This window comes from Arthrobacter sp. ASL1 (assembly GCF_056680475.1).
Map to the genome: position 1 here is coordinate 2,594,703 of NZ_CM155284.1, position 224,576 is coordinate 2,819,278.

Here is a 224,576-nt window from a genome sequence, read left to right on the forward strand (position 1 = left end):
CGGTGACCTAGGACCCTTGACTTTACTAAACGCGTGTTTATCATCTTAAACATGCGTTCAATGGAAGCGGATGTGACCACCCGGGCAAGGATCCGCGATGCCGCCATCACGTTGTTCGGACAGCAGGGATTTGCCGCCAGCACCGTGCGCGACATCGCCACCGATGCCGGGGTCAGCCCGGGTCTGGTCATCCACCATTTCGGCAGCAAGGCCGGGCTGCGCACCGCCTGCGATGCCCAGGTGCTCGACAATGCACGCATCAGCGCGGAATCCAGCAACGATCCGGCGCTGTTGCGTGACCTGCTCACCGAATACCTGGCCCAACCCGGCGAATACGCCCGCGAACTGGCCTACATCCGCCAGTCCGTCATCGACGACTCCGCCGCCGGGGACGCGTTCTTCGACGCCTATGTCCGCCTGACCGAGCAGATCCTGGCCGAGGGCGTCCGTGCCGGCACGATGCGCCAGGTCGAGGATCCGCTGGCCACCGCCACCTGGATGGTCGCCAACTCCCTGGGCCTGCTGGTGCTCGGCCGCCACGTCGCGCGGAGCCTGGGCCAGGAGGAGTTCGGCACCGGGACCATCAACCGCATCGCCGGCCCCGCCGTCGAGCTCTACACCCACCCGCTCTACACGGACGATTCGTTCCTGCAGGCCACGCGCGACGTGGTCTCCGCCGCCGAAGCCGAGGAGTAGCGTCATGGACAACGCCATCGAGGTCACGGGCCTGGCCAAGAGCTACGGTCCCCGCGAGGTCCTGCACGGCATCGACTTTGAGGTGCCCCGCGGCCAGGTCTTCGGCGTCATCGGGCCCAACGGTGCCGGCAAGACCACCGTTATGCGCTGCCTGCTCGACATCATCCGCCCCAGCGCCGGCCACCTCTCCATCCTGGGAACCGAGCCCCGCCGGGCCGGACCGGGCATCCGCCGCCGCATCGGCTACCTCCCCGGGGAGCTGGCCCTCGAGGGGCGCACCACCGGCCGCCGCCTGCTGGGCCACTTCGCGGACATCAGCGGCCCCATCGCCGCCGGCCGCATCGACGCGCTCGCCGAACGCCTGGGGGTCGACCTCGACCGCCAGGCCCGCCGCCTGTCGAAGGGCAACAAGCAGAAGCTCGGCATCATCCAGGCGTTCATGCACGACCCGGAACTGCTCGTCCTCGACGAACCCACCAGCGGCCTGGACCCGCTCATGCAGCAGGAGTTCCTCCGGCTGGTCCACGAGGCCCGCGACGCCGGCCAGACCGTCTTCCTCTCCTCGCACGTCATCAGCGAAATCCAGCAGGCGGCGGATACCGTGGCCATCCTGCGCGAGGGCCGCATCGCCACGATCTCCACCGTCGCCGCCCTACGCGAAACGGCGGTCAGCCGCCTGCGCGTGCAGACCCACCTCTCGCCCGAACGCACCGGCCAGCTCCTCGGCTCGCTTCTGGGCATCGCCAACCTGCGCCTGGAGACAGTGCACGACGCCGGTGGCTCGCCCGTGTGCCAGGCCTCGGCCGAGTGGGCGGGACCCGTGGCGGATCTTCTCGACGTGCTGCCGCGGCTGCACCCGGTCGACCTGGCGCTGGAGGAGCCGGACCTCGAGGAGGCCGTGCTGGCGCTCTACCGCGAACCCGGGACGGATGAACCGGCCCTGGCTGGAAGGAAGGCATCATGAGCACGACGGCGCTGCACCGCGGAGGCGCGGTCCACCCGGCTCGATTCCCCCTGCTGGGCAAATCCCTGCTGGACGCCCGCTTCTCCCTCGTCACCTGGGCGGTCGCGATGCTCGCGGTGATGTGCCTGTACCTGCCGCTCTTCCCCGCCATCGGCGGGAGCGACCAGATGCAGCAGATGATCAAGGCGCTGCCGGCCCAGCTGGTCAACGCCTTGAACTACGGCCAGATCGCCTCGGGGCCGGGATACACGCAGGCCACCGTATTCGGGCTGCTGGGGTTCCTGCTCATGACGATCATGGCCGTGTCGGCCGGGGCCGGGGCGATCGGCGGCGACGAGGAATCGGGACTGCTCGAGCTCACCATCGCCCACGGGGTGACCCGCACGCAGGTGGTGCTCGAACGCGCCGCAGCCATCGTCATCCGGGTGGCTGTGCTGCACGCCTTCATCCTGGTCGTGCTGCTGGTCCTCAAGGGGCCCTCGGAACTGGGTTTCGACGCGGCCCATGCCGCGGCCGGGGTGCTGATGTTCGCGCTGCTGGTCCTGCTCAATGGCTCGTTCGCCCTGCTCGGCGGTGCCATCGGCGGAAGAAAGGTCCATGGCGTCGCCGCCGGAGCCGGGGTTGCGGTGCTCGGCTACGCCTTCAATGCGTTGGGCAACCAGAACCCCGACCTTGAGTGGATGCACGCCGTCTCGCCGTACTACTGGGCCTACGGGCAATCACCGCTGCTTAACGGAGCGGATGCCCCGGCCGCGCTGTTGCTGCTCGGCGTCAGCGCGGCATGCATCGCGCTGGCCGTCGCGGCACTGCATCGCCGGGACATCCAGGGGGTGTAGCTGGGGTAGTTAGCCCTGGGTCGGGCCACCCGGCTGCCCGAAGTCCTGCTGCGCGCCCGGCTGCTGGTGACCCTGCGCGGCGTTCTGCCCGGCGAATCCGCTGGTCGGGGCGCCGGGGTAGCCGGCGGGAGCACCGAAGGAGTTGGCGTGTGCCGCCGCGCCACCGTCGGCGTCGTAGCGGGCGGCCTCGGGAACGGAGGGCATCACCGCCAGGACCAGGATGATCAGCCCGCCGATGCCGGGGACGAGGACGAGCAGGTACAGCAGGCCGCTGAAGTTGGCATCATGCAGGCGGCGAACCGTGATGGCGATGCTGGGGACCAGGACGGCCAGCCCGTAGAGGCTCAGAAGGCCCATCGGAGCCAGGAAACCCAAGCTCTGCGGCTCGCCGGTGACCGGGTCGATGCTTCCAATCATCATGATGGTGGCCACGATGTACAGCACGCCCAGGATGATGGCGTTGAAGAGCTGCACCCACCAATACTCGCTGCGGCTGGCGCGGCCGCTGAAGGTGGCGTACTTCTTGAAGAAGCGCTTGATGGCCTGGCCGAAGCTGGCACCGTACAGCGGCTGGCCCAGGGGGACCTCGCCGTTCGCGGTGGTGGACACCGGGGCGGATGCGTAGGGGCTGGGGTTTCCGTTGCTCAAAAGTTCCTCCATCAAAGTGACTGCTAGCGATCGCCCTCAGTCTCTCAGATGAAGGCGCTCATTGCGATGGGGAGAACTCCCCGTGACGTCCCCAGTCAGCGCCGGGTGCGGGACCTCAGGCCCAGGCGACCACCAGTCGGGCCGCCTGCGTCGGCACCGCCAGATCGATGCCCGTCAGCGTCGCGAACCGGCGCATCCGGTTCATCAGGGTGTTGCGGTGGCAGAACAGCCTGCTGGCTGCCGCTGACACGCTCCCTGTCTCCAAATAGGCACGCGCTGTTTCCGTCAGGCGTTCGCGCTCGACCTGGCCGCATTGTGCCAGGGCGGCCTCCACATCCGCGACGAGGCGGATGCCGTCCGTGCCCAGCCGGGAAGCGGCCAGCCGCGCCCAGGCGGTATGGAGCCGCAGTGCCGAGGCATCCGACGTCGTGGCCAGGTGGGCCAGCTCCAGGGCCAGCTCCCCGGCGTCGTGCAATCCGGCCAAACCGTGGACCTCCTCGACGAGTCCGCAGCGCAGGGCGGCGATGCGCCCGCCGGCATCATGCAGGGCTGAGCCCGGCCGTTCGTCCGTGGGCCAGAAGGCCAGCAGTGCGTCGGCGAAGGGGTGCGTGAAGACCTCGGCGCCGCGGCGTGCGGCCAGGGCGATGCTCACCCGCAAGGCTGCGGCGTCCTCCCCGGCGGCGACGGCAACGGACAGTGGGGCGTCCACCGCCAGGTCGAGCGCTGCGGCGGCGCGTTCGATGACGGATGGCGGCGCGGCGGTCTCGCCGAAGAGGGTGGCCACGAGTCCCTGCCGGACCGAGGAGGCCTCGGTCGCCATGCGCTGGCGTTCGGCCATGTAGGCACCCTGGGTCTGGCTGGCGTAGGCGTCGACCACATGCCAGACGCTGTTCGCCCGGGCGACGAGCAGCGGGGCGTCTGCGGCCGTGGAAAGGCCCATGAGCGCGTCCCAGAGGACCGAGAAATCGAGCCGGATGGCGGTCATGAGGGCTTCGACGGGGATCTCGGCGCGGGCGCGCGAGACGCCCACATCAGTGGCGATGCCGAGCTTGATGTCGCGCAGATCGTCCGGATCAGCAGGGGCGCCCGAGGGTGCGGCGGTGCGTAGGCTGCGGATCAGCGCCTCGAAGGACTGCTCGCCGGTGCGCCGTAGTTCGGCGGCCGGCAGCAGGGCGTCCTCGTAGTGGGGCAGCTGCAGGACGCGGGCCAGGAACTCGTCCGTCAGGCGCTCCACGCCCAGCCCATCGAGCAACTGGTTCCAGCGCGCGGAGTCGAGCTCCGCCGTCGTGCTGGTGCTTTCCACCGGGTGTGGAGAATTTTTCGAGTCCATTGCACCAGTTTATGTGCTTTTGCACACTTTGTGCCGGTAAACCCGTGTTAAACATCTCTTCGCGTGAGCGTCATCACACTGCGACACTGGAGGTGATCCCGGGCACGGCAATCTTGCCGTCCTGCCCCGAGCACCAGTGTGGAGGCACACATGACCCAGCCAACGAACCTCGAAGCGGGCGCGACCCACCAGGTCACCGACAAGGAGGCCACCAAGGTCGCCATCGGCGCCATGGTCGGCACCGCCATGGAGTGGTACGACTTCTTCCTCTTCAGCGCCGCGGCCGCGCTGATCTTCAACATCCACTACTTCGCCAACGAGAACGCAACGGCCGCGGCGATGGCCTCCTTCGCGACGTTCGGCGTCGGGCTGGTGGCCCGTCCGCTGGGCGGCATGTTCTTCGGCGCCATGGGCGACAAGATCGGCCGGCGCAAGACGCTGATGATCACCATCATCGGGATCGGCCTGATCACCGGGCTGATCGGCCTGCTGCCCGACTATGCCGCCATCGGCATCGCCGCCCCCATCCTGCTGGTCATCCTGCGCATCTTCCAGGGTCTGTTCGTGGGTGGGGAATGGTCCGGGGCCATGACGATCGTCGTCGAGAACGCCCCGCTGAAGCGCCGTGCGCGCTATGCCGCACTGCCGCAGATCGGTTCCCCGATCGGCACGATCCTCTCCTCGGGCGGCTTCTTCCTGGCGACGCTGTACTTCTCGCAGGACTCCTTCACCTCCTTCGGCTGGCGCATCCCGTTCCTCGCGGCGTTCCCGATGCTCCTGCTGGCCCTGTACATCCGGTCCCGGCTCGACGAGTCCCCGGTCTTCGCCGAACTGATGGAGGCCGGAGCGACCGAGAAGGCGCCGATCCGCACGGTGCTCAAGCAGAGTTGGAAGCACATCATCGTCGGCATGGCAGCGGCACTGCTCGGCGTGGGCGGCTTCTACCTGGTCACCGCGTTCATGGTCTATTACGGCACGAAGATCCTCGGTTACAGCGCCTCGCTGATGCTACTGGGGACGATCATCGCCGCTGTCGTGGAGATCCCGGTGTTGATCGCCGGCGGACGGCTCGGCGAGCGGTTCGGCGGCAGCAAGGTCATCATCTACGGCGGCCTGCTCTCAGCCGTCGTCGCCGTCCCCGCGTTCCTCATGGTCAGCAGCGGGAACGACGTCCTGATCATCGTCGGCATGGTCCTCGCCGTTGCTACCCTGTCCTTCCCGTACGCCGCATCCGGCACCGTGCTCACCGGGTTGTTCCCGGCCGCCACCCGCTACACCGGGGTCGGGTTCGCACAAAACGTGGCCGGCATGATCTCCGGGTTCGTCCCGTTGCTGGCCGTCGCCGTCACGGCCGCCGCAGACAAGCACTGGTGGCCCGCCGCCACCATCCTGATCGTCCTGTCTTTGTTCACCGCCGTCGCCGGCTACCTGGCACCGCGCATGAGCGTCGACCTGCCCGGCTTCAAGCACTAGAAGGGACCCCCGCATGAGCATGTCCGCCGGTCACCTGATCGTCCGCCAACTCGAAGCCCAGGGCGTGCAACGCGTCTATTCGCTGCCCGGGGAAAGCTTCCTGGACGTGCTGGACGGGCTGCACGATTCCCCCATCACCACCGTGGTCGCCCGCCACGAGGGAGGCGCGGGATTCATGGCCTTGGCGGAGGCCCGGCTGACCGGGACCCCCGGCATCGCCATGGTCACCCGCGGGCCCGGTGCGGCGAACGCGATGATCTCCGTGCACACCGCGTGGCAGGACGCCACGGCGCTGGTGCTGTTCGTGGGCCTCATCCCGGTGGCCGACCGGGGACGCGACTCCTTCCAGGAGTTCAGCCTGGACGGATGGTTCGGCACGACCGCCAAACGGGTGATCGTGCTCGACGATGAACACCGGGCCGCCGAGGTCGTGGCCGAGGCCATGCACGCCGCCGCCTCCGGCCGGCCCGGGCCCGTGGTGGTCGGACTGCCCGAGGACGTGCTGGTGCGCATGACCGAATCCCGGCCGGTGCCACCGCGCCCCGTCCCGGCGCCGGTGCCCGGCGCCGCGGCCGTCGAGGACCTGGCCGGACGGCTGGCCGCGGCCGAACGCCCTCTGGTGGTCGCCGGCGGTGACGGGTGGGGCGAGGCCGTGGGCGGCGTGAGCGCCGGTGCCGCGCTTGCCGCGTGGGCCGAAGCCGCACGGGTTCCGGTCGCCGCGGACTGGCGCGCCTACGACGCCATCCCGCACAACTCCGGTGCCTGGGCGGGCTACCTGGGCTACTACCGCTCCGACGCGCTGGCCGAGCGCATGGCCGCGGCCGACCTGCTGGTCTTCGTCGGCTGCGGACGCTCCGACGTGCCCTCCGACGGGTATACGCGCGGTCTCGAGACGAGCACCGTCGTCGTGCTTCCCGATCCGAATGCCGCCACCCACGCCGGGCGGATCGACCAGCAGATCGTGGCGACCCCGGCTTCGTTCGCCGCCGCACTGCCGGCCGCCGAGGCATCCTGCGGGACCCGCGACAGCAGTTGGATGCAGACCCTGGCCGGCGAACAGCTCCGATTCGCCACCCCCGTCGCCGAAAACCCGGCCACGGGCGTCGACCTCTCCGTGGCCTTCGGGCTGCTGGAGGAGAAGCTCCCGGCGGACCGCGTCGTCACCTATGGGGCGGGCAACGCGACCCTGTGGGGGCACCGCTATCTGACCCATGCCGGACCGGGCACGCTGGTGGGACCGCGCAATGGGGCCATGGGCGTCTCCGTCCCCGCCGTCGTCGCCGCGTCGCTGGTGCACCCCGACCGGGTGGCCGTGGCGGTCTGCGGCGACGGCGACTTCCTGATGAACGGGCAGGAGCTCGCCGTGGCCGTGGCCCACGGTGTGGCGCCGCTGGTCGTCGTCGTGGACAACGGCGTCTTCGCCACGATCGTCCAGCACCAGGAGAAGCACTATCCGGGCCGCCCCTCCGGCACGTCGATGGCCAACCCCGCGTTCGCCGCGCTCATCGAGACCTTCGGTGGGCATGGCGAGGACGTGAACGCCACCGACGACGTGGCCGCCGCGATCGACCGGGCGCTGCAGGCCGTCACGGCCCGCAAGGTCCCGGCCCTGCTGCACCTGCGCATCGACCCGGCCACCATGCCGCCGTCCACCGCGATGCCGACCTCCGCTGCTCCGTTCCCGGAGGCCACTGCGTGAACCTGGACCTGATCCTGCGCGGCGCCGAGATTGTCACGCTGGAAGACGACCGGCCCCGCGCGCACAGCATCGGCATCCTGCACGGGCACATCGCCGGGTTCGACGCGGAGCTGGACGGCTGTACCGCCACCACCGAGATCGACCTGGCCGGCGCCACGATCGTGCCCGGGTTCATCGACGCCCACTGCCACACCACCTGGTGGGGGCTCGGGCTGGAGTCGGTGGATCTGCAGCACGCCCACGGCCTCGCCGATCTCTACGCCCTGCTGGAGGCCGAGGCCGCCCGGCTCGACGCCCTCGGGGATGCTGGCGCGTGGCTGCACGGGACCGGGTTCAACCACGAACACCACGGTGGGACCTTCCCCGACATCGCCCGGCTCGATGCGATCACCGGCGACCGGCCGCTCTACCTGCGCCACGTCTCCGGCCACCAGGCGATCACGAACACCGCCACGCTCGCCCTGGCCGGGGCCCTCGAGCCGGGGTTCGAGGATCCCGTGGGCGGCGCCGTCCTCCGCGACGGGCACGGGCAACCCACCGGCGTCGTGGAGGAAGCCGCCCAGGGCATCGTCCAATCGCTGCTGTTGCCGTATTCCCGCGACGCGATCGTCGACGCGCTCGACGCCGCCACGACCCGCTACGCCGCCGAGGGCATCACCAGCTTCACGGAAGCCGGCATCGCCGCCGGCTGGATCGGCCACAGCCCCCTGGAGGTCGACGCGTACCAGCACGCCCGGCGCACCGGCCGCCTGCACGCCCGCGCGCAGCTGATGCCGACCCTCGATGCCCTGCACCCCGTCACCGGCCACGCCGAGGACCTGCATGGGTCCACCGGCCGCGGGCTGGACCTGGGCCTGGGGGCCGGGTTCGGCGACGACTGGATCTCGCTCGGCCCGGTGAAGGTGTTCATGGACGGCTCGCTGCTCGGGGCCACGGCAGCCGTCACCGAGGACTTCTGCGGCCACCCGCACAACCACGGCTACCTGCTCGACGATCCCGCCACCTACCGCGCACGGGTCGCTGCCGCCTACCGCGCCGGCTGGCCGATCGCCCTGCACGCCATCGGCGACGCCGCGATCGACCTCGCCCTGGAGATCGTCATCGGCTGCCAGGACGCGTACGGACCCAACCCGCTGCCCAACCGGATCGAGCACTTCGGCATCGCCCGGCCCGACCAGGTCGCCCTCGCCGCGGCCCACGGCATCGCCGTCACCCCGCAGGCGGCCTTCATCGGCCCACTGGGCGACCAGATGGCCGACCTCGTCGGCCCCGACCGCGAGGGCTGGCTCTACCGCGGCCGTTCCATCGTCGACGCCGGCGGGATGCTCGCCGGCTCCTCCGACCTGCCGGTTTCAGACAACAACGTCCGCCGCGGCCTGCAGGCCTGGGTCGACCGGCGAACCTCCACGGGCCATGTCCTCGGCGGCGTGCACGACGACGGTGCCCCCACCGAAGGCCTGACCCCCGAGGAGGCGCTGCGCGCCTACACCTGCTGGGCCGCCGCCGCGACCGGCACCCTGGCGGACAAGGGGACCCTGCGTGCCGGGAAGCTCGCGGACCTGGTGGTCCTGTCCGGATCGCCACTGGACGCCCCCGACATCGGCGCCCTCGACGTGCTGGCCACGATCGTCGGCGGCCGCTTCACCCACAACGCCCTCGACGGCAACACCACCGAACCCGCCACCCCGAATGGAGCCGCAGCATGAGCACCACCGCCACTTCGTCCACCGACCGCTCCGCGGCGGCCCACGCTTTCCTTGCCGACTTCCGCTCGATGAGCACGTTCGGCGCCACCGCCGGCGGGGGAGTGGACCGCCAGGCCGGCACCGCGGCCGACGGGCAGACCCGCAACTGGTTCCGCGGGCTCGTCGAGGGCCACGGCTTCGAGGTCCGGTATGACGAGGTGGGTAACCAGTTCGCGCTGCTCGAACTCGTTCCCGGCGCCCCCTATGTGGCCATGGGGTCGCATCTGGATTCGCAACCGTTGGGCGGCCGCTTCGATGGTGCCTACGGCGTGCTGACGGCCGCCCACGCGGCCATCCGGCTGAAGGAGGCCGCCAGCGGGGCGAGGTTCAACATTGCCGTCATCAACTGGTTCAACGAGGAGGGCTGCCGGTTCAAGCCCTCGATGATGGGCAGTTCGGTGTTCACCGGCAAGCTTCCGGCCGACCAGGTGCTTGAGACCACCGACCCGCACGGCACCACGGTGCGCGAGGCGCTGGAGTCAATCGGCACCATCGGTGACTTCAGCCTCGACGTCGCCGCCTACCTGGAGATCCACATCGAGCAGGGCCGCTCGCTGGAGGATGACGGGTTGACGATCGGCCTGGTCGAATCGACGTGGGGTGCCAACAAGTACGAGTTCGTCGTCCACGGTGAACAGGCCCACACGGGGGCCACGGTCATCGCCGACCGGCGCGACGCGCTGCTCGGCGCCTCCCTGCTGGTGGCCGCCGCCCGCGACATCGCCGACGAGTTCTCCACTGAAGAGCATGCGGTCATCACCTCCTGCGGGGAATTCACCGTCTTCCCCAACTCGCCGGTGGTCGTCGCCAGCCGGGTCAACCTGCTGGTGGACCTGCGCAGCACCGACCCGGACGTGCTGGCGTCAGCCGACGCCGAACTGCACCGCCGGGTTGCCGCCATCGAGGAGCGGGCCAGCGTGCAGATCGAACGCGGCGCCGAGCACGTCTGGGCCGCCAAGGCCTACGACGCCTCCGGCATGGAACTCGCCGCCGCCTCCGCCGCGAAGCTGGGGTTGCCCTACGGCACCGTCCGCACCCTGGCCGGGCACGATTCGACCAACATGAAGGACATCGTGCCCACGATCATGCTCTTCGTGCCCAGCGTCGAGGGCATCTCCCACAACGAGAAGGAGCTGACCAGCGATGAGGACATGCTCGCCGGCGTCAACCTCTTCACCGATCTGCTCGGCCGTGTAGTGCGGGGCGAATTCGTCTAGTCTGCGGTCTGGCCCGGGCGGCCGTGGTGCCGGGCCGGGCTGTGGAAAACCCCGGCGGCCGCGCCTCGTCCGGGGCATCATGGAAACATGTCCCGGGCCGCACCGCTTCCACAGCACCTGCGGAACCGTGTCTTCACCGTGTTCCAGGCGCGCGAAGCCGGTCTCTCCCGGAGCAGGCTGCGGTGTGCGGACATCGACGGCATCGCCAGGGGACTGTACGCACACGGCGGGCAGCCCAGCGTTGCCGCCGTTGTGGCCGGGCTATCCCTGCTGCACCGCGGCATATGGGCCTCGCATGGAACTGCCGCCGGACTGCTCGGACTCCATCTGCCCTGGCGTGTGGCGAGGAATGCGAAGATCCAGCTTACCCGGGCGCGGGCACTGCCACCACTGACCATCGACGGGGTCATCGTCCACCGCGCCCTCTTGCTGCCCGGAGAGGCCAGGCGGTTCCCGGTGCCCGAAGACGGGCCGCCGCACTCCGACGTACCGGTCTCCTCCAGGGAGCGGGCCTGGCTTGAGCTGGCCGGCGAACTCGATCTGCGGGGCCTGGTGGCGATCGGGGACCAGCTGGTGCGCCAGCCGCGGCCGCGGTTCGAGGGCAGGACCCGTCCATGGTCGACGCCGGGTCGGCTCGCGGCCCTGCTGGCGGCCCATCCCGGATTCCGCGGTGTCGTCCGGGCGCGCGAGGCGCTGGTGATGGTGCGCATTGGCGCGGACTCGCCCGCCGAGACGCGGCTGCGTCTGGCGCTCGTCGCGGCTGGCCTGCCCGACCCCGAACTCCAGCTCAAGCTTGACCCGGCGGTCCCGTCCTCACCCACAGCCGACCTGGGCTACCGGCGGGCGCGGATTGCCGTGCAATACGACGGCGACCACCATCGAAGCAGGGATCAACTGGCCTCCGACAACCGGAGGGATCTGGCGTTCACCCTGGCCGGGTGGACCTACCTGAAATTCGACTGGACGGATGACCGGGACGGATTCCGCCGCGCCGTGGGGCTGGTGGGCCGATCGCTGGCGCAGGCAGGGCGAAGCGGGCAGGCCGCAATCGACCCCGGCCCGGTCTGACCGCATCGACGTCCGGGTTGTGCAGGTCCGCCGCCGCGGCACCCCGCCGCAACCCGGACGCCGACCGCTGCAAACCCCGAACGGGACAAGAAACTTTGCGCTACATCTTGCATTATGAGTAAGAAACCATAATATGGGTTAGGCGATGTGGTTTCCATCACAGCGTCAAGACACCAACCCGAAGGGCCCCCCATGTCAGATGTCGCCATCCTGATCAACACCGCAGTGGCCGTGATCGCCACCGTCGTGCTGATCGTGCGCTTCAAGGTCAACCCCGTCATCTCCCTGGTCGTCGGCGCGGCCTACCTTGGCCTCGCGGTCGGATTGGGCGTGAAGAAGACCGTCGAGACCATCTCCACCGGCTTCGGCGACATCATGATGGAGGTCGGCCTGCTCATCGCCTTCGGCGTCCTCATGGGCTCGATCCTCAACGAAACCGGCGCCATCCGCCGCCTCGTCGAACACCTGCTAAAGACGTTCGGCCCCAGCCGCCTGCCCTATACCATGGGCCTGGCCTGCGCGACAGTGCTGCAGTCGATCTTCCTCGACGTCCTGCTCGTCATCTCCGCTCCGCTGGCCCGCCGCCTCGCCCCGAAGATCGGCCGTCTCGGCACCGCCCGCATGGCCACCGCGATGGCCATCTCGCTCGAATGCGGCATCGTGTTCATGGTCCCCGGCGTCGGCGCCCTGGCCCTGGCCGGGCTGCTCAGCGTCCCGTTGGGCAAGATGCTGCTCTTCGGCCTGCTCATCGTCGTCCCCACGGTCATCATCGCGATCGCCATCATGACCTTCCTCTTCCGCCGTGGCCTGTGGAAGGAAGAATCGGACGAGAACCACGAGCTCTTCGATGCCGAGGAGGAGGAGCACGACGTCGATGCGCCCGTGGCTCCGGGCGCCCCCTTCCGCACCAATAAGACGGGCGGCGGCCAGCCGGCCGGCGCCTCCTCCGCCGGTTCCCGGGGCTCGACCGTCGCCGTCGCGGAGCGCACGCGGCAGGAAGCCCCGCTGATCCTGCTCTTCGCGCCGCTGCTGCTGTCCCTGCTCCTCATCGCTGCCGGCGCGATCCTGGAGATTTCCAAGATCCAGATCGCCCCCGTGCAGTTCGTCGGCGAGCCCATCATCGCGCTGCTCATCGGCCTGGTCGGCACCTGCATCGTCGGTCGCTACACCGTGGGACAAAAGCGGGTCGAGGTCGGCATTTCCGCAGGCTTCCGGGAATCCGGGCAGATCCTGCTGCTGACCGGTGTCGGTGGATCGCTCGCGGCAGCCGTCACCGCCGCCGGGGTTGGTGACATCCTCGGTGGCTTCTTCACCGCCAGCCCCGTCGCGCCGCTGGTCGTCGTCTGGGTCATCGCCGCCGTCCTGCACATCGCGGTCGGCTCCGTGACGCTCTCGGCCATCACCGCTGCCGGCCTGCTGGCCCCCATCGCTCCCGCGCTGGGTCTGGACCCGGTCCTCATCGCCCTGGCCGCCGGTGCCGGATCCCTGTTCATGGTCCACGTGACCTCCAATACCTTCTGGCTGCTGCAAGCGCTGCTCGGCCAGACCACCCGCGGCGCCCTGAAATCCGTGACCCTCGGCGTCTCCGTCGCCTCGGTCGTGGCCCTGGGCCTGGTGAGCGTGCTGAGCTTGTTCATCTGACGCGATCCGCCCCGGACCACCGACACCGCCGAACCATCCGAGCCCGCAACAACAGGGGCCGGTAGCAAAGGAAGAACCAATGAGCGAGAACACCACGGCCCCGCTGGCCGGAGTCCGCGTCCTGGAATTGGGCAACTACATCGCCGCCCCGACCGCCGGACGACTGCTGGCCGACTTCGGCGCCGAGGTCATCAAGGTCGAACGCCCCGGAACCGGCGACGAGCTGCGCAACTGGCGCCTGGCCAAGGGCACCACGTCGATGCTCTACCGCACGCTGAACCGGAACAAGAAGTCGGTGGTGCTGGACCTGCGCTCCGACGCCGGGCGCGCCGCGGTCCTCGAACTCGTCCGCACCTCCGACATCCTGCTGGAGAACTTCCGCCCCGGCACCCTGGAGAAATGGGGGCTCGGCCCCGAGGTCCTCAACGAAGCCAACCCCGACCTGATCATCACGCGGATCTCCGCCTTCGGCCAGACCGGTCCGCTGTCCGAGCGCCCGGGGTTCGCAGCGGTCGCCGAGGCGTACAGCGGCTTCCGCAACCTCGTCGGCGACCCGGACCGCGCCCCGGTCCGCGTCGGCGTGTCCATCGGCGACTCGATCGCAGGCCTCTACGCCGCCTTCGGCTCAGTCATGAGCCTGTTCCAGCGCGAAACCCGGCGCGGGGCGGGCCAGCCCGGGACCGCGCTGGGTGAGCGCATCATCGACGTGGCGCTGAACGAGGCGATGTTCTCGATGATGGAATCCCTCGTCCCGGACTACGAGGCCTACGGGCAGAAGCGCGAACGCACCGGCGGGCGCATGGAGGGCATCGCCCCCTCCAACGCCTACGTCTGTGCAGATGGGGCCAGCATCGTCGTCGCCGGCAACGGGGACTCGATCTTCCAGCGCTACATGGAGACCATCGGCCGCCCCGACCTCGGCGCCGACCCCGGCCTCGGCTCCAACGCCGGGCGCTGGGCCCGGCGCGAGGAACTCGACGCGGCCATCGGCGAGTGGACCGCGCGCCACGACGCCGCCACCGCCCTGGACCTGCTCGACGGCGCTGGAGTCCCCGCCGGGCCGATCTACACGGCGGCCGACATCGTCGCCGACGAGCAGTACGCGGCACGGAACATGGTCCAGAAGTTCGACGTCTCCACCGGCGAGGAAATGCTGCACGACGTCGGCTTCCCTGGCATCGTCCCGGTCATCGGCGCCGCGTCGCTGCCGGTGCGCCACCTGGGCCCGGACCTGGGCGAACATAACGACGAGGTGCTCGGCGGACTGCTGGGCCTGGACGCGGACGCCATGGCGGCGGCCGCCGGAGCAACGAAGGTGGACCACGCATGAACGCGACAACCAGCACCACCCAGGGCACGACGGCGGTGCGCAGCGCCGGATTGCGCGATGTCACCTTGCGCGACGGCCTGCAGCTCACGGGCAAGAACCTTTCCACGGCGGACAAGGTCGCCACCGTGCGCCGGCTGCTGGAACTCGGGGTCCCGGAGATCGAACTGGGGTCCATGGCCCGCGCCGATCTGGTCCCCACCATGGCCAACACCCTCGAGGTCGTGGCCGAACTGACCGCCGAGGAGCTGGAACACTGCTGGATCTGGGTGGCCACCCCCGGCCACGTGGCCAAGGCCGCGGCAGCCGGAGTGCGGAACTTCCAGTACTGCCTCTCGGCCTCCGACGCCCACAACCAGGCCAACATCGGGCGCAGCACCGACGCGAGCCTCGAGGCGCTCCCGCAGGCCGTTGAATACGCGCAGGGCGTGGACGGACGCATCCAGCTGTGCATCGCCACGTCGTTCACCTGCCCCTTCGAGGGCCAGGTCCCCATCGAGCGCGTGCTCGCCATCGCCAACGACCCCCGTGCCGAGGGCACCTGCGACATCGTCATCTGCGACACCCTGGGCCAGGCCCACCCGGCGCAGGTCAGTGAACTGGTCTCCCGGGTGCGCGACGAGACCCCTGACCGGCGCATCGTCTACCACGGGCACGACACCTGGGGCCTGGGCGTCGCGAACACGCTGGCGGCCATCGACGCCGGCGCGGACCTGGTCGACGGCGCGCTCGGCGGCCTGGGCGGCTGCCCCTTCGCGCCCGGTGCCAGCGGGAACACGGCCAGCGAGGACATCCTCTTCGCGACGCGCCCGGAGTGGCTGACGCCCGACGCGTTCGCCGGGATCGTCGAGCTCGGCGAGCAGGTCCTCGGGGACCTGGGGGAGTCGAGCCGGTCGAAGGCCGCGCAGGGGGCGAGGTCCAAGGCCGAGGCCTTCGAGTGGGTCATCGGCGGCTGAGCAAGCCTGCCATCTCCGAAGAGGGGTGGTCCGGGGACCCGGGTCAGGCGGGGGCGCCCGGTTCCCCGGGGAAGCGCCCCCCGACCATGCGCGTCATCCGCTCGGCGGCCTGCAGCAGGGGTTCGACCCACCCCCGGCAGACCTCTTCGGACATCCGGAACGTCGGGCCGCTGATCGTCACGGCCCCCAGCACGGCGGCAGAGGCGTCGAAGACCGGCGCGGACAAGCCCGAGGCCCCGGACTCGCGCTCGCCGGTGGTGATGGCGAACCCGTCGGTGCGGGTCTGGCGGACCGCCTGCTGCAGCGCCTCGGACTCGGTGATCGTGAAGTCGGTGATCGATTCCAGCGGATTGCGCAGCAGCGACGCCAGCAGGTCCGGATCCCAGGCCAGCAGCACACGGCTGGCGGAACCGGCGTGCAGGGGCAGGATCTTGCCCACGTGCATCTCGCGGCGCAGCGCGTGCCGTGTCTCGGCCATCGCCACGCAGACCCGGTGGTTCTGCTCGGCGGTGAAGAAACAGGCGGTTTCTCCGACGGTGTCGCGCAGATCCGCCAACAGCGGCGCGACGACGTCGAGCATCGCCTTGCCGCGGGTGGCCGGCGCGGCCCAGTAGGCCATCTTCAACCCGATCCGGTAGGCGTCCCCTTCGCGGTCCAGGAAGCCCTGGCCGGCCAGGTTCGCAACGAGTCGCTGGACGGTGGACATCGGCAGGTCGGTGGCCTCCCGGATGTCCCCCAGGGTGAGCACCGGCCGGGTGAGGGAGAACGCATCGAGGATGGCGGTGATCTTCCCGAGCACCAGGAGGGTGTTGCCGGTGGTCTTCGGGACGGCGGGGGCGGCTGACATGGGACTTACGCTATGCGCAAGGCCCGATCCCGTCCAACCCCCAACGCGTGCGCCCCGGCCATCCCGGGTCCATAAACTGGAAGCGTGAACAGAACGGCAACCCCATTGCTCATCATCGGCGCCCTGGGCATCCTGGCCGGTGGCTTCCTTTCGGCCGTCAGCGCCTCCGCACCCAGCTACCTCGCCTCCTGGGCCGTGGCCTACCTGGTCCTCGTCGTCGGATTCGCCCAGCTGCTGCTGGGCATCGGCCAGGACCAACTGGCCGTCCGCCGCCCCTCGACCGGCCTGGTGGCCGCCGAGGCGCTGGCCTTCAACCTGGCCCATGCCGCGATCCTGATCGGCTCGCTGACGTCGGCGGTGGTGGTGCTCACCTGGATCGGAGCGGCCCTGATTGTGGTGGCCATGGCGCTGTTCATCTGGGCGGCCCGGGGCAGCGGAGGCCGGCACCGGTGGTTGCTGTACCTGTTCCGGGCGATGATCGCCATCCTGCTGGTCTCGGCGCCGATCGGCATCGTGCTGGCGCACTCGCGCATGGGCTGAGCGCCGGGGGTGGTGCCCAGCGCGCGGCGGACCTACGGTGGAGGGCAACGACACATCTGGCGGGAGGGCATCGGTGGACCGAATCGTGGGTGCCCGAGTGGCGCGGGGGGCGCGAGGCCGTGCCGATTTGGCGGATGCGTTCCGCGAGGCCTTCGCCGCGCATCCGGCGGGAGTCGCGGTGATCACCGCCGCTGGCCCGCGCGGTCCTGTGGGCCTGACGGCGTCCTCGGTGATCTCCGTGGCCGTGGCACCGCCGGTGCTGGCCTTCTCGTTGTCCTCGTCCCACGGATCCGTCGGCGCGCTGCTCGCCTCCAGCCAACTGGCCGTCCACCTGCTGACGGCAGCCGACGAGGAACTGGCCCGTCGCTTCAGTGCCGCGGGAGTCGACCGTTTTGGTCCCGGCATCGAGTGGAGCGCGGCGCCGACCGGCGAGCCATTGCTCGCCACGCAAGGTCCCATCCTGCGCTGCCGGGTCCTCTCACGTACCCCGGTGGCTGGGTCGACGCTGGTGGCCGCCCAGGTCACCGACCTTCTTGCCCCGGGCACGACGGCGGTGCCCCCGGAGGCGCCACTGGTGCACTACCTCCGGGGATACCACCGCATCGAGGGTTAGGCCGACGTCGCACCGGGGAGGATCCCCGGTGCGACGAGCGGGCTACTGGGCGATCGCGCGTCCAAGCGGAGCGGGAGCAACGACCTCGTGTGCCTCGAAGTAGTTGATCGCTGCGACCAGGTCGCTCTGGCCCGTATCCGCGGCGTTCGTGCCCTCGGCAAGCGTGGTGAAGTTGTCCCCGCCGGCCGCAAGGAACGAGTTCATCGCGACCTTGAACACGTCGGAATCGGCGATCGGCTGGCCGTTGAACGACATCGAGGTGATGTGCGATCCGCGTGCAGCGTTCTCGGAGTAGGTGTAGCTCAGGCCCTGGGAGATGCCCAGATGCAGCTTCGGGCGGCTGGAGCCGTCCGGCTGCCACTGTTCCTCCAGGACCGCCTTGAGTTGCGCACCGGTCAGGTCCTCGGTCCACAGGGTGTTGCCGAACGGCTGCACGCTGGCCACGTCCTTGTAGGTCACGGTGCCATCGGTTCCGTAGAGCAGGTCCGCCCGCAGGCCACCCGGGTTCATCAGCGCGATCTGCGCCGGTTCACCACCGAAGTCCTCATTGGAGGTGGCCCACAGCTGCATGTCCGCCACGAGGTTGCCCAGCGAGGACTCCACGCCGCGATCGGAACCCGGCTCGGCCCCGCCACGCAGGATGTCGGCGCTGATCTTGCCGATCGGCTGGGCGCCGACGACCTCCGCCTGCTCGGCGGCCTGGGTGACGATGCTGGCCACCCGCGGGTCCGCGGGGAACGCGGGAACCGTGGCACCGGCGTCGTCCGTGGTGGTGAGCTGCACGAGGGAGCCCGTCAGCGCGACCGGCTGTTTGGTCCGGCGGTCCACGGTAATCTGCACGCGGTCCAGCGTGGTCCCGTATTCGTGGGCCTGGACGACCGGGCGCTTCATGTCCTTCGGCCAGCCCTTCACCGGGAACGAGCAGGCATAGCCCTGGTGCGTGTGCCCGGAGTAGATGGCGTCGATGTTGGCCGAGGCCCCGCGAACCAGATCGCCGTAGGCGGTATCCTCCGTGGCGATGGCCGAGCAGTCGGTTCCGGCGGAACCGTCATGGGCCAGCAGGACGACGACGTCCGCCTCGCCGTTGGACTTCTTGCCGTCGGAGAGCTGGCCGGCGACGCGGTTGGCGGCCTCGAGCTGGTTGCCGAAATCGAGCTGGCTGATGCCGGCCGGGGTGACCAGCGATTCGGTCTGCTCGGTGACGACGCCGACAAATCCGACGGTGACGCCCTGGACCTTGCGCAGGGCGTATTCCTTCAGGGCGGGCTTCTGGGTGCCCTGGTAGTAGACATTGGCACCCAGGGCGTAGTCCGCCCCGCGCTGCGCGCTGCCATTGCCATAGCGGGGGATGACCCGGTTCACCAGATCATCGAACCCGCGGTCGAATTCATGGTTGCCCACTGCCGAAACGTCCAACCCCCCGGTCCGGAGCGCATCGATCGTGGGGGTGTCCTGCTGGGAAAAGGAGGTGAAGGTGGACGCGCCGATGTTGTCCCCGGCCGAGACGAACAGCGTGTTGTCCTTCTTCTTCCCGGTCAGTTCGTCGACCGCGCCAGCCAGCACCGCCGCGCCGGCGGAGGTTCCGTTGGCTTCCAGCCGCCCGTGGAAGTCGTTGATGCCCAGCAACTGGATGGTGCTGGTGTGCGGCTGGTGGTGCCCCCCACCGTCGGACTTTCCCTGCGGTGCGGCCGCTGGTGCGGCCGCTGGTGCGGCCGCCTGGGCGGGGGCCGCCAGTGGTGTGGCAGCCAGCGCCAGGCCCGCCGCGACGAGCGCGGCGCGTTGGAATGGATGGTTTCGTGGGTTCATGTCATGACTCCCGGGTGCGATGAGTGATATGCCGCACATTCATGGCGCGGCACATCGGTGATCCTACCCAGCCCCGAGGTGGTGTCAATGGCCGGCAGGTGTCCGACGGGCTGCCGTTCCGTGAATGCGCGTCCTCCCGTGGGCCACCTCTTCCCTGGCGCCGAAATCGGGCGAAGAATGGCCAGATGACGACGACCAGTCGAGCCGCCGCGAGCCGATCCGGAGGAACCCGCCATGGGCGTCCAGCTCAATCCGTATATCCCCTTCAGGGGAGAGGCACGATCCGCGCTGGAGTTCTACCACCGCGTCTTCGGCGGCGAGCTGGAATTCTCGACCTTCGGGGAGTTCTCCTTTGACGCGGCCAACGATCCGGCGGAGCAGGACCTCATCATGCACGGCCTGCTCCGGGGTGCCAACGGGTTGGTCCTGATGGCGGCGGACACCCCTGCGTCGATGGAGCATGTGGCGCCGGCCGGCATCTCCCTGTCCCTCAGTGGTGATGACGAGGCGGCGCTACGTGGCTATTGGGAGGCGTTGGCCGAGGATGGCACCATCGTCGAAGACCTGGCGCAGGCACCTTGGGGCGCCCGCTTCGGCATGTTGACCGACCGCTACGGCCTCGACTGGATGGTGAACATCACCCCGACGCCGTGATGTGGCCTATCCGACATGCGTTGCAGTTGTGCAAACTTTGCACGAGTGCATAAACTGTACCCATGCAAGAAGTCCCCATATCCCAACGCGAGCGCAATCGCCTCGACACCTGGAACGCGGTCCACGACGCCGCGGCCGCCATGGCGCTGGAAGACGGCCCGGTCGCCGTGACCATCGAGGCCATCGTGACGCGGGCCGGGGTCTCGAAGCGGACGTTCTTCAACTACTTCCCGACGAAGGAAGACGCCATTCTGGGTACCCGCGCGCCGTGTGTCCCGGAGGAACTCCTGGAGCAGTTCCGCACCAGCGAAGCGGACCTGCTGACCCGGATCGTCCGGATCCTCACCGGCGTCATGCGGACCAGCCTGGGCCGGGGGGCGTCCTACCAGATGCGCCGCGAGATCGTCACGCGGTACCCCGAATTGCGCGGCCGGGTCATGCAGCACATCAACGATGCCGAGAAGCTCGTCGACGAGATCCTCCGCGAGCGCATGCAGGCCGAGGAGGCAGAGGACGAGCTCGGCCGGCTGCCGGCCGGCGAGGAGTCCGCCCGGGCCCTGCTCATGCTCGCCGGGACGATCACCCGCTACGCCTACAGTTCCGATCCCGAGGGAACCGTCGCCGACATCGACGGACACATCGACTCAGCAGTCACCATCTTCCGAGAGGTTATGAACTCCACCCATGACAACGACTAAACCCACGCGGTCCAAGCCGGTACACGGCAGCAAGAGCCACATCCTGCTGCTCTTCGCCGCCCTGATGGTCACGATGCTCATGGCGTCGCTGAACCAGACCGTGCTGTCCGCTGCGTTGCCGACCATGGTCGGGGAGCTCAACGGCGTCGAGCACATGGCCTGGATCATCACCGCCTTCATCCTGGCCTCCACGGTGATGATGCCCGTCTACGGCAAGTTGGGCGACCTCTTCGGCCGCAAGCCGTTGCTGATCTTCGCGATCGTGGTGTTCATGTGCGGCTCCGTCTTCGGTGCACTGTCCGACACCATGAACCTGGTCATCATCGCCCGGGTCATCCAGGGCCTGGGCGGCGGCGGTTTGATGATCCTCTCGCAGGCCATCATCGCCGATGTCATCCCCGCCCGTGAGCGCGGCAAGTACATGGGCATCATGGGCGGGGTCTTCGCCGTCTCCTCCGTGGCCGGCCCGCTGTTGGGCGGCTGGTTGACCGAGGGCCCGGGCTGGCGGTGGGCGTTCTGGCTGAACCTGCCGCTGGGCCTGGTGGCCGTTCTCGCCACCATCTTCCTGCTGCACGTCCCGAAGACCACCAACTCGACCCGCCCGAAGATCGACGTGATGGGCATGGCCCTGCTCGCCCTGGCCACCACCTCGCTGGTGCTGGCCGGAACCTGGGGCGGCAACACCTACGCCTGGGATTCGCCCACCATCCTGGGCCTCTTCGCGGCCGCCGTCGTTGCCGCAGCCCTGTTCGTCCTGGTTGAATCGAAGGTCTCCGAACCGGTCATGCCGCTGATGTTGTTCAGGAACCGGAACTTCGTCCTGACGACCTTCTCCGGCCTGATGATCGGCATCGCGATGTTCGGCGCGATCGGCTACATGCCGACCTACCTGCAGATGGTCACCGGCTACGGTCCCACCGAGGCCGGGCTGCTGATGATCCCCATGATGGGCTGCCTGCTGATCACCTCGGTCATCGTCGGCCGCCGGGTCTCCGCGTCGGGGCGCTACAAGATCGTCATGATCGCCGGCACGCTGGTCCTGGGCCTCGGGCTGTTCCTGCTTTCCACGATCCACGCCGATTCGCCGGTCTACCTGATCTGCGTGTTCCTCGGTGTGATGGGTCTCGGCCTGGGCATGTGCATGCAGATGCTCACGCTCGTGGCCCAGAACTCCTTCCCGCTGCGCTACGTCGGCACCGCGACCGCCGGGCAGAACTACTTCCGCCAGGTCGGCGCAACCCTGGGTTCCGCCGTCGTCGGCTCGCTCTTCGCCAGCAGACTGACGGACCTGCTGAAGGACAAGCTGCCCACCGGTGCCGGCTCCTCGGGTGCCCCGCAGGCCAACTCCCTGACCCCGGAACTGGTCACCTCGCTGCCGGATCCGATCCGCAACATCATCGTCAGCTCCTACAACGAGGCCCTGGTGCCGCTCTTCCTCTGGATGGTCCCGCTGGCCATTGCCGCGGCGATCGCCCTGTCCTTCATGACGGAGAAGGCGCTGGCCACCAAGATCGAGCGCGACATCCCCTCGGAGTCGCTGGCGACCGGCCAGGTCGGCCAGGTCGAGGGCGACTCCACCGGCAGGACGGCTGGCACTCACCGGGTGCAGGCGGACGACGCCGATGCCTCCTCGGTGGTCCCCTCACCGGTGGACACGCAGCAGGAGACAGCGCGTGAAAAGGTAGGCGTCTCCGCCGCGGGCTCCGGCCGGGAGCGCGGCCAGGTCCCCTCCATGGATCCGGTCCCCGCCCGCGACGCCGTGACGGACCCCGAGCCGTCCGGCAAGGGGCAGCACCGGCGTGGAGTGCACCGGGACTCCGGACCGGCCGAATAGCACCGGCAGCCATGGAACCACGGCAAGTCCGGGTCGCCGTCGTGGGGCTGGGGGCCATCGGGTCCGCAGCCCTCTGGAGGCTCGCGGCCCGGGGCATCGATGCCGTCGGCTTCGAGCAGTTCGGGATCGGCCATGCCCTCGGTTCCTCCCACGGACAGACCCGGCTCTTCCGCGAGGCCTGCCTCGAACACCCGGGCCTGGCACCCATGGCGGCCGAAAGCCGAGGCCTGTTCCGCCGGCTCGAGGAGGCCTCCGGCCGCGACCTGCTGAAGATCACGGGCGGCTACATGGTGGGCTCCGCTGACTCCGACGTCTTGGCGGGAACCGCCCGGGCAGCGGACGCCCACGGGCTGGCCTACGATCGGCTCGACCGGGAGGCACTGGCGGAGCGGCTGCCGCAGTTCGCGGATCTTGCCCCGGATGCGCGGGGGCTGTTCGACCCCGGCTGCGGCGTCATCCGCCCCGAGGCCACCGTGACCGCCGCCGTCAGCGAGGCGGCCCGGCTCGGCGCCGCCGTCCACGCGGACACCCGGGTCGAATCCATCGAGGCCGGGCCCGCCGGCGTCCGGCTCACCGCCGGGGGACACGACTACGTCGCCGAGAAGGTCATCATCGCCGCCGGTGCCTGGCTGCCCCCGTTCGTCCCCGACCTCGACCTGGTCCCGATCCCCACCCCGCTGCACTGGTTCGCCCCGATGGGCAGGCCCGGCGCGACCGCAGGATTCGACGTGGGGCAATTTCCCGTCGTCGTGCACCAGGTCGACCCCGAGACCGTCCTCTGGGGCCATGGGTCGGTCGATGGTGGCCTGGTCAAGCTCGGGATCGGCGACATCTGGGGTGACCGGCCGCCGCGTATCGACCCGTCGACGCTGGACCGTGGGGTCGACTCCGCCGAGTGGCGCGGGCTCTCCGCCCTGGTCGGACGGTTGCTCCCCGGCCTGGATCCGATCCCGGCCCGGGTGGAACCGTGCATGATCACGCTGTCCCCGGACGACCAGTTCGTCATCGGGCCCAGCGCCGAATCCCCCCGGGTGCTGGTGGCCGGGGGCGACAGCGGGCATGCGTTCAAGCACTGTCTGGCCATCGGGGAGATCCTCGCCCGGGATGTCACGGGGGAGCCGCAGCCCTACCCGCTGGACTTCGTGCGGCCCGCACGCTTCGGGGTGTGAGGTGCGGAATTGCGCGGCGTCGGGCAGTGCACAACACTGGAAGGCAGGGACCCGTTCGGCGTCCCGATGCGCCAACCAAGGAGTGACACCGTGAGCGAACCCATCCATGTGGGCCCGGTCGACGAGATCGAGGAGGGGGAGGCCAAGGTCATCGACGCCGACGACACCGGCACCGGATCGGATATCGCCGTCTTCCACAGCGAAGAGGGCGGCTTCTACGCGCTCGACGACGAATGCACCCACGAGACCGCCTCGCTCGCCGACGGCTGGATCGAGGGCAACGAGGTCGAATGCCCCGTCCACTCGGCACGTTTCTGCCTCACGACCGGAGAGGCCCTCTGCCTGCCCGCCACCGTGAACGCCCGCACCCACAAGGTCGAGGTGCGCGACGGCGAGGTCCTGCTCTACCCCGGTGTCTCACCTTCCGGGGAGTAGCCGCTCCAAGGCCGCCGTCGTCCCCAGCTCCGGGCGGTCGGCGGCCTGCCCCCAGTAGTGCTGCAGGGCAGCGTGCAGCAGATTCGGATCGGCGAGCAGGAACTCCACCTGCACCAGCAGCTCGAGCCGGGCCCCGCCGTCGTGCCCCGTGCTGGCTTCCCCGGAGGGGGCCCTGCCCCGGATGACGATGAGGGCCGGTCCACGACGCCCCAGCGGGGTGCGGCCCCGCGGGTTCGCGGCGCCGATCGATTCGATGTCGCGCCAGTACATTTCGCCCAGGCCCGGCGACCCGAAGACCACCACGCGGCTGCGCGTGAGGTAGACGCCGGGCGCCTGGTCGGCGGAGGCGGTGCGCAGCAGGCGCAACCCCTCGCGCAGGATGAGGAATCCGATGGCCCCCAGGGCCAGGGCGCCGGCGATCGTCCAGAAGCGCTCGAACCCCGAATGCAACAGCACGAACCGGCCCACGGCCGCCAGCGAGGCGACCAGCCCGATGACGCCGAGCCCGACGGTGGCCGCGGCGAAGGCCGGTGAATTGCGCCGGAAGGCGAAACGGGTCGCGGCCCGGGCGCCGTTGCGGGTGGTGACGGGGCTCAGGTCGGGGGCCACCGGGTCCGGGTCGAGCCGGAACTCACGGACCAGGGAGACGACGGTGCCGATGCCGAAGGCCACCAGCGGGATGCCGAAGAGCAGCGAGCCCAACACCAGCGCCCACGCGCCCAGCCCGATGAGGAACGCCGCCATGACGAGGGCGGGAACCAGATGGTGTGCCAGCTTCCACCCGCGGTGCCGGGGAGCCCATCGGGCCTCGGGGCGTTGCTGCGCTGACATGCCTTCATCGTAGCGGCGACCGGCTACATTTCAGCCGGTCAGCACGCGCATCGGGGCGCCGGCGAGCCATGCGGCGACATCCTCGAACGCGCCGCCGTGGAACTGGCGGTAGCCGGCGTCGCTCACGTACCCCAGATGCGGGGTCAACACCGTGCGCGGGGCGGTGGCCAGCGGGTGGCCCGCCGGCAGCGGCTCGGTGTCGAAGACATCCAGCGCGGCGCCGCCGAGCCAGCCCTCGTGCAGCCCGCGCAGCATCGCCTCCTGGTCCACGAGGCCGGCCCGCGCCGTGTTGACCAGCAGGCCACGGGGCCCGAGCAGCCGCAGTTCCGCCTCGTCGACGATTCCTCGGGTGCGCGTCGACAGGCGCAGGTGCACGCTGAGCACGTCGGCCGCGGCGAACAGCTCCTCGCGGCCCACCAGCCGCGCCCCGGCCGCCGCGGCCCGGTCCGCCTCCAGGTTCTGGCTCCACGCGATGACGTCCATCCCGAAGGCCGCGCCGTAGCCGGCGATCCGCGTGCCGATCTTGCCCAGCCCCAGCACGCCGAGCGTCTTGCCGGCCAGCTCGCGCCCGACGCCTGTCTGCCAGGTCCCGGCCCGCAGCGATGCCTGCTGCGCCGGGATGTCCCGCATCCACGCCATCAGCAGCGCCCAGGTCAGCTCCGGCGCCGCGGTAGGCGATCCGGGGGTCCCGCACACCGTGATGCCGGCCGCCGACGCCGCGGCCAGGTCGATCGCCGCGTTGGCCATCCCCGTGGTGACCAGCAGCCGGAGCCCGGGCAACGAGGCGAGCACGTCGGCGCCGAAGGCGGTCCGCTCACGCATCGCCACCACGATGTCGAACCCCGCCAGCGCCCGGACCGTCTCCTCGGCGGTGCCCAACGGGTCGTGGAAGACCACCACCTCGACGCCCTCCAGCGTGTCCCAGGCGGCGAAATCCAACGCCACGGCCTGGTAGTCGTCGAGGATCGCCAGCCGGTGGGCCGGTCGGTCGGTGCTGGCCATGCGGGCCCCTTCCCTGCGGTCACGTGTCACCTGAACCCTATGCCCGTAGGCTGTGATCCAACAGGACCCGAGAAGGAGACCCCATGATGCACGACGCCGGAACCCGCCTGCTGTTTGGATGCATGGGGTTGGGCGGTGGCTGGGAGCCCGGGCCGATCGAGGCGGCGGACCTGGCGGCCGCCCACGCCGCCATCGACGCCGCCCTGGACGCGGGCATCACCGTGTTCGACCATGCCGACATCTACCGCAACGGGAAGGCCGAAGCCGTGTTCGGCAAGGTGCTGGCCGAGCGCCCGGGGCTGGCGGCCTCGCTGCACCTGCAGACCAAATGCGGGATCGTGCTCGGCACGCCGGAGGCCCCGGGCCGCTACGATTCCTCGGCGCGCGCCATCGCCGCACGGGTCGACGAATCGCTGTCCCGGCTCGGCGTCGAGCGGATCGACACGCTGCTGATCCACCGGCCCGACCCGCTGACGCCCCCGGAGGAGATCGCCGAAGCCGTCGCCGCCCTGCGCGCCGCGGGCAAGGTCGGCCGCCTCGGGGTCTCCAACCACTCCGGGGCGCAGATGGCCCGCCTGCAGGCGGTGCTGGACGAGCCCCTGGCCGTCAACCAACTGCAGCTCAGCCTGGGCCACCGCGGCTGGCTGGAATCGTCGGTCATGGTCAACGTGCTGGACCCAGCCCCCAGCGGACCGGGTGCTGCGGCCGTCTCCTTCCCCCACGGCACGCTGGAATACTGTGCCCACCACGGCGTGGAACTGCAGGCCTGGGGCGCGATGGACCGGGGCCGCTACACCGGATCCCCCGCCAATGCACCCACCGCAGACCAGGAGGCCACGGCGTTGGTCGCCCGTCTGGCCGAACGACTCGGGTGCCCGCGCGAAGCCGTCGTGTTGGGCTGGCTGATGCGCCACCCGGCGGGCATCCGGCCGGTCGTGGGCACGACGAACCCCGCTCGCATTGCCGCCTGCGCCGCCGCCGAGGACGTCGCCGCCCGGATGACCGGCGACGACTGGTACGCCCTCTGGACCGCGGCCCGCGGCGAACCGCTGCCGTAGCCGGTGCGCCCGGCGGCTAGCGTCCCAGCCGCTCCAGCGTCTGGCGGAACGACTGCGCCGGACGCCCCAGCAGCCGCGGGACATCGTCGGAGACCGCCGCCAAGTCGCCCGAGGCGATGGCCGTATAGGTGCTGACCCACGCATCGAGCTGCCAGTCCGGGGCGCCATACCCCGCACGGGAGGCGCGCGCCTCGGCCACGGTCTCGTTGAGGTAGCGCACGTCGCGGCCGGTCACCGCGGTGATCTCCGCCGCCGCCTGGCGCAGGCTGAACGCCTCCGGGCCGGTCAGGTCGTACTTCTTCCCGCCATGTCCTGGCGTCCGCCCCGCGGCGAGCGCAACCGCGGCCTCGGCCAGCACGACGGCGGCCACCGCTGCCACGTCGTCGCGCGCCACGGCCGATACGCGCCCGTCTCCGGCGGGTCCAAGCAGCACCCCGTCGTCGCCGGAGAAGAGCGGGAAGACGTCCTGGTAGAAGTTGTCGCGCAGGATCGTGTGCGACAGGCCCGAGTCCGCCAGCAGCGCCTCGGTGGCGAAATGGTCGCGCGCCAGGGTGAACACCGCATCCGGCGCGGCGGCCAAAAACGATGTGTAGACCACGTGCCCCACCCCGGCGGTCGCGGCAGCGCGGATGAACGCCGCATGCTCGGCCAGGCGGTCGGCCGTCTCGGCGGCGGAGACCATGAGCACGACGTCGGCGCCCTCCAGGGCGTCCGCGGCACCCTGCTCGTCGGCGAAGTCCAGGGCCGCGGACTCGACTGCGGAAGCCGACGTCGTACTGGGTAGTTCCCGGGCCGCGGCCGCAGCGCGTGACGCGTCGCGGGAGAACAGGCGCAGGCGGGCCGTGCCGGCCAGCCGCCGGGCCACCCGGGAGCCCACTTCCCCGGTCGCACCGGTAATGGCGATCAGGGGTGTTCTGGGTGTATCCGCGGGGTTCATGTGACCACCGTACGCCGCGCGGGTGACCGCCGGGGAGGGGGTTTTGCCGATTGCGGAATACGATGGCGGCATCATGGACAAAACCCGCGCGCTCGCCAAGCCCCTGACCTGGCTGCTGATCATCGCCCTCATCGGAACCGCGGGGGCCGGCCTGCTCCAGGGGATCCTGTGACCACGATCGAGGCGCTGGCCGAGCCGACACGGCAGGTCAACGCCCGCTGGGTGCTCGGTGCCGTCGTGGTCAACGTCGTCATCAACGTGGCGTTCTTCGCGCCGATCAACATCCTCATCGGGTTGCAGGCCACCGGGATCGACCCCGCCAACAAGGAGGCCATCCTCACGCTCGTGACCGCCTGCGGCGCCGCCGTCGCCCTGGTCGCCAATCCGGTCACCGGGGCGCTCTCGGACCGCACGACCTCCAGCTGGGGCCGGCGCTCGCCGTGGATCCTGGGCGGGGCGGTGCTGGGGACCGCGGCGATGCTCTTCCTCTCCGGTGCGACGACGATTGCCGCCCTGGTCATCGGCTGGTGCCTAGTGCAGGCAGGCTGCAATGCGATGTATTCGACCATCACCGCCGCCGTTCCGGACCGGGTTCCCGTCGCCCAGCGCGCCACTGTCGGCGGTCTGGCCGCCATGGGGCAGACGCTGGGGATCCTGGGCGGCTCGGTGGTCGGCTTCGTGATCTCCGGGAACATCGCCGTCGGCTACTGGATCTGCGCCGCGGCCCTGGCACTGGGCGTCATACCATACCTGACCCACCGCAACGATCCCGTCCTGCCCTCAGGTGTGCAGCCGCCCTTCCGGCTGGGTGCGTTCCTGCGCGGATTCTGGATCAGCCCGGCCCAGCATCCCGACTTCGCGTGGGCGTGGCTGACCCGGTTCCTCATGTTCGTGGGCAACCAACTGGTCATCGTGTACCTGTTGTTCTTCCTCACCGACGTGATCCACCATCCGAACCCCGCCGGTGGCGTGCTCGTGCTCACCGGGCTGTACGCCGTCATGGTGGTCATCACCAGCGTCATCACCGGGCGGTGGAGCGATCGGGTGGGGCAGCGCAAGATCTTCGTCGCCGCGGCCTCCGCCGTCATCGCCTGCGCGGCGCTGATCATGGCGTTCTTCCAGGTCTGGCCGGCGGCGATGGTCGGGGCAGCGGTCCTGGGGGTCGGTTTCGGCGCCTACCTGGCGGTGGACTTCGCCCTGCTCACGCAGGTCCTGCCCTCCGCCGCAGCCCGCGGCAAGGACATGGGCGTGGTGAACATCGCGGCAGCCCTGCCGCAGGTCATCGCCCCGGCGCTGGCCCTGGTTGCGGTGAAGTTCCTCGGCGGGTACATGGCGTTGTTCGTGCTGGCGGCCATCATCGGACTCGCCGCCGCGGTGCTGGTCTACCGCATCAAATCGGTGCCGTAGCCCGGGCGCCCGGCCCGGCACCGCCGTCGTACCGTGGTCCGCGCACACGGTAATCTGGCCAGATGGACTGGTTGCGCGATGCCCCCTTTGGCTGGGCGTACCTGTTCCTCTTCCTGCTGGCCATGGCCCGCGCCAACACGACGTATTGGATCGGCCGGGGTGTGGTTGCCGGGGTCAGCCATTCGCGGTTCGAACGCTTCCTCGAGGGTCCCATCTACCTGCGGGCACGCAGGTTCATGGTGCGCTGGGGTGTCCTGGCCGTTCCGCTGTCCTTTATGACCGTCGGCATCCAGACCGCTGTGAACGCCAGCGCGGGCATGTCCCGGATGCCGTTGTCCCGCTACCTGCCTGCCGTGGTGGTCGGCTGCCTGGTGTGGGCGTTGATCTACGCCACCGTCGGCATGGCCGTGGTCTACGCCGCGCTCGCAGTGGGTTGGTGGTGGATTGCACTGGCAGCGCTGGTCGTGGGCTCGGGAACGCTGCTCTGGATCCGCTACCGCCGGCGCAACGGCTAGGCCCCCGGCGGCGCGTCAACGACGCACGACGACGGGCGGCCGGGAACCCGCAGGTACCCGACCGCCCGTGCCGCTGAACGGGGCTTGCTAGCCGACCGGCGTGCCGTTGAGCACCGTGGCGGCCGGGGTGTAGTCCAGGCCCAGGGCCTCGGCGACGGGGGCGAACGTGACGCGGCCGTCGTGGACGTTCAGGCCGTTGGCCAGGCCCGGATCCGCCTGCAGGGCCGCACGCCAGCCCTGGGTGGCGATGCGCAGGGCATAGGGCAGGGTGGCGTTGGTCAGTGCCGCCGTCGAGGTCTGGGGGACCGCGCCGGGCATGTTCGCCACGCAGTAGTACACGGCGTCGTGGACCTTGAAGATGGGGTCGGCATGTGTGGTGGCGTGCGAGCCCTCGAAGCAGCCACCCTGGTCGATCGCGATGTCCACGAGCACGGAACCGGGGCGCATGTGGGCGACCATGTCCTGCGTGACCAGCTTCGGTGCGGCGGCCCCGGGGATCAGGACCGATCCGATGACCAGATCGGCCGCGGCGACCTCGCCGGCAATGGTGAACTTGGAGGAGGCCAGGGTCTTGATCCGGCCGTTGTAGGCCACATCGATTTCCTTCAGCCGGGCCAGGTTGATGTCGATGATCGTGACATCGGCGCCCATGCCCGCGGAGATGGCCGCGGCGTTCTCGCCGGCGACGCCGCCGCCGATGACGACGACCTTGGCCGGGCGGGTGCCCGGGACGCCGCCCATGAGCACACCCGCGCCGCCATTGGGCTGCTGGAGCTGGTAGGCCCCGACCTGGGCCGCGAGTCGGCCGGCAACCTCGGACATCGGGGCCAGCAGCGGCAGGCTCCGTCCGCTGGTGACGGTCTCGTAAGCGATCGCCGTGGCGCCGGCGTCGAGAATGGCCTGGGTGCACTCGCGGGAGGCGGCCAGGTGGAGGTAGGTGAACAGGATCTGGTCGCGCCGGATGCGGTGGTATTCGTCGGCGATCGGTTCCTTGACCTTGAGGATCATGTCCGCCTCGGCCCAGGTGGCGTCGGCGTCGACGCCGATGCGGGCACCGGCCGCGACGTATTCGTTGTCGGGGATGCCCGAGCCCACGCCGGCGCCGGTTTCGACCAGGACTTCATGGCCTCGTTCGACGAACTCGGAGACACCGGCCGGCGTGATGGCTACACGGAATTCGTTGTTCTTGATTTCGCGGGGAACGCCGATGATCATGGGGTACTCCTTGGTGTTGGTGACTGTCATCATGGACCGGGCTCCCATTCCCGTTTCCTGACAGTTAGGTTGTCGTGGTTAAAGCGTAGTTTTCCTGCGGAGCCTTACGTGTTATACCGAATTATCTCCGGTAGGATCAAGAAGATCTGCAGTTTCTACCAACTGATAAAGGTGTGATCGTGGCCACAGCGAAAGATCTTCGGGGCAAGCGGCCGTATGAACTCGACGAGATCGACCGCGGGTTGCTGCGGATGCTCACCGAAAATTCACGGCGCACCAACAACTCGTTGGCCGAGGAGCTGGGGATTGCCCCGTCGACTTGCCTGGCGCGGATGAATGCTCTGCGGGAATCAGGCGTCATCCGCAAGTTCACCCTGGATCTGGACCCGGAAGTCCTGGGCCATGCGCTCGAGGCGCTGATCTTCGTCCGCATCCGACCCGGCGCGAGGCACTTGATGGCGAGCTTCGCCGAGGAGATGCGCGGCAAGACGGGGGTTGTCCAGTTGTTCTTCCTGGGGGGAACCGACGACTTCCTGATCCATGTGGCGGTCAAGGATTCCAATGACGTGCGCCAGTTCGTCCTCGACAACCTGTCCGCGAACCCTGCAGTGGCATCGACGCAGACGTCACTGGTCTTCGAGCACACGCGCGGCGCTGTTCCCTGGCTCTGATCCACTTCCGGGGGGCGACTTTCCCTCCACAGGTGGCCCCGATGGCGTCGACCCGACCGGCCGTCCACAGGTGGGCCCCGGACCGCCCTGTGGAGCCTTTGCGAAACTAGACTCGAATACATGTTCGATGAATTTATGGGAGCTGTCGCCGAGACGAGTGGTTCACCCGATGTGGTTTCGGCCGCGCGGGCACCTCTTGTCGCGGTGGAATCGGACGCCGAAGCCATCGCCGCGGTGTCCGGGGCAATTGGCCAATTCGCTCTCGGGCGTTCTGATCTGTCCGAGAAGGCACTGGTTGACTTGCTGCGCGAGTTGGAGGCCGCAAAGGCTGCCGCCGCCGCATACCAGGCCCGGGCGGCCGTCCAATTGAGGGCCCGAATCGTGGAGCGGGAACGCGCAGCCGGGATCGCTGAAGCCGATCTGGGTGCCGCCGCAGGGGCGCAGTTGGCGTTGGCGCGCCGCGAGGCTCCATCCCGTGGAGGGCAGTGGATGGGGTTCTCCCGCGCGGTCGTCACCGAGATGCCCCATACCCACCGGGCCTTCAGATCCGGGCGTCTCAGCGAGTGGCGGGCGATGATACTGGTCAAGGAAACAGCGTGCCTGTCCTTGGAGGACCGACAAAAGGTCGACGAGGCGTTGATGGCCGACCCGCGCACCACCGAGGGGGCGGGGTGCCGGCGTCTGGCTGCCATGGCCCGTCAGCTTGCGGACCAATTCGATGCGGCTGCACTGGTGCGCCGCGCCCGCAAGGCAGTGGGCGACCGTCATGTCAGCATGCGTCCAGCCCCGGACACCATGGCGATTTTCACTGGCGTCCTTCCCGTTGCCCAAGCGGTTTCCGTCTTCAAAGCCCTATCGCGTGCCGCCGACTTTGCCACGTCCCAAGGGGACGTGCGCAGCAGGGGGCAAGTGATGGCCGATACCCTCGTCGAACGTGTGACGGGGCAGGCCCGGGCCACGGACGTGCGTGTGGAAGTCGAGCTGGTGATGACGGACCGGACCCTGTTCAAGGGGGACGTCGAACCGGCATACCTGCAGGGATATGGCGTGGTTCCGGCGCAAATCGCCCGCGACCTGATTCGCAACGCAACCCGGCCGGAAGGCCTCGAACCCTCCCAGGATGATGGAGAGTCCGAACCGGCTCGAAGCGCGGGGCCAGACCGGGGTGCCGACAAGGAGCTGGTGTGGCTGCGCCGGTTGTATACCGCCCCCGGAACCGGTGCGTTGGTGGGGATGGACTCGAAGGCACGGTTGTTCCCGGATGGGCTGCGCCGGTTCATCGACCTGAGGGATCAGGTGTGCTCCCGGCCATGGTGCGACGCCCCCATCAGGGAGCGGGATCATGTGGTCCGCCATGCCGCTCGCGGGCGGACGTCGGCGGAAAATGGCGCTGGAACCTGTTCGTCATGCAACCACACCAAGGAAGCCAGTGGGTGGGACTCGAAGGTGGTCCCCGGTGACCGGCACGCCATCGAGGTCACCACCCCCACCGGACACACTTACCGGTCCGAAGCACCCGCCCTCCCCGGCACCGAGCCCTGACCTCCGCGGACCTCAGGGGGTTCGTCGGCGCAACGTGACCGACCCCAGGGCAATGGCCCCGACGATCCAGGCGCAGATGAACACGATCCGCAGCATCACGTAGGCACTATCCTCATCACCCGTCGCCACGGCGTTCAGGGCATCCATGGCATGGGACAACGGGAGCCAGTCGCCGATCGTCTGCAGAACGTCCGGCAGCTGATCGCGCGGTAGGAAGAGTCCGCCCAGGAGGATCTGCGGGAAGACGAAGGCCGGCATGAACTGGACCACCTGGAACTCACTGCGGGCAAAGGCGCTGGCCAGCAAGCCCAAGGCAGTTCCCAACAATGCGTCGGCCACCGCGACCAGGAAGAGCTGCCAGAACTGCCCTGAGATCTCCAAACCGCATACCCAGACCGAGAATGTCACCGCAATCGCCGTCTGCACGATCGAGAGCAGGCCGAAGGCCAGCGCGTATCCCAAGATGAAGGATCCTTTGCCCAATGGCATGGTCAGAAGCCGCTCGAGTGTTCCGGACCTGCGTTCCCGCAACGTGCTGATGCTGGCCACCAGGAACATGACGATGAAGGGGAAGAGGGCGATGATCGCGGGGCCGATCGTGGCGAAGACCGGGGTCTCCGTGAAGATCCAGGCCACCAGGCCGATCAGCAGACTGGGGACTATCAGCAACAGGGCCACGGTCCGCGGATCATGCCTGATCTGGGCCAAGACCCGCCCGGCCGTGGCGAAGGTCGAAGTGGCGTTCACGGTGTCTCCCCTTCGCCGGCGCCCGGACCCTTCCGGTGACGGGCGTGCGTAGAAGCTGGTGGCGGGGCCTTTTCCTGTCCGGAAATCAGGAAGAGGAACGCCTCCTCAGCAGTTTGCGTTCCCGTCGAAGCGAGCAGGCTATCGGGGGATTCGTCGGCGATGATTTCACCTTCGCGCATCAGGAGCAGGCGATCGCAGCGCGTGGCCTCGTCCATGACATGGCTGGACACCAGGAGCGTTGCGCCGTCGGCGGCGAGCCGACGGAAGAGATCCCACAAGTCAGCGCGCAGCACAGGATCAAGCCCCACTGTTGGTTCGTCGAGGACCAGCAGATCCGGCTCCCCCAGGAGAGCTACCGCCAGCGATACGCGGCTGCGCTGCCCGCCGGAGAGGTTCTCCACCAGTTGGGTTGCCGTGCCGGAAAGGTCCGTCAGGTCGAGGACACGGTCGACCACGTCGGAACCGGCCCCGAGGATCTTGCGGAAATAGTCGAGGTTCTGGCGCACGGTCAGGTCGTCATAGACGCTGACGGATTGCGTCATATATCCGATCCGCCGCCGGAGCGCGGCGGATCCGGCAGGCTCGCCGAACACCCGAATCGAGCCACCGTGGACCACCTGGGTTCCCACGATGCTGCGCATCAACGTCGATTTGCCGCAACCGCTGGGACCGAGCAGTCCCACGACGGCACCTGCCCGCACTCCGAAGGCCAGATTCTCCAGCACCGCGGCCTTTCCGCGGCGGACGGTCAGGCCATCGACCTCGATGGCCATCAGCTCATTCACCATGTGATGAATCAAAGACCTGTCTGGGTCTCGGGTCAACTATCTCCCGGCTCGCGGGATCGACGGAGGGCCGGGCCACACGTTTTCTACCAGGAGGTCTCGCGCGGGCGGCCTTCCTCGTAGCCCGCGCTGGACTGCACGCCGACGACGGCCCGATCGCGGAATTCGGCGATCGATTCAGCGCCCGCGTAGGTGAAGGACGAACGCACCCCGGAGATGATCGAGTCGATGAGGTCCTCGACGCCCGGGCGGGAGGGGTCCAGATACATGCGCGAGTGCGAGATGCCCTCCTCGAACAGCGCGGAGCGGGCCCGTTCGAAAGCCGAGCGGTGCTTCGTGCGCTGTTGCACGGCGCGCGCCGAGGCCATCCCGAAGCTCTCCTTGTAGGCCCGGCCATCGGAATCGAGGACCAGATCGCCCGCGGATTCGTGCGTTCCGGCGAACCAGGAGCCGATCATCACGCTGGCGGCGCCAGCGGCCAGGGCCAAGGCGACGTCGCGCGGGTACTTCACGCCACCATCGGCCCAGACCTCGGCCCCGGTGTCGTGGGCCGCGGCGGCGCATTCGAGTACAGCGGAGAACTGCGGGCGCCCTACCCCGGTCATCATCCGGGTGGTGCACATGGCACCCGGGCCGACCCCGACCTTGAGGATGTCGGCGCCGGCCCCGACCAGATCGGTGACACCGGCGGGGGAGACGACGTTTCCGGCGACCACCTGCAACCGGCGTCCAGTGCGCTGGGCGAACTCGTCGCGTGCCGCGGTGACCAGTGGCAGTGCCTCGATCATCTTCTCCTGATGACCGTGTGCCGTGTCGACGACGAGGACGTCCACGCCTGCCTCGAGCAGCCCGGTGGCCTTGGCGCGGACGTCGCCATTGATGCCGACGGCGCCGCCAACCATGAGTCGCCCCTGCGGATCGACGGCGGGGGAGTAGATGGCCGAGCGCAGGATGCCCTTGCGCGTCAGCACCCCGGCGAGGTGTCCGCCGTCGAGGACCGGCACCATGGTCAGGTGGCGTTCGGCGATGGTCTCGAACACCGAGCGTGGCTCGTCTGCGACGGAAGCGGTGACGATGTTCTCGCTCATGACCTCGGAGATGCGGGCGAAGCGGTCGACTTCCTGGCAGTCTCCGAGCGTGACGATACCGACCGGTTCATCGCCATTGAGGACGACGGCGGCTCCATGGGAGCGCTTTCCGAGCAGTGACAGGGCCGTCGCCACGGCATCCGTGGCCTGGACGGTGATGGGGGTCTCCAGGACGGGGTGGGCCCGTTTGACCTGCCCGACCATGTCGTTGACGGCGGCCATGCTGATGTCCTGGGGCAGGATCGTGATGCCACCGCGGCGAGCAACGGTCTCGGCCATGCGTCGGCCGGCAACGGCGGTCATGTTGGAGACCACCAGGGGGATCGAGGTGCCGATGCCGTCGGGAGTCGTCAGGTCGACGCTCGTCCTCGAGGCCACGGCGGAGCGCGACGGCACCATGAAGGTGTCGTTGTAGGTCAGGTCGTATTGCGGGTTCACGTCGTTGAGAAACTTCACGTACCTCAGGCTACCGTGCGCCTCCCGCCGGACACCGGGACATCAATCAAAAAATTGTTGAACAATATCTTGTCAGGATTGTTCAACAACCTGTAGGCTTCGAAACAGCAACCGACCGTGTGACCCCGGTCACCGCCGACAGGATGGAACATCACATGTCCGAGACACCCACCAAGAAGGGGTTGAGCCCGGCCGCCCGCCGGACCGCCCTGCTGGGAGCCATGTTCCTCATGGCCACCAGCGCCATCGGCCCCGGCTTCATCACGCAGACAACGGTCTTCACGGTCCAGCTGCGCGCAGCGTTTGCCTTCGCCATCTTGATTTCCATCCTCGTCGACGTCGCCGTCCAGCTCAACGTCTGGCGCGTCATTGGCATCTCCGGGATGCGGGCCCAGGAACTGGGCAACAAGGCCCTCCCCGGCGTCGGCTGGGTGCTGGCCGTCCTGGTCTTCATCGGGGGCGTCGTGTTCAACATCGGCAACATCGCCGGCACCGGCCTGGGCATGAACGCGATGCTCGGCCTCAACCCGAAGATCGGCGGGGCCATCTCCGCCGTTGTGGCCATCCTGATCTTCCTCTCCAAGCGCGCCGGCATGGCGCTGGACCGGATCGTCGTGTTGCTCGGGGCCATCATGATCCTGCTGATGATCTACGTGGCCATCGTCGCCGCCCCGCCGATCGGCGAGGCGCTGAAGAACACGGTCCTGCCCGAGAAGATCGACTTCCTGATCATCACCACGCTCATCGGCGGCACCGTCGGCGGCTACATCACCTACGCCGGCGCCCACCGCATGCTCGACTCCGGCGCCACCGGCCCGGAGAACGTCAAGGCCATCACGCAGAGCTCGGTGCTCGGCGTCATCGTCACCGGCATCATGCGCGTTCTGCTCTTCCTGGCGATCTTCGGCGTCGTCGCCGGCGGCGTGACCCTCGCGGGCAACAACATGGCCGCCGACGCCTTCCAGCATGCGGCCGGCGAAATCGGCTTGCGCATGTTCGGCGTCGTGCTGTGGAGCGCCGCGTTGACCTCGGTCATCGGCGCCGCCTACACCTCGGTCTCCTTCATCACCACCTCCAAGACCTCGGAGCGCACCCGCAACCTCATCACCGTCGCGTTCATCGCCTTCTGCGCCGCGGCCTTCCTGCTGCTCGGCCAGGCCCCGCAGACGCTGCTGATCTTCGCCGGTGCCTTCAACGGGCTGATCCTGCCCATCGGCTTCGCCGTCATCCTCTGGATCGCCTGGCGCCGCCGGGACCTGCTGCACGGCTACAAGTACCCGGCCTGGTTGCTCATCATCGGCGTACTGGCCTGGCTGCTGACCCTCTACCTGGGCTGGATGTCGATCTCCGGCCTCGCCTCGTTGTGGGCGTGAGCGCCATGACCTCGAACGCCGGACAGCGGACGACGGCGATGCCGGGTCCGGGTGCCCACGGCACCACCCGGCGCCGGGGCTGGACCCCCGCCCAGGCCCGGTCCGCCTTCCGCGACGGGCTGGTTGCACCCACCGCCGGCATCTCCCGCGGCTACGCGCAGGCCAACCTGATCATCGTCCCGAAGGCGCAGGCCTTCGACGTGCTGCTCTTCGCCCAGCGGAACCCGAAATCCTGCCCGATCCTGGGGGTCCTCGATGCCGGGGCGACCACCGGCCCGCTGCTGGCCGGCGGGGACATCCGCACCGACGTGCCGAAGTACGTGGTCTACGAGGACGGGCTCCCCGTGGCCGAGCCCACCGACATCTCCGCCTATTGGCGCGATGACCTGGTGACGTTCATCGTCGGTTGCTCCTTCACGTTCGAAACGGCGCTGCTCGACGGCGGATTGCCGGTGGCGCACATCGACCAGGGAGTGAACGTGCCCATGTACCGGACGAACGTGCGCTGCGAGGCCGCCGGGACGATGTCAGGGCCCCTGGTCGTCTCGATGCGGCCCTTCCCCTCCGCCCAGGTCGCCGACGCGGTGCGGATCACCTCCCGCTACCCGGCCGTCCACGGCGCACCGGTCCATATCGGCAACCCGGCGGACCTCGGCATCGCGGACCTCGCACGACCGGACTTCGGCGACCCCGTGGACATCCCCGACGGCCACCTGCCCGTGTTCTGGGCCTGCGGGGTCACCCCGCAGGCCGCCGTCATGGAATCCCGTCCGCCGCTGGCCATCGGACACGCACCCGGGCACATGCTCGTCACCGACGCCCGGGACATCGACTACCTCGTGCCCTAACCGGCGCGACGGTGCACCACGTGCGGGTCGAGACCTCCCCAGGGTCGATCCCCGCACACCGCGGGAACCGGAACCCCCAGTTCCCGCTCCCGCGATGCGGCGGCGGCTCCCTCCCCCCGGGAACCGCCGCCGCATCATTTCCGCCCCCGAAGGGGTCGCACGACGACCTGATCACTGGGCGCAATGACCATGCTGCCTATATCGTGAACGGAGGCCCAACCCCGGCCGCCCGCCCCCGCCCCAAGGAGCACGCATTGGAAGTTTGGCCCGGAGACGCCTACCCGTTGGGCGCGACCTACGACGGCAACGGCACGAATTTCGCCCTCTACAGCGAAATCGCCGAATCGGTGCAGCTCTGCCTGCTGGACGACGACGGCGCTGAGACCCGCATCGACCTCACCGAGGTCGACGGCTTCGTGTGGCACTGCTTCCTGCCGCAGATCATCCCGGGCCAGAGGTACGGATACCGGGTCGACGGGCCAAATGACCCTGCCACCGGCCACCGCTGCAACCCGAACAAGCTCTTGCTGGACCCCTACGCCAAGGCGGTCCACGGCGAGATCGATTGGGACCAGTCGTTGTTCGGCTACAACTTCGGCGACGAGGAGTCGCGCAATGACGAGGACTCCGCGGAGCACATGATGCTCGGTGTCGTGGTCAGTCCGTTCTTCGACTGGGATGGCGACCGCAAACCGCGTACGCCGTACCACCAGTCCGTCATCTACGAGGCCCACGTCAAGGGACTGACCCAACTGCATCCCGACGTGCCGGAGGACCAGCGCGGAACTTATGCGGGTGTCGCCCACCCGGCCGTCATCGCCCACCTGCAGAAGATCGGCGCCACCGCCATCGAACTGATGCCGGTACACCAATTCGTCAACGACTCCACGCTGCAGGACCAGGGGCTCTCCAACTACTGGGGCTACAACACCATCGGCTTCTTCGCCCCGCAGAACACGTACTGCTCCACGGGTGATTCTGGCCAACAGGTCCAGGAGTTCAAGGCCATGGTCAAGGAACTGCACCGGGCCGGCATCGAGGTGATCCTCGACGTCGTGTACAACCACACCGCCGAAGGCAACCATCTGGGCCCCACGATCTCCTTCCGGGGCATCGACAACGCCTCCTACTACCGGCTGGTCGAGGACGACCAGCGGTACTACATGGACTACACCGGCACCGGAAACTCACTGAACGTACGCAACCCGCATTCGCTGCAGCTGCTGATGGACTCCTTGCGCTACTGGGTCACCGAAATGCACGTGGACGGGTTCCGCTTCGATCTGGCCTCCACGCTGGCCCGCGAATTCTACGACGTCGACAAGCTCTCCACCTTCTTCGAACTCATCCAACAGGATCCGGTGGTCTCGCAGGTCAAGCTCATCGCCGAACCGTGGGACATCGGCCCCGGGGGTTACCAGGTCGGCAACTTCCCGCCGCAGTGGACCGAATGGAATGGGCAGTACCGTGACACGGTCCGCGATTTCTGGCGGGGAGTGCCCTCCACGCTGGGCGAATTCGCCTCCCGCATCACCGGGTCGTCCGACCTGTACGAGCACTCGAGCCGGCGACCGGTCGCGTCGATTAATTTCGTCACCGCCCACGACGGATTCACGCTGCGGGACCTGGTCTCCTACAACGACAAGCACAACGAGGCCAACGGCGAGGACAACAACGACGGCGAATCCAACAACCGGTCCTGGAACTGCGGGGCTGAAGGGCCAACCGACGACCCCGAGGTGCGGACCCTCCGGGCCCGGCAACAGCGTAACTATCTGGCCACGTTGCTGCTCTCGCAAGGTGTGCCCATGATCGCCCACGGCGACGAACTGGGGCGGACACAGGACGGGAACAACAATACGTACGCCCAGGACTCCGAACTGAGCTGGATCAACTGGGAGGAAGCGGATACGCCGCTCCTCGAATTCACGGCCGCGGTGAGCAAGTTGCGGGCCGAACATCCCACCTTCCGCCGCCGCAGGTTCTTCGACGGCAGGCCCGTCATCCGCGCCGATGGGGAAGACCTGCCGGACATCAAGTGGCTGGGCGCCGATGGTACCCCGATGACCCCAGAGGATTGGGACGCCGACATTGCCCAATCCTTCGGGGTGTTCCTCAACGGCTACGGGATCGCCGGCAGCGACGAGCGGGGCCAGGCCATACGCGACAGCAATTTCCTGCAGTTCTTCAACCCCCACCATGAGGACGTGGACTTCACCATCCCGTCCACCGAGTTCGCGCCGGCGTGGGAAGCAGTTCTGGACACCGCGGGGGACTTCGCCAACACCGATCCCCTGGCCGCGGGAAGCACCATCACGGTGTCCGCGCGATCACTGCTCGTCTTGCGCGCCTATGAGGAGGCACCCGAGACCGACCACTCGGTAGCCGCGTCCCTGGCAGCCCAGGACGGTTCCGGCGACGACGTCGCCGGGGCGGAGGTGGGGGCCCAGCCATGAGGACACCGCGTTCGACCTACCGCCTGCAGATCACGCCGGACTTCACGTTGTTCGATGCCGTGGAGCTCGTGCCCTATCTGCGGGACCTCGGGGTGGATTGGGTGTACCTCTCCCCGATCCTCACCGCGGAAACCGGCTCCGACCACGGCTATGACGTCGTTGATCCGGCAACGGTCGATGCTTCCCGGGGCGGGCGGGCGGGACTTGAGGCGCTCTCACGCGCCGCCCACGCCGCGGGGATGGGCGTCCTGGTGGACATCGTGCCCAACCATATGGGTGTGGCGACACCGAAGCTCAACCGCTGGTGGTGGTCCCTGCTCGCCGCGGGCCGGGGCTCCCGCTATGCCGAGGCCTTCGACATCGACTGGAACGCAGGGAACGGTCGCATTCGGTTGCCGGTCCTCGGGGACGGCGACCGGGAGTTGGACCAGCTGCAGCTCGTGGAGGTCGAGGATGCGTCGGGCGGCCTCGAGCTGCGGTACTACGACCATGCCTTCCCGGTGGCCGCGGGCACGGCTGCTGACGGTGACGACGCCCGTGCGGTCCACGACCGCCAGCACTATGAACTGGTGAACTGGCGCCGTGCCGACAACGAGCTGAACTATCGTCGCTTTTTTGGAGTGAACTCATTGGCCGGCATCCGGGTCGAGGTCCCGTGGGTCTTCGATGAATCCCACGCCCAGATCCGCAGCTGGTTCGACGAGGGCCTGGTCGACGGGCTGCGCATCGACCACCCCGATGGCTTGGCCGACCCCGCCGGCTACCTGGAACGCCTGCGGGCGGTCATTGGCGGCGCCTACCTGCTGATCGAGAAGATCCTCGAACCCGGCGAAAAGCTTCCGGAGGGTTGGGAGTGCGAAGGCACCACCGGGTATGACGCGCTCGCCGACATCGACCGCCTCTTCGTCGACCCCGACGGCAGCGCGGTGCTCAGCGAGGTGGCCCCCGTCGAGGGGTACCACCCGATGATCCACGACACCAAGCGCGCCATCGCCGACGGGCTGCTGCACTCCGAAGTGCTGCGCTTGGCACGGCTCCTTCCGGCGGAGGCGGCCCTTGATCCGGAGGCGGCGATCGATGCACTCGCCGAGATCCTCAGCTGCTTCCCGGTCTACCGCAGCTACCTGCCAGACGGGGCAGACCACCTGGACCAGGCCGTCATCGCCGCACGCATCCACCGCCCCGACATCGCCGAGACGATCACCGCCCTCCACCCCTTGCTCAACCCCCTGGACGACGGCGGGACGCATCTGGGCGAGCTGGCCACCAGGTTCCAGCAAACCTCCGGCATGGTCATGGCCAAGGGCGTGGAGGACACCGCCTTCTACCGGTTCACCCGCCTGACCTCGCTCAACGAGGTCGGTGCGGACCCCTCGATCTTTGCGGTGGAACCCTTCGAGCTCCATACCCGGCTTGCGGCCCGGCAGCTGGAAGCCCCGGACGCCATGACCACGCTGAGCACCCACGACACCAAACGCGGCGAAGACACCCGGGCCCGCATCACCGTTCTGTCCGAGCTGCCCGAATACTGGGCGGAGACCATGGCCCGGCTCGATGCCCTCGTCCCGCTCGGCGACGTGCCGTTCGCCGACCTGTTGTGGCAAGCGTCCGTTGGGGCATACCCGGCCAGCCGGGAGCGTGCCCACGCCTACGCCGAGAAAGCGGCCCGCGAGGCAGGGAATAGCACCTCCTGGACGGACCCGGACACGGAATTCGAGGCCCGGCTGCACGCCGGAATCGACGCCGCCTACGACCACCCCGAACTGACCGGGATGATCCGCGACCTCGTCGAGCACATCCAGGGGGCCGGTTGGTCCAACGGATTCTGTGCCAAGCTCCTGCAGCTGGCCATGCCCGGGGTTCCCGACGTCTACCAGGGCACCGAATTCTGGAACCGCTCGCTGGTGGATCCCGACAATCGCCGCCCAGTCGACTTCGCGAAGCGGCAGGATGCCTTGGCGGAACTGGGCCGCATCGACGCCCCGGCAGAGGTCCCGGCATTGGGCGCCGACGGCCGGGCCAAGCTGCTCATGGTCTCCCGGACCCTGCGCCTGCGCCGCGAGCACCCGGAATGGTTCACCGGCTACGAGGCGGTCGCCGTCACGGGTGGCGCGGCCGGGCACCTCTTCGCCTTCGACCGCGGTGGGGCCATCGCCGCGCTGACCCGCCTCCCCGTCCGGCTCACCGCCGACGGCGGGTGGCGGGACACCGGACTGCGCGTCGCCGCGGGGACCTATCGCGACGAGATCACCGGCCGCATCCATACCAGCGACGGCCAGCTGCGGGCCGCCGATGTCTTCGCCGACTACCCGGGCGCCCTGCTCGTGCGGACGGCGGGTTAGGGGAGCACCATGGATCAACCGTTCGCCGTCTGGGCACCCCGCGCCAGCGAGCTGGCGCTGCTGGCCGGTGGCAGGAAACTGCCCATGCAGGAGCACGACGGCGGATGGTGGACTCCCGCCGTCGTCCCCCCGGCAGGGGAACTCGACTACGGGTACCTGCTCGACGGAGGGGACACCGCCCTGCCCGATCCACGCTCGCGGCGCCAACCGGACGGGGTCCACGGGCTCTCCCGGACCTTTGAGCCCGGCGCGCACGACTGGGGGGATTCCTCCTGGGTATCGCCCGGGCTGGCCGGCGGGGCCATCTACGAGCTCCATGTGGGGACGTTCACCCCCGAAGGGACCCTGGACGCGGCCGCCGACAAGTTGCCCTATCTGGCCGAATTGGGCATCCAGCATGTTGAGCTGCTGCCGGTCAACGCCTTCAACGGGACCCACAACTGGGGCTACGACGGGGTGCTCTGGTTCGCCGTGCAGGAAACGTATGGCGGGCCGGCCGCCTACCAGCGTTTCGTCGACGCCGCCCACCGGCACGGGCTCGGCGTCATCCAGGACGTCGTCTACAACCACCTGGGCCCCAGCGGGAACTACCTGCCGCGTTTCGGCCCGTACCTGACCGAGGGCAACGCCAACACGTGGGGCGACTCGGTGAACCTGGACGGCCCCGGTTCGGACGAGGTCCGGGCCTACATCGTGGCCAACGCCCTGACGTGGATGCGCGACTACCACGTCGACGGATTGCGCCTCGATGCCGTGCACGCGTTCAAGGATGCACGTGCCACGCCGCTGCTCGAAGAGCTCGCTGCGGCCACCGACGCCCTGGCCGAGCAGCTCGGAAAGCCCCTGTTCCTCATCGCCGAATCGGACCTGAACAATGACCGGCTGATCCAGCCTCGGGATGTTAACGGCAACGGCCTGTCCGGGCAGTGGAGCGATGACTTCCACCATGCCGTCCACGTGAACCTCACCGGGGAGACGGCCGGCTACTACGCTGACTTCGAATCGGTCGGGGCGCTGGCCAAGGTCCTGCGCGACGGCTTCTTCCACGACGGCAGCTATTCGTCGTTCCGCGGGCGGCACCACGGCCGGCCCATCAACCAGGGCCGGGTGGTGCCGGGACAGCTGGTGGTGTGCACGCAGAACCACGACCAGATCGGCAACCGTGCCGCCGGGGACCGGCTGACGGCGACCCTGGATGCCGACCGGCTGGCGCTGGCCGCGGTGCTGAACCTGACGGCTTCGTTCACCCCCATGCTGTTCATGGGTGAGGAATTCGCCGCGTCGACGCCCTGGCAGTTCTTCACCTCGCATCCCGAGCCGGAGTTGGGACGGGCGACAGCAGAGGGACGGTTGGCCGAATTCGAGGCCATGGGGTGGGACCCGGCCCTGGTGCCGGACCCGCAGGCCGAGTCCACTTTCCTGAACTCGAAGCTCGATTGGTCCGAAGCCCGGGCCGAAGGTTCGGTCCACGCACGGATGTTGGATCTTTACCGGCGGTTGCTGGCGCTCCGGGCCGCTGAGCCTGATCTGGCCGACATCACCGCGTGGCCCGCCGTGGACTTCGACGAGGCCGACGGGTGGCTGGTGATGTATCGGGGATCGATCGCCGTTGCCGTGAACCTCTCGGATCACGACGCCACCGTTCCCTTGCCAGGAGAGCCCGGCGAGGTGCTGCTGGACACCAGCCCGGGCAGAGTCCATATCGCGGTCGGTGGCACCACCGTGGCCGCGGTCTCAGCGGTGGTACTGCGCGTGCCGGCCAGCTGAGCGGTGTGGACGACGGCGTCCGCCGACGTCCACAGGACTGCCGGAAGCCGTCCAATGTATCGCGGCACGCCACTAGACTGGACCAGTGGAACCAGACTTGCCGCCAGTGCTGCAGGACGCTCAGATCCAGCGCTTCGTCGGCCGCCAGACCTTTGAACGCGGCATGGAATACTTCTTCGCGGGCCGGGTCCAGGACCTCGAATGGGATCCCGGTAGCCGCCAGGTGTCGTCATACGTCCGCGGCTCCGGAGGCAACAGCTACCGCAGCATCGTCACCTACACCCATGGGCTGGAGCCGGCGATCGCGGTCTGTGGCTGCCCGGTGCACGAACGTTGCAAGCACACCGCGGCGCTTATGCTGGCTGCCTCCGTGGCCTCGAACCTAGCGGCGACGGACACGGTGAAGAAGCTCCCGCCATGGCGGCGCCGAATCGAAGCGATCCTCGGCCGAACCACAGAGATGCGGCCGCAGGCGCCGTTGGGCGTCCAATTCGAAATCGTCAATGCCGCGGCCAGGGGACGGAAAGCTCAGCTCACCGTCGGATTGCGTCCCGTCACGATGAACGATAAGGGCCGGTGGGTCTTTTCGAACCTCCGATGGGGTGGATTTGGTGCCTCCGCTGCAGCGGGTTACTACTTCGCCAACCAGCAGCCCGTGCTGCGATTCGGTGAAGCACAGGAACGCTGGATGCAGGATTTCCACGCGCTGCATGGGGTGGCATATGCGAATCCATACCTTTCGCTGGAGCGCTTTTCCTCGCCGGGCCTCTGGCGCATGCTCGATACTGCGCAGGAGGCAGGAATCATGCTGCGCGGGGCCACGTCCGGCTCCGCCGTCACCTTGCACGACCCGGTCGCGGTCGGCCTGGACCTGATGGATGAAGGCGGCAAGCTGCGCGTCACCGCGACGTTGCGCGACGTCGAGGGAACAGGACCCGCTCCGGCGGATCCGGGATCGGAGCGCAGGCTGCGGGTCATCGGTGCACCCGGCCACGGCATGGCGTGGTGGGACGAGGTGCCCGGACAGCCATTGCGGGCAACTCCCATCCACCTGGCTCCCGCGCTCGGCGCGGTGCCCGACGTCGTCGTGCATTTGCTGGGCGAGGCCAAACCGCTGGAGATCCCCCGGAACGGGCGCGCCGCATTCGTTCGCGAATACATGCCGGAACTGGTGCGCCGCGCCCGCGTCGCATCGAGCGACGGTGCCGTGGAGGTCCCGGAACGCGAACTGCCGCAGCTGCGGCTGGCGGTGGCGCATTTCCGCCGTTCGGACAAGCGCCGGGCGCCCGAGGTCACCGGTGTACGACTGGCCTGGGAGTGGGACTACCGACTGGGGCCCTCGGCGGCACGGCATCCCTTGCTTCCGGACGGTGATTCCGACAGGGACGTTGCGGCGGAGGCGGTACTTCTGAAGGGCGTCGCCGATACCTTGCCGGGTTTCCCGGAAGCGTGGCAGGGCGCGTTCCCGCAACCGCTGGTCAACCGCCCGGGCAGCAACGAACCGGTGGAATTGGTCGGAGTCGACGCTGCGCGTTTCACCGCGGAGGCGCTGCCGCTCCTCGAGGCTCTGGACCGGGTGGCCATCGACATCGAGGGCGAGCCGATGGACTACGTTGAACTGACCGAGGTTCCCGCCATCTCCGTCAGCGCCAGCGAAACCGAGACCAGCGACTGGTTCGACCTCGGCGTGCGGGTTCACCTCGGCAACACCGAAGTCCCCTTCGACCAGCTGTTCCTGGCCTTGGCGCACGGCGAGGACTACCTCCTGCTCGACGACGGTAGCTACTTCTCTCTCGACAAGCCCGAATACCTGCAATTGCGCCGTCTGATCGAGGAGGCGCGGACCCTGCACGACCGCGGGGCCCAGGGCCTGCGGATCAGCCGGCATCAGGCCTCGCTGTGGGACGAACTGGTGGAGCTGGCGGCCGATGCCGAGCAGGCAGAATCGTGGAAGGCCTCCGTGGGTGGGCTGTTGGAGCTGGAAGGAATCGAACCCGCGGCACCACCAGCGGGGTTGAACGCCACACTTCGCCACTACCAACAGGAAGGCTACTCCTGGCTGGCATTCCTGCATGACCATGGCCTCGGCGGGGTCCTGGCCGACGACATGGGCCTGGGAAAGACGCTCCAGACCCTCGCGTTGATGCTCCACGTCAAGGACCGGACCAGCGAAGCAGGGGAGGCAACGAAACCGTTCCTCGTAGTGGCTCCCACCTCGGTGGTCCCCAACTGGGCCGCCGAGGCGCAGAAGTTCGCTCCCGGCCTGCGCACCGTCGTCGTCTCCGAAACGCTCCAGCGCACGGGAATGGAGATGGTGGCGCTTCTGGAGGGCGCCGACATTCTCGTTACCTCGTACGCCCTGTTCCGGTTGGAAAACGAGGAATACGCGCGGCACGCGTGGGCGGGCCTGGTTTTGGATGAGGCCCAGTTCGTGAAGAATCCCGCAACCCAGGCCGCCGCGCAGGCCCGCTCGTTCCCGGCACGCTTCAAATTGGCCATCACGGGAACGCCGATGGAGAACAACCTCTCTGAGCTGTGGTCGATGTTTGCGATCACCTCCCCAGGCCTGTTCCCTTCTGCCAAACGGTTCGAGGAGCTCTACCGGAAACCGATTGAAAAGGAGGGTGATCTGGAGCGTCTGGCCCAACTCCGCCGACGCATCCGGCCCTTGATCATGCGGCGGACCAAGGAACTGGTTGCCACGGAGCTACCACCCAAGCAGGAGCAGGTCCTGGAGCTCGAACTGTCCCCGAAACACCGCACCATATACCAGCGCCATCTGCAGCGCGAGCGGCAAAAAGTGCTCGGGATGCTGGAGGACATGGACACCAACCGGTTCCAGATCTTCCGGTCACTGACGATGCTGCGTCAGCTGAGCCTGGATGCCTCGTTGGTCGACGAGCAGTACGAGGGTGTCCCCTCCAGCAAACTCGATGCGCTGCTCGAGCAGCTTGACGACATCGTCGCCGAGGGGCACAGCGCGTTGGTGTTCAGCCAGTTCACCTCGTTCCTGTCCCGGGCGGCGCGGCGGCTGGACGAGGCGGGAATCGCCTACGCCTACCTGGACGGCAGCACCCGTTCCCGGGGGAAGGTCATCGAGACGTTCACTGGCGGAAAGGTCCCGGTGTTCCTGATCAGCCTGAAGGCCGGCGGGTTTGGGCTGAATCTCACCCAGGCAGACTATTGCTTCCTGTTGGATCCCTGGTGGAACCCGGCGAGCGAGAACCAAGCCGTCGACCGGGCCCACCGGATCGGGCAGACGCGCAACGTGATGGTCTATCGCATGGTCTCCAAGGGCACCATCGAGGAGAAGGTGATGGCGCTCAAGGCCAAGAAGGCACAGCTGTTCTCGTCCGTGTTGGACGAGGATGCGGCCTTCGGGTCGGCGGTCAGCGCCGATGATGTCCGCTCGCTGTTCGAGGCTTGAGTCCGCGAGGCCCCGGCGCGGAGGAGCTTCCGGCCTGCACGTCCCGTCGGAAAAAGGATCAGCACGTCGCAGAAGTCGCGGTTTGAGGGGTGGTGAATCGTGCCACCAAGGAACGGGACTTTCACCACGGTCACCTATTGATCGGAAAGCCGCGGAAACTGCTGATCGTCGCGACGGAAACATCCCGAACTGTGCACCGATGGCTGTCTTCTCATCGCACCTCCGGGAGATCGAAATGGCATACGGGGCAGCAGACTCCGTCGAGTCCGGGTTGGGCATGCTCGTCGTCCGTCTACGTCCCCCTGGGCACTGTTCGAACACATAGCTGAGGCCGCCGGCCCGCCAGAGCTGCTGTCTCCCCCGGGCCGTCGCCGTCAACCGGTCGAAGTTCTCTGCCGGGGTGACCAGGCTTCGCCAGCATCTCCCGTGTGCCAATTTGACGTCTTGACGTGGCCGCCCGGGCGTGCCCATTATGAAGGTGGAACGCGGATCGACGTCGGAGGCGTGATGAAGCCAAAAGTGAGCCCACGCAACGATCGATTGCTGCGTTCGGGAGGTTCATCCCAGACGGGCCGGATCGTCGACCATGCCGAACTCGCTCGGGTAAACCCCCACGGTGGTTTCCCCCCACATCTGGCCGAGCCGCCTCCCATTCCCGCCTGAGCCTGCGCGACCCAGCACTGTGCAGGCCCTCGTCACGGGCCTGCGCAGCATACCGGGATCCATGAACCCATGACCTGATCCGCCGTGGACGTGGCGGGCCATCGACGCGAGCCGTGGCCCTGACGATGGACGGCACCCCCTTCACGACTGCCGTTGGAAAACGCCGGGGGCACAGAGGGAAACGAAGGCAGAAAATGGCCATCCCCGGAGATACCAGCACACCCACCGGCCAGACGATCATCGCGCGACTCGAACGACTGGAAACGTGGTCGTTGTCCTACACGTTCATCGCCATCATCGGGCTGGGCTTCCTCTTCACGTTCTACGACATCTTTGACATCAACGTCTCCTTCATTCAGACGTGCATCGCACTGGACCCGCAGTGCACCCCGGAAACGGCATTGGGACAGCTTCCGTTTCCCGTCGTGCTGAACCTGCTGGGCTATGTCGTCGGCACCCTGGTCCTCAGCCCCATCGCGGACAAGATCGGGCGCCGCAACATGCTGCTCATCACGATGCTCATCACCGGTCTGGGATCCCTCTACAACGCCTTCGCCGGGGATTTCGTCAATTTCAATATCGCCCGGATCATCACTGGTATCGGCATTGGCGCAGATCTGGCCATCGTGAACAGCTACATCAACGAGGTGGCCCCCCGACGGGCACGGGCGAAGTTCACCACGATCATCTTCATCATGTCAGCACTCGGCGCGGTCTTCGGGATCTGGCTGGGGCTGCTGCTGACGACTCCTCCCACCGCCTGGCCGCTGGGGCTTCCATTCGCCCAGGCGACCCCGGATTTCGAGAGCGGATGGCGCTGGATGTACGGGGTCGGTGCCGTGCTGGCGGTCATCGCCATCGTGCTGCGGTTCGAACTGCCGGAATCGCCGCGTTGGCTCGTCGGACAGGGCAGGCTCCACGACGCCGATGCCGTGGTGCGGGCGATGGAACGCCGCGCCGAACGACATGGCCCCCTCGCGGAACCGGTGTCCGGGAGCGCGCCGGCGGTCATCGTCCAACCGTCGAAGGTGCCCTATCGGGAGCTGTTCTCCAACCCGCTGTATCGGCAGCGCATCCTGCTCCTCTTCAGCCTGTGGTTCATTGGCTACATCACGGTGTACTCCTACGCCTCGGGCTTCACGAGCGTATTGACCGCCATGGATTACCCGCCACCTGAAGCAGGCGTCATTGCGGCGGTCGGCACCTTTGGCTTCCTCGCCGAGGCCATCATCATGTCGTTCCTCGTCGAAAGCCTGGAACGCAGGTACTGGTTGCCGATTGCCGCGGTCGTGACATTGATCGGAGCCGTCCTCGTCGCCCTGGCTGGGGTCCAGATCGTCATCGCCTTCATCGGCTCCATCCTGATCTTCGCCGGCTTCAACATGTGGGTCTCGCCGACCTACGCGATGACCGCCGAAAGCTTCCCGACGCGCGCACGGACCACCGGTTTTGCCTTGGTGGACGGAGTGGGGCACATCGGTGGCGGCATCGGGGTCCTCGTCATCGCCCCGCTCCTGCCGCACCTGTCGATCCTGGGCGCGCTCATCCTCATTTCGGCCTTCCTCGTCGTGGCGGCGGTGATCGCCCAATTCACGACGCACACGCGCAACCGGCCGCTGGACGAGGTCTCGCCATAGCGGCGCGTCAGTTCCGCGTCGGGTCCTGCACCGGGGAGCTGGATTCCAGGTGGCCGAGCAGTTCGGCTTCTGCGTCGTCGAGGTAGCCGCGCAGGACCTCGGCGGCTTCGGCGGGGCGGCCCGCGCGGAGCCGGGCGACGATGTCGACGTTGCGCTGGACATAGTGGGTGTGGAAGTCCGGTGCGGAGGACATGGCGTGGAAGACCAGCCGCATCTGCGCCAGCACCCGCTCCATCAGCACGTGCAGGGACGAGCTTCCGGTCAACCGGATGACGGCCTGGTGCAGGGCCTGGTTGGCATCGGCCATGTCCGCCACGGAACCTGCGGCCCGGGCCTCCTGGGCGCGAGCGACGATCATGTCCATCTCGGCGAGGTCCTCCTCGGTCGGGGTGCCCCAGAGCACGGCCGCCGGTTCGATCATCCGCCGCACCCGGTAGATCTCCCGGACCTCCTCCGCGCCGGGGGAGGCCACGAAGACGCCCCGGTTGGGGATCCGCACGACCACCGACTCGCCGGCCAGGGTGCTGAACGCCTCCCGGAGGGTGTTGCGCGAAACGCGGAGCGACTCCGACAGCGACTGCTCGGACAACTTCGAGCCCGGGGTCAGCAGGCCCTGGGCGATCCGCCGGCGCAGCACCGCCGCGATCCACGCCCCGGTGTGGGCATGCCGCGATTCATCGGCGTGCAGGTCATCCAGCAGGGCGTTCATGGGCATGGCTCCAATCTACCGGTCCGGGCGTGGCGCCCGGGACCGCACGGCGGTCAGCTGATCGTTCCCAGGTTCTCCCCGCGTACGACGGCGGTGCCCGGCTCGGTGCCACCGCGGTGGAGGGTGCCGGCCCGGTGGGCGGGGACGGTGGTTTCCATCTTCATGGCCTCCAGAATCAGCACCGGGTCACCTTCGGCGACCTCGGCCCCGTCCGCGGCGACCCACTTCACGAGGTTGCCGTTCATGGGGGCGGCCAGCTCGGAGCCGTCACCGGGGCCCGACCCGGCGCCCGGCGCCGCGGTGCCGGCCATGGAGGCACCGGCGTCGTGCCGGTTTCCACCGCGTAGGGCGCCGAGGAGTGCCGCGGGCAGGCCGAGCTGGACCGCCTTGCCGTCGAGTTCGATGGTGAGACGCTCGCGCTCGGCGCCGGGCTGGGCGGCGGCGAGGTACGGGGAGGCTGCCAGCTCGTCGGCGAACGCGGTTTCGATCCACGTGGTGTAGACGCCGAAGCGGTCGGTGGCGGTGAAATCCGGGTGGCGGACGACAGCTTGGTGGAACGGGATGACGGTCGGCAGGCCGCTGATGACCAGTTCATCGAGGGCGGCCCGGGCCCGGCGCAGCGCCTGCTGGCGGTCGGCGCCGTGGACGATGAGCTTGGCCAGCAGGGAGTCGTACTCGGTCGGCACGGTGTAGCCGGAGCGGACGCCGGTGTCCACGCGCACGCCCGCGCCGGTGGGTGCCTCGAACGTGTCGATGGTGCCGGGGGAGGGCAGGAACCCGCGGGCCGGGTCCTCGCAGTTGAGCCGGAACTCGAAGGCGTGGCCCGACGGTTCCGGGTCCTCGGTCAGCGAGAGCGGCAAGCCGTCGGCGATGCGGAACTGCTCGGCAACCAGGTCGACCCCGGCGGTCTCCTCCGTGATTGGATGCTCGACCTGCAGGCGCGTGTTGACCTCCAGGAAGGAGATGATCCCGTCGGGGGAGACCAGGTATTCGACCGTTCCGGCCCCCGTGTAGCCGGCCTCGCGGCAGATGGCCTTGGCCGAGGCGTGGATGCGCGATCGCTGGTCGTCGGTGAGAAACGGTGCCGGGGCCTCCTCGACGAGCTTCTGGTTGCGCCGCTGCAGCGAGCAGTCGCGGGTGCCCACGACCACGACATTGCCGTGGGTATCGGCCAGGACCTGGGCCTCCACGTGGCGGGGCAGGTCCAGGAAGCGCTCGGCGAAGCATTCGCCCCGGCCGAACGCCGCGGTGGATTCGCGGACCGCGGATTCGAACGCGTCGTCGATGTCCTCGATGCGGCGGGCGATCTTCATCCCGCGGCCGCCGCCACCGAAGGCCGCCTTGATGGCCACGGGCACCCCGTATTCGGCGGCGAAGGCGTGGACCGCCGCCGCATCCGCCAGGGTGCCCTCGCTGCCGGGGACCAGGGGCGCACCGGCGCGGACGGCGATCTCGCGGGCGGTGACCTTGTTGCCCAGATCGCGGATGGCCTGCGGGGTGGGGCCAATCCAGGTCAGCCCGGCGTCGATCACGGCCTGGGCGAAGTCGGCGTTCTCGGACAGGAACCCGTAGCCGGGGTGCACCGCGTCGGCACCGGAGGCGGCGGCGACACCGAGCAGCTTGGCCACGTCCAGGTAGGATTCGGCGCTCGCCGAACCATTCAGGGCATACGCCTCGTCGGCCAGGCGGACGTGGAGGGCGTCGGCATCCGGGTCGGAGTACACGGCGACCGAGACCAGCGACGCGTCGGCACAAGCGCGGACGACGCGGACGGCGATCTCCCCGCGGTTGGCGATCAGGACCTTTTTCATGGGTGGGTTCCTTCGGTGGTGGCAGATGCGGGGGCGAGGGTGTCGGGGTCGACGAGCTGGAAGCGGATGGCGGTGCCCGGGGCGGCTTGTGCGGCAGCGGGCAGGTCCTCGGGGACGACGACGGCGATCACCGGGTATCCGCCGGTCACCGGGTGGTCGGCGAGGAAGAGCACCGGCAGGCCCGAGGGCGGGACCTGGAGGGAACCGGTGGCGGTTCCCTCGCTGGCCAGTTCCCCGGCGCGGGCGCGCTGCAACGGGGCCTGGTGCCCGCCCGCCTCGAGCCGTACGCCGATCCGGTTGGACTGGGAGCCGGCGGTCCAGGAGGCGGCGCAGAGCGCGTCAAGTGCCGCATCATCGAACCAGTCGGCCCGGGGCCCGGGTGTGACGCGCAGGGTGAGGGCGCCGTCGGCCGGGGTGTCGGTGGAGGCAGGCTCCGGGTTCCCGACCACATGGCCGTGTCCCGCCGGACCGACGGGCAACGAGGTGCCGGCGGCGAGCGGGGCGGGGCCGATGCCCGAGAGCGTGTCGGTGGAGCGGCTGCCCAGCACCGGGGGCACGGCCAGTCCGCCGCGGACGGCGAGGTAGCTGCGCAGTCCCGTGCCCGGTGCATCCAGGGTGAGGGTTTCGCCGTCGTACAGGGCGAATGGGGTGCGGGTGTGTGCGTCGCGGTCGCCGTGGGGGCCGGTGATGGACGCGGCCTCGACGGAACCGGAGAGGGCGAGGACCAATGCCCCGACTGCCCGGACCTGCAGGCCGCCGAGCAGGGTCTCGATCACCGCGTCGCCGGGTGCGTTGCCGACCAGCCGGTTCGCCTGGCGGGCGGCGGCGGTGTCGGCGGCGCCGGCGGCCGGTACCCCGAGGTCGCCCAGCCCGGGCCGGCCGAGATCTTGGATGAGCGATTGCAGGCCGGGGGAGATCACGGTCAGCGCGGTGCCGGCGGCGTGTGTCCGCTCGCCGGGGGCGGTGCGGGGCGCGCTGGCGGGGTGCCGGTCGGTGTCGCTCACCTCGACGAACTCGCGAACCGCCCGGTGGCGCACTGTGTCCCCGGGACGCACCAGGGCCGGGCGTTCGCGGTCCAGGTCCCACATGGCGGCGTCGGTGTGCCCGATGAGCTGCCAGCCGCCCGGGGAACGGGCGGGGTAGACGGCGGAAAAGGGCCCGGCCAGAGCGACGGATCCGGCGGGCACCGCGGTGCGCGGGGTGTCCCGGCGGGGCACGGCGAGCGATTCGTCCTCGCCGTGCAGGTAGGCGAAACCGGGGGCGAAGCCGCCGAACGCGGCGGTCCAGGCCTGTCCGGTGTGTGCGGCGATGACGCCGTCGGCCCCGAGCCCGGTAAGCCGGCCCACCTCGGCGAGGTCCTCGCCGTCGTACACCACATCCAGCGTGATCTCCCGGCCGGCGGCGGAGGCGTCTGCCCCGTGGCCGAGCCGTTGGACCGCGTCCGGGGCGGCGAGTGCATGGGCGCGGGTATCGAAGGCGAGCATCACGGTTTCGGCGGCGGCCAGCACCTCGATCTGCCCGGGGAGGGGGGAGTGTGCCAGGCGGGCGTGCAGGGCCACCACGTCATCGAGGTCGCCGAGCTGTAGCAACAGGGTGCGCGGTCCGGCCCAGCGCACCGCCGGTGAACTCATGCGAAGGAGCCGATCGTGACGCCGGCTTCTTCCAGGCCCTTGCGCACGGCGGCGGCCATGGCCACGGCTCCGGAGGTGTCGCCGTGGAGGCAGATGCTCTCCGCCGGCATCTGAAGCGTGGACCCGTCGCGGGCGGTCAGCGTCCCCTCGGTGGCCAGGCGCACCATGTTCGCGCTGACGACGTCGGGGTCGTGCAGGACCGCCCCGTCCTCGCGGCGGCTGACGAGCGTGCCGTCCGGATTGTAGGCGCGGTCGGCGAATGCCTCGGCCACCGCGCGCAACCCGGCGGCTTCGGCGCGGGCGAGCGCCACGGAGCCGGGGAGCAGCAGCAGCGGCAGGTCGGTGCCGAAGGCCTTCACCGCGTCGACGACGGCCTGCGCGTGGGCCTCGTGGTGGACGATCGTGTTGTAGAGGGCGCCGTGCGGCTTGACGTACCGGATGGAACCGCCAGCGGCCCGCGCCACGGCGTCCAGGGCGCCGAGCTGGTAGAGCACGTCGTCGGCCAGTTCGGTGGGGGAGCAGTCCAGGAAGCGTCGGCCGAACCCGGCCAGGTCGCGGTAGGCGACGTGGGCGCCGATGACCACCCCGGCGGCCACGGCGTCGCGGCAGGTCTGGCCCATGGTGGAGGGGTCCCCGGCGTGGAACCCGCACGCCACGTTCGCGCTGGACACGGATTGGAAGATGGCCGCGTCGTCGCCCATGGTCCAATTTCCGAAGGACTCGCCTACGTCGCTGTTCAGGTCGATGCTGCTCACCGTGATCTCCGTCTCTTTTGCTGGTCCCCCAAGCATGCATCAAGACGACGGATTGTTCAACAATCTGTGGCGATCAGTGCTCCCAGTCGTTGGCCCCGCCACCGAAGAACCCGTCCCCGCCGCCGCCCAGGAAGCCCTCACCCCCGCCGCCCAGCAGGCCATCGAATAGGCCGCCACCCGAGAGTGCCTCGCCACCAGCGGACACGGAATCCCCGAGTCCGGAGGCCGCGTCGCCCAGCCCGGCGGCCGATTCCTCGAGTCCGCCGGTGACGTCGCCGAGCCCCTCGCCCAGTCCGTCGGCCGCCCCCGCCAGATTGTCGCCGATCCCGGAGAATCCGTCCAGCAGCGGTCCCGCGATGGCGCTGCCGATGAACCCGCCGGCCACTCCGGCCAGCAAGCCGGCGCCGATTCCGCCTGCGGCACCGGCGGCCAGGCCGCCGAAGCCGCGGCCCGTACCGCGGGCGCCGTGGCCACCGTGGGCGCCGGGGCCTCCGCCCTGGCCACCGTGGGCGCCGGGGCCACCGCCCTGGCCGAGGAGGCGCTCCATGAACCCCGGGCGGGCCACCTCGGCGCGTGTTGCCGAGCGCGCCAGGTCCTCGGGACGGTCAGAGCCGGGGCGTTCCCCGGCGGGCAGCTCCTCGCCCAAGCCGGAGCACAGGGCTTCGCGCTGCTCCGGGGTCAGCCGGGAAAATGCCTCGGCGTGCGCGCGCTCCATGTCCTCCGGTGGGGCGGTCCGCAGCATGTACCGGTATTTGGCGATGGCCGCGTCATCGGCGCTGGGCGTGGCACCCCGCCGCTGGTTGGCGGTGTCCCGCCCCGCGGGCGGGGGAGTGCGCCGCGGTTCGGGGGCCCGGGGTGTCGTGGGGCGCTGGCCTTGCCGCTCGGCGAGCTGCTCGCGGACGTATTTGCCTGCCATCTGCTTGCCCTGGTTCACCAGTTTGTTGAACATGCCCATCGTGGTCCTCCTATGTGGGGGTCGTGCCATGGTGGTGCGCGGGTTGTGGTTCCGCGCCTGGTTTGCCCAACTCCCGGTGGCCGTCCCGGGTTCCCGGCTCGGCCGAGAGCGTAATGCGGGCCATTTGGGTGCCATGTCCAGACTCCGTTCAGGTCGCGTTGCTAACCTCGTCGTGATTCGAATACCTCAGGAGGTAGCACGTGAACAAGAAGAAGATGATGGCCGCACTGGCGCTGGTGGGGTCACTTTCCCTGGTCACTGCATGCGGCAGCGGCGGAAATGAGGAGGCTGCCGGATCGTCGCAGGCGCCCTCCTCGCAGTCCGGGGGCAGCCAGCAGGCTGCTGCGCCGAAGCCGGATCTGAACGGCGTGCCCGACGTCGTGGCCACGGTCAACGGCACGGACATCACCAAGGACGAGTTCGCCAGCGTCTACAAGAGCCAGTTCCAGCAGGCGGCCATGCAGGCCCAGATGTCGGGCCAGGGCGTCTCCGACCAGACGCAGCTCAAGAAGCAGGCCGTCCAGGGCATGGTCGGCTCCGAACTGCTGGTGCAGCGGGCGGAGAAGACGGGCCTGACGGCGAGCAAGGCCGACATGGACAGGGCCCTGGCCGATGCCGCGAAGACCAACCAGATGAGTTCCAAGGAATTCTTGGCCGCGCTGAAGAAGCAGGGCATGGACCGCAAGACCGTCGACGAGCAGCTCAAGAAGCAGGTCGAGGTCGAAGGGGTCATCAAGAAGGAACTCGGGACCTTCACGGCCAGTGAGAAGGAATTGAAGGCAGCCTACGACCAGGCCAAGAAGGCCCAGGCGCAGCAGGGCGGCGCCAGTGGCGCTTCGGCCCCGGCGATGCCGAAGTACAAGGACGTGAAGGCGCAACTCAAGAAGCAGGTCGAACAGCAGAAGGAGAACCAGGCCACCGCGACCCTGGTCGAGAAGCTCAAGAAGGAAGGCGACGTCAAGGTCAACCTCTGACCGACAGCCCTTCCAGGGCCGGTGATGCTGGCAGACTGGGGTCGTGGACACACAGATCCTGGTCTCCGTCATCGCCGGCCTTTTGCTTGCCGTCTCGGTGGTCGGCACCATCTACCCCGTGCTGCCCGGCAGCTTGCTGGCGATCCTCACGCTGCTGGGCTGGGCGTGGATCCTGAGCGGCCCCGCCGCGTGGATCTGCGCCGGTGTCGGCATGGCCCTGGCCGCCATCGGGTGGTCCGCGTCGGCCGTGTTGACCGGTCGCAGCATGAAACGCCAGCAGATCCCCCACGGGACGATCCTCGTCGCCGTGGCCGCGGGGATCGCCGGGATGTTCCTGATCCCCGTGGTGGGCCTCTTCGTTGGATTCGGTGTCGGCCTGCTGCTGGCGGAATTTGCACGACGGCGGGACCTGCCTTCCGCACTGCGCGCCAGTGCCGCGACCCTGAAATCGACGGGCATCGGCATCCTGGTTGAATTCGGGTGTGCAGCCTTGGCCGGTTCCGTCTGGACCATCGGCGTCATCTGGCATTTCGCCGCCCGCTGAGCCGCTGGCGGCGCACGCCACACTCCACTGTGAGATTGGCCGCTTAGCGCCCCCCTGCCCTGTCCGGGCCCACGAAACCGGCGTATTTTGGTTGTAAGCGAAAGTTTTCACAAGGTGCGGCTGGTCCGCCGGGAGGAGTGTCGTCATGCGCGGAGCGCCAACACGTCAGGGTCTGGTGTCGGACCGGGTCATGCACCTGGGTGAGGACATCCTGTTGGCACGCCACGGCGACAGCATCACCGAACTCCGACAAAACCGCAAGCACGACGTCACCATCGCCCGCTTGCGTGGTGGCCGCACCGACTGGGCGGCGAATTCGCTGGTCGACATGACTCCGCGCGTCACCGATTCCCCGGTCGCGCGGCTCGGACGCCTGGGCGAGGACTTCAGGGCCGACAAGCTCTCCATCAAGCGCGACGAGGCCCGGTTCCTGGCCAAGGTCGCCGCCGTGTGGGGCGGCGTCGTCGTGGTGCTCAGCGGCGGGATCCTCTGGTTGGCCTACAACTCCGGAAACACCGAGATGCTGCAGGCCATGATGACCAACCCCGGCTACTAGGCCGTCCCCGGCGCCGCGACCAGGCCCCGCAGCAGGGCGTCCAGGCCGTAGGAGAAGGCATCCTGGGCGGGGTCGCGTCCGGTGGACCGCTGGCTCTCCACCGCCGCGGAGAATGAGGGGACCTCCGCAGCGAGGGGGCCCACGTCGAAGATGTCCTTCGGGGCCACGGCGTCCAGCGCCGAGCCGAAGATGAATGACTCCAGGGCCACGATGGCCGGCACGATCCGCTCCTCGTCCCACCCGGCACGGGCGAATCCGGCCGCCACCTGTTCGTACATCCTCAGCGTCCGGGGTGAGCCCGAAACCTGGAGGACCGCGATGACCGGAACCAGCGGTGTGTGCCGCGCGAAAACGTCGCGGTAGGAGAGCGCCCATCGGCGCACGGCGTCCTGCAGTGGCAGGGTCGCGAAGCCGGAGCAGTCGACGTCGTCCATCACCTGGTCCTGGACCAGCTGAAGGACTTCCTGCTTGGATTTGACATGGTTGTAGAGCGCAGAGGCCGAAACACCGAGCGCCTTCGCCAGGGCCGACATGGTCAGGGCCTCGTATCCGCGATGGCCGACCAGCTGCAGCGCAGCTCCCGCGATCTTCGAGCGGTTAAGCAGTTCCCCGCGGGGGCGCCCTGCCTTGCGCCGCGAGGCGGATTCCGCCGACGGATCGGCCTTCGTTGCCGTTCCCACCAGAAGACTCCTTGCCGTGCTCCACTTCACAAACCAGTGCTTTAGTCCTATCATCATTTTAGTAAATGAATCTTATTCATTTAGTAGTGACGGACAGGAAGCAGAGACAACCATGGCAACGATCGACCGCGATGTCGTCATCATCGGCGCCGGACCATCCGGCCTTACCGCAGCGCACGCACTCCAACAATCCGGCCATACCGTCGCCGTCCTCGAGGCCCGAGACCGGGTCGGCGGCCGCACCTGGACGGACGAGGTCCAGGGCGCGACCCTGGAGCTGGGCGGGCAGTGGATTTCCCCTGACCAGACCGGGCTCTACGAGCTCATCGGGGAGCTGGGCATCGACACCTACCCCCGCTACCGGGACGGTGCCGGGGTCTTCATCGCCGCCGACGGCACCCGCACCGAGTACACCGGTGAGGATTTCCCGATCGGCACGGAGGCGATCGGGGAAACCAACCGGCTCATCGCGGAGTTGGACCGGCTGTCTTCCGAGATCGACCCCGACAAGCCATGGGAGCACCCGCGGGGCCGGGAACTGGACACCATCTCCTTCCACCACTGGCTGCGCAGCCTCTCGGACAACGAAGAAGCCTGCACCAACATCGGGCTCTTCATCGCCGGCGGCATGCTCACCAAACCGGCGCACGCCTTCTCCGCCCTGCAGGCCCTGCTCATGGCCGCGTCCGCCGGTTCGTTCTCCAACCTCGTCGACGAGGACTTCATCCTGGACCGGCGCATCGTCGGAACCATGCAGGGCGTCTCGAAGGCCCTGGCCGCACGCCTCGGCGACGCAGTGCACCTGGACAACCCGGTCCTGCACCTCCAATGGCACGACGGCGGTGTCATCGCCCGCGGTGCCTCCGTCACCGTGAGGGCGAAGAAGGCCATCCTGGCCGTGCCGCCGAACCTGTATTCGCGGATCTCGTACGAGCCGCCGATGCCGCGGCGCCAGCACGTGACCCACCAGCACCAGTCGATGGGTCTCGTCATCAAGGTCCATGCCGTCTACCCGACGCCGTTCTGGCGCGAGAAGGGGCTGTCCGGTACCGGTTTCAGCCCGTCGCGCAACGTCCAGGAGGTGTACGACAACACCATGCTGGATGACCCGCGCGGCACCCTGGTCGGCTTCGTCTCGGACGAGAAGGCCGACGCCCTCTACGCCCTCGGCGACGAAGCCCGCCGTGAGGCCATCCTCGCCGACCTGGCCGCATTCCTCGGCGACGAGGCGCTGGAACCCGATGTGTACTTTGAATCCGACTTCGGGGCGGAGGAGTGGACGCGTGGGGCCTACGCCACCAGCTACGATCTGGGCGGCCTGCACCGTTTCGGCCCCGAACAGCACGAGCCCGTCGGGCCGATCTACTTCAGCTCCTCCGACCTCGCCGGCGAGGGCTACCAGCACGTCGATGGTGCGGTGCGGATGGGCAAGCGCACCGCGGCCCGCATCGACGTGGCCCTCCGGGAGCGCTGAGCCGTGCGCTACATCGTCGGCTACACCGCAGACGCCCGGGGTGCCGAGGCCGTCCGTCTGGCGCTCGCCCTCGGCGGCGGCCTCTCCGGGGGCGGGGAGGACACCCATCTGGACATCGCCATGATCCTGCCCGAGCACACGCCCTTCAGCGCCACCTACCCCGGTGGCGACCACGGCTACCGCAGCATCATCGCCGAGCAGGTGGACGCCTGGGCCAACGAGGCGCTGCAGCTGGTGCCTGCAGGCGTCTCCGCCCGGGCCGTGGTCCGCAGTGCACCCTCGGAGGCCGAAGGCCTGGATGACCTGACCCGCGAATCCGGGGCCGGGCTGATCGTCATCGGCGGCCGGCAGGGCAAGCTGGCCTCCCGCATGGGCCCCGGCTCGGTGGCCACCGCACTGCTGCACTCCGCATCGATCCCCGTGGCCATGGCACCGGTCGGTGACGGCGGGGCCATCCCCCGGGGCCTGGACCGCGTGACGGCCTTCATCGGGACGCGCCCGGGTGCCGCGGCCGTCGTCGAAACCGCCGCCGTGGCGGCCCGTCGACGGGGCGCCGAACTCCGTGTCGTCTCGCTGCTGGGCCAGGACGGGGGCAATGAAACCCAGCTGGCATCCCGGCGAGCCGAGCTCCAGGACCATGTTGCCGCCGTCGTCCACGAGGCCGGGATCCGCGCAGAAACGGTCGTGGCGGAGGGGCGCAACATCGAGGAAGCCGTACAGGCGCTGCAGTGGCAGCGCGACGAGGTCGCGGTCGTCGGCTCCAGCCGACTGGCCCACCGCAGGCGCCTGTTCCTGGGCGCCACCGCGCAGCGCATGCTGCGTACCCTGACCGTCCCGCTGGTCGTCGTCCCGCGCGACCACCAGCCGCCAACCCCCATCGGGACCTAGGAGTCACCATGGCAAACATCGAATCCGGAACCAGTTCCGAGGGCCGCATCGCCGTGGACCAGGCCAGCGGCCTCGGGGACAAGGGCCTGAGCAAGGGGGCCGTCGGGGTGCTCGGCGCCGTGGTGATCGGCGTCTCCTGCATCGCCCCCGCCTACACGCTGACCGCCGCCTTGGGCCCGACGGTCGCCGAGGTCGGCACGCACCTGCCCGCCATCTTCATCGCCGGGTTCATCCCGATGCTGCTGGTCGCGCTGGGCTACCGGGAGCTGAACAGCGCCATGCCCGACTCCGGGACGTCCTTCACCTGGGCGACCCGCGCCTTCGGACCCTGGATCGGCTGGATGGGCGGCTGGGGGCTGATCGCGGCGACGATCATCGTCCTGTCCAACCTGGCCGCGGTGGCCGTCGACTTCTTCTACCTCATGCTGGCCCAGATCACCGGGCGGCCGGAATTGGCGGACCTGACCAACGTGCTGTGGCTGAACATCGCCACGACCCTGGTGTTCATCGCCGGAGCCTGCTGGATCTCCTACCGGGGAATCGAGACCACGAAGTCGTTCCAGTACGTGCTCGTCGCCTTCCAGGTCCTGGTGTTGGGCTGGTTCGCGATCGCCGCGTTCTCCCACGTGGCCAACGGGTCCGCCTTCGACGCCACCCCGATCAGCTGGGAGTGGTTCAACCCCTTCGGCGTCGAATCGCTGACCGGATTCGCCGCCGGGGTCTCGCTGTCCATCTTCATCTTCTGGGGCTGGGACGTGACCCTGACCATGAACGAGGAGACGAAGGACCCCGACAAGGTCCCCGGCCGGGCCGCCACCCTGACCGTGCTGGTCATCATGGCCATCTACATGGTCGTCGCGCTATCGGTCATCTCCTTCGCGGGCATCGGCGACACCGGATTGGGCGCCGGGAACCCCGAGAACCAGGAGTCCATCTTCGCGGTCCTCGCCGGCCCGGTGATGGGACCGTTCGCGATCCTGATGTCGCTGGCCATCCTCTCCTCATCGGCAGCGTCGCTGCAGTCCACTTTCGTCTCCCCGGCCCGCACGATCCTGGCCATGGGCTACTACAAGGCCCTGCCCCCGGGCTACGGCAAGGTCTCGCCTCGCTTCAAGTCCCCCTCGACCGCGACGATCACGGCCGGCGTGGCGGCCGCCGCGTTCTACGTCATCACCCGGACGTTGTCCGAGAACGCGCTCTGGGACACCATCACCGCCCTGGGCATGATGATCTGCTTCTACTACGGCGTTACGGCGCTGGCCTGTGTCTGGTATTTCCGCCGCGGGCTGTTCGCCAGCGTCCGGGCGGTGGTCTTCAAATTGCTCGCCCCGCTGATCGGCGGGCTCATCCTGCTGGTCATGTTCGTCAAAACGGCGGTGGACTCGATGGACCCCGACTACGGTTCCGGCAGCAACATCGCCGGGCTCGGCATGGTCTTCATCCTCGGCGTCTCGGTCCTGCTGCTCGGGGTCATCGTGATGTTCTACATGCGTTGGCGGCACCCCGCCTACTTCACGGGCAAGACGCTGACACGGCTGAGGTAGCCCCGGTCAGCTGCCCTGGATGGTGCGGTAGTCGTCCAGGGCACGACGGCGGGATTCGGCCAGGTCCTCGAGGGGTTCGGGGTACCCCGGGAGGAGGGCGTCGGGGACCCATCGGTTCACGTAGTTCCCCTGGGCATCGAAGCGCCGGGCCTGGGTGTTCGGGTTGAAGATCCTGAAGAAGGGCGAGGCATCGGCTCCTGAACCGGCGACCCACTGCCAGTTGGCGGGGTTCGAGGCCTCATCCGCGTCGACGAGTGTCTCCCAGAACCACTGTTCGCCGACCTGCCAGTGGACTCCCATGTTCTTGGTCAGGAAGCTGGCGACGAGCATCCGGACCCGGTTGTGCATCCACCCGGTCTCCCACAGTTCACGCATGCCGGCGTCGACCATCGGGATGCCGGTTGCCCCGGACTTCCAGGCGTCGACGGGCTCATCCGCGGTGGCAGCCTCCGAAGCGGGGAAAGGCGGAGCGCCGCGCAGGCACCGGGGCGTCTCGGACCCCGGACGGTCCGGCCACCGCCACGGGAAGCGGTCGAAGGAGACCCTGAGGTTCCGCGTGGCCAGTTGGGGGTGGTGGTACAGCAGGTGCCAGCAGAACTCGCGCCACCCCAACTGGCGCAGGTAGGCCATCGTCCCGCCCGACGTGGGTCCCGGCCGGGACGAGAGGGCGTGCCAAAGCTGGAAGGGGCTGATGTGGCCCCAGCGCAGGTACGGGGAGAGCCGGCTGGTCCCGGTGGTTCCGGGGAGATCGTGGCCTTCCGCGTAGTCGTGGACCGGCCCGTCGGCGAAGTCCTCGAACACCGACCATGCTGCCGCCTCGCCGGGTGTCCACTGGGCTGCCAGTTTGGCTGGCCAATCCGAGCCGGTGGGCACCAGACCCCACGAGTCCAGATCGTCGCCGTCGATCCTCGGCCCCTGATCCATGGCGCGGGTGCTGGTCTGGTCCGGTGCATCCAGCGGGTGGCGGATGTGCTGCTCCCGGAGTTGGTTCCAGAACGGCGTGAACACCCGATAGTGGCCGCCTTGCCCGGTGTGGATGGTCCACGGTTCATGTAGCAGCGTGGCCTGGAAGCTCTCGGCATGCACTTCGGACGTCCGAAGACCCTCCTTGACCTGGGTATCCACCGTGCGTTCTGCCATTCCGTAGCGCCGGTTCCAGTAGACGGCCGTCGGCTCCACTTCGCGAACCAGCGCGGCCAGCACCTCGGCTGCGGGTCCGCGACGCAGCACCAGGTCGATGCCCCGGTCCGCGAGATCCACGCGCAGCTGCACCAGGGCTTCGTGCAGCCACCAGCGCGCCGCCGCACCAAGGGGCCGGATGCCGGCGGACTCCTCGTCGAGAATATAGATGGCCACGGGTGCGGCCTCGTGCACGGCGGCCACGAGCGCGGGATTATCGGCAATCCGCAGGTCGTCGCGGAACCACATGATGGATGTCATCGGGTCACCACGTACCAGATCAGGAGCAGGGTAACCAGGAACCCGGTGGCGTAGTTCAACCACAGGAAGCGTCGCCATCCACGGTTGGCCACGCCCGATCCGGCGTCGTCCACCCGCAGGAACGGCAACACATTGGCCAGGTAGGGCAGCGCCAGGAGCCCGGCCAGCGGCCCGGGCCAGGTGGTACCGAGCATGAGCAGGCCGGCGGCAACATAGGCGACTGCCGCGGCGGCGACCGTCGCGCGGGCCCCCAGCACCGTTGCCACCGAACCCAGGCCCGTCTCGCGGTCGGGCACGATGTCCTGCACGGCACCGAAGGCGTGGCTGGCCATGCCCCAGAGGAAGTATGCGGCCACGAGGCACCAGAGCCCGCCGGTGAATTCGGCGCCACCGAGGAGCAGGCCGTAGACGGCGGGGGAGACGAAATGGGTGCTGGAGGTCATCGAGTCGAGGAAGGGCCGTTCCTTGAAGCGCAACCGTGGGACGCTGTAGGCCAGGACGGCGGCCAACGACAGGAGCAGGACCAGGTTCGCGGACACGGGGCCCTGGGTGGCCAGGACGATGGCGAACGGCACGGTGGTGACGGCGGATGCCCAGAGGATGGCCCGGTGTCTCGACCGATCGACGACGGCGCCCTCGGCGCCACCCTTGCGGGGGTTGCGGAGGTCGGATTCGTAGTCGAAAACGTCATTGATCCCATACATGGCCAGGTTGTAGGGGATGAGGAAGAAGAGGGTCCCGACGGCCAGGACCCAGGAGAGGCCGCCGGTGGAGATCAGATACGCCGCGGCGAACGGGTAGGCCGTGTTGACCCAGGAAACGGGCCGGGACGTCAGGAGCAGGTCGATCATGGATCCTTCCTGTTGGTGGATGCCGGCGCGGGACCGCCGGTGAGCAGGAGCCACGTTGCGGGCAGCAGGACCGCCGCGCCGACGGGGTAGGCAAAATCGCCGAGTGGGGCCAGCCCCACGAGCGGACCGTCCAACGTGTCGGCGGAATAGGTGAACAGGCCGGCGCCGATCATGACGTTGTCGAAGATGGCCGTGAGCACCAGGAGGGCACCCAGTGTGACGCCGAAGGCACCCAGGGTGCGGCGCCCGATCCGGCCGTACAGGGCTGCCACGGCGAAGACCACCAGGGCCAGGGCCAGAAAGGCGCAGTTCACGTATGCGTAGGCGCTCAAGACCTCCTCACCCCACGAGTCGGCACCGTCTCCGTCAGGTCGGTCGCCATGCGGCGGGTCCTGGACCGGCGACGCCAGGTGAGGAAACCGGTAAACAGCACCATGGTTTGATAGACGAGGAAAAGCAGGAACACCGGTTCCTCCAACGGCAGCTCGGGACCGAGCATGACCCCGGTCATCAGGGGCGATTCACGGTGGAAGAAGATGCCTGCGGAGATGGCCCAGAGGTCCCAGCCGAGAAAGTACCCGAGACCCAGCACCGTGACGATGGCCGCAGCCACCGGGCGGGCCCAGAAGAAGAGCCGGAACCGCGCGTCGAGCAGCACCATGCAGCCCAAAAGGACCAGCAGCAGCAGCAGATAGGGCATCAGGCGCCGTCCGGGGAGGGCTCGGGCAGGGGGCCGGTCCGCTGGTCCCGACGCATGGCCTTGAGCACCAGTTCGGCGCTGATCAGGCACATCGGCACGCCGATCCCCGGGCGGACCGAGCTGCCGGCGTAGAAGAGCCCCTTCACCCGCCGGCTGCGGATACCCGGACGCAGGAATGCGCTCTGCCGCAGGGTATGGGCCGCACCGAGGGCGCTACCCCGCCAGGCGTTCACGTTGTGCACGAAATCGGCCGGACCGTAGCTCTGTCGCGTGATGATTCGATCGCGCAGGTCCTCGATTCCCGACCAGGATGCGAGCTGGTCGATGGCCGCATCTGCCACGGCCTCCACGCGCGGCGCCCCGGTTCCGTCGGGCCCGCCGGCACCCCACGCAGGCTGTGCAGGAGCGGGGACGAGGACGAACAAGTTTTCGGCCCCCGCCGGCGCGACTCCGGGGTCGGTGGCGCTGGGCCTGCAGACGTAGATGGACGTCTCCGGGGTCAGGTCGTCTCCGGCGCGGATGCGGCCGAAGTTGTCCCGCCAGTCCTTCGTGAACAACAGGTTGTGGTGGGCCAGTTCGTCGAGGCGGCCGCGGATTCCCAGGCACACGAGGACGGCGCTGGGCCCGGGATCGCGGCGTGCCCACACGCGTTCGGGGTGTGTCTGTTGCCGGGGTGGAAGCAGTGTGGTCTCCACGTGGTGCAGGTCGGCGGCGGCCACGACGACATCCGTGGGCAGCGAATGGGCCGTTCCGCCGGCGTCTTTGTAGGCCACCGCCTGGACTGCTGATCGTCGCCGCGATCGCCATCGTGACCACCCGGCGCCCGTCGGCGCGTCCGTGGTCTCGATGCGCGTCGCCGTCGACGATGTGCGGATCTGGACACCGGCGGCCCGCGCGGTGTCCGCCAGGGCGTCGACCACTGCGGCGAATCCCCCGAGGGGATAGAGCACCCCGTCGGCGAGATCCAGATGGCTCATCAGGTGGTACATCGCCGGTGCCCGGTACGGATCCGTTCCGAGGAAGACCGCCGGATAGCCCAGTAGCTGGCGCTGGCGCGGGTCACGGAACCGCCGGCCGATGAACCCGGCCAGTGGCGTGCCGAGGAGACCCGCCATTCTCAGGCCGCGCCGCAGGACCTGGGGATGCAGCAGGCCACGCTTGCTCTCGAAATCGTCGTAGAGGAAATGCCTTTTGGCCAACTCGTAGGTCTGCCCGGCCGAGTCGAGGTAGGCTCCCAGCCGCGTCCCGGAGCCGGGATCCATGGTCTCGAAGGCGGCGGTCGCGGCGGCACGGCCCGAGTGGAGGTCCAGGGGGCGGGGGTCGCCCTGGAACCAGGTCCGGTAGGCCGGGGCGAGCGGGACGAGCTCCAACTGCGCGGAGGCGCTGGTGCCCATGAGTCGGAACCAATGGTCGATGACCTCGGGCATGAGGTACCAGGACGGGCCCGTGTCGAAGTGGAAACCGTTCGCGGAATACCGTCCGGCGCGTCCACCGAGCGTGGTCCCGCGTTCGAGCAGCGTCACCTCGTGCCCATCCCGGGCCAGTAGTCCGGCACTGGCCAGCCCGGCGATCCCGCCCCCGATGACGGTGATGCGCGCCATCAGGCGACCCCTCCCCGGCGTGGTGGACGGTGGGCGACCACGCGCAGCAGCACGGCTGCCTTGCCGGCATTGCCCACCCGCACCCGGTGGTCCAGGAGGTGCCGGGCCGGAACCTCATCGAGGCGTTCGACCAGCCTGGAGAACAGCCCGTGGGCCAGGGCGACAGCCCGGCGGGCGCCCGGCGCGAGAAGGGCGATACCGGTCTCGGCGACGGCGAGTTCGGTGCGGATCTGCGCCACGAGGGCATCCTTGGCCGCGTCGTCGAACACGGGACCGGACGGTGTCTCGAGGTACTCCCGCCCGAGCTCTTGACGGTCGGCCGCCAGGTCACGCAGGAAATTCACCTTCTGGAAAGCCGAGCCGAGGCTGCGTGCGGCAGCCTCCAATTCGCCGTCGTGCCCCGGAATGGCACCTGGCATGGAGCGGAAGACGCACAGGCACATCAGCCCCACGACCTCGGCCGATCCGTAGATGTAGCTGTCCAGGGAGGCATCGTCGTGCCGGGTTACCGTCAGGTCGGCCCGCATGGACTCGAAGAACGGCCGCGTCAGGTCAGTGGTGATGCCGTGGCGGCGGGCGGTGATGGCGAACGCGTGCACGACCATGTTGGTGCTGTAGCCGACCGCCAGGGCGCTCTCCACCTCCAGTTCCAACCGCTGGAGTTGCGCGGCGACGGCTTCCGGCGGCAATCCTGCGGCCGCGGCCGCACCGTCGACGGCTTCGTCGGCGACGCGCACGAGCGCATAGATGTTCTCGACGTCGTGCCTGGCCGCCGGGCCGAGCAGTCGGCAGGCCAGCCCGAAGGAGGTCGAGTACCGGGAGATCACAACGCCCGCGCTGCGGCTGGCCGTCTCGCTGTACCGGGGCAGGGGGCTGGTATCCATGGTCATTTCGTCCGCTCCAGAACCAGGGTGCACATGGCGGCCAGGTCGTCGCAGAGGGTCGAGGAGGGTGCCAGGTCGGCTGCCTCGGAGAGGGCGTGCCGAACCAGGCGGAGGGCCAGGCGCCGTGCGGCGTCGTCGGCGCCCGCAGCACGCAGTGCCGAGCGGACTTCCTCGATGCCGGCTTCACCGCGGCGGTAGGCGTCATGGGCGGCGAGGTAGCCGGCGTCGTGCGCCGCAAATGCCCCCAGGACGGTGCGCTTGTCCGAACGCAGGTCCGAGTCGATGGACTTGCCCGTCACCGCAGGATCGCCGAATGTGCCCAGGACGTCGTCGATGACCTGGTAGGCGATGCCGATCGTGCGGCCGATGCCGCCGAGGCGGTCCGCGGTTCCGGCGTCCGCCCCGGCCAGCACGGCACCCGCACGCAGGGGTGCCTCGAAGGAGTAGGAAGCGGTCTTCAGCCGTTCCATGTCCAGCACCTGGTCCACGCTGACGTCGGCGCCCTCGAAGGCGAAAACAAGGTCGTCGAGTTCTCCGGCGGCGGCTGCCAACACGGCGGCGTGCACGACGTCGAGTACTGCCTCTGCGGTGCCGGTGGCTGCTCCGGCACGGGCGGCCAGACGGAGGGACCCGGCCAGCAGGACGTCGCCGCCGATGAGGGCCGCGGAGTTCCCCACGTGGTCGGCCGTCGCCTCCGGGAGTCCCAGGCGCAGGGCATCGTCGCGGTACCGGGCGCCGAGCGTGGGGCGCCCCCGGCGGACCAGATCGCGGTCGATCACGTCATCGTGGATCAGGAGCGCGGCGTGCAGCATCTCGAAGGCGGCGCCGAGGGTTGCGCCGGCCTGCTGGTCGCGGCCGCCGAATGCGCGGTAGGAGAGGTGGACCAGGCGCGGACGCGTGAGCTTCCCCCCGGCCAGGCTCTCGCCCAGGCGGTACCAGAGGCGGTCGAAGCGTCTGGAGTCCCGTCCCGCGTGGCGCAGCGCGGAGCCGGCCTCACGGTCCAGCACCTGCCGCACAGCGGCCAGGAAGCCATCTGCTTGCGGATCCGCGACACTCTCGTCCGGGGCCCAGCCGGGCCGCGTCGGCAGGTCGGATCCTTCCGAAAGGACCCTCGTGGCAGTCTCGGAGTGTTGGTTCATGTCGTTGTCTCCTCGGGGGTGGAGGCCATCGCGTCGATGCGCTCCTGCATGGAAGCGACCACCCCATCGAGGTAGGTGGTCACGGCGTGTTGTCCGGCTTCGTCCATCCCCCGGACCAGGGAATCCGTTGCGAGGATCATGGGCATGAGCTGGGCCATGGCCTCCCTGACGGAGGACTCGGTCGGTTCGACGACGATGCGCCGGCGGTCGGACGGATGGGGCAGGCGCCGGACGTGTCCTGCCCGCACCAACCGGTCGATCACGCTGGTGACGGCCGCCGTGGTCAGGTGGAGTTCCGCCGCCAGGTCCGAGGGCGTCATCGGACCCGTTTGGAGCAGATGCTGCATGGCCTGGAAATCGGTCTCGTTGGTTTTCAGGTGCACGCGCATCTGGTATTCAACGGTGTCGTTGAGCACCAGGATTTTGCGCAGCAGCACGGAGGCCGGGTGCATGGCGGGCCGGCCCCCGCGGGCCGGGATAGCGTCGTTCATTTTATCCACCGAAGTATTGATAATCAGATAATCTAGCTACATACTGGTACACACCAGCCAAAATGTCGAGTCCCCCAGAGGGGGCCATCGAACAGCAAGGAGTGTCGACCATGGGCAAGACCAACCAGCCGGGCGGCGACCTGTCATCGTCCTCGCCGATCGCCCCCTGGCTATATGCGGCCACTGTGGCGTTGGCCATCGCCGGGGCCTTCCTGGGCAGCGGTGCACTCGGCGGCACCCCCATCCAAGATGCGGCCGATGGCTGGCTGTCCGCCGACGGCACCGTCCTCGCCCCCGGTGCCGGGGCCTTCTCGATTTGGAGTGCCATCTACGCCGGACTGGTCCTGCATGCGGTGATCCAGCTCCTCCCCGCATGGCGCGGATCAAACCTGCAGCGGCGCCTGCGACCGTGGGCCGCTGCATCGGCCCTGCTGAACGCCGCGTGGATCTGGGTGGTGCAATGGGGACAGCTCCTGCTCAGCGTGGTCGTCATCGCGGTCCTGCTGGCCGTCTTGGCACGGACCTTCATCCTGATCCTCCGCACGCCGGCAGCCGGCCGGACCGAGCGACTGGTCGTGGGCATCACGTTCGGCCTGTATCTCGGCTGGGTGAGCGTGGCGACCGTCGCGAACATCTCGGCGCTGCTCGCCTCCCGGGGTGCGCGGGCCCCGGAGGGAACGACGATGATGGTTGCCGCTGTCGTGTTGGCCGTGGCCGCCGCAATCGGCATCACCCTGGCGGCCAGGACCGGGGGCCGGCTGGCACCGCCGGCGGCCTTGGCCTGGGGGCTGGCCTGGATCGCCATGGGCCGGCTCGACGGCGGCCTGCAATCGGTCCCGATCGCGTGGGCTGCAGGTGCCGCTGCGGCGCTGGTCGTCCTGGCGGCGCTGGTGTTCCGGATCCGAGAAGCCAGAAAGCCGCGCCGCCAGGTGGCCGGCAACCGCAGTGGAGCAGGCCGTTGAGCTGCGTCGCCGTCGCCGGGGCCACCGGTTATGTTGGCGGACGTCTGGTTCCCCGCCTGCTCGAGGCCGGACATGAGGTCACGGTGCTCACGCGGAGCGCATCGAAGTTGCGCGATGTCCCGTGGGGAACACGCGTGGACGTCATTGCGGGTTCCCTGGAGGACGAGGCCGCCGCGGAGGCGCTCGTCGAGGGTGCGGACGTGGTGTTCTATCTGGTCCACTCCATGGGTGGTCCGGGCGACTTCGAGCGCACCGAACGGACCTGTGCACTTCGCCTCGGAGCCGCCGCGCGCGCGGCCGGCGTGGGCCGGATCGTCTACCTGTCGGGACTACATCCCGCCGGGGAACTCAGCCGGCACCTGGCCTCGCGCACCGAGGTCGGGCGCATCCTGGAGCACTCCGGCGTTCCCACGCTGGTCCTCCAAGCCGGCCTGCTCATCGGCTCCGGCTCGGCCAGTTTCGAGATGATCCGCCACCTGACGGACGTGCTGCCGGTCATGCCCGCACCGCGCTGGGTGCTGAACCGGATCCAGCCCATCGCTGTCCGGGACGCCCTGCACTATCTGCTTGCCGCCGTCGACCTCCCGGAGGGAAGCCGCGGAACCTTCGACATCGGCGGACCCGACGTGCTGACCTATGCCCAGATGATGCGTGGTTACGCGGAAGTGGCGGGTCTGCGGCAGCCGGTCGTCTTGGCATTGCCCGTGCTCACGCCCTGGCTCGCGGGGCAATGGGTCAACCTCGTGACGCCGATCCCCCGGGGGCTTGCACTGCCGCTGGTCGAATCACTGCAACATGACTGCGTCATGCGCGACCGGTCGATCGACGGGCTCATCCCACCGCCCACCGGGGGCCTGACCGGGTATCGGCGTTCCGTCGAACTGGCGTTGCTGAAGATCCAGGCCGATGCGGTCGAGACGTCCTGGGCCGATTCCCGGGAGACGGGCGAGCCGGCCGAGCCCTTGCCCAGCGACCCGGACTGGTCGGGGCGCACGGTCTTCACCGACGTACGGGAACGGGCGACGACGGCGGCCCCGGATCGGGTCTGGAAGGTCGTCGAGGGCATCGGCGGGGACAACGGTTGGTACTCGATGCCCCTGGCCTGGTCGGTGCGCGGATGGATGGACAAATTCGGGGGAGGAGTGGGGCTCCGTCGTGGTCGCCGCAGCAAGAGCAGCCTGCAACTCAACGACGTGGTCGACTGGTGGCGCGTCGAGGCGCTGGAACCGGGACGGATGCTGCGATTGCGCGCCGAGATGAAGGCCCCCGGGGGCGCCTGGCTGGAATTGCGGGTCGACCCCGACGGAACCGGAAGCATCTATCGCCAACGGGCAATTTTCTTCCCGCGCGGCCTGGCCGGGCGGCTCTACTGGTTGGCGGTGCTGCCCTTCCACGGCATCATCTTCCGCAGCATGGCAGAGCGCATCACCCGTGCCGCCCAGGGCGGCGGGTCCTAGCCGTCGAGCAGCCCGGTGGTCCGGTAGGGGATGACCTCACGCAGGAACATCGTCGTGGAAGTTCGCGTGATGCCCGGGCAGAAACGGATGACCTCGCTGACCCGGTAGAGGTCATCCGGGTCGGTGGCAACGACCCGGATCAGCAGGTCGGTGTCACCGGCGGGGGCAAAGCACTCCAGGACTTCCGGGATGTCGCTGAGCGCCGCGATGGCGTCGTCGAGCATGGACTGGTCCAGCTCTGCGGATACCGATGCCGCGACGCCACGCCCCAAGGCAGCCGGCGTGACCCTGCTGCTATTGGGTCGGAGGGCCCCGGAAGCTGCGAGCTTCTCGAGCCGCGACTGCACGGTACCGCGGGCCAGGCCGAGGCGTTGGGCCAGCATCATGATGGGGATCCGCGGGTCCTGGTCCATGGCGGCCAGGATGCGGCGGTCCGTGGCATCGAGGTGGTACGACTCGGGTGTCACCCGGGGGCTCCTTTGCTGGGGGCGAGGTGGAGGATGCCGTCCCCCTCCGGTCAAAGTGACCAAGTGGGTTCGGAAGCAAGTCTCCAGAATAGTCAGTATGACCAACGCCAATCAACTGTGTTGCACGTTATGACCGGTCGGTGATCTATTGAACCCGGAAACTGAACAATGTCATCAACGTTGGGATGTCAGGTTGACGGATCGACGGCGACACCCCCGCCGTCGACACGGCACGGCCCACAAGGCCCGCAACCGGTAGCTGGCTTCGAGTATGGCCCGCAGATTCCCCGCTGGGGGAATCCGCGGGCCATCGTGACGTGGGAGGTCGTCATTTCCCAACCTGCCGCATCTTGTCCCCACGTCGCGTGAACGACTGGAAACGCGCGCTAACTCGCGCTAACTTCAATGTATGAGATTCATGCGTCTGGAAGACGTCGCCGAGGAGCTGAGCGTCAACATGCCCCAGGTGCGTTCCCTGGTCCGCAGCGGCGAGCTCCCGGCCATCAAGGTCGGTGGCCGGGGCGTATGGCGTGTGGAGCGAACTGAACTCGAGGCTTACATCGACCGCCAGTACACGGCCACCCGCGAAGGCCTGAAACAGGACGACGGCGGCCGCTAGTTCCATGGTGCCTTCCCCTCTGATCCCCGATTCACTGCAGACCCCCGAGGTCCTCATCGATCTCGATGTCCTCCGGCGTAACATCAACGCGTTGTCCACTGCCGTCGCCGAACGTGGACAGCGGCTGCGCCCCCACGCCAAGACGCACAAGATCCCGCAGATCGCCGAACTGCAGCTGGCCGCCGGAGCATGTGGGCTGACCGTCGCGACGGTGGGCGAGGCGGAGGTCTTCGCCGATGCCGGCGTGCAGGACCTGTTCATCGCCTACCCGTTGTGGGTGGGGGAGTCGATGGCTCCGCGGCTGAAGGCGCTCGCCGGTAGAACGAGATTGCGCGTCGGCGTCGACTCCGTTGAAGGCGCCTGCAATCTGGCGGAACGCCTGGAGCCGGATGCCGGGATCCTTTCGGTGATGATCGAGCTCGACAGCGGGCACCATCGCAGCGGGGCGGCACCGGATGCCGCCGCCGACGTGGCGCGCGCCGCCCGGGCGGCGGGACTTCGGGTCGACGGCCTCTTCACCTTCCCCGGGCACAGCTACGGCCCCGACGCCGCGAAGGGGGCGAACGACGACGAGTCACGCGTCCTGTCCGCGGCTGCCCGCGACCTCACGGCCGCAGGTTTTCGAGATCTTGAACTCAGCGGCGGTTCGACGCCCACGGCCCACGCCACGGAGCCCGGAGCCGCGACGGAAGTCAGGCCCGGCGTCTACATCTTCAACGACGCACAGCAGTTGGAGATGGGCCACTGCGGTTTTGCGGACATCGCCCTCACCGTCGCGTCCACCGTGGTCTCCCGCCGCCCGGCACCCCAAGGGGGCGGCCAGGTCGTGCTCGACGCCGGCACGAAGGTGCTCGGCGGTGACCGGCCGGCCTGGGCCAGCGGGTTCGCCCGCATCATGGGTAGCCCCGAAGCGCACGTGGCGGCCTTGTCCGAACATCACGCCACCGTGGAATTCCCGGAAGGCTCCCGGCTGCCCGCGTACGGCGAGAAACTGCAGGTCATCCCGAACCATGTCTGCCTGGTCCCAAACCTCGTGGACGCGGTGACGGTGGTCCAGCGGCACGACGCCGGCACCGCTCCGGGGGCTGCATACCGCATCGTCGATCGATGGGCCGTGGCCGCGCGCGGCCGGAACAGTTGAGACGTCCGCCACCGGTTTTGTGCTGTGGCATCGAAGTGCGTTAAGCTGTCGCACGTGGTATCCGCGGGTGGCAACAGCCGCACGGGGCTTTAGCTCAGTTGGTAGAGCGTTTCGTTCGCAATGAAAAGGTCAGGGGTTCGATTCCCCTAAGCTCCACAAAATCCGAGTCCATACGGAGCAGAGGCCCCGGCTGGACTCGTTTTGCTTTCCGGCGTCCCCCAGTCAATCGGCTGGTTTCCGCCACGTGGGGGGACTCCGCAACCGGCTGAAACCGGAGGAGGGCGACCAAGCTTTCGTCCGTTGGTTCGCCCGCAGTGGAATTTTCCACGAAACACGCCCGGCTGTCCTATCCTTGCGGGGCATACATCAACAACATGAGGAGCACAACCATGGCCCAGGACTACGACGAAGCCCGCCCCGACGTCGCCGAGCGCAGCGAGGAAACCCTCAAGCGCGTCAAGGAGATGGATGCACCCAACGCCCGCAGCGTTACCGAAGAACTCGATGAAGGCGAGGCCCTCGACGGCCCCGAACTGCCCGGCGCCATCGTCGACGACGAACTGGTCGTCCGCGTGCTGCCCCAGGCAGCCGACGAATTCACCTGCGGTTCCTGCTTCCTGGTCCGCCACCGCTCACAGCTGGCCCGCGAAAAAAACGGCGTGAAGTACTGCCGCGACTGCGAGGCCTAGGCAACACAGCTCCTTGGCAGGCGGCGGCCACCGCCTGCCCGCGGATCGTCCCGGCAGATGCCGGTGAGATCCACCCGGCGCCCTTGTTCCGTGAACGGGGGCGCCGATATTCTTTTCCCATGGGTACGTTGATCCGCTGAATGATTCCACCGTGTCGAGCCATGCTCCGCGGCGGGAACAACGGGCCGGCCCCGGGCCGCCCACCACCAGGAATACCCCTTCCACCGGGGCGCCGCATGGTGCGCCGCCCGGACAGGTCGACCCCATGGAAGCGTCCCAGCTGTCCCTTCACCACGTATCGCTGGCCTTTTCCGGCCACACGGTGCTCGACGACGCCGACATCACCATCGCGCCGGGCGAGACCGTCGGCATCATCGGCGACAACGGCGCCGGCAAGTCCACCCTGTTGCGCTTGATGGCCTCGCTCATCGAACCCGATTCCGGGGAACTCACCGTGACCGCCCCCGGCGGCATCGGCTACCTGCCACAACACCCCGAGCATCCAGCCGGAGCCACCGTCCAGCACGCGATCGACGAGACATTGGCCGAGCTGCGCGGCCTCGAAGCGCGGATAGCCGGCGCAGAGGCCTCCCTGGCCAGCCTGCGTGGCAGGGAACTCGAGATGGCACTGGCTGCCTATACCGCCGTCGTGCAGGACTACGAGTCCCGCGATGGGTATGCCGCGGACGCGCGCGTCGAGGCGGCCCTGCAGGGCCTCGGGTTACCGCGTCTGGCCCGCGACCGCGCCCTGGACACGCTCTCCGGCGGCGAACTGACACGGCTTGCGTTGGCCGGAACGTTGGCCGCCGACCCCGAACTGCTGCTCCTCGACGAACCCACGAACCACCTGGACGACGACGCGGTGGCCTGGCTTGAACAGCGACTGGCCACCCATCGCGGAACCATCGTCGCCGTCACCCATGACCGCGTGTTCCTGCAACGGCTCACCGACACCATCCTGGAGGTCGATGGCGGACGGCTCGCCCGCTACGGGAACGGGTATGCCGGCTACCTTGCCGCGAAGGCCGCCGAACGCCGGAGCCGGCTGCTCGTTTACGAACACTGGCGGACCGAACTCGAACGCAACGAGCGCCTGGTCGACCGCAATGCGGCCCGACTGGCCGCCATCCCGCGGAAGCTCGAATTCGCGGTCTTCGGGCACGGCGCGTTCCGGGCGCGCGGGCGTGGACACGGGGCGATGGGCCGGCTGCGCATGGCCAAGGGCTGGATCGAACGCCTGGAGAACGAGCCCGTTGCCGCCCCGCAGGATCCGCTGGTCTTCACCCCCGAGCTGGACCAGCCGGAAGACGACGGCGGCGGAGCTCCCGTGGCCGAGCTGCATGGAATACACGTCGGAAACCGGCTGCACCTCGAGGGGCTGCGGTTGCGGGCCGGGGACCGGTTGCTGGTCACCGGGCCCAACGGCGCCGGCAAGACCACGCTCATGGACGTGCTGGCCGGCGAGCTGGAGCCCGACGCCGGAGACGTGGAGGTGGCCCCGGCGGTCGGGTACCTGCGCCAGATGCAGACTCCCTGGCCCGCCCGGATGCTGCTGGTGCAGGCCTTCGCCCAGGGGCGAGCCGGTACCGCGGAGGAGCACATCGACCGGTTGCTCGCGCTGGGCCTGTTCACCGTGCCCGAGTTGAGGCTACGGATCGGGGACCTGTCCTACGGGCAGCGCAGACGCATCGAGCTGGCGCGGTTGGTCACCGAGCCGGTCGACCTGCTGCTCCTGGACGAACCGACCAACCACCTGGCGCCCGCCCTGATCGAGGAGTTGGAATCCGCGCTCGATGACTACCGCGGCGCCGTCGTCATCGTCACCCACGACCGGGGGCTCCGCCGCCGCTTTTCCGGCAGCCGCGCCCGGCTGGAGCACGGGCGGCTGTTGGGGCTCCGGGCGGACGGGGCGCTCCGACCCGGTGCCGCCGCCCGGTAGGGATGCATCAGCGCAGGGCGAACGGGGTTTCGGCGGCGAGCCGGGACAGCTTCTCCGGGTTGCGCACGTAGTACAGGCCCGTGACCAGCCCGTGCTCGACCCTGAACGCCAGGACCCCATCGATCTCGCCGTCCAGCCGCATCAACAGTGCGGGGTTTCCGTTGACCATCGTGGCCTCCGCACTGAACGTCGCGTGGAGTTTGCGCAGCCCGCCGGAGAGCATGCGCACCGCCCGTTCCGCACCGATGACGGGACGCAGCGCCGCCTGTTTCACGCCGCCGCCGTCGCCCACCAGGACGACATCGGGGGCGAGCACAGCGAGCAGGCCCTGCAGGTCGCCGCCCTCGACCACCCGGTGGAAGGCATCCACGACGGCCCGGGTCTCGCGCGCGGTGGTGGACATCCGCGGGCGGCGGTCGTTGACGTGTTTCCGGGCGCGGTGGGCGATCTGGCGGACGGCTGCGGGGTTCTTGTCCACCGCCTCGGCAATCTCGGCGTAGCCGACATCGAAGACGTCGCGGAGCACGAAGACGGCCCGTTCGAGCGGCGCGAGGGTTTCGAGGACGAACATCAGGGCCATCGACAGGCTCTCGGCCAGTTCGACGTCCTCGGCGACATCCGGCGTCGTCAGCAGCGGTTCGGGCAGCCAGGGGCCGACGTAGGACTCCTTGCGGCGCGACAGGGAACGGATCAGGTTGAGCGACTGGCGGGTCGTGATCCGCACCAGGTAGGCCCGCCGGTCGCGGACCGTCCCGAGGTCGACCGCGACCCACCGCAGCCAGGTCTCCTGCAGCACATCCTCGGCATCGGCCGCCGAACCGAGCATCTCGTAGGCAACGGTGAACAACAGGTTCCGGTGTTCGGCGAAAGCCGCGGTGGCCGGATCGACGGCTTCCTCGATCATGCCTCCACGCTACTCCCGGAGGTAACCTCACGCCGGGCCAGCAGGCTCCGGCGCTCGTGGTCCGCGGCCCAGGTCGGGACGGAGAGCAGACCCGGACGCCGTGCCTCGATGGCCAGTTGGCGGACGGTTCCCCAGGTGACGATCCCCTTGAGCAGGGCACCGGCCCGCCCGGGGAGGTGGAGCCCCACCGCCGCGTCGTTCCGGCGTGCGACCTGGAAGATTCCGTTGTGGCGCCCCAGGCTGATGCACTGGCCGACGAACGCCACGCCCAGCTGCCGTGGCTGCGCGCCGGCCAGGCGGCTGAGCACCGTATCGGCGGCCCGGCCGCCGAGCTGTCCGGCCGCCTGGCAACTCATCCTGAACGGCAGACCGGACGGAGCCGCGGAGTCGCCGGCGGCGACGATCCGCTCATCGTCCACGCTGGTCAGCGTCTCGTCGGTGAGCAGCCGGCCGGCGGCATCGGTGCGCAGGCCACTGCCGCGGGCCAGTCCCGGGACGCCGAAACCGGCGGTCCAGATGGTCACGGTGCTGGGTAGTTCGCGGCCGTCGCCGAGCCGAACGGCTGACCGGGACACGGCGCCGACCGTGGCCCCCGGGCCGTCCACCACGTCCACTCCCAGGCCGGCCAGCTTCCGGGCCACCCAGCGGCGGGCCCGCGGATGGAGGTAGGGTCCGAGCGCGGTTCCTGCCAACGTCACGTGGTGGCCCTGCTCAGCGAGTTCGGCGGCGGTTTCGATGCCCGTCGGGCCGGCCCCGACCACCACCACCGGGGCGTCGGCGGGCGACGCCGCCAGCACCCGATGGAGCCGTGCCGCTTCTTCCAGCGTGGCCACCGGGTAGGCGAACTCGACGGCTCCGGGCACGTCCGGGCCGGCACTTCCGCTGCCGGCCGCGTAGACCAGGTAGTCGTAGTCGAGGGTCCCGCCCGCGGACAGGGACAGTTTCCGGTCCGCTGCGTCGATCCGGGTGACGGTGTCGGTGACCAGCCGGATCCCGTCGGCCAGGATGTCCTGGTAGTCGACGACGGCGTCGTCGGTCCCGGCGACGAGCTGGTGCAGCCGGATCCGCTCGACGAACGTGGTCCGCGGGTTGACCAGGACGACTGCCACATCCGGGGCCCGGGTCAATCGATTGGCCGCCGTGACTCCTGCATAGCCGCCGCCGATCACGACGACCGTGGTGTTCGCGTTCATGATGTCTCCTTTGATTTCAGGGGGATGCCCATAGGACACCGGGGGACCGGAGGTTGTGACAGGCACCCCGGGGTTTGCCTCCACCGCCTAGGATGGGCTGGGGGTGCGACGGCGCTCACACCACCTGGCGAAGGGAGCCGATCCGGCATGCACAGCGAGGCCTACATCTACGACGCCGTGCGGACCCCGCGCGGCCGGGGCCGCAAGGGGGCACTCCACGGGACCAAGCCGATTTCGCTGGTCACCGGGCTCATCGACGCGCTGCGCGAGCGCAACCCCGGGCTCGACGAGTCGCGGATCGATGACCTGGTCCTCGGGGTCGTGACCCCGATCGGGGACCAGGGCGCAGACATCGCCCGCATCGCCGCGATCGCCGCGGGCCTGCCTGATACCGTGGGCGGCTTCCAGCTCAACCGCTTCTGCGCCTCCGGTCTGGAGGCCACCAACCTGGCCGCCGCGAAGATCCGCTCCGGGTGGGAACACCTGGTCATCGCCGGCGGTGTCGAATCGATGTCCCGGGTCCCCATCGGTTCCGACGGCGGCCCCTGGGCGTTCGACCCGGCGACCAGCTTCGACACCTCCTACATTCCGCAGGGCATCAGCGCCGACCTCATCGCCACCACCGAGGGATTCACCCGCGAGGACGTGGATACCTTCGCCGCCCGCTCCCAGCAGCGCGCCGCCGCCGCGTGGGACAACGGCCACTTCGCCCGCTCCATCGTCCCGGTCCGCGACCAGAACGGGCTCATCGTCCTGGATCACGATGAGCACATCCGCCGGGGCACCACCGTCGAGACCCTTGGCTCGATCCGTCCCGCCTTCGCCAGCATGGGCCGGGACGGTGGCTTCGATGCCGTCGCCCTGGAGAAATACCACTGGGTGCAGGACATCGACCACGTCCACACCGGCGGGAACTCCTCGGGCATCGTCGACGGGGCCGCCCTGGTCCTGGTCGGCTCCGAGTCCGTGGGCCGCGACCTCGGGCTGGCCCCCCGCGCCAGGATCGCCGCCGCAGCCGTTTCCGGGGCGGACCCGACGATCATGCTCACCGGGCCCACACCCGCCACCCGCAAGCTGCTGGACACCGCCGGCCTGACCCCGGCAGACATCGACCTGTGGGAAATCAACGAGGCCTTCGCCGCCGTCGCCCTGAAGTACCAGCGCGACTTCGCCATCGACGACGCGCGCCTCAACGTCCACGGCGGGGCCATCGCCATGGGCCACCCGCTCGGCGCCACGGGGGCGATGATCCTGGGCACGATGGTCGACGAGCTCGAACGCACCGGACTGCGCCGCGCCGTCGTCACCCTGTGCATCGGCGGCGGCATGGGCGTCGCCACCCTGATCGAACGCGTCTGAAACCGGAGGATGGACATGGAAGAACACAACGTCATCCGCGAGGAGGAGCACGACGGCGGAATCCTCACCTGGATCCTCGATGCGCCCGGCGCGGCGGTGAACCTGCTCGACGCCGACTTCGTCGCCGCCCTCGCGGCCAGGCTGGACGCGTTGGAAGCGGGCCGCTCGGAGGACGCATCGGTGCTCGCCGGCATCATCCTCACCTCCGCCAAGGAAAGCTTCTGCGCGAGTGCCGACCTGGACATGATGGCCGCCGCAACGGCCGCCGACGCCCGGACGGTCCAGGACCTGGCCCTCGGGTTGGCCACCCAGTTCCGTCGGCTGGAGACCCTCGGGGTCCCCGTCGTCGCGGCCCTGAACGGCTCCGCGCTCGGCGGCGGGCTCGGCCTGGCGCTCGCGACACACCACCGCATCGCCGTCGACGTGCCCGGCATCCGCTTCGGCCTGCCCGAGGTGGACTTCGGCATCTGCCCGGCCGCCGGAGGGGTGGTGCGCGCGGTCCGCCTGCTCGGCGTCGAGCGTTCCCTCGATGAGCTGCTGCTCAGCGCGTCCATCATGGGCACGCAGGATGCCATCCAGTGCGGGATCGTCGACGCTTCGGTCGAGGAAGAAGAGGAGCTGCTGCCGGCGGCCCGGCAGTGGATCCTGGACCATCGCGACGCCGTCCAGCCCTGGGATGCCGACGGCTACGAGATCCCCGGGGGAGCGCCCCGGATTCCCACCACGACTGGACCGAATGCCCTGACCGCGGTCCTGCAGTTCCTTCCGGCACGCCTCCGCGGCCGACTCGACGCCTTGCACAACCCGGCACCCCGGGCCATCCTGGCCGCCGCGGTGGAAGGGGCCCAGGTTGACCTCGACACGGCAGCTGTCATCGAGGCCCGCTACTACACGCAGACCGTCACCGCGCCCGTGTCCAGCGCCATGATCGGCCTGCGGCACGCCGACCGCAAGGCCGCCGGACCGCAGGCCATGGACGCGATCACCGGAGCCGTCGCCGACACGGCAACCGCCGCCGCCGGCGAGACGACGTCGGCAACACCACCGGGCGACGAGGAGACCGACGACGGGACGGACCTCGATCCATCCCGACCGACGGGACCGGATGCGGCGCGGCACATGGTTTCCGACCTCACCGAAGCCGCCCGCGCCACGGCACGCGACCTGGTGGCCGAGGGCATGGCGGATATCTCCGTAGCCCGTGCCGCCGGACAGGCCGGCCTGTCCTCGCTGCTGCTCCACGCCATCGAGGAGGCCGCGCAGGAGGCCGTCCGGGACGGGGGAACCGCCCGCGACGCGGCGGCCAGGCAGCCACCGCGTCTCGACACCGGAGACGCCCAGCGGCGCCTGCTCTCGGCCATCGCCGACGCGGGCCGCCGGCATCTGGCCGATCGGGATCAGGCGACGGCTGCGCTACTGAACATCGCCTCGGTGGACGGAGCCGGCTACCCGGCCTGGACCGGGGGCATCGCCCGCTGGAGGGATGGCGGCCCCGCTGATCGGTAGGTCACGGGCCTGGGGCGGACAGGTGGAGCCGGTGGCGTCGTCGGCGCTTCGACGACACCACCGGCGTTCAGCCGACCTTCAACCAGACCGTCGTCTCGCCGGGCAGGCGACCATTCGCCAGCGGGGAGCTGCTTACCAGCACCTCGCCATCGGGCAGTGCCACGTCGTCCGTTCCGAAGTTCGCCACGATGGCCCAACCGCCCGGGCGGTGGTAATGGAGGACAGATTCTTCGGTGTTCTCGACCCACTGCAGTGATTCGTCCGCCTGAAGTCCCCTCCTCAGAGCCAGAGCCTCGCGGTAAAAGGCCAGGGTCGATGCGTCGTCCTCCTCCTCGGCCTGAACGGAGTTCTCGGCAAACCAGGTGGGCTGGGGGAGATGCGATCCCCCGCTGCCGAACCCGAACGAATCGCCTTCCCTTGTCCACGGCAGTGGGACCCTGCACCCGTCGCGTCCGATGTCCTTGCCGGGGTTCCTGAAGAATGAGGGGTCCTGGCGGTCGGCGTCGGGGATGTCGGCGACTTCCTGGAGGCCGAGTTCCTCGCCCTGGTACAGGTAGGCCGAGCCGGGAAGACCCAGCATGAGCAGCGTTGCGGCGCGTGCGCGGCGCAGTCCGTGATCGACGTCGGGAACCGGGGAAGTCCCACCCGACAGCAGCCACGCAGATCCCTGCTTTTCGGGGGCCATTCCGCGCGGCGGGAGGGCGTAGCGGGTCGCGTGCCGGACGACGTCGTGGTTGGAAAAGACCCACGTGGTCGAGGACCCGGTCAGCGAAGACTGGGCCAGGTTGGAGGAGATGATCTCGCGGAACTCCGCGGCGTCGAAATCGGCCTCCAAGAGGTCGAAATTGAACGCCTGGCCGAGTCCATCGACGCTGGCGTAGCGGTGCCTCCGGTCCGGGGTCGCTACCCAGGCTTCCGCAACGGCAGTCCGTGGCGGGTCGTATTCATTGAACACCGAGCGCCATTCGGCGTAGATCTCGTGCACCTCGTCACGGTCCCAGAGCGGGTGCTGTCCATTGGTGGCGTCCATGGCGTCGAGGTCGGCCTGGGAGGGAAGCTCCTCCGGCAGGTCCTTGGCGCACCCGTGGGCCACATCGACGCGGAATCCGTCGACCCCCCGGTCCGACCAGAAACGCAGAGTCTTCAGGAAGTCGGCACGTACCTCGGGGTTCTTCCAGTTGAGATCCGGCTGTTCGGTGGCGAAGTAGTGCAGGTACCACTGGCCGTCGCCGACGGGCTCCCACGCCGGCCCGCCAAAGGTCGAAACCCAGTCGGCGGGCGGAAGGGAACCGTCAGTCCCGAGACCCTCCCGGAAGATGTAACGATCCCGCTGGGGGGAGCCCTTGGGAGAGTCCAGGGCCTCACGGAACCATTCATGTCGATCAGATGTGTGGTTGGGGACGATATCGACCATCAGCCTGATGCCAGCAGCATGCAGCTCTGTTGTCATGCGGTCGAAGTCCTCAAGTGTTCCCAACCGGGGGTCCACGTCGCGGTAGTCGTCGACGTCGTATCCGCCGTCCGCCAGCGCGGAGGGGTAGAAGGGGCTCAGCCAGACGGCATCGACACCGAGCTCCCGCAAATAGCCGACGCGGTCGGTGATCCCGGCCAAATCGCCGATGCCATCGCCGTTGGAGTCGGCGAAGCTGCGCGGGTAGATCTGGTAGACGGCGGCCTGTCGCCACCACGATGCGGCGTCGGCGCCGGGGGCCTTCCCCTGGTGTCCTGCGAGTGTTTCGGTCATGTGAGGTCCTGCCTTTCAGTGGCTGGTTTCTGGGTGTTGGTGGTTGTGTGGATCACTTGATGGCGCCCTGGGTCACCCCGGACATGACCCAGCGTTGGGTGAACAGGTAGACCACGATGGCTGGTGCCATCGCCATCAGGTACGACGCGAAGGCGACGTTGTAGTTGTTGCTGAATTGGGTCTGGAAGATGCTCTGCAGGACGGGCAACGTCTGCAACGAGGCGTCGGAGGTGATGAGGAAGGGCATCATGAAGTCGTTCCAGGAGGCCAGGAAGGCGAAGATGCCCACTGTCGCGCTCATGGGGGCCAGTAGCGGAAAGACGAGTTTCCAGAAGACCTGCCAGGTGTTCGCCCCGTCCAATCGTGCGCTTTCCTCCAGCTCGTCGGGGATGGAGCGCAGGAATGCGGTGAACAGCAGGACGCTGAACGAGAGCTGGAACATGATGTGCAGGAGCGCGACGCCACCGGGGTTGTCCAGTCCGGCCATGCCCGTGAGCTTGATCTGCGACAGGGCCACCACGGGGAACGGCAGGAACATGGCGGCCAGCAGGTAGAAGAACGACCACCGGAAGAGACGCCGGTCCCAATTGCGCACGATTGCATAGGACGCCATCGAGGCCAGCAGGATGGTCCCGACGACGGTGGCCGCCGACACGAGGGCGGAAATGGTGAAACCTCGGGCGAAGCCGGTCAGCTCCCAGGCCTCGCTGAAGCCGGAGAGATCCACCGGCGCCGGAAGGGAAAAGGCATTTCCGTCCACCGCCTGGCGGGTACTCTTCAACGCCATCGTCAGAGTCACATACAAGGGCAGGAAGACCGTGACGCTTCCTGCCACCAACAACAGGGTGGCCGGCCAGTTGATATGGGTTCTGCGGGTTCGGGTACCACGTCCGAGGCGCCGGGAGGCAGGGGAAGTGGGCGCCTTCGGCATAGAGGTGTTCATAGTGCGGCCTTTCCGCGGGTCAGTCGCAATTGGAGGAGTGCGAGGACGATGGCGATGGCGAAGAAGATCGTGGCATTGGCCATTTGATAGGCGTAGTCCCCACCATCGAATCCGCTGAAGATCTTCATGGCGATGCTGTAGGTCGAGGTGCCGGGGCCGCCGTCGGTCAAGCCGACGATGATGTCGTAGGCGTTCAGGAAGTTCTTGAAGCTGATGATGGTGTTGATCATGAGGTAGCCGGCAATCAGGGGCAGGGTGATGTTCCTGAACCGCTGCCAGGCCGAGGCGCCATCGATCGCCGCTGCCTCGTAGATGTCACCGGGAATGGCGAGTAGCCCGGCCATGAAGATGAGCATGGACGAGGGGATGGCCTGCCACGCCGTCACCGCGACGATGCCCGTCCAGGCCAGGTCCGGGTTCGTGAGGATGCTCTTCGACAGGATCCCGATCCCCCACGCTTCGCCGAGGGCCGGCAGCGAATTGTAGAACAGGAACTGGAAGACGTAGGCGATGATGATGCCGGAAACGACCATCGGGACGACGAAGATGGCCCTCAGCGCCGCTTTGAACTTGATGCGTGCGGTCAAGCCGATGGCCAGGGCCAGCGATATGGCGTTGACCAGCACCACTGTCACCAGCGCGAACCCCAGGGTGAAAACATAGGCAGAGAGGATTGATGGGTCCGCGAAGGCAGCGATGTAGTTGTTGATTCCGATGAAGTCGAAGTCCCCGAATCCGATCGAATTGGTGAAGCTGTACACGATGCCCATGACGGCCGGCAGCATGATGGCCAGGGTGAACACCAGTAGGGTCGGAACCAGGAAAAGGTGGAACACGGGGTCGACCCGCCGACGCTTCGGCGGGCGGAGCGGGGAGGGGGATGGGTCCGCCTGTGGGGCGGCTGAGTTCGTCTGTGTGGCGAGCAGTGTCGCGTCGATGGTGGATGGCATGGGGAATCCCTTTCCTGGGTGCCGTGTTATTGCCGGAAGGCCAGTCGGGCCCAGTCCTGGTCGAGGGTGCGCAGGGTCCGCCCGACGGGGGCGCCTGCGGTAATGGACTGGATGTAGTTCTCCGTGGGAATCATGCGTGGGATGAATTGCGATGCGCCCATGTAGAAGCGAGATTGGTCGTAGTAGCCTCGCATCTGCGCGATTCGGGGGTCGGATTCCTCCCTGTCGTTCTTGCGGGTTCCGAAGCCGAGGAACGCCCGGTTGTAGCCATCTTGGATCTCCGGCCGCATCAGGAACGTCAGGAACTCCCGTGCGGCCTCCTGCTTGCGTGAAGCAGTGGGAATCCACAACGACAGGTCGATGTTGACACGGATCTTGCGGTCGGCGGGGTCGTTGGTCATGGGGAGCGGGAAGGTTCCCAGCTTGGCGTCCGGATTGGTCTTCGCTATTTCGCCGAAGGCCCACGGGCCCTGCATGAGCATTGCGGCCTTCCCGTTGGCCATGGCCGTGTTGCCATCCCCGTAGCCTCGGCTGCCTGCGTTGTCGTTCGAGAAGGCGGCCAGTGAAACCATGCGCTTCACGGGTTGGGCGAAGGTCTTCTCGAACGAGACGTCCGACGCGGGACCCACCCTGGTCCCGAGGTCGTTCATTCGGGAGTAGAAGTGCTCGACGTCCACCATGCCGCCGACCGAGTAGTCGAAAAGGCCTTGGGTGAGCGTCCAGGGGTCGCGGTAGGTGCCGTAGATCGGCACCACTCCCGTGTCGTTGAGTCGCTGGCAGAGCTCCAGCATGGCGTCCCAGGTTTCGGGTGGGGCCAGGGAGTGCTGGTCGAAGATCTCCTTATTGTAGATGACCGATGCCGCGGTCACCGAGTAGGGCAGGACGCTGGTCCGGCCCTCGTAGGTCGCGTACTGGTCGGCCAGCTGCTGGACATCCGGTCTGATCCTGGAGGCTTCGGGGAGGTCGGAGAGGTCCGAAAGCGCACCACGTTCCATGAACCGGGCCGTCTCGAGGTTGTAGTTCAGGGCCGCGATATCCGGCGGATTCCCCCGGACGAACCCTCCCGAGAGGCTGCTCGTGGCGTCGTGGACGACGCGGATACGGGATTGCGAGGCGTTGAATTGTGCGGCCAGCCGTGAGAAGTAGCCGATCGCCTCGGGCTTGGATTGGTGGAACGTGATCTCGGTGGGACTCTTGGCCGAAGAGCACCCTGCGAGGACTGCGGCGGCGCCGGTGGCTCCGAGCCCGGCCAGGAGTGTCCGCCGTGAAACGGTCGGCCGTGTGGATGCAAGCGTCGAGACCACGTGTTCTCCCGGTGAGGTCGTGTAGCGGGGCTACAATTTCTATGATGAATAAATCTAAGCTGACAATCAACTCTTGAGCAGCAATACTTGGGCATGGGAAAGGGGTGTGTCAAGGCTTATGCCGAAGGAAAACGTAACGACGAGCGCACCGAAGCTCGCCAACGCCGAGACCGTCATGCGCCATGCCTGGGACCACGCGGCCTTCACCGCCAGTGACCTCATCGCCGCAACGGGCCTGACCCGCTCCACGGTGATTGGACTCTGCGACGACCTGGTTCAACTGGGCTGGCTCGCCGAACTACCCAACGCCCGCAGCGCGGGAACGGATTACCGCAAGGGGCGCCCCGCGAGACGCTATGAGCTTCGCGGTGATGCCGGGGTCGTGGTCGGGGTTGACGCCGGCCCCCACAGGATCAGTGCCGCAGTGTCGGACTTGCGCGGGGTGGTTCGCGGGCGCGACGCCCGGGCCGTCGACCCGGAGGGAACGCCCGTCGCGCAGCGCAGGGCCACTGCCGAGGCGGTGGTCGACGCCGCCCTGGTTGCTGCACGGTGCGAGCCATCGCAGGTGATGTGCCTCGCGATCGGTGTCTCTGCCCCCGTCAACGCCGACGGGTTGTCCCCGGAAGCCGACGTGGACTTCTGGCAGCGGATGAATCCGGACTATTCAACCCTTTTTGCCGCGCGCGGCTGGCCGGTTATCGTCGAGAACGACGCCAATCTGGCCGCCCTCGCGGAGGGCGCCTGGGGCGCCGGCCGGGGGTACGGGTCCTATGTGGCGCTGGTTTCCGGCGAGCGGTTCGGTGCCGGATACGTCCTGGACGGCCAACTGGTACGCGGTGCCCGCGGTGGTGCCGGGGAACTGCACCTGCTCGATCTCGTCGAGGGGGTCGGCTCGGCCGACGGGCTGGGGGCCGTGGCACGCACGTGGGCGAGCGAGGCCTTCGCCTCGGGCCGATTCCCGGTGGACTCCCGTTTCCCCGGGGCCACGTCCGGTCAGTTCGACGCCGCGGAAATCTTCGAGGCTGCGCGTCAGGGGGAGCCCATCGCCTTGGAAATCGTCGAACGGCTGGCGCAGCGCCTCGGCCGCATCTGCGCGGTACTGGCCGGGCTGCTTGACGTTGAGCGGATCATCATCGCCGGTGCCGTTGCCCCGTCCACCGATCTCCTGCTCGAGCGGACCAGGCTCCTACTCGCGGAGCTCACCCATGCCCCGGTACCCGAGGTGGTGGCCTCGGACTTCGGTGACCGGGGCGTCGGCATCGGAGCGGTCGTCCGTTCGCTGTCCCATGTCAGGGACAACGCGATGTGGATCAAATCCTCCGCTGCCGCCACCGTGTGCTGACCGGGGTCCCCTCTGCGGGTCGGCTGCGGCAAGCAGGATCAACCGTCCCGCGCCGGGGACTCCGGATGCCGGGAGGCGCCAACCCCCGTGTAGCGTAAGGCCCACGGCGCCATGGCGGCGCCCCGAAACGGATGTGCACCATGGCAACAGCGAATAATCCCGTACTGGGCGTACTGGGCAAGTCCCGCAAGACCGATGAACACCGCGTCCCGATCCACCCGGTACATCTGGAACGGATCGCCCCGGGGTTGCGTGATCGCATGGTCCTCGAGGAGGGGTATGGCGAGCGGTTCGGGTTCACCGATGCCGATCTCGCCGCACTGGTCGGGCAGGTGACCACGCGGGCCGGGGTGATCGAGGCGGCCGATACCGTGTTGCTGGCCAAGCCGCAGGCGCGCGATCTCGAGGATTTCCGGGATGGCCAGACGCTCTGGGGCTGGCCCCACTGCGTACAGGACCGCGGGCTGACCCAGCTCGCCATCGACAAGCACCTGAGCCTGATCGCCTTCGAGGCGATGAACCACTGGGCGTCCGACGGCGGATTCTCCCTGCACGTCTTCCACAAGAACAACGAGCTCGCCGGGTACAGCTCGGTCATCCATGCCATGGCCCTCGCCGGGTTCACCGGCGACTACGGCCGCCGACGCACCGCCGTCGTCATCGGTTTCGGGGCGACGGCACGCGGCGCAGTCACGGCGTTGAAGGCCCATGGCGTCGCGGACGTCAGGGTCCTGACCAACCGCAAGGTCGCCTCGGTGGCCGCCCCCATCCACTCGGCCCACATGATCCAGTTCGACCACGACGGCGGCCCCTACCTCAGCGAGGTCATCACCGATGACCGGGGCCGGGTCCCGTTGGCGCCCTTCCTCGCCGAGAGCGACATCGTCGTGAACTGCACCCTGCAGGACCCCAACGACCCGCTGCTCTACCTGCGGGCCGGGGATCTGGAGGCCTTCTACCCGGGCAGCCTGATCGTGGACGTCTCCTGCGATGCGGGCATGGCCTTCGAATGGGCGCGGCCCACCAGCTTCGCCGACCCGATGTTCAAGGTCGGGAAGGACATCGACTACTACGCGGTGGACCACAGCCCCTCCTACCTCTGGGATTCGGCCAGCTGGGAGATCAGTGCCGCACTCCTGCCGTTCCTGGCCACCGTGATGGGCGGGCCCGAGGGCTGGGCCGGCAGCGAAACCATCACCCGGGCGATCGAGGTGCGGGACGGCGTCGTCGTCAATCCCGCCATCCTGGCGTTCCAGCAGCGCGGTCCGGAGTACCCGCACCTGGCCCTCTGAGCCCGGGGCTTGTGCGTTGTCGGCGCCCGGCCTACGTTGAGGGGAAGCGGCCCCATACGGGGCGCGGGCGGACCCGGGAGGTAGCCATGACAGCATCGGACGGCACGGTCATCATCGGAGGGGGCCTGGCGGCGGCGCACGCCGTGGCGACCCTGCGTGAAAACGGATACCCCGGCACCATCACGCTCATCGCCGACGAGGCCGTCGCCCCCTACGAACGCCCACCGCTGTCCAAGGACTTCCTCCAGGGCAAGCAGGAGGCGGAGGCCGCCATCGTGCACGACGGCGATTGGTATGCCGCGCACGATGTCACCTTGCTGCTGGGCGAGCATGCCGCCTCGATCGACCGGGCGGCGCACACGGTGACGCTGGACTCCGGTGCCGAGCACCGCTACGGACACCTGCTGTTGGCGACCGGAGCCGAGTCGCGCCGTCTGCACCTGCCCGGAGCCGGGCTGCCCGGGGTGATGATGTTGCGGCGGATCCCGGACGCGCAGAACCTCAAGGCGGCCTTCGCCGCCGGAGGGCACCTGGCCATCGTCGGCGCCGGGTGGATCGGGCTGGAAGTCGCGTCCAGTGCCCGGCAGGCCGGCATGGAGGTCACCGTGGTCGCCCCCGGCAGCACACCGTTGGGGAACATTCTTGGCGACGAGCTGGGAAACCACTTTGCCGACCTGCATCGCAGCCACGGGGTCGAACTGCGCCTGGGGACCCAGGTGACCGGCATCATCGAACGCGACGGGCGGGCAGCGGGATTGGAGACGTCCGCCGGAGACGTGGAAGCCGACGTCGTGCTCGTTGCGATCGGCGCCGTCCCCGCGGTCGGGTTGGCCGAGGCCGCAGGCCTGGAGACGGACAACGGCGTGCTGGTGGACAGCGCATTGCGCACCAGCGACCCCGACATCCTCGCCGCCGGCGACGTGGCCAACGCCGAGAACACCCAGCTGGGGCGGTTGCGCGTCGAACACTGGGACAACGCCATCCGGCAGGGCCAACTGGCGGCAAAGACCATCCTGGGCCGCACGGACCGCTACGACTGGCAGCCCTATTTCTTCACCGACCAGTTCGACCTGGGCATGGAATACGTGGGCCATGCCGGCCCGGACGCCCGGATCGTCATCCGCGGCGAACTGGATGATGGCGAGTTCATCGCGTTCTGGCTGGAGGACGGCGTGGTCACGGCGGCGATGAACGTGAACATCTGGGACGTCAACGACACCCTGCGGGCCCTGGTGGGCAGCAGCGTGGACGAGGACCGGCTCTCCGACGATGGGGTCCCGCTCGAGGACCTGTGATCCTCGGCGCATGGCGGCCATCGATGCGCGGGGAATGGACGCGGGTCAATAGACTGTTGTCCTCGGTACGCGCCACGGAAGCAACGAGGCACCTGGCCGGTCACCCACACCGCACCATGCTCTCGAAGGTAGGAAACGCCGCATGACCACCCCGCCACGCACCACCATGCTCTCCGGACGGCCGCTGCTTGTCGCGGTCGTCGCACTGGCGCTGGGCGGATTCGGCATCGGCACCACCGAGTTCTCCATCATGGGGTTGTTGCAGGAGGGCGCCGCGGACCTCGGCGTCGGCAACGCCGACATGGGCCTGATGATCTCCGCCTACGCGCTCGGCGTCGTCGTCGGTGCCCCGTTGCTCACGGCACTGGGGGCCCGCGTCGCCCACAAGACGATGGTCTCGTGGCTGATGGTGCTCTTCACGGTCGCCAACTTCTCCTCGTTCCTGGCCCCCACGTACGACACCATGCTGGTCACCCGGTTCCTGTCCGGCCTGCCGCACGGTGCCTACTTCGGGCTGGCCGCGATCCTGGCCGGGAATCTGGTGCCCGCCACGATGCGCGGGCGCGCCATCGCCTGGGTGATGATGGGCCTGTCGGTGGCCAACGTGCTCGGCGTGCCGGCCGTGACCTGGCTCGGCCAGCAAGCGGGCTGGCGCTGGATGTTCGCCTCCGTGGCCATCATCGGGGTGCTGACGCTCATCTCGATCCGCCTCTGGGTGCCCTTCAACCCGATCCACGAGGGGGCCAGCATCCGCCGTGAATTGACGGCGCTGCGCAGCGGTCGGGTCTGGATGGCCATGGCCACCGGAATCGTCGGCTTCGGTGGCTTCTTCGCCGTCTACTCCTACATCAGCCCGACCCTGACCGATGTGACCGGTCTGCAGGCCGCAGCGGTTCCGCTGGTGCTGGGCCTGTACGGCATCGGCATGGTGTGCGGGAACGTCCTGGGCGGCCGGCTGGCCGACTGGTCGGTGCACGGCAGCATCTACATCGCCACGATCGCCATGGTCGTGTTCATGAGCGCCTTCGGGCTGCTTTCGCCCTACCCGGTCCCCGCACTGATCCTGGTCTTCATTCTCGGCGGAACCGGATCGATCCTGGTGCCGAGCCTGCAGGCACTGCTGATGGACTCGGCCCCGAAGGCACAGTCGCTGGCGGCGTCGTTGAACCACTCGGCGCTGAACATCGCCAACGCCCTGGGAGCGGCGCTGGGTGCGGCGATCATCAAGCTCGGCTTCGGCTACCAGGCCCCGGCGTTCCTGGGGGCCGGGTTGGCACTGCTGGGGCTGTGCCTGGCGTTGCTGACCGCACGGGTCTTCAAGGCCCGGTCTGCGGCCGATGCACGGGCCGCGGAACAGGCAGCCGAACCGGCCTGAGGCGCAGCCCGTGCCGTCCGGGACGTGGCGTCAGCCGGCGTCTTGCGTGGCGGAGATGTTGAACATCCAGCCGACACCGAACCTGTCGGTCAACTGGCCGAAGGAGTCGCCCCAGGGGGCCTTTTCCAGCGGCATGGTGATGGTGGCGCCGTCGGAGAGCTTGTCCCACCAGCCCTGCAGGGTCTGGGCGTCCTGGCCCCCGGCCCCGTCGGAACTCAATGACGTGGTGCCGTTGGGGGAGGCCGGGTAGCCCTCGCCCGAGTCGCTGCCCATCAGGTGGATGCCGCGCTCGACATAGAGGGAGGAATGCATGACCTTCCGGCCCTGCTCGGGGTCCTTCTCGCCCATGCCGTCGGCGAAGGTCAGCACGCTCAATTCGCCGCCGAACACGGTGTTGTAGAACTCCATGGCCTCGCGCGCATTGCCGCTAAAGCTCAGGTAGGGGGTCAAGCCGATGCTCATGGTGTTGCCCTTCGGTGGGAAGCGGGCGCGGTGGCGCCCGAGATCATTCTTGCCTGAGGCCCGGGCGTTGGGAAGAGGTCAGCGGTTCTCTTCGTGGCCTTCGCGCACGGCAGGCGACCCGTCCCCACGAGCAGGCTCCGCCGTCGTGCTGGGGTCTTCCGGCGGTGCCGGGGCACGGGCGGCTCGTGCCGGGGTGGGCCGTGGGGGTGCCTGGCTGGAAATGAGTGCGTTGATCCACCGGGCCTTCGGATCGGCGTCGACCAGCAGTGCCTTGAGCAGCAGGGTTGCCGGTAGTGCCAGCAGGGCGCCGAGCCAACCGAACACCCAGTACCAGAACAGCAGCGACAGGAACGAAACGGTGGGGGTGACGCCGACGGACTGGCCGGTGAACTTGGGCTGGATGATCGACTGCACGGTGAAGTTCAGCAGGCTGTAGGCCGCGACGACGGCGAGTGCCGGTCCCGGCCCGCCGTCGAGCAGGGCGAGCAGCGCCGGCGGGACCAGGCCGATGACGAAACCAATGTTGGGGATGTAGTTGGTCAGGAACGCCAGCACTCCCCAGACCCAGATCAGCTCGATGCCGAGGATCGCCAGGACCCAGACGTCGAGCAGGGCCACGATGAGGCCGAACACGGTGGTGACGATCCAGTAGCGGCGCACCCCCCCGGCTGAAGGCCATGATGGCCTCGGTGAAGCGCGGGTTCATCCCGCTGATCACGCTCAGGCGACGTCGGATCTGGGTCGAGTCCATGCCCAGGAAGAACACGGTCATCACCACGGTGGCGAGCAGCGTCATGACGGAGGAGACGTTGTTCAGCACCGGGCGCACCAGGTTGACGATGCTGCCGGCGTTGATCGACTTGAGTTGGTCGACGAGCATCGATTGGCTGATGCCCATGGTCCCCAGCCATGTCGAGACGTTCTCCCAGAGGTCGATGAACTCCTTGTTGTACCGGGGCAGCGCGAGCAGCAGTTCGCTGCCGGCCCATGCCGTGGCACCGAGGAACACGAGGAGCAGCGCCAGGACGATGAGGACCGTGAGGATGGCCGCCAGGTAGCGGTGCACGAAGCGGGACATCAAAAGCTGCAGCGGATAGGCCACGATCATCAGGTTCAGGCCCAGGAACACCGGGGCCACGATGCCGGAGAGGCCCTGGAAGAAGTGCAGCGTGATGGCCAGCCCGGCCAGCCCGAGGCAGATCAGCACGAAGCGCGGCATCGGCGCCCTGGGCTCGGCGGCCGGTGACGGGTCGTTCGCCCTGGTTGGTTCCATGGGTTGGTCGTTCCCCCTGCTGTAGTTCGGATCCCAGCTTACGGCGGGGCGCTCGGCGCCAGCATCGGTCCATGGGATGAGATGTGCAGGCGGTGCATGCTCCGATTGGCGCATCGTGGCCCGGGTGCTGTAGATTATTGAATCGTCCCGGACGTCGAAAGACGTCAACAGGGGCATCCTGCGGGGGTATGGCGCAGTTGGTAGCGCGTCTGCATGGCATGCAGAAGGTCAGGGGTTCGAATCCCCTTACCTCCACCACGGGAGAAGGGCTTTTCGGTTCGCAAGAACCGGGAAGCCTTTTTCGCTTCCACCCGCCTTCCCGGCTCCGACCCGCCTCATCGGCCGGGCGCACGCCGCAATCCCGCCAGAATGCGGTCGGCGATCGCCCGATGTCCGTCGGGGCCGACGTGGATGCGGTCGGCCTGCACCATGGCCGGGACGACGACCGCTGGATCAAGCAGCGAGATGTGTGTCCCGCCGACGTCGTTGACCGCGTCGGCGACGGCCCGGTCCATGCTCCGGGCCAACGGGGCGTTGCCGGCCGGCCAGCTGGGCCCCACCCCGACGATCCGTGCCTCCGGGAAGAGCGTCGCCGCCCGGCGGTAGGTCCGGGTGATGGCCCGTTCCCCGGCTGCCGGATCCACCCTGTAGACGGCCGCATCGTTCTGGCCGCCCGCGATGACCACGACGTCCGGATCCAGCCCCTGGGCGGCGACGATCCCCAGCTGGTCCGCATAGCGCGGGCAGTGGGGCTGGCGACAGGCGAAGTGTGGCGGGCTCGCCAGGTAGCCCGTCCCGCCCAGCGCCCGGTTCTGCTCCACCCACCCCAGGTCGGAGGACACCAGCGAAGTCCAGCGCAGTTCCTCGCTGCCCACACCGACGCCGTAGGAATAGGAATCGCCGATGAACAACGCGGTCGATCCCGGCGGCAGCGCCTCGGCCGTCGAACCGGGCTCGGACCGCGGGGTGGGGCCGACCTGCTGGTGGGGGATCGGGGCCAGCACCATGACCAGGACCACGACGCCCAGGACGGCAGCCAGGACGGCGGCGCCGGCCAGGAGCCATCGCCGTCGTGCAGGTGTTTTCATCGCGTCGGGCCCTCCCGGGGTCGTGTTGTCGGCGACGTTACCGGCCGGGGCCGACGGCGCGGTAGCGACAGGGTGTCCGAGGGGTGAACGGGCGGACCGGATCCTTGTACCGCCGGCGGGGAGCCGTTAGTGTGCGGACAGCATCGTGCCGCGGTGCGGCCCGGTCTCCGGAAGGACCACTGACCATGAAATTCCTGCTCACCTCCGCGGGCATCACCAACGACAGCATCGCCCGGGCGCTCGTCGGATTGCTGGGCAAACCCGTGGCGGAGTGCCGGGCACTGGTCATCCCCACCGCCATCTACTCGTTTCCCGGGGGCGGGGACATGGCGTGGCAGGCGATTTCCGGAACGGCGCCGAACCCCCTGTGCGGGTTGGGCTGGAAATCCCTGGGCGTGCTGGAATTGACGGCGCTTCCGACCATCCGCGAGGAAAATTGGCTGCCCGCGGTCCGGGAGGCCGACGCGTTGCTGGTCTGGGGTGGCGACGTGCTCTACCTGTCCCATTGGATGCGGCGGTCGGGGCTGGCCGAGCTGTTGCCGTCCCTGGAGCGGACCGTCTACGTGGGCATGAGCGCCGGGAGCATCGCGGTGACACCGTACAACTGCGACGCGGAGTTCGACCTGGGTTTCGTGCCGGAGGATAGCGATCGCGGTGCGGAAGCGGAGCATGGGCTCGGGTTGGTGGACTTCACCCTGTACCCGCACTTCGGGAACCCGGAGATGGAGGACACCTCCGAGGCCAACATCGGGCGGTGGGCCGCGGGCATCCCGGTCCCGACCTACGCCATCGACGACCAGAGCGCCATCTGCGTGGACGCGGGAAAGGTCGACGTGGTCTCCGAGGGAACGTGGAAGCTCTTCACGCCCTGATGGCGGGCCCCCTCGGGACGCGGTGGGCTCAGTTCCCGTCCGCCAGCCGGGTCGGCTGCAGCAGCAGGGACTGCCGGCGCTGGTGCACGGTCAGGTAGCGCAGCCCCTCCTGGCCGGCGGTGAATGCACGGCGGGAGCGGCGGGGCAGCCAGACCAGCGCGCCGGGCACCAGCTCCACGTCGCCGCGTTCGGTGGCCAGCGTCCCGGACCCGCCGAGCACGTGGATCATCACGTCGAGCTCCGGTCCGGCAAACGGGTCGATGGTTCCGCCGGGGCCCAGCGCGATGATGTTCGAGTCCAGGTCGCGCTCGCGTACCGGCACGTTCCAGACGGCGCCGGACACCTCGGGGTCCCCCGTCCCCGCCGCCACGTCGTTGGTGTTGAGCAGCACCCGGGGCAGAGGCGTGCTGGCGAGCTTGGTGATCCGGATCCGCCACGCGCCCGCCGCAGTGTCCAGGTAGTCCCACCCGTGGCTGCCGGGGTGGTCGGCCTCGAACTCCTCGCGCAGGTGCCGCGGGTCGTGGTCGTTGACCAGGACGAAGGAACCACCCACCGGGAGTTTCACGTAGGCGGTGAAGATTGCGGGGTGCCGCGCGGGCTGGGGCAGCTCCCGGGCGTCGAGTTCCGGAATAGCGGTGGGATCGGTCGATGGCATGGGTGGTGCTCCTTTATTCCGTGTGGGCCTGAAGGGCTGCGGAGACCCGGTGGTGGTCGGCGGTGGAGTAGGCGACCAGCAGGACGCGTTCGACCGCGGTGGCCGTGCCGGTGATCGCCTCGACGGCGGCGGCGACCGCATCGTCCAGTGGCCAGCCGTAGACGCCGGCACTGATCAGCGGGAACGCGACGGACCGGGCCCCCAACTCATCGGCGACCTCCAGGCTGCGCCGGTAGCAGGAGAGCAGCAGGGAGCGGTCGCGCTGCCCGGCCGCATGGTTCGGCCCGACGGTGTGGATGACCCAGCGCGCGGGCATCCGTCCGGCCGTGGTCCACCCGGCGTCCCCGGTGGCCAGTCCGCGCGGGAAACGCGCGAGGCAGTCCGCCAGGACCTCGGGCCCTCCCGCCCGGTGGATGGCCCCGTCGACGCCGCCCCCGCCGCGCATGGCGGTGTTCGCGGCGTTGACGACGGCGTCCACCTCCTGGGAGGTGATGTCCCCCTGCACTGCCGAAAGCGTGGTCATAGTTGCTGCTGTCCTCCCACCCAGTCCACTACCGGGGCGAGCGTCGCGAGGGCCGCTGCGCCCTCGTCCTCGTGGAACAACGTGATGTACGGCCGTTCGGCGGGCTTGAACAGGCGCTGGTAGGACGCGGCGTCGCGGGTGCCTCCCATGACGACGACGGCGCTGTTCCGCTCGGGGGCTATCGACCGGGCCAGGGCCACCCCATGGAGGCGGCCGAATTGCGGTGGCCCGACGAGCACCAGGGCGTCGTAGAAGACGATGTCGTTCGCCGCCGCGTTGCGGACCTGGACCTGCTCGGCGAGATGTCCCGCTGCGCGCAGCGCGTCCTCCAGCGACTGGGCATAGGCGCGGGTCGGCGCGTGGCGGGCGTAGTAGACGATGGCGACGGTGCGCATGGTCCCTCCTGGTTTCAAAACAACGCGGGTTGGTCCTCGGCCGGGGGCAGGACGCCCTCGAGCCGGAGGAGGAAGAGCTTGCGGTCGATCCCGCCGCCGTAGCCGGTCAATGATCCGTCGGAACCGATGACGCGGTGGCACGGGACGATGATCGAGATCGGGTTGCGCCCGTTGGCGGTGCCGACCGCTCGCGTTAGATGCGGGTCGCCCAGCTCGGCCGCCAGCTGCCCATAGCTGCGGGTCGTCCCGTACGGGATCGCGGCCAGCCGCTCCCACACCCGGTGCTGGAACTCGGAGCCCCGCGGATCCAGCGGCACCGAGAACGTCGTGCGGTTTCCCGCGAAGTAGTCGCGCAGTTCGTCCATGGTTTGGGCGATGACCTCCGGTATCCCGGAACCGGAGACCTCGGTGCCCTCCGGCGGGCCGGGCGGGACGTGCGCATGGTTTTCCATGTGAACGGCGCTCAGTCCCCGGTCGGTGGCCGTGAGGCGCAGCCTTCCGATCGGCGACTCGATGTGCGCGTACACGACCATGGCGGACTACCTCGTGATGGCCGCGAGCGCGGCATCCAGTTCGGGGTACTCGAACGTGAACCCGGCCCGGTAGAGCCGCCGCGAGGTGGCATGCCGGCCGGTCAATCCGAGCGCCGGATCACTGCGCAGCGCGGCGGCACCGAGCCTGAGGAGCGGCTCGGGGGTGGGCAGGCCGAAGCGCTTGAGCGGTCCCGCGGCTAGGACCGAACGCAGTTGGCGCATCAGTTCGGCATTGCGCACCGGTCGCGGGGCGGAGGCGATGACGACGCCGTCGGGCAGCTCGATCCCCGGTTCCAGTCCGAGCCCGGCCCGCACGATGCGCAGCCAGTCCACCAGGTGGATCCAGCTGAACCATTGGCGTCCCGATCCCACGGGGCCGCCGAGTCCGGCGCGTGCCAGCAGTGCCAGGCGATCGAAGGCCGGGGACTCCTGCTCCAACACGACGGCGGTGCGCAGGATGGTCGCGTGGGCCGCGTTGGCGCCGTTGAGTGCCTCCTCCCAGGGACGGGCGACGCCTGTCATCTGCGGCAGCGCGTCCCTGCCCTCGGGCACCGGGGAATCCTCGGTCAGCCGGTCGTCGCCGGCGTCGGAGTAGATGGCCGTGGTGCTGGCCTGCACCCAGCGGGCCACGGGTGTGCCGAGCTTTCGGCTGGCCTGGACGAGCGTGCGGGTCGCATCGACCCGGGAATCGCGCAGCTCGGCGATCGCCTCGGCCGTCGGGCGGACATCGACCAGGCGGCCGGCGAGGTTGACCAGCGAGACGTCCCCGGCGGCGTTCTCCAGCTCGGAGGCCCACGCGCCCTGGCTGCGGCCGTCCCACGTGGCTTGGCGGAACGGGGAATCGGGCCGCGGGGTGCGGGTGAGGATAACGGGATCCAGGCCGCGGCAGAACAGGTCGGCGGCCAGCCGGGTACCCAGGAAACCGTTCCCGCCGGCAATGACCACGCGACGTGAATGGTCGCTGATTCCCCCGGCGAGACGATAGAGGCGGGCACAGTTCTCCGCGAAATGGGCGGCCAGGGGCTTGGCTGCGGTTTCGGTGAACAGGGCCGAGCCGTAGCCCTCGATGGCGATCTTCTGCGTGAGGAGGGTGCCGCCGTCGTGCCCGCGGATTTCCCAGTGGACGAGCAATCCGCCTCCGGGTTGGTGCTGGCGCCAGGCGAACGAGGTGCCCGGCTGGCTGCGGGTGACCACGGCATCGGGGGCGGTGCGCGAGTGGACGGCACCGATGAGCGGCGGGTTGGGGGTGAAAGCGAGCCGGGTGCCCGGAACCGCTGGTCCCTGGTGCTCGGGGACCAGCGAACGGACCGCACGGTTCCACTCCGGCAACCGGGCCGGGGCGGAGATGATGCGCCAGATGTCCTCGGGGGGTAGTGCGAGGAGATGGTGCTGAGTGCGGTTCCAGGCCATGCTTTCAGCTTAGCGTCCCAGCGCGCTGCGCGCCGTGGGTGTCGAAAGCCTTACTTTCGTACTAGCCGCGAACGGTCGGTCGGGGTGGCCAGGGGGCCGGACGCGGACGAGGTGGCCACCCCCCGCGGGGATGGCCACCTCGTCAGGTGGTGCGTCGTGCTGTTAGGCGGTGCGGCGCTTGGTGATGAAGCCCCAGATGACCAGGACGATCAGCGCGCCGACGATGGCCCAGATCCAGGACACGATGTCGAAGAATCCGGCGGTACCGCTGCCGAAGAAGCCACCGATCCAACCACCGAGGATGGCGCCGATGACGCCGAGGATCAGGGTGGCGATCCAGCCGCCGCCCTGTTTGCCCGGCAGGATCGCCTTGGCGATGGCGCCGGCGATGAGTCCGAGAAGTAGAAAAGCCAGGAAATTCATGCTGTCCTCCTTGCGTTTCCCACATGCTGTGGGCTGTAGTCCCCGGGGGGCATTACGTCCCCGATGCGACAACTGGTGATATTACCAAAAGTCGTTGACGAGGGCAGTTGTTCCGGTGCGTCGACTGCAAATCGTTGCCTACCTGGCTTCCCGTTCCCGGGGCGCGACGAACTCGGCCAACGCGGCGGACTGTGCCAGCCGGCACTCGTTGTTGAGGTACATCATGTGCCCGGCCGCGTGGTAGTGGTGCGAGAACCGCGAACGTGCCTGCTCCGGCAGCTGCAGGTGGGCCCACGTGTACTCGGTCGCGGCGAACGGGGTGGCGCCGTCGAAATAGCCGTAGTCCACGTGAACGCGCAGGTCCGGCAGGTCGACCATCAGCCGTTCCAGATCCCCGGAGACGTCCACCGGCGCCCCCTCGAACGTACGGTAGCTCCAGGGCCGGACCCGGCCGGTGAGCACCTCGTAGGGCAGGTCGGACTCGTATCCCAGCTCGACCCGGACGTAGTGGTTGATGGCGGCGGCGTAGGGCCCGGTGATGGCCCGCATGCTCGGATCCTCCCACGTGTGGGATTCGTGGACGCGGGGCGGCTGTGCGGTGAACCGCCCGTCGATCCGGCCGACGAGCCGCCCCTGGTCGCGCAGCAGCTCGGTGGCGAACTCCATGTAGTCCCAGCGCAGGTTGGTCCGGCGGATGAAGGTCTCGGACAGGGTGGTCAGTTCCGCGAGGTGGCGCACGACGGCGTCATGCTTGCGCTTGGTGAGCCGGTTCCCCAGATGCAGGGCCAGCACGTAGTCCCCGGAGGCGTAGTCCTGCGCGTCACGCACGACCTCGGCCAGGGGGCGATTCGCGTGCCGGCCATGGTGGTGCGCAATGGCCGCGTAGGTGGGCAGGTGCAGCGCATAGGGGGTGTCGTTGCCCGGTTGGAAGTCCAGGGTGGAGAGGTTCAGCACGGTGCTGATCAAACCGAGCCCGTTGACCGCCAAACCGTGGGCGTCCAGGAGGCGGCGGGCGACGGCCACGGCGCGGAGGGTTCCGTAGCTTTCGCCGATGAGGTACTTGGGGGACAGCCACCGGCCGTTGCGCGTGGTCCAGAGGCGGATGACCTCCGCGACCAGGTCGCGGTCTTCGATGAACGCGTGGAACTCGTCGGTCTTGCCGCCGTCGACCACCCGGGAGTAGCCGGTGTCGACGGGGTCGATCACCACGAGGTCGGCATGTTCGAGGATCGACTCGGGGTTGTCGACGAGGTCGTACGGAGGTGGGGTCATGGACCCGACATCGCCGGAGTCCACGCGACGCGGACCCAGCAGTCCCAGATGCAGCCAGAGGCTGGCCGAACCGGGCCCGCCGTTGAAGGCGAAGACGACCGGTCGCGGGTTGGGAGCATCGGGTGGGTCGTGTTCGGCCGTGTAGGCGACCACGAAGATCTCGGCCTTGGGCAGATGCCCGTCGATGGTCCCGTCCGAGGTTTCCTCCCGGCGCAGGACCATCCGGCCGGTGGTGCTCGTATAGGCCAGACCCGAAGCCGTCTGGTGTGGCCGGGTCACGAAATCGTCGGCGACCCCTGGCGAAGCCGCCGGTGGCGAGGTTTGCCCCGGGGTCGCGGGTACGGCGTTGGGTGCGCCGGTCGATTCGTGGTCCGTGGGGGACATCTGCTCAGCCATGACCCCGAGCGTACAGCAGGGAAACACCCCGGAACCGGGGTGTCTCCCTGCTGTACGCCGGCCGGACCGGCGCCCTGGTGGTGCGCGGGTTCCTGCCGGAGTGGTGGCGGGACCGGGTCAGCTGCGGACAGCCGCTTCCGGGGTGCCGGCGACCTGGGCCTCCATGGCGGAGAACTCGCCTTCGATGACCTCATTGCGCTTGTGCGTCATCCTCGAGACGACGACGGCGACGATCATGTTGAGCGCAAAGGCCGGGACGATCTCGTACAGGAAGTCGTGCATTTCGGGGATCTTGCCCCACACGAAGACGGTTGCCGCGCCGACGATCATGCCGCTCAGGGCGCCGACGGAGGTCAGCTTGCGCCAGTACAGGCTCAGAATGACCAACGGGCCGAAAGCGGCCCCGAAGCCGGCCCAGGCGAAGGAAACCAATTGCAGGACGCTGGCTTCGCGGTCCAGGGCGATGAGGAAGGCGATGACGGCGATGACCAGCACGCCGGAACGCCCCAGCATGACCTGCTTCTTGGCCGTGGTCTCCCTCCCGACGATGTTGTACAGGTCCTCCACCAGGGCGGACGAGGAAACGATCAGCTGCGAGGAGATGGTCGACATGACCGCAGCCAGCACCGCCGCGAGCACGAGGCCGGCGATGAAGGGGTGGAAGAAGATCTGGCTCAGCAGCAGGAATACCGTCTCGGGGTCGGTGATCTCCTTGGCGGGATCTCCGGCGAAGTAGGCGATGCCGACCAGGGCGGTGGCGACCGCGCCCAGTGCGGATATGGCCATCCAGCTGATGCCGATGCGGCGGCCGGCCTTGGCATCGGCCGGCGTGCGCAGCGCCATGAACCGGACGATGATGTGCGGTTGGCCAAAGTAGCCCAACCCCCACGCCGCGGCCGAGACGATGCCCAGGATCCAGAGTCCCGTCGGGTCGACGCCGAGGCCGTCGAAGAGATTCAGGGCCCCGGGCTTCGCGTTGCGGATGCCCTCCATGGTGGCTCCGATGCCGCCGGTGGCGATGACACCGACAATGGGGACGGCGACGAGTGCCGCGAACATCAGCAGACCCTGGGCCACGTCGGTGAGTGTTGCGCCCAGGAACCCGCCGAAGAGCGTGTACGCCAGGGTGACGACGGCGACCGTGACCATGCCGATGAGGTACGGCCAGCCGAAGGAGCTCTCGAAGAACTTGCCCGCGGCGACCATGCCGGAGGAGACGTAGAAGGTGAAGAAGACCAGGATGATCAGCGAAGCGGCGATGCGCAGGATGTGCGAGTTGTCCTTGAGTCGCTTCTCGAAGAAGCTCGGGATCGTGATCGCGTTCTGCGAGACCTCCGTATAGGAGCGCAGGCGAGGGGCAACGAACTTCCAGTTCAGCCAAGCCCCGATGGTCAGGCCGATCGCGATCCAGGCCTCGACCAGTCCCGAGACGTAGATGGCTCCGGGAAGGCCCAGCAGCAGCCAGCCGGACATGTCGGAGGCGCCCGCGGAGAGCGCCGCGACGCCGGGCTTCAGGCCGCGGCCGGCGAGCATGTAGTCGTCGAGGTCCTTGGTTTGGCGGAAGGCAAAGTAGCCGATGCCGAGCATTGCGGCGAGATAGACGACGATGGCCGCAAGCTGGAATGCTTGTTCAGACATGATGTTCCTCAATGGTCCGGTGGGTGGAGGGTCCTCCGGGGGATGGCCCCGGATGGTACGTCCGGAAGTGTGTCAGTGAATACCGGGCGATGCGAGTGCGCGATTCCCCGAGTATGGCACCCGAACTTCCTGAAGTGTGAGCGTCGTCACGACGGCGTTACCCTTTCGTGACTTCTTTATTGGTAGCCAGGTGACAAGATTTCAACTTCGCGGCCCAGCGCCCGGCGGACCGCCTCGATGCCCGGATGCCGTGCGCTGGAGTGGCGCATGGAGGTGAAAATTGAGCGCTGGGGCCGGCCCGGCAGATCGGCGAGCCGGACGGTGGGCTCGCGGTGCGCCCAGACCAGATCGGGCAGCAGGGCGACCGCGTTGCCCGATTCCACGAGGCCGATATGGGCTTGGAGGTCCGCTGTCTCGTACCGGACGTCCGGCTCGAATCCAGCTAGCCGGCATGCCTGTTCGGCCCAATGCCGCGAGGCCGCACCGTGCGGTTCCATCACCCACGGCAGGGCGGCGGCCTCGCGCAATGTGGAAACCCTGTCGAATTCCGGCGGAGCGTCGTGGGCCGGCAACGCGAGGCGGATGTCGTCGTGCGTGAGGATCTCGCGGTCCAGTTCGGCGTAGTGCGCGGCAGCGTGTTCCGGATACTGTTCGGCCACGACGAGGTCGAAATCGCGGGCCCAGGTCTCGTGCAGCGCGGTTTCGGGTTCGTGTTGGACGACCTCCACCCGCAGGTGCGGGTGCTCCGTGCGCAGGGTGCGCAGCGTCCGCGGAAGCAGGGCCAGCGCCGCGGTCTGGAAGGTGGCCAGGCGGACGGTCCCCGAGACCAGGGGCAGGGTGCTGGCCAGTGCGGCCTCGGCACGTTCGAGCGATTCGAGCAGCTCGGTGGTGTGGGCGACGAGGACCTGGGCCTGCGGCGTGAGCTGCAGGCGGCGGCCGCTGCGCCGCAGCAGCTCCACACCCGTCTCCTTCTCGAGCAGTGCCAGCTGTTGGGAGACTGCCGACGGGCTGTAGTTCAGGGCGGCGGCAACCCCGGCGACCGTGCCGCGGATGCTCATTTCCCGCAGCAGGCGCAATCGTCTGACCTCGAGCACCGACACCACCTCCCGATCGATCCGGAACCGTAACTTTTACTTCATCCCATTCTTCACTAATCGTTGCTTTTACTTAATACATAACGGCCGGATACTGAATCTGTGGGGGACTGCCCCACGCCGCGCAGGCCGGTAGCTTCCGGTCGTTTTCCCCTAGGAGCACCACCGAAGTGACCATCGCTTCCCCGTCCGCCGCGCCGGACAGCATTGCTTCCCCCCAGAACCTCGCCGATGACGCCGTCGCGCTCGTCCGCCGCTGGCTCATCGAGGGCTCCAAACAGCCCGTCGACGCCTCCGCCCAGCAACTCGCCGGCGTCCTGAAGGATCCGAACGGCCTGGACTTCACCGTCGGCTTCGTGGACGGTGTCATCCGGCCCGAGGACCTGAACGTGGCCGCCCGCAACCTGCGCGCCCTGGCCCCGAAGGTCCCCGGCTTCCTGCCCTGGTACATGCGCTCCGCCGTCGCACTCGGCGGCGTCATGGCCCCCGTGGTTCCCGGCCTGGTCATCCCCATCGCCCGGCGCGTGCTGCGCGAGATGGTCGGCCACCTCATCGTGGACGCCACCGACGCCAAGCTCGGCCCGGCCATCGCGAAGATCAAGCAGGACGACGTCCGGCTGAACATCAACCTGCTCGGCGAGGCCATCCTGGGCGAGAAGGAGGCCGGCCGCCGCCTCGAGGGGACCGCGCGCCTGCTGCGCCGACCCGATGTCGACTACGTGTCCATCAAGGTCTCCTCCACCGTGGCCCCGCACAACCACTGGGACTTCGATCAGGCCGTCGGGCACATCGTGGACAAGCTCGCACCGCTGTACCGGCTCGCCCGCGACGCCTCCCCGCGCAAGTTCATCAACCTGGACATGGAGGAATACAAGGACCTCGACCTGACCATGGCCGTGTTCAAGCGGCTGCTCGCGACCCCCGAATTCCACGACGTCGAGGCCGGGATCGTCCTGCAGGCCTACCTGCCCGACGCCCTGTCGGCGATGATCTCGCTGCAGGAATTCGCCGCCGACCGCGTCGCCGCGGGAGGCGCCCCGGTCAAGGTCCGCCTGGTCAAGGGCGCGAACCTGCCCATGGAGATCATGGAGGCCGACATCCACGGCTGGCCGGCCGCGACGTGGCACTCCAAGCAGGCCACCGACACCTCCTACAAGTCCGTGCTGGACTACGCGCTGCGCCCCGAGCACACCGCCAACGTCCACCTCGGCGTCGCCGGGCACAACCTCTTCGACATCGCCCTGGCCCACCTGCTCGCCCAGGCCCGCGGGGTCACCGACGGGCTGGACTTCGAGATGCTGCTGGGCATGGCCACCGGCCAGGCCGCCGCGGTCAAGGCCGATGTCGGATCCCTGCTGCTCTACACGCCGGTGGTACACCCCGGCGAGTTCGACGTCGCGATCGCCTACCTGATCCGCCGTCTCGAGGAGGGTGCCAGCCAGGAGAACTTCATGTCCGCCGTCTTCGAGCTCGACGGCAACGAGGCCCTGTTCGAACGCGAGAAGCAGCGCTTCCTCGCCTCCCTCGAGGACCTCGGCGACACTGTCCCGGCGCCCAACCGCACGCAGGACCGGCGGGAGTACGACGCCGATGCTGGCGCCACCGAGGTCGCGGAACTCGCCTCCGGGGAACGCGGCTTCGCCAACACCCCGGACACCGATCCGGACCTGCACGGCAACCGGGCGTGGGGCTCCGATATCCTCGCCCGGGTGCCCGCGAGCACGCTGGGCCGTGCCACCATCGAGGCCCACACGCTGGCGAGCACCAATGAAGTCGACGCCGTCGTCTCCGCCACCCACGCCGCCGCCGAGGCCTGGGGAAAAATGAGCGGTGCCGAGCGCGCCGCCGTGCTGCACCACGCCGGGGAACGGCTGGCAGCACACCGGGCCGACCTGCTGGAGGTCATGGCCGCCGAATGCGGCAAGACCCTTGACCAGGGGGATCCGGAGGTCTCCGAGGCCATCGACTTCGCCCACTTCTATGCCGAATCAGCCCGCGTGCTGGACACCGTGGACGGCGCCACGTACGTCCCCTCGCGGCTGACCGTGGTCACCCCGCCGTGGAACTTCCCGGTCGCCATCCCCGCCGGCTCCACCCTCTCGGCACTTGCCGCGGGATCCGGCGTCGTCATCAAGCCCGCCAAGCAGGCCGCGCGTTCCGGCGCCGTGATGGTCGAGGCCATCTGGGAGGCGCTCGACGCCGCGGGCATCGGCCGCGAACTGCTCTCCTACGTTCAGCTGTCCGAACGCGACCTGGGCACCCGACTGGTGTCCCACCCCAGCGTCGACCGACTGATCCTCACCGGCGGGTACGAGACCGCCGAACTGTTCCGTTCCTTCCGGCAGGACCTGCCGCTGCTGGCCGAGACCTCCGGCAAGAACGCCATCATCGTCACCGCGTCGGCCGACCTGGACCTGGCCGCCCGCGATGTCGCCGCCTCGGCCTTCGGGCACGCCGGGCAGAAGTGCTCCGCCGCCTCGCTGGTGGTGCTCGTCGGGTCGGTTGCGACCTCGCGGCGCTTCCACAGCCAGCTCGTCGACGCCGTGCGGTCGCTGAAGGTCGGCTACCCGGTTGACCCGGCGACGCAGATGGGCCCGGTCATCGAACCGGCACAGGGCAAGCTGCTACGCGGGCTGACCACCCTGGGCGACGGCGAGCAGTGGGTGCTGCAGCCGCGCCAGCTCGACGACACCGGCCAGCTGTGGAGCCCGGGCGTGCGCTCGGGCGTGAAACGCGGCTCCGAATACCACCTGACCGAGTACTTCGGCCCGATCCTGGGCGTCATGACCGCCGAAACGCTCGAGGAGGCCGTCGGCATCGTCAACGACATCGACTACGGGCTGACCTCCGGGCTGCACTCGCTGGACCCCGAGGAGCTGGGGTACTGGCTGAACAACGTGCAGGCAGGAAACCTCTACATCAACCGTGGCATCACCGGGGCGATCGTGCGCCGCCAGCCGTTCGGCGGGTGGAAGAAGTCGGCAGTCGGCGCCGGGACCAAAGCCGGCGGACCGAACTACCTGGTCGGCATGGGCTCCTGGCTGGATGCCCCCGTCAGCACGGAGGCCATGGCGGCAGCGGATTCGCACGCTGCGGTCTCCCACGCCACCGTCCGGACCGCGACGGGAATAGACACCTCGGCGACCTCCAACTCCGGCGTCGCCGGGGGCAGCGACATCCTCGGTGTCGTGGCCGCAGAGGCGGGCACCGCATCGGGCAACGCCATCGACCCCGCCGACTTCGCCTGGCTGCAGGGCGCCCGCGCCACGGACGCCGCCCAGCTGGCCGAGGAATTCGGTGTCTCGAAGGACGTGTCCGCATTGCAATCCGAGCGCAACGTCTTCCGCTACCGCCCGGTCCCGGTGACCGTCCGGTACGAGGAGGCGACGTCCGGCCACGGCCTGGCCGAACTGCTGCGTGTGGTCGCCGCCGGACTCGGGGCACACACCGCCACGAGGACCGAGGGCATCAGTGGCAGTGTCGGCACCGGAAACCGTCACGGATCGGGAATCACCGTCAGCGTCGGCGCGGAACTGCCAGCCCGTGTACTGGCGGCACTGAACGCCGAGGGCGTCCAAGTTGCCGTCGAGGACGATGGGGCCTGGGCCAGCAGGGTGGGCCGGCTGGCCGCCCAGACCGGGCCAGACTCCGGCGCCCGCATCCGCTACATCGGGCCCTCGTCGGCGGCGACTTACGCCGCCGCGGACGGCAAGCCGGACGTGGCCGTCTACGACCACCCGGTGGTCGCCGCGGGCCGCGTGGAGTTGTTGCCGTTCCTGCGTGAACAGGCCATCTCGATCACCGCCCACCGGTTCGGCACCCCGAACCATCTCAGCGATGGAATCATCTAGGTCCGGTTTCTGATCGGAACATCGGCGGCCCGGATGGAAACGTCCGGGCCGCCGATGTCGACGATCCACTTCACCTTGGCGGTGTCCCGTTCCCGACCAGTGGGGTCGGTGCCCGCCGGGGCCTTCTTGGAGGCACCGCGGTCAACTTCCAACTGTCAGCGTCGACTCCGCAGAGGCTACTCAACGCCGGACGGTGTGGCTAAAGGTTCCTTCCCGTCGATCACGTAGATTCACACCATGGAGTTCATCCGTTTTCAAAGTGCAGTCCCCAATCGCCGCGGATGCTTCCCGGGCATTTTTGCTTTGGCCAATGGTCTTGCAGCTGAAGGCGTGTTGTCTGATGACGACTTGGCGTGGTGGCGACAAGCCAATTGCACCGCAAATGCGCTGTATCCAGATCCAACCCTGGAGTCGCCCAATTGCTATGCATCGCCCAACGCGTGCGCGTGGTTCAAGCCTTCTGCCGTGCACCTTCTTGACATGTGTGAGGAGTATCTGGCCTTGATCGACAAATATGAACTTCCTTGGGTGCAACTTCGGTCGGGAACGCCCGGCATCGTCCAACATGAGGACGACGTACAAATAGTTGTTCAACCGTTCGAATATCCGAAGCATTGGGACGAACTATGGAATCGGCGCATGACACCACATCGGTGACCAGCGGGCGAGGATTCACAAGCCGCTGGGTTCATCTGCAGGACGACCTGCGGAACACTTCGTGGGGGCGCTGCAGTCACGCGTGGCCGATGCCGGTCCATGGAGTCGGCCCCCATATCCATGGTGCTGCACCCGAACTGGGCCCTGGCTTCTCGCTCGGCCATCCGTAGGATGGCGACATGGCAATCATTTCGGCACCCGACGGAGCAGAAATCACTACCCATACCATCGGCCAGGCCAGTGGCCTCCCCGCGCTGTTAATCCCGGGCGGTCCCTGTCGCGACGTCGAGTACCTCGAAGATTTTGCAAACGTCGGCTCGGAAAGGCCGCTGACGGTCATTCATCCTCGGGGAACGCGGACCACAGGAGGACTTTCCCGCGGCTGGTGGAACGATGCAGAAGACGTCCTCGCGATCGCGGACAGCCTTGGGCTGGAAACATTTGACCTCATCGCGCACTCGGCAGGGACTAGGCTCGCACTCTCAGTATCCGCCCGGTTCCCCGAGCGCATTCGTTCGAGAATCCTGGTGGCCCCCTCAGCGGCATGGTTGACGGGATCGCACCACGACGGGTCGCGTCTCGCCGCACTCCGCACAGAGACCGCAACCAAATCGGCCGTAGCCTCACTGGACGGGCCAGCCCCGCGCACCGAGGAAGAGTTCCAACAAGCAAGGAAGCTGCAAGCCCCCGCCGGGTACGCGGCATGGACTCAAACAGAGCGGGACCACTCGGGGTTGGGCAGTGCTTCACTCGCCGCCACCCAGGCATGGTTCACGGACATCCCGGCAGATTCGCGCGAGCGGATCCTGGCGGCTCCGAACCTTCCAACTCTGGTCATCGGCGGCAGCCAGGACCTGTTCAGCGGCGTGCAGCCGGTCCGAGAATATGCCTCGGCGCTGAGTGCCGACCTCATACTTATCGCGGACTGTGGACACTATCCATGGGTGGAACAGCCAGGTGCGTTCCATGACGCCGTAGCGCAAGGCCTGACAACCCTGGTCTAGACGCCCCAGATTCGGCGTCCCGGCCCGGCCCGGACGCAGGATGCTAGACGTTCAATGCCTCGTGGGTCGGCGCGCCAAAATGTACATTTCGGGAAGGCTTTCACGGGACGGGATTCAACACGCACGCGCGACAAAAACCATGAGTGCGGCACCATCAGAAAATGCTGTTCGGTTCCAGTCCCCATACACAGCCTCGACCTTGAAACCAGCCGATTGAAGCTGACCTTCGAGTGTAGGGCGGTCGCGAAACGCGAAGCGCCCAATTTCGGTACGCGTATCGCTCTCTCGAAGAAACAGATTGTGAAAAACAACTTCGACAACTTCGACGCCGACCATCGAGACTTCTGCCCATTCGACGAGCGGGCCGTGCAGAGTGTTCCTGGCGGTGGGCCACTCCGATTTCCACCGCTCCCATTCACGCATCGCTGGATTTCTGCTTTCAAAAGCCAGCACACCGCCGACGGGCATGTGCGTGCGAAGGTCTTGCAGTGTGCGTTCCCAGTCGGCCCCAAGGATGTGCTGAGCAACATTTCCAGTCATGACCGCATAGTCGAAATCGCTGGCCGGCAGATCCCGGCTGTCACCGAGGATCCAGGTCACCGCTTCTGCTCCGGGTCGACTTTGCGCATAGGCGACCATCCCCAGCGATGGGTCCACACCGACAACAGCCCGCCCTTCGCGAGCAAGGGAGACGGCTAGCATGCCAGTCCCGCAACCCAAGTCGACGATCGACGTCGCGCCGCACTTGTCTGCCTGTTCTCGATAAAAATCGTTCTCCAAGCCGTCGGGATTGTCCTGGTCATAGAGATCAATCAACCTGGCGTCGTAGTCACCCATGACGGAAGACTAACGGCAAGGCGGCGGCGCTGAGTGCGACCCAATAGGCGGTCCTTAGGGGATACGCTCACCGGGGCGCTTCAAAACGCCGAAACCGAGGAGCCCGAAAAATCTCCGAACGAGATAATCCCTGGTAATCCGGACCTGATGGACTCAAGGACAGAGAGCTCATGTGGAACCACGGGCGTCGGCAAGTCATCGAGGTGGAACCACCTGAGGTCGGCCGCCCTATCCTGCTCCATCAGACGTGGCTCAGAGGGCCAAGACACGCACTGAAAAAAGAAGTCCACTCTCCCTATTCGCTTTCCCTTCCACCCCTGTTCCCGGTGCATGACGGTCAAAGGCAAGAGATCAGCCGCATTGATTGAGATGCCTAGCTCTTCGCGGACTTCCCGGGATGCCGCTTCGTGAACAGATTCATTGGCTTCAATGTGACCGGCGGCCGCCGTGGCCCAGTGACCATCAAGGTATCCAGTTCCTTGGCGCAACTGCAGTAGAACAAAGTCTTCCTGTCGGAAAATGACATAACTGACGGGGCTTAGCTGCTGTCGACTGTTCATTTCATCCAGCCTATTCGTTTGCAGGAGCGTGCCGTAAGGCGGTCGGTTACCGGGCCAGAGACGGCATGAACCGTGGAAGACCGCGCTCATTGGGCTCGCCCGCGAATTCGCCCGGTGAAGATAGCTCAATCGGAACACACAAAATGGGCGCCGCCACCGAACGAATCGGCGACGCGTCGACCGACGGGCCGGCGCTACTATTCGGCGTCGTGGTCCGTTTCCAGGATGCCCACCAGCTGGTCCAGGGCCGCCTCGGCGCCGTCGCCCTCGGCGCGCAACACGACGGTCGTGCCATGTTCGGCACCCAGGCCCATGAGGGACAGGATGCTCGAGGCGTCAAGGGCCTCGTCGGCTGGCTCGCCTTCGCGGGCGATGGTGACCTCGAGGTCGAGCTCGCCGGCGGCTTCGGCGAAGATCGCTGCCGGGCGGGCGTGGAGGCCGACGCGGCTGGCGATGGTTGCTGTACGTTCTGCCATGGTGTGCTCCTAGGTTCGGGTGTTGCGGTGGGTTCTCTGGAAAGGGCGGTTCGTTCGGGTCACAGCCCGAAAACGTCGAGTTCGGGCAAGGCGGCACGCACGAACGTCCGCGCTTCGTCGGCGGAGGCGGCTCCGAGCGCGAGGTGGGCAATCCGCTGGGCTTCGGCACTATCGACTGTCTTGAGGATAGCGGCGACGGCGGGCAGCGCCCGACGATTCATCGAGAGCGTTGCCACCCCCAAACCGACCAAGACCACAGCCAGGGCAGGATCTGCCGCGGCTTCGCCACAGACGCCGACGGGCTTGGGCCCACCTGCGGCGGACGCGCCGCCTTCACATGTTGAGCGCACCAGGTGCAGCACGGCGGGCTGCCACGGGTCGTTGAATTCCGCGAGGGGTCCCAGCTGCCGGTCGGCAGCCATCGTGTATTGCGTCAGATCGTTGGTGCCGATGGAGGCGAAGGCTACTTCGGAAACCACCTGGCGTGCCATGACGGCAGCGGAAGGGACCTCCACCATCACGCCCGGAGTAGACAGCCCTGCGTTGGTGCAGAGGGCAGCAAACGTGGCCGCCTCGGCCGGGGTGGAGATCATCGGCGCCATGGTCCAGACCTCGGCGTCCGTTGCTTGCGAGGCTTCGGCGATCGCAGCTAGTTGGCGAACCAGTACTCCCGGTACCGCCGCATCCGTGCGGTAGCCGCGCACCCCGAGGGCGGGGTTCGGTTCCGATGCATCGGTCAGGAACGGCAAGGGCTTGTCGGCGCCGGCATCGAGGGTCCGCACCACGACCTTGGAACCGCCGAATGCCTCGAAGACGGCACGGTAGGCGGCGACCTGTTCCTCGTGGCCGGGCTCGGTGTCCCGACCGAGAAAGCAGAACTCGGTACGCAGCAGCCCCACGCCCTCGGCGCCCGCGGCCGCGGCATCTTTCGCATCGGACCCGCTGCCGACGTTGGCCAGCAGGGGGACGCGATGCCCGTCGGAGAGCACACCGACACCGTCGAAGCCTGGCAGGGCCACGCGGGAGGCATAGGCCTCGGCGAGTGCCGCCTCCGCGGCGCCTGGATTGCGGACCACCGTTCCGTCGATGCCATCGACGAAAACCACGTCGCCGTCGACCAGGGCCACGGTGTTGGCGGCCGCCACGATGGCCGGAAGCCCCAGCGACCGGGCGACGATCGCGGTGTGCGACTGCGGGCCACCTCCGCTGGTGACCAGCGCCAGGACGCGTGCCGGATCCAGCGTGGCGGTATCGGCGGGGGCCAGATCTGCCGTGCACAGCACAAAGGGCTCATCGGCATCAGGGATCCCCGGAGCGGGAATGCCGCGCAACTCGGCAACGATCCGGGCGCGGACGTCCAGGACGTCCGTGGCGCGATCGGCCATGTACCCGCCGAGCGCGGCCAGCTGGGTGGCCACGGCATCCGCTGCCTCCCAGATCGCCGATTCAGCGCAGGTGCCGGAGGCGACGAGCCTGGTCGCCGACTTCAGCAGCGACTTGTCCGAGGCCATCAGGGCCGTGGCCTTCAGCACGTCCGCTGCATCGCCCGTGGCGGCCGCGGCGCGCTCCTTCAACCCCGCGGCAACGGTCTTCGTCGCGTCCGCCAACCGTGCGCTTTCCTGCTCGGCCGTGACGCCCTCGGGCAACGGTGCTCCGTCAGCGGGAGCGCTAATCGGTTCGGGCATTCGCCGGACCGGGCCGATGACGCGGCCGGCGCTCACACCGACGCCCGCAAAGTTCTCGCTCATGCCGCCACCTTCTCAGCTTCGGCCGTCACGACGGGGGATTTGCGGGCGTAGCGCTTCAGCGCCAACACGGTGAGGGCGGAGATGACCATGCCCACCACGATGGAGACCAGGAACATCAGGAGGTTGCCAATCGCGAACGCCACGAACAATCCGCCGTGGGGGGCCTGGCTGGTGACGTGGAAGCCCATGACCATGGCACCGGTGACTCCGGCTCCGAGCATGCTCGCGGGGATGACGCGCAGCGGGTCGGCTGCGGCGAAGGGAATGGCGCCCTCGGAGATGAACGCAGCACCGAGCAGCCAGGCTGCCTTGCCGTTCTCGTGCTCGGCAGCGGTGAAGCGCTTCTTGTCCAGGGCGGTTGCCAGCGCCATGGCCAACGGCGGCACCATGCCGGCGGCCATGACCGCTGCCATGATCTCCCAGGGAGCCTGGTTGGTGATCGAGCCGGTGCCCAGGCCGGCGACGGCGAAGGCATAGGCGACCTTGTTAACCGGTCCACCGAGGTCGATGGCCATCATGAGCCCGAGGATGAGGCCCACCAATGCGGCCGCCGTGCCGGACATGCCGGAGAGCCAGTTGCTCAGCGCGCTGCTCAGGGCGGCGATGGGCCCACCCAGGAAGAGGAACATGGCGCCGGAGGCCAGGATGGAGCCGATCAGCGGGATGATCACCACGGGCATCAAACCGCGCAGCAGCTTGGGTACCCGCCAGTTGCCGATCCAGCGGGCGATAACCCCGGCCAGCAGGCCGCCGACGATGCCGCCGAGGAACCCGGCGCCCATAAAGCCGGCGACCGCGCCGGCGGTGAAACCCGGTGCCAGGCCGGGGCGGTCGGCTAGTGCGTAGGCAATGTAGCCGGCGAGGACCGGGACCAGGAAGCCCATGGACAGGCTGCCGATCTTGTAGGCGACGGCGCCGAGGTAGATGTTCAAACCGCCGTCGGGCAGGTTGAACAGGTTGTTCTGGACGCTGACCTTGTCGGCGACATCGGTGATGTCGTATCCGCCGATGAGGAAGCCCAGGGCGATGAGCAGGCCGCCGCCGGCGACGAACGGGATCATGTAGCTGACACCGGTCAGCAGCGAGCGTTTCAGGGCGGCGCCGATGGGTTCACGGCCTTCGCCGGACCGGCCGTCGGCGTCGGCATCTCCCGTGCCGGCCGGCACGCGGCGGGCGTTCGGGTTGTCCGCGGCGGCCAGGGCATCGGCGACGAGTTTGGCGGGTTCGTCGACACCGCGCTTCACCGGGACCTGGATGACGGGTAGCCCGGCGAAGCGGTCCTTGTTGCGAACGTCGACGTCGACGGCGAAGATCACGGCGTCGGCGGCGGCGATGACGGCAGGGTCCAGCGGGGTCGCGCCCGCGGAGCCCTGGGTCTCGACGTGCAGGTCCACGCCGACTTCGGCGGCCGCGGCGACGAGCGAGTCGGCAGCCATGTAGGTGTGGGCGATGCCGGTGGGGCAGGCCGTGACAGCGACCAGGGTACGACGGCGGGTGGCCGGCTCGGGAGCGTCCGCCGCCGGGGCAGCCGGCGTGGTTTCCGCCGTCGTACTGGCGGCGGGTTCCGTCGGTTGGGCAGGTTCGGGGGAGATGGCCTGGTCGACGAGCGCCACGATCTCCGCGGCGCTTCCGGCCGAGCGCAGGGCCGCGGTGAAGTCCTTCTTGACCAGTGAACGGGCCAGTTTGGAGAGCAGCTTGAGGTGCTGCTGGTCGGCCCCTTCGGGGGCGGCGATGAAGAAGACCAGATCGGCGGGGCCGTCCTTGGCACCGAAGTCCACGGGCGGGGCGAGCCGGGCCATGACGAGCGTGGCCTCCGTGACCGCCGCGGAGCGGCAGTGTGGGATGCCGATGCCGCCGGGGACGCCGGTGGCAGTTTTCGCTTCGCGGGCGATGCCGTCAGCGGCCAGGTCTTCGGCGTTGGTGGCGCGGCCGGCGGCTGCGACAGTGGCCGCGAGGGCGCGGACGACGTCGGCGCTGGTGCTGCCGAGGTCGCGGTCCAAGAGGACGAGTTCTTCGGTGATGAGCTCGGACATGGTCATTCCTTAGGGGTCTGGGTCGAGGAGGCCAGCGACGGGGGAGCCGGCAGGAGCGGTGTGACGGTGACGGATTCCGGGGCGGTCTGGTCCGGGGTGGGGATCAGGGAACCGGGTAGGGAAGCCGCTGCCGCACCATAGGCGACGGCGGATCGGAGGCATTCGGGTGGCGTGGCGCCACGGTCGTGGGCGATGAGGTATCCGGCCAGCGAGGAGTCGCCGGCGCCGACGGTGCTGCGGGCCTTGACCGGGGCGTGGGTGGCGAGCCAGGCGCCCTCCGCCGTGACGAGGACGGCGCCCCGCTCCCCGAGTGTGGCCAGTACCGCGGCCGTGCCGCGCTCCACGAGCCGCAGGGCTGCGGCCGCAGCCAGCTCGGGGGAGGCCTCGAGTTCGGCTTCGGAGTAGGTTCCTGCCAGGCCGGCCAGTTCCTCGGCGTTGGGCTTGATCAGATCGGGGAGCCCGGAAGGGGCGTCATACAGGGCGGCCAACGGGGCATCGGACGTGTCGACGGCGATCAGGGGACAGCGGGTGCCGAGGTCGGCACGGAGCCGGGTGATCGTCTCCGCGTAGAAGTACGCGGGAACGCCCGGTGGCAGGGAACCGGCCAGGACTATCCACGAGGAGTCGGCGGCGGCTTGGAGGAGCGCGCTGGCGATCATCTCCTGGTGGGTGGTGCCCAGCGTCGGGCCGGGTTCGTTGACCTTGGTGGTGGTCCCGTCCGGTTCGGTGAGGGTGACGTTGCTGCGCAACGGCTGGCCGATGGGCAGCGCGCGGTGTGGCAATCCGTCGACGACGAGTCCGATGACGACCGGGTCCGTGTCATCGCCCGGTAGCAGGGCCAGGGTCGGGACGCCGGCCGCTACCAAGGCGCGGGTGACGTTGACCCCCTTGCCCGCGGCCTGGGCGCTGGCCGCGCGCGCGCGCTGGACCCCGCCGCGGGCCAACGCCGAGCCGAGCTCGATGGTCCGATCGAGGCTGGGGTTGGCGGTGAAGGTGGTGATCATGCGACCACGACCTCGACGTCGGCGTCCTCAAGCGCGCTGGCGAGGCCGGCCTCGGGGGCGGCGTCGGTGACCAGGGTGTCGATCTGGTCCAGGCCGGCAAAGCGGATGAGGGTTTCCTGGCCGAGCTTGCTGGAATCGGCGAGGAGGACGACACGTCGGGCACAGGCGACAATCGCCGACTTCACGGCGGCCTCCAGTGGATCCGGGGTACTCAGGCCGAATCCGGCGTGGATGCCGTTCGCGCCGATGAAGGCGATGTCCGGGCGCAGGGCCCGGAACTGGTCGATGGTGGAGGCCCCGATGGCGGCGCTGGTCAGGGCGCGGACGCGGCCGCCGATGACGTCGAGCTGGAAGGAGCCGCCGGTGGAAATCCGGTAGGCCACCGGTACGGAGTGCGTGAGCACCAACAGGTCGGCGGTGCGCGGGGAGGGCAGCGTGGAGGCCATCGCCTCGGCGAGGAGCTCCGTCGTCGTGCCCGCGTCCAGCACCACCGAGGTGGCCCCGGAGGGCAGCAGCTCCACGGCACGGTCGGCGATCCGCGATTTCTGCGCATGGTTCAGCGAGGTGCGCACACTCAGGCTTTCCTCGGCCGTGCTGGTGGTCCCGCTGGCCACCGCGCCGCCATGGACGCGGCGCAGCAGGCCATTCTCTTCCAGCTGGGCCAGGTCGCGGCGTACGGTTTCGCGCGTGATCTCCAGCTGCCGGGCCAGATCGGCAACCGAGACCCGGCCGGCGCTGGCCACCAGATCGCCAATCAGGCGGTGTCGCTCCTCGGCGAACATGACGGCATCCCTTCGGTGGTCCCCATCACAGTGAATCTGTGTTTCGTTGACTTTAGACGCGCTAGAGAATGAAAGTCAACAGAAAAACAGAAAAACAAATCAAAGCGGGTGTAGCGATGCGGTGTGGACGCAGCGTGAGGTGGGCGAGGGGGCCTTTGGCTTGCTCCGCGGGGCCAGCTGCGGTTGGCTGGATGAATGGCCTCTTTGATCGAAGACTACGCACTGCTGTCCGATCTGCGCACCGGGGCGCTGGTGTCCGAATCGGGCAGCGTCGACTGGCTCTGCTTCCCGCGTTTCGACTCGGATGCAGCCTTCGCGGCGCTGCTGGGCGGTTCGGAACACGGGCGGTGGCTCCTCGCGCCGGTGGGCGCGGTGGACGACTGCGAACCCCAGCACCCGGCCCGTCGATCCGAGCGACGCCAGGCCGCCCGCGTGGCCGGACTGGAGGATCCGGCGACGAGGGAGGCGGAGCCGGACCCGGAAGCCGAAGGTCGACCCGTCGTCGTCCAACGGACCTATGTGGATTCGACGTTCGTGCTGCGCACCTTGTGGAAGACGTCCGAAGGACAGGTGCTGGTCACCGATTTCATGCCGGTGGGCGACCGGCGGGCCTCGATCATCCGGCGCGTCGAGGGCCTGGCCGGGAGCGTGCGGATGCACCAGGAGATCAGTTTCCGTTTTGGCGACGGTGCGGTGGTTCCCTGGGTTCGGCGTCACGAGGACCACAAGAACGGCGCCACCTCCATTGTCGCCGTCGCCGGTCCGGATGCCATCGTGCTGCACGGGGACCGTTTGCCCCACGGGCACGACCACCGGCACATCGGCGATTTCATCGTGTCCGCGGGCGAGGTGGTGGACTTCGAGTTGTGCTGGTTCCAATCACATCACCACGTGCCTGCGCGCATCGACGCCGGGGCGAGCCTGCAGGAGACGGTGTCGTACTGGAAACACTGGTCCAAGGACATCCCCGTGCAGGCGTCCTACCACTCCGTCGTGAAGCGGTCGCTGCTCGTCTTGCGTGCCCTGACGCATGAGGCCACCGGTGGGATCGTCGCTGCGCCCACCACGTCGCTTCCGGAGGATTTCGGGGGCGAACGGAACTGGGACTACCGATTCTGCTGGCTGCGCGATGCCGCGTTGACGCTCGAGGCCATGATGACGCACGGGTACGAGAAGGAAGCCCTGAATTGGCGGGACTGGTTGTTGCGCGCCGTCGCCGGGGATCCGGACGACCTGCAGATCATGTACGGCGTCGGCGGGGAGCGGCGCCTGCCCGAACGCACCCTGGAACACCTCCCCGGTTACGAGGGGTCCCTGCCGGTCCGTGCCGGCAACGGTGCCGTGGACCAATACCAGGGCGACGTCGTCGGCGAGGTCCTCGTGGCCCTGGAGAAGCTGCGCAACATGGGCGGCGTCGAGGACCACTTCTCCTGGCCGCTGCAGAAGGCGCTGCTCGGCTACGTCGAAAAGCACATCGACCACAAGGACCACGGCATCTGGGAGATGCGTGGGGACCAGAAGTACTTCACGCACTCCCGCGTGATGATGTGGGCGGCCTTCGACCGGGGCGTCCGCGCGGTGCGCGAACACCAACTCGACGGGGACGACACCCTGTGGGAGACGCTCCGCGATCGCCTGCGCGATGAGGTCATGGAACACGGCTACAACAAGGAGGAGGGGACCTTCACCCAGACCTACGGCGACACCGAAGTCGACGCGTCGTTGCTGGTCATCGCCCAGGTGGGCTTCATCGAGTACGACGACCCCAAGATGCTGGGCACGGTCGCCCGCCTCGAACGGGACCTGAAGGACGATGCGGGACTGCTGCTGCGTTACCGGACCACCTCGGGCAAGGACGGCCTGTCCGGACGCGAACACCCGTTCCTGGCCTGCTCGTTCTGGCTGGTGGAGCAATATGCCCGCTCCGGCCGCATTGCCGATGCCCGGGAACTGATGGACCAGCTGGTCGGCTACTCCAACGGGCTGGGGCTGCTCTCCGAGGAGTACGACACCGTGGACGGGCGCATGGCCGGGAACTTCCCGCAGGCCTTCTCGCACCTGACCCTCATCCGTGCGGCCGATGCGATCAATGGACACGCCCAGCGCGCACTCTGAGGCGGTTGGCCCGCCCGGCCGCATGGGGCCGGGCGGGCGTCAGGCCGACGATTCGAGGGGTGCCGAGTGCTTGGCATCCAGGGGGTGGGCAATCTCGTCCTGGGCCATGCGCCCGGCCAGCCAGACGATGACGCCGATGACCGGTGACACCACCCCCGCGACGACGAAGACCAGCGACAGGGGGACGGTTTCGCCGATCGGGCCGGCCAACGCCATCGAGACCGGCATGAGCGCCAGGGAAACGAAGAAGTCCAGGCTCGAAATCCGGCCCAGCATCCGCCGCGGGACCCTTCGCTGCAGCAGCGTCCCCCAGATGACCTGGCCGATCCCGCCCGTCGCGCCGACGACGAATAGCGCCAGCGCCAGCTGCCACAACCCGGTGACCACGCCGACGGCGGCCAGGGGGAGGGTCCCCAGGGCCCAGACCGCCACCATCCAGGTGAGGTACCGGCGGGGCAGGGGCCGCGACGCGGTGAACAGCGAACCTGCGGCGGCACCAATGCCGAACGCGGCCAGCATGAAACCGAACGCCTGGGCATCGCCGCCGAGCTGGCCGCCGACGATGAAGGGCAGCAGCACCTCGATCGGGCCGATGAAACTCAGGACCGAGAGCACGGCAAAGAGCAGGGTCCAGAGGAGCCACGGCGTGCGGAGCGTGTAGCCGACGCCCTCGCGGAGGTCGGCCAGCGCGCTGGGACGCACTACGCCTGGTTCCAGGTGCGCATCGTAGGCCGCAGCATGGCTGATGGTGCGCAGCACGGACAATGCCACCAGATGGCAGACTGCCATCCCCGCGATCGCGTAGGCAGGGGTGAGCGCGGCGACGATCATGCCTGCCGCGGCCGGGCCGGCGGCCTGCTGCAGGACGGGGCGCAAGGTGCCCTCCATCCCATTGGCTGCCAGCAGGTCCTCGGGTGGCAGGATCCGGGGCAGCAGGGCGGAGTAGGCGGGGAAGAAGAAGGCCGCTCCCATGCCGACCAGGAAGCCGGCCGCGACGAGGTGCCACAGCTCGATGGTGCCGGTCAGGGCCAGGGTGGCAACGACCGCCATGACTGCCAGGCTGGCAGCCTCCACGGTGATGATGACGCGCCGGCAGGAGACGCGGTCGGCGGTGATGCCCCCAACGAGCACGAAGGCGAGCAGGCCGATGCTCGTGGCCGTCGCCACGAAGGACAGCTGCACCGGGCCCCCACCGAGCCGCTTGACCTGGTACACCATCGCCACGGCCCACATGCCGTGCGAGAACACGCTGACGACCATGGCGGCGATGAGGATGCGGTAGTCGCGATGCGCGAAGGGCCGGAGGGCGCGCGGGGCCATGGTGGATTCCTCGGGATGGATCGGGCATCGGCGGGTGGCGCCATGCCGACAGTCGGGGCAGGGCGCCGGTGGGCACCCAAGGACATTCTGCTCCCACTGGTTGGCAAATGTCAATCAGTACAGCATGACGCCGATGTTACCGTCGGGTAGCATGCAGGTATGCACATGATCTTCCGCCTCTGGCTCATGCTCCTCAAGGCCCGCCGTCGCACCCGTCTGGACATGTTCGGCGTCAGCTCGCTGCCGATGCGCGCCCTGCTGACCGACATCGACATCGCCGGGCACATCAACAACGGCATGTACTTCTCGATCTTCGACCTCGGGCGGTTCGACCTCATGGTCCGGGCGGGGACGTGGGACGTGATGAAGCGCAGGCGCTGGAGCCCCGTCGTCCAGGCGGAGACGGTGACGTTCCGCAAGTCGGTCGTTTTCAACCAGCGGTTCAGCGTGGAGACGCGCATTGCCGGGATGGATGAGCGCTGCATCTACTTCGAGCAGCGCATCGTCGCCGACGACGAGGTCTATGTCAGCGCCTTGATCTGCACGCGCCTGCTGGGACGCCAGGGCCCGGTCTCCAACGAGGAGATCCTCGCGGCGATGGGTGTCGAAACCCCAGTCGACCTCAGCCTGCCGGAGTGGGCCACGCAATGGCGCGAGGCGACGTCGTTGCCCGGGTCGCGCAAGCCCGCCCCGCACTCCTGGGGTCTGGGCCTCCGGCGGTAGGGCCCGAGGCACCAACGTCCGCGCCCTCAGGATTCGAGGGCGAATGCCGTGAGCTGGTCGCGGATCCCGTCGAAGTGTCGGTGCATCAATTCGGCGGCGCGGACCTTGTCCTGGTCGCGGACCGCATCCAGGATGTCGCGGTGGATCTTCGCCGTTTCGGCTAGTCCGACTGACTGGTTGTCCTCGCCGGCGGTTTCAATGGCGTCGTGGATCGTTCGGTAGACCTGCCAGAAGACGCCCAGCAGGTTGGTCAGCAGCTCGTTCTCCAGGCAGGAGAACAGCAGCCGGTGGAACTCCTGGTCGACCTCCACGAACGTCAGGCCGCGGGCCGCGCGGCCTTCCATGGTGGCGACGATGGCGTCGAGTTCCCGGATCTGCCCGTCGTCGAGGACGTCGATGGCCGAGCCGATCAACCCGGACTCCAGGGCCTGGCGGACCTCCACGAGTTCGTGTGCCTCGTGACCCTTGTGCCGCAGCGACATCCGGCCGCGGAAGGTGAGGCTGTCGGCCAGGGCCACCAGGTTGTTCGAGGCGACGAACATGCCGAATCCGTGCCTGATTTCGACGACCCCGAGGGCCTGCAGCACCTTGATGGCCTCACGCAACGTGTTCCGCCCGACGCCGAGTTCCTCCGTGAGGACGTTCTCGGTGGGGAGCGCGTCGCCGGCGCGTAGCCCGCGTTCGATGATGAGGTCCATGATGTCGGAGGTCAGTGCCCGCAGGCGCTCGTGGGCTCCCAGCCGGACGTGACGCGTCGGAGCGGTCATGGCCATTTTCCTTTCACCGGTTCCGGGCCGGAGGGGTTCCGGACCGGAAATCGAAGTGTTGTCAAAACCCCTGGGCGGGTCACTTGACCCTGCTCTGTGATTCGGCTTACAGTCTACAACACTACGTCGGACATCCTACGTCCGACTTCTCATCGTACAGAAGAGGTCATCATGTCCCTCAGCGACCTGGCAGCCAAAGAAGGCAGCCGACGCAACTTCCTCAAGGTCTCCGGCCTGATGGGTGCCGCTGCCGCGTTCTCGGCGAGCATCGCCGCCTGCAGCAGCCCCAGTTCCTCGGGCGCGGGCGCCGCTTCCGGCGCTGCGGGTGCCGACACGATCGAGGCCGGGATCTCCTACGCGCTGTCCACCGGATTCGATCCGATGACGTCCTCGGGTGCCACGCCGTACGCGGCGAACATGCACATCTTCGAGGGTCTCGTGGACCTGCACCCGGCCACCCGCGAACCGTACCTGGCCCTGGCCGCCGCGGAGCCGAAGCAGGTGGACGACACCACCTGGGAGGTCACGCTGCGTTCCGGCGCGAAGTTCCACAATGGCGACGACGTCACCATCGACGACGTCGTCTACTCCTTCGAGCGCGTGCTGGACACGAAGAACGCCTCGTTGTTCGCGCAGTTCGTGCCGTTCATCAAGACCGTGAAGGCCAAGGGCAAGGACACCGCCGTCTTCACCCTCAAATACGCGTTCCCGCTCTTCCCCAGCCGGATCTCCGTGGTCAAGGTCGTCCCCGAGAAGGTCGCCAAGGCGGACCAGGCCGGTTTCGACGCCAAGCCCATCGGCTCGGGCCCGTACCAGCTGGTCTCGGCGACCAAGGACGACAAGATCGTCTTCAAGAAGTTCGAGGACTACAACGGCCAGTACCCGGCCGGCGCCGCGAACATGACCTGGTACCTGCTCTCGGACGCCGCGGCCCGCGTGACCGCCGCCGAATCCGGGCGCGTCTCGGCGATCGAGGACGTCCCCTATCTGGACGTCGACCGGCTCAAGGCCAAGATCAATGTCGAGTCCGTGCAGTCCTTCGGCCTGCTGTTCCTGATGTTCAACTGCACCCAGGCGCCGTTCGACAAGAAGGAGGTACGCCAGGCCCTGCACTACGGGATGGACACCGACACCATCATCAAGACCGCGCTGCTGGGCAACGCCAAGGCCGCCAGCTCCTACGTGCAGGACACCCACCCCCAGTACATCAAGGCCTCCACCGTCTACACCTACGACCAGGCGAAGGCCGAGTCGCTGCTCAAGGACGCCGGCGTCACCTCGCTGGAGTTCGAGCTGCTGACCACCGACACCGCCTGGGTGAAGGACGTCGCCCCCCTGATCCTGGAGTCCTGGAACAAGATCCCGGGCGTGAAGGTCACCATGCGCAACCTGCAGTCCGGCGCCCTGTACGGGGAGAACGTCGACGCCGGCAAGTACTCCGTGGTCGTCGCCCCGGGTGACCCCTCGGTGTTCGGCAACGACATGGACCTGCTGCTGAGCTGGTTCTACCGTGGCGACGTCTGGCCCAAGAACCGTTACCACTGGAACAAGAGTGCCGGGTTCAAGACGGTCCAGGCCAAGCTCGACGAGGCGTCCAAGACCGACGACGAGGCCAAGGCCAAGGCGGCCTGGGGCGAGATCATCAACATCGTCGCCGAGGAGGCGCCGCTGTACCCGATCTTCCACCGCCAGCTGCCCACCGCCTGGGACGAGACCAAGCTGGAGGGCTTCAAGCCGCTGCCCACCACCGGCGTCTCCTTCGTCGGCGTCAAGCCCAAGGCCTAGCGGCCCCGGAGGCGCGTGCCGCCGTCGTTCCCCGGGGACGACGGCGGCACGCACCACCTTTTCCGAGTTCATCCTTCCCCGACACATGGGAGTACAACCGTGGGAACACTCCTGCGACTGCTGATGCGCCGACTGGCGGCCCTGCCGCTGATGATCCTGGGCGTCACGTTCCTGGTCTTCGTGATCCTCAAGCTCGCCCCCGGCGACGAGGCCACGATGGCCCTGGGCGAGGGCGCCAGCCTCGATGCCAAGGAGGCGTACCGCGCGGAACGTGGCCTGAACCTGCCGCTGCCCGTGCAGTACGTGGCCTTCCTGGGCCGCCTGCTGACCCTGGACTTCGGCGTGACCACCCCGCCATCGCGTCCGGTCGCCGGCATGATCGCCCAGGCGTTCCCGCTCACGCTGCAGCTGACGGCGTTCGGCGTGGTCATCGCCGTCGTGATCTCCCTGGCGTTCGGCGTGCTCGGGGCGCTCTACCGCGACAAGCTGCCCGACCAGCTGATCCGCGTCTTCTCCATCGCCGCCGTCGCGACGCCGTCGTTCTGGCTGGGCATCCTGCTCATCCAGTGGCTGGCCCTGGGTGCGAACCCGCTCTTCCCCTCCGGCGGCATGCCGGGGCCCGGCGAGGGGTTCGGTGCGTGGCTGGCGCACATGACGCTGCCGGCACTCGCGCTGGCCATCCCGGTCTCCGCCTCGCTGATCCGCGTGGTGCGCACCTCGATGGTGGAGGAGCTGGACAAGGACTACGTCCGCACGGCGATCGGCAACGGCGTGCCCCGCAACGAGGTCATCTCCCGCAACGTGCTGCGCAACGCCCTGGTCACCCCGGTGACCGTGCTGGGGTTGCGCATCGGCTACCTGCTCGGCGGCGCCGTCGTCATCGAGATGATCTTCTCGCTGCCCGGCATGGGCCAGCTGATCCTCAACGGCATCACCGCCCACGACACGAACCTGGTCCAGGGCGTCGTCCTGGCGATCGCCGTGACGTTCGTGCTGGTGAACATCGTCGTCGACCTCGTCTACCTGCTCATCAACCCCCGCATTAGGACGGTGTAGCCGATGGCTCCCCTGGCACCCCGCAACGCCCTGGTGGCGCGCCTGAGTTCCGGCGCGACCCGCCTGACCTCACTGACCCTCGGCTCGAAGATCGCACTGGTCTTCCTGGTCGTCATCGCCCTGGCGGCATTCCTCGCCCCGGTCCTGGCGCCGCACAGCCCGCTGGCCTCCGGGATCCCCGCCCAGCGCCCGAGCGCCGAGAACCTCTTCGGCACCGACCGGCTGGGCCGCGACATCTTCTCCCGCCTGCTCTTTGGCGCCCGGACCTCGCTGGTCATCGGCCTGGGATCCGTCGCGTTGGCACTTCTGCTCGGCGGGCTGCTCGGCTCGCTGGCGGCCACCAGCAGCAAGTGGGCCAACGAGGTCATCATGCGCATCATGGACATGCTGATGGCCTTCCCCGGCATCGCACTGGCGGCTGCACTGCTGGCCTCGCTGGGCAACTCCGTCCCGGTCATCATCCTGGCGATCGCCGTCATCTACACCCCGCAGATCGCCCGCGTGGTCCGCGCCAACGTGCTCGCCCAGTGGGACGAGGACTATTCGCGGGCCGAACGCGTCATCGGCGCCGGCCGTTTCTACATCCTCATCAAGCACATCATGCGCAACTGCGCCGCGCCCGTCCTGGTCTTCGCCACGGTGATGGTGGCCGACGCGATCATCCTCGAGGCCTCGCTGTCCTTCCTGGGCGCCGGCGTGCAGGACCCCGCCCCGTCCTGGGGCAACGTCATCTCCTACGGGCGCACGCTGGTCCTCAACGGCGCCTGGTGGGCCACCACCTTCGCCGGCCTGGTCATCCTGCTGACCGTCTTGGCGCTGAACATCCTCGCCGAGGGCATGACGGACGCCCTCGTCAACCCGAAGCTGCGCGGCGCCACACCGTCCACCGACACCGCCTCCGTCGAGGTGGCCGCCGCAGGCGACGCCACCGTGCAGCACCACGGCACCGGATTCGCCGGGGCATCGACGGCCCCGGAGGACGACGGCGGGGCGCTGGCCCCGGCCGCGGACGCCCTCGCAGCCGACCAGGGGAACGCGGAACGACGGCGGCTGGCCGCCGAGCTCGACCGCCTCGCAGCGGTCGAGGCCACCCGGACCGACCGGCTCCAGCTGGCCAACGGGGGAGCGGACGCCGCGCCGGTCCTGGAGGTCCGCGACCTCTCCATCCGCTTCCCGGACCGCTACGGGCAGACCCGCATCGTGGACAACGTGTCCTTCACCGTCCGCGAGGGCGAGACGATGGGCCTGGTCGGGGAATCCGGTTGCGGCAAATCAATCACCTCGCTGGCCATCATGGGGCTGCTCCCGGCCAGCGCCCGCGTCACCGGTTCCATCCGCTTCGGGGGCCGCGAGCTGCTGCCCTCCGACGGCCGCGGCGGGACCCGTGCGGGCGATCCGGGCGTCTACAAGGGCCTGCGCGGCGAGCAGATCGCGATGGTCTACCAGGACGCCCTGTCCTCGCTGAACCCCTCGATGCTGATCAAGGACCAGCTGGCACAACTCACCCGGCGCGGCGGCCGCAAGACGCCCGCGGAACTGCTGGAACTGGTGAAGCTGGACCCGGCCCGCACGCTGAAGTCCTACCCGCACGAGCTCTCCGGTGGACAGCGCCAACGCGTGCTCATCGCCATGGCCCTGTCCCGCCAACCCAAGCTGGTGGTCTGCGACGAGCCGACCACTGCCCTGGACGTGACCGTGCAGAAGCAGGTCGTGGACCTGCTCAACGAGCTGCGCGAACAACTCGGGTTCGCCATGGTGTTCGTCAGCCACGACCTGGCCCTCGTCGCCTCCCTGGCCCACCGGGTCACCGTGATGTACGCCGGGCAGGTCGTCGAATCCGGCCCGGTCCGCTCGATCCTCACCCGTCCGACGCACGAATACACGCGCGGCCTGCTCGGGTCGGTCCTCTCCATCGAATCCGGTGCAGAACGCCTGCACCAGATCCCGGGGACGGTGCCCAGCCCGGGCGACTTCGCCGACGGGGACCGGTTCGCGGACCGCTCCACCCTGCCCGGCTCCGACCCGAGCCGGCAGCTGGTCCTCACCCCCGTGGACGGCATCGCGGAACACCTGTGGGCGAGCCCGCAGGCCGCCGACACACTGTCCGCCGCCGGCACCACCTCGAAGGAAGGCCAGGCATGAGCCAGCCCGCACCGACCAGCCATCCGGAACCGGTCATCGAACTGAAGGACCTGCACGTCCACCACCGGGCCCGCTCCGGCAAGGCCTTCAAGCCGCTGATCATCAAGGCCGTCAACGGCGTCGACTTCAGCGTCGGCCGGGGGGAGACCGTCGGCATCGTCGGCGAATCCGGTTGCGGCAAGTCCACGCTCGCCTCCGTGCTGGTGGGCCTGCAGCCGCCGACCTCCGGCGAGGTCCTCTTCCGCGGCCGACCGGCGGTGAAACGCAATGCCGCCTTGCGCAAGGAATTCGGGCGCAGCGTCTCGGTCGTCTTCCAGGATCCGGCGACGGCGCTGAACGCGCGGCTGCAGGTCCGCGACATCCTCATGGACCCGCTCATCGTCCACGGGATCGGCACGGCGGCGAGCCGCAGCAAACGCGCTGCCGACCTGCTGGGCCTGGTCGGCCTCCCGGCCTCGGCCGGGGCCGCGTTCCCCAACCAGATCTCCGGCGGCCAACGCCAACGCGTGGCCATCGCCCGGGCCCTGGCCCTGGAACCGGACATCATCGTCGCCGACGAGCCGACCTCGGCGCTGGACGTCTCGGTGCGGGCCCAGGTCCTGAACCTGCTCTCCGACCTGAAGAACGAGCTGAACCTCGGCATGGTCTTCATCTCCCACGACATCCAGACCGTTCGCTATGTCTCCGACCGGATCTGCGTGATGAACGCCGGGGAGATCGTTGAACAGGGCCCCGCCGCGCAGGTCTTCGACACCCCGTCCAACGACTACACCCGCAAGCTGCTCGGCGCCGCGCCGTCCCTGCTCCACGCGGGGTAGCCCCCCGCGGGCCTGCCCCACCCGAACCACCCCACACCACAACACCCAGCAGAACAGGAACCACATCCCGTGACCGCAGCATCGACCGCCGCCCCCCGCACCTACTCCGGGGTCATCCCGCCGGTCGTCACCCCCCGCGCCGCAGATGGATCCATCGACACCGCATCGCTGGAACGCGTCGTGGACCACCTCATCGACGGCGGTGTGTCCGGGCTGTTCGTGCTTGGTTCCTCCGGCGAGGTCCCCTACCTGACCAATGCGGAGCGCGAACTGGTCATGACCACCATCGCCGCCCGCAACCACGGGCGCGTCCCGCTGCTGGCCGGCGCCAACGAGCAGACCACCGCGCGCGTCATCGAGGAAGGCCGGCGGATGGTGGACCTCGGCGCCGACGCCCTGGTCGTCACCACCCCCTACTACGCGCTCTCCAACGCCGCCGAGATCGAGGACCACTTCCGCGCCGTCAAGGCAGCGGTCGACGTGGACCTCTTCGCCTACGACGTCCCGATCCGCACCAACGCCAAGCTGCCCCTGGACGTGGCCGTCCGCCTGGCCGAGGACGGGGTGATCGCTGGTGTCAAGGACTCCTCCGCCGACGACGTCTCCTTCCGCCGGCTGCTGCTGGCCACAGCCCATCTGAAGGGCTTCTCCGTCTTCACCGGGCACGAGGTCGTCGTCGATGGCGCCCTGCTCGGCGGCGCCCACGGTGTGGTCCCCGGCCTGGGCAACGTCGACCCGGCCGGCTACCGCCGCATGGTCGACGCCGCCGCGGCCGGCGACTGGGAGGCCGTGCGCCGGGAACAGGACCGCTTGGCGGAGCTGTTCACCATCGTCTTCACCCCGGACGCCGCCCGCGTCTCCGGCGGTGCAGCCGGCCTCGGCGCCTTCAAGACCGCCTTGGTCCTGCTCGGCGTCATCGAGGACAATATGATGAGCACGCCCATGGCCTCCCTCAACGACGCCGAGACCGCCGCCATCGCGGACATCCTGCGCTCCACCGGGCTGCTCTAGGACCGGAGGAACAGCCCATGATGCCCCCATCGGAACTGCTTGAGTCGCTGCGCGGGCGGCTCATCGTCTCCGCACAGGCCTACCCGGGGGAGCCCATGCGCCACCCCCAGACCATGGCCCAGGTGGCCGCCTCCGCCGTGGCCGGCGGGGCCGCCGCCGTGCGCGTGCAGGGACTGGCCGACATCCAGTTCACCCGCTCGGCCGTCGAGGTCCCGGTGATCGGGCTGTGGAAGGACGGCCACGACGGGGTCTTCATCACGCCGACTGCCCACCACGCCGTCGCCGTGGCCCAGGCCGGGGCACACATCGTGGCCCTGGACGGAACCCGACGGCCACGACCCGACGGCCTCTCGCTGGCCGCGACCATCGCCCGGATCAAGGACCAGTCCCCGGCCCTGGCGATGGCCGATTGCGGCTCACTTGACGATGCACTGGCCGCCGTCGAGGCCGGAGCGGACCTCGTGGGCACCACGCTCGCCGGCTACACCGGCGAACGTCCGAAGACCGATGGCCCGGATCTGGGCCTGATCTCCGCGATCGCCGCGGCCGGTGTCGGCGTGCCGTTGATCGCCGAGGGCCGCATCCACACCCCCGCGCAGGCCAGGGCGGCGCTCGACGCCGGGGCCTTCGCCGTCGTCGTGGGCACCGCCATCACCCATCCGGGCAGCATCACCGGCTGGTTCGACGCGGCCCTGCGCGACGTCGACGAGCCGCTGCCGTGAGCGCCACGACGCACGGGTCCCCGGAATCGGGTGCCAGCGGTGCCACCGGTGCCGCCGGGGCCCCGCGCATCCTCGTCGGGACGGACGCGCACGACGTCGGCCGGTTGGCTGCCGAGGTCGTGCTGGCAACCGTCAGGGCCAAGCCCGCCGCCGTGCTGGGCCTGGCCACCGGGTCCTCCCCGCTACCGCTCTACGCCGCCCTGGCCGCCGCGGACATCGACTGTTCCCGGGTGTCCGGCTTCGCGCTGGACGAATACCTTGGCCTGCCGGATGGGCATCGGCAGTCGTACGCCGAAGTCATCCGCACCGCGGTGACCGAGCCGCTCGGGATGGACCCGCACCTGGTCCACGTACCGGATCCGCACGGCACGGACCCTGCGGCCCACGCCGCGGACTACGACGCGGCAATCACCGCGGCAGGCGGCGTCGACGTGCAGATCCTCGGGGTGGGATCGAACGGGCACATCGGGTTCAATGAACCAGGTTCGGCATTCGACTCACGGACCCGCGTGGTGCGGCTAGCCGAGCGGACCCGCCAGGACAACGCCCGCTTCTTCGACTCGCCCGAGCAGGTTCCCGTGCGCTGCCTGACCCAGGGGATCGCGACGATCCTCGGCGCCCGGCACCTGCTGCTGATCGCCCACGGCGAGCACAAGGCACGACCGGTCCTGCGGGCACTGCGGGGCCCGGTGACCGAGGAATTCCCGGCGTCCATCATCCAACGTCACCCGCACGTCACCGTGGTCCTGGACGAGGCCGCCGCCTCGCTGCTCGGCGGCGTCCCGAGCGTCTGACGTCGTTGTGCTTGGCCTCCCTTAAATGCCGCTGCGGCCGGGTTCCCCGTGGAGAGCCCGGCCGCAGCCATGCCGTGCACTGCCGACGGATCGGTGGCCTGCGGCGTTCCTGCTAGCGGCGCAGGTGCCGGCGGGCCCGGATGAGCAGGACGGCAGGGATCGCGAGGATCAGGAGCGGCAGCAGGAGCAGCAGGCCCTTGGGGGAGCTGAGGATGGAATCGGCCGAGACCGCAGCGGTTGAACCGCGCAGCTGTTCCGTCCCGCCTGCCAGTTCCATGGATCCGGCGGACAGCTTGGCCGTGCCGTCGGCGAGTTTGCCGTTGCCATCGGCGAGCTCGCCCGCGCCGTCGTCGACCTTGCCCGTGCCGGCCTGCAGCGACTTCGACCCGGTATCGAGCTTGCCCAGGCCGGTGTCGAGCTGGTGGGTGCCGGCCGCGAGGCGGCCCGCCCCGTCGTCGAGCTTCGTGGCACCGGCGGCGAGCTTGTCGTTGCCGGCGGCCAGTTCGCCGGCCCCGTTGCGGACCTTGACCGATCCGGCGGCGGCCTCCTCCGCGCCGGCCACCAGATCCGGCGTCTTGCGGGCCAGTTCCCCGGTGCCCTTCTGCAGCTTCACGGAACCGGCGGCGATGGCGTGGTTGCCATCGGCCAGGGCGGAGGCACCCTTGGAGACCTTCGTGGATCCGGCGCTGAGCTTGTCTGCGCCGGTGGACAGTTTCCCGGCACCGACGGCGAGTGCCTGGTTGCCCGTGGCTAGTTCGCCCGCGCCGGCTTCCAGGCGGTTGGCCCCGGCATCGAGCTGCGACAGCCCGGCGTAGAGCTGCGCGGTGCCGGCCTTGAGCTGGTCGGTGCCGTCGGCCAGTTCGCCGTTGCCGGCGGCGATCTTCTGTGCACCGGCGTTCAGCTCCCTGAGCTGGGCTTTCAGGAGCCCGAGCGGAACGACGCCCTGGGGGCCTTCGGCGGCATCCAGGAGTTTCTGGGTTCCGGCGGCCAATTCGGCCGAGCCGTCTGCCAGCTGGTGGGCGCCGGGGGCGGCCTTGGCGGTGCCCTCCTTCAGCTGGTAGCTGCCGGCCAACGCCTCACCGGTTCCTGCGGCGAGCTCCTGCGTTCCGGCGTGCAACTGGTTGGCACCGGCGGAGGCCTTCTGGGCCCCCGCTTCCAGTTCCTGCGCTCCGTTGCCCAGCGCCTGCCCTCCAGCGCCGAGCTCCTTGGCGCCGGCGCTGAGCTTGTCTGCACCCGTGGCCGCCTCGCCCGCCCCGGCGACGAGCTTCACGGCACCGGCGTCGAGCTTCTTGGCCGCGCGGTCGGCGCGGCCGGCACCGGCGGCCACCTTCTGGGACCCGACGGCCAGCCGGCCGCTGCCTTCGGCGAGCTTCGCGGCCCCCTCGGCGGCAGCACCCGCTCCGGTGGACAACTCGCCGGTGCCCGAGTGGAGCTTCTTGGCCCCGTCATCGAGGTCCCCGGCTCCGTTGTTCGCCGTGCTGATGCCCTCGGAGAGCTTTCCGGCACCCTCATCCAGTTCCCCGGTGCCCTCATGCAGGGTGGTGGCGCCGGCGGCGGCACGCGTGGCGCCGTCGTTCAGCTGGGATATCCCGGATTGGGCCTGGCCCATGCCGTTGTCCAGTCTCGAGGCGCCGTTGGCCACCTGGCCGGAATAGATGACGTAGAAGGCCAGGACGGCCACCAGGAACAGGGCCAGCAGGGCGGTGATGATGGCGTGCATCAGCGAGTGCTGCTTCGCCGCGCGATGTGCATTCATGCGTCTCCTCGGGGAGGTTGTAGCGGGCCGGACGGCGCGAGGCTGCGCCATGAAATGCGGCAGCGCACGAGCCGGCCCCCCCCAGCCCGGGATGTTCATCCGCGGTGCCATTCCAGATCGGAAGGCGGCCGCGGAAGTCCTGGCCGTGGGGCCAGGACGAATGTCATTGATGGTGACCTGCATTACATTGAACCTACTGTCCGGTAGCTTTTCAAGAGATGTCGAAGAAAAAGTTACTTGTGGGTAGTTGTGGTATTTTCGTCGACAACCGTCCGGAGGCCAGCGCGTGGCGGCGCCGCCTACACTGGTGGACATGCCCGAAACCACCACGCCCGAAGGCATCAACGCCGCCGACCGCCACGAACTCATCCGGGTGCGCGGTGCCCGCGAGAACAACCTGCAGGACGTCTCGGTCGACGTGCCCAAACGCCGGATCACGGTGTTCACGGGCGTCTCCGGATCGGGCAAGAGCTCGCTGGTCTTCGGGACCATCGCCGCCGAATCGCAGCGGATGATCAACGAGACCTACAGTGCGTTCGTGCAGGGTTTCATGCCCACCCTGGCCCGCCCGGAGGTCGACTACCTGGAGGGCCTGACGACCGCGATCATCGTCGACCAGGAACGCATGGGCTCCAACCCGCGCTCCACGGTCGGCACGGCCACCGACGCCAGCGCCATGCTGCGCATCCTGTTCAGCCGGCTGGGCGACCCGCATGTTGGCCCGCCGACCGCGTTTTCCTTCAACGTCCCCACCCGCCGGGCCGGCGGGGTGATGAGCACCGAGAAGGGCGGCCACGTCGAGAAGAAGGTCGTGAAGGATGCCGTCTACCTCGGCGGCATGTGCCCGAAGTGCGAGGGCATGGGTCAGGTCTCGGACTTCGACATGACCGCGCTCTACGACGACACGAAGACCTTGGCCGACGGCGCGCTGACGGTCCCCGGCTACTCGATGGACGGCTGGTATGGCCGCCTGTTCGAGGGAATGGGGCTGCCGATGGACACCCCCCTCGGGAAGTTCACCAAGAAGCAGCTGGACACGATGCTCTACGCCGAGCCGACCAAGATCAAGGTCGAGGGCGTGAACCTCACGTTCGAGGGCGTCATCCCGAAAATCCAGAAGTCGATGCTCTCCAAGGACGTCGAGGCCATGCAGCCCCACGTCCGCCGCTTCGTCGAACGCGCCATCACCTTCGGCACCTGCCCGCAATGCGAGGGCACCCGGCTCACCGCCGAGGCCCGCTCGTCGAAGGTCAACGGCCAGGGCATCGCCGAATTGTGCGCGATGCAGATCAGCGACCTGGCCGCCTGGCTACGCGACCTCGACGAACCGTCCGTGGCACCCCTGCTGACCGGTTTGCGGCACCTGCTCGACTCGTTCGTGGAGATCGGCCTGGGCTACCTCTCGCTGGACCGCCCGGCCGGAACGCTCAGTGGCGGAGAGGCCCAACGCACCAAGATGATCCGCCATCTGGGGTCATCGCTGACCGACGTCACCTACGTCTTCGACGAACCCACCATCGGCCTGCACCCGCACGACATCGCCCGGATGAACGAGTTGCTGGTGCAGCTGCGGGACAAGGGAAACACGGTCCTCGTCGTCGAGCACAAACCCGAAACCATTGCGATCGCCGACCACGTGGTGGACCTGGGGCCGGGCGCGGGCACCGATGGCGGCACCGTCTGCTTCGAGGGAACGGTCGAGGCCCTGCGTGCCAGCGACACCGTGACCGGCCGACACCTCGATGACCGGGCCCGCCCCAAGGACGGGGTGCGCCAGTCCACCGGCGCGTTGGAAGTGCGCGAGGCGTCGAGCCACAACCTGAAAAACGTCGACGTCGACGTCCCGCTGGGCGTGCTCTGCGTGGTCACCGGGGTGGCCGGTTCGGGCAAGAGCTCGCTCATCCACGGCTCCCTGGCGAAGCGCGAGGGCGTCGTCGTCGTGGACCAGGGCGCCATCAAGGGATCACGGCGCAGCAACCCCGCCACCTACACCGGCGTGCTGGAGCCGCTGCGCAAGGCCTTTGCCAAGGCCAACGGCGTCAAGCCGGCCCTGTTCAGCTCCAACTCCGAGGGCGCGTGCCCGACCTGCAAGGGCGCCGGCGTCATCTACACCGACCTCGGCATCATGGACACCGTCGCGACACCGTGCGAGGAGTGCGAGGGCAAGCGGTTCCAGGCCGCCGTGCTGGAGTACACGCTGGGCGGGCGCAACATCGTCGAGGTGCTGGACATGTCAGTCGACGAGGCCCTGGACTATGTCTCCTCCGGTGAGGCGAAGACCCCGGCGGCCCAGAAGATGCTCGCCCGGCTCTCGGACGTCGGGCTCGGCTACATCAAGCTCGGCCAGGCGCTGAACACCCTGTCCGGCGGCGAGCGCCAGCGCCTGAAGCTGGCCAACCAGATGGCCGAGAAGGGCGACATCTACATCCTGGACGAGCCGACCACCGGGTTGCACCTCGCCGACGTGGCGAACCTGCTGGCGCTGCTGGACCGGCTGGTGGAGGCGGGCAAGTCGGTCATCGTGATCGAGCACCACCAAGCCGTCATGGCGCACGCGGACTGGATCATCGACCTCGGCCCAGGGGCAGGGCACGACGGCGGACGCGTGGTCTTCGAGGGGACGCCGGCGGAGCTGGTGGCTGGGCAGGCCACGACAACGGGGAAGCACCTGGCCCGCTACGTCGGGGCCTGACCGGTCCTAGGGCAGCGGCCACTCGGCGATGTCGGTTTCGGCATCGGCCAGGGTGAGCGCGCCAGTGCGTTCGGGGATGTCGAGCACCAGCGTTCCACGCACCGTCGAACCGGGCTTCAGTTCCGCGGGCAGCGCGTTACCCGCCTGCTGGCAGGAGGTTGCCGCGGCACTGCCCAGGTCGCCGTCGTACCGGGGGCCATCGACCGGGAAATAGGACCAGGCATTCGGCGAGAGCACGAGCGGACGTTGTTGCGCGTCCGCATCGGACGGCTTCTCGAAGGTGGCCTCGACCTCGACCAGGGCGAAGGCCCCGTGCTCGGGCTGGCCGCCGTCGACCGGGCAGGTATCCTCGACCGACAACGACGTGACCGTCAAGGTGATCACCGGCTTCCCGTCCGAGCCCTCCAGATGCACGGCCTCCCCGGGGGAGTAGAGCGGCAGCTTCCTCTCGCTCGTGGCCCGGCCGTGCGTCTCATGGGCCGGGATGTCCGCCTCGAGGGATCCGGAGGAGGGCGATGCCTGGTCGGTGATGGGCGTGCGGGTGTGCGTCGGGGGACTGCTGGCCGGGTCGGTGGTGGACGCCCCGGTGGCGCAGGAGGCCAGCAGCAACGTGGCCACGGCGAGCCCGGCGAGCGGGGTCAAGCGTGCGGCGACTCGTCTTCGGCGTTCCAACATGCACCCATTCTCGCCCACGCTCTCCGGCGGTGTCGAAATGGGCAGGCCCGGGGGTAGGCTCGGCCTCATGGTGCGTTTCTTCCTGCTGACTTTGTTCATCGTCCTGGCGGCGGCAGCGGTGGTCGCCGCATCGTTCGGGACCACCGGCTGGATCGCCCTGGGCATCGTGATCCTGCTGGTCGTCGCGCTGGGCATACACGACCTGCTCCAGACCAAGCACGCGATCCTGCGGAATTTCCCGGTACTGGGCCGCATGCGGTACCTCCTCGAGTCGGTACGACCGGAGATCCAGCAGTATTTCGTCGAGCGGAACACCGACGGACGACCGTTCGACCGCGATACGCGTTCGCTGATCTACGCGCGGTCCAAGGGCGCCGACAGCCACAAGGCCTTCGGCACCGAACGCGACGTCAACTCGCAGGGGTACGAGTTCCTGCTGCATTCCAGCGCCCCGCTCGCCCCGCCGGAGGAGCACCACCGGGTGCACATCGGCGGCCCCGATTGCCGGCAACCCTATGACATGGCCCTGATGAACGTCTCGTCAATGAGCTTCGGATCGCTGTCCAAGAATGCCGTCCTGGCGATGAACAAGGGTGCCGCGCTCGGTGGATTCGTCCACGAGACCGGCGAGGGCGGGCTGACCCCGTACCACCTTGAATACGGGGCCGACGTGTTCTGGGAGATTGGTTCCGGCTACTTCGGCTGCCGCGACGAGCACGGAAAGTTCGCGCCGGAGACCTTCCGCCGGAAAGCAGCCACCGAACAGGTCAAGGGCATCACGCTCAAGCTCAGCCAAGGGGCCAAACCCGGGCTCGGTGGCGTCCTGCCGGCGGCGAAGATCACCCCGGAGATCTCCGACGCCCGCGGGGTGCCGATGGGCCAGGACTGCATCTCCCCGGCCTCGCATTCCGCGTTCCACACCCCGCGCGAGCTCATGGAATTCGTGGGCCAGCTCCGCGACCTTTCCGACGGCAAGCCCATCGGCTACAAGTTCTGCGTTGGATCCCGCACGGACGTGCTGGCCATGTGCAAGGCGATGCTGGAAACCGGGATCACCCCGGACTACATCATCATCGACGGTTCCGAGGGGGGTACCGGCGCGGCCCCCCTGGAATACGAGGACCACGTGGGCACCCCGTTGACGGAGGGGCTGATGCTCGTCCACAACGCGCTCGTCGGAACCGGCCTGCGCGACAGGATCCGGCTGGGGGCCGCAGGCAAGGTCGCCAGCGGCAGCGACATCGTCAAGCGGCTCATCCAGGGTGCCGACTTCACCATGAGCGCCCGCTCGATGATGATGGCCACCGGCTGCATCCAAGCCCAGAAATGCCACACGAACGAGTGCCCGGTCGGGGTGGCGACGCAAAACCCACGCCTGATGCGCGCGCTGGACGTTGAGGACAAGGGCAACCGCGTCCACAACTACCAGAAGCTCACCGTCACCGAAGCCGAACAGATCATGGCCTCGATGGGCGTTTCGAACCCGGCGAACCTGAACCAGCGGATGCTGCGCCGCCGGGTCGACCACCTGACCACCAGCAGTTACGCCGCCCTCTACAACTGGATGCGCCCCGGCGAACTCCTGGAGGATCCACCGCGGGGGTGGCGGCTTGACTGGGACGAAGCGGACACCGAACACTTCGGCGAACACGCGCCGATCCCCTGGCTGGAGCCCGACGGCGGACAGGGAGCCGGCGAGGCGACCCACGGTGCCGGCCCACGTCACGACCGGCCCGACATGGCGCGTTGGGACGAGACCAGCTCCATGGCACAGGTCCCCGCGGGGCCGACCCGCAGGGACGTCGACGACACCGATACGGGTAAGACCGGCCGCGTCGAGTCCTCGGGTGTCCGCCCCGAAGGACGCCCCGGCGGATAACCGCTCCGGGACGGCGCCTATTCGTACTCGGCCAGGACCTTCTGCCCGATCTTGAACGCCACATTGGCCGCCGGCACCGAGCAGTAGATGGCGCACTGCAGGAAGACCTCCTTGATCTCCTCCGCCGTCATCCCGTTGCGCAGCGCCGCGTGCACATGCATCTCGAGTTCCTCCCAGTAGCCGCCGGCGATCATCGCGGTCAGCGTGATCGCCGAGCGGGTGGTCCGGGGCAGGCCCTCGCGGGTCCAGATCGTCCCCCACGCGTAGCGGGTGATCATCTCCTGGAACTCCCCGGTGAACCCGGTGGCGTTCGCCGTGGAGCGGTCCACGTGTTCGGTGCCGAGCACCTCGCGGCGGACCACCATGCCGTCGTCGTAGCTGTCCCCGGGCAGTCGACTGGACTCAGCCACGGGGTGATCCCTGCGTGGTGAAGAAATCGAGGAGCAACGCCGCGGTCGCCGCGGGGTCCTCGGCGGGGGCCAGGTGCGCCGCCGACTGCACGACGGCGGAGCGGCCGTTGGGCACGTGGCTCGCCAGGAACTCGGCATCGGCAGGAGGGCAGACGACGTCGTGGGCGCCGGCGATGGCCAGCAGCGGATCGGTGATCGCGTCCAGCTCCCCGGTCAGGTCGAACCCGGCCAGGGCACCGCAGGCGTGGGCGTAGGAGAAGCGGTCGGCGTCCTGCAGGGTGTGCAGCAGATCGGTGGAGACCACCGGGTTGGCCTCGATGAACCCGGGGCCGAACCAGCGCTCGGCCGAACCGGCGACCATGGTCGGGGTGCCGGCCTTCGCCACGAGTTCCGCGCGATCCGTCCACCCCTGCGGGGTGCCGATCTTCGCCGCCGAGCAGATGATGGCCAGCCCGGAAAACAGGCCCGGGTGGTCGTGGCCGAGCTGGATGCCGGTGGCGCCGCCAATGGAGACGCCGGCGTAGTAGACGGGCAGGTCCGTCGAGACGGTGCCGTCGGCGCGCAGGCGTTTCAGCAGGGAGACCACGGCGGCGGCGAGCTCGGCCATGGTGAAGTCCTCGGTGGAGACGTCCGCCCCGCCGTGGCCGGGCAGGTCCCAGGCGATGAGTTCGAAATGTCCGGCCAGCCGGGACGCGATCGGGCCCCAGAGGGCCTTGGAGCCGGTGCCCAGCGATGGGCCCAGCAGCAGGGCCGGCTTGGCCGGGGCACCGGTGGCGGGGGAGGCGGATCCGGCGGTTTCGCCGGCAATCTGGTTCAGCGCGAGGCCGCGCAACATCGGTTCCATGGGTCCTTCTGTCTCGGGGTTGGTGGTGCTCGGTGGTGGTCTGGATGGCCCGGCCCGGGCGGGTGTGGTCAGCCGGCGTCAGTGGACCACACCGCGTGGTCGGCCAGGATCCGGTCGATGAACGTCCCCGCCTGGCCAAGGTACCCGGCGGGGTCGAAGAGGGCGTCGAAGTCCGCATCGGACAGGGCAGCCACGGGGACGGCGTCGCGCAGCAGCGGCCGCAGCTGGGGGCCCCCGGACAGCGACCGGGTGATCAGCTCCTGCAGCGCCGACTTGCCGCCCTCGGCCAGCGGGGCCAGCCGGGCGGTGATGCGTTCGCTGAGCAGCAGGTCCCCGGTCAGTGCCGCGTTGGCGGCCATGGCCTCGGGGTGCACGTCCAGCCCACTGGCCAGTTCGGCCAGCTTGGCGGTGGCCCCGCCGGCCAGGCGCAGCAGGGAACGCAGGGCGGCCCATTCGCTGTGCCAGGCCCCATCGGGGCGTTCGTCGACGGCCGTGCCGGCGGCCAGGAAGAGCTGGGCTGCCTGTCGGGGGGCGGAGAGTGCCGCCTGGCGGATGAGGACGGAGAGCACGGGGTTCTGCTTCTGCGGCATGGCCGAGGAGCCGCCGCGCCCCGGGACACGCGGCTCGGAGACCTCGGCGATCTCCGGGCGGGAGAACGTCAGCACGTCGGCGGCCATGGTCCCGGCAGCGGCCACCGTGTCCGCGAGGGCGGCCCCCAGCCCGGTGATCGGCATCCGGTTGGTGTGCCAGGGGGTGCCCGGATCCACCAGGCCCAGCCGGGCGGCGAGGGCGGTGACGAGCTCGGTCAGGGGGGCGCCGTCGTCGTGCTCCGCTTCCAGCGAATCGGTGAGCGAGGCGAGCGTGCCGACGGCACCGCCCCATTGCAGCGGCAGGCCGGACAGGACGGCATCGAGCCGTCGGCCGGCGGCCACGAGGCCGGAGAGCCAGTTGGCCGCGCGCAGCCCGAACGTGGTGGGCAGGGCGTGTTGGGTCAGCGAGCGGGCGACGCAGATGGTGTCGCGGTGGGTTTCGGCCAGCCGGGCGAGTCCGGCGGCGGCGGTCGCCAGGTCGGCGCGGATCGTGGCGCCGGTGCGGGAGGCGACGAGCATCAGTGCGGTGTCGACGATGTCCTGGCTGGTGGCCCCGCGGTGCACGAAGGCGGCGGCACCGGTGGCGTCGTTGGCCCGCAGTTCCGCGCGCAGGTCGGCGAGCAGAGGGATCAGCGGGTTGCCACCGCCGGCCGAGCGCCGTGCTATGTCCGCGAGGTCATACAGCGACGCATCCGCCGCCGCATCGACGGCGTCGGCCGCCTCGGCCGGGCAGTGACCCGCATCGGCGAGGACGCCCACCCAGGCGGCCTCGACGTCGAGCAGCGCCTGGGCCACCGCCGTGTCCGAGGTCGACGCGGCCACGGGGGTGCCGGCCCAGGCGGGGTCCAGCAGGCCGAAATCGGCGTCGGTCATCATGCCCTTCAAGCTAGCAGGTCCACCGGTTCAGGACCGCGGGTAGGACAGGAACGCCGTCTCGGATTCGCCCTGCAGATGGACGTCGAAGCGCAGCGCACCGTCGGCCTCGCGGGTGGCGATCAGCGTGGCCCGGTCAGCCGCGTCCAGCGAGGCCAGCAGCGGGTCGGCTGCCAGTGCCGCGGTGTCCTCGGGCAGGTAGATGCGCGTGAACAACCGGTTGAGCAGGCCCCGGGCGAACACCGTGAGCATGATGAACGGTGCCTTGCCCTCCCCGGTCGCCCCGGGGTTGAGGGTGGTGAAGGTGTAGTTGCCCTCGTTGTCCACCGCGGTGCGGCCGAAACCGGTGAAGGTGTAGCCGTCGCGGACCAGCGATCCGGCCTGCTGGACGACGTTGCCGGCCTCGTCGGCCTGCCAGATCTCCAACAGGGCATCCGGGATCACGGTGCCATCGCCGTCGTACACCGTGCCATGCAGGCGCACGGCGCCGGCGCGGGAGGGATGGACCAGTTCGTTGTCGCGCGCATAGGGCAATGCGTAGCCGTAGAACGGGCCGATCGTCTGGCCCGGGGTGGCGGTGAGCTTGACCTGCGGTGCCGGTGCCATCTAGTGGTCCCCCTCTTCGTTTTCCATCCAGGTGCGGTTGCTGCCGGTCAGCACGATGTCCCAGCGGTAGCCGGTGGCCCATTCGTGGCTGGTGACCGAATGGTCGTAGGTGGCCACGAGCGCGTCGCGGGCCGTCTGGTCGGTGATCGACTGGTAGATCGGGTCCAGCCCGAACAGCGGGTCGCCCGGGAAGTACATCTGGGTGATCATCCGCTGGGTGAAGTCGGTGCCGAAGAGCGAGAAGTGGATGTGGGCCGGGCGCCAGGCGTTGTGGTGGTTCTTCCACGGGTAGGGGGCCGGTTTGATGGTGGTGAACGTGTATTCCCCGTTGTCCCCGGTCAGGGCGCGGCCGACGCCGGTGAAGTTCGGGTCGATCGGCGCCGGGTGCTGGTCCCGCTTGTGGATGTAGCGTCCGGCGGCGTTGGCCTGCCAGATCTCCACGAGCTGGTTGCGCACCGGATGCCCATCACCGTCGAGCACGCGGCCGGTGACCACGATGCGCTCGCCGATGGGCTCGCCGTTGTGCTGGATGGTCAGGTCCGACTCCAGCGCGTGCACGTCCCGCTGTCCGAACGCCGGGCTGTACAGCTCGATCGTCTCCGGGTCCGCGTGGTGCAGTGACTTGGTGGGGTGGCGCAGCAGCGAGCTGCGGTACGGGGCGAAGTCGATCCGCGGCTGCGTCTCGGGGGCGCCGCCGGCCTCGACCGAGGCGCGGTAGGCGTCGTGGATGCCGGCGATCTCGGCGCTGATCGCCTCCTGGGTGGCCGTGCTGGCGGCGGGGTCCAGCACGTGGCTGTCGTTGAACGATTCGGCGCCGCTGGTGGTGGTGGTCATCGAGTCTGCTCCTTCCGGAGGTGGTGGGTGGTGGTCGTGATGGAGGACGACGGCGGCGCGATGCTAGGCATGTGGCCAGCCGGTGTACGACTCGGCAAGGTACTGCTGGCCGAAGCGCGACGACGTGACGGTCTCCAGCTCGCCGAGGGCGCGCTTGAGCAGGAACGGGTTGGCGTCCGGTGGGGTGTGCAGCATGGAGGTCATCCAGTAGGAGAAGTTCTGCGCCTTCCACACCCGCTTCAGCGCCAGGTCCGAATATCCCTCGAGCAGGGCGTCGGAGCCGGTGGCGTAGAACGAGTCGATGGCCTCGAAGAGGATCTTCACGTCCGCCAGTGCCAGGTTCAGCCCCTTGGCGCCCGTCGGCGGGACGGTGTGTCCGGCGTCGCCGGCCAGGAACAGGCGGCCGTGGCTGAGCGGTTCGCGGACGAAGGAACGGAAGCCCAGGACTGACTTGTCGAAGATCGGGCCGGTCTTCAGCTCGAAGCCGTCGGGCCCGTCGATGCGGCGCTGGAGTTCGGACCAGATCCGGTCATCGCTCCAGGCGTTGACGTCCTCGCCCGGGTCGCACTGGAAGTACATGCGCTGGACGGTCTCGCTGCGCTGGCTGATCAAGGCGAAGCCGTGCGGGGAGTTGGCGTAGATCAGTTCGGGGGAGCTCTTGGGTGCCTCGGTGAGGATGCCGAACCAGGCGAAGGGGTATTCGACCTTGAAGTCCTGGTGGCCGGGGACCTCGACGTTGCGGCGGCTGTAGCTGCGCGAGCCATCGGCGCCGACGAGGATGTCGCACACCACCTCGGTGGCAACGCCGTCGGCGTCGGTGAACGTGAAGGAGGGCTGCTCCGATTCGACGTCGGAGATTCCGGTGACCTCGCAGGAGAAGCGCACGTCGCCGCCGTCGCGCTGGCGGGCGGCGGCCAGGTCGACGAAGACCTCGTTCTGGGCATAGAGGGTGACGGTGGCGTCCACGAGGTCGCGGAAATCCAGCGGATGTGATTCGCCCTTGAAGCGCAGGTCGATCCCCGCGTGTTCGTCGCCGTCGGTCAGGACCCGGCCGTCGACGCCCGAATCGGTGAGCAGCTGCACGGAGCCGGCCTCGAGGATGCCCGCGCGGTGGGTGTGGCGGATCGTCTCGTGGTCACGCGATTCGACGACGATGTTCTCGATGCCCGACTGGGCCAGCAGGTGGGAGAGCAGCAGGCCCGCGGGACCGCCGCCGATGATGCCGACGCGGGTTCGCAGGATGGCGGGGGAAGCGGAGGGCATGCGTGCTCCTTTGCAAGGCGATGATCCGGGAGGGCCCGTGAGCGGGCCGGGGCCAGTGGGGTTGGATCCAGTCTGCGCTGTCGCGCAGCTCACATGCCAAGGGTGTCCCATTGATTGGGAATCATCGTCAGTGCGCGGCGAAGGCCGCCTTGTTGAGCAGCGCGAGGAACTCCCTTTTCTCCCCGGCGTCCAGTCCCCGGAGCGAGCGCGCCTCGGCCTGGCTGGTCATGGTCCGGGCGCGCGCATAGAGCTCCGTGCCGGAGTCTGTCGCTTCGATGAGCTTGGAGCGGCGGTCGTGGGGGTCCGGGACGCGCTGGACATGCCCGTCCCGCTCCAGGGTATCGACCAGTGCAACGATCTGGCTCGGGTCCAGCGAGAGGAATTCCGCGAGTTCGCGCTGGGTGGGGCGCAGTCCGCTGCAGGCCAGCGACAGGACGGAATAGGAGCGCACGCGGAGCCCCAGGGGGGCCAGGAGCTCGTTGCCGATGGTCGAGCTCCGCGAGCGGGCGCGCGCGATCAGGAAGCTGGACTCGCCGGCGAGTTCCGAGGCCAGGAAGCGGTCGGTTCCGGTGGTGGGAGGTGCCGCGTGGGTCGTCATGTGTGCTCCAAATGGATCAGTGAGTTAATAAATGGTTGACTTTTTCAAGAATATCAGTTGTCATCTAACCAATACCAGATTCCCATGTGTCCGTCGGCCCGGCAACACGGCCGGCGGGTCCAGAACCGAAGGAGAGCCCCATGTCGCTCACAGGAAAAGTCGCCATCGTCACCGGAAGCGGACGCGGACTCGGGCTGGCCTACGCCCGCGAGCTGGCCCGGCAGGGCGCCTCGGTCGTCGTCAACGACGTCGATGCCGAGGTGGCTGCCGCAGCCGTCGCCGCGATCGAGGCGGATGGTGGGCGCGCCGTTTCCGTCGTGGCACCCGTGGGCAGCTCGGAGGTCGCCGCCCAACTGGTTGCCGGTGCCGTCCAGGCCTTCGGCGGGCTCGACATCCTGGTCACCAACGCCGGGATCCTGCGCGACAAGTCGCTGCTGAAGATGACCGACGAGGACTTCGATGCAGTCATCAACGTCCACCTGCGCGGTACCTTCACGTGCGTTCGCGAAGCGTATGGCTACTTCAAGGGGCATCAGGTCGCCGGGCGCATCATCACCATCGGATCGCCCACGGGCCAGCGCGGCAACTTCGGGCAGTCCAACTATGCGGCAGCCAAGGCCGGCATCGTGGGGATGGTGCGGACCTGGGCGCTGGAAATGCGACGCGCCGGCGTCACTGCCAACGCCGTGGTACCCGTGGCGGCCACCGCCATGACCAAGACGGTCCCGTTCTTCGCCGCGGCCGTGGAGGCCGACGAGAAGGGCGCGGCCATGCCGGACTTCTTCCGCAAGGAACTGGGTTTCGGCACCGCCGACGACGTCGCCGGCCTCGTGGCCTACCTGGCCTCCGACGAGGCGGCCGGGATCAACGGGCAGGTCATCGGTGTCGGTGGCGACCGCCTCCAGCTCTGGAGCCATCCCGAGGCTGTGGCCACCGAATACCATGACGGCGGCTGGGGCTACGAGACCCTGCGCGCCGCCTACCCGTTCGCCGGCCAGGAGCAATCCGTGGGTGAGAGCTTCCCCGAGCTGCCGGCGGAGCTGCAGCCGGCGTCGGCCGACGCCAAGTAGGCCCGCCATGACCCGCTACGAACCGGCCATCGACCTCGGTGCGGTCTCGGCCATCGACATGCACGTCCACCTCGAGGAGGACTCGCACGGCCACCGGGCCATGCCCGAGGACCTGTTCGAGGCCTCGGCTGCCTACTTCAAGTCCGAGGAGCGGACCCCCTCCATCGACCGCATCGCGGAGATCTACCGGGGCGCCGGAATGGCCGCCGTGGTGTTCACCGTCGACGCGCGCACCGCCCTGGGGCACACGCCGAATTCCATCGATGACCTGGTCGCCGGCTGCGCCCGCCACAACGACGTGCTCATCCCGTTCGGTTCCGTCGACCCGCGCACCGGCGGGGAAGCGCTGGTGGAGGCGCGCCGCCAGGCCGGCGAGCTGGGGGTGCGCGGCTTCAAGTTCCACCCCTCGCTGCAGGGCTTCGATCCCAGCGACGGGCAATTCCGTCCGCTGTGGCGGGAGCTGGAGCAGCTGGGCCTGCCGTGCATTTTCCACACCGGCCAGAACGGCATGGGGGCCGGCCTGCCGGGAGGACGCGGCATCAAGTTGCGCTACTCCAATCCGCTGCTGCTCGACGACGTCGCTGCCGAGTTCCCGGGCCTGACCATCATCATGGCGCACCCGTCGGTACCGTGGCAGGACGAAGCGAACTCGATCGCCACCCACAAGGCCAATGTGTACATCGACCTGTCCGGCTGGAGCCCCAAGTACTTCCCGGAATCGCTCGTGAAGCGGGGGAACAACATCCTGTCCGGAAAGCTGCTCTTCGGCACCGATTTCCCGCTGATCACCCCGGAGAAGTGGCTGGCCGCCTTCGCCGAACTGCCGCTGAAGGACGAGGTGCGCCCGGGCATCCTCAAGGGCAACGCGCTGCGGGTCCTTGGATTGGACCGGCCATGAGTGCGGAGACCGCCGCTCCCTTCCACCCGGCAGACGCCTATGGGTTCGCCGAACTGCTCACCGACGCCGAGCGGGCGGCCCTGCTGCGGCTGCGCGGGCTGCTGGACGAGCACGTCCGCCCCGTCCTGGCCGAGAGCTGGGATCGTGGCGAATTCCCCACCGCCATCGAGGCCCCCCTGGCCGAGGCTCGGCTGATGGACCCCGTGGAGGTGGCCGACGCCGGGCAGCAGCCCAGTGCGCTCTACGCAGGCTTCCGAACCTTTGAGCTGGCTCGCGCCGACGCATCGGTGCTGACCTGGTACAACGCCCAAGCCGGGCTGTTCCGCACCACGGTCGCCTACGGCGCTGCTGCCGACCGGGCCGCCGAACTCGATGCCCGGATCCGTGACTTCTCCTGGCGGGGCGTCTTCGCGCTCACCGAACCCGAGCACGGTTCCGACATTGCCGGCGGACTGGCCACCAGCGCGCGCCGGGACCCCGCCACCGGGCAGTGGACCATCGACGGCGCCAAGCGCTGGATCGGCGGAGCGGGGCAGGCCGATGTCCTGGCCGTCTTCGCCCGCGACATCGACGACGGGCAGGTCAAGTGCTTCATCGTGCCCGTGGATTCCCCCGGTGTCGCGCTCGAGGCCATCCGGGGTAAGGCCAGCCTGCGCATCATGCAGAACTTCGACATCCACCTCGACGGCGTCGTGGTCGAGGACTCCGCCCGTCTGCCGAACATCAACTCCTGGGCCGACGTCGCCGCCTGCCTGCGCCGGATGCGCGCGGATGTGGCCTGGAGCGCCGCAGGAGCCGCGGCCGGGGCCTACGAGGCTGCGGTCGACTACGTCTGCCGGCGCGAACAGTTCGGCCGGCCACTGGCCCGGTTCGCCCTCATCCAGGAAAAGCTCGCGCACATGCTCGGCAACGTCACAGCCAGCCTCGGCATGGTCGTGCGCCTGAGCCAGCGCCAGGCCGCGGGGATCTACCGGGACGAGGACTCATCCCTTGCCAAGATGCACACAGCGCGCACCCTGCGCGAGACGACGGCGTTGGCCCGCGAGGTCGCCGGTGGCAACGGCATCCTCCTCGCCAACGACGTGGCCCGCTTCCACGCGGACGCCGAGGCCATCTATTCCTACGAGGGAACGCACGAGATCAACGCCCTCGTGGTCGGCCGGTCCATCACCGGCCACTCGGCGTTCCACTAGCGAACGCCGGCACCGGTGGAACCATCGCGGACCCCGCCACGGCGCCACGACATCAAACACCACATCACCCACCAAGGAGAACCACCATGGGACAGACCACCATCGGCTACGACGAGCTCGCCGACGCGGCCGGCACGGACCTCGGCTATAGCGAGTACCGCACCGTGACCCAGGACCAGGTGAACACGTTTGCCGACGCCACTGATGACCACCAGTGGATCCATACGGATCCCGAGAAGGCCAAGGGCGGCCCCTTCGGTGGCCCGATTGCGCACGGGTACCTTACGCTCAGTCTGCAGATCGCTTTTTGGGCCGAGCTCTTCGATGTCACCGGCGTCAGCACCAAGGTCAATTACGGATTGGAAAAGGTCCGCTTCCCCGCTCCCGTTCCCGTCGGCTCCCGTGTCCGGATGAAGGCGGCCATCGCCGAGGTCGATGAGGTCAAGGGCGGCTACCAGATCGCCGTAGACCAGGTCGTAGAGGTCGAGGGCGCCACCAAGCCCTCGGTGGTTTCGCGGGGGATTTACCGCTTCTACGCCTGAGACGGCGCCCGGAGCGGTCATTGGGCGGCAACAGGGGGCGGCCGCGTCCGCGGGTGTCGGGGCGGTTGGCGTCCAGCAACCGTTGACACGGTTTCGCAGCGAAACCCCGGTCACAATCCGGTCTTAACTATTGATTATCTCAACGATTGTATCTACGTTGTAAATCATGTGGTGCCGGTCACATGAGATAGCGGTATCGGAAGTGGGTGCAGAAGCCCGAACAGCACAAGGAGCACAAACATGAAAAAGCAACTCGGTACCGTCCTTGCCGGAGCGGCCGTCGTGGCGCTTGCGCTCACAGGGTGCGGCCAAGGGTCGCCGTCCGGCTCGGCCGCCGGGGCGGACTCGTCCTCCGGCGGGGCCCTCAAGAAGGTTTCGGTCGGCGTGCTGACCATCGCCCCATCCGCGGCGGTGCAGTACGGCATTGACGAGGGGATCTTCGAAAAGCACGGGCTGGACATCGAATTCCAGACCGGCCAGGGCGGTGCCGCGATGCTGCCGGCCGTCTCCACCGGCACCATGAACTTCGCCATCGGCAACCCGCTCTCGGTGCTGGTCTCCGTGGACAAGGGCCTGGACATGAAGATCGTCTCGGGCTACTCCAACTCGAAGGCCGAGGGAGATGACATCACCGGCGTCGTCGTGAAGAAGGATTCGGGCATCGAGTCCTGGAAGGACCTGGCCGGCAAGACGGTCTCGGTGAACGCCGTGAACACGCAGGGCGACCTGACCATCATGGAGGCGGCCAGCCGCGACGGAGCGGACCCGAAGGCCATCAAGTTCTCCGAGGTGGCATTCCCGGACGCCGCCGCACAGCTGGACCGAGGCAACATCGACGCGGCCTGGATGGCCGAGCCGTTCGTGGCCAAGGCGCTAGCCGATCCGGGGAACAAGCTGCTGGGCTACAACTACCAGGACGTCATCCCGGGCCTGCCCACGATGGTCGCCTTCACCTCCGGCAAGTTCGCGCAGGAGAACCCGGAGACGGTCACGGAGTTCAAGGATGCCCTGGCCGAGACCTTGGGCGCGGCGGAGGCTGACCCCAAGGGGCTCAAGGACACCGTGGGCACCTTCCTGAAGATGGATGCCGCCGTGGCGCAGAAAATCAACATGGAACAGTTCTCGCCGGAGCTGCGCACGGAGCAGATGACTGACATGGGCGAGCTGATGCTCAAGTACGGCTTCGTCTCAAAGGCGCCGGACGTCGACTCGGTCCTCGTCAAGTAACACCCCTCAAGAAACGGCCACCCCCAGCAGGCGCTGGAAGGACGAAGGAAGTGCACGGAATGAACGCGGGAATCGGTCCTTGGATCCATAAGCGTCGAGTTAAGTCGGGCGGCAAGCCAGCCATCATCAATGGCGCCGACAGCCTCGACTACGAGACGCTGGCCGGGCGGATTGACCGCCTGGCCACGGTGCTGGTGCGCCACGGCGTCGGCCCCGGGGACCGTGTGGCCTATCTCGGAGGCAACCACCCCGCCTTCCTGGAAACGCTGTTTGCCTGCGGCCTGCTCGGGGCGGTCTTCGTCCCGCTGAACACCCGGCTGGCACCTGGTGAGCTCACCTATCAGCTCACCGACTCGGGAAGCCGGCTGCTCATCCACGAAGCCAAGCTGGCAGGTCTGGCCGACGAGGCGATCCGGGGAACCGCCGTCGAGGGACGCTTGGCCGTCGGCGGCCAGGCCGCCGAGGCAGGAGGATACGAGGAGGCCATTACCAGTGCCGAGCCGACGGTGGCAGATGTCCCGGTGTCGCTGGATGACCCGGCCCTCATTCTCTACACCTCGGGCACGACCGGACGGCCCAAGGGCGCCGTGCTGAGCCACGGCAACATGACCTGGAACAGCATCAACGTGATCGTCGACTTCGACGTGCCCGCTACCGAGGTCGCCCTGCTGATCGCCCCGATGTTCCACGTGGCATCACTTGGCATGGGCGCCCTGCCGACCCTGCTCAAGGGAGGGACCCTGGTGCTTCAGGACCGCTTCGAACCCGGCGAGGTGCTGGCGGCCATCGAACGCCACCGGATCACCAGCCTCTCGGGAGTGCCCACCACCTTCCAGCTGCTGGCCGAGCACCCCAGCTTCCCATCGACCGACATCTCCTCCCTGGTCAAGATCACCTGCGGCGGCTCCGCGGTGCCCTCCCGCGTCTCCGACGCCTACGAGGCCCGCGGGCTCTCCTTCTCCAACGGCTACGGCATGACCGAGACCGCGCCCGGCGCGACGGCGTTGTTGGCCGAGCACTCCCGTGCCAAGGTCGGATCCTCGGGACTGCCGCACTTCTTCACGGACGTGCGCATCGTCGAACCCGGGGGCGGCATCGCCCCGGCCGGGACGGACGGCGAGATCCAAATCTGCGGACCCAATGTCATCTCGGGGTATTGGGGCCTCCCCGACGCCAGCTCCCAGACCATCGTCGAGGGAGGGTGGCTGCGATCCGGGGACATCGGACACGTCGATGACGAGGGCTTCCTCTATGTATCCGATCGGCTGAAGGACATGATCATCTCCGGCGGCGAGAACATCTATCCGGCCGAGGTCGAGACCGTCATCATGGAGCTGCCGCAAATCGCCTCGGTCGCCGTCATCGGCATCCCCGACGAGAAATGGGGGGAGGTGCCCAAGGCGGTGATCGAGCTCTTCGAAGGCGCCGCTCTGGACGCCGAGCATGTGCAGGCACACCTCGATGGCCGGCTGGCCCGGTACAAGATCCCCCGCACCGTCGAATTCGTCGGCGAACTCCCACGCACCGCCAGCGGGAAGATCCGCAAGGCAACGCTGCGCAGCCGCGCCACCACCACGTCCGGCTCCGGCCGGGAGTAGACCGTCGGTGAGCCTGGCAGACATCGGGCGCGCCGAGACGACCATCACCTTTGAGGGAAGGGAAACACCATGAAAAATATCCTGAAGGCGGCGGGAGCCGCCACCGCGGTCCTGCTTCTGGCCGCCTGCGGATCCGGCTCGCCCAGCGGTGGGGCCGACGATGCCGCAGCGACTGGCAACGCGGGGCTGACCCAGGTCGCCGTCGGGGTCATCCCGATCGTGGACACCGCGCCGATCTGGCTCGGCGACAAGGAGGGCTTCTTCGCCGACGAGGGACTGGACCTGGACATCCAGACCGCCAGCGGCGGTGCGGCCATCATCCCGGGCGTACAGTCCGGTAGCTACGACTTCGCTTTCTCCAACCTCGTCTCGCTCATGGTCGCGAACGACAAGGGCCTGGACATGAAGGTCGTGGCCAACGGGAACAGCACCACCGGGACCGACCACGACTTCGGTGCCGTCGTCGTCTCCGGGGATTCGGGCATCAAGTCGCCGAAAGACCTCGCGGGCAAGAAAGTCTCCGTCAACAACCTCTCCAACATCGGCGACACGACCATCAAGACGGTCGTCGAAGAGGACGGTGGGGACCCGGAATCCATCAACTTCGTCGAGGTCGGGTTCCCTGATGCCCCCGCCGCCCTGGACAACGGGGTCGTCGACGCCGCCTGGATCCTCGACCCGTTCCTGACCCAGTCCGTGGACGACGGGGCACGGGTCATCAGCAACAACTTCTCCGACTTCGACCCGAACCTGGACATCGCCGCCTACTTCACCAGCCAGGCGACCATGGACAAGGACCCGGAACTTGCCGAGAAGTTCCAACGCGCGATGAATAAGTCCCTGGAGTTCGCCGAGGAGAACCCGGACAAGGTCCGTGACATCGTCGGCACGTACACCAAGATCGATGCCGAGACCCGCAAGGGCCTGATCCTGCCGAAGTTCCGCGTCGAGATGGACCGCGACGCCGCACAGAAGCTCGGCGACGCGGCCGTGAAGTACGGGACTCTCTCCAAGGCACCTGACCTGGATGCGCTGCTGCCATGACGGTAGTGCTCGACTCGACTAAGGTGCCGGGGCCGGCTCGGCCGGCGCGGATGCGTCGTAAGGTGCTGCCGGGCTGGGTGCTCGGGTTGGCCGGTGTCATCGTCTTCCTCGGGGTCTGGGAGTTGCTGCCGGTCGTGGGCGTTGTCCAGGCGAAGTACCTGCCCCCTGCTTCCGAGGTGATCATCGCGCTGGTCGGGGACTTCGGGCTGACGGCCTTCTGGGTCTCGGTCGGGGACACCTTGCTGGCCTGGGCGCTCGGCCTGGCGATGGCCACGATCGTGGCTCTGGTGTTGGGGATGCTCATCGGCAGCTCCGGATTCCTGCGCCGGTTCACGAACTCGACTATCGAGTTCCTGCGCCCGATCCCCTCGGTGGCGCTGATCCCGCTGGCGGTCCTGCTCTACGGGGTGAAGCTCGAGTCCTCGCTGTTGCTGATCGTCTATGCCTGCTTCTGGCAGGTGTTGATCCAGGTCCTCTACGGGGTCGCCGATGTGGACAACGTGGCCATGCAGACCGCGAAGTCCTACGGGTTCTCGGGCTGGCAGCGGATCAAGGACGTCGTGTTCCCCACGGTGTTGCCCTACCTGATGACCGGTATCCGCCTGGGGGCGGCCGTCGCGTTGATCCTGGCGATCACCGCCGAACTGATCATCGGTTCCCCGGGGCTGGGGCGGGAGATCGCCCTGGCGCAATCCGGCGGCGCGATCTCCGGGATGTATGCGCTGATCCTGGCCACCGGCCTGCTGGGCATGCTGATAAATGTCGGCATGCGCGCCATCGAACGGCGGATCCTGGGATGGCACCCCTCGGTCCGTGGGGAGGCGATCGCATGAGGACCCTGAAATCCGCTGGATACCTCATCGCGCTGCCGGTCCTGCTGCTCGCCCTGTGGTGGGTGGGCACCTCCGGGGAGCCCAACTTCTTCGTGCCCACCCCCGCACAGTTGGTGGACACCTTCGGCCCCACGTGGTTCGAGGGCAGGATCGGCACCGATGTCATCCCCAGCATCGGCCGGCTGGTCATCGGAGTCCTATTGGCCATCGTCCTGGGCGTGGTGGTGGGGCTGCTGGTGGGGTTGAACCGGACGCTACGGGCGGTGACCGAACCGGTCTTCGAGTTCTTCCGGGCGCTGCCCCCACCGGTGCTGATCCCGGTGCTGATGCTGTTGATCGGGGTCAACGACTCGATGAAGGTCGCGGTCATCGTCTCCGGCGCGATCTGGCCGGTCCTGCTGAACACGATCGAGGGTGTGCGTTCGATCGATCCGGTGCAGAATGAGACCTCCCGCTCGTACGGGATCTCCGGATTCGCGCGCATCCGCTACCAGGTGCTGCCCTCGGCAACACCGATCATCATGGCCGGGATCCGCCAGTGCCTGTCCATCGGGTTGATCCTGATGGTCATCTCCGAGATGTTCGCCTCCTCATCCGGGCTCGGGTTCACGATCGTGCAGTTCCAGCGGTCCTTTGCCATCCCGCAGATGTGGTCGGGCATCATCGTGCTCGGTCTGATCGGGGTGGCCATGTCATTCATCTTCCAGTGGGCCGAACGGCGCATCCTGCGCTGGTACCACGGTTTGAAAGAGGTAGAAAATGCAGTCTGAAGCACGCAGCCCCGAGGCAACCCCGGATCACCTGGCCCGGCCCGCACGTCCGGCAGGCACACCGGCACCCGCCGGACGGACCCTTCCCGACGGGCAGGCGTTGCTGTCCGTCCGTGGGGTGAAGAAGGTCTACCACACCGACGGCGGCGACATCGAGGCCGTGCGGAACCTGACCTTTGACCTGGCCCGCGGCGAACTCGCCTGCCTGGTCGGTCCCTCCGGCTCCGGGAAGACCACGCTGCTGAAGGTCATCGCCGGGCTCCTGGGCGCCACCGAAGGCCAGGTGACCCTGGACGGACAGGAGATCACCGGGCCGCCGAAGAAGATGGCCGTTGTCTTCCAGGAATACGGGCGTTCGCTCTTCCCCTGGTTGCGCGTGGCCGAGAACGTGGAACTGCCGTTGAAGAACGCCGGCGTGCCCAAGGCCGAACGCAAGGCGCGCGTGAACGAGGCGCTGGAGGCCGTCGGCTTGGACGCCGTGCCGCGTTCGTACCCCTGGCAGCTCTCCGGCGGCATGCAGCAACGCGTGGCCATCGCCCGTGCGGTGGCCTACCAGCCCGAGGTGCTGCTGATGGACGAGCCCTTCGCCGCCGTGGACGCGCAGACCCGGGCGGACCTGGAGGACCTGGTGCGCCGGCTGTGGAAGGACCTGGGCATGACCGTCCTGTTCGTCACGCACGACATCGACGAGTCGATCTATTTGGGTGGCCGAGTGATCGTCCTGTCGTCCTCGCCGACCGTGGTCCAGGAGGACCTGGTCATCGACCTGCCCGATGAACGTGATCAGCTCGAGACCCGGTCCCTGCCGCGGTTCACCGAACTACGCCACCACGTCTACGAGCAGATCCAACTGGCCAAACGCGGTCACCGACCCGATGGCGCCCCGTAGACCGCTACGCCGTCCCCGACAGGGCCCGGGCGATCCCGCCTGCCGCCGTCCGCAAGGCCATGACCGCGGCCGGCAGCAGGTCCGAATCCGTGGGGACCACCACGGAGATCACCGCCACGGCACGACGCCGGTCATCCAGGATCGGAACGGCCGCCCCCGTGGTCTCGGGATCGGTGAAGCCCGCCAGCGTCGCGTAGCCGGTCAACCGGATGTGGGCCAGCGTCCGGCGCAGGTCGGGATGTCTGGCCTGGGCGTCCTGCTGGTGGCGTTGCAGGAATTCCTCGGTGACGTGTGCCGGGGAAAACGCCAGCAGGGCCATCCCCATCGACGTGCGCAGCACCGGCATGCGACCGGCGACGTGGGCCTGGTTGACGGCCGCCCCGGGGCGGGACAACCGCTCGACGATCAACACCTCGTCCTCGTGCAGGACCGACAGCTGGGTGTTCTGCTGCAGCAGTTGGTTGATGTCCTCCATGTAGGGCAAGGCGACCAGGCGCAGGTCACGCGTCAGTGACGCCCGGTTGGACAGCTCCCAGAGCCGCAGTCCCAGCCTGACTTCGCCGTCCTCGCCTTTGGCCAGCAGCCCGTGGGACACGAGTTCCTCCACCAGGCGGTAGGCGGTCGCCCGGGGGACGGACGCGCGGCGGGCCAGGGCGGTGACCGTCAGTGAGGGCTGGTCCGCGTCAAAGGAGTCCAGGATCCTGACCAGGCGGTCCAGCATGGAGTCACCGGAGGGTGAATTCGCCATGGTCAGGCGATGACCGCGGTGATCTCCGCGGTGTCGACCCCAGCATGGTCCGACGGCGACCAGCGCGGGGCACGGTCCTTGTCGATGATCTGCGCCCGGATGCCCTCCGGCAGGTCGGGGTGCTTCATCAGGTAGTCGGCAACACGCAATTCGCGGGCCAGAGCCGAGGGCAAGTGGGCGTCCTCCCGTGCGGCACGCACCGCCTGCAGTGCCGTCTGGGTGGCCAGCGGCGAATTGGCACGCACCGCGGCGGCTGCCCGGCCCGCCGAGGGAAAGGCGCTGGCGTCCAGCCGGTCCAGGATGGCGGGGACATCGGTCCCGGCGTAGGCCTCGTCGATCCAGGCGGCGTCGGCCACCAACCCGGCTGCGGGGGCGGGCGTGCCGTGCAGGATTTCCAGGGCGACGGCAACGTCGGGCGCCGGCAGGCCGACCAGGTCCGGCAGGGCGCCGAGCACGTCGGCGATCCCGTCCTCGGCGATGCAGAAGTCGGCGAAACCGGCATGGATCGCGTCTCCGGCCCCCATCGTGGACGCGGTCAGGGCCAGGTGCTCGCCGAGGCGACCGGGGGCCAGCCCCAGGAGATGGGTCCCTCCGACATCGGGGGAGTAGCCGATGTGCGTTTCCGGCATGCCGATCGCGGAGCGGGCCGTGACAATGCGGACCGACGCATGGCCGGCGAGGCCCACCCCGCCCCCCATGCACAGCCCGTCCATCAGGGCGACCACCGGTTTGGGGTAGGTCGCGATGATCCCATCGAGCTGGAATTCCTCGGCGAGGAAGGAGAGGAATTCGTGCTGCTTGCCCGTGGTGATGGAGGTGTGGAAGGCCAGGATGTCACCGCCGGCGCAGAATCCGCGCTCCCCGGCACCGCGCAGCACCACGATCCCCACCGCGGGATCCTCGCGCCAGGCTTCGAGCCGGTGCGTCAGTTCGGTGACCATGGGGCGGGTCAGGGCGTTGATCTGGCGCGGCCGGTTCAGGGTCAGCAGCCCGACGCCGTCCGTGACGTCGACCAGCACGTGGTCCGCCCTCGATGCCCCGGTTTCCGTTGCCTCCGCCATGGCCGCCTGTCCCTTCATCGCATCCGTGATTCCCATTCAATGACGCTACCCGCGCCCCGGGGTGTACACCAGCGGATGGCGGGGCAGCAGCCATTGTGTCGAGCGAGGTTTTTCGCTAGAGTTCAACATACGAACTTAAGTTCATCCAGTGAACACATAATGGCAGGAGTCCCATGCAGCAGGCCTACGTTTACGACGCGGTACGCACCCCGTTCGGCAAGATCGGCGGGGCGTTGTCCTCCCACCGGCCCGACGACCTGGCCACCCACATCGTCAAGGCCCTGGTGGAACGGTCCCCGGACCTGGACGTGGAGCGGATCGACGAGTCGATTTTCGGCAACGCCAACGGTGCCGGCGAGGAGAACCGCAATGTGGCCCGCATGTCGACCCTGTTGGCCGGGCTTCCCGTCTCCCTGCCCGGCACCACGGTCAACCGGCTCTGCGGTTCGTCGTTGGATGCCGCCATGATCGCCTCCCGGCAGATCAACGTCGGGGATGCCGACCTGATGCTGCTCGGTGGCGTTGAATCCATGTCCCGGGCGCCCTGGGTTCTGCCCAAGACCGAGCGCGCGTTCCCGATGAACAACCTCGAGCTCGCCAACACGACCCTGGGCTGGCGGCTGGTCAACCCCGAGATGCCCGATGCCTGGACCGTCTCCCTGGGCGAGGCCACCGAACAACTGCGCGAACGCGAGGGCATCGACCGCGAACGCCAGGACGCCTTCGCCGCCCGCTCACACCAGCTCGCCGACGCCGCCTGGAACGCCGGGAACTACGACGATCTCGTCGTCCCTATCGAGCCCAACACCCGCAAGGGGGTCCGCCTGGACCGCGACGAGACCATCCGTCCCGAGTCCACGCCGGACTCCCTGGCAGGGCTGCGGACCGTCTTCCGCACCGACAACGGCACCGTCACCGCCGGCAATGCCTCCCCGATGAACGACGGCGCCTCGGCCGCCTGGCTCGGCAGCGAACAGGCCGCGGCCCTGCTGGGCCGCGAGCCGCTGGCCCGCATCGCCGGCCGCGGCGCCGCGGCCATTGAACCGCAGTACTTCGGCTTCGCCCCTGTCGAGGCCGCCAACCGCGCCCTCGCCAAGGCGGGCATCGGCTGGGAGGATGTCTCCGCCGTCGAACTCAACGAGGCCTTCGCCGCGCAATCACTGGCCTGCGTCGATGCCTGGGGCATCGACGAGGAGATCGTCAACGCCTGGGGCGGTGCCCTGGCCATCGGCCACCCCCTCGGCGCGTCCGGCCTGCGGATCCTCGGCACCCTCGCCCGGCGGCTCCAGGGCTCCGGACAGCGCTGGGGTGTAGCGGCCATCTGCATCGGCGTCGGCCAGGGCCTGGCTGTCGTCCTCGAAAACACCACCAGCAAGTAAAGGGGAAACCACCGTGGCACCACGCATTGCCGCCAACGCCGCCGATGCCGTCTCCGGCATCCATGACGGCGCCACCGTCCTCATCGGGGGGTTCGGCAACGCCGGCCAGCCGATGGAACTGATCGACGCGCTGCTTGACTGCGGGGCCTCCGACCTGACGGTGGTGAACAACAACGCCGGACAGTCCGATGCCGGGCTGGCGCTGCTCATCAAGGAGCGCAAGGTCCGCAAGGTCATCTGCTCCTTCCCGCGCCAGTCCGATTCCTGGCACTTCGATACGGCCTACCGGGCCGGGGAGATCGAACTCGAGCTCGTCCCGCAGGGAAACCTCGCCGAGCGGCTGCGTGCCGCCGGGGCCGGGATCGGGGGGTTCTTCACCCCGACCGGCTACGGCACGCTGCTGGCCGAGGGCAAGGAAACCCGCGAGATCGACGGGGTCGGGTACGTGCTGGAGACCCCGATCAAGGCCGACGTCGCCCTCATCAAGGCGATGACGGCCGACGCGTTCGGCAACCTGGTCTACCGTAAGACCGCCCGCAACTTCGGCCCGGTCATGGCCACCGCCGCGGCGCAGACCATCGTCCAGGTCGACCAGATCGTCCCGGTCGGCGGGATCGACCCGGAGGTCGTCGTGACCCCGGGCATCTACGTCGACACGGTCGTGCAGATCGCAGGAGAGAGCAAATGAGCTACAACTACACCGCCGCGGCGCTGACCCGCGATGAAATGGCCGAGATGGTCGCCGCCGACATCCCCTCCGGTGCCTTCGTGAACCTGGGCATCGGCCAGCCGACCAACGTGTCGAACTACCTCACCGTCGAGCAGGGTGTCACCCTCCACACGGAGAACGGCATGCTCGGCATGGGCCCGGTGGCCACCGGCGACGATATCGACGGCGACCTGATCAACGCCGGCAAGATCCCGGTCACCGAGCTGCCCGGGGCCAGCTACTTCCACCATGCCGACTCGTTCGCCATGATGCGCGGCGGACACCTGGACGTCTGCGTCCTCGGCGCCTTCCAGGTCTCCCGGGGCGGCGACCTGGCCAACTGGCACACCGGTGCACCCGGGGCGATCCCCGCGGTCGGCGGCGCCATGGACCTGGCCATCGGCGCCAAATCCACCTGGGTCATGATGGGCCTGTTCACCAAGGCCGGCGAATCCAAGCTGGTCGAGGCACTGACCTACCCCGTCACCGGGCTGGGTTGCGTCTCCCGGATCTACACCGAATCCGCCGTCTTCCTCATCGAGGATGGCACCGTCACGGTCCGCTCCACGCACGGCATCACCTTCGAGGAACTCGCCGGGCGCCTGCCCGTGGCGTTGAAGCAGGCCTAGTACCGGCTCCACGACGCGGCCCCGGCTACGCACCTCTAGGATGGGTGGGTTGCCGCGGGCCGTAGCCGCGCCCCGCACCTTTTGGGAAGGACACCATGGAGTACGACGTCGAGACGACGCAGGCCGCGCCGTCCACCGCCGCGGCCGGCCAGTTCGTGCAGTCGCTGGCCCGCGGGTTGGATGTGATCCGTGCCTTCGATGCCGAACACCACTCGATGACCCTGACGGACGTCGCCAAGCGCACCGGGCTCTCGCGGGCCACCGCCCGCCGCTTCCTGCTCACCCTCGCCGAATTGGGCTATGTGCGCACGGACGGCAAGCACTTCGAGCTGACCGCCCAGGTGCTGCAACTGGGTTACGCCTTCCTCTCCGGGCATACGCTGACCGAGCTCATCGAACCGGTGCTCGAGGAGCTCTCCTCACGGTTGAACGAGTCGGCCTCCGCCTCGATCCTGGATGGAGCCGACGTCGTCTACATCGCCCGGGTCCACACCCGGCGCATCATGCGCGTGGGCATCGCCGTCGGCAGCCGCTTCCCCGCCTACGCGACCTCCATGGGCCGGGTGCTGCTGGCCCACCTCACACCGGAGGGGCTCGATGCGGCGCTCGCCGCCCGCCCGCTGGAGGCGCTGACCCCGAACACCATCACCGATCCCGCGGCCCTGCGCCGCGAACTTGCAGCCGTCCGGGAGCGGGGGTGGTGCCTGGTGGACCAGGAACTGGAGGTCGGGCTACGCTCCATCGCGGTGCCCGTGATGTCCCCCGACGGCACCGTCGCCGCGGCCCTGAACGTCTCGATGAGCACGCTGCCGGGCTCGACGCCGGGTGGCGGAAACGCAGCCGACGAGGCGATAAACGTGTTGCCACACCTGCAGCAAGCCGCCGCCCGCATCGAGGAGGCGTTGCGCGCCCGACGCTGAATTCCGTCGTCGCCCGCTGGAAACCCCGTCCGAAGGGTGGCCTGGCGGCTGCGTCCGGGTTACAGTCTCGGTAACCAGCCGGCCCACGCTGCCCGGGGCACCGTGCAGCAAGCGGTGCGGGAGCAGGCCGGCCACTGCGTCGGGGGAGCATCGCATGTCGTTCCGAAACCATCTCTTCACCCACGGTGCCGTCGCGTCGGTGGCCCTGGCGCTCGTTGCCGCCGGTGGTGTGCCGCCCGCCGCCGCAGCCGCGCAACCGGCAACGACGTCGTCCCTGTCGATCGCCGCGTCGGTGGCCACATTCGCCCTGCCGGCCGCCACGAAGACGAAATATGCGAAGACGACGGCGAACCTGAACCTGCGCCGCGGCGCCGGGACGAAGTACTCGTCGCTGGGCATCATGAAGAAGGGCACCGTGGTGGCCCGGACCGGCAGGACGTCGGGGGCCTGGTGGCAGGTCAAATACGGCACCAAGACCGGCTGGGCCTCCTCGACCTACCTGCGCGCCACCTCCGCGCCGAAGAAGTCCACGTCCGTCAAATATGCGAAGACGACGGTGAACCTGCATCTTCGCCGGGGCGCCGGGACGAAGTACTCGTCGTTGGGCATCATGAAGAAGGGCGCCGTGGTGGCCCGGACCGGCAGGACGGCCGGGGCGTGGTGGCAGATCAAATATGGCAGCAGATCCGGTTGGGCATCCTCCGATTACCTGCGCGCCACGGGCCAGCCGGCGGTTGCCATACCCCGGCCCGGAACCAGCGCCACCATCCGTTGGTTCGCCGGATCCCAGGCGCTCTACGCCAAACCGACGTTCGCGTCGAAACGGCTGCAGGCCTTCACCAAGGGCATCAAGGCCACGCAGCTGCGGACCTCCGGCACGTGGTCATACGTCCAGGCACCCGGCAGTCGGGGCTGGGTTCCCACGCGCGACCTGTCGAAGAAGGCGACCCGCTACACCGGCTCCACGATCCTCCCCTCCAGCAGCTACCGCTGGACCCGCCACGCCTCCAACGTCCGCACCGGGGGCTCGACCTCGACGCGGAGCCTGGGAGTTGTGCCAGCCGGCGAGATGATGCCCGTGGTGTCCGGGCGCAACGGGTGGACGCGGGTGAAGAGCTCGAAGGGCACCGGTTGGATCAAGAACACGCTGCTGACCAATCTCGCGACGAAGGCCCCGCCGCACCTGCAGCCGGTGACCGCGAAGATGATCAAGAAGGTCAAGGCCAAGTACGGGCGGACCTACAGTTCCGTCGGCACGTTGCGCAACGGATCCATCGGCCACCGCCTCGGCGTCGGGTCGGATTTCATGATGCGCGGCTGGAGCTCGTTCTCGGGCATCCGGAACGGCAACGCCGTCGCCTCATACCTGGTGAGGAACCGCGCATCGCTCGACATCGACTACATCATCTGGCGCGACAGGATCTGGCTGCACCAGGACGGGCAATGGGGCCCCTACTCGAAGGGTGGTTGGGGCCGGCACCTGAACGCGCGGGGCTGGAACGCCACGACCATGCACTACGACCACGTCCACGTGGAGAACCTGGTGGATTGACAGCGCGCCGAGGCGTCGGCCAGCATCGGTTGCCGATCAGGGGGCGATGCTGATCTGGCGCAACTCGGCGGCCAGCCGGTCCATGAAGACGTCGACCTTCGGACTGCGCGTGGTGCCCACCTGCAGGGCGAAGATGCTGCGGGCCAGCCGGATTTCCGGCACGTCCAACACCACGAGCCCGTCGGGTTTCTGCTGCATGGCCAGCGCCGGGACCAGCGCGGCGCCCAAGCCCGTGGAAGCCATATGCAACGAGGCGTTGAAGTCGTCGCAGTGCGCCACCACGCGCGGGTGCAGGTCGAGCGAGGCGAACAGGCGGGAAATGACCGTTGCATCCGCGGTTCCGGGGTGGTGAATGATCCATGGCATGTTCGCCAGCTGGGCGGCGTCGACTTGTGCCCCGTCGGCGAATTTCCAGGATGCAGGGACCACGACGCGGAAATCGTCGTCGCCGAGCCATTGCCGGTCCATGGTGCCAGACCAGCCCAGCCCGGTCTGGCCGACCTGGAAGACCAGCGCGAGGTCGAGTTCGTTGCCGGCCTGCAGGCTGGCGATCGTCTGGTGCGGTTCGCCCACGCTCACCCGCAGCCGGATGCCCAGGCTGGACCAGTCCTTGGCGCCGAGCAGCCGGGGGAGGGCGAAGGTCGCCAGGGAGGGGAAGATGCCCAGCCGCAGCTCCTGGGCGGGGTCCGCGCCCGGGTCTCCCGCCGCCGTCGTGCTGGCAGCGAGCAGCGCATCGATGTCGGTGAGGACCTTGCGGGCGTGCCGCGCCATGGTGGTTGCCGCCTCGGTCGGCTCGATGGCGCGGGCGGACCGGCGGAACAACGCCACGCCGGTGTCACGTTCCAGGGCCGTCATCTGCTGGGAGACGGCGGACGCGGTGTAGCCCAAGGGGACGGCGGCCGCGGCGAAGGAGCCGTGGGCGATGACCTCCAGGAGCGTTCGCAGGTGCACCGGGTTGACCATTAGCACTCCTGGGTGTCGGCATGGAGAACGAGAAGCCCTCCTATGCCATGCTAGTCCTCGTCGTCGTCTTCCCGGGCCGATTCCTCTTCGTCGTCGAGTTCCCACTGGGACGCCAGCGTCTCGTTCTCGGAGTCGCCTGCGGAGTCGCCGCTTCCCTCGAGATCGTCCTCGACGAGGTAGCTGTGCCGCCGCAACGGATCGATCCGGTTCATGGTCTCCGGGTTGTCGGAGGAGCCGTCCTCGGGCGTGCCGTAGCGGCCGTCCTCCGGCTCGTCGAGATCATCCTCGGGCGCTTCATCGAAAACCGTGTCGTCGTAGATGCCGCTCATGGTCGCTGCCCTCCTGCTTCGCGTGGCGGGCCGGATGCCCAGGTCACGTCTGACACCACCAGCGTAGGCCGGGACCGGGCTCTTGTGAACGGGCACCTGCCGGGCCTTGCCCGAGAGAGGGCGCGGCCGTCGGTGATCCTGGACTGACGGCCGGGTGGGCCAATGGTAGCGGTTAGCCCGCCAAGCCCATGGCAGCGGCCGTCAGCTGGACCGACGCCAGCCGATCCGCCGGACCCGAGGCGTTGTGCACGGTGATCAATTCATCGGCATGGGCGCTGCGGGCAAAGCCCTCGAGGTACTCGCCCACAGCCTCGGGTGAACCGACGGCCGTGTAGGCGAGCATCTTCAGGATCTGCTCGCCGGCTGCCGACTCCATCAGCATGTCGATTTCCGGCTCCGTAAACGGGGTCTCGCGTCCGCGGCCGAGGAAGCTGGAGACCCGGTCGCGACGGACCTGCTCCATCTGGACATGCGCCTGTTCGTTGGTATCGGCTGCCACGACGCCGACACCGGCGATCACATGTGGCTCGGAGAGCTGCTCGGAGGGCTGGAAGTTGTTCCGGTAGGCCGCAACCGCGGCGTGCAGGGCATCCGGGGCGAAATGAGAGGCAAAAGAGTACGGCAGGCCGAGTTGGGCGGCGAGCTGGGCACCGAACAGGCTCGAGCCGAGGATGTAGATCGGGACGTTGGTGCCGGACCCCGGGTAGGCGTTGACCGTGGGGATGCGCGAGTTCCCGGTCAGGAATCCCTGGAGTTCCAGCACGTCGTGCGGGAAGGAATCGGCGGCCGCCGGGTCGCGGCGCAGAGCGCGAAAGGTGGCCTGGTCGCTGCCCGGAGCTCGGCCCAGGCCCAGGTCGATGCGTCCGGGGAACAGCGTCTCCAGCGTCCCGAACTGTTCGGCGATCACCAGCGGGGAGTGGTTGGGCAACATGATGCCACCGGCTCCGAGGCGGATCGTGGAGGTCTGCTGGGCAATGTGCCCGATGAGGACCGACGTGGCGCTGGATGCGATGGAGGCCATGTTGTGGTGCTCGGCATACCAGATGCGCGTGTAGCCGGCGGCTTCGGCCGTGCGGGCCAGCTCGACCGACTCCCTGAAGGTGTTGGCGATGGTGCTACCGGTGGGAACCGGGGCGAGGTCAAGGAGGGAGAGAGGGATGTTCACATAGGCGACAACCCGCCATCGTGCCCAATCATTCCCAGTACTCCCATCGCAAAGAATCCGTTGCAAAGAACTCCTTGCAAAATTGTCTTTGCGGTTTTACGCTGTCTACATGGAGCCCACTGAAGAACCCGGACGATATGCCGGCCGCCCGCTCGGGCTTCCAGCGCTGAAGGCGCTCAGCCACCCGCTGCGCCTGCAGCTGTTGGAGATGCTCTCGCGGTACGGAGCGCAGACCGCCAGCGGTCTGGCCGAACGCCTGGGCGAATCGAGTGGTTCCACGAGCTATCACCTGCGCCAGCTGGCCAAGCACTCGCTGGTCCGAGAAGTTACGGACAAGGGCAACGGCCGGGAACGCTGGTGGGAACGGCCACCGGGACCCATCGCCCTGGGCCCGGATGCGGGCGGCGCTGATCCTGCGACCAACTCGGCGGCGCGGATCGTTGCCCGGCAGTTCGAGCAGAACCGCGCGCGGGCGCTGGACGACTTCCTGCGCTTCGGCGACGAGCAACTGGGGGCCAAGTGGATGGAGGGCGCCGTGCTGAACACCTCCAACCTGCGGTTGGATCGGGCACAACTGGCGGAGATCTCCGACCGGGTCGTCTCCTACCTCGGCAAAATCGTCGAGGAATACCGTGATGCCGGCGGACCCGATGCCCGTCCGGTGCAGATGCACTTCAACGCCTTCCCGCTGGTGGACCCGGAGCATCCCGTGGCCACCGGCCCCACCGATCAGGAGAAAACAACATGAACACCCGAGCCCTGCCACTGAACGACGTCCGGGAGCGCGAACTGCGCGCGCTCGAACCCGACGGATTTGGGGCGGCCCTCATCGGCGCCGGAACGGCCCTCACCGATTGGGGTGAGCACCTCGCCACCCGCCGCGCTGCACGGCACGCGGTCATGCGTTCGGCCCGCGGCCGGGATCGGGCCGCCCGGTTGCATGACCGCGAGGAGGCGGTCACCGACGCCCTGGCCCGACGGCATTCGGGACTGGGCCAGTAGGAGCCGTCCCGATTCCGGCTATCGCCGCGACGTCGCGATGTCTGGCGCCGTTGCCGGTTCCCCGTCGTAGAGCTCCTCGATGAGCCGCAATCCGCGGTTGGCCCAGACGATCTCGGCTTCGGCCCGGGCGATGAGCCCCTCGTAGGCGAAGCGCTTGAACGCCGCCGTCCGGTGGCGGTCCTGTTCCGGGGTCACCTCGAGCCTGCGGTTGAGCATCGCGCTGGTGCCGGTGTCGATCTCTCGGATCTTCGTCTCCCATTGGCGCAGCAGGACGGTGTTGTGCGCGATATGGTCCTGCATCTGCCCCCGGGCCGCCTCGGGCGTTGCCCACTCCAGATACGCCGCCCGCAGATGTGCCGGGTCGCGGACACGGGAGAAGGACATGGGCTCGTTCATCCAGCAGGTGAAGGCCTCGGCCCCGGCCACGGTGACGTGGTAGCGGCGTTTGGTCCCGTTTTTGCCCCAGGCGATGTCCTCGCCCTCGACCAGGGATTCCTTTTCCATTTTGCGCAGCTCGGGATAGATCTGGGAGTCCGGTGCGTACCAGACATGCCCGACGGACTCGCCGAAAAGCTTATACAGGTCGTAGCCGGTCATCGGCTCCACGTTCAGTAGCGCCAGGATGGCATACCGCAGGCTCATTAGCGCACCTTTCCGGGGTTCGTGTGCCCATCATATGTGGAGCGGGTGGTGGGCCGGCCCGGGCCGGCACACCACCCGATCCGCCTACTGCGTGTACCCGGTGCGCCACCCGCCCTTGTAGTCACCGCGCGCCGCCACCGAATAGGGCACGGGGCTGACGACGACGCGGGCATTGAACTGCCGGTGCGGCTCGACGGTCGTCTTGGCCGTGCCGCCGTCGGGCTCGCCCCAGACCACCCGCAACTCCGCGCCCTCGGGGACTTCCGGGTCGATGACCGCCAGCGACAACCCACGGCGTTCATTGGCGCTGTAGCCGGTGAACATCGACAAGCCCACGGTCTTCCCGTCGGCGTCGACCACGCGGTCGTAATTGGACGATCCGTAGTTGGCCAGGGGCAGGTCGAAGTACTTGTAGGGCTCCTGTTCCGTGTCCAGCACCGAGGTGAGGATGGTGCCCAGGTCCCCGGCATCCCACGCCAGCGTGACCTTACGGCGTTGCGTGGCCGGATCGATCTTCTCCAGGGCCTCCCGGCCGATGAAGTCGTGGTCGAATTTCACGAACGACCCGTAACCGAGCTCCCACGGAGTGAGGTAGTAGTCCTCGATGTCGCCCGAATCGAAACTGCCCGCCACCGCATTGGTCGCCTCGTAGCTGTCGGCACCGAGCCACTCGCGGTAGGAACGGAGTTCCTCGCCCGTGTAGATAGCGGGGAGCGGCGACGGGATCCAGCCGGACTCCAGGGTGTTGGAGGGGTAGGCCCGGGCGCCCACCGCGAGGATGCCGAACTCCTGGCCCGCCTCCAGGACGGCGTCGCGGATCAAGTCGTAGGAGTCGTACGGCCCCCAGATCTCCAAACCAGGCGCACCTGCCATGCCGTGGCGCAGCGTGCGGACCGTTTGCCCGGCGATCTGCATCGTGTCCATGGTGAAGAACTTCAGTTGCTCGACGGGCGATCCGTTGAGCTTCTCGATGATCTTCCAGGCATTGGGTCCCTGAATCTGGAATCGCCAATAGCGGCGCTGCACGGGCTTGCCCATTGGACGCGACGGCGAGCGACGGTCCACCTCGATCGTGACATCGTAGCCACCCGTCTCGCCGTGGAAGAGCAGCCAGTTGGCGGCAGGGGCACGGCCGACATAGACGTACTCGTTCTCGGCTTCGTGGAACATGATGCCGTCCCCGATGACGTGCCCGGCCGGTGTGGTGGGGACATACTGCTTCGCCTTGTTGACGGGAAAGTTGGCCACCGAGTTGATCGCCGTATCCGAGATGAGCTTCAAGGCGTCGGGACCGGAGATGAAGAGGTTGTCCATATGGTGCGACTGGTCGTACAGGACGGCGGTCTCGCGCCACGCGCGTTGTTCGCTGCGCCAGTTCGTGAATTCGGGGGCGACGACCGGATAGATGTACGCGCCGAGCTTCGAGTTGCGCAGCAAGTCGACCGTGTTGTCCGTCGTGTCGAGCACTTCCTGGAGATTCTGGTGCGTCATGGTGCGTTCCTGTTCCTTCGGGGCGATCTCCGCTGGATCGCCGATCACCGCCCGGTATATGGCGTGGTTCACTTCCTGTCATCGACCATATGACTACCCAGGTAGTTATGTCGAGGGTTGGCTTGGCGGGAATCCACTACCGGCTCGGCGGCTCGAAGCCCCTTTCGACGTCCGACCGGGGACGTCGGGGAAGGCCTGTTCATTATCTATGCAGGTAGCTACCATGTGAACCACATCACCCGCCCCATGACGGGGCCCATCGATCGGAGTTGCAGCATGAGCAGGATGAAATGTGCCGTCGCGCTATTGGCGATTCTCGGCCTGACCGCGTGTGGGGGAGGCTCGCCGTCGTCCAGCGAGGCGGGGCCGTCGTCAGCGGGATCTGGAGGCGGCTCCCTGGAACAGATCGAGGTCGGGGTGATCCCGATCGTCGACGTCGCCCCGATCTATCTTGGCGTCAAGGAGGGGATCTTCGAAGAGGAGGGGCTGGACTTGAAGCTCACGCCCGCGCAGGGTGGCGCGGCGATCGTTCCCGCCGTGACCAGTGGTCAAATGGAATTTGGATTTTCCAACGTCACCTCGATGATCGTCGGCAGGGCCAAGGGCCTCCCGCTGAAGATGATGGCTCCCGGGGGAAGCACCACCGGTGATACGACGGCCGATTTCGCATCCGTCATGACCAAGCCGGATAGCGGGATCAAGGACATCGCCGGATTGGCGGGCAAGAAGATCGCGGTCAATACACTGAACAACATCTCCGATTCCACGATTTCCGAAGCAGTCAAACGAGCCGGCGGGGACTACAAGTCGATCCAATTCGTGGAGATGGCATTCCCGGACATGACCGCACAACTGGCGAAGGGCACTGTGGATGCCATTGCCGCCGTTGAGCCGTTCGTGACCATATCGGAGGCCGATGGCAATGTGCCGGTCTTCTCCAACTATGCCGAGCCGGTCGATGACCTCACGGTGGCCGTCTACTTCTCCACCGACAAATATGTCGCGGAGCACCCCGAGACGGCAGCGAAGTTCGTCCGGGCCATGAAGGCCTCGCAGGAATTCGCCCAGCAGAACCCGGAGAAGGTCAAGGCGATCTTGCCGGAATACACCACGCTGAAGCCCGATGTCATCGACAAGCTCACTTTGCCGGCATACAACACCGAGGTCAATACGGCGTCGATCCAGCAGATCGCGGACATTTCGCTGGACCGGGGATTGATCGACAAGAAACCCGACATGGGACAGCTGCTGCCGAGCGAATAGCCCGTGCGAATCCGGTGCCGGTCTGGGTGGTTACCTGCCGGCACCGGCGTGTTCATCAGTGGCCGGCGTCGAACTCGGCTACCCATCGAGCCGTGGCCTGTAGGCCGCCGAACGTATAGAAATGCAACCTGGCCTCCCCGTGAACGGCCGGGTCCAGGGCGGCTGCGAGGTCCGTGATGAAACGGTCGGGGCCGGCGGTGCCGAGGAGGTTGGCCAGGGAAAACCCGTATTTGTGGGCGATGCCCGCCGATGATGACACGCCGAATCGACGTGCGTAAGTCAGCAACCGTTTGATGCCGGCGGGACCCGGCACGCCGATGCGGACCGGAAGCCAGATGCCGCGCCGACGCAGTTCAAGCAGCCAGGAAAGCACGGGGCCAACATCGAATCCGAACTGCGTGACAATTGACCCGTCCAGGCCGGCCTCCTGGAGCGCCGCCGACTTGGCCTCTAGCGCATCCCAGAGTGCGGCATCGCCAATCTCGGGATGCCCCTCAGGGTACCCGCCGATCGCCACGGCGCTGACCCCGTGTGCCTGGAGCCGTCCGGACGTGATCAGGGACAGTGCGTCGGGGAACGGCCCGAGGGGGGACTCCGGGTCCCCTCCGACGGCAAACACGTTCTCGACCTGTGCTTCGGTGGTCAATGCATGAAGGAATTCGTCGAGTTCGGCCACCGACGCGAGCCGACGGGCCGATATATGGGGAATGGGCTCAAACCCCGCGGCGCGCACTGCCGTCGCGGCGGCAACGCGCATGGGGAGGTTCTCGTTGCCCAGAAAGGTCACGTTGATCCGGGTGCCCGGTGGCAAGCTGTTTGTGGCTTCGGCGAGTGCGGCATTGTCCTTGCCGGTCATTTCCAGGGAAAAGTCACGCACCAGATCGATGCCAGGGGAAAGGTGGGGATCAGGCGTAGAGGGCATGGCGGAGTCCTTAGTGTCGATCCCTCCAACATATCTATGGCCATAGTGTTCGTCCAGTGGGCCGGAATCGAGAATAAGTGTCTTCCTCAATCATTGAAAACTTCTTGTAAAACCATTTTGATCTGGTTATGGTGTGATCCATTGCACGTAGCGTTGATGGTCCGCCTCGACGCCGCAAGCACGACATCGGCCAGGGAATCCTGCCGAACCGCAACGAGGAGACACCATGAGGAATCTAAAATCAGCGACGGTCGGCCTGGGCCTGACGGCGATGCTGCTATTGAGCGGCTGCGGCGGAGGATCCCCCTCTGGTGCGGCCGATGCCGATTCGAGCGCAAGCGGTGGCGGAGAATTGACCCCGGTGACCGTTGGCGTCCTTTCCATCGCCCCGTCGGTGGCCATGCAGTACGGGATCGACGAGGGCATCTTCGAAGACCATGGACTGAAGGTGGAACTCCAGACCGGGCAGGGCGGGGCTGCCATGCTTCCCGCGGTTTCGACGGGGACCATGAATTTCGCCGTCGGCAACCCGCTGTCCGTGTTGACGGCGGCCGACAAGGGCCTGGATATGCGCATCGTCACCGGCTACTCGAATTCGAAGGCCGAAGGCGATGACATCAACGGCGTCGTGACGCGCAAGGACTCCGGGATCGGAGGGTTTGCCGACTTGGCCGGGAAGACCACGTCGGTCAATGCGTTGAAGACCCAGGGAGACCTGACCATCATGGATGCGGCGGCGCAGGATGGCGCGGACGCCTCGAAACTCAAGTTCAACGAGATGGGGTTCCAGGATATGGAGGCCCAGCTGGAACGGGGGAACACCGATGCGGTCTGGCTTCCCGAGCCCTTCCTGAGTCGGGCGCTGGCCGATCCGGACAACAGGCTCGTCGGCTATCCCAACCAGGTGGCCATTCCCGGGCTGCCCACGATGGTCACCTTCACCAGCGGTACGTATGCCGATGGCAAGCAGGAGGTCGTTTCCAAGTTCCGCGATGCCATGGAGGAGACCCTGTCGTCGGCCGAAGCGAAGCAGGATGAAGCCAAGGCGTTGCTGCCTGAGTTCATGGGCATGGATGCCAAGATGGCAAAGGGCCTCAAGATGGAGACCTGGGACGCAGCGGTACCCAACGACCAGCTCGAAAAGCTGGGGGAGCTGACCGTGGAGTACGGCTTCCTGTCCAAGCAGCCGGACCTGGGCAAGATCGTCGTCCCGTAGCGGGCCCGCTGGGTCAACCGGCAGGCGGAAGGCAAAAATGGTGGCATCCCCGAGGGGATGCCACCATTTTCAGGTGTTCTCATCGGTCCATATCAGGACCCGATGGAAAACTTAGACGGCGCGGATGTCCGTGGCCTGCAGGCCCTTCTGGCCCTGGGTCACCTCGAACTCGACGCGCTGGCCCTCTTCGAGGGAGCGGAAGCCGTTGGACTGGATCGCGGAGTAGTGCGCGAACACGTCGTCCGAGTTGTCATCCGGAGCGATGAAGCCGAAGCCCTTTTCAGCGTTGAACCACTTGACGGTACCAATTGCCATGATTGTGTCCTTTCGAGACTGTCCGCAGGGGACGTAGGGGTTGTCGCCACCGGACTTGGTGGTGACATGCAGCTACGAGATTTACCGCGAGTCAAAAAGAGACACTCCCCGCGAACGGGGCCTTGACACTGAAATTACTGCGAGAAAACTACGACTACAAGTTCCATAATACGCGAGATTGTCGCCATAACCTATCCGGAGGGCACAATTGCCGGACTTTCATCTCGATGTTGCCCGGAGTTCATCTCTTCCCGGTGACCGCGCTACCCACACCGGCCTGTCCGTCCGGGCTCCCGCCGGCGGGTGTGGCTTCGTGCGGGAACTCCCTGAAGGCCCTTCTGACGACCAGGAGGGCGACGAGCATGAGGGCCGCGGCGATGGCCGCGGTGATGGTGACGCCACCATCGAACGCGTGGGCCGCCGATTCGAGCAACGTGGCGGCTTGCTGGGTTGAGGGCAGTGTGGCGGCCGCGTCGACGGCACCCGCCAGGGTCTCCCGGGCGCGGTCGGCTTGGGACGGGTCAAGCTGTCCCGGAATCGATACCCCGCGGCTGTAGGCGGCATTGAGGATGCTTCCCAGGATGGCGGTACCCAGGACGGAGCCCACCTCGTAGGCGGTCTCCGAGATCGCGGCGGCAGCGCCGGCCCGGTGTGGGGGGACTGCGGAGAGGGCCAGGTCGTTGGATATCGTCTCCGCCAGCCCGACGCCGATGCCCAGGACGCAGAACGCGACGAGCAAGGCGACCACGGAACCCGAGCGGCCGAAGGCGACGACCAGGACATATGCGCCGGCGCTGAACGCCAGTCCGGTCATGACCACCGCGGATGCCCCGACCCGTTGGACCAGCGGGACGGCGACGAACCCGAAGACCACCGTGAGGACCAGTCCCGGAACCATGAAGAACCCGGCCTCCATGGGGGACAGGCCGGCGATGAGTTGGAGATGCTGGGACAGGAAGTAGATGAATCCCACCAGGGCGAACACGCTGAAAAGGTTCACCACCAGGGCCGCCGAGAAGACCGCGTTGCGGAAGAGGCGCACATCGAGCATGGGGGTGGCGCTGCGGAGCTGGCGGCGAACGAAGGCCAGGCCGCAGAGCATTCCCAGTGCGATGGTTGACCCGGCGAGCCATGCGGGCCCCTGTCCTGTTGCCGCCTTGATGCCATAGACGATGGGGGCCAGGGTCCCCATGGCCAGGACAATGCTCGCCGGGTCCAGGCGCCCCGGGGCCGGATCGCGGGACTCTGGGATCAGGAACGGGCCCAGGAGCAGAAGGGGAAGAAGCATGGGTACCGAGAGCAGGAAGACCGAACCCCACCAGTAGTGCTCGAGGAGCCATCCGCCCACGATCGGTCCCAACGCGGCACCACCGGAAAAAGCGGATGCCCATGCCGCGATGGCAGTGCGGCGTTCGGTGGCGTCGGTGAAGATGTTCCGGATGAGCGACAGGGTGGCCGGCATGAGCATGGCACCGAAGACCGCCATCAGGGCGCGCGCCGCGATGAGCAGCGAGGCATCCGGCATGAAGGCGGCGACCGCGGAGACGGCGGCGAACCCCGCCCCGCCGATCAGCAGCAGTTTCCGGCGGCCGATGCGGTCGCCCAGGCTGCCCATCGGCACCAGCAGGCCCGCCAGGACCAGCGGGTACGCGTCGATGATCCAGAGGAGTTGGTTCGAGGTCGGCCCCAGCGCGGTGGACAGGGCCGGGACCGCGAAGCTGAGCACGGTGTTGTCCACCGCGACCAGCAGGACCGGGAACATGAGCACGGCCAATGCAGCCCAGCGGCGGGCGCGGCCGGGCGCTGCCTGCGGGCCGGGCGGATCGTGCGCGATGCTCATGGGGTTCCTCGGTTCGATCAATGGATGACCCGAGTAACTGTACCGTCTGGACGGTATTGCGTCTATGTTGCGTCGATGACATTCAGCGGTCGCTGAAACGCTAGAGTCGGGACCATGTCCAGACCACCGGCAGCGCGGGAGAAGCTCCTCGACGCCTATTGCACCTTGTTGCGCACCGAAGGCGAACGCGCGGCCACCATGGACGCAACGGCGTCCCTCGCCGGGGTGTCCAAAGGGGGGCTGCTCTACCACTTCCCGACCAAGGACGCGCTGGCCGAGGCCGTGATCGAGCGCCTGCTCGAGGCGGCCCGCCAGGACAATGAGCTGATGGCTACGGCCACCGAGGGCGCGGCGCGCTACTACGTGCGGACCTCGACGGCAGAGGACACCGGGTTCGACCGCACCTACCAGGCCGTCGTCCGCCTGGCCGCCGGATCGCACGCCCCCGCGCTGGCCGCCCTGGACCGGGTCCACGGCGAGTGGGAACGCCTGGTCCGCGACGACGTCGCCGATCCACACGCGGCGGAGGCCATCATGCTGATCGGCGAGGGGCTCTACTACCATTCCACCCTGCCGGGCCGCTGGTCGCGCTCCCTGGTCGCCAGCGACATCGATGCCCTGCTCGCCCAGGTCGACCGGTTGAAGGAGGGGCGCTGATGGCGTTCCGCCTGAAACACCGGCCGTGGAAGGGCCGCATCGCCGCGCTCGTGGGCATCATGCTCATGGCCCTGAGCGTCCGCGCCGCCGTCGTCTCCGTTCCGCCCCTGCTGGACCTCATCGGACCGGAGCTCGGATTCACCTCGTTCAGCACCGGCCTGCTGGCTATGCTGGCCCCCATCATCTTTGCCGTCTCCGGCCTGCTCACCCCGCGGATGATCGCCATACTCGGGCTCGAGCGCACGCTGCTGCTGGCCGTCGTGGTGGCGATCATCGGGCAGGCGGGCCGCGCCTTTGTGGGCGATGTGGCCTCGTTCCTGCTGCTCTCGGCGCTGACCATGGTCGGCTACGGCATCGGCAACGTGGTCCTGCCGCCGCTGGTCAAGAAGTACTTCCCGGACCGGATCTCGTCGGTGACCTCCGGATACGTGACGCTCATCGCGATCGGCACGGCCATGAGCCCGATGTTCGCGGTGCCCCTGGAGCAGGTCTCCGACTGGCGGTTCTCCATCGGGTTCTGGACCCTGGCCAGCGTCGTCGTGCTCATCCCGTGGGGCATCCAGTTTGCCGCGGACCGGCGCCGGCGAAGCGCCGAGGCGGCCGAACATGCCCGGCTCGCCGCCACCGAAACGGAAGCCCAGACCACGGCGCGGCTGGCCGGCGTCGTCCCGGTGGAAACGGACCGGCGGATCAATCCCTGGCGTTCCCGCGTGGCCTGGGGCCTGGCCATATTCCTGGCCGGCAACTCGGGCCAGACCTACGTCTACTTCACCTGGCTGCCGCCCTACCTCATCGGCGAGGGCCTCGACCCGGCGGTGGCCGGCAGCGCGCTGGGCTACTTCGCGATCCTCGGGTTGCCGGTGAGCCTGCTGGTCCCGCTCGTGGTCCCCCGGATGAGGCACCCGATCTACGCCGCGGGCCTGTTCATCGTGTTGTGGATCATCGGGCACGCCGGCATGTACTTCCTGCCCACCCAGGGCACCTGGTGGTGGATCACCTCCGCCGGGCTCGGCCAGGGGACGTTCGCGATGGCCTTGCTGATGATCAACCTGCGCTCGCGCACCACCTACGGGTCCGGTGTGCTGGCCGGCTTCAGCCAGGGCCTGGGCTATGCCGGGGCCGCCATCGCACCGCTGCTGTTCGGCGTCGTGCGCGACGCGACCGGTGGCTGGGCCGCGTCCTTCGGGATGCTCGGCGTCTGCCTGCTGGTGCTCATCGTCGGGGCCGTGATGATCAACGGCCCCCGCCAGATCGAGGACGACGCCGGGGCCTCCCGGGTGCCCGTGCGCACCTGAGTCCGGCTCAGGTCCCGGTGCGGGCCAGCACCTTGCGCAGCGTGTTCATGTTCCGCGTCGTCAGCACCGCCTTGTGGCGGGCGCGCCCGAGTTCACGCGCCACCCGGGTCTCCAACGAGCTGCCCCGCGGAACCTGCCAGTAGAGCACGCCGTCGCCGGCGGCGGCCCGTTCGCCGGGGGAGCGTTCCGGACAGGCGGCGAGCACCTCCCGCACCGCGTCCGGGGTCGCGGCGAGGACCACGTAGTCGTGCCGCGCGATGCCGTCGTCCACGGCGTCGAAGGGGTAGGAGGCCACGATCGAGGCGAGCCGGGCCGGCGTCGTGACGATGACCCAGGCCTCGTAGCCGAAACGCGTCCGCAGCACGGCCTCGATGTCCGTCTTCAGGGCCGCGGCATCGCCGGTCGGCGCGTCGAGGACCACGTTCCCCGAGGCCAGCAGGGTGGACACGTTCGCGTATCCGGCGGCGGCGAGCGCCTCGGCGAGGTCCTTCATGGCGATCCGGACGCCGCCGACGTTGATGCCGCGCAGGAAGACGGCGTAGGTGTGCATGGGCCCATTCTGCCTCCGAAGGGCACGACGGCGGAATGCCCACCCGGGTGCGGGTCGGCCTTCGGTACGCTCGGGGGATGACAACCCGCGCCCCCTTCGGTTCCTGGCCCTCCCCGATTTCCGCCGCCTCGCTGGTGGCCACCAGCACCCCGGTGGCATCGCCGCGGTTCGTGGGCGATTCGATCTGGTGGCTCGAGGGCCGTCCCGCCGAGGGGGGCCGCTTCACGGTCGTCGCCGACGGGGAGCCGCACCGCGAGCTCGTCCCCGCCCCCTACAACGTGCGCAGCCGGGTCCACGAATACGGCGGATCCGCCTGGGCGCCGATCGGCGATGGCGCCGGCGACCGGTTGGTGTTCGCGAACTTTGCCGATCAGCGGGTGTACCTGCACAGTGCGGCCGGGACCAGCGCGCTGACCCCGGCCTCCGTTCCGGATGCCGGCGACGTCGGGGACCCGCACCTGCGCTTCGCGGAATTTACGCCCTCCTGGCGCGACGGCGAGGTGCTGGCCGTCTGCGAGGACCACACCGGGGCGGCGATCGAGCGCCATATCGTGGCCATCCCGCTCGATGGCAGCGCGGCCGATGACGCCACCGCCCTGCGCCGGGTGACGCCGTCGTCCCGCTTTGTCGCATACCCCCGCGTCAGCCCGGACGGCACCCGCATCGCCTGGATCAGCTGGGAGCACCCGCAGATGCCGTGGGACGGGACCGTGCTGCACGTCGGCGACGTCGACGACGCCGGCCCGGCCACCGGGGTACGCGACATCGCCGGCTCCACCACCGAGTCGGTGCTCCAGCCCGAGTGGCTCGACGCGCAGGCCCTGGCCTTCATTTCCGACCGCTCCGGCTGGTGGAACCTCTACCGTCAGGACCCCGGATCCGACGCCGCCCGGCCGCTGTGCCCGCGCGAGGAGGAATTCGCCGAACCACTCTGGCAGGTCGGCACCACCTGGTACCGGGTGCTCGACGACGGACGGATCCTCACCGCGCATGGCACCCACGGGATGCGGCTGGGCATGCTGGATCCGACCACCGGTGTGCTGGAGGACCTGGACCTCCCGCTCACCCACGCCCTGCCGTCCGGGGTGCGCCGCAGCGGGAACGCCCCCGGCACCGGCGTCGAGATCCTGACCGTGTCGCAAAGTTCCACCGAGGGCGCGGGGATCCGGCTCGTGGACGTGGACACCGGAAGCCTGCGCACCATCCGGCGTGCCCTGCGCGAACTGCCCGACGCCGGCGTTCTGCCCACGGGGCAGGCGATGGACTTTCCCGCGGCAGGAGGCGCCGCCGTCGTGCATGCCAACGTCTACGCCCCGGCGCTCGCCGGCCACGCGGGGCTGCACGGCGAGCTGCCGCCGTTCGTCGCGTTCGTGCACGGCGGGCCCACCGGGCAGGCACGCATCGGCCTGTCGCTGCCCATCGCCTACTACACGAGCCGGGGCATCGGGGTGGTGGACGTGAACTATGCCGGTTCCAGCGGTTTCGGCCGCGCCTACCGCGACCGGCTGAAGGGCGAATGGGGTGTCGCCGACGTGGCGGATACGGTCGCCGTCATGGGGGGTCTGGTCGACGCCGGGCTGGCGGATCCGAAGCGGCTGGCCATCGAGGGCGGTTCGGCCGGCGGCTGGACCACGCTGGCCTGCCTGGTCAACACGGACGTCTTCGCCGCGGGCATCTCGCGCTACGGCGTGGCCGACCTCGAGGCGCTGGTCGCCGACACCCACGATTTCGAGGCCCACTACATGGAATCGCTGGTCGGTCCGTGGCCGGAAGCCCGGGACCTCTACGCCGAACGTGCCCCCATCAACCACGTGGACCGGCTCGGCTGCCCGGTGCTGCTGCTGCAGGGCGACGAGGACCGGGTGGTCCCGCCGAACCAGTCGCGTCTCTTCGCCGACGCCCTGGCCGCCAAGGGGATCGAGCACGCCTACGTCCTCTTCGCCGGGGAGCAGCACGGTTTCCGCAAGGCAGCCAACATCGTCCGCGCCCAGGAACTCTCCCTGGCCTTCTACGCGCACGTCTTCGGGTTCACCGCCGACGTCGAGCCGATCGAACTCACGCGCGGCGGGGAGAGCCCGGCATGAGCAGCGGGGGACCCGGGCCGCGAGGACACGGGGCCACCGCCATCGAGGCGACGGCCACCGGGACCGTGCAGGGGGTCGGGTTCCGCTACCTCACCCGGCAGCGGGCCGAGGCCCTCGGGCTTACCGGCTCGGCGGTGAACCTCCCCGACGGCAGCGTGCGGGTCACCGCCCAGGGACCCCCGGAACCCGTGGCCGAACTCGTCTCCTGGCTGCGCTCGCCGCAGGCCCCGGGCCGGGCGGGGCACCTCGCGGTCCGGCAGATCGAGCCGGACCCCGGGGCCACCGGGTTCGAGGTTGGTTAGCGCGTGCGGATGAGCTTGCGGTTCACGAACTCGTCCATGCCGTACTTGCCCAGCTCCCTGCCGACGCCGGAGCGCTTGACGCCGCCGAAGGGCAGCTCCGCCGCGGTGCCGGCCGGCTCGTTGATGTAGACCATCCCGGCGTCGATCTGGTGGGCCACCCGCTGGGCGCGCTGCGGGTCCTCGGTGAAGATCGAGGATCCCAGCCCAAACGGGGTGTCGTTGGCCAGGGCCACGGCGTCCTCCTCGCTGGCGACCTTGAAGATCATCGCAACCGGGCCGAACAGCTCCTGGTGGAACACGTCCATGTCGGGGGTGACGCCGGTGAGCACGGTCGGCTGGAAGAACGCCGCATCCGCGGACACCTTCGACCCACCCACCAAGACGGTCGCCCCCTCGGCAATGGCGGATTTCACCTGCTTCTCCAGGTTGTCGGCGGCCGCCTGCGAGGACAGCGGGCCCAGGAACGTCTTCTCGTCGGACGGATCCGCCGGGGTGATCGCGGACAGCGACGCGGTGAACTTCTCGACGAAGTCGTCGTAGAGGTCCGCCATGACCACGAAGCGCTTGGCCGCATTGCAGGCCTGCCCGCCGTTGCCCATGCGCCCGTTGACGGCACGCTTGACCGTCTTGTCCAGGTTTGCGGTATCCAACAGGATGAACGGGTCCGAGCCGCCGAGTTCGAGCACGACCTTCTTCAGGTTCCTCCCGGCGACCTCGGCGACGGCCGAACCGGCGCGTTCGGAACCGGTGAGCGAGACCCCGGCGAGGCGCGGATCGGCGATCAGGTCGGCGATCTGCTCGTTGGTGGCAAAGATGTTCACGTAAGCACCCTCGGGCGCTCCGGCGTCGCGGAAGATCTGCTCCATGGCCAGCGCCGACTCCGGGCACTGCGGTGCATGCTTGAGCAGGATCGTGTTGCCGTTCATCAGGTTCGGGGCGGCGAACCGGGCGACCTGGTAGTACGGGAAGTTCCACGGCATGATGCCCAGCAGGACGCCGAGGCCCTCCTTGCGCACGACGGCGGTGCCCCCGGCGACGACATCGAGCTGCTCGTCCTCGAGGTACTTCGGGCCGTTCGTGGCGTAGTAGCGGTAGATGGAGACGACGATGTCGATCTCCCCCTTCGCCTGCATCACCGGCTTGCCCATTTCACGGGTGATGATCGCGGCGAGTTCGTCCTTGCGCTCCTCGTAGAGGTCGGCGACGCGGCCCAGCAGGGCGACCCGGTCATCGACAGCGCTGGTGCGCCAGGTGCCAAAGGCCGCGTGGGCTGCCGCCGTGGCCTCCTGCAGGCCGGCGTCGCTGATGGTGTCGTATTCCTTCTCGACCTGGCCGGTGGCTGGATTGGTGACGGCGTAGATGCTCAACGTGGCTCCTTCGATGGGGACGTGCTGTCGTGGCCATTGTGCCTGAGTGGCCACGTCTTCGGCATAGCGTTGCGCGTCATCCGGGTATTCCCCCGTGCCTGCGGTCAGCGGGCTCGTTCCACCCGGGCCTCGTCCCACACCGGCTCCTCGGTCTCGTAGACGCGGCCGTTGGACCCGAACACCAGGAAGCGGTCGAAGGACTTGGCGAACCAGCGGTCGTGGGTCACGGCCAGGACCGTGCCCTCAAATGCGTTGATCGCCCGTTCCAATGCCTCCCCGGAGTGCAGGTCCAGGTTGTCGGTGGGCTCGTCGAGCAGCAGCAAGGTGGCGCCCGAGAGCTGCAGGAGCAGGATCTGGAAGCGGGCCTGCTGGCCACCGGAGAGCGAGTCGAAGGCCTGTTCAGCCTGTGAAGCCAACCCGTAACCGTCCAGGGAGCCGGACGCTGCCTCGCGGCCGAGTCCCGAGCGGTGTTCGTCCCCGCGGTGCAGGATGTCCAGCAGCGAGCGCTGGCCCAGATCGGGGCGGACGTGGGTCTGGGCGAAGTAGCCGGGGCGGATGCGTGCCCCGAGTTTCACGGTGCCCTCATGGGGGACCTCCGCCAGCACGGTGTCGGAGACCGGCAGATGTTCGCGCTCGGGGTCGGTGCCGCCGGCGGCGAGCAGGCGCAGGAAGTGGGACTTGCCCGAACCGTTTGAGCCGAGCACGCCGACCCGGTCCCCGAACCAGATCTCGGTGGAGAACGGCTTCATCAGCCCGGTGAGCTCCAGCTTCTGGGCCACGATCGCCCGCTTGGCGGTGCGTCCACCGCGCAGGCGCATCTTCACGTTCTGCTCGATCGGCAGGGCCTCGGGTGGACCGATCTCCAGGAACTTCGCCAGCCGTGTCTGTGCCGCGTGGTAGCGGTTGGCCATGTCCGAGCGGAACGCCGCCTTGTTCTTGTACATGTTCACCAGCTCCTTGAGCTTGGCGTGCTCCTCGTCCCAGCGCTTGCGCAGTTCCTCGAAGCGGGCATTGCGGTCGGCGCGGGCCTCGACGTAGCTGCCGAACGATCCACCGTGGATCCACGCCGATGCCCCGTTGGCGCCCGGTTCGAGGGTGACGATCCGCTGGGCGGCCTGGTTGAGCAGCTCCCGGTCGTGGCTGATGAACAGCACCGCCTTGTCGGTGGCGCGCAGCTTGGACTCGAGCCACCGCTTGCCCGGAACGTCGAGGTAGTTGTCCGGCTCGTCGAGCAGCAGCACCTCGTCGTTGCCCGCGAAGAGGGCCTCCAGGACCAGTCGCTTCTGCTCGCCGCCGGACAGCGTGGAGGCAGGGCGGTGCGCGGCGCGTTCGAAGGGCAGCCCCAGGGCCGCCATGCAGACTTCGTCCCAAACGGTTTCGATCTCGTAACCGCCGGCGTCACCCCAGTCGACGATGGCCTGGGCGTAGCGCATCTGGGTCTTCTCCTCGGCAGCGGGTGAGGAGTGGTCGGCCAGCATGGCGTCTTCCGAGGCGGCCAATTCGGCGGCGGCAGCGGCCAGGGGCGGGGGAGCGGCGGAGACCAGGAGGTCGCGCACGCTGGATTCGTCGCGGACCTGGCCGACGAACTGGCGCATGATGCCCAGCGTCCCGGAGAGCCCGACCGTTCCGCCGTCGGCCACCAGGTCCCCGGCGATGATCTTGAACAGCGTGGTCTTCCCGGTCCCGTTCGGGCCGATCAGGGCGGTCTTGCTGCCGGTGCCGACCTTGAAGGAGACCTCGTTCAACAGCTGCGTGCCATCGGAGAGGAAGTAGTCGATCCCGGCAACATCAATATGACCCATCCGGCCAGTCTAGGTGGGATCAGGTATGGCTTCCCAACCCTGCCGACCCGGCGCAACGCCGTCGTTCGCTATTGGGTGCCGGGGGAGGCCAGTTAGGCCAAACTCCCATGACAGCCTTCGTATTCCGCCGTAGATTGGGCCCCATGAAACTCACCGGAGCACTCGAAAAGGCATTCAACGACCAAGTCACCCTGGAGCTCGAGGCATCCATGGTGTACCGCCAGCTGGCCATCGAGATGGATGTCCAGGATCTGCCGGGGATCGCCGGATGGTTCCGCGCGCAGTCGCACGAGGAAATCGTCCACGCCGAAAAGTTCATCTCCCACATGACCGACCGCGATTCGAGCCCGTCCATCGGCGCCATGAGGGCCCCCGGTGTGAAGGCCGGTTCCGTCCGGGACGCGTTCGAGGCGTCGCTGGCCCACGAGGTGAAGGTCTCGGAGGCCATCCGCCACCTGTACCGGCTGGCCCAGCAGGAGGGCGACATCGACGCCTTGCCCCTGCTGAGCTGGTTCGTCTCCGAGCAGCTCGAGGAGGAGGCGACCGTGGGCGAGATCATCGGCCGCGTCCGGCTCATCGGCGACGACGGCCCGGGCCTGCTGCGCCTGGATGCCGAACTGGGTTCCCGCCCGGGCGCCGACGAGGCCTAACCGGGCCTAACCGCCCAGTTCGCGGCGCATCCGCTCCAGCTCGCGCCGGTCGCGCTTTGTGGGCCGGCCGGTACCGCGGTCGCGGACCGGGACCATCAACGCGGGGGCCTTCGGCCGGGCCGGCGTGTGGTCGGTGTAGCAGCTGGCAGCTGCCTGCGCCCCTACGCGCTTGACGATCAGCTGGCGCACCTCGAGGATCCGCTCGAACCCCGATTCGCGCACCCGGATGGTGTCCCCGGGCACGATGACCGCCGCGGCCTTGGCCGGGCGGTCGTTGAGCTTGACGTGTCCGGCGCGGCACGCCGCCGTGGCCGCCGAGCGGGTCTTGAACGCGCGCACCCCCCAGAGCCACGCATCGATGCGTACTGCCTTGTCCAACGTTTTCATGGTCCCTCGAGACTAGCCGCACCTGCCGGTCCCGAGCCCGAGGGCGGCACACGCCTGCGCTGCGGTGTCCTCGATGAGCCGCAGTGCATCGGCCTGCAGCCCGGCCAGATCCGCCGGCCCAGGGGCGATCGAGAACGCTGCGGTCAGCCCCGCCGCACGGCAGGCAGCCGCATCGAGCTGGACTGATCCGGCGACGACCACCACGCGCGTGCCGGGTCCGGCGGTGCGGCGCACGGCGTCGACGACCTTGCCGCCCAGCGATTGGCTGTCCAGCCGACCCTCGCCGGTGAGCACGACGGTGGCATCCTGGACGGCGTCTGCCAGTCCGACGGCGGTGGAGACCAGCTCGGCACCGGGAACCATCTCGGCCCCCAGCAGGGCGGCCAGGCCCAGGGGCATGCCGCCGGCGGCCCCGCATCCGGGCTCGTGGGCCGCCGCGTCCGCACCGAGCACCCGCGCCAGATGTGCGAGCCCGGCGTCCAGGGACGCAACATCGCCGGCCGAGGCGCCCTTTTGCGGGCCGAACACCGCTGCGGCCCCACGTGGTCCGCAAAGCGGGTTGTCCACATCAACGGCGATCCGCCATGTGACATGGGCAGCCCGGTGGTGCAGCTGGGAGGCATCGATCCGGGCGACGGAGGAGAGCGCGCCGCCCCCGGGGGCGACCTCGTCTCCCGTCGCATCGAGGAACCGCACGCCCAGCGCCGCCAGCAGCCCCGTCCCCCCGTCGGTCGTGGCCGAACCGCCGATGCATAGCAGGATCTCCGCGACACCCGCGTCCAAGAGGTGGGCCGCAACCAGACCCACACCGAAGGTGTCCGCCTCCAACGGCTGGAGGGGGACGTCGGAGACCTGCGGGAGGCCGTTGGCCTCGGCCGCTTCGATGATGCCGGTGGCCCCGTCCGCCGAGATGCCGTAGCGGGCGGTGCACGGCCGGCGCAGGGCGTCGGTGGTGTCCACGGTGAGCGGCCCGGTCCCCCAGACGGCCAGCAGGGCATCGAGGGTTCCCTCGCCGCCGTCGGCCATCGGCAGTTCGACGATCCGGGCCCGCGGACCCGCCACGGCACGCGCACCGCGGGCCATGGCCGCGGCTGCTTCGGCCGCGGAGGCGCTGCCCTTGAAGGAGTCGGGGGCTACGACGATGAGGGGTGGTGCCGGTGTGCTCATGGAACTACTCTAGACGGCACAAGAGGCCACTGATATGGGCATCCTGCCTATGATTTTGATGTATCTGTCTTTCAAAGGAGGGCGGATTAGCCATGGTTGGTGGGGTGGTGGAACGAAGTTGGCGTTCCGGCACGGGCAGCGATGGTCGCCAGGCGCAGTGTCTGTGCTTGCGACGGGACCCGGGGGTCGAGGCCGGTCAGCTGCGTGATCCGATCCAGCCGTTGGATCGCCGTATTCCGATGTAGGAACAGCTCTCGTGCCGTGGCTGAAACCGATGCGCCCGACGCGGTGAAGGCTTCCAGGGTGCGGTGGTGCTCGGCGCGCAGCGGGCCCACGCGGGCGGCAAGTGCCGCCGCCGTGGCAGGAGGCAGGCAGGCCACGGACAGCTCGGCGGCCAAGTCGTCGAGCCGGAGTGGTCCGGACGCGGGAGACAGGGGCAATAGCTGTCGCGCGGCGGCGAGTGCCCCGAGGGCCTGGGCCGATCCGGCCAGTTCGGCCCCGTTGGCGCATGGTCCGCTGTCGATGATGGTGCATCCAGCAGATGTGCCTGTCGGCCCGTCGTCGTACCGGGTAGACCGTCCGCCAGTGAGGATCCACAGTGCGTCGCCGAACCTGGCGCGCCGATGCGGCTCGCGCGGCTGCGGGGCACCCTCGTCGGACGTTGGCGTCCCCGCCTCCTCCGGGGCCAATGCGGCTTGGAGCCGCCAGGGCGGCGGAAGTTCCGGGACGCCCGCGGCCAGGGCCGCCTCGATCTTCCGGCCTGTCAGCTCGCCGGAGACCATGCGGGAGAGCAGCTCGCGGTCCGCGGCGTCGCGGCGGGCGGAGTCATCCATTTCGCGTTCGCGCTCCAGAAGCAGGGCCATCGTCAAGACCAGTACCTGCGCCACCGGGGCGACCCGCTCCGGGGGCCCGGTGACACCCAGGACCCCCACGATCTCGCCCTCGAGGCGCAACGGCAGGTTGACCCCCGCCTTCTCGGTGGGGGATCCGTCGTCGTGCACGATCCCCGGTTCCCCGGAGGCCACGGCCCGCGCAACGGCATGGACGCTGTCGATTCGTCCCGGGTCGGTGGAGGCAATGATCCGGCCGGAGGGGTCCATCACGTTGATGTTGAACTCGAGCGTCGGGGCGACGTGGTCGATGACTCGTTGGGCCAACTCGCGGCTCAGGGGCAAGGGCATGCCGCCAGTTTAGATGGTGGGAGTGAGCAGGAGCGTCTCGATCGATTGCCGCAAGACCTCGGCCGCGTCGGGGGAGAGGGCGTCGCCGGTGACCAGGATGTCGGCGGCATCCAGGGGCGAGATCTGGCACAAGCCGGTGATGCCCCACTTGCTGTGGTCGGCGACGACCACCTGCCGTGCTGCGGAGGCCATGAAGGCGCGGTTGGCCTGGGCCTCGAGCATGTTCGGTGTGGTGAACCCGTCTTCGGCGGTCATCCCGTGGACGCCCATGAAGCAGATGTCCACATGCAACTGGGCCAAGGCCGCCGTGGCCAGGGGGCCGACGAGTGCATCGGAGGGCGTGCGGATCCCGCCGGTCAGGATGATGGTCTGGGACGGGTTCTCGGCACTGTAGAAGACCTCGGCGATCCGTGGCGAGTTGGTGATGACGGTGAGATTGTCGATCCCGGTGCATTGTCCGGCCAGTGCGTACGTGGTCGTGCCGGAATTCAGCGCGACCGACATCCCCGGTTCGATCAAACCGGCGGCCCGCAGCGCCAGCGCCTCCTTCTCGGCCGCGGCCAATCCGAGCTTGCGCGTGAAACCGGGCTCGATGCTGGTGGCCGACTGCTCGCGGGTGGCACCGCCATGGACCTTGACGAGTTCCCCGGCCCCGGCCAGGGCGTTGAGGTCCCGGCGGACGGTCATTTCCGAGATGCCCAGATCGTGGGAGAGCTCGGTGACGCGGACCTGTCCGAATCTGTTCAGCACCTCCAGGATGTGTCGACGGCGCTGCTGCGGAAGCATCTCTGCCATGGTCGATGCGCCTTCCTGCGGGGGTGGTGGCCGGTGGCCCGATAGTCGCCAGCATAGTCGAGGTCCGAAATTGTTCGAGTATGCTGACATGCCCGATGAGCGAATTCTCTCGCTATCAACAGGATTTACAGGGATTCTCATCGATGTCTTGTGTCGGGGTGTGGTGCGTGTCATAGTATCGTGAAGTCGGAATTAGTTGCTTTCTGATCGACTTTGAGTGTTTCTCCCTTATCCCCGTCGTTGCGCACATGGAAATGCGGGCCAACGGCACAACCCAAGGAGTCACCGTGGCCCACAACCATCCCCACCCGACGGGGCGTCCATTTCCGCCCAGCCCGTCATCGCTCGGCAAGGGACTCAGTGTCCCCGTCAACCGGCGATCCGTCCTCGGAGGGGCGATGGGCCTTTCCGCGCTCGCCGCCCTCACGGCCTGCGGCGGAGGTGGCGGCGGTGCCAGCGTCAGCGCGGGCACCGGTGACATCACCTTCGGCTCCAACCAATCGGATGCCGTGCCGAAGGCCGCGTACCAGAAGATCATCGACGGTTTCGTGAAGGAGTCCGGTTCCAAGGTCTCGATCAATACCGTGGACCACAACACGTACCAGGAGCAGATCAACTCCTATCTGCAGGGGGATCCTGACGATGTCTTCAGCTGGTTCTCCGGGTACCGCATGCGCTTCTTCGCCGACCAGGGCCTGGCCGGGGATATCTCCTCGGTGTGGGACACCATCGGATCGAACTTCAGCGAATCATTCAAGGCCGCCGCGACGGGCAGCGATGGAAAGCAGTACTTCGTCCCGTTGTCCTATTACCCGTGGGCCATGTTCTATCGGAAATCGGTCTTTGAGGACAAGGGATATGAGGTTCCCACGACGTTGGACCAGATGACCGCCATCAGCGAGGACATGCTCAAGGAGGGGCTGGCCCCGATCGCGTTCGGCGACAAGGACGGCTGGCCTGCCATGGGTACGTTCGACATCCTGAACATGCGCATCAACGGCTACGACTACCACACCAAGCTCCTGGCCGGGGAGGACTCCTGGGAATCCGACCAGGTCAAGGAGGTCTTCAACACCTGGGCCAAACTGCTGCCCTACCACCAGAAGGGCGGGCTCGGACGCGACTGGCAGGAGACCGCCCAGGGCCTGCTGCAGAAGAAATCGGGGATGTACCTGCTGGGCATGTTCGTCTCCCAGCAGTTCCAGGACGTCGAGGGCGGGGACGCGCTGAAGGATCTTGACTTCTTCACCTTCCCCGAGATCAACCCGGACTTCGGCACCGACTCAATCGATGCGCCCATCGACGGATTCATGATGAGCGCCCAGACACAGAACGGCGGCACGGCTAAGAAGCTGCTGGAGTACCTGGGCAGCGCCGACGCCGAGAAGATCAACGCTGACGCCGACAAGGGCCTGGTCGGGCCGGCAAGCAACATGGACACCTCCGGCTACACGGACCTGCAGAAGAAGGCCACCGAGGTCGTCGGAAAGGCCAAGAACATCGCCCAGTTCATGGACCGGGATACCCGGCCGGATTTCGCCTCGACCGTGATGATCCCCTCGATCCAGGCATTCATCAAGAACCCGAAGGACATCAACAACATCCTGAAGGACGTCGAGGCGCAGAAGAAGGCGATCTTCGTCGGCTGAGGCCGCGGAGGAGGGGAACACCATGAGCACATTGACGCACAAGGCGCGACCGGCCAAGGGACGGAAGGTCCGACGGTACAGCACCACCGACCGCGTGGTCCTGACCCTGATGCTGGGACTCCCGGCACTGGTGGTGTTGGTCTTCGTCTGGGGGCCGGCGCTGGGATCGGTCTTCCTCTCCTTCACCCGTTGGAACGGCGTCACTGCCATCCAGCCCGTCGGGTTCCAGAATTACGAACAGGTCGCCACGATCTACCCGCCCTTCTGGCCCGCGCTGCGCCATAACATCATCTGGCTCCTGGTCCTGGCCCTCGTTGCCACCCCCCTGGGCCTCTTCCTGGCCGTGTTGCTGGACAAGAACATCCGCGGCACCCGCGTCTACCAGAGCGTCTTCTACCTTCCGGTGGTCCTCTCGCTGGCGCTGGTCGGATTCATCTGGACGCTGCTGTACTCGCAGAACCAGGGGCTGATCAACCAGCTCTCCGGGGCCCACGTCAACTGGCTGGGCAACTCCGACATCAACTTGTGGGCCGTGCTGGTCGCGGCCAGCTGGCGTCACGTCGGCTACATCATGGTTCTCTACCTGGCGGGCCTGAAGGGCGTGGATCCCTCCATCAAGGAAGCAGCATCCATCGACGGGGCCAACCAGCGCCAGACCTTCTTCCGGGTGGTCTTCCCCGTGCTCAAGCCGATCAACGTCATCGTCCTGGTGGTCACCGTGATCGAGGGCCTGCGTGCCTTCGACATCGTCTACATCATCAACAAGGGAACCAACGGATTGGAGCTGCTCTCGGTGCTGATCACCAACAACATCATCGGCGAAGCCAGCCGGATCGGATTCGGTTCGGCCATCGCGGTCATCCTGCTGGTCATCTCGCTGGTCTTCATCGTCACCTACCTAGTGCAGACCTTCAGGAAGGAGGGCGCCCGATGAGCGCCGCCACGCTGACCCCCGGGGAACCCGATGCCGACCGGGACGCAGCAGCCGCCGGAGCTCCCGGCTCTGCAACGCCCCACGCCACGCGCCCCAAACCCCGGCGGTCCCGGCGGGACCGCCTCGGTACGGACCGCAAGGCACCGCTGCGTCCGGGCCGCGTCATCCTGCACGTATCCCTGATCCTCTGGGGCGCGATCTGGCTGGTGCCGCTGGCCTGGGCCGTCTACACCTCCCTGCGCCCCTATGCCGAGACCGCCGAAAAGGGATACGTCTCCCTGCCGGACACACTGAACTTCAACAACTACGTCACCGCCTGGACCCAGGCCGACCTGCCGCACTACTTCCTGAACTCGCTCTACATCGCCGTCCCCGCGGTCGTCGTCGTCCTCTTCATGTCCTCCATGGCGGCTTTCGTGCTGGCACGCTTCAGCTTCAAGCTCAACCTGGCGATGCTGATGTTCTTCACCGCGGCGAACCTGCTGCCGCAACAGGTCATCATCACCCCGCTGTACCGGATGTACCTGTCGCTGGACATCTACAACACCCAGTTCGGCGTCGTGCTGATCAACGTGGCCTTCCAGATGGGGTTCTGCGTCTTCGTGCTCTCCAACTTCATGAAGGCCCTGCCCGACGAGCTCGGGGAGGCCGCCCAGGTCGACGGTGCCGGGGTCTGGCGGCAGTACTACCAGATCGTGCTCCCGCTGACCCGGCCGGCCCTCGCGGCCCTGGCCACGCTGGAGTTCGCCTGGATCTACAACGACTTCTTCTGGGCCCTGGTCCTGCTGCGTGACGGCGACGCCATGCCGGTGACCAGCGCGCTGAACAACCTCAAGGGCGCCTTCTTCACCGACAACAACCTGGTCGCCGCCGGCGCCGTCATGATCGCCCTGCCCACCGTGGTCATGTTCCTTGCGCTGCAAAAGCACTTCGTGGCCGGCCTGACCCTCGGCAGCGACAAGTAGGGCGGCCCCGTGAAAATCCCCGCAACCCCCGCCCTGCCCTACCACCTCGATCCCTCGCCCGGTTCCGGCGCCTTGCCCGCCCGCGCCCATTTGGACTCCGACCGGCCCGAAGCCAGCCTCCACGGCCGCTGGGGGTTCCGCTATGCCCCGACTGTCGCCGCGGCCCACCTCGACCCCGCCGCCCCGGACGCCGACTTCCCCGAGACCGTCACCGTCCCCGGGCACTGGGTCCTGGACGAGGCCAACGGGCCCCTGGTCATCGGTGCGTCCAACCGCTTCGGCAGCCCCTGGTACACCAACGTCGACTACCCCTTCCCGTTGGACCCGCCGTTTGTGCCCGACGCGGGCGGCATCGGGGACCACCTGCGCGAATTCACCGCCGACTCGCTGGGGTTCACCCGGACCGTATTGCAGGGCCTGGACCGGGTGGTGCTGCGCTTCGAGGGCGTCGAATCCACCTTCCGGCTCTGGCTCAACGGCACCGAACTCGGACACGCCGCCGGCAGCCGGCTCACCCACGAATTCGACGTCACCGACGCCCTGCTGCCCGGAGGGGCGGTCAACCGGCTGGTCGTCCGGGTCCACGCGTTCGCGGCTGCCAGCTACCTGGAGGACCAGGACCAGTGGTGGCTGCCCGGCATCTTCCGCGACGTCACCCTCATCGGTGAGCCCGTCGAGGGGATCCGCGACGTGCAGTTCGTCGCCGACTACGACGGCGGTGCCGGGCACCTCACGCTGGAGGTCGACGCCCCGGCGGCGGCGTACCCGCTGCGGTTGTCCGTCCCCGAGCTGGGTTTCGAACGTGAGATCACCACCGCCCGGACCGGGCTGGATGTCGGCGGGGTGGAGGGATGGACCGCGGAGACGCCACGCCTGTATACCGCCACGTTGTCCTCGGGCGGAGAAACGGTGGCGCTGCGGTTGGGATTCCGACGGGTCGACATCGCCGATGGGGTCCTGCGGGTCAACGGGGCACCGATCCGTTTCCGCGGGGTCAACCGGCACGAATTCCACCCGCGCACCGGACGGGCCCTCACCCGGGAGTTCACCCGCGGCGAGCTGGTCACGATGAAGCGCCACAACATCAACGCCATCCGCACCAGCCACTACCCGCCCAACCACCACCTGCTCGCTCTCGCCGACGAGCTGGGATTCTGGCTCATCGACGAATGCGACCTGGAAACCCACGGATTCGTCGCCGACCACTGGACGGGGAACCCCTCCGACGACCCGGCCTGGCTGCCCGCCTACCTGGACCGCATCGAGCGCAGCTGGCGACGCGACGCCAACCACGCGAGCGTCGTGATGTTCTCCCTCGGCAACGAATCCGGCACCGGTGCCAACCTGGTGGCCATGGCCGACTGGCTGCGACGGCACGACCCCATGCGCCCCATCCACTACGAGGGCGACCACGACGGCGCCTACACCGACGTCTATTCGCGCATGTATGCCACCCCGACCGAATCAGCTTCGATCCTGGCCGGGGGGCCCATCCCGTCGGCGAGCGCGGCGGGATCGGAGCGGATTGCGGCCCAACCGTACATTTTGTGCGAATACGCGCACGCCATGGGCAACGGGCCCGGAGGGCTGGGCGACTACGAGGCCGTCTTCGATACCCACCCCCGGGCCGCCGGCGGCTTCGTCTGGGAGTACAAGGACCACGGGATCCTCGCGGCCACCCCGGACGGCACGCCCGTGTATGCGTACGGCGGCGACTTCACCGAGCCGATCCACACCTCGAACTTCGTCCTCGACGGACTCGTCTTCGCCGACGGCACCCCCAGCCCGGGGATTGTCGAATACGCCAAGGTCATCGAACCGGTCAGGGTCACCGTCGGGGAACGGATCCGGGTCGAGAACCGCCAGGATTTCGCCGGCACCAGCGGCTATGAGTTCCATTGGCGGCTCGACCCGGAGGGGCCCGACGACGACACCGTCCCCCTCGCCGCGGGGATCCTGTCGGTGCCGCTCACCCCCGCACGCTCGGCCACCATGCTGGACCTGCCCGGCGCGGTGGGCGGGCACGCCGGTGCCGTCCTCACCGTCACCGTCCGCCTCGCGGCCGATGCCTGGTGGGCCCCACGGGGACACGAGGCGGCCTGGGGGCAGGGGATCGCGGGCCGTCCCGCCGACGCCCCCGCCTCCGGGACCACCCAACCGCCCGTCGCGCTCCCCGCGCGCCGCGTCGAAACGCCGCCCGCCACCGGCCCCGGCCCGCATGGATTGCACAACCTGGCCGGGTTCGACGGGGCCGGCCTGCTCGAGCGGCTCGCCGACCTTCAGCTGGAGGGTCCGGTACTGCAGGTCTACCGTGCCCCGACGGACAACGACGCCGGGGCCATCGAACCCACCCGCGATCTGCGCCCCGGCGGCGCGGGCACGGTGGGCACCGACGCCCAGGCGGCCCCGGGATTCGATTGGGACACCTACGCCGGCACGACGCCCGGCCCCGTCGTCGCGCTTGCCGACCGCTGGCACGGCGCGGGCCTGCACCGGCTCCAACGCCGCACCGTGGCCATCCGCGACGACGGGGTTCGACTGCGGGCAGCCCACCGCTACGGTGCCCCCGCGGCGTCGACCGGGTTCGGCACCGAGGTTGAATGGAGCGTCGTCGACGGGGCGCTGCGCTTGCGTGCACGGATGGAGTCCTTGCGGGACCCCGGCTTCCCGCTGGCCCAACTGGGGTTCGGATTCACCCTGCCCGCCGACGCGCTCGCCGATGACAGCGCCGTGACCTTCGCCGGCACCGGCCCGGGCGAGTCGTATGCCGACTCCCGGGCAGCCCAACGGTTCGGAACCCACCGGCTAACCGTGGCCGGGCTGCGCACCGACTACCCGCGGCCCCAGGCCAACGGCCGGCGCGGCCACCTGCGCCGGCTTGACCTGGCGCTGGCCGACGGGCGGACGCTGCGGCTGCGGATCCTCGAGGGTCCGCCAGACACCGGTTTCACCCTCGGCCCCTGGAGCCAGCAGGAGCTGGCCCTCGCCGGACACCCCACCGACCTGCCCACCCCCACCCGGTGGCACCTCGGGATCGACGCCGGCCAGCACGGGCTGGGCAGCCGCTCCTGCGGCATCGACGTGGCCGACCGCGACGCCCTCTCCGCCCGCACGGCGGAGCTGGTCCTGGACCTCGCCCTGCTGGCCACCACCGCGAAAGGCACCCCATGAGCCTCATATCCCTCACCGGCCACGGCGTCGCCCTGGTCCTGGAGACCAGCGGGGATCCCGCCGTCGTGCATTTCGGTGCCGACCCCGGGTCCCTGCCGAAGCATGCATCCACGGGGCCGGTGCTGCACTCCAACTACGACCATCCGCTGGCGATGCCGTTGTGGCCGCAACCTGCCAACGGCTGGTCCGGCACCCCGCTCCTCGACGGTGGACGCGGTGGGCGCGACACCTCGGCCCGGTTCACCGACCCCGAGGTGGCCAGCGACGCCGACCGGCTGGCCCTGCACGCCACCGACACCGATGCCGGTCTCCAGCTGACCACCGAGGCCGAGCTGCTCCCCGGCGGCCTGCTGCGGCTGCGCCACACGGTGACCAACACCGGAGAGCCCGGATACGAGGTACGAGCCCTGCACGCAGTGCTGCCCGTCGGGCCCCAGGCCACCGAACTGCTCGACACCGCCGGTCGCTGGTCCCGCGAACGGTCCGTGCAGCGCCTGCCGTTCGTGCTGGGCACGCACCAGCGGTCCGGACGGCGCGGGCGCACCGGCCACGACGCCCCGCTGCTGCTCGCCGCCGGCACGCCATCCTTCGCGAACCGGCGCGGCGAGGTCTGGGCCCTGCACCTGGGGTGGAGCGGGAACAGCACGGTGTTCGCCGAACGCACGCCCACCCCCACCCGGGCCCTGGGCGCCGGTGAACTGCCCGGCACCGGCGAAATCGTGCTGGACACCGGCGAATCCCACACCTCCCCGTGGACCTACCTGGCCTATTCGGGCCACGGCCTGGACGGGGTCGCCGCCCGCTTCCACACCTACCTGCGCTCGCGGGCACGGCATCCGCGCCGCGCACGCCCGGTGGTGCTGAACACCTGGGAGGCCGTGTACTTCCGCCACGACCTGGATGAGCTCGTGTCCCTGGCCGGCGCTGCGGCAGAGGCCGGGGTGGAGAGGTTCGTGCTCGACGACGGCTGGTTCGGCTCCCGGCGCGACGACACCGCCGGGCTCGGGGACTGGCACGTCTCGCCCGAGGTGTGGCCGCGGGGCCTGGTACCGCTGATCCGGAAGGTCAACGACCTCGGCATGGAATTCGGCCTCTGGGTCGAACCCGAGATGGCCAACCCCGATTCCGCCCTGGCCCGGGACCACCCCGACTGGCTCTGCCGGGCCCGTACGGATGCGTTGGCCCCCACCTGGCGCCAGCAACACGTCGTGGACCTGACCTACCCGGACGCGTACGCCCACATCCTGGCCTCGCTGGACACCGTGCTGGCCGACGCCCGGGACGCCGGCGCCCCGATCGCGTTCCTGAAATGGGACCAGAACCGGGACCTGGCCGACCTGTCCTCCGCCGGCCACCCATCCCAGCACGTCCAGACCCTGGCCGCCTACCGCATGATGGACGAGCTCACAGCGGCCCACCCGGGACTGGAAATCGAATCGTGTTCCTCCGGTGGCGCTCGCGTGGATCTCGGGGTCCTCGAACATACCGACCGGGTCTGGGCTTCGGATTCCAACGATGCGCTCGAACGCCAGCACATCCAGGAGATGACCCAACGGGTGCTGCCCCCCGAGCTCGTCGGCCAGCACATCGGCCCGCCCACCGCGCATACCTCCGGGCGCACGCACGCACTGGCCTTCCGGGGGATCACCGCGCTGTTCGGCCACTTCGGGCTCGAATGGGACATCCGCGAGGCCGTCGGGGCCGACCGCGACACCCTGCACCAGCTCGTCCGGCTGTACAAGGAGCACCGCGCCCTGCTGCACTCCGGGGTCCAGGTCCGCGCCGACCTCGGAGACGACGCCTGCAGCCTATACGGGACGGTGGCCGGCGACGGCCGCGAGGCCCTCTATGCCTGGGTGCTCCTGCGCTCCAGTGACGACGCCGGCCCCGGTGCCGTTGCCCTGCCCGGGCTGGCACCCGACCTGGCGTACCGGGTCACGGCGATCCTGCCCGGCGACGAACCCGGGACCTACGCGGAGCGGGTCGCCCCCAGCTGGGTGGCAGATGGCTTCACCGCCACCGGCGCCTACCTGTCCACCGTGGGCCTGATGCTCCCGGCTCTGAACCCCGAGCGGGCCGTCCTGCTCCACGCGAAGGCCCTGGAGGAACTATGAGCAGCCCGCAGACGCACACCCCGCCGCCGGTTGAGGCCGGGTCCCCGAGCCGTCCGGCACGTGGCCAGCTGGCCGACGGCCGCGACATCCTCTACTTCTTCGACGAGCCCCGGGAACAGGCGGACTTCGTACCCCCGGACGATCCCCGCGCTCTCCCCGGCCGCCCACCGGCGGCCGAACTGCGCCGCGACCCGCTGACCGGGGAGTGGGTCTCCTTCGCCGCACACCGGCAGACCCGCACCCACCTGCCGCCCGCCGACGAATGCCCGCTGTGCCCCTCGGCGCCCCGGCGCCCCACCGAGATCCCCGCCGGCGACTACGACGTCGTCGTGTTCGAGAACCGCTTCCCTTCCTTCGGCCCCGGGCAGCAGGACCAGGTCCTCGGCGAGGGGTTGGGGGATACTTTCCCCGCGCATGGGCGCTGCGAGGTCATCGCCTTCGGGGCGGCCCACGACGACTCGTTCGGGGACCTCCCGCTGAAACGGGCGCGTACCGTCGTCGACGCCTGGGCCCAGCGCACCGCCGAGCTCTCCGTCCTGCCGGGCATCGAGCAGGTCTTCGCGTTCGAGAACCGCGGAGCGCAGATCGGCGTGACCCTGCACCACCCGCACGGCCAGATCTACTCCTACCCCTACATCCCGCCGCGCACACGCATCCAGCTGGAGCAGGCGCGCACCCACCGGGCACGCACCGGACGCAACCTCATGCAGGATGTGCTGGACTTCGAGCTCGCCGCCGGGACCCGGATCGTGGAACGGAGCGAGCACTTCACCGTCTTCGTCCCCTTTGCCGCCCGGATGCCCATCGAGGTGCACGTGGTGCCCAACCGCCACGTGGCGGACCTGGCCGGCCTCACCGCCGGCGAGCGCGCAGACCTGGCCGAGGTCTACCTGCGCCTGATCCGCGGCGTCGACGCCCTCTACCCGAGCCCCACCCCCTACATCGCCGCCTGGTTCCAGGCCCCCGTCCGCCACCCGGACGCCGGGGAGCTGCGCCTGCACCTGCAGCTGACCTCACCGCGCCGGGCCGAGGACAAGCTGAAGTACCTGGCCGGTTCGGAGGCCGCGATGGGCGCCTTCATCGGCGACGTCACCCCCGAATCGACGGCCGCCCGCGTGCGCGCGGCCGTCCGGTCCGTGAAAGGATCCACCGCATGACCTCCCTGCCCGACGCCGGCTCCTCCACCGCCGACGACCTCACCTCCGGGGCGGCCCCCGACGTCGGGGACCTGGAGCGCATCACGCAGGCCTTCGCCGGGCTGTTCGGCTCCGCGCCCGACGGCGTCTGGGCGGCACCGGGCCGGGTGAACCTCATGGGAGAGCACACCGACTACAACGAGGGCTTCGTGCTGCCCTTCGCACTGGAACACCGTGCCCGGGTCGCCGTCGCGCTGCGGCCGAGGGGTCCAGCCCGGTTGCGTGCTGCTTCCCTGCAGGGGGCCGACCCGGCGGGGACCGGCCGCCCGGCCACGGCCGGCCAGGTCACCGACGTTGAGCTGGGGCACCTGGAACCGGCCGCCGTCGAACCCTGGGCCCGGTACGTGGCCGGCGTCATCTGGGCCCTGCAGCAGCGTGGACACGAGGTGCCCGGGCTGGACATCCTGCTCGACTCCGACGTCCCGTCCGGTGCAGGCCTGTCCTCCTCGGCGGCGATCGAATGCGCGGTGGCCCTGGCCGTGGACGAACTGCTGGGCACCGGCATTCCGCGCGGGGAGCTGGTGCTGGTCTGCCAGCAGGCGGAGAACGATTTCGTGGGAGCACCGACGGGCATCCTGGACCAGTCGGCCGCCCTGCTGGGGACGGCCGGCAACGCCCTGTTCCTCGATTGCCGCAGCCGGGATGCGCGGCAGGTCCCCCTGGCCCTGGCCGACGTCGGGCTGGCGCTGCTGGTCATCGACACCCGTGTCGCCCACGCCCATGAATCCGGCGGCTACAAGGACCTGGTCGCCGCCTGCCGGCGGGGCGCGGCCGCCCTGGGGGTTTCCGCGCTGCGGGATGTCGAACCCGCCCGATTGTCCGAAGCTCAACGGCTGCTGGATGCCGACACCTTCCGCAGGGTGCGCCACATCGTGACGGAAAACCAACGCGTGCTGGACACGGTGGCCGCCCTTGAGGCTGAGGGGCCACGGGCCATCGGACCCCTGCTCAACACCAGCCATGCCTCGATGCGCGAGGATTTCGGGATTTCCTGCGACGAGCTCGACGCCGCCGTCGACGCGGCCCAACAGGCCGGGGCCCTGGGCGCCCGTATGACCGGGGGCGGGTTGGGGGGATCGGCCATCGCCCTGGTCGCCGTCGGCGACGCCGCGGCCGTCGTGGAGTCGGTGCGGGCCCGGTTCGCCGTCGAGGGGTACTTGGCGCCCGACATCTTCACAGTCCAGCCGGGGCCCGGAGCCTGCAGGGTCGACCGATGACCACTCATCCGTCGGGCATGAGAAGGGCCCCGGCTTTGGGGGAAAGCCGGGGCCCCGATTCATCACTCGCACCTTTATGAGGTACTTGAAAGCCTAGAAGCCAGAGCTAGGCGGCGGCTGTGTGGACGGTGGGGATTCACTGCGAACCGCTGCACCGGTGCGTCCGGACGGGTGCGGTGCACGCCGCCGGGGACGCTGTCCCCCTAGTCAGCGAACCGTTGGCGCTAGGGTGGGTGACGTCACTCACTCCTTCATCCCGCGAGGTGTTTTTTCGTGCAGAGCCGCACCGAGACCGCCAAGCAGGGCACGCCGATTTCGCGTGCCATGCGTCCGGTCAACCACTTGGTCGAGAAGTTCATCCCCTCAGCACTGGTGTTCGCCATCGTGCTGACGTTCATCGTCGCCGTCCTGGCGCTTTTCCTGACCGGCTCCTCGCCGGTGCTCGTCGTCAAGAGCTGGGGTGACGGACTGGCCGGGCTGCTGGCATTCATCACCCAGATGGCCCTGGTCCTCATGCTCGGCCACATCCTGGCCAACACACGGCCGGTGCGGAAGCTGCTCGCGTTTTTGGGCAGCATCCCGCGCACGCCGATCCAGGCCTACCTGTTCGTGTTCGCCGTCGCGGCGGTGGCCTCGCTGATCACCTGGGGGCTGGGTCTGGTCGTCGGTGCACTGCTCGCCAAGGAAGTCGCGGCACAAGGACGCGAACGCGGCCTGCGGTTGCACTTCCCGATGCTCGTCGCCTGCGGGTTCGCCGGCTTCGTCGTCTGGCACATGGGCTACTCGGGATCCGGTCCGCTGACCGCGGCGACCCCCGATTCGTTCATCGCCAAGCAGCTCGGCGGCCCGCTGCCGATTTCGGAGACGACCTTCTCGACGTGGAACATGATCGCCGCGTTCGCCACCATCGTCGTCGTGGGGTTCGCCCTGTTCCTGGTGGCGCCGCGGCACGCCGACAAGATCGTGGAGCTGGAGCGCGACGCCCGGGATACAGGGGTGAAGGTCGAGGAGGACATCGTCACCCCGGCGGATCGCGTGGACGCCAGCCGGCTGCCGACCCTGCTGCTGGGCATCATGCTGGCTGCCTACCTGGTGATCCACTTCGTACAAGGCGGGACCGTCACCCTGGACATCGTGAACTGGACGTTCCTGGCACTGATCCTGCTGCTGGTGCGCAACCCGTTCGAACTCGTCGCCCTGACCAAGGACGCCGCATCCAACGTCGGGGAGATCCTGCTGCAGTTTCCGCTCTACGCGGGAATCCTGGGCATCATGGAGGGCACCGGGCTGATCCAGGTGTTCTCCGACGCCTTCGTGGCGATCTCCACACCGGAGACGTTTGGCGTCCTCGCCTTCCTGTCGGCGGGACTCGTGAACTTCTTCGTCCCCTCCGGCGGCGGGCAGTTCGCCGTCCAGGCACCAATCATGCTCACCGCCGCGGAGCAGCTGGGGGTGGATCCGTCGATCCCCATCATGGCGGTGGCGTACGGCGACCAGTGGACGAACATGATCCAGCCCTTCTGGGCGCTTCCGCTGCTGGCCATCGCGGGGTTGAAGATGCGCGACATCCTCGGCTACACCACCATCGTGCTGGTCGCCTCCGGACTGGTGTTCGCCGCGACGCTGCTCATCGTGTCGTGGTAACCGCCGCGGCGTGGTGCCGCCGGACATGATGAAGGCCCCGGCTTGGGGGAAAGCCGGGGCCCGATTCATCACTCGCACCTTTATGAGGTAGTCACCACTCTAGGAAGCCAACCTTGGATGCGCCTGTGAGCCGGGTGGGGATTCCCCGTACGCCGCCGGAGGTTCACGTCAACAGCAGGGCAATGACGGCGATCGCCGGCAGCGAGAGCAGCGAGGATAGGAAGATGACGTCACGCGCGGCGGCCGTGGGCATGCGGAACTGGCTGGAGAACAGGTAGACGTTCTGCGCCGTCGGCAGCGCGGCCATGACCACGACCCCGAAGAGCGCGGTACCGGAAACCCCGAAGACCAGGTGCCCCAGCACCCACGCCACGCACGGCATGAAGGCCAGCTTCACCACCAAGGCCAGCACGACGTCGGCACGCACCGAACGCTCGCCGAGGGGCTTCTGCCCGTAGAGGCCCATGCCGAAGAGGACCAGGAGCAGCGGGATCGACGCATGCCCCAGCATCTCGATCGGGGTCCAGACGACCTCGGGCAGCGACCAGCCCGCCGCGGCGAACAGCGCCCCGGCAGCGGTCGCGACCGTGACGGGGTTCGCCAGCGAGCGCAATGTCCCGGATACCCATCCCGCACGGCCACCCGGCGGGGCCGTCGAAGCCCGCCGCGTGCACCACGAGAACAGCGCCAGGTAGATCGGGGCGACCACCAGCAGCTGGGCCAACAGCACTGAGACGACCGGCGTCGAACTGCCCACCGCGTACAGGGCGATCGGCAGGCCGATGTTCCCCGCATTGACGTACGAGGCGGACATGGCCCCCACGGCGACGTGCGCTGCCCTTCGGTGCAGGGCGAAGCGGCTCAGCAGCGCGAAGACGCCGCCGGTCACCGCCGCGGTGGCGAGCGCGACCGGCGTGTAGACGCCGATCACCGCGCCGAGATCCGTCTCTGCCAGCAGGATGAACATCAGCGCGGGGTTGGTGATGTAGTAGATCGCCGGGGTGAGGCCCTTCTGCATTGCCGGTGTGTGGGACGGCAGCAGCGCGGCGGCACCGAATCCGATGGCGATCAGGATCAGCACGATCCCGAAGCCGGTCAATACACCGTCCACCGGCTACCTCCACGCGGGTGGGGCCGGCGGCACACGTGCCACCGGCCCCGGAACTTGTCTGGAACTAATGAAATCCGAACCTAGCGCACCAGACAGGGGCGTTTGGGATCGAACTCCCAACCCTCGATGAGGTACTGCATGGCAGCGGCGTCGTCCCGCGAACCCAACCCGTGCTCCAGATACAACTGGTGTGCCTCGTCCAGGCGAGCACGGTCCAATTCGACCCCGAGACCAGGCCGGATGGGGACCTTGATCTCGCCATCGCGGATCAGCAGCGGGTCCCGGGTCAGGCCCTGCCCGTCCTGCCAGATCCAGTGCGTGTCCAGGGCGGTGATCTGACCCGGGGCGGCCGCACCGACCTGCGTGAACATGGCCAGAGAGATATCGAAGTGGTTGTTGGAATGCGAGCCCCAAGTCAATCCGAACTCGTTGCAGAGCTGGGCCACCCGGACCGATCCGGACATCGTCCAGAAGTGCGGATCCGCCAGCGGGATGTCCACGGCGTTGGTGCGGATCGCGTGGGCCATCTCCCGCCAGTCCGTGGCAATCATGTTGGTGGCCGTGCGCAGGCCGGTCGCCCGGCGGAACTCGGACATCACTTCCCGCCCGGAGAACTTTCCCTCCGGGCCACACGGGTCCTCCGCATAGGCGACGACCCCGTTCATGCGGTGTCCGAGGCGGATGGCCTCCTCCAGCAGCCAGCCGCCGTTGGGATCGAGCGTGATACGGGCGTCCGGGAAGCGCTGCTTCAACGCCGTGACCGCATCGACTTCCTCGTCGCCGGAGAGGACCCCGCCCTTGAGCTTGAAGTCAGCGAAACCGTAGCGTGCCTGTGCGGCTTCGGCCAGACGCACGATCGCCTCGGGTGTCATGGCCTCTTCGCGCCGCAGACGCTGCCAGTCATCGGCGCCGTCGGGCTCGCGCAGGTAGGGCAGGCTCGTGGCATCCGGATTGCCGACGTAGAACAGGTAGCCGAGCATGGGGACGGCGTCGCGCTGCTGGCCATCACCGAGCAGCTCGGCCACCGGGACGCCCAGGATCTGGCCCTGCAGGTCCAGGAGTGCAGATTCGACGCCGGTGACCGCATGAACCGTGGTGCGCAGGTCGAAGGTCTGCAGTCCCCGCCCACCCGAATCGCGGTCGGCGAACCGAGAAGAGATCTGGCGCAGAAGCGACCGGAAGCGGGCCACGGGCTGGCCCTGGACCAGGGCCCCGGCCTCCTCGATGGTCGCGCGGATCTTCTCGCCTCCGGGCACTTCGCCCAGCCCGGTGCGCCCGTCGGAATCGGTGATGATGACGATGTTGCGCGTGAAGAACGGCCCGTGGGCTCCGGAGAGGTTGAGCAGCATCGAGTCCCGTCCGGCGACGGGGACGACCTCGAGCCCCGCGATGGTCGGTGCGGCGCTCACGCCCCGCCTCCTGCCAGCTGGATGCGGCCGTCGATGCGCCGGTTCAGGTTCCACGGGTTGGCCTCCAGCAGCGGGGTGGGCAGCAGGGCCTCGGGCAGGTTCTGGTAGGCGACCGGGCGCAGGAAGCGCTCGATGGCCAGGCTGCCCACGGACGTGGTGCGGGAATCGGAGGTGGCCGGCGACGGCCCACCGTGGACCATGGCATGCCCGACCTCGACGCCGGTGGGCCAGCCGTTGGCCAGGATGCGTCCGACCTTGCGTTCCAGGACGGGGATGAGGGCCGCGGCCAGTTCGTGGTCGCCGTCGCGCAGCTGGAGCGTCGCCGTGAGCTGGCCCTCGAGCCGCTCGGCAGCAGCGGTGAGTTCGGCCGCATCTGCATAGCGGATCACCAGCGATGCGGCCCCGAAGATCTCCTCGTGCAGGACCTCGTTCGCCAGGAAGGTGTCGACCGTGGTGCCGAAAACCGACGGCGCGGGCGCGTTCTCCGTGGCTCCCTCGGCACCCCGTCCGACGAGGTCGACGCCGGCCTGGGCGGCCAGGGCATCCACTCCGCTGTGCCAGGAGCCGGCGATCCCGCTGGTGAGCATCGTCTGGCCGGAGGCACTGGTGACGGCACCGGAGATGGCGGTGACGAAGCGGTCGCCGGCCTCCCCGGAGGGCACAAAGACCAGGCCGGGGGCCGTGCACAGCTGGCCGGAGGACCCGGTCACCGAGGTGACATAGGCAGCCGCGAGGGCAGCGGCGTCGTTCTCCAGGGCTCCGGGGAAGACGAAGACCGGGTTGATGGAGCTCATCTCGGCGTAGACCGGGATCGGCTCCTGGCGTGCCGCGGCCGCTGCCACCAGGGCGAGGCCGCCGGTGCGGGATCCGGTGAAGCCGACGGCCTTGATGGCGGGGTCGGTGACCAGGGCCTGGCCGATGCTGCGGCCGGGACCGTAGATCAGGGAGAACACGCCCGGGTGCAGGTCGAAGGAGGCGACGGCGTCGGTGATGGCCTGGCCCACGAGTTCGCTGGTGCCCGGGTGGGCATTGTGGGCCTTGAAGACCACCGGGCAGCCGGCGGCCAGGGCGGACGCGGTGTCCCCGCCGGCGGTGGAGAAGGCCAGTGGGAAGTTGCTCGCGCCGAAGACGGCGACGGGACCCAACGGCACGTGGCGTTGGCGGATGTCGACGCGTGGCATCGGGGTGCGGTCCGGCAGTGCCGGGTCGACGCGGACGCCGCGGTGGTCCCCGATGCGCACGACGGTCGCGAAGAGGCGCAGCTGGTTGGCGGTGCGCCCCAGCTCGCCGGTCAGGCGTGCCCGGGGGAGGCCGGATTCGGCCATGGCCCGCTCGATGATGGCTGCGCCGTTGGCCTCGATGTTCGCGGCGATCTTCTCCAGGAAGCGGGCATGCGTGTCGGGGTCCAGGCTGCTGAACGAGGCGAAGGCCTCCCGGGCAGCCGCCGTGGCGGTGGCGAGCTGCTCGTGGCCGATCAGGGTGTAAGCCGGTTCGAGCGCCGTGTTGGTGGCGGGGTTGAAGCCGTTGACTGTGTCGCCGGTGCCGGCGGTGGCCCGGCCGGCGATGATCGAGTGTCCGTGAAGAGTGCTGGTCTGTGTGGGCATCAGTGGTGCTCCCTTGCTGGTTCGGAGGTCGGGTGGGCTATTCAGGCGGTCTGCGCGACGGGCGTGCTGGGGCGGATCCCGGCCGAGGTGATGAGTGCCCCCAAATCGGCCAGGTCGCTCTCGGTCAGGTCCTGAAGCGGCGTGCGGACCGGGCCGTTGTCGCGGCCGATGGCCTTGAGGCCGCCCTTGACGATGGAGACGCCGTACCCTGCGGCACGATCCCGGATATCGATGTAGGGAAGGACGAAACGGTTGAGCTTCTCCGTCACCGCCGCGTGGTCCAGGTTGCGCACGTCGCGGTAGAACTCCAGGGCGAATTCGGGGACGAAGTTGTACATGGCCGAGGAGTACGTGCTCATGCCCAGCTGCAACAGCGGCAGCGCGAACGTTTCGGCCGTGGGCAGCCCGCCCAAGTAGAACAGCCGGTCGCCATTACGCGAGTAGACCCGGGTCAGGTGCTCGATGTCACCGGTCGCGTCCTTGAAGCCGATGAAGTTCTCGTGGCGGGCGGCCAGGTTGGCGACTGTCTCGGCCGAGTAGATCGCGTTGGCCCGGTTGTAGACGATGACGCCGATCTTCGTGGCGGCGCATACCCGGGAAACGTGGGCTTCCAGTCCGTGCTGGTCGCATTCGGTGAGGTAGGGGGGCAGCAACAACAGGCCCTCGGCTCCGGCGGCCTCGGCGTCCTGGGTGTTGCGGATCGCCTGGGCGGTGGACCCGCCGGCGGATGCCAGCACCGGGACGCGGGAGCCGGCTTCCTCGACGGCCATCCTCACCACGTGCGCCGATTCCTCGACGGTCAGGCTGAACCCCTCGCCGGTCCCTCCTGCAGCGAACAGGCCGGCGACGCCGAAGCTCGCCTGCCACGAGAGATGCTCCCGGTACTTTGCCTCGTCGACGTTGAGGTCGGAATCAAACGCGGTCACCGGAAATGACAGCAGGCCGTCCTTTAGCGTGGTGGCAAGTTCGTGGGGGCTATAGGTGGCCATCGGTATCTTCCTTAGCGTTCAAGTTGCGCTGCCGCGGTCGGGGAGTGCTTTGGTCTCACACTATGGAGCACTAGTGATGCCTGTCCAAGCCCTATTTTGTATTGATTGATGCACTAAAGGTATTCAGTGGAGCTCGGCCCCGGGTCCCAAGCCGGTGGCTCCCAGTAGCCGGTGCAGGGCCGGGTTGGGGGAGTCCCGACGCCAGATGGCATGCAGTTCCACCACATCGGTGGGGACCCCGGCGAGGGGAAGGTAGGACACGCCGTCGATGCCCAGCAAACTCGCGGACTCCGGGACGAGTGCAACGCCGCGCCCGGCGGCCACCAGGGCGACCATCGTCAGGATCTGGCTGACCGTATGCACGACGTTTCCGTGGGCGATGGGGACATGCCGGACGGCGAGGTCATAGAAGTAGCGGGCCGAGGTTGGCGAATGCATGATGAGCGGCTGGTTCTTCAAATCGGCCTCGGTGATCGGGTTTCTGAGCGCATCCAATGGGTGGCCGGATGGCACGGCGAGCGCGAGGTTCTCCGAGAAGAGCAGCTGCGAGTGGAAGGCGTCCGAATCGAATGGCGGGCGGGCAAGTCCCAGATCCAGATCGCCGTCACGGAGCGCGACGACCTGTTCGCCGGTCACCATTTCGAGTAGCTCCACATCGACGTCGGGCAGGGCCTCGGAGATCTGGGTCAGCAGGGGACCCAGCAAGTTGTACCCGGAGGCCGCCGTGAATCCGATCTTGAGGACGCCGGCTCGTCCTGCGGCGATGTTACGGGCCGTTTGCGGGGCGCGTTCGGCGGCGATGACCAGCTTGCGCGCCTCGCCGAGGAAGGCCTGGCCCGCTGCGGTGAGGGTGACTCGACGGTTGCTGCGTTCCAGCAGGTCGACTGCGAGGGTTTTCTCGAGCTTCTGGATCTGTCGGCTCAGTGGGGGCTGGGTCATGTTCAGGCGCTCAGCGGCCCGACCGAAGTGCAATTCCTCGGCCACCGCGATGAAACTGCGTGCTTGGTCCAGAGTAAACATGATGCCTTTCCGGTATTACACAATGCAGTATTGGGGTTGGACTTGCATCGTACTGTCTTCCTAAGCTCGGAACCCAGTTGAAGGTGATTTCCTTCACACTGTGCCGCTTGCATCACTCGCGAAGCAGCAACGACCAAAATGAGGAGCTCTCCCGTGAAGAAGAACCACAGTCGCCGCGCACTGCTCGGTGTCACCGCAGCCTCTGCCCTCCTGGCCCTGACCGCCTGTGGCGGGAATGTTGGCGGCTCGGCCGCCGGGGAGGGCAAGTTCCCCGAAGGACCGATCACCCTGACAGTCGGCCAGGACGCCGGCGGATCCACCGATCTCATCGCGCGGACGACGGCCGAAGGCATGGCAGACCAGCTCGGCGTCGCAGTTCCAGTGGTGAACAAGGCGGGGGCCAATGGCGCTCTGGCCACCCAGGAAGTGGCGGGTATGGATCCTGACGGCCAGAACCTCATCCTGCTCAACGCCTCCCTGATCACCATCACGCCGCTGGCTGTCTCCGACGCGGAGACGGTTTCATTGGATGACCTGGATGTCATCAAGGGCCTGTCCCAGGATGACTACGTCCTCGTCGCCAGTGCTGACTCCGGACTCGAGACCCTGGACGACGTCAAGAAGAGTTCGAAGTCGCTGACTTTCGGTACCACCGGAGTCGGTACCGGTTCCCAGCTGTCGCAGGCCATCCTGTTTGCCCAGGCCGGCATCAAGGGCACTGAAGTGCCCTTCGACTCGGGCTCCCCGGCGCTGACGGCAGTGATGGGAAACCAGGTCCAGTTGGCCACCATCCAGCTCGGCGAAGCGAAACCGCAGATTGATGCCGGCACGGTCAAGCCGATCGTGATCTTCTCCGAGGACCGCAATACCTACCTGCCCGACGTGCCCACCGCCATCGAGGAGGGCTACGAGGTCCCGGTCTCCCAGTACCGCGCCCTGGCCGCGCCGAAGGGACTGCCCGAGGACGTCAAGGCCAAACTCGTCGACTCCGTTGAGAAGACACAGGCAAAGGACAGCTACAAGGAATTCAACGAGAAGAACATGCTCACTCCCAAGGAGATCTCCGGCGAGGAAGTCGTCCAGCAGTGGAACGACTTGGCCGCCAAGTACAAGGAGCTCACCAAGAAGTACGACATCTCGCTGTCCAGCAAGTAGCCAAGACCCCGAAGGCCACCCGGCCGCCACTATGAATCGAGCCATCATGTCGCCGCCTCGTGACCCTTCCGTTGAAAGTGACCCTGTCACCGTCGATGTCGACAGCGAACTGACGCCGGACGAGCTCGCCGCCCAATGGGAGGCCGAAACCCCGCCGCCCGCGGGGCCGACGGCCAACCTGGTTTCGTCGCTGGTGGTGCTGGTGTTGGGCGTGGCCGGGATCCTCGGTTCTGTCGCGTTGGGGCTGGGCTCGCCATCCCAGCCCCGACCCGGAATGTGGCCGTTTCTCGTGAGCCTTCTCATTGCCGTCCTCGCGCTCGCCCAGCTTGTCATGGGGCGGCGCGGGGGAAGTGATGGCGAGAAGTTTTCCAATCTTTCGTGGCTGGCAGGCATCGGATTCGTGACGCTTCTGGTCATGGTCGGGCTGATGCCGCTGATTGGCTTCGAAGTGCCCGCATTGCTCTTGTGCCTGGTCTGGATGAAGTTCCTGGGCGGAGAGTCCTGGCGTGGCACCATTCTCTATTCACTGCTGGTTGTAGCCGCCTTTTACGGGATCTTCATCCTGGCTTTGGGAACCTCCATTCCTCACCTCTTCTAGCAGCCCCTGAACTGAAGGTTTACGCATGGATTTCCTGCAACCGGTTCTCGACGGCTTCGGCGTCGTCCTTGACCCCTCAAATTTGCTCTATTGCCTCATCGGCGTCGTCATCGGCATGCTCATCGGCGTCTTGCCGGGTCTGGGTCCGGCGGCGACCATAGCCATCCTGCTTCCGCTGACGTACGGGATCGAACCCGTTACCGCCATCATCATGCTGGCGGGCATCTTCTACGGAGCCCAATATGGCGGGACCATAACCTCGGTCCTGCTCCGCTTGCCCGGTGAGGCAAGTTCAGTAGTCACCGTCTTCGACGGATACATGCTCGCCAAGAAGGGCAAAGCGGGAACTGCGCTGGGCATCGCAGCCATCGGCTCATTCATCGGTGGCACCATCTCGATCATCGGCCTGACCTTTCTGGCCCCGCTCGTGGCTAGCTTTGCCCTGGACTTCGGGCCACCGGAGTACACCGCCTTGGCGTTGGTCGGCATACTCCTGGTGGCCACCATCAGCAACGGCGCCAAGGTCAAGGCCCTCGTGGCCGCATGTTTCGGCCTGCTGCTGGCCACTGTGGGACGAGACATCTTCACCGGTGCCGAACGCTTCACCTTCGGAAACCTCAGCCTGGCCGACGGTATCGACTTCGTGCCGGTGGCCATGGGCCTGTTCGGCGTCGGGGAAATCCTCTACAACCTGGAAGAGCGGCATCGTGCCGCGCAGGCGCCGGCTACGGTAGCCAACGTCTGGCCGTCCAAGCAGGACCTGAAGCAGTCCGCCGGGGCCATCGGGCGTGGCTCGGTCCTTGGCTTCTTCCTGGGCATCCTGCCCGGTGGTGGAGCCACCATTTCGTCGATGGCGGCCTACGCTGTCGAGAAGAAAAGGGCGAAGAACCCCGAGCGTTTCGGCAAGGGCGCTGTGGAGGGGGTCGCGGGGCCGGAGACCGCCAACAATGCTGCCGCCACCAGCTCCTTCATCCCGCTGCTCACCCTGGGCATCCCCGCCAATGCCACCATGGCCATCATTTTCGGAGCGCTGCTCATCCAGGGCGTCACGCCGGGACCACAGCTCATCTCCGAGGACCCGGAATTGTTCTGGGGTGTCGTCAACTCGATGTACATCGGCAATATCCTGCTGTTGATCATGTCCATCCCACTGGTGGGGCTGTTCGTTCGGATCCTGCGGATACGTGGTGCCATCCTGGCACCCATCACGGCCCTGATCACCTTGCTGGGCGCCTACACGATCCGGAACTCGATGTTCGATGTCCTGCTGGTCGTGCTCTTCGGGGCCGTCGGCTACCTGATGAAAAAGTTCGGTTTCGAGCCGGGCCCACTGGTCCTGGCCTTCGTTCTGGGATCGCTGCTCGAATCCAATCTGCGGCGCTCCTTGCTGGTACTCGGTGGGGATCTAGGCGGATTCATGACCCGCCCGATCTCGGCCACCCTTCTGGTCGTCTTCGTCGTTGTCGCCGTCCTGCCCATGGTCAAGGCCGCGATGGCGCATCGCAAGGCCCCGGCCACCGATGACCACAACAAAATCAAGGAGAACGCATGAGCATCCTCGTCGGTTACGTCCCCACGCCCGTGGGGGAGGCGGCCGTGTCCGCCGGCTTCGCGGAGGCCAGGCTACGTCGCGAAGAGCTGTTGGTTGTGAACTCGACCCGGCAAGGTGCCCTGGTCGATAAGTTGACCGCTTCCCCGGAAGATTTGGACCGTATCCGGCGCGCGGCGGTGGAAGAGGGGGTGGAGGTCCGTGTACTCGAGTCCAATCATCGCGACGACTTGGCAGAAGCGCTCCTGGACCTCGCCGTGGAACACGACGTCAGCCTGATCGTCATCGGATTGCGCCAGCGTAGCCAGGTCGGCAAATTCATCATGGGCTCACACGCCCAACGCATCCTGCTCCAGGCGGACCGGCCGGTGTTGGCCGTCAAGACTGCTGTCCGCAACTGAGGCATTGGGAATGCCCCGACCCCGGGGTCGGGGCATTGCCCTTTCCGGGACGGTCAGGTGTCGCGCTAGCGTTCCCCGGATACGGCATCGAGGCGCCGGCGCGAGTTCACCAGATGCGTGCGCATGGCCGCTGCGGCTGCCAGGGCATCCCCGGCCCCGATGGCGGCCAGCACGGCCCGGTGCTCGGCGGTGACTTCGTCCAGATGGCTTCCACCCGCACTCGTCATGTCGAGCCGGTGGCGAGGCATCGAAATCATCGTGGGCCCTAGCCCGGAGAGCAGTTCCGTGAAGTACGGGTTGCCGCTGGCTTGGGCGACGGCGAGGTGGAACTCGTAGTCATGGGCCAGCGCGTTGGCGGGGGATGCGCCGGCTTCCGCGAAGGACGCGAGGGCCGTTTCGAGTGTCGCCAGATGCCGGGGGGCGTGCGCGGCGGCAGCTAGTGCTGCCGCCTCGCATTCGATGCCGATGCGGAAGGCCAACAACGCATGCCGATCTTCCAGCGTCCGGGGGAGGCGGGCGGTAATCGTCCCGTGGACATCGCCCGGGGGAGTCAGGGCGAAGCTTCCGCTGCCTTTGCGCGTGTGCACCAGGCCCTCGGCCTGCAGCCGGGTCATGGCCTCGCGCACCACCGTGCGGCTGACCGCGTGCTCGGCCACCAGGGCCGCCTCGCTGGGCAGTTTCTCCCCGGCGGCGATGCGCCCCTCGACGATCTCGCGGCGGAGATGCTCAATGAGGTTGCTCGTCAGGTTCCGGCTCATGGTCAACATGTTGTCATGGTGCGGCCGCCCGATGGCCCCGGCAAGCCCCGGGCGACCGTGGCAGGGATCAGCGGCGTCCGAATTCGACCGAGGCCGTGGTCCATGCCCGTGCTTGATCGCTGAAGGTGATGCCCAGGCCGGGGCGATCCGGTACGATCATCCGGCCATTTTGGGTCGCCAAGCGCTCGTTGAACAGCGGGTCGAGCCAATCGAAGTGTTCGACCCAGGGCTCACGGGGGTAGGCGGCCGCAAGGTGGAGGTGGATCTCCATGGCGAAATGCGGCGCCAGGTCGAGACCCGCCTGGTCCGCCAGGGTGGCCAGGCGGAGGAATTGGGTGATGCCGCCAATGCGCGGCGCGTCGGGCTGGATGATGTCGCAGGCACGAGTGGCGATCAGCCGTTCGTGTTCCGCCACCGAGGCGAGCATCTCGCCGGTGGCAATCGGGGTGTCCAACGTAGCGGCAAGTGCCGCGTGTCCCTCGGCGTCGTATGCGTCCAGCGGTTCCTCGATCCACGCCAGCTCGAATTCCTCCAGCCGCCGGCCCATGCGCAGTGCCGTGGCCCGGTCCCACTGCTGGTTCGCGTCGACCATCAACGGGACATCCGGGCCGATGTGTTCGCGGACGGCCGCCACGCGGCGCAGGTCTTCTGCGCTGTCCGGAAGCCCGACCTTGATCTTGATGCCGCCGATGCCGTCCTCGAGGGAGCGTGTGGCGCGGTCCCGTACCTCCTCGATTGAAGCGTTGAGAAAACCGCCGGAGGTGTTGTAGGTGCGCACGGAGTCGCGATGGGCCCCGAGAAGCTTGGCCAGCGGCAGCCCTGCCCGCTTGGCCTTCAGGTCATAGAGGGCGACGTCCAATGCGGCGAGCGCCTGTGTGGCAACTCCCGAGCGGCCGACGGAGGCGCCGGCCCAGAGCAGCTTGTTGTACAACTTGGCGATGTCGTTGGGGTCCTCCCCGATCATCACCTCGGCGACTTCGCGTGCGTGGGCGTACTGGGCGGGGCCTCCGGCGCGCTTGGAGTAGGAGAAACCGAGCCCCTCGTGTCCTTGCTCGGTGGAGATCTCCGCGAACAGGAACACGACCTCGGTCATCGGCTTCTGACGGCCGGTGAAGACCTTGGCGTCTGAGATAGGGGTGGCCAGGGGGAGGGTGGCGGTCGAGAGCTTGACGTGCCGGATGGCATCGGGGGAACAAGTCACGGGGACGTCCTTGGATTGGCGGCTGAGACCACCAATAATACAAGTACGAAAGCTGTATTACAAGTAAGGATTCGAGTGAATTTCCGAACCCGGACCGACCGACCGCCCGTTCGCCGTAAGATGCCACCGCGGGTCTTAACGGCGGGACCGCCATGGTGGGACTGTCCTGCCGGAAGCCCGCCCGTACCACGGTAGGGAATTCCGCAGCCGCCGATGAGAAGCTGCACGACGTTGCGGTTCCGGACATGATGAGGGCCCCGGCTTGGGGGAAAGTCGGGGCCCGATTCATCACTCGCACCTTTATGAGGTAGTCACCACTCTAAGTACCCAACCTTGGCAGATCCTGTATGGGGCGTGTGGGTTGGCCGGGTATGCCAGGCCGGGCCAGGGTCAGCATTGTTCGCTCAGGCGCATGAGGCGCGCACCGTTCTCCCACAGCACGGAGCGCAGCCACGTGTCACCGAATCCCAGCCGCGCCAGCGCCTCGAGCTGGTGGGCGTACGGGTAGGGGATGTTCGGGAAGTCGGAACCGAGCACGATCCTTTGTCGCAGGCCGGGCAGCCGCTCGAGGTAGCCCGGGGGCATCGGCGCGAACTGATTGGTGAAATCAGTGCCCACCATCGTCGTATCCAAATGGACGTTCGGATATTCCTCGACAAGGTCGGCGAATGCATCGTATTCGGGCATGCCCTGATGGGCGATCACCAACACCAGGCGTGGATGGAGCTCCAGCAACCGGCGGATGGGGGCCGGCCCGGTGAATTCGCCGCTGCTGGGTGCCGAGCCCGCATGGATGACCACCGGGGTCCCGGACTCCTCCAGGGCCAGCCAGGCATCGTCGAGTTGGGGGTCGGTGGGGGAGAACCCGCCCACAGTGAGGTGGATCTTGAAGAGCCGGGCACCGTCCCCGATTTGCCAGCGTACTTGATCGCCCGCACCAGGTTCGGGGTAGAACGTCGCGCAATGCACGGCTTCCGGGACCCGATCGACGAATTCCCGGCTCCAGTCGTTCAGCCATGCGGCCATTCCCGGCTTGTGCGCGTACGACAAGGCAGGGACGGCCCGCAGTCCGAGGCGTCGTAGTGTCGTCAGCCGGGATTCCTCATTCGTGCGGTAGGTGATGGGCCAGGCGCGTCCGTAGTGCAGTTCCGCCTCGTCGAAATACGTCCAGACCTTGCGCATCATCGGATCGGGTAGGAAGTGCACGTGGATGTCGGCCAGCCCGGGGATGCCTAGTGCCCGCAAGAAGCCAGGGACCTCGGCGTCCGAAGTCGGTCCAATGGTTGTCATGCTGTGGGGCCTCCCAGTAGTCGGTAGTCGTTTCGGCCACCAGTCGCAGTCTAGGCAGCGCATGGGGCGGAGCGCCAAGACGGTCCGAGGCCAAGGGGGCGAAGCGCGACGCGGATGGGGGAGTCTCCGGGAGCTGGGTGCGACGGCGGAGCAGGACATGATGAAGGCCCCAGCCGGGGGACGGCTGGGGCCTCTTTTTGCATCACTCGCACCTTGATGAGGTACTTATGACATTAGGCTCCAAAGCTTTGAGGCGGCTGTACGTGGAGTGGGTATTCGCCGGTATCCCTATTGCTGGGACCGGGCAGGGGTTTCCTCCTCGTGTGCGGCCACGGCATCGGCATCCCGGCCGCTCCAGATCTTCACGACCGCCCAGCCGACAGCCGTCAGCGGCACCGACAGCACGGCGCCGACGATCCCGCTGAGCACCGTGCCGATCGTCAACGCCAGCAAGATGACCAGCGCGTGGAGGTGGAGGGCCTGGCCCATGACCACCGGCTGCAGGAAGTTGCCCTCGAGCTGGTTCACGAGGATCACCACGCCCAGCACGATCAACGCGACGACCGGGCCGTTGGCCACCAGGGCCACCAAGGTCGCCAGGATGCCGGCAAACGTCGCGCCGACGATCGGGATGAACGCGCTGATGAACACGATGGCCGCCAGCGGCAGGGCCAAGGGGACATTCATGATCCACAGGGCAATCCCGATGCCGCTCGCGTCGACCAATGCGACGATCGCGGTCCCGCGGATATAGCCGCCGAGGGTGGTCAGGGTACGGTCACCACTGGCCTGCCACTTGGGCTCGTGGCTGCGGGGGATCCAGGACAGGAAAAAGGCCCAGATCTTGTCGCCGTCCTTCAGGAAGAAGAACATGATGACCAACAGCAGCACCAGGCCGGTGAAGAAACTGCCTGCGGCGGAGATTCCGGTCAGGGCCCCGGCACCGAACTGCTTGCTGGTCAGGAAGTCGGTGACGGTCTTCACGCCCTCATCGATCTGGCTCTGGCTGATTTGGAATGGCAGGTTCTTCGCCAAGCCCTGTAGCTGGTTGAAGCCTTGTACCGCCTGGTCGACGAGCCCGGGCCACTCGGCGCGTACGGCGAAGACAATCCCGGTTCCAACGCCTCCAAGGATCACGAAGGACCCGAGGAACACCGTCCAGGCGGCGAGCATGGACGACATGAACCGGCGCATCAACCGCACCAATGGCCAGAGCGCGCTGGTGAGGATCAGGGCAATCAGCAGCGGCAGGACCACCACGCTGACCTTGGCCAGACCGACCACCGCGGCACCGGCGAGGACCAGGAGCAACAGGACCTGGCCGGCCCGCGTCGCACTGCGGCCCAGTCCGCTGGACCACAGCAACGCCACCCGGTCGGTCGGGGCGACGCGGACGTCGGCGGCTCCGAGCGCGTCGACGCGCGCGTGGCGCCCCCCGGACCCCAGGGGGACGGCAGGACCGTCCTGTGCAGGTCTGCGGCGGCGGAAGGGGCGGAAACTCATGCGGTGGCCTCAGTCGTCATGGTCCCCACTCTAAGGTAGGGACCACTGCCGCCCCAGCTAATCCGCGATGTACAACAGGCGCTTGTTCACGAACTCGTCCATGCCCAGCGGGCCCAGCTCGCGACCGAATCCGGATCGCTTGACGCCGCCGAACGGCAGGTCGGCATCCTCGCCGATGCCGTTGACGTTGGCCATGCCGACCTCCAGCCGCTGGGCGAGGCGGCGGGCACGGTCCTCATCGGTGCTGAAGACCGCTCCGCCCAGGCCGTAGCGGGTGTCGTTCGCGAGCTTCAGCGCTTCTTCGTCGGAGGAGACCTTGTAGACGACGGCGACGGGACCGAAGAGCTCCTCGCTGTAGGCGCGCATGTCCTCGGTGATACCGGTCAGCACCGCCGGTGCGTAGTAGGAGGCCGGACCCTCGTGCAGGGTTCCGCCGGCGTGAAGGGTGGCCCCCTTCGCGACGGCGTCCTGGACCTGCTCGTGCAGGGCTTCGGCGGCGGCGCGGGAGGACAGCGGTCCGAACGTCCCCTTGTTCTCCTGGGCCGGGTCCCCGGGGAGGAGTCCGTCTGCCTGTTCGGTGAGGCCGGCGACGAACTCGTCGTAGATGTCCTCCATGACGATCATGCGCTTGTTGGAGTTGCAGGCCTGGCCGGTGTTCTCGATCCGGGTGTCCCAGGCCAGTTTGGCGGCGGCCTTGACGTCGTCGGAATCCAGGACCACATACGGGTCGGAGCCGCCGAGTTCCAGCACGGCCTTCTTCAGGTTCTGGCCGGCGAGCTGGCCGATGATGGCCCCGGCCCGTTCGGAGCCGGTCAGCGAGACGCCCTGGATGCGCGGATCGGCGATGATGTCGGCAATCTGCTCGTGCGAGGCGAACAGGTTCACGTAGGCACCTGCGGGGACACCGGCGTCGTCCATGATCTTCTGGATGGCTAGCGCGGAGCGCGGGCAGGTCTCGGCGTGCTTGAGGATGATCGTGTTGCCCAGCATCAGGTTCGGGGCGACAAAGCGGGCGACCTGGTAGTACGGGTAGTTCCAGGGCATGATGCCCAGCAGCGGACCGACGGGCAGGCGCTGGACCATGGCGCGGCCGCCGCCGATGGCCTTGATCTCCTGGTCGGCGGCCAGGGTGGGGCCCTCATCGGCGAAATAGTTGAAGATGTCGGTGCAGAACTCCGCCTCGCCCTTGGACTCCGAGAGGGGCTTGCCCATTTCCTCGGTGATCGTGGCGGCCAGCTCGTCGGCGCGTTCGGTGAACAGCTCGGCGACGCGCTTGACGATGGGGGCGCGCTCGGCGATCGGCAGCGAACCCCAGGAGGCATAGGCGGACTGAGCCGCGGCCAGGGCCTCGCCGACCTGTGCGTCCGTGGCGGTTTCGAAGGTCTCGACGATCTCGCCCGTGGCGGGGTTCAACACGCGGTAGCCGGGCTGGTTGGACTGCTGGGCGGTGGTTGGCACTGCCTGACTCCTCTTCGTTGGGACTAAGGGGTGCGCCCCGTGGAACGGCGCACGAAACCATCATGTCCCGGATGGGCGGGTTTGTGAATCGGGTCACTGCATCTGCACATTTTGGCCGCTCGCCAACAGTGCAGGGGACCGGTTGTCGGCCCCCACGGTCCCGCCTACGAGTCGGAAAACTGGCGCCAGATGTCCACGCTATCGGCCCCATTGGTGATGCCGTCGACCAGTTCGAGTTCCTTCGCCGTGAACGACGTGTTCCCGACCGCGGCCAGGTTCTCGTCGAGCTGGCGGGTCGAGGAGGCGCCGACGAGCACTGAGGTGACCCCGCCCTTGCGCAGCAGCCAGGCGATGGCAAGCTGTGCCAGCGTCTGGCCGCGCTGCTCGGCCAGTTTCGCCAGTTCGCGGGCCTTGGACAGGTTCTCCTCCGTCAGCCCGGCCAACGAGGAGCGGCCGCCGGAGGGGACCGCGTTCTTGTCGTCGAGGTACTTGCCGGTCAGCAGGCCCTGGGCCAGCGGGGTGAAGGCGATCGAGCCCATGCCCAGGTCGTCGAGGGTGTCCAGCAACCCGTCCTCGACCCAGCGGTTGAGCATCGAGTAGGAGGGCTGGTGGATGACCAGCGGGGTGCCGAGCTCGTCGGCGACCTTCTTGGCCGCCGCAGTGCGTTCGGGGGAGTACGACGAGATCCCCACGTAGAGCGCCTTGCCCTGGCGCACCAGCGTGTCCAGTGCGCCGACGGTCTCCTCGATGGGCGTCTCGGGATCGGGGCGGTGGGAGTAGAAGATGTCCACGTAATCCAACCCCAGGCGCTGCAGGGACTCTTCCGCCGAGGCGATCAGGTACTTGCGCGAGGCCCAATTGCCATACGGGCCCGGCCACATGTCGTAGCCGGCCTTGGAGGAGACGACGAGCTCGTTGCGATACGCCTTGAAGTCGGTGCGCAGCATCCGCCCGAAGTTCTCCTCGGCGGACCCATAGGGAGGGCCGTAGTTGTTGGCCAGGTCGAAGTGGGTGATGCCGTGGTCGAAGGCGTGGCGCAGGACCTCGCGCTGGGTGTCGAACGGGCGGTTGTCCCCGAAGTTCCACCACAGGCCCAGGCTCAACGGCGGGAGCAGCAGCCCCGAGTTGCCGACCCGGCGGTAGCCGAGCGTGTCGTGCCGGTCCTCGGCTGCGGCGTAGGGGCGGTGGCCTTCATGGGCGCGGTCGACGTGGATGTCCTGGACCAAGGCGGGTCTCCTCACGGGATGACGGGTGGGTTCAGCCCCATGCTACGCGGTGGCGGCCATCACGTCCCGGGCCAGCCGGTGGCCCACCAACGGGCCCATCGTCAGGCCGGCCGGACCGAATCCGGTGTTGGCCCAGACGCCCGGTGCCAGCCGGCGGGTGACCGGCAGGGCCTCCGGGCTCATCGGACGGATGCCGACGCGGGTCTCCAGCACGGTGGCGTCCGCCAGGCCCGGGGCCAGCTCCAGGACGCCGTCGTACAGCTTGCGCTGCCCGGCCGCGGTGCGGCGCACGTCGATCCCCGTGCCGTCCTCCCGGGTGGCCCCGAAGACCAGTCGCGACCCGCCGAAGGCGACCATGTACACCTCTCCGAGAGGATGCACGCTGGGCCAGTCGTCCGTGGTGTGTCCGTCGGCGCGCAGGTGCAGGATCTGCCCGCGTTGGGGCACGACGCCGGTGCCCACTCCCAGCGGGGCGAGGACCTCATCGGTCCACACTCCCGCGGCGACGATGATGGCGTCCGGCTCGAGGATCCGGCCGCCTGCGTCGAGGCCCGGGGTGCCGGAGGCCGTCCGGGCCGGCAGCAGTTTCGCGGCGGCCTCGATGAGCTCGGCACCGCACGCCCGGGCGCCGCGGATCAACCCGTCGCGCAGGGACCGCCCGTCGACCCGGGCCGCACCACCCAGGTGCAGGCCCGCCAGGCCCGGGCGCAGCGGTGGAAAGAGTTGCCGCGTCTCGTCGGCGTCGACCCGGCGCAGGGTGCCGGCCACCGTGGATCCGGAGATGCGGGAGGAGATGCGTTCCGCCGTCGTGCGCAGGAGGTCCGCGTCGTCGTGGACGAGAAGGCCACCGGTGACGCGGTAGTCAACGTCGTCCACGCCCACGGCCGCCAGCTCCTCCAGGAGACGTGGGTAGTACTCGGCGCCGGCGGCGTAGAGGTCGTAGAAGGGGCCCTCGCTGGCGGTGGCCCACGGCATGATGATGCCGGCACCGGCCGGGGTTGCGGCACCGGCCGGTGCCGGCGTCGACGAGGGTCGTGCGGGCCCCGGCGCGGGCCAGGGCAAAGGCGGTGGAGGCGCCGGCGACGCCGGATCCGAGGACGGCGATATGGGGGGATGCTGGTCGGGCCATGGGCACAGACTACGTGGCCGTCCGCCCGCTGGCGGCCTGCGGGTTAAATCGGTTAAAAGAGTGAAGCACCGGCCATAGCGGACAAGGAGGCGACAAACCGCTATAACCGGTGCTTCTGATCACTCGCACCTTTGAGAAGGTTCCATCAGCCTAACCAGCGATCCTTGGAGCCAGCTGTGCGTCCCGTGGCAGCTCCGTGGGAGCCTGCGGGGGTCAGTAGTTCGACGGCGGATCCGATGCGGGAAAGGATTCCTCCTCCCACTCGTCCACGCGCTCGTCGTCGTGGTCGTGCTGGGCCTTGTGGGCCTTGGCCGCTGCGGCCTCGGCGCTGTCCGGCTCCGCGGCCGGACCGTCCGTGGACAGCCCCTCGGGGTTCTCACTCATGGCTTCCTCCCTCGTTAACGTGCCTATGAACCCAGTCTCGCCCCGAAGCGCTGGCCTGTCGAGGGTGGCTGGTGCGGCGGTGGACGCCGGTCTTAACGAGACGAGCACCGGCTGAATCGATAGTTGGGGGGAATCATCGATTATCCAGCCGGTGCTCTCATCACTCGCACCTCCATGAGGCACTTAAAGACAATAACGGCCGAAGCTTGGCGTTCACTGGCAACGGCGGCAACGCACAGTGTGAATGCCCGGTGCCGGGCCCTGGCGGGCCGCGGGATAGCCTGAGGCCATGGCCGAAGCACCCAATACCCTGGACGGGACCACCATCTCCTACGATGCGACGGGGGAGGGCCCCGCCGTCGTCCTGCTGCACGGTTCGGCGCTCTCGCGGGCGATCTGGCGCGGCCTCGGATACGTGAAGGCGCTGGACGGCTTCACGGTGGTGCGGATCGACCTGCGCGGGCACGGCCGCAGCGCCAAGCCGCACACTCCCGGGTCCTACGCGATGGACCTGCTGGTGGCCGACGTCCTGGCGGTCATGGACGCCGAGCGGCTGGCCGGCGCGGCCGTCGTCGGCTACTCGTTCGGCTCGCGCGTCGGGTTCTCGCTGGCCGCGACGGCGCCGGGGCGGGTCCGGAAGCTGGTGACACTCGGTGGGACGTTCAGGCCGCAGTCCGGCCAGGTGGCGAAGGTGTTCTTCGACGGGTACCTCGATGCCCTCCGCACCGGCGGGATGCAGGCCTTCGTCGACGGGCAGCGGCTGGACCCGCAGACCCGGGCGGCCTTCATGGCCAACGACTCCGAGGCCCTGGTGGCCTACTTCGAACGCACCGAGATCGAACCCGGGCTCGAGGAATCCGTCCTGTCGGACCTGGACCTCCAGGCGCTGCTCATGGCCGGGACGCGGGACCGGGAGCGCTACCTCGACTCACGGCGGGCCGCCGAGCTGATGCCCGACGCCCGGTTCGTCCCCCTGGAAGGCCGAACCCACGGTTCGACGCTCTACCCGCCGGATCAGGTGCTGGCCGAGATGCTTCCGTTCCTGCGCGGATGACTACTTGTTGAAGGCCGAAACGCCGGTGATGGAGCGGCCGATGATCAACGCCTGGACGGTCTCGGTGCCCTCGTAGGTGTGGACGGCCTCGATGTCCGCCAGATGCCGGGCCACCCGGTTCTTGATCAGGATGCCGTTGCCGCCCAGCAGGTCCCGGGCGTTGGAGGCGATCTGCCGGGCGGTGCGGGTGCAGGTGTACTTCGCCAGCGACGCCTGGACGGGGGAGAGCTCACCCTTCTCCTCGCGGCGGGTCATCTGCATGACCATCAGCTGCATGGTCGCCAGCTCGGAGTGCATGCGGGCCAGGCGTTCCTGGACCACCTGGGCCGAGGCCAGGGGCCGGCCGAACTGGGTGCGCTGCGCGGCGTACTGCACCGCCGACTCGTAGCAGGCCGTCGCGTGGCCGACGGCGGACCAGGCGACGCCCAGCCGGGTCGCGAACAGGACCTTGGCGGTGTCCTTGAACGAGTTGGCCCCGGGCATGACGTGCGAATCGGGGACGAAGACGTTCTCCAGGCGGATGTGGGCCTGCCAGATGGCCCGCAGGCTCAGCTTGCCGGGGATCGTGGTGCCGGTATAGCCCTCCCACTCCTGCTGGACGATGAATCCGCGGATGTTGCCCTCGTCGTCGCGCGCCCAGACGACGGTGATGCCGCCGGTCGAGCCGTTGCCGATCCACTTCTTCTCGCCGTTGAGCACGTAGCCGCCGTCGACGCGGGTCGCCCGGGTCTCCAGCGACACCGAATCCGAACCGTGGGTCGGCTCGGTCAGTGCGAACGCACTCAGGATCTCGGCGCGGGCCATCTTCGGGACCCACTTGGCGATCTGCTCGGGCGAACCGCAATACGCGATCGAGCGCAGCGCGAGCCCGGCCTGCACGGCCCCGATGGTGCCGACCGAGCCGTCGGCCCGGGAGAGCTCCATGTTGACCAGCCCCGCGGCCAGGGTGCTCATCGCCGGGTAGCCCTCGACGTCGATGCCGTCGCGCAGCAGGTCCAGGTCGCCGAGCCGGGTGGCCAGCTGGAAGGGGTAGTCGGAGCGGTCCCAGTAGTCGTCGATGACCGGGCGCACCTCGTCGAGCCCGAACCGGCGGGCGCGGTCCCAGTAGGCGCGGTCCTCCGCCGGGATGTTGTCCTCGCCGAACAGTCCGGCCGGGTCGACGTCGACCTCGCCCCAGAGCTCGTACTCCGGTTCGACGACGCCGAGCGGGAATTCGGCCAGCGGGGATTCCGTCGCGGTGGTGGTATCTGGGGTGCTCATGGGGTTGTCCTTCGGCTCAATGCGGCCGGGCGCACGGGCGTCGGCGGTCCGGGGGTGTTCCCCCAGCATCGCTGAAACTCCGGTTCAGGTCAAGACACTCAGTTTCATCTGCGGTCGTTCAGGCGGAGGGCGGATCGGCCTGGAGGGCACGGCGGACGGCCTCGAGGACGTCGTCGGTGGCCGCTCCGGTATCGGCGATGGCGACCACGACCCGGCCGGGCCGTGCGGCTTCCGGTTCCGTCCCGGCGCCCTCGATCCGGGGCAGGAAGATCCCGGCCAGCTGGCCCAGTTCGGTGGCCAGGCGTCCGCGCAGCGTGGCGTCCCGATCGGAGAGCCAGCTGCGCAGGAAGGCGTTGTGGACCGCGACGACGGCCGCGGCGTAGGCGGTGACGCCCAGCTGTGGCCCCTCCAGTCCGGGGCCGACGCCGAGTGCCGCCCGGATCCCACGGCGGAAGGCCCGCTCGTACCGGTGCGTGCTGACCAGCTCGCGGTCGCGCAGCGAGGGGACCTCGTGCAGCAGCCGGAACCGCAGGGAGGACGCCCCGGGGCTTGCGGTGTGGTGGTCGAAGACGGACAGGGCCGCCGCGGCCACGCGTTCCGCGACCCCGCGTCCGGGCTCCGCCAGGTGCTGCTCGAGGGCGTCGATGACGGCCTCCATGTCGGAGAAGACCATGTCCTCCTTGGAGCCGTACCGCCGGAAGAAGGTACTGCGGCTCATGCCCAGGACCTCCGCCAGCTGGTCCACGCTGGTGGCGTCGAATCCGCGCTCGACGAGCAGTCGCAGGGCGGGCTCGGGCACGCTCAGGGTGTGGTCCATGCCGGTGAATCTAGCACGGGAGGGATTCAGTCGCGGGTCTCCGGGACGGCGACCGGACGCCGGAAGAACAGGCAGACGACGGCGGCGAAGACGGCAACCAGTCCCGGCAACAGCAACGACTGGCCCAGCGCCGTGGAGAACGCACCGTGCAGGAATTCGGGGATCGCCTGGCCCATGGTGGCCTCCGATCCCGCCCCGGCCGCGCCGCCGGCATCCGCGGTGTGCGGCATCGTGGCCAGCACCGCCGTGGATTCGACGCTGATGCGTGCCTCCATCAGGAAGGCGATCAGGGCCGACCCGAGGACGGCGCCGACCTGGCGGGTCGTGTTGTAGACGCCGGATCCGGCACCGGCGTCGGCCTGGCCCAGGTCCCGCGTCGCGGTCAGGGAGACCGATGGCCAGATCCCGGCGCTGCCGATGCCCATCACCACGGGCGGCAGCAGCAGCACCCACAGGGGGACGTCGGGGGTGAGCAGCAGCCCGTAGGCGACGATCCCGCCGCCGAAAAGCAGGAACCCCGGGACGGCAAGCACCTTGGGGTCGATCTTGTTGGTCATCCGGCCGGCGAAGGGGGCCAGCACCCCGGAGACCACGGCCATCGGGGCGATCATCAGGGCCGACATGGTCGGGGTCATGCCGCGCACCGACTGCAGGTACAGGATCATGGGGAAGCTCATCGCGGTGATCGCCAGGCCCATGGCGGTGATCGCGATGTTGGCCAGGGAGAAGTTGGCGTTGCGGAACAGGCCCAGCGGCAGCAGCGGCTCGCGCCGATTGAAGGACTGCCAGATGACGAACCCGATCAGCACCACGACACCGACGATGATCAGCGACCAGACCGTGACCGGTCCCGCGATGGTGCCCCAGTCGTAGGTGTTGGCCTCCTGGATGCCGAACACGATCAGGAACATGGCCACCGCGGAGAGCACCACGCCCAGCCAGTCGAAACTGTGGCTGTGCCGGGGCAGCTGGGGGACCTTGACCCACACGCGCCACAGGGCCAGCAGGCCAACCGGGACGTTGACGAAGAAGATCCATTCCCAGCCCAGGGTGTCCACCAGGACGCCGCCGACGATCGGTCCGGCCAGGGTCGCTACACCGGCGACGGCCCCCCAGACGCCCATGGCCGCCCCGCGGCGCTGCGCCGGGAACATGCGCGTGATGAACGTCATCGTTTGCGGTGTCATCATGGCCGCGCCCAGGCCCTGGGCCACGCGGGCGGCAATGAGCATGCCGATGCTCGGGGACAATCCGCACCACAGCGAGGAGGCGGTGAACAGCACCAGCCCGATCAGGTACAGGTTCTTCGGCCCGAACCTATCGCCCAGGCGTCCGGTGACCAGCAGGGGCACGGCGAACGCCAGCAGGTAGGAGCTGTTGACCCAGATGACCCCGTTGATCCCGGTGTCCAGCCCGCGCATGATCGCCGGCATCGCCGTGGAGACGATCGTGGAGTCCACCAGGATCATGAAGAACCCGATCACCAGGGCCCACAGGGCGGTCCAGGCGGCGCGGTCGTCCGGCGCGGTTTTCGGGGAGGTCTGTGCGTTGGTCACCGATAGAGACTACTCCGCGCGGCGCGGCTTGGGACCTCCGAAAGCCGGTGATCTGGGCGACGTCGCGCCCGGCCGTCAGCCGGTGCGGACAGTGCCCTCGATGCAGGTGATGGCCTGCCCCGAGACCCAGATGCCGCCGTCGTGCTCCGAGAGCCCGACCTGCCCGGCGCGCCCCAGCCGGGTCCCCTGGCGCACGGTGTACGACGACGGGGCGAGCCCGGCCGGGATCATCCACTGGGCGATGCCCGCGTTGAGGCTGCCGGTCACGGGGTCCTCGGGCAGGCCCTCGCCGGGGCAGAAGGCGCGGACCTCGAAGTCGGCCGGCACGCCGGCGACGGCCGTCTCGAAGGCAGCCCCACCGCCGGCCGGACGCAGCGGCTCGAGCTCGGCGCGGGTCCCCTTGGGGCGGTGTTCGTCGCGGCGGGCGTAGGAGCCGGCCTTCACCCCCGGGGCCAGATGCGGGCCGATCACCCCGATCTCCAGGCCCTCCAACGCCGGGAAGTCCGGTTCCAGCGCCAGCACGGCATCGGCGTCGCGCAGCACCAGCACCGCCCACTGGGGTCCGTTGGCCACCCATTGGTGGTCGAGCACGTCATGTGCGTCGAGTCCCAACCCGGAGAGTGCCCAGGCCAGGACGTCGTCCTCGAGGGGGCCGGTGCGTTGCAGCGGAGGGGAGCGGAAGGCCAGGCGGTTCCCGCCGTCCCCGTCCCGTCCCTCGGTGCGGACCTCGATCAGCCCGGCGCCGCATTCCTGCACGATGACCCCGGGGCGGTGGGGCCGGCCGCCGGCCTCGAGCCAGGCGTGGGCCGTGCCCAGGGTGGGATGGCCGGCGAAGGGCAGCTCCGTCGTCGTCGTGAAGATGCGGACCCGGTAGTCCGCCGACGGGTCGGTGGGCGGGAGCACGAACGTGGTCTCGGCCAGGTTGGTCCAGTTCGCGAAGCGCAGCATCGCCTCCTCGTCGAGGCCGTCGGCATCCAGGACGACGGCGAGGGCGTTGCCCCGGTAGGCGGTGGAGGTGAAGACGTCGACTTGGCGGAATGGGCGGAGGCTCATGGCGCCATCGTGGCACACCGGACCCGGCGGGGGAGGCCCCCGCCGGGTTCATGACGTGATGGTTACCGGTGCAGCGGCATCACCACCGGTGGGCGACGTCGATGACCAGGCGCGAACCGGTCCCCGGGCCGTTGAGGATGAACGTGCGGAACGGCAGCCGGGCGCGCACGCCGAGCCCGAACGAGGTCTGGCCCTCGAAGCTGCCCAGGTAGGCCACCTGCTCGAACGTGCGGAAGCCGGAGACGTTCACTGCGCGCGTGTCGCTGGCCGGGTTGTAAGGGCTGTTGCCGGTGCGCACGATGATCCGCAGGTCGGCGGCGCCGTCGAGCGGAACCCGCTTCCCCTGGCCCTCGGTGTAGACGGCGCTGACATAGCGCACGTCGTAGCCGCGGACCTTCCCGCGCAGGTCGATGACCAGGCGGTCGTAGCAGGTGTGCTGTCCGGCGCGCGCGTTGGTGACCCGCGCCGTGGACGTGGCGGAGGCGGAATCGGCGAGCGATCCCCAGGTGATGCCGCAATACGGTGCAGCGGCCGCTGGTGCTGCCGGGGCCAGCCCCAGCCCCGCAACGAGGAGGGCGCTGGCAAGGCCCGCTTTCAGTGTCTTCATGGTTCCTTCACTCCCAAGGGTGCTTTTTTTGGCTGGTGCCCCCTGATGCCCCATGATGCGCCACCGGCGGCCCCGGGAAAAGGGATTAATCACGATGGTGCATAAATGTGATGAAGGCCCGGCTTCAGGTCGCTTTCGCGTCGGTTGGGGGAGCGTTGGGGTGGAGCAATGGCCACGGTTTGCGGCTCCTGGCCCGCCCCGGTCACGAACCCGTTCCGGCGGTCGGGGGTCATCCCACGGGAGGACACCGCCGCGGCAGGTTCAGCTCTGCGGTGGATCCGCGGGAGCCCCGCCCGGCGGAACACTGGAACCATGCACCAGAACACACCGCACCCGCAGAGCCCACCATCACTCCGACCCGCCGCCGGACGACCCGCCCCGGTCCTGGCCGCCCGCGACCTGACCCGGGCGTTCGGCAGCACCACCGCCCTGGACCGCCTCGGCCTGGACATACCGGCCGGCGGATCGCTGGCCATCATGGGTCCGTCGGGCTCCGGCAAGTCCACCCTGCTGCACACCCTGGCCGGCATCGAACGCCCGGACTCCGGATCCGTGCTGTTCCAGGACCCGTCGGCGGCCACCGGGCCCGTGGAGATCGCCGCCCTCGGCGAATCCGCCCGCTCGAGGCTGCGCCGCGGAAGTTTCGGGTTCGTCTTCCAGTCCGGCCTGCTCATCCCCGAGCTCACCGCCATCGAGAACGTCGCGATGGCGCTGATGATCAACGGCGTCCCGCGCTCGGCCGCCCTGCCGCGGGCCGCCGAATGGCTCCGGGCGCTCGGCCTGGCCGGAATGGAGGAGCGGCGCATCGGCCAGCTCTCCGGCGGACAGGCCCAGCGCGTGGCCATTGCCCGCGCCCAGGTCACCGGCGCCACCGTCACCTTCGCGGACGAACCCACCGGAGCGCTGGACTCGGCGACCTCTTCCGAGGTCCTCGACATCCTGCTCGAGGCCACGGTCGGCCGCGGCAACACCCTGGTCATGGTCACCCACGACCAGCAGGTCGCCTCCCGCTGCCACCGCGTCATCCACCTGCTCGACGGGCGGATCCTGCACGACGCCGGTGCCCCCACCCCGGGTGCCGGGGTGCTGTCATGAGGGCCTTCTCCCTCGCCTGGCTGCTGGGCCGGCCCACCCGCGGACGGCTGGCACCGCAACTGCTCACCATCACCGCCTACGCGCTGACCACTGCGCTGCTGCTGCTCGTGGCCGCCGGCGGGCTGTCGTTCCGGGTCGTACAGGACGAGCTGACCGGCCTGTACCTGATCCTGGCCGGCATCGCCGTCGTGCTCCTCGTGGTGCCGCTGGCCGTCCTGGGCGGTGCCGCGGCCCGCCTGTCGGCCCGTTCGCACGACGAGCGGTTGGCCACGGTGCGGCTGCTCGGCGGCACCCCGGCGCTCGCCGGCGCCGTGACGGTCATCGACTCCGCGGCGCTGGCCCTGCTCGGTGCCGCCGGCGGGATCGTGCTCTACCTGGCATCGGCGCCGCTGGTCGGATTGGTGCATTTCCGGGGGCGGGCCATCGGTTCCGGGATGTTCATGGCGCCGGGGATCGTGGTCGCGCTCGCCTTCGCCGTCGTGCTCATCGGCATCGTCTCGGCTGTGGTGGGGTTGCGCCGGCTGAACGTCTCCCCGCTGGGCGTGCGCATCCGGGCCGTCGCCCCGGGCGCCCGCTGGACCCGCGCCCTGGTCGCGGGCATCGTGGTCATCGCGGCGATCGCCGCCCTGCAGCAGCTCAGCGCGTTCAGCGACCTGGCGGTCATGATCGCGGTCATGCTGGG

General features: G+C 68.4%; 201 protein-coding genes, 2 tRNA genes and 1 pseudogene (1 of these 204 only partly in view). 106 read left to right on the plus strand and 98 right to left on the minus strand.

Annotated features, from left to right (window positions below; all coding sequences use genetic code 11):
* Window positions 1–51: 51 nt before the first annotated feature.
* From AC1MEQ_RS12310 to AC1MEQ_RS12320, 3 genes are read left to right on the plus strand one after another with little or no spacing between them, the layout of a single operon-like run.
* On the plus strand, window positions 52–696 hold the full coding sequence (locus AC1MEQ_RS12310; protein WP_479791086.1) for a TetR/AcrR family transcriptional regulator: 645 nt from the start codon (window positions 52–54) through the stop codon (window positions 694–696).
* A gap of 4 nt (window positions 697–700) precedes the next feature.
* Window positions 701–1,660, plus strand: a complete 960-nt coding sequence (locus AC1MEQ_RS12315) for an ABC transporter ATP-binding protein (protein WP_479791087.1) — start codon at window positions 701–703, stop codon at window positions 1,658–1,660.
* Window positions 1,657–2,496, plus strand: coding sequence for an ABC transporter permease subunit (locus AC1MEQ_RS12320; protein WP_479791088.1), 840 nt, complete (start codon window positions 1,657–1,659; stop codon window positions 2,494–2,496). The genes AC1MEQ_RS12315 and AC1MEQ_RS12320 overlap by 4 nt, the downstream gene beginning before the upstream one ends.
* A 9-nt stretch (window positions 2,497–2,505) precedes the next feature.
* Here the strand turns inward: AC1MEQ_RS12320 and AC1MEQ_RS12325 are convergent, their stop codons facing one another.
* Window positions 2,506–3,144, minus strand: coding sequence for a DUF805 domain-containing protein (locus AC1MEQ_RS12325; protein WP_479791089.1), 639 nt, complete (start codon window positions 3,142–3,144; stop codon window positions 2,506–2,508).
* A 115-nt stretch (window positions 3,145–3,259) separates the two neighbouring features.
* A complete protein-coding gene (locus AC1MEQ_RS12330) occupies window positions 3,260–4,474 on the minus strand; it encodes a helix-turn-helix domain-containing protein (RefSeq protein WP_479791090.1) in 1,215 nt (404 codons plus the stop codon).
* A 150-nt stretch (window positions 4,475–4,624) separates the two neighbouring features.
* Between AC1MEQ_RS12330 and AC1MEQ_RS12335 the strand changes: the two genes are divergently transcribed.
* The 8 genes from AC1MEQ_RS12335 to AC1MEQ_RS12370 all read left to right on the plus strand — a co-directional run bounded on the left by AC1MEQ_RS12335 (window position 4,625) and on the right by AC1MEQ_RS12370 (window position 15,600).
* On the plus strand, window positions 4,625–5,947 hold the full coding sequence (locus AC1MEQ_RS12335) for an MFS transporter (RefSeq protein WP_479791091.1): 1,323 nt from the start codon (window positions 4,625–4,627) through the stop codon (window positions 5,945–5,947).
* A gap of 13 nt (window positions 5,948–5,960) precedes the next feature.
* Window positions 5,961–7,646, plus strand: a complete 1,686-nt coding sequence (locus AC1MEQ_RS12340) for a thiamine pyrophosphate-dependent enzyme (RefSeq protein WP_479791092.1) — start codon at window positions 5,961–5,963, stop codon at window positions 7,644–7,646.
* A complete protein-coding gene (locus AC1MEQ_RS12345; protein ID WP_479791093.1) occupies window positions 7,643–9,352 on the plus strand; it encodes an amidohydrolase in 1,710 nt (569 codons plus the stop codon). Before AC1MEQ_RS12340 ends, AC1MEQ_RS12345 begins: the two co-directional genes overlap by 4 nt.
* A complete protein-coding gene (locus tag AC1MEQ_RS12350) occupies window positions 9,349–10,608 on the plus strand; it encodes a M20 family metallo-hydrolase (RefSeq protein WP_479791094.1) in 1,260 nt (419 codons plus the stop codon). Before AC1MEQ_RS12345 ends, AC1MEQ_RS12350 begins: the two co-directional genes overlap by 4 nt.
* Window positions 10,609–10,695: 87 nt before the next feature.
* Window positions 10,696–11,676, plus strand: a complete 981-nt coding sequence (locus AC1MEQ_RS12355) for an endonuclease domain-containing protein (RefSeq protein ID WP_479791095.1) — start codon at window positions 10,696–10,698, stop codon at window positions 11,674–11,676.
* Window positions 11,677–11,868: 192 nt separating this feature from the next.
* The gene (locus tag AC1MEQ_RS12360; protein ID WP_479791096.1) at window positions 11,869–13,317 is read left to right on the plus strand and encodes a GntP family permease; all 1,449 of its coding nucleotides are present in this window, start codon (window positions 11,869–11,871) and stop codon (window positions 13,315–13,317) included.
* A 79-nt stretch (window positions 13,318–13,396) separates the two neighbouring features.
* Window positions 13,397–14,647 (plus strand): CaiB/BaiF CoA transferase family protein, encoded by a 1,251-nt coding sequence (locus tag AC1MEQ_RS12365; RefSeq protein WP_479791097.1) that lies wholly within the window; start codon window positions 13,397–13,399, stop codon window positions 14,645–14,647.
* Window positions 14,644–15,600 (plus strand): beta/alpha barrel domain-containing protein, encoded by a 957-nt coding sequence (locus AC1MEQ_RS12370; RefSeq protein WP_479791098.1) that lies wholly within the window; start codon window positions 14,644–14,646, stop codon window positions 15,598–15,600. The genes AC1MEQ_RS12365 and AC1MEQ_RS12370 overlap by 4 nt, the downstream gene beginning before the upstream one ends.
* Before the next feature lie 43 nt (window positions 15,601–15,643).
* Here the strand turns inward: AC1MEQ_RS12370 and AC1MEQ_RS12375 are convergent, their stop codons facing one another.
* Complete coding sequence (locus AC1MEQ_RS12375; RefSeq protein ID WP_479791099.1) at window positions 15,644–16,447, minus strand: IclR family transcriptional regulator; 804 nt, start codon at window positions 16,445–16,447, stop codon at window positions 15,644–15,646.
* A gap of 84 nt (window positions 16,448–16,531) precedes the next feature.
* On the opposite strand from AC1MEQ_RS12375, the gene AC1MEQ_RS12380 reads away from it, so the two are divergent.
* The gene (locus AC1MEQ_RS12380) at window positions 16,532–16,987 is read left to right on the plus strand and encodes a hypothetical protein (RefSeq protein WP_479791100.1); all 456 of its coding nucleotides are present in this window, start codon (window positions 16,532–16,534) and stop codon (window positions 16,985–16,987) included.
* 85 nt (window positions 16,988–17,072) lie between these two features.
* Window positions 17,073–17,600 (plus strand): flavin reductase family protein, encoded by a 528-nt coding sequence (locus AC1MEQ_RS12385; protein WP_479791101.1) that lies wholly within the window; start codon window positions 17,073–17,075, stop codon window positions 17,598–17,600.
* A 42-nt stretch (window positions 17,601–17,642) separates the two neighbouring features.
* Here the strand turns inward: AC1MEQ_RS12385 and AC1MEQ_RS12390 are convergent, their stop codons facing one another.
* Window positions 17,643–19,406 carry a bifunctional metallophosphatase/5'-nucleotidase gene (locus AC1MEQ_RS12390; protein WP_479791102.1) on the minus strand — a complete coding sequence of 588 codons (1,764 nt, stop codon included), beginning with the start codon at window positions 19,404–19,406 and terminating at the stop codon, window positions 17,643–17,645.
* Between the two features lie 234 nt (window positions 19,407–19,640).
* Between AC1MEQ_RS12390 and AC1MEQ_RS12395 the strand changes: the two genes are divergently transcribed.
* The 5 genes from AC1MEQ_RS12395 (at window position 19,641) to AC1MEQ_RS12415 (ending at window position 24,196) form a co-directional block, all read left to right on the plus strand.
* Window positions 19,641–20,060, plus strand: coding sequence for a VOC family protein (locus AC1MEQ_RS12395; RefSeq protein ID WP_479791103.1), 420 nt, complete (start codon window positions 19,641–19,643; stop codon window positions 20,058–20,060).
* Window positions 20,061–20,122: 62 nt separating this feature from the next.
* Complete coding sequence (locus AC1MEQ_RS12400) at window positions 20,123–20,758, plus strand: TetR/AcrR family transcriptional regulator (protein ID WP_479791104.1); 636 nt, start codon at window positions 20,123–20,125, stop codon at window positions 20,756–20,758.
* Window positions 20,745–22,592, plus strand: coding sequence for an MDR family MFS transporter (locus tag AC1MEQ_RS12405; RefSeq protein WP_479791105.1), 1,848 nt, complete (start codon window positions 20,745–20,747; stop codon window positions 22,590–22,592). Before AC1MEQ_RS12400 ends, AC1MEQ_RS12405 begins: the two co-directional genes overlap by 14 nt.
* A gap of 11 nt (window positions 22,593–22,603) precedes the next feature.
* Entirely contained in the window at window positions 22,604–23,761 is a 1,158-nt protein-coding gene (gene solA, locus AC1MEQ_RS12410) for an N-methyl-L-tryptophan oxidase (RefSeq protein WP_479791106.1), read from the plus strand.
* Window positions 23,762–23,851: 90 nt separating this feature from the next.
* Entirely contained in the window at window positions 23,852–24,196 is a 345-nt protein-coding gene (locus AC1MEQ_RS12415) for a bifunctional 3-phenylpropionate/cinnamic acid dioxygenase ferredoxin subunit (protein ID WP_479791107.1), read from the plus strand.
* On the opposite strand, the gene AC1MEQ_RS12420 is transcribed toward AC1MEQ_RS12415, so the two are convergent.
* Both AC1MEQ_RS12420 and AC1MEQ_RS12425 read right to left on the minus strand, forming a co-directional pair.
* Window positions 24,179–25,027, minus strand: a complete 849-nt coding sequence (locus AC1MEQ_RS12420) for a hypothetical protein (RefSeq protein WP_479791108.1) — start codon at window positions 25,025–25,027, stop codon at window positions 24,179–24,181. The two genes, AC1MEQ_RS12415 and AC1MEQ_RS12420, sit on opposite strands and share 18 nt — an antisense overlap.
* 30 nt (window positions 25,028–25,057) lie before the next feature.
* Window positions 25,058–26,029 carry a D-2-hydroxyacid dehydrogenase family protein gene (locus tag AC1MEQ_RS12425; protein WP_479791109.1) on the minus strand — a complete coding sequence of 324 codons (972 nt, stop codon included), beginning with the start codon at window positions 26,027–26,029 and terminating at the stop codon, window positions 25,058–25,060.
* Between the two features lie 86 nt (window positions 26,030–26,115).
* On the opposite strand from AC1MEQ_RS12425, the gene AC1MEQ_RS12430 reads away from it, so the two are divergent.
* On the plus strand, window positions 26,116–27,087 hold the full coding sequence (locus AC1MEQ_RS12430; RefSeq protein WP_479796122.1) for an aldo/keto reductase: 972 nt from the start codon (window positions 26,116–26,118) through the stop codon (window positions 27,085–27,087).
* Between the two features lie 16 nt (window positions 27,088–27,103).
* Here AC1MEQ_RS12430 and AC1MEQ_RS12435 read toward each other — a convergent pair whose 3' ends face one another.
* The gene (locus tag AC1MEQ_RS12435) at window positions 27,104–28,024 is read right to left on the minus strand and encodes an NAD(P)H-binding protein (RefSeq protein WP_479791110.1); all 921 of its coding nucleotides are present in this window, start codon (window positions 28,022–28,024) and stop codon (window positions 27,104–27,106) included.
* Between the two features lie 168 nt (window positions 28,025–28,192).
* Between AC1MEQ_RS12435 and AC1MEQ_RS12440 the strand changes: the two genes are divergently transcribed.
* Together AC1MEQ_RS12440 and AC1MEQ_RS12445 are read left to right on the plus strand one after the other, a co-directional pair.
* Window positions 28,193–29,431: an MFS transporter gene (locus AC1MEQ_RS12440; protein ID WP_479791111.1), complete on the plus strand. Its 1,239-nt coding sequence runs from the start codon at window positions 28,193–28,195 to the stop codon at window positions 29,429–29,431.
* Between the two features lie 62 nt (window positions 29,432–29,493).
* Window positions 29,494–29,946: a DedA family protein gene (locus AC1MEQ_RS12445; RefSeq protein ID WP_479791112.1), complete on the plus strand. Its 453-nt coding sequence runs from the start codon at window positions 29,494–29,496 to the stop codon at window positions 29,944–29,946.
* 87 nt (window positions 29,947–30,033) lie between these two features.
* Here the strand turns inward: AC1MEQ_RS12445 and ald are convergent, their stop codons facing one another.
* Window positions 30,034–31,161 (minus strand): alanine dehydrogenase, encoded by a 1,128-nt coding sequence (ald, locus tag AC1MEQ_RS12450; protein ID WP_479796123.1) that lies wholly within the window; start codon window positions 31,159–31,161, stop codon window positions 30,034–30,036.
* A 251-nt stretch (window positions 31,162–31,412) separates the two neighbouring features.
* On the opposite strand from ald, the gene AC1MEQ_RS12455 reads away from it, so the two are divergent.
* Complete coding sequence (locus AC1MEQ_RS12455) at window positions 31,413–31,832, plus strand: Lrp/AsnC family transcriptional regulator (RefSeq protein ID WP_479796124.1); 420 nt, start codon at window positions 31,413–31,415, stop codon at window positions 31,830–31,832.
* 120 nt (window positions 31,833–31,952) lie between these two features.
* On the plus strand, window positions 31,953–33,374 hold the full coding sequence (locus tag AC1MEQ_RS12460) for an HNH endonuclease (protein WP_479791113.1): 1,422 nt from the start codon (window positions 31,953–31,955) through the stop codon (window positions 33,372–33,374).
* A 12-nt stretch (window positions 33,375–33,386) separates the two neighbouring features.
* Here AC1MEQ_RS12460 and AC1MEQ_RS12465 read toward each other — a convergent pair whose 3' ends face one another.
* From AC1MEQ_RS12465 to AC1MEQ_RS12475, 3 genes are all read right to left on the minus strand, one after another.
* Complete coding sequence (locus tag AC1MEQ_RS12465; protein ID WP_479791114.1) at window positions 33,387–34,121, minus strand: ABC transporter permease; 735 nt, start codon at window positions 34,119–34,121, stop codon at window positions 33,387–33,389.
* Entirely contained in the window at window positions 34,118–34,909 is a 792-nt protein-coding gene (locus AC1MEQ_RS12470; RefSeq protein WP_479791115.1) for an ABC transporter ATP-binding protein, read from the minus strand. The genes AC1MEQ_RS12465 and AC1MEQ_RS12470 overlap by 4 nt, the downstream gene beginning before the upstream one ends.
* 83 nt (window positions 34,910–34,992) lie before the next feature.
* Complete coding sequence (locus AC1MEQ_RS12475; RefSeq protein ID WP_479791116.1) at window positions 34,993–36,450, minus strand: GuaB1 family IMP dehydrogenase-related protein; 1,458 nt, start codon at window positions 36,448–36,450, stop codon at window positions 34,993–34,995.
* Between the two features lie 155 nt (window positions 36,451–36,605).
* On the opposite strand from AC1MEQ_RS12475, the gene AC1MEQ_RS12480 reads away from it, so the two are divergent.
* From AC1MEQ_RS12480 to AC1MEQ_RS12510, 7 genes are all read left to right on the plus strand, one after another.
* On the plus strand, window positions 36,606–37,823 hold the full coding sequence (locus AC1MEQ_RS12480) for an NRAMP family divalent metal transporter (RefSeq protein ID WP_479791117.1): 1,218 nt from the start codon (window positions 36,606–36,608) through the stop codon (window positions 37,821–37,823).
* A 38-nt stretch (window positions 37,824–37,861) separates the two neighbouring features.
* On the plus strand, window positions 37,862–38,671 hold the full coding sequence (locus AC1MEQ_RS12485) for a putative hydro-lyase (RefSeq protein ID WP_479796125.1): 810 nt from the start codon (window positions 37,862–37,864) through the stop codon (window positions 38,669–38,671).
* Between the two features lie 254 nt (window positions 38,672–38,925).
* Complete coding sequence (glgX, locus tag AC1MEQ_RS12490; protein WP_479791118.1) at window positions 38,926–41,127, plus strand: glycogen debranching protein GlgX; 2,202 nt, start codon at window positions 38,926–38,928, stop codon at window positions 41,125–41,127.
* Complete coding sequence (gene treY / locus AC1MEQ_RS12495) at window positions 41,124–43,469, plus strand: malto-oligosyltrehalose synthase (RefSeq protein ID WP_479791119.1); 2,346 nt, start codon at window positions 41,124–41,126, stop codon at window positions 43,467–43,469. Before glgX ends, treY begins: the two co-directional genes overlap by 4 nt.
* A gap of 9 nt (window positions 43,470–43,478) precedes the next feature.
* Window positions 43,479–45,236: a malto-oligosyltrehalose trehalohydrolase gene (gene treZ, locus AC1MEQ_RS12500; protein WP_479791120.1), complete on the plus strand. Its 1,758-nt coding sequence runs from the start codon at window positions 43,479–43,481 to the stop codon at window positions 45,234–45,236.
* A gap of 85 nt (window positions 45,237–45,321) precedes the next feature.
* Window positions 45,322–48,663, plus strand: a complete 3,342-nt coding sequence (locus AC1MEQ_RS12505) for a DEAD/DEAH box helicase (RefSeq protein ID WP_479791121.1) — start codon at window positions 45,322–45,324, stop codon at window positions 48,661–48,663.
* 857 nt (window positions 48,664–49,520) lie between these two features.
* Window positions 49,521–50,963: an MFS transporter gene (locus AC1MEQ_RS12510; RefSeq protein ID WP_479791122.1), complete on the plus strand. Its 1,443-nt coding sequence runs from the start codon at window positions 49,521–49,523 to the stop codon at window positions 50,961–50,963.
* A 7-nt stretch (window positions 50,964–50,970) separates the two neighbouring features.
* Here AC1MEQ_RS12510 and AC1MEQ_RS12515 read toward each other — a convergent pair whose 3' ends face one another.
* The 5 genes from AC1MEQ_RS12515 to AC1MEQ_RS12535 all read right to left on the minus strand — a co-directional run bounded on the left by AC1MEQ_RS12515 (window position 50,971) and on the right by AC1MEQ_RS12535 (window position 56,824).
* Window positions 50,971–51,678: a GntR family transcriptional regulator gene (locus AC1MEQ_RS12515; protein WP_479791123.1), complete on the minus strand. Its 708-nt coding sequence runs from the start codon at window positions 51,676–51,678 to the stop codon at window positions 50,971–50,973.
* 47 nt (window positions 51,679–51,725) lie between these two features.
* On the minus strand, window positions 51,726–53,483 hold the full coding sequence (locus AC1MEQ_RS12520) for an acetyl/propionyl/methylcrotonyl-CoA carboxylase subunit alpha (RefSeq protein WP_479791124.1): 1,758 nt from the start codon (window positions 53,481–53,483) through the stop codon (window positions 51,726–51,728).
* Window positions 53,480–55,114, minus strand: coding sequence for a 5-oxoprolinase subunit B/C family protein (locus AC1MEQ_RS12525; protein ID WP_479791125.1), 1,635 nt, complete (start codon window positions 55,112–55,114; stop codon window positions 53,480–53,482). Before AC1MEQ_RS12525 ends, AC1MEQ_RS12520 begins: the two co-directional genes overlap by 4 nt.
* A complete protein-coding gene (locus tag AC1MEQ_RS12530) occupies window positions 55,111–55,869 on the minus strand; it encodes a LamB/YcsF family protein (protein ID WP_479791126.1) in 759 nt (252 codons plus the stop codon). Before AC1MEQ_RS12530 ends, AC1MEQ_RS12525 begins: the two co-directional genes overlap by 4 nt.
* 73 nt (window positions 55,870–55,942) lie before the next feature.
* Window positions 55,943–56,824, minus strand: coding sequence for a hypothetical protein (locus AC1MEQ_RS12535; RefSeq protein ID WP_479791127.1), 882 nt, complete (start codon window positions 56,822–56,824; stop codon window positions 55,943–55,945).
* Between the two features lie 200 nt (window positions 56,825–57,024).
* On the opposite strand from AC1MEQ_RS12535, the gene AC1MEQ_RS12540 reads away from it, so the two are divergent.
* The 3 genes from AC1MEQ_RS12540 (at window position 57,025) to AC1MEQ_RS12550 (ending at window position 58,898) form a co-directional block, all read left to right on the plus strand.
* Window positions 57,025–57,798: a SurA N-terminal domain-containing protein gene (locus AC1MEQ_RS12540; RefSeq protein ID WP_479791128.1), complete on the plus strand. Its 774-nt coding sequence runs from the start codon at window positions 57,025–57,027 to the stop codon at window positions 57,796–57,798.
* Between the two features lie 43 nt (window positions 57,799–57,841).
* Complete coding sequence (locus tag AC1MEQ_RS12545) at window positions 57,842–58,342, plus strand: DUF456 domain-containing protein (protein ID WP_479791129.1); 501 nt, start codon at window positions 57,842–57,844, stop codon at window positions 58,340–58,342.
* 145 nt (window positions 58,343–58,487) lie between these two features.
* Entirely contained in the window at window positions 58,488–58,898 is a 411-nt protein-coding gene (locus tag AC1MEQ_RS12550) for a hypothetical protein (RefSeq protein ID WP_479791130.1), read from the plus strand.
* On the opposite strand, the gene AC1MEQ_RS12555 is transcribed toward AC1MEQ_RS12550, so the two are convergent.
* Entirely contained in the window at window positions 58,895–59,578 is a 684-nt protein-coding gene (locus AC1MEQ_RS12555; protein ID WP_479791131.1) for a TetR/AcrR family transcriptional regulator, read from the minus strand. The two genes, AC1MEQ_RS12550 and AC1MEQ_RS12555, sit on opposite strands and share 4 nt — an antisense overlap.
* Window positions 59,579–59,690: 112 nt before the next feature.
* On the opposite strand from AC1MEQ_RS12555, the gene AC1MEQ_RS12560 reads away from it, so the two are divergent.
* Genes AC1MEQ_RS12560 through AC1MEQ_RS12570 form a run of 3 tightly spaced genes read left to right on the plus strand, consistent with a single transcriptional unit; the run spans window position 59,691 to window position 63,484 of the window.
* Window positions 59,691–61,052 (plus strand): flavin monoamine oxidase family protein, encoded by a 1,362-nt coding sequence (locus AC1MEQ_RS12560; RefSeq protein ID WP_479791132.1) that lies wholly within the window; start codon window positions 59,691–59,693, stop codon window positions 61,050–61,052.
* Window positions 61,053–61,055: 3 nt separating this feature from the next.
* A complete protein-coding gene (locus AC1MEQ_RS12565; protein WP_479791133.1) occupies window positions 61,056–61,940 on the plus strand; it encodes a universal stress protein in 885 nt (294 codons plus the stop codon).
* 8 nt (window positions 61,941–61,948) lie between these two features.
* Window positions 61,949–63,484 (plus strand): APC family permease, encoded by a 1,536-nt coding sequence (locus AC1MEQ_RS12570; protein WP_479791134.1) that lies wholly within the window; start codon window positions 61,949–61,951, stop codon window positions 63,482–63,484.
* A 6-nt stretch (window positions 63,485–63,490) separates the two neighbouring features.
* Here the strand turns inward: AC1MEQ_RS12570 and AC1MEQ_RS12575 are convergent, their stop codons facing one another.
* The 8 genes from AC1MEQ_RS12575 to AC1MEQ_RS12610 are packed head-to-tail and all read right to left on the minus strand — an operon-like array spanning window position 63,491 to window position 70,590.
* A complete protein-coding gene (locus AC1MEQ_RS12575) occupies window positions 63,491–64,924 on the minus strand; it encodes a cryptochrome/photolyase family protein (RefSeq protein ID WP_479791135.1) in 1,434 nt (477 codons plus the stop codon).
* A complete protein-coding gene (locus tag AC1MEQ_RS12580) occupies window positions 64,921–65,775 on the minus strand; it encodes a prenyltransferase (protein WP_479791136.1) in 855 nt (284 codons plus the stop codon). The genes AC1MEQ_RS12575 and AC1MEQ_RS12580 overlap by 4 nt, the downstream gene beginning before the upstream one ends.
* Window positions 65,772–66,107 (minus strand): hypothetical protein, encoded by a 336-nt coding sequence (locus AC1MEQ_RS12585; protein WP_479791137.1) that lies wholly within the window; start codon window positions 66,105–66,107, stop codon window positions 65,772–65,774. Before AC1MEQ_RS12585 ends, AC1MEQ_RS12580 begins: the two co-directional genes overlap by 4 nt.
* Complete coding sequence (locus tag AC1MEQ_RS12590) at window positions 66,104–66,475, minus strand: lycopene cyclase domain-containing protein (RefSeq protein ID WP_479791138.1); 372 nt, start codon at window positions 66,473–66,475, stop codon at window positions 66,104–66,106. The genes AC1MEQ_RS12585 and AC1MEQ_RS12590 overlap by 4 nt, the downstream gene beginning before the upstream one ends.
* Window positions 66,475–68,076: a phytoene desaturase family protein gene (gene crtI, locus AC1MEQ_RS12595; RefSeq protein ID WP_479791139.1), complete on the minus strand. Its 1,602-nt coding sequence runs from the start codon at window positions 68,074–68,076 to the stop codon at window positions 66,475–66,477. Before crtI ends, AC1MEQ_RS12590 begins: the two co-directional genes overlap by 1 nt.
* Window positions 68,076–68,960, minus strand: a complete 885-nt coding sequence (locus AC1MEQ_RS12600) for a phytoene/squalene synthase family protein (protein ID WP_479791140.1) — start codon at window positions 68,958–68,960, stop codon at window positions 68,076–68,078. The genes crtI and AC1MEQ_RS12600 overlap by 1 nt, the downstream gene beginning before the upstream one ends.
* A gap of 2 nt (window positions 68,961–68,962) precedes the next feature.
* Window positions 68,963–70,099: a polyprenyl synthetase family protein gene (locus tag AC1MEQ_RS12605; protein WP_479791141.1), complete on the minus strand. Its 1,137-nt coding sequence runs from the start codon at window positions 70,097–70,099 to the stop codon at window positions 68,963–68,965.
* The gene (locus tag AC1MEQ_RS12610) at window positions 70,096–70,590 is read right to left on the minus strand and encodes a MarR family winged helix-turn-helix transcriptional regulator (RefSeq protein ID WP_479791142.1); all 495 of its coding nucleotides are present in this window, start codon (window positions 70,588–70,590) and stop codon (window positions 70,096–70,098) included. Before AC1MEQ_RS12610 ends, AC1MEQ_RS12605 begins: the two co-directional genes overlap by 4 nt.
* 110 nt (window positions 70,591–70,700) lie before the next feature.
* Here AC1MEQ_RS12610 and AC1MEQ_RS12615 point away from each other — a divergent pair, with 110 nt between their 5' ends.
* Both AC1MEQ_RS12615 and AC1MEQ_RS12620 read left to right on the plus strand, forming a co-directional pair.
* Window positions 70,701–71,552 carry a tryptophan-rich sensory protein gene (locus AC1MEQ_RS12615; protein WP_479791143.1) on the plus strand — a complete coding sequence of 284 codons (852 nt, stop codon included), beginning with the start codon at window positions 70,701–70,703 and terminating at the stop codon, window positions 71,550–71,552.
* Window positions 71,549–73,009, plus strand: coding sequence for an SDR family oxidoreductase (locus tag AC1MEQ_RS12620; RefSeq protein ID WP_479791144.1), 1,461 nt, complete (start codon window positions 71,549–71,551; stop codon window positions 73,007–73,009). Before AC1MEQ_RS12615 ends, AC1MEQ_RS12620 begins: the two co-directional genes overlap by 4 nt.
* Here AC1MEQ_RS12620 and AC1MEQ_RS12625 read toward each other — a convergent pair.
* Entirely contained in the window at window positions 73,006–73,422 is a 417-nt protein-coding gene (locus AC1MEQ_RS12625) for an Lrp/AsnC family transcriptional regulator (RefSeq protein WP_479796126.1), read from the minus strand. The genes AC1MEQ_RS12620 and AC1MEQ_RS12625 overlap by 4 nt on opposite strands.
* 472 nt (window positions 73,423–73,894) lie before the next feature.
* On the opposite strand from AC1MEQ_RS12625, the gene AC1MEQ_RS12630 reads away from it, so the two are divergent.
* From AC1MEQ_RS12630 to abc-f, 5 genes are all read left to right on the plus strand, one after another.
* On the plus strand, window positions 73,895–74,095 hold the full coding sequence (locus AC1MEQ_RS12630; protein WP_417218560.1) for a helix-turn-helix domain-containing protein: 201 nt from the start codon (window positions 73,895–73,897) through the stop codon (window positions 74,093–74,095).
* 4 nt (window positions 74,096–74,099) lie between these two features.
* On the plus strand, window positions 74,100–75,236 hold the full coding sequence (locus AC1MEQ_RS12635) for an alanine racemase (RefSeq protein ID WP_479791145.1): 1,137 nt from the start codon (window positions 74,100–74,102) through the stop codon (window positions 75,234–75,236).
* Between the two features lie 83 nt (window positions 75,237–75,319).
* Window positions 75,320–75,392 (plus strand) — tRNA-Ala (locus AC1MEQ_RS12640).
* Between the two features lie 233 nt (window positions 75,393–75,625).
* Window positions 75,626–75,925: a DUF4193 domain-containing protein gene (locus AC1MEQ_RS12645; protein ID WP_479796127.1), complete on the plus strand. Its 300-nt coding sequence runs from the start codon at window positions 75,626–75,628 to the stop codon at window positions 75,923–75,925.
* Between the two features lie 265 nt (window positions 75,926–76,190).
* A complete protein-coding gene (gene abc-f / locus AC1MEQ_RS12650) occupies window positions 76,191–77,864 on the plus strand; it encodes a ribosomal protection-like ABC-F family protein (RefSeq protein WP_479791146.1) in 1,674 nt (557 codons plus the stop codon).
* Between the two features lie 7 nt (window positions 77,865–77,871).
* Here the strand turns inward: abc-f and AC1MEQ_RS12655 are convergent, their stop codons facing one another.
* Both AC1MEQ_RS12655 and AC1MEQ_RS12660 read right to left on the minus strand, forming a co-directional pair.
* The gene (locus AC1MEQ_RS12655; protein ID WP_479791147.1) at window positions 77,872–78,768 is read right to left on the minus strand and encodes an RNA polymerase sigma-70 factor; all 897 of its coding nucleotides are present in this window, start codon (window positions 78,766–78,768) and stop codon (window positions 77,872–77,874) included.
* Window positions 78,765–79,961, minus strand: coding sequence for an NAD(P)/FAD-dependent oxidoreductase (locus AC1MEQ_RS12660; protein ID WP_479791148.1), 1,197 nt, complete (start codon window positions 79,959–79,961; stop codon window positions 78,765–78,767). Before AC1MEQ_RS12660 ends, AC1MEQ_RS12655 begins: the two co-directional genes overlap by 4 nt.
* Window positions 79,962–80,108: 147 nt before the next feature.
* Here AC1MEQ_RS12660 and AC1MEQ_RS12665 point away from each other — a divergent pair, with 147 nt between their 5' ends.
* Window positions 80,109–81,320, plus strand: a complete 1,212-nt coding sequence (locus AC1MEQ_RS12665; protein ID WP_479791149.1) for an acetyl-CoA C-acetyltransferase — start codon at window positions 80,109–80,111, stop codon at window positions 81,318–81,320.
* 15 nt (window positions 81,321–81,335) lie between these two features.
* A complete protein-coding gene (locus AC1MEQ_RS12670; protein WP_479791150.1) occupies window positions 81,336–82,826 on the plus strand; it encodes an enoyl-CoA hydratase/isomerase family protein in 1,491 nt (496 codons plus the stop codon).
* 67 nt (window positions 82,827–82,893) lie between these two features.
* On the opposite strand, the gene AC1MEQ_RS12675 is transcribed toward AC1MEQ_RS12670, so the two are convergent.
* Genes AC1MEQ_RS12675 through AC1MEQ_RS12690 form a run of 4 tightly spaced genes read right to left on the minus strand, consistent with a single transcriptional unit; the run spans window position 82,894 to window position 87,767 of the window.
* Window positions 82,894–84,570, minus strand: coding sequence for a glycoside hydrolase family 13 protein (locus AC1MEQ_RS12675; protein WP_479791151.1), 1,677 nt, complete (start codon window positions 84,568–84,570; stop codon window positions 82,894–82,896).
* Window positions 84,571–84,622: 52 nt separating this feature from the next.
* Window positions 84,623–85,501, minus strand: coding sequence for a carbohydrate ABC transporter permease (locus AC1MEQ_RS12680; protein ID WP_479796128.1), 879 nt, complete (start codon window positions 85,499–85,501; stop codon window positions 84,623–84,625).
* An 8-nt stretch (window positions 85,502–85,509) separates the two neighbouring features.
* The gene (locus AC1MEQ_RS12685; RefSeq protein WP_479791152.1) at window positions 85,510–86,463 is read right to left on the minus strand and encodes a carbohydrate ABC transporter permease; all 954 of its coding nucleotides are present in this window, start codon (window positions 86,461–86,463) and stop codon (window positions 85,510–85,512) included.
* Between the two features lie 26 nt (window positions 86,464–86,489).
* Window positions 86,490–87,767 (minus strand): ABC transporter substrate-binding protein, encoded by a 1,278-nt coding sequence (locus AC1MEQ_RS12690; protein ID WP_479791153.1) that lies wholly within the window; start codon window positions 87,765–87,767, stop codon window positions 86,490–86,492.
* Window positions 87,768–87,885: 118 nt separating this feature from the next.
* On the opposite strand from AC1MEQ_RS12690, the gene AC1MEQ_RS12695 reads away from it, so the two are divergent.
* From AC1MEQ_RS12695 to AC1MEQ_RS12710, 4 genes are all read left to right on the plus strand, one after another.
* On the plus strand, window positions 87,886–89,109 hold the full coding sequence (locus AC1MEQ_RS12695; RefSeq protein WP_479791154.1) for an ROK family protein: 1,224 nt from the start codon (window positions 87,886–87,888) through the stop codon (window positions 89,107–89,109).
* 140 nt (window positions 89,110–89,249) lie between these two features.
* Window positions 89,250–90,401 carry a N(5)-(carboxyethyl)ornithine synthase gene (locus AC1MEQ_RS12700; RefSeq protein WP_479791155.1) on the plus strand — a complete coding sequence of 384 codons (1,152 nt, stop codon included), beginning with the start codon at window positions 89,250–89,252 and terminating at the stop codon, window positions 90,399–90,401.
* Between the two features lie 86 nt (window positions 90,402–90,487).
* The gene (locus AC1MEQ_RS12705) at window positions 90,488–91,696 is read left to right on the plus strand and encodes an NAD(P)/FAD-dependent oxidoreductase (RefSeq protein ID WP_479791156.1); all 1,209 of its coding nucleotides are present in this window, start codon (window positions 90,488–90,490) and stop codon (window positions 91,694–91,696) included.
* A 142-nt stretch (window positions 91,697–91,838) separates the two neighbouring features.
* On the plus strand, window positions 91,839–93,071 hold the full coding sequence (locus AC1MEQ_RS12710) for an MFS transporter (protein WP_479791157.1): 1,233 nt from the start codon (window positions 91,839–91,841) through the stop codon (window positions 93,069–93,071).
* A gap of 30 nt (window positions 93,072–93,101) precedes the next feature.
* On the opposite strand, the gene AC1MEQ_RS12715 is transcribed toward AC1MEQ_RS12710, so the two are convergent.
* Window positions 93,102–93,533, minus strand: a complete 432-nt coding sequence (locus tag AC1MEQ_RS12715) for a VOC family protein (RefSeq protein ID WP_479791158.1) — start codon at window positions 93,531–93,533, stop codon at window positions 93,102–93,104.
* A gap of 78 nt (window positions 93,534–93,611) precedes the next feature.
* Window positions 93,612–94,193, minus strand: a complete 582-nt coding sequence (locus AC1MEQ_RS12720; RefSeq protein WP_479791159.1) for an AI-2E family transporter — start codon at window positions 94,191–94,193, stop codon at window positions 93,612–93,614.
* A 17-nt stretch (window positions 94,194–94,210) separates the two neighbouring features.
* Here AC1MEQ_RS12720 and AC1MEQ_RS12725 point away from each other — a divergent pair, with 17 nt between their 5' ends.
* From AC1MEQ_RS12725 to AC1MEQ_RS12735, 3 genes are all read left to right on the plus strand, one after another.
* On the plus strand, window positions 94,211–94,591 hold the full coding sequence (locus AC1MEQ_RS12725) for a hypothetical protein (protein WP_479791160.1): 381 nt from the start codon (window positions 94,211–94,213) through the stop codon (window positions 94,589–94,591).
* 111 nt (window positions 94,592–94,702) lie between these two features.
* Window positions 94,703–94,831 carry a hypothetical protein gene (locus AC1MEQ_RS12730; RefSeq protein WP_479791161.1) on the plus strand — a complete coding sequence of 43 codons (129 nt, stop codon included), beginning with the start codon at window positions 94,703–94,705 and terminating at the stop codon, window positions 94,829–94,831.
* 157 nt (window positions 94,832–94,988) lie between these two features.
* Window positions 94,989–95,064 (plus strand) — tRNA-Ala (locus AC1MEQ_RS12735).
* A 77-nt stretch (window positions 95,065–95,141) separates the two neighbouring features.
* Here AC1MEQ_RS12735 and AC1MEQ_RS12740 read toward each other — a convergent pair.
* Window positions 95,142–95,894 carry an SGNH/GDSL hydrolase family protein gene (locus AC1MEQ_RS12740; RefSeq protein WP_479791162.1) on the minus strand — a complete coding sequence of 251 codons (753 nt, stop codon included), beginning with the start codon at window positions 95,892–95,894 and terminating at the stop codon, window positions 95,142–95,144.
* A 185-nt stretch (window positions 95,895–96,079) separates the two neighbouring features.
* On the opposite strand from AC1MEQ_RS12740, the gene AC1MEQ_RS12745 reads away from it, so the two are divergent.
* Window positions 96,080–96,766 carry a Type 1 glutamine amidotransferase-like domain-containing protein gene (locus tag AC1MEQ_RS12745; RefSeq protein WP_479791163.1) on the plus strand — a complete coding sequence of 229 codons (687 nt, stop codon included), beginning with the start codon at window positions 96,080–96,082 and terminating at the stop codon, window positions 96,764–96,766.
* Window positions 96,767–96,794: 28 nt separating this feature from the next.
* Here AC1MEQ_RS12745 and AC1MEQ_RS12750 read toward each other — a convergent pair whose 3' ends face one another.
* From AC1MEQ_RS12750 to AC1MEQ_RS12790, 9 genes are all read right to left on the minus strand, one after another.
* Entirely contained in the window at window positions 96,795–97,421 is a 627-nt protein-coding gene (locus AC1MEQ_RS12750; RefSeq protein WP_479791164.1) for a DUF2249 domain-containing protein, read from the minus strand.
* 13 nt (window positions 97,422–97,434) lie between these two features.
* Window positions 97,435–97,944, minus strand: a complete 510-nt coding sequence (locus AC1MEQ_RS12755) for an O-acetyl-ADP-ribose deacetylase (protein WP_479791165.1) — start codon at window positions 97,942–97,944, stop codon at window positions 97,435–97,437.
* Window positions 97,941–98,339 carry a hypothetical protein gene (locus tag AC1MEQ_RS12760; RefSeq protein ID WP_479791166.1) on the minus strand — a complete coding sequence of 133 codons (399 nt, stop codon included), beginning with the start codon at window positions 98,337–98,339 and terminating at the stop codon, window positions 97,941–97,943. Before AC1MEQ_RS12760 ends, AC1MEQ_RS12755 begins: the two co-directional genes overlap by 4 nt.
* A 14-nt stretch (window positions 98,340–98,353) precedes the next feature.
* Window positions 98,354–98,872: a methylated-DNA--[protein]-cysteine S-methyltransferase gene (locus AC1MEQ_RS12765; protein ID WP_479791167.1), complete on the minus strand. Its 519-nt coding sequence runs from the start codon at window positions 98,870–98,872 to the stop codon at window positions 98,354–98,356.
* A gap of 6 nt (window positions 98,873–98,878) precedes the next feature.
* Complete coding sequence (locus AC1MEQ_RS12770; RefSeq protein WP_479791168.1) at window positions 98,879–100,282, minus strand: DUF1731 domain-containing protein; 1,404 nt, start codon at window positions 100,280–100,282, stop codon at window positions 98,879–98,881.
* Window positions 100,283–100,444: 162 nt separating this feature from the next.
* Window positions 100,445–100,705, minus strand: a complete 261-nt coding sequence (locus AC1MEQ_RS12775; RefSeq protein WP_479791169.1) for a GlsB/YeaQ/YmgE family stress response membrane protein — start codon at window positions 100,703–100,705, stop codon at window positions 100,445–100,447.
* 138 nt (window positions 100,706–100,843) lie between these two features.
* On the minus strand, window positions 100,844–102,373 hold the full coding sequence (locus tag AC1MEQ_RS12780; RefSeq protein ID WP_479791170.1) for a S10 family peptidase: 1,530 nt from the start codon (window positions 102,371–102,373) through the stop codon (window positions 100,844–100,846).
* A 117-nt stretch (window positions 102,374–102,490) separates the two neighbouring features.
* Complete coding sequence (gene putP / locus AC1MEQ_RS12785; RefSeq protein ID WP_479791171.1) at window positions 102,491–104,011, minus strand: sodium/proline symporter PutP; 1,521 nt, start codon at window positions 104,009–104,011, stop codon at window positions 102,491–102,493.
* A gap of 176 nt (window positions 104,012–104,187) precedes the next feature.
* Entirely contained in the window at window positions 104,188–105,105 is a 918-nt protein-coding gene (locus AC1MEQ_RS12790) for a LysR family transcriptional regulator (RefSeq protein ID WP_479791172.1), read from the minus strand.
* A 170-nt stretch (window positions 105,106–105,275) separates the two neighbouring features.
* Between AC1MEQ_RS12790 and AC1MEQ_RS12795 the strand changes: the two genes are divergently transcribed.
* Window positions 105,276–108,956 (plus strand): proline dehydrogenase family protein, encoded by a 3,681-nt coding sequence (locus tag AC1MEQ_RS12795; RefSeq protein ID WP_479791173.1) that lies wholly within the window; start codon window positions 105,276–105,278, stop codon window positions 108,954–108,956.
* Here the strand turns inward: AC1MEQ_RS12795 and AC1MEQ_RS12800 are convergent.
* Window positions 108,953–109,108 (minus strand): hypothetical protein, encoded by a 156-nt coding sequence (locus AC1MEQ_RS12800; RefSeq protein WP_479791174.1) that lies wholly within the window; start codon window positions 109,106–109,108, stop codon window positions 108,953–108,955. The genes AC1MEQ_RS12795 and AC1MEQ_RS12800 overlap by 4 nt on opposite strands.
* A gap of 85 nt (window positions 109,109–109,193) precedes the next feature.
* Between AC1MEQ_RS12800 and AC1MEQ_RS12805 the strand changes: the two genes are divergently transcribed.
* Window positions 109,194–109,613 carry a hypothetical protein gene (locus AC1MEQ_RS12805; RefSeq protein WP_479791175.1) on the plus strand — a complete coding sequence of 140 codons (420 nt, stop codon included), beginning with the start codon at window positions 109,194–109,196 and terminating at the stop codon, window positions 109,611–109,613.
* Window positions 109,614–109,792: 179 nt separating this feature from the next.
* On the plus strand, window positions 109,793–110,617 hold the full coding sequence (locus AC1MEQ_RS12810; protein WP_479791176.1) for an alpha/beta fold hydrolase: 825 nt from the start codon (window positions 109,793–109,795) through the stop codon (window positions 110,615–110,617).
* Window positions 110,618–110,731: 114 nt separating this feature from the next.
* Here the strand turns inward: AC1MEQ_RS12810 and AC1MEQ_RS12815 are convergent, their stop codons facing one another.
* The 7 genes from AC1MEQ_RS12815 to AC1MEQ_RS12845 all read right to left on the minus strand — a co-directional run bounded on the left by AC1MEQ_RS12815 (window position 110,732) and on the right by AC1MEQ_RS12845 (window position 118,057).
* Window positions 110,732–111,454 carry a class I SAM-dependent methyltransferase gene (locus tag AC1MEQ_RS12815; protein ID WP_479791177.1) on the minus strand — a complete coding sequence of 241 codons (723 nt, stop codon included), beginning with the start codon at window positions 111,452–111,454 and terminating at the stop codon, window positions 110,732–110,734.
* A gap of 80 nt (window positions 111,455–111,534) precedes the next feature.
* Window positions 111,535–112,104, minus strand: coding sequence for an NUDIX hydrolase (locus tag AC1MEQ_RS12820; RefSeq protein WP_479791178.1), 570 nt, complete (start codon window positions 112,102–112,104; stop codon window positions 111,535–111,537).
* A 107-nt stretch (window positions 112,105–112,211) separates the two neighbouring features.
* On the minus strand, window positions 112,212–112,490 hold the full coding sequence (locus tag AC1MEQ_RS12825; protein WP_479791179.1) for an HPr family phosphocarrier protein: 279 nt from the start codon (window positions 112,488–112,490) through the stop codon (window positions 112,212–112,214).
* Between the two features lie 59 nt (window positions 112,491–112,549).
* The gene (locus AC1MEQ_RS12830) at window positions 112,550–114,238 is read right to left on the minus strand and encodes a phosphoenolpyruvate--protein phosphotransferase (RefSeq protein WP_479791180.1); all 1,689 of its coding nucleotides are present in this window, start codon (window positions 114,236–114,238) and stop codon (window positions 112,550–112,552) included.
* Complete coding sequence (locus tag AC1MEQ_RS12835) at window positions 114,235–116,271, minus strand: PTS fructose transporter subunit IIABC (RefSeq protein WP_479791181.1); 2,037 nt, start codon at window positions 116,269–116,271, stop codon at window positions 114,235–114,237. The genes AC1MEQ_RS12830 and AC1MEQ_RS12835 overlap by 4 nt, the downstream gene beginning before the upstream one ends.
* A 2-nt stretch (window positions 116,272–116,273) precedes the next feature.
* A complete protein-coding gene (locus tag AC1MEQ_RS12840; RefSeq protein WP_479791182.1) occupies window positions 116,274–117,275 on the minus strand; it encodes a 1-phosphofructokinase family hexose kinase in 1,002 nt (333 codons plus the stop codon).
* Entirely contained in the window at window positions 117,272–118,057 is a 786-nt protein-coding gene (locus AC1MEQ_RS12845; RefSeq protein ID WP_479791183.1) for a DeoR/GlpR family DNA-binding transcription regulator, read from the minus strand. Before AC1MEQ_RS12845 ends, AC1MEQ_RS12840 begins: the two co-directional genes overlap by 4 nt.
* Before the next feature lie 195 nt (window positions 118,058–118,252).
* Between AC1MEQ_RS12845 and AC1MEQ_RS12850 the strand changes: the two genes are divergently transcribed.
* Window positions 118,253–120,172 carry a glycoside hydrolase family 15 protein gene (locus AC1MEQ_RS12850; RefSeq protein ID WP_479791184.1) on the plus strand — a complete coding sequence of 640 codons (1,920 nt, stop codon included), beginning with the start codon at window positions 118,253–118,255 and terminating at the stop codon, window positions 120,170–120,172.
* A 39-nt stretch (window positions 120,173–120,211) separates the two neighbouring features.
* Here AC1MEQ_RS12850 and AC1MEQ_RS12855 read toward each other — a convergent pair whose 3' ends face one another.
* Window positions 120,212–121,492 carry an MFS transporter gene (locus AC1MEQ_RS12855; protein WP_479791185.1) on the minus strand — a complete coding sequence of 427 codons (1,281 nt, stop codon included), beginning with the start codon at window positions 121,490–121,492 and terminating at the stop codon, window positions 120,212–120,214.
* A gap of 159 nt (window positions 121,493–121,651) precedes the next feature.
* Here AC1MEQ_RS12855 and AC1MEQ_RS12860 point away from each other — a divergent pair, with 159 nt between their 5' ends.
* Window positions 121,652–122,215: an acyl-CoA thioesterase gene (locus tag AC1MEQ_RS12860; RefSeq protein WP_479791186.1), complete on the plus strand. Its 564-nt coding sequence runs from the start codon at window positions 121,652–121,654 to the stop codon at window positions 122,213–122,215.
* Between the two features lie 26 nt (window positions 122,216–122,241).
* Here AC1MEQ_RS12860 and AC1MEQ_RS12865 read toward each other — a convergent pair whose 3' ends face one another.
* Entirely contained in the window at window positions 122,242–122,988 is a 747-nt protein-coding gene (locus AC1MEQ_RS12865; RefSeq protein ID WP_479791187.1) for a FadR/GntR family transcriptional regulator, read from the minus strand.
* Window positions 122,989–123,153: 165 nt separating this feature from the next.
* Here AC1MEQ_RS12865 and AC1MEQ_RS12870 point away from each other — a divergent pair, with 165 nt between their 5' ends.
* The 7 genes from AC1MEQ_RS12870 to AC1MEQ_RS12900 all read left to right on the plus strand — a co-directional run bounded on the left by AC1MEQ_RS12870 (window position 123,154) and on the right by AC1MEQ_RS12900 (window position 131,310).
* Window positions 123,154–124,767 carry an ABC transporter substrate-binding protein gene (locus tag AC1MEQ_RS12870; RefSeq protein ID WP_479791188.1) on the plus strand — a complete coding sequence of 538 codons (1,614 nt, stop codon included), beginning with the start codon at window positions 123,154–123,156 and terminating at the stop codon, window positions 124,765–124,767.
* Window positions 124,768–124,917: 150 nt separating this feature from the next.
* On the plus strand, window positions 124,918–125,823 hold the full coding sequence (locus tag AC1MEQ_RS12875) for an ABC transporter permease (protein ID WP_479796129.1): 906 nt from the start codon (window positions 124,918–124,920) through the stop codon (window positions 125,821–125,823).
* Window positions 125,824–125,826: 3 nt separating this feature from the next.
* Window positions 125,827–127,965 carry a dipeptide/oligopeptide/nickel ABC transporter permease/ATP-binding protein gene (locus tag AC1MEQ_RS12880; protein ID WP_479791189.1) on the plus strand — a complete coding sequence of 713 codons (2,139 nt, stop codon included), beginning with the start codon at window positions 125,827–125,829 and terminating at the stop codon, window positions 127,963–127,965.
* Window positions 127,962–128,783, plus strand: a complete 822-nt coding sequence (locus tag AC1MEQ_RS12885) for an ABC transporter ATP-binding protein (protein WP_479791190.1) — start codon at window positions 127,962–127,964, stop codon at window positions 128,781–128,783. Before AC1MEQ_RS12880 ends, AC1MEQ_RS12885 begins: the two co-directional genes overlap by 4 nt.
* A 69-nt stretch (window positions 128,784–128,852) precedes the next feature.
* Entirely contained in the window at window positions 128,853–129,794 is a 942-nt protein-coding gene (locus AC1MEQ_RS12890) for a dihydrodipicolinate synthase family protein (protein WP_479791192.1), read from the plus strand.
* A gap of 17 nt (window positions 129,795–129,811) precedes the next feature.
* Window positions 129,812–130,516 (plus strand): N-acetylmannosamine-6-phosphate 2-epimerase, encoded by a 705-nt coding sequence (locus tag AC1MEQ_RS12895; protein ID WP_479791193.1) that lies wholly within the window; start codon window positions 129,812–129,814, stop codon window positions 130,514–130,516.
* 68 nt (window positions 130,517–130,584) lie between these two features.
* The gene (locus AC1MEQ_RS12900) at window positions 130,585–131,310 is read left to right on the plus strand and encodes a glucosamine-6-phosphate deaminase (RefSeq protein ID WP_479796130.1); all 726 of its coding nucleotides are present in this window, start codon (window positions 130,585–130,587) and stop codon (window positions 131,308–131,310) included.
* Between the two features lie 112 nt (window positions 131,311–131,422).
* On the opposite strand, the gene AC1MEQ_RS12905 is transcribed toward AC1MEQ_RS12900, so the two are convergent.
* Entirely contained in the window at window positions 131,423–133,066 is a 1,644-nt protein-coding gene (locus tag AC1MEQ_RS12905; RefSeq protein WP_479791194.1) for a hypothetical protein, read from the minus strand.
* 313 nt (window positions 133,067–133,379) lie between these two features.
* On the opposite strand from AC1MEQ_RS12905, the gene AC1MEQ_RS12910 reads away from it, so the two are divergent.
* A complete protein-coding gene (locus tag AC1MEQ_RS12910; RefSeq protein ID WP_479791196.1) occupies window positions 133,380–135,758 on the plus strand; it encodes an ATP-binding cassette domain-containing protein in 2,379 nt (792 codons plus the stop codon).
* A 6-nt stretch (window positions 135,759–135,764) separates the two neighbouring features.
* Here AC1MEQ_RS12910 and AC1MEQ_RS12915 read toward each other — a convergent pair whose 3' ends face one another.
* On the minus strand, window positions 135,765–136,433 hold the full coding sequence (locus AC1MEQ_RS12915) for a DUF4352 domain-containing protein (protein WP_479791198.1): 669 nt from the start codon (window positions 136,431–136,433) through the stop codon (window positions 135,765–135,767).
* 67 nt (window positions 136,434–136,500) lie between these two features.
* Between AC1MEQ_RS12915 and AC1MEQ_RS12920 the strand changes: the two genes are divergently transcribed.
* The gene (locus AC1MEQ_RS12920) at window positions 136,501–138,312 is read left to right on the plus strand and encodes an FMN-binding glutamate synthase family protein (protein ID WP_479791199.1); all 1,812 of its coding nucleotides are present in this window, start codon (window positions 136,501–136,503) and stop codon (window positions 138,310–138,312) included.
* A 17-nt stretch (window positions 138,313–138,329) separates the two neighbouring features.
* Here the strand turns inward: AC1MEQ_RS12920 and pcaC are convergent, their stop codons facing one another.
* The 7 genes from pcaC to AC1MEQ_RS12955 all read right to left on the minus strand — a co-directional run bounded on the left by pcaC (window position 138,330) and on the right by AC1MEQ_RS12955 (window position 144,330).
* Window positions 138,330–138,722, minus strand: a complete 393-nt coding sequence (pcaC, locus tag AC1MEQ_RS12925; protein ID WP_479791200.1) for a 4-carboxymuconolactone decarboxylase — start codon at window positions 138,720–138,722, stop codon at window positions 138,330–138,332.
* Window positions 138,715–139,566 (minus strand): alpha/beta fold hydrolase, encoded by an 852-nt coding sequence (locus AC1MEQ_RS12930; protein WP_479791201.1) that lies wholly within the window; start codon window positions 139,564–139,566, stop codon window positions 138,715–138,717. Before AC1MEQ_RS12930 ends, pcaC begins: the two co-directional genes overlap by 8 nt.
* Before the next feature lie 68 nt (window positions 139,567–139,634).
* Window positions 139,635–141,032 carry a lyase family protein gene (locus tag AC1MEQ_RS12935; protein WP_479791202.1) on the minus strand — a complete coding sequence of 466 codons (1,398 nt, stop codon included), beginning with the start codon at window positions 141,030–141,032 and terminating at the stop codon, window positions 139,635–139,637.
* Window positions 141,033–141,059: 27 nt separating this feature from the next.
* A complete protein-coding gene (gene pcaG, locus AC1MEQ_RS12940; RefSeq protein WP_479791204.1) occupies window positions 141,060–141,635 on the minus strand; it encodes a protocatechuate 3,4-dioxygenase subunit alpha in 576 nt (191 codons plus the stop codon).
* On the minus strand, window positions 141,636–142,469 hold the full coding sequence (pcaH, locus tag AC1MEQ_RS12945) for a protocatechuate 3,4-dioxygenase subunit beta (protein WP_479791206.1): 834 nt from the start codon (window positions 142,467–142,469) through the stop codon (window positions 141,636–141,638).
* A gap of 63 nt (window positions 142,470–142,532) precedes the next feature.
* Entirely contained in the window at window positions 142,533–143,732 is a 1,200-nt protein-coding gene (locus tag AC1MEQ_RS12950) for a 4-hydroxybenzoate 3-monooxygenase (protein WP_479791208.1), read from the minus strand.
* A 127-nt stretch (window positions 143,733–143,859) separates the two neighbouring features.
* On the minus strand, window positions 143,860–144,330 hold the full coding sequence (locus AC1MEQ_RS12955) for a MarR family winged helix-turn-helix transcriptional regulator (protein ID WP_479791209.1): 471 nt from the start codon (window positions 144,328–144,330) through the stop codon (window positions 143,860–143,862).
* A 140-nt stretch (window positions 144,331–144,470) separates the two neighbouring features.
* Here AC1MEQ_RS12955 and AC1MEQ_RS12960 point away from each other — a divergent pair, with 140 nt between their 5' ends.
* The 10 genes from AC1MEQ_RS12960 (at window position 144,471) to AC1MEQ_RS13005 (ending at window position 154,394) form a co-directional block, all read left to right on the plus strand.
* Window positions 144,471–145,400: an SDR family NAD(P)-dependent oxidoreductase gene (locus tag AC1MEQ_RS12960; protein ID WP_479791210.1), complete on the plus strand. Its 930-nt coding sequence runs from the start codon at window positions 144,471–144,473 to the stop codon at window positions 145,398–145,400.
* 7 nt (window positions 145,401–145,407) lie between these two features.
* Entirely contained in the window at window positions 145,408–146,298 is an 891-nt protein-coding gene (locus AC1MEQ_RS12965; RefSeq protein ID WP_479791211.1) for an amidohydrolase family protein, read from the plus strand.
* Complete coding sequence (locus AC1MEQ_RS12970; RefSeq protein WP_479791213.1) at window positions 146,295–147,491, plus strand: acyl-CoA dehydrogenase family protein; 1,197 nt, start codon at window positions 146,295–146,297, stop codon at window positions 147,489–147,491. Before AC1MEQ_RS12965 ends, AC1MEQ_RS12970 begins: the two co-directional genes overlap by 4 nt.
* 86 nt (window positions 147,492–147,577) lie before the next feature.
* Entirely contained in the window at window positions 147,578–148,033 is a 456-nt protein-coding gene (locus AC1MEQ_RS12975) for a MaoC family dehydratase (RefSeq protein ID WP_479791215.1), read from the plus strand.
* Window positions 148,034–148,273: 240 nt separating this feature from the next.
* On the plus strand, window positions 148,274–149,260 hold the full coding sequence (locus AC1MEQ_RS12980; protein WP_479791217.1) for an ABC transporter substrate-binding protein: 987 nt from the start codon (window positions 148,274–148,276) through the stop codon (window positions 149,258–149,260).
* 59 nt (window positions 149,261–149,319) lie between these two features.
* Complete coding sequence (locus tag AC1MEQ_RS12985; RefSeq protein ID WP_479791219.1) at window positions 149,320–150,858, plus strand: acyl-CoA synthetase; 1,539 nt, start codon at window positions 149,320–149,322, stop codon at window positions 150,856–150,858.
* A gap of 69 nt (window positions 150,859–150,927) precedes the next feature.
* Window positions 150,928–151,902 carry an ABC transporter substrate-binding protein gene (locus tag AC1MEQ_RS12990; RefSeq protein ID WP_479791221.1) on the plus strand — a complete coding sequence of 325 codons (975 nt, stop codon included), beginning with the start codon at window positions 150,928–150,930 and terminating at the stop codon, window positions 151,900–151,902.
* A 50-nt stretch (window positions 151,903–151,952) separates the two neighbouring features.
* Entirely contained in the window at window positions 151,953–152,735 is a 783-nt protein-coding gene (locus AC1MEQ_RS12995) for an ABC transporter permease (RefSeq protein ID WP_479796131.1), read from the plus strand.
* Window positions 152,732–153,505, plus strand: coding sequence for an ABC transporter permease (locus AC1MEQ_RS13000; RefSeq protein ID WP_479791223.1), 774 nt, complete (start codon window positions 152,732–152,734; stop codon window positions 153,503–153,505). The genes AC1MEQ_RS12995 and AC1MEQ_RS13000 overlap by 4 nt, the downstream gene beginning before the upstream one ends.
* Window positions 153,495–154,394 (plus strand): ABC transporter ATP-binding protein, encoded by a 900-nt coding sequence (locus tag AC1MEQ_RS13005; RefSeq protein ID WP_479791225.1) that lies wholly within the window; start codon window positions 153,495–153,497, stop codon window positions 154,392–154,394. The genes AC1MEQ_RS13000 and AC1MEQ_RS13005 overlap by 11 nt, the downstream gene beginning before the upstream one ends.
* 4 nt (window positions 154,395–154,398) lie before the next feature.
* Here the strand turns inward: AC1MEQ_RS13005 and AC1MEQ_RS13010 are convergent, their stop codons facing one another.
* Complete coding sequence (locus AC1MEQ_RS13010; protein WP_479791226.1) at window positions 154,399–155,142, minus strand: IclR family transcriptional regulator; 744 nt, start codon at window positions 155,140–155,142, stop codon at window positions 154,399–154,401.
* 2 nt (window positions 155,143–155,144) lie between these two features.
* Window positions 155,145–156,239, minus strand: coding sequence for an enoyl-CoA hydratase/isomerase family protein (locus tag AC1MEQ_RS13015; protein ID WP_479791228.1), 1,095 nt, complete (start codon window positions 156,237–156,239; stop codon window positions 155,145–155,147).
* Between the two features lie 137 nt (window positions 156,240–156,376).
* On the opposite strand from AC1MEQ_RS13015, the gene AC1MEQ_RS13020 reads away from it, so the two are divergent.
* The 5 genes from AC1MEQ_RS13020 (at window position 156,377) to AC1MEQ_RS13040 (ending at window position 161,392) form a co-directional block, all read left to right on the plus strand.
* Window positions 156,377–157,582, plus strand: a complete 1,206-nt coding sequence (locus tag AC1MEQ_RS13020) for a thiolase family protein (RefSeq protein WP_479791229.1) — start codon at window positions 156,377–156,379, stop codon at window positions 157,580–157,582.
* A gap of 13 nt (window positions 157,583–157,595) precedes the next feature.
* Complete coding sequence (locus AC1MEQ_RS13025; RefSeq protein ID WP_479791231.1) at window positions 157,596–158,270, plus strand: 3-oxoacid CoA-transferase subunit A; 675 nt, start codon at window positions 157,596–157,598, stop codon at window positions 158,268–158,270.
* Window positions 158,267–158,920, plus strand: coding sequence for a 3-oxoacid CoA-transferase subunit B (locus AC1MEQ_RS13030; protein ID WP_479791232.1), 654 nt, complete (start codon window positions 158,267–158,269; stop codon window positions 158,918–158,920). Before AC1MEQ_RS13025 ends, AC1MEQ_RS13030 begins: the two co-directional genes overlap by 4 nt.
* Window positions 158,921–159,015: 95 nt before the next feature.
* Window positions 159,016–159,840 carry an IclR family transcriptional regulator domain-containing protein gene (locus tag AC1MEQ_RS13035; protein ID WP_479791234.1) on the plus strand — a complete coding sequence of 275 codons (825 nt, stop codon included), beginning with the start codon at window positions 159,016–159,018 and terminating at the stop codon, window positions 159,838–159,840.
* Window positions 159,841–159,994: 154 nt separating this feature from the next.
* Window positions 159,995–161,392, plus strand: a complete 1,398-nt coding sequence (locus AC1MEQ_RS13040) for an SH3 domain-containing protein (RefSeq protein ID WP_479791235.1) — start codon at window positions 159,995–159,997, stop codon at window positions 161,390–161,392.
* Between the two features lie 36 nt (window positions 161,393–161,428).
* On the opposite strand, the gene AC1MEQ_RS13045 is transcribed toward AC1MEQ_RS13040, so the two are convergent.
* The 3 genes from AC1MEQ_RS13045 to AC1MEQ_RS13055 all read right to left on the minus strand — a co-directional run bounded on the left by AC1MEQ_RS13045 (window position 161,429) and on the right by AC1MEQ_RS13055 (window position 163,849).
* On the minus strand, window positions 161,429–162,355 hold the full coding sequence (locus AC1MEQ_RS13045; protein ID WP_479791237.1) for a LysR family transcriptional regulator: 927 nt from the start codon (window positions 162,353–162,355) through the stop codon (window positions 161,429–161,431).
* Window positions 162,356–162,405: 50 nt separating this feature from the next.
* Window positions 162,406–162,684, minus strand: a complete 279-nt coding sequence (locus AC1MEQ_RS13050) for a hypothetical protein (protein ID WP_479791239.1) — start codon at window positions 162,682–162,684, stop codon at window positions 162,406–162,408.
* Between the two features lie 172 nt (window positions 162,685–162,856).
* Window positions 162,857–163,849: an LLM class flavin-dependent oxidoreductase gene (locus AC1MEQ_RS13055; RefSeq protein ID WP_479791241.1), complete on the minus strand. Its 993-nt coding sequence runs from the start codon at window positions 163,847–163,849 to the stop codon at window positions 162,857–162,859.
* 109 nt (window positions 163,850–163,958) lie between these two features.
* Between AC1MEQ_RS13055 and AC1MEQ_RS13060 the strand changes: the two genes are divergently transcribed.
* Together AC1MEQ_RS13060 and AC1MEQ_RS13065 are read left to right on the plus strand one after the other, a co-directional pair.
* Entirely contained in the window at window positions 163,959–164,597 is a 639-nt protein-coding gene (locus AC1MEQ_RS13060) for an ArsR/SmtB family transcription factor (RefSeq protein WP_479791243.1), read from the plus strand.
* Window positions 164,594–164,851 (plus strand): hypothetical protein, encoded by a 258-nt coding sequence (locus AC1MEQ_RS13065; RefSeq protein WP_479791245.1) that lies wholly within the window; start codon window positions 164,594–164,596, stop codon window positions 164,849–164,851. The genes AC1MEQ_RS13060 and AC1MEQ_RS13065 overlap by 4 nt, the downstream gene beginning before the upstream one ends.
* An 18-nt stretch (window positions 164,852–164,869) precedes the next feature.
* On the opposite strand, the gene AC1MEQ_RS13070 is transcribed toward AC1MEQ_RS13065, so the two are convergent.
* Together AC1MEQ_RS13070 and ligM are read right to left on the minus strand one after the other, a co-directional pair.
* A complete protein-coding gene (locus AC1MEQ_RS13070) occupies window positions 164,870–165,493 on the minus strand; it encodes a PadR family transcriptional regulator (protein ID WP_479791247.1) in 624 nt (207 codons plus the stop codon).
* 84 nt (window positions 165,494–165,577) lie between these two features.
* On the minus strand, window positions 165,578–166,984 hold the full coding sequence (gene ligM / locus AC1MEQ_RS13075; RefSeq protein WP_479796132.1) for a vanillate/3-O-methylgallate O-demethylase: 1,407 nt from the start codon (window positions 166,982–166,984) through the stop codon (window positions 165,578–165,580).
* A gap of 276 nt (window positions 166,985–167,260) precedes the next feature.
* On the opposite strand from ligM, the gene AC1MEQ_RS13080 reads away from it, so the two are divergent.
* Window positions 167,261–168,247, plus strand: coding sequence for an ABC transporter substrate-binding protein (locus AC1MEQ_RS13080; RefSeq protein WP_479791249.1), 987 nt, complete (start codon window positions 167,261–167,263; stop codon window positions 168,245–168,247).
* Window positions 168,248–168,302: 55 nt separating this feature from the next.
* On the opposite strand, the gene AC1MEQ_RS13085 is transcribed toward AC1MEQ_RS13080, so the two are convergent.
* The gene (locus AC1MEQ_RS13085) at window positions 168,303–169,169 is read right to left on the minus strand and encodes a methylenetetrahydrofolate reductase (protein ID WP_479791251.1); all 867 of its coding nucleotides are present in this window, start codon (window positions 169,167–169,169) and stop codon (window positions 168,303–168,305) included.
* Between the two features lie 226 nt (window positions 169,170–169,395).
* Between AC1MEQ_RS13085 and AC1MEQ_RS13090 the strand changes: the two genes are divergently transcribed.
* Window positions 169,396–170,385 carry an ABC transporter substrate-binding protein gene (locus AC1MEQ_RS13090; RefSeq protein ID WP_479791253.1) on the plus strand — a complete coding sequence of 330 codons (990 nt, stop codon included), beginning with the start codon at window positions 169,396–169,398 and terminating at the stop codon, window positions 170,383–170,385.
* 111 nt (window positions 170,386–170,496) lie between these two features.
* On the opposite strand, the gene AC1MEQ_RS13095 is transcribed toward AC1MEQ_RS13090, so the two are convergent.
* Window positions 170,497–170,700, minus strand: coding sequence for a cold-shock protein (locus AC1MEQ_RS13095; RefSeq protein ID WP_343901574.1), 204 nt, complete (start codon window positions 170,698–170,700; stop codon window positions 170,497–170,499).
* A gap of 241 nt (window positions 170,701–170,941) precedes the next feature.
* Complete coding sequence (locus AC1MEQ_RS13100; RefSeq protein ID WP_479791255.1) at window positions 170,942–172,540, minus strand: MFS transporter; 1,599 nt, start codon at window positions 172,538–172,540, stop codon at window positions 170,942–170,944.
* A gap of 114 nt (window positions 172,541–172,654) precedes the next feature.
* On the opposite strand from AC1MEQ_RS13100, the gene AC1MEQ_RS13105 reads away from it, so the two are divergent.
* Entirely contained in the window at window positions 172,655–173,197 is a 543-nt protein-coding gene (locus tag AC1MEQ_RS13105; RefSeq protein ID WP_479791257.1) for a TetR/AcrR family transcriptional regulator, read from the plus strand.
* Window positions 173,197–174,492 carry an MFS transporter gene (locus AC1MEQ_RS13110; protein WP_479791259.1) on the plus strand — a complete coding sequence of 432 codons (1,296 nt, stop codon included), beginning with the start codon at window positions 173,197–173,199 and terminating at the stop codon, window positions 174,490–174,492. The genes AC1MEQ_RS13105 and AC1MEQ_RS13110 overlap by 1 nt, the downstream gene beginning before the upstream one ends.
* Window positions 174,493–174,499: 7 nt before the next feature.
* Here AC1MEQ_RS13110 and AC1MEQ_RS13115 read toward each other — a convergent pair whose 3' ends face one another.
* The gene (locus tag AC1MEQ_RS13115) at window positions 174,500–175,042 is read right to left on the minus strand and encodes a DUF1697 domain-containing protein (protein WP_479791261.1); all 543 of its coding nucleotides are present in this window, start codon (window positions 175,040–175,042) and stop codon (window positions 174,500–174,502) included.
* Between the two features lie 77 nt (window positions 175,043–175,119).
* Between AC1MEQ_RS13115 and AC1MEQ_RS13120 the strand changes: the two genes are divergently transcribed.
* Together AC1MEQ_RS13120 and AC1MEQ_RS13125 are read left to right on the plus strand one after the other, a co-directional pair.
* Window positions 175,120–177,126, plus strand: a complete 2,007-nt coding sequence (locus AC1MEQ_RS13120; RefSeq protein WP_479791262.1) for a S9 family peptidase — start codon at window positions 175,120–175,122, stop codon at window positions 177,124–177,126.
* The gene (locus AC1MEQ_RS13125) at window positions 177,123–177,428 is read left to right on the plus strand and encodes an acylphosphatase (RefSeq protein ID WP_479791264.1); all 306 of its coding nucleotides are present in this window, start codon (window positions 177,123–177,125) and stop codon (window positions 177,426–177,428) included. Before AC1MEQ_RS13120 ends, AC1MEQ_RS13125 begins: the two co-directional genes overlap by 4 nt.
* Here AC1MEQ_RS13125 and AC1MEQ_RS13130 read toward each other — a convergent pair.
* Together AC1MEQ_RS13130 and AC1MEQ_RS13135 are read right to left on the minus strand one after the other, a co-directional pair.
* A complete protein-coding gene (locus AC1MEQ_RS13130; protein ID WP_479791266.1) occupies window positions 177,425–178,795 on the minus strand; it encodes an NAD-dependent succinate-semialdehyde dehydrogenase in 1,371 nt (456 codons plus the stop codon). The genes AC1MEQ_RS13125 and AC1MEQ_RS13130 overlap by 4 nt on opposite strands.
* 104 nt (window positions 178,796–178,899) lie before the next feature.
* On the minus strand, window positions 178,900–180,597 hold the full coding sequence (locus AC1MEQ_RS13135) for an ABC-F family ATP-binding cassette domain-containing protein (protein ID WP_479791268.1): 1,698 nt from the start codon (window positions 180,595–180,597) through the stop codon (window positions 178,900–178,902).
* Between the two features lie 143 nt (window positions 180,598–180,740).
* Between AC1MEQ_RS13135 and AC1MEQ_RS13140 the strand changes: the two genes are divergently transcribed.
* Window positions 180,741–181,247: a ferritin gene (locus AC1MEQ_RS13140; RefSeq protein ID WP_479791269.1), complete on the plus strand. Its 507-nt coding sequence runs from the start codon at window positions 180,741–180,743 to the stop codon at window positions 181,245–181,247.
* Between the two features lie 6 nt (window positions 181,248–181,253).
* Here AC1MEQ_RS13140 and AC1MEQ_RS13145 read toward each other — a convergent pair whose 3' ends face one another.
* From AC1MEQ_RS13145 to AC1MEQ_RS13160, 4 genes are all read right to left on the minus strand, one after another.
* Window positions 181,254–181,634 carry an RNA-binding S4 domain-containing protein gene (locus tag AC1MEQ_RS13145; RefSeq protein ID WP_479791270.1) on the minus strand — a complete coding sequence of 127 codons (381 nt, stop codon included), beginning with the start codon at window positions 181,632–181,634 and terminating at the stop codon, window positions 181,254–181,256.
* A 12-nt stretch (window positions 181,635–181,646) separates the two neighbouring features.
* Window positions 181,647–182,801 (minus strand): glycerate kinase, encoded by a 1,155-nt coding sequence (locus AC1MEQ_RS13150; protein WP_479791272.1) that lies wholly within the window; start codon window positions 182,799–182,801, stop codon window positions 181,647–181,649.
* An 86-nt stretch (window positions 182,802–182,887) separates the two neighbouring features.
* Window positions 182,888–183,982, minus strand: coding sequence for a CdaR family transcriptional regulator (locus AC1MEQ_RS13155; RefSeq protein ID WP_479791274.1), 1,095 nt, complete (start codon window positions 183,980–183,982; stop codon window positions 182,888–182,890).
* A 9-nt stretch (window positions 183,983–183,991) separates the two neighbouring features.
* Window positions 183,992–184,777, minus strand: a complete 786-nt coding sequence (locus AC1MEQ_RS13160) for a DeoR/GlpR family DNA-binding transcription regulator (protein ID WP_479791276.1) — start codon at window positions 184,775–184,777, stop codon at window positions 183,992–183,994.
* Window positions 184,778–185,064: 287 nt separating this feature from the next.
* On the opposite strand from AC1MEQ_RS13160, the gene AC1MEQ_RS13165 reads away from it, so the two are divergent.
* From AC1MEQ_RS13165 to AC1MEQ_RS13200, 8 genes are all read left to right on the plus strand, one after another.
* Complete coding sequence (locus AC1MEQ_RS13165; RefSeq protein WP_479791277.1) at window positions 185,065–186,426, plus strand: ABC transporter substrate-binding protein; 1,362 nt, start codon at window positions 185,065–185,067, stop codon at window positions 186,424–186,426.
* Window positions 186,427–186,448: 22 nt separating this feature from the next.
* Entirely contained in the window at window positions 186,449–187,360 is a 912-nt protein-coding gene (locus tag AC1MEQ_RS13170) for a carbohydrate ABC transporter permease (RefSeq protein ID WP_479791278.1), read from the plus strand.
* Window positions 187,357–188,325, plus strand: coding sequence for a carbohydrate ABC transporter permease (locus AC1MEQ_RS13175; protein WP_479791279.1), 969 nt, complete (start codon window positions 187,357–187,359; stop codon window positions 188,323–188,325). The genes AC1MEQ_RS13170 and AC1MEQ_RS13175 overlap by 4 nt, the downstream gene beginning before the upstream one ends.
* A gap of 9 nt (window positions 188,326–188,334) precedes the next feature.
* The gene (locus tag AC1MEQ_RS13180; RefSeq protein WP_479791281.1) at window positions 188,335–191,496 is read left to right on the plus strand and encodes a glycoside hydrolase family 2 TIM barrel-domain containing protein; all 3,162 of its coding nucleotides are present in this window, start codon (window positions 188,335–188,337) and stop codon (window positions 191,494–191,496) included.
* Window positions 191,493–193,610, plus strand: a complete 2,118-nt coding sequence (locus AC1MEQ_RS13185) for an alpha-galactosidase (RefSeq protein ID WP_479791282.1) — start codon at window positions 191,493–191,495, stop codon at window positions 193,608–193,610. The genes AC1MEQ_RS13180 and AC1MEQ_RS13185 overlap by 4 nt, the downstream gene beginning before the upstream one ends.
* Complete coding sequence (gene galT / locus AC1MEQ_RS13190) at window positions 193,607–194,767, plus strand: galactose-1-phosphate uridylyltransferase (protein WP_479791284.1); 1,161 nt, start codon at window positions 193,607–193,609, stop codon at window positions 194,765–194,767. Before AC1MEQ_RS13185 ends, galT begins: the two co-directional genes overlap by 4 nt.
* Window positions 194,764–196,023 carry a galactokinase gene (gene galK, locus AC1MEQ_RS13195; protein ID WP_479791285.1) on the plus strand — a complete coding sequence of 420 codons (1,260 nt, stop codon included), beginning with the start codon at window positions 194,764–194,766 and terminating at the stop codon, window positions 196,021–196,023. Before galT ends, galK begins: the two co-directional genes overlap by 4 nt.
* 324 nt (window positions 196,024–196,347) lie before the next feature.
* Complete coding sequence (locus tag AC1MEQ_RS13200) at window positions 196,348–197,667, plus strand: short-chain fatty acid transporter (protein ID WP_479796133.1); 1,320 nt, start codon at window positions 196,348–196,350, stop codon at window positions 197,665–197,667.
* A gap of 163 nt (window positions 197,668–197,830) precedes the next feature.
* Here the strand turns inward: AC1MEQ_RS13200 and AC1MEQ_RS13205 are convergent, their stop codons facing one another.
* The 5 genes from AC1MEQ_RS13205 to AC1MEQ_RS13225 all read right to left on the minus strand — a co-directional run bounded on the left by AC1MEQ_RS13205 (window position 197,831) and on the right by AC1MEQ_RS13225 (window position 203,800).
* Complete coding sequence (locus tag AC1MEQ_RS13205) at window positions 197,831–198,778, minus strand: AEC family transporter (protein ID WP_479791287.1); 948 nt, start codon at window positions 198,776–198,778, stop codon at window positions 197,831–197,833.
* 80 nt (window positions 198,779–198,858) lie between these two features.
* Window positions 198,859–200,187 carry an enolase C-terminal domain-like protein gene (locus AC1MEQ_RS13210; protein WP_479791288.1) on the minus strand — a complete coding sequence of 443 codons (1,329 nt, stop codon included), beginning with the start codon at window positions 200,185–200,187 and terminating at the stop codon, window positions 198,859–198,861.
* Window positions 200,184–201,791 carry an aldehyde dehydrogenase (NADP(+)) gene (locus AC1MEQ_RS13215; RefSeq protein ID WP_479791290.1) on the minus strand — a complete coding sequence of 536 codons (1,608 nt, stop codon included), beginning with the start codon at window positions 201,789–201,791 and terminating at the stop codon, window positions 200,184–200,186. The genes AC1MEQ_RS13210 and AC1MEQ_RS13215 overlap by 4 nt, the downstream gene beginning before the upstream one ends.
* A 41-nt stretch (window positions 201,792–201,832) precedes the next feature.
* Window positions 201,833–202,780 (minus strand): 5-dehydro-4-deoxyglucarate dehydratase, encoded by a 948-nt coding sequence (kdgD, locus tag AC1MEQ_RS13220; RefSeq protein ID WP_479791291.1) that lies wholly within the window; start codon window positions 202,778–202,780, stop codon window positions 201,833–201,835.
* A 123-nt stretch (window positions 202,781–202,903) separates the two neighbouring features.
* Entirely contained in the window at window positions 202,904–203,800 is an 897-nt protein-coding gene (locus AC1MEQ_RS13225; RefSeq protein WP_479791293.1) for a LysR family transcriptional regulator, read from the minus strand.
* 153 nt (window positions 203,801–203,953) lie between these two features.
* Here AC1MEQ_RS13225 and AC1MEQ_RS13230 point away from each other — a divergent pair, with 153 nt between their 5' ends.
* From AC1MEQ_RS13230 to AC1MEQ_RS13245, 4 genes are read left to right on the plus strand one after another with little or no spacing between them, the layout of a single operon-like run.
* Entirely contained in the window at window positions 203,954–204,955 is a 1,002-nt protein-coding gene (locus AC1MEQ_RS13230) for a tripartite tricarboxylate transporter substrate binding protein (RefSeq protein WP_479791295.1), read from the plus strand.
* 31 nt (window positions 204,956–204,986) lie between these two features.
* The gene (locus AC1MEQ_RS13235) at window positions 204,987–205,553 is read left to right on the plus strand and encodes a tripartite tricarboxylate transporter TctB family protein (RefSeq protein ID WP_479791297.1); all 567 of its coding nucleotides are present in this window, start codon (window positions 204,987–204,989) and stop codon (window positions 205,551–205,553) included.
* Window positions 205,554–205,578: 25 nt separating this feature from the next.
* Window positions 205,579–207,105, plus strand: coding sequence for a tripartite tricarboxylate transporter permease (locus AC1MEQ_RS13240; RefSeq protein ID WP_479791299.1), 1,527 nt, complete (start codon window positions 205,579–205,581; stop codon window positions 207,103–207,105).
* A complete protein-coding gene (locus AC1MEQ_RS13245) occupies window positions 207,102–207,503 on the plus strand; it encodes a universal stress protein (protein WP_479791300.1) in 402 nt (133 codons plus the stop codon). The genes AC1MEQ_RS13240 and AC1MEQ_RS13245 overlap by 4 nt, the downstream gene beginning before the upstream one ends.
* A gap of 65 nt (window positions 207,504–207,568) precedes the next feature.
* On the opposite strand, the gene AC1MEQ_RS13250 is transcribed toward AC1MEQ_RS13245, so the two are convergent.
* The 8 genes and pseudogenes from AC1MEQ_RS13250 to AC1MEQ_RS13285 form a co-directional block, all read right to left on the minus strand.
* Window positions 207,569–208,261, minus strand: coding sequence for a FadR/GntR family transcriptional regulator (locus AC1MEQ_RS13250; protein ID WP_479791301.1), 693 nt, complete (start codon window positions 208,259–208,261; stop codon window positions 207,569–207,571).
* Between the two features lie 67 nt (window positions 208,262–208,328).
* Window positions 208,329–209,462: an L-talarate/galactarate dehydratase gene (locus AC1MEQ_RS13255; RefSeq protein ID WP_479791302.1), complete on the minus strand. Its 1,134-nt coding sequence runs from the start codon at window positions 209,460–209,462 to the stop codon at window positions 208,329–208,331.
* 390 nt (window positions 209,463–209,852) lie between these two features.
* Entirely contained in the window at window positions 209,853–210,752 is a 900-nt protein-coding gene (locus AC1MEQ_RS13260) for an amidohydrolase family protein (protein WP_479791304.1), read from the minus strand.
* 288 nt (window positions 210,753–211,040) lie between these two features.
* A complete protein-coding gene (locus tag AC1MEQ_RS13265; RefSeq protein WP_479791306.1) occupies window positions 211,041–212,255 on the minus strand; it encodes an AI-2E family transporter in 1,215 nt (404 codons plus the stop codon).
* Window positions 212,256–212,312: 57 nt separating this feature from the next.
* Entirely contained in the window at window positions 212,313–213,713 is a 1,401-nt protein-coding gene (locus tag AC1MEQ_RS13270; RefSeq protein ID WP_479791307.1) for an NAD-dependent succinate-semialdehyde dehydrogenase, read from the minus strand.
* A 164-nt stretch (window positions 213,714–213,877) separates the two neighbouring features.
* On the minus strand, window positions 213,878–214,939 hold the full coding sequence (locus AC1MEQ_RS13275; RefSeq protein WP_479791308.1) for an aldo/keto reductase: 1,062 nt from the start codon (window positions 214,937–214,939) through the stop codon (window positions 213,878–213,880).
* Window positions 214,940–214,981: 42 nt separating this feature from the next.
* A pseudogene (locus AC1MEQ_RS13280) lies at window positions 214,982–216,068 on the minus strand (NAD(P)/FAD-dependent oxidoreductase).
* A gap of 213 nt (window positions 216,069–216,281) precedes the next feature.
* Window positions 216,282–216,452 (minus strand): hypothetical protein, encoded by a 171-nt coding sequence (locus AC1MEQ_RS13285; protein WP_479791310.1) that lies wholly within the window; start codon window positions 216,450–216,452, stop codon window positions 216,282–216,284.
* Window positions 216,453–216,741: 289 nt separating this feature from the next.
* Between AC1MEQ_RS13285 and AC1MEQ_RS13290 the strand changes: the two genes are divergently transcribed.
* On the plus strand, window positions 216,742–217,506 hold the full coding sequence (locus tag AC1MEQ_RS13290; RefSeq protein ID WP_479791311.1) for an alpha/beta fold hydrolase: 765 nt from the start codon (window positions 216,742–216,744) through the stop codon (window positions 217,504–217,506).
* Here AC1MEQ_RS13290 and AC1MEQ_RS13295 read toward each other — a convergent pair whose 3' ends face one another.
* The 5 genes from AC1MEQ_RS13295 to AC1MEQ_RS13315 form a co-directional block, all read right to left on the minus strand.
* On the minus strand, window positions 217,507–218,766 hold the full coding sequence (locus tag AC1MEQ_RS13295; RefSeq protein ID WP_479791312.1) for an acyl-CoA dehydrogenase family protein: 1,260 nt from the start codon (window positions 218,764–218,766) through the stop codon (window positions 217,507–217,509).
* Window positions 218,767–218,884: 118 nt separating this feature from the next.
* Window positions 218,885–219,583, minus strand: coding sequence for a TetR/AcrR family transcriptional regulator (locus AC1MEQ_RS13300; protein WP_479791314.1), 699 nt, complete (start codon window positions 219,581–219,583; stop codon window positions 218,885–218,887).
* A gap of 26 nt (window positions 219,584–219,609) precedes the next feature.
* Window positions 219,610–221,052: a DHA2 family efflux MFS transporter permease subunit gene (locus tag AC1MEQ_RS13305; protein WP_479796134.1), complete on the minus strand. Its 1,443-nt coding sequence runs from the start codon at window positions 221,050–221,052 to the stop codon at window positions 219,610–219,612.
* 162 nt (window positions 221,053–221,214) lie between these two features.
* On the minus strand, window positions 221,215–222,192 hold the full coding sequence (locus AC1MEQ_RS13310) for a PhzF family phenazine biosynthesis protein (protein ID WP_479791315.1): 978 nt from the start codon (window positions 222,190–222,192) through the stop codon (window positions 221,215–221,217).
* A 79-nt stretch (window positions 222,193–222,271) separates the two neighbouring features.
* Window positions 222,272–222,799: an AMIN-like domain-containing (lipo)protein gene (locus tag AC1MEQ_RS13315; protein WP_479791316.1), complete on the minus strand. Its 528-nt coding sequence runs from the start codon at window positions 222,797–222,799 to the stop codon at window positions 222,272–222,274.
* Window positions 222,800–223,111: 312 nt separating this feature from the next.
* Between AC1MEQ_RS13315 and AC1MEQ_RS13320 the strand changes: the two genes are divergently transcribed.
* Together AC1MEQ_RS13320 and AC1MEQ_RS13325 are read left to right on the plus strand one after the other, a co-directional pair.
* On the plus strand, window positions 223,112–223,894 hold the full coding sequence (locus AC1MEQ_RS13320; RefSeq protein ID WP_479791317.1) for an ABC transporter ATP-binding protein: 783 nt from the start codon (window positions 223,112–223,114) through the stop codon (window positions 223,892–223,894).
* Window positions 223,891–224,576, plus strand: partial view of a permease gene (locus AC1MEQ_RS13325; RefSeq protein WP_479791318.1) — the 5' portion only. 631 nt of this gene lie beyond the right edge of the window; 686 of the gene's 1,317 nt are visible here — the first part of the coding sequence; its start codon is at window positions 223,891–223,893; its stop codon lies beyond the right edge, outside the window. The genes AC1MEQ_RS13320 and AC1MEQ_RS13325 overlap by 4 nt, the downstream gene beginning before the upstream one ends.

Excerpts from the sequence above, each read along its gene's own strand:
- AC1MEQ_RS12310 (WP_479791086.1), top strand. The coding sequence starts at position 52 with ATGCGTTCAATGGAAGCGGATGTGACCACCCGGGCAAGGATCCGCGAT.
- AC1MEQ_RS12315 (WP_479791087.1), top strand. The coding sequence starts at position 701 with ATGGACAACGCCATCGAGGTCACGGGCCTGGCCAAGAGCTACGGTCCC.
- AC1MEQ_RS12320 (WP_479791088.1), top strand. The coding sequence starts at position 1,657 with ATGAGCACGACGGCGCTGCACCGCGGAGGCGCGGTCCACCCGGCTCGA.
- AC1MEQ_RS12330 (WP_479791090.1), bottom strand. The coding sequence starts at position 4,474 with ATGGACTCGAAAAATTCTCCACACCCGGTGGAAAGCACCAGCACGACG.
- AC1MEQ_RS12335 (WP_479791091.1), top strand. The coding sequence starts at position 4,625 with ATGACCCAGCCAACGAACCTCGAAGCGGGCGCGACCCACCAGGTCACC.
- AC1MEQ_RS12340 (WP_479791092.1), top strand. The coding sequence starts at position 5,961 with ATGAGCATGTCCGCCGGTCACCTGATCGTCCGCCAACTCGAAGCCCAG.
- AC1MEQ_RS12350 (WP_479791094.1), top strand. The coding sequence starts at position 9,349 with ATGAGCACCACCGCCACTTCGTCCACCGACCGCTCCGCGGCGGCCCAC.
- AC1MEQ_RS12355 (WP_479791095.1), top strand. The coding sequence starts at position 10,696 with ATGTCCCGGGCCGCACCGCTTCCACAGCACCTGCGGAACCGTGTCTTC.
- AC1MEQ_RS12360 (WP_479791096.1), top strand. The coding sequence starts at position 11,869 with ATGTCAGATGTCGCCATCCTGATCAACACCGCAGTGGCCGTGATCGCC.
- AC1MEQ_RS12365 (WP_479791097.1), top strand. The coding sequence starts at position 13,397 with ATGAGCGAGAACACCACGGCCCCGCTGGCCGGAGTCCGCGTCCTGGAA.
- AC1MEQ_RS12370 (WP_479791098.1), top strand. The coding sequence starts at position 14,644 with ATGAACGCGACAACCAGCACCACCCAGGGCACGACGGCGGTGCGCAGC.
- AC1MEQ_RS12375 (WP_479791099.1), bottom strand. The coding sequence starts at position 16,447 with ATGTCAGCCGCCCCCGCCGTCCCGAAGACCACCGGCAACACCCTCCTG.
- AC1MEQ_RS12390 (WP_479791102.1), bottom strand. The coding sequence starts at position 19,406 with ATGAACCCACGAAACCATCCATTCCAACGCGCCGCGCTCGTCGCGGCG.
- AC1MEQ_RS12395 (WP_479791103.1), top strand. The coding sequence starts at position 19,641 with ATGGGCGTCCAGCTCAATCCGTATATCCCCTTCAGGGGAGAGGCACGA.
- AC1MEQ_RS12400 (WP_479791104.1), top strand. The coding sequence starts at position 20,123 with ATGCAAGAAGTCCCCATATCCCAACGCGAGCGCAATCGCCTCGACACC.
- AC1MEQ_RS12405 (WP_479791105.1), top strand. The coding sequence starts at position 20,745 with ATGACAACGACTAAACCCACGCGGTCCAAGCCGGTACACGGCAGCAAG.
- solA (WP_479791106.1), top strand. The coding sequence starts at position 22,604 with ATGGAACCACGGCAAGTCCGGGTCGCCGTCGTGGGGCTGGGGGCCATC.
- AC1MEQ_RS12420 (WP_479791108.1), bottom strand. The coding sequence starts at position 25,027 with ATGTCAGCGCAGCAACGCCCCGAGGCCCGATGGGCTCCCCGGCACCGC.
- AC1MEQ_RS12425 (WP_479791109.1), bottom strand. The coding sequence starts at position 26,029 with ATGGCCAGCACCGACCGACCGGCCCACCGGCTGGCGATCCTCGACGAC.
- AC1MEQ_RS12430 (WP_479796122.1), top strand. The coding sequence starts at position 26,116 with ATGCACGACGCCGGAACCCGCCTGCTGTTTGGATGCATGGGGTTGGGC.
- AC1MEQ_RS12435 (WP_479791110.1), bottom strand. The coding sequence starts at position 28,024 with ATGAACCCCGCGGATACACCCAGAACACCCCTGATCGCCATTACCGGT.
- AC1MEQ_RS12445 (WP_479791112.1), top strand. The coding sequence starts at position 29,494 with ATGGACTGGTTGCGCGATGCCCCCTTTGGCTGGGCGTACCTGTTCCTC.
- ald (WP_479796123.1), bottom strand. The coding sequence starts at position 31,161 with ATGATCATCGGCGTTCCCCGCGAAATCAAGAACAACGAATTCCGTGTA.
- AC1MEQ_RS12455 (WP_479796124.1), top strand. The coding sequence starts at position 31,413 with ATGCTCACCGAAAATTCACGGCGCACCAACAACTCGTTGGCCGAGGAG.
- AC1MEQ_RS12460 (WP_479791113.1), top strand. The coding sequence starts at position 31,953 with ATGTTCGATGAATTTATGGGAGCTGTCGCCGAGACGAGTGGTTCACCC.
- AC1MEQ_RS12470 (WP_479791115.1), bottom strand. The coding sequence starts at position 34,909 with ATGGTGAATGAGCTGATGGCCATCGAGGTCGATGGCCTGACCGTCCGC.
- AC1MEQ_RS12480 (WP_479791117.1), top strand. The coding sequence starts at position 36,606 with ATGTCCGAGACACCCACCAAGAAGGGGTTGAGCCCGGCCGCCCGCCGG.
- AC1MEQ_RS12485 (WP_479796125.1), top strand. The coding sequence starts at position 37,862 with ATGCCGGGTCCGGGTGCCCACGGCACCACCCGGCGCCGGGGCTGGACC.
- treY (WP_479791119.1), top strand. The coding sequence starts at position 41,124 with ATGAGGACACCGCGTTCGACCTACCGCCTGCAGATCACGCCGGACTTC.
- treZ (WP_479791120.1), top strand. The coding sequence starts at position 43,479 with ATGGATCAACCGTTCGCCGTCTGGGCACCCCGCGCCAGCGAGCTGGCG.
- AC1MEQ_RS12510 (WP_479791122.1), top strand. The coding sequence starts at position 49,521 with ATGGCCATCCCCGGAGATACCAGCACACCCACCGGCCAGACGATCATC.
- AC1MEQ_RS12515 (WP_479791123.1), bottom strand. The coding sequence starts at position 51,678 with ATGCCCATGAACGCCCTGCTGGATGACCTGCACGCCGATGAATCGCGG.
- AC1MEQ_RS12520 (WP_479791124.1), bottom strand. The coding sequence starts at position 53,483 with ATGAAAAAGGTCCTGATCGCCAACCGCGGGGAGATCGCCGTCCGCGTC.
- AC1MEQ_RS12525 (WP_479791125.1), bottom strand. The coding sequence starts at position 55,114 with ATGAGTTCACCGGCGGTGCGCTGGGCCGGACCGCGCACCCTGTTGCTA.
- AC1MEQ_RS12535 (WP_479791127.1), bottom strand. The coding sequence starts at position 56,824 with ATGGGCATGTTCAACAAACTGGTGAACCAGGGCAAGCAGATGGCAGGC.
- AC1MEQ_RS12550 (WP_479791130.1), top strand. The coding sequence starts at position 58,488 with ATGCGCGGAGCGCCAACACGTCAGGGTCTGGTGTCGGACCGGGTCATG.
- AC1MEQ_RS12560 (WP_479791132.1), top strand. The coding sequence starts at position 59,691 with ATGGCAACGATCGACCGCGATGTCGTCATCATCGGCGCCGGACCATCC.
- AC1MEQ_RS12570 (WP_479791134.1), top strand. The coding sequence starts at position 61,949 with ATGGCAAACATCGAATCCGGAACCAGTTCCGAGGGCCGCATCGCCGTG.
- AC1MEQ_RS12575 (WP_479791135.1), bottom strand. The coding sequence starts at position 64,924 with ATGACATCCATCATGTGGTTCCGCGACGACCTGCGGATTGCCGATAAT.
- AC1MEQ_RS12580 (WP_479791136.1), bottom strand. The coding sequence starts at position 65,775 with ATGATCGACCTGCTCCTGACGTCCCGGCCCGTTTCCTGGGTCAACACG.
- AC1MEQ_RS12590 (WP_479791138.1), bottom strand. The coding sequence starts at position 66,475 with ATGCCCTATCTGCTGCTGCTGCTGGTCCTTTTGGGCTGCATGGTGCTG.
- crtI (WP_479791139.1), bottom strand. The coding sequence starts at position 68,076 with ATGGCGCGCATCACCGTCATCGGGGGCGGGATCGCCGGGCTGGCCAGT.
- AC1MEQ_RS12600 (WP_479791140.1), bottom strand. The coding sequence starts at position 68,960 with ATGGATACCAGCCCCCTGCCCCGGTACAGCGAGACGGCCAGCCGCAGC.
- AC1MEQ_RS12605 (WP_479791141.1), bottom strand. The coding sequence starts at position 70,099 with ATGAACCAACACTCCGAGACTGCCACGAGGGTCCTTTCGGAAGGATCC.
- AC1MEQ_RS12610 (WP_479791142.1), bottom strand. The coding sequence starts at position 70,590 with ATGAACGACGCTATCCCGGCCCGCGGGGGCCGGCCCGCCATGCACCCG.
- AC1MEQ_RS12615 (WP_479791143.1), top strand. The coding sequence starts at position 70,701 with ATGGGCAAGACCAACCAGCCGGGCGGCGACCTGTCATCGTCCTCGCCG.
- AC1MEQ_RS12625 (WP_479796126.1), bottom strand. The coding sequence starts at position 73,422 with ATGGACCAGGACCCGCGGATCCCCATCATGATGCTGGCCCAACGCCTC.
- AC1MEQ_RS12630 (WP_417218560.1), top strand. The coding sequence starts at position 73,895 with ATGCGTCTGGAAGACGTCGCCGAGGAGCTGAGCGTCAACATGCCCCAG.
- AC1MEQ_RS12635 (WP_479791145.1), top strand. The coding sequence starts at position 74,100 with ATGGTGCCTTCCCCTCTGATCCCCGATTCACTGCAGACCCCCGAGGTC.
- AC1MEQ_RS12645 (WP_479796127.1), top strand. The coding sequence starts at position 75,626 with ATGGCCCAGGACTACGACGAAGCCCGCCCCGACGTCGCCGAGCGCAGC.
- abc-f (WP_479791146.1), top strand. The coding sequence starts at position 76,191 with ATGGAAGCGTCCCAGCTGTCCCTTCACCACGTATCGCTGGCCTTTTCC.
- AC1MEQ_RS12655 (WP_479791147.1), bottom strand. The coding sequence starts at position 78,768 with ATGATCGAGGAAGCCGTCGATCCGGCCACCGCGGCTTTCGCCGAACAC.
- AC1MEQ_RS12660 (WP_479791148.1), bottom strand. The coding sequence starts at position 79,961 with ATGAACGCGAACACCACGGTCGTCGTGATCGGCGGCGGCTATGCAGGA.
- AC1MEQ_RS12665 (WP_479791149.1), top strand. The coding sequence starts at position 80,109 with ATGCACAGCGAGGCCTACATCTACGACGCCGTGCGGACCCCGCGCGGC.
- AC1MEQ_RS12670 (WP_479791150.1), top strand. The coding sequence starts at position 81,336 with ATGGAAGAACACAACGTCATCCGCGAGGAGGAGCACGACGGCGGAATC.
- AC1MEQ_RS12675 (WP_479791151.1), bottom strand. The coding sequence starts at position 84,570 with ATGACCGAAACACTCGCAGGACACCAGGGGAAGGCCCCCGGCGCCGAC.
- AC1MEQ_RS12680 (WP_479796128.1), bottom strand. The coding sequence starts at position 85,501 with ATGCCGAAGGCGCCCACTTCCCCTGCCTCCCGGCGCCTCGGACGTGGT.
- AC1MEQ_RS12685 (WP_479791152.1), bottom strand. The coding sequence starts at position 86,463 with ATGCCATCCACCATCGACGCGACACTGCTCGCCACACAGACGAACTCA.
- AC1MEQ_RS12695 (WP_479791154.1), top strand. The coding sequence starts at position 87,886 with ATGCCGAAGGAAAACGTAACGACGAGCGCACCGAAGCTCGCCAACGCC.
- AC1MEQ_RS12700 (WP_479791155.1), top strand. The coding sequence starts at position 89,250 with ATGGCAACAGCGAATAATCCCGTACTGGGCGTACTGGGCAAGTCCCGC.
- AC1MEQ_RS12705 (WP_479791156.1), top strand. The coding sequence starts at position 90,488 with ATGACAGCATCGGACGGCACGGTCATCATCGGAGGGGGCCTGGCGGCG.
- AC1MEQ_RS12710 (WP_479791157.1), top strand. The coding sequence starts at position 91,839 with ATGACCACCCCGCCACGCACCACCATGCTCTCCGGACGGCCGCTGCTT.
- AC1MEQ_RS12715 (WP_479791158.1), bottom strand. The coding sequence starts at position 93,533 with ATGAGCATCGGCTTGACCCCCTACCTGAGCTTTAGCGGCAATGCGCGC.
- AC1MEQ_RS12725 (WP_479791160.1), top strand. The coding sequence starts at position 94,211 with ATGATGGCCTCGGTGAAGCGCGGGTTCATCCCGCTGATCACGCTCAGG.
- AC1MEQ_RS12740 (WP_479791162.1), bottom strand. The coding sequence starts at position 95,894 with ATGAAAACACCTGCACGACGGCGATGGCTCCTGGCCGGCGCCGCCGTC.
- AC1MEQ_RS12745 (WP_479791163.1), top strand. The coding sequence starts at position 96,080 with ATGAAATTCCTGCTCACCTCCGCGGGCATCACCAACGACAGCATCGCC.
- AC1MEQ_RS12750 (WP_479791164.1), bottom strand. The coding sequence starts at position 97,421 with ATGCCATCGACCGATCCCACCGCTATTCCGGAACTCGACGCCCGGGAG.
- AC1MEQ_RS12755 (WP_479791165.1), bottom strand. The coding sequence starts at position 97,944 with ATGACCACGCTTTCGGCAGTGCAGGGGGACATCACCTCCCAGGAGGTG.
- AC1MEQ_RS12760 (WP_479791166.1), bottom strand. The coding sequence starts at position 98,339 with ATGCGCACCGTCGCCATCGTCTACTACGCCCGCCACGCGCCGACCCGC.
- AC1MEQ_RS12765 (WP_479791167.1), bottom strand. The coding sequence starts at position 98,872 with ATGGTCGTGTACGCGCACATCGAGTCGCCGATCGGAAGGCTGCGCCTC.
- AC1MEQ_RS12770 (WP_479791168.1), bottom strand. The coding sequence starts at position 100,282 with ATGGCCTGGAACCGCACTCAGCACCATCTCCTCGCACTACCCCCCGAG.
- AC1MEQ_RS12775 (WP_479791169.1), bottom strand. The coding sequence starts at position 100,705 with ATGAATTTCCTGGCTTTTCTACTTCTCGGACTCATCGCCGGCGCCATC.
- AC1MEQ_RS12780 (WP_479791170.1), bottom strand. The coding sequence starts at position 102,373 with ATGGCTGAGCAGATGTCCCCCACGGACCACGAATCGACCGGCGCACCC.
- putP (WP_479791171.1), bottom strand. The coding sequence starts at position 104,011 with ATGTCTGAACAAGCATTCCAGCTTGCGGCCATCGTCGTCTATCTCGCC.
- AC1MEQ_RS12805 (WP_479791175.1), top strand. The coding sequence starts at position 109,194 with ATGGAGTTCATCCGTTTTCAAAGTGCAGTCCCCAATCGCCGCGGATGC.
- AC1MEQ_RS12810 (WP_479791176.1), top strand. The coding sequence starts at position 109,793 with ATGGCAATCATTTCGGCACCCGACGGAGCAGAAATCACTACCCATACC.
- AC1MEQ_RS12815 (WP_479791177.1), bottom strand. The coding sequence starts at position 111,454 with ATGGGTGACTACGACGCCAGGTTGATTGATCTCTATGACCAGGACAAT.
- AC1MEQ_RS12820 (WP_479791178.1), bottom strand. The coding sequence starts at position 112,104 with ATGAGCGCGGTCTTCCACGGTTCATGCCGTCTCTGGCCCGGTAACCGA.
- AC1MEQ_RS12825 (WP_479791179.1), bottom strand. The coding sequence starts at position 112,490 with ATGGCAGAACGTACAGCAACCATCGCCAGCCGCGTCGGCCTCCACGCC.
- AC1MEQ_RS12830 (WP_479791180.1), bottom strand. The coding sequence starts at position 114,238 with ATGAGCGAGAACTTTGCGGGCGTCGGTGTGAGCGCCGGCCGCGTCATC.
- AC1MEQ_RS12835 (WP_479791181.1), bottom strand. The coding sequence starts at position 116,271 with ATGTCCGAGCTCATCACCGAAGAACTCGTCCTCTTGGACCGCGACCTC.
- AC1MEQ_RS12840 (WP_479791182.1), bottom strand. The coding sequence starts at position 117,275 with ATGATCACCACCTTCACCGCCAACCCCAGCCTCGATCGGACCATCGAG.
- AC1MEQ_RS12845 (WP_479791183.1), bottom strand. The coding sequence starts at position 118,057 with ATGTTCGCCGAGGAGCGACACCGCCTGATTGGCGATCTGGTGGCCAGC.
- AC1MEQ_RS12850 (WP_479791184.1), top strand. The coding sequence starts at position 118,253 with ATGGCCTCTTTGATCGAAGACTACGCACTGCTGTCCGATCTGCGCACC.
- AC1MEQ_RS12855 (WP_479791185.1), bottom strand. The coding sequence starts at position 121,492 with ATGGCCCCGCGCGCCCTCCGGCCCTTCGCGCATCGCGACTACCGCATC.
- AC1MEQ_RS12860 (WP_479791186.1), top strand. The coding sequence starts at position 121,652 with ATGCACATGATCTTCCGCCTCTGGCTCATGCTCCTCAAGGCCCGCCGT.
- AC1MEQ_RS12865 (WP_479791187.1), bottom strand. The coding sequence starts at position 122,988 with ATGGCCATGACCGCTCCGACGCGTCACGTCCGGCTGGGAGCCCACGAG.
- AC1MEQ_RS12870 (WP_479791188.1), top strand. The coding sequence starts at position 123,154 with ATGTCCCTCAGCGACCTGGCAGCCAAAGAAGGCAGCCGACGCAACTTC.
- AC1MEQ_RS12875 (WP_479796129.1), top strand. The coding sequence starts at position 124,918 with ATGATCCTGGGCGTCACGTTCCTGGTCTTCGTGATCCTCAAGCTCGCC.
- AC1MEQ_RS12880 (WP_479791189.1), top strand. The coding sequence starts at position 125,827 with ATGGCTCCCCTGGCACCCCGCAACGCCCTGGTGGCGCGCCTGAGTTCC.
- AC1MEQ_RS12885 (WP_479791190.1), top strand. The coding sequence starts at position 127,962 with ATGAGCCAGCCCGCACCGACCAGCCATCCGGAACCGGTCATCGAACTG.
- AC1MEQ_RS12895 (WP_479791193.1), top strand. The coding sequence starts at position 129,812 with ATGATGCCCCCATCGGAACTGCTTGAGTCGCTGCGCGGGCGGCTCATC.
- AC1MEQ_RS12905 (WP_479791194.1), bottom strand. The coding sequence starts at position 133,066 with ATGAATGCACATCGCGCGGCGAAGCAGCACTCGCTGATGCACGCCATC.
- AC1MEQ_RS12910 (WP_479791196.1), top strand. The coding sequence starts at position 133,380 with ATGCCCGAAACCACCACGCCCGAAGGCATCAACGCCGCCGACCGCCAC.
- AC1MEQ_RS12915 (WP_479791198.1), bottom strand. The coding sequence starts at position 136,433 with ATGTTGGAACGCCGAAGACGAGTCGCCGCACGCTTGACCCCGCTCGCC.
- AC1MEQ_RS12920 (WP_479791199.1), top strand. The coding sequence starts at position 136,501 with ATGGTGCGTTTCTTCCTGCTGACTTTGTTCATCGTCCTGGCGGCGGCA.
- AC1MEQ_RS12930 (WP_479791201.1), bottom strand. The coding sequence starts at position 139,566 with ATGGAACCGATGTTGCGCGGCCTCGCGCTGAACCAGATTGCCGGCGAA.
- AC1MEQ_RS12935 (WP_479791202.1), bottom strand. The coding sequence starts at position 141,032 with ATGATGACCGACGCCGATTTCGGCCTGCTGGACCCCGCCTGGGCCGGC.
- pcaG (WP_479791204.1), bottom strand. The coding sequence starts at position 141,635 with ATGGCACCGGCACCGCAGGTCAAGCTCACCGCCACCCCGGGCCAGACG.
- pcaH (WP_479791206.1), bottom strand. The coding sequence starts at position 142,469 with ATGACCACCACCACCAGCGGCGCCGAATCGTTCAACGACAGCCACGTG.
- AC1MEQ_RS12950 (WP_479791208.1), bottom strand. The coding sequence starts at position 143,732 with ATGCCCTCCGCTTCCCCCGCCATCCTGCGAACCCGCGTCGGCATCATC.
- AC1MEQ_RS12955 (WP_479791209.1), bottom strand. The coding sequence starts at position 144,330 with ATGACGACCCACGCGGCACCTCCCACCACCGGAACCGACCGCTTCCTG.
- AC1MEQ_RS12960 (WP_479791210.1), top strand. The coding sequence starts at position 144,471 with ATGTCGCTCACAGGAAAAGTCGCCATCGTCACCGGAAGCGGACGCGGA.
- AC1MEQ_RS12965 (WP_479791211.1), top strand. The coding sequence starts at position 145,408 with ATGACCCGCTACGAACCGGCCATCGACCTCGGTGCGGTCTCGGCCATC.
- AC1MEQ_RS12970 (WP_479791213.1), top strand. The coding sequence starts at position 146,295 with ATGAGTGCGGAGACCGCCGCTCCCTTCCACCCGGCAGACGCCTATGGG.
- AC1MEQ_RS12975 (WP_479791215.1), top strand. The coding sequence starts at position 147,578 with ATGGGACAGACCACCATCGGCTACGACGAGCTCGCCGACGCGGCCGGC.
- AC1MEQ_RS12980 (WP_479791217.1), top strand. The coding sequence starts at position 148,274 with ATGAAAAAGCAACTCGGTACCGTCCTTGCCGGAGCGGCCGTCGTGGCG.
- AC1MEQ_RS12985 (WP_479791219.1), top strand. The coding sequence starts at position 149,320 with ATGAACGCGGGAATCGGTCCTTGGATCCATAAGCGTCGAGTTAAGTCG.
- AC1MEQ_RS12990 (WP_479791221.1), top strand. The coding sequence starts at position 150,928 with ATGAAAAATATCCTGAAGGCGGCGGGAGCCGCCACCGCGGTCCTGCTT.
- AC1MEQ_RS12995 (WP_479796131.1), top strand. The coding sequence starts at position 151,953 with ATGCGTCGTAAGGTGCTGCCGGGCTGGGTGCTCGGGTTGGCCGGTGTC.
- AC1MEQ_RS13000 (WP_479791223.1), top strand. The coding sequence starts at position 152,732 with ATGAGGACCCTGAAATCCGCTGGATACCTCATCGCGCTGCCGGTCCTG.
- AC1MEQ_RS13005 (WP_479791225.1), top strand. The coding sequence starts at position 153,495 with ATGCAGTCTGAAGCACGCAGCCCCGAGGCAACCCCGGATCACCTGGCC.
- AC1MEQ_RS13010 (WP_479791226.1), bottom strand. The coding sequence starts at position 155,142 with ATGGCGAATTCACCCTCCGGTGACTCCATGCTGGACCGCCTGGTCAGG.
- AC1MEQ_RS13015 (WP_479791228.1), bottom strand. The coding sequence starts at position 156,239 with ATGGGAATCACGGATGCGATGAAGGGACAGGCGGCCATGGCGGAGGCA.
- AC1MEQ_RS13020 (WP_479791229.1), top strand. The coding sequence starts at position 156,377 with ATGCAGCAGGCCTACGTTTACGACGCGGTACGCACCCCGTTCGGCAAG.
- AC1MEQ_RS13030 (WP_479791232.1), top strand. The coding sequence starts at position 158,267 with ATGAGCTACAACTACACCGCCGCGGCGCTGACCCGCGATGAAATGGCC.
- AC1MEQ_RS13035 (WP_479791234.1), top strand. The coding sequence starts at position 159,016 with ATGGAGTACGACGTCGAGACGACGCAGGCCGCGCCGTCCACCGCCGCG.
- AC1MEQ_RS13040 (WP_479791235.1), top strand. The coding sequence starts at position 159,995 with ATGTCGTTCCGAAACCATCTCTTCACCCACGGTGCCGTCGCGTCGGTG.
- AC1MEQ_RS13045 (WP_479791237.1), bottom strand. The coding sequence starts at position 162,355 with ATGGTCAACCCGGTGCACCTGCGAACGCTCCTGGAGGTCATCGCCCAC.
- AC1MEQ_RS13050 (WP_479791239.1), bottom strand. The coding sequence starts at position 162,684 with ATGAGCGGCATCTACGACGACACGGTTTTCGATGAAGCGCCCGAGGAT.
- AC1MEQ_RS13060 (WP_479791243.1), top strand. The coding sequence starts at position 163,959 with ATGGAGCCCACTGAAGAACCCGGACGATATGCCGGCCGCCCGCTCGGG.
- AC1MEQ_RS13065 (WP_479791245.1), top strand. The coding sequence starts at position 164,594 with ATGAACACCCGAGCCCTGCCACTGAACGACGTCCGGGAGCGCGAACTG.
- AC1MEQ_RS13070 (WP_479791247.1), bottom strand. The coding sequence starts at position 165,493 with ATGAGCCTGCGGTATGCCATCCTGGCGCTACTGAACGTGGAGCCGATG.
- ligM (WP_479796132.1), bottom strand. The coding sequence starts at position 166,984 with ATGACGCACCAGAATCTCCAGGAAGTGCTCGACACGACGGACAACACG.
- AC1MEQ_RS13080 (WP_479791249.1), top strand. The coding sequence starts at position 167,261 with ATGAGCAGGATGAAATGTGCCGTCGCGCTATTGGCGATTCTCGGCCTG.
- AC1MEQ_RS13085 (WP_479791251.1), bottom strand. The coding sequence starts at position 169,169 with ATGCCCTCTACGCCTGATCCCCACCTTTCCCCTGGCATCGATCTGGTG.
- AC1MEQ_RS13090 (WP_479791253.1), top strand. The coding sequence starts at position 169,396 with ATGAGGAATCTAAAATCAGCGACGGTCGGCCTGGGCCTGACGGCGATG.
- AC1MEQ_RS13095 (WP_343901574.1), bottom strand. The coding sequence starts at position 170,700 with ATGGCAATTGGTACCGTCAAGTGGTTCAACGCTGAAAAGGGCTTCGGC.
- AC1MEQ_RS13100 (WP_479791255.1), bottom strand. The coding sequence starts at position 172,540 with ATGAGCATCGCGCACGATCCGCCCGGCCCGCAGGCAGCGCCCGGCCGC.
- AC1MEQ_RS13105 (WP_479791257.1), top strand. The coding sequence starts at position 172,655 with ATGTCCAGACCACCGGCAGCGCGGGAGAAGCTCCTCGACGCCTATTGC.
- AC1MEQ_RS13110 (WP_479791259.1), top strand. The coding sequence starts at position 173,197 with ATGGCGTTCCGCCTGAAACACCGGCCGTGGAAGGGCCGCATCGCCGCG.
- AC1MEQ_RS13115 (WP_479791261.1), bottom strand. The coding sequence starts at position 175,042 with ATGCACACCTACGCCGTCTTCCTGCGCGGCATCAACGTCGGCGGCGTC.
- AC1MEQ_RS13120 (WP_479791262.1), top strand. The coding sequence starts at position 175,120 with ATGACAACCCGCGCCCCCTTCGGTTCCTGGCCCTCCCCGATTTCCGCC.
- AC1MEQ_RS13125 (WP_479791264.1), top strand. The coding sequence starts at position 177,123 with ATGAGCAGCGGGGGACCCGGGCCGCGAGGACACGGGGCCACCGCCATC.
- AC1MEQ_RS13135 (WP_479791268.1), bottom strand. The coding sequence starts at position 180,597 with ATGGGTCATATTGATGTTGCCGGGATCGACTACTTCCTCTCCGATGGC.
- AC1MEQ_RS13140 (WP_479791269.1), top strand. The coding sequence starts at position 180,741 with ATGAAACTCACCGGAGCACTCGAAAAGGCATTCAACGACCAAGTCACC.
- AC1MEQ_RS13145 (WP_479791270.1), bottom strand. The coding sequence starts at position 181,634 with ATGAAAACGTTGGACAAGGCAGTACGCATCGATGCGTGGCTCTGGGGG.
- AC1MEQ_RS13150 (WP_479791272.1), bottom strand. The coding sequence starts at position 182,801 with ATGAGCACACCGGCACCACCCCTCATCGTCGTAGCCCCCGACTCCTTC.
- AC1MEQ_RS13155 (WP_479791274.1), bottom strand. The coding sequence starts at position 183,982 with ATGCCCTTGCCCCTGAGCCGCGAGTTGGCCCAACGAGTCATCGACCAC.
- AC1MEQ_RS13160 (WP_479791276.1), bottom strand. The coding sequence starts at position 184,777 with ATGGCAGAGATGCTTCCGCAGCAGCGCCGTCGACACATCCTGGAGGTG.
- AC1MEQ_RS13170 (WP_479791278.1), top strand. The coding sequence starts at position 186,449 with ATGAGCACATTGACGCACAAGGCGCGACCGGCCAAGGGACGGAAGGTC.
- AC1MEQ_RS13175 (WP_479791279.1), top strand. The coding sequence starts at position 187,357 with ATGAGCGCCGCCACGCTGACCCCCGGGGAACCCGATGCCGACCGGGAC.
- AC1MEQ_RS13185 (WP_479791282.1), top strand. The coding sequence starts at position 191,493 with ATGAGCCTCATATCCCTCACCGGCCACGGCGTCGCCCTGGTCCTGGAG.
- galT (WP_479791284.1), top strand. The coding sequence starts at position 193,607 with ATGAGCAGCCCGCAGACGCACACCCCGCCGCCGGTTGAGGCCGGGTCC.
- galK (WP_479791285.1), top strand. The coding sequence starts at position 194,764 with ATGACCTCCCTGCCCGACGCCGGCTCCTCCACCGCCGACGACCTCACC.
- AC1MEQ_RS13200 (WP_479796133.1), top strand. The coding sequence starts at position 196,348 with ATGCGTCCGGTCAACCACTTGGTCGAGAAGTTCATCCCCTCAGCACTG.
- AC1MEQ_RS13215 (WP_479791290.1), bottom strand. The coding sequence starts at position 201,791 with ATGCCCACACAGACCAGCACTCTTCACGGACACTCGATCATCGCCGGC.
- kdgD (WP_479791291.1), bottom strand. The coding sequence starts at position 202,780 with ATGGCCACCTATAGCCCCCACGAACTTGCCACCACGCTAAAGGACGGC.
- AC1MEQ_RS13225 (WP_479791293.1), bottom strand. The coding sequence starts at position 203,800 with ATGTTTACTCTGGACCAAGCACGCAGTTTCATCGCGGTGGCCGAGGAA.
- AC1MEQ_RS13235 (WP_479791297.1), top strand. The coding sequence starts at position 204,987 with ATGAATCGAGCCATCATGTCGCCGCCTCGTGACCCTTCCGTTGAAAGT.
- AC1MEQ_RS13240 (WP_479791299.1), top strand. The coding sequence starts at position 205,579 with ATGGATTTCCTGCAACCGGTTCTCGACGGCTTCGGCGTCGTCCTTGAC.
- AC1MEQ_RS13245 (WP_479791300.1), top strand. The coding sequence starts at position 207,102 with ATGAGCATCCTCGTCGGTTACGTCCCCACGCCCGTGGGGGAGGCGGCC.
- AC1MEQ_RS13250 (WP_479791301.1), bottom strand. The coding sequence starts at position 208,261 with ATGAGCCGGAACCTGACGAGCAACCTCATTGAGCATCTCCGCCGCGAG.
- AC1MEQ_RS13260 (WP_479791304.1), bottom strand. The coding sequence starts at position 210,752 with ATGACAACCATTGGACCGACTTCGGACGCCGAGGTCCCTGGCTTCTTG.
- AC1MEQ_RS13265 (WP_479791306.1), bottom strand. The coding sequence starts at position 212,255 with ATGAGTTTCCGCCCCTTCCGCCGCCGCAGACCTGCACAGGACGGTCCT.
- AC1MEQ_RS13285 (WP_479791310.1), bottom strand. The coding sequence starts at position 216,452 with ATGAGTGAGAACCCCGAGGGGCTGTCCACGGACGGTCCGGCCGCGGAG.
- AC1MEQ_RS13290 (WP_479791311.1), top strand. The coding sequence starts at position 216,742 with ATGGCCGAAGCACCCAATACCCTGGACGGGACCACCATCTCCTACGAT.
- AC1MEQ_RS13295 (WP_479791312.1), bottom strand. The coding sequence starts at position 218,766 with ATGAGCACCCCAGATACCACCACCGCGACGGAATCCCCGCTGGCCGAA.
- AC1MEQ_RS13300 (WP_479791314.1), bottom strand. The coding sequence starts at position 219,583 with ATGGACCACACCCTGAGCGTGCCCGAGCCCGCCCTGCGACTGCTCGTC.
- AC1MEQ_RS13305 (WP_479796134.1), bottom strand. The coding sequence starts at position 221,052 with ATGATCCTGGTGGACTCCACGATCGTCTCCACGGCGATGCCGGCGATC.
- AC1MEQ_RS13310 (WP_479791315.1), bottom strand. The coding sequence starts at position 222,192 with ATGAGCCTCCGCCCATTCCGCCAAGTCGACGTCTTCACCTCCACCGCC.
- AC1MEQ_RS13315 (WP_479791316.1), bottom strand. The coding sequence starts at position 222,799 with ATGAAGACACTGAAAGCGGGCCTTGCCAGCGCCCTCCTCGTTGCGGGG.
- AC1MEQ_RS13320 (WP_479791317.1), top strand. The coding sequence starts at position 223,112 with ATGCACCAGAACACACCGCACCCGCAGAGCCCACCATCACTCCGACCC.